General features: G+C 66.6%; 194 protein-coding genes, 3 tRNA genes and 2 pseudogenes (2 of these 199 cut by a window edge). 109 read left to right on the top strand and 90 right to left on the bottom strand.

Annotated features, from left to right (window positions below; all coding sequences use genetic code 11):
• Positions 1–152, bottom strand: the beginning of a protein-coding gene (locus B9Y82_RS17785; RefSeq protein ID WP_100474538.1) for a TolB family protein. It extends 712 nt beyond the left edge of the window; 152 of the gene's 864 nt are visible here — the first part of the coding sequence; its start codon is at positions 150–152; its stop codon lies beyond the left edge, outside the window.
• 48 nt (positions 153–200) lie between these two features.
• On the opposite strand from B9Y82_RS17785, the gene aroE reads away from it, so the two are divergent.
• The 3 genes from aroE to dinG all read left to right on the top strand — a co-directional run bounded on the left by aroE (position 201) and on the right by dinG (position 3,661).
• A complete protein-coding gene (aroE, locus tag B9Y82_RS17780) occupies positions 201–1,046 on the top strand; it encodes a shikimate dehydrogenase (RefSeq protein WP_100474535.1) in 846 nt (281 codons plus the stop codon).
• 3 nt (positions 1,047–1,049) lie between these two features.
• A complete protein-coding gene (locus B9Y82_RS17775) occupies positions 1,050–1,403 on the top strand; it encodes a hypothetical protein (RefSeq protein ID WP_049444215.1) in 354 nt (117 codons plus the stop codon).
• Between the two features lie 155 nt (positions 1,404–1,558).
• Positions 1,559–3,661 carry an ATP-dependent DNA helicase DinG gene (gene dinG, locus B9Y82_RS17770; RefSeq protein WP_100474532.1) on the top strand — a complete coding sequence of 701 codons (2,103 nt, stop codon included), beginning with the start codon at positions 1,559–1,561 and terminating at the stop codon, positions 3,659–3,661.
• 57 nt (positions 3,662–3,718) lie between these two features.
• On the opposite strand, the gene B9Y82_RS17765 is transcribed toward dinG, so the two are convergent.
• On the bottom strand, positions 3,719–4,330 hold the full coding sequence (locus tag B9Y82_RS17765) for a hypothetical protein (protein ID WP_100474529.1): 612 nt from the start codon (positions 4,328–4,330) through the stop codon (positions 3,719–3,721).
• 97 nt (positions 4,331–4,427) lie between these two features.
• Entirely contained in the window at positions 4,428–6,266 is a 1,839-nt protein-coding gene (gene ilvD, locus B9Y82_RS17760) for a dihydroxy-acid dehydratase (protein ID WP_100474526.1), read from the bottom strand.
• A 409-nt stretch (positions 6,267–6,675) separates the two neighbouring features.
• Between ilvD and B9Y82_RS17755 the strand changes: the two genes are divergently transcribed.
• Together B9Y82_RS17755 and B9Y82_RS17750 are read left to right on the top strand one after the other, a co-directional pair.
• Positions 6,676–7,248 carry a DUF1190 domain-containing protein gene (locus B9Y82_RS17755; RefSeq protein WP_100474523.1) on the top strand — a complete coding sequence of 191 codons (573 nt, stop codon included), beginning with the start codon at positions 6,676–6,678 and terminating at the stop codon, positions 7,246–7,248.
• A gap of 7 nt (positions 7,249–7,255) precedes the next feature.
• On the top strand, positions 7,256–8,434 hold the full coding sequence (locus tag B9Y82_RS17750; protein ID WP_100474520.1) for a glutathionylspermidine synthase family protein: 1,179 nt from the start codon (positions 7,256–7,258) through the stop codon (positions 8,432–8,434).
• Positions 8,435–8,575: 141 nt separating this feature from the next.
• Here the strand turns inward: B9Y82_RS17750 and B9Y82_RS17745 are convergent, their stop codons facing one another.
• The 10 genes from B9Y82_RS17745 to B9Y82_RS17695 form a co-directional block, all read right to left on the bottom strand.
• Positions 8,576–9,874: a DUF58 domain-containing protein gene (locus B9Y82_RS17745; protein WP_100474517.1), complete on the bottom strand. Its 1,299-nt coding sequence runs from the start codon at positions 9,872–9,874 to the stop codon at positions 8,576–8,578.
• Positions 9,871–10,857, bottom strand: coding sequence for an AAA family ATPase (locus tag B9Y82_RS17740; protein ID WP_100474514.1), 987 nt, complete (start codon positions 10,855–10,857; stop codon positions 9,871–9,873). The genes B9Y82_RS17745 and B9Y82_RS17740 overlap by 4 nt, the downstream gene beginning before the upstream one ends.
• Positions 10,854–12,038, bottom strand: coding sequence for a DUF4350 domain-containing protein (locus B9Y82_RS17735; RefSeq protein WP_100474511.1), 1,185 nt, complete (start codon positions 12,036–12,038; stop codon positions 10,854–10,856). Before B9Y82_RS17735 ends, B9Y82_RS17740 begins: the two co-directional genes overlap by 4 nt.
• Entirely contained in the window at positions 12,035–13,651 is a 1,617-nt protein-coding gene (locus tag B9Y82_RS17730) for a DUF4129 domain-containing protein (RefSeq protein WP_100474508.1), read from the bottom strand. Before B9Y82_RS17730 ends, B9Y82_RS17735 begins: the two co-directional genes overlap by 4 nt.
• On the bottom strand, positions 13,641–14,633 hold the full coding sequence (locus tag B9Y82_RS17725; RefSeq protein ID WP_100474505.1) for a stage II sporulation protein M: 993 nt from the start codon (positions 14,631–14,633) through the stop codon (positions 13,641–13,643). The genes B9Y82_RS17730 and B9Y82_RS17725 overlap by 11 nt, the downstream gene beginning before the upstream one ends.
• Entirely contained in the window at positions 14,630–15,319 is a 690-nt protein-coding gene (locus tag B9Y82_RS17720) for an RDD family protein (protein ID WP_100474502.1), read from the bottom strand. Before B9Y82_RS17720 ends, B9Y82_RS17725 begins: the two co-directional genes overlap by 4 nt.
• A 123-nt stretch (positions 15,320–15,442) precedes the next feature.
• Entirely contained in the window at positions 15,443–15,973 is a 531-nt protein-coding gene (locus tag B9Y82_RS17715) for a gamma carbonic anhydrase family protein (RefSeq protein WP_100474499.1), read from the bottom strand.
• A 173-nt stretch (positions 15,974–16,146) separates the two neighbouring features.
• Positions 16,147–16,965 carry a nucleotidyltransferase domain-containing protein gene (locus B9Y82_RS17710; RefSeq protein WP_100474496.1) on the bottom strand — a complete coding sequence of 273 codons (819 nt, stop codon included), beginning with the start codon at positions 16,963–16,965 and terminating at the stop codon, positions 16,147–16,149.
• A 129-nt stretch (positions 16,966–17,094) separates the two neighbouring features.
• Positions 17,095–18,984, bottom strand: a complete 1,890-nt coding sequence (mnmG, locus tag B9Y82_RS17705) for a tRNA uridine-5-carboxymethylaminomethyl(34) synthesis enzyme MnmG (protein ID WP_100474493.1) — start codon at positions 18,982–18,984, stop codon at positions 17,095–17,097.
• 548 nt (positions 18,985–19,532) lie between these two features.
• Entirely contained in the window at positions 19,533–20,024 is a 492-nt protein-coding gene (locus B9Y82_RS17695; protein WP_100474487.1) for a hypothetical protein, read from the bottom strand.
• A gap of 160 nt (positions 20,025–20,184) precedes the next feature.
• On the opposite strand from B9Y82_RS17695, the gene B9Y82_RS17690 reads away from it, so the two are divergent.
• Both B9Y82_RS17690 and B9Y82_RS17685 read left to right on the top strand, forming a co-directional pair.
• Entirely contained in the window at positions 20,185–21,147 is a 963-nt protein-coding gene (locus B9Y82_RS17690) for a pyridoxal-phosphate dependent enzyme (protein ID WP_100474484.1), read from the top strand.
• Positions 21,132–21,776, top strand: a complete 645-nt coding sequence (locus B9Y82_RS17685; protein WP_202908162.1) for a YdcF family protein — start codon at positions 21,132–21,134, stop codon at positions 21,774–21,776. Before B9Y82_RS17690 ends, B9Y82_RS17685 begins: the two co-directional genes overlap by 16 nt.
• A gap of 108 nt (positions 21,777–21,884) precedes the next feature.
• On the opposite strand, the gene bioC is transcribed toward B9Y82_RS17685, so the two are convergent.
• The 5 genes from bioC to bioB all read right to left on the bottom strand — a co-directional run bounded on the left by bioC (position 21,885) and on the right by bioB (position 26,723).
• Entirely contained in the window at positions 21,885–22,769 is an 885-nt protein-coding gene (gene bioC / locus B9Y82_RS17680) for a malonyl-ACP O-methyltransferase BioC (protein ID WP_100474481.1), read from the bottom strand.
• A 12-nt stretch (positions 22,770–22,781) separates the two neighbouring features.
• Positions 22,782–23,561, bottom strand: a complete 780-nt coding sequence (locus B9Y82_RS17675) for an SDR family oxidoreductase (RefSeq protein WP_100474480.1) — start codon at positions 23,559–23,561, stop codon at positions 22,782–22,784.
• Between the two features lie 29 nt (positions 23,562–23,590).
• Positions 23,591–24,370, bottom strand: coding sequence for a pimeloyl-ACP methyl ester esterase BioH (gene bioH, locus B9Y82_RS17670; RefSeq protein ID WP_100474479.1), 780 nt, complete (start codon positions 24,368–24,370; stop codon positions 23,591–23,593).
• A gap of 18 nt (positions 24,371–24,388) precedes the next feature.
• Positions 24,389–25,612 (bottom strand): 8-amino-7-oxononanoate synthase, encoded by a 1,224-nt coding sequence (gene bioF, locus B9Y82_RS17665; RefSeq protein WP_100474476.1) that lies wholly within the window; start codon positions 25,610–25,612, stop codon positions 24,389–24,391.
• Between the two features lie 67 nt (positions 25,613–25,679).
• Complete coding sequence (bioB, locus tag B9Y82_RS17660; protein WP_100474473.1) at positions 25,680–26,723, bottom strand: biotin synthase BioB; 1,044 nt, start codon at positions 26,721–26,723, stop codon at positions 25,680–25,682.
• 160 nt (positions 26,724–26,883) lie between these two features.
• On the opposite strand from bioB, the gene B9Y82_RS17655 reads away from it, so the two are divergent.
• From B9Y82_RS17655 to B9Y82_RS17615, 10 genes are all read left to right on the top strand, one after another.
• Positions 26,884–27,447, top strand: a complete 564-nt coding sequence (locus tag B9Y82_RS17655; protein WP_100474470.1) for a DUF3658 domain-containing protein — start codon at positions 26,884–26,886, stop codon at positions 27,445–27,447.
• A 115-nt stretch (positions 27,448–27,562) separates the two neighbouring features.
• The gene (locus B9Y82_RS17650; RefSeq protein ID WP_202908133.1) at positions 27,563–28,123 is read left to right on the top strand and encodes an HAD family hydrolase; all 561 of its coding nucleotides are present in this window, start codon (positions 27,563–27,565) and stop codon (positions 28,121–28,123) included.
• Positions 28,124–28,245: 122 nt separating this feature from the next.
• Positions 28,246–29,586: a chloride channel protein gene (locus B9Y82_RS17645; protein ID WP_100474467.1), complete on the top strand. Its 1,341-nt coding sequence runs from the start codon at positions 28,246–28,248 to the stop codon at positions 29,584–29,586.
• A gap of 93 nt (positions 29,587–29,679) precedes the next feature.
• On the top strand, positions 29,680–30,366 hold the full coding sequence (locus B9Y82_RS17640; protein ID WP_100474464.1) for a ComF family protein: 687 nt from the start codon (positions 29,680–29,682) through the stop codon (positions 30,364–30,366).
• A gap of 256 nt (positions 30,367–30,622) precedes the next feature.
• Complete coding sequence (locus tag B9Y82_RS17635; protein WP_238381634.1) at positions 30,623–32,305, top strand: ShlB/FhaC/HecB family hemolysin secretion/activation protein; 1,683 nt, start codon at positions 30,623–30,625, stop codon at positions 32,303–32,305.
• An 87-nt stretch (positions 32,306–32,392) separates the two neighbouring features.
• Positions 32,393–42,637, top strand: a complete 10,245-nt coding sequence (locus B9Y82_RS17630; RefSeq protein ID WP_238381633.1) for a hemagglutinin repeat-containing protein — start codon at positions 32,393–32,395, stop codon at positions 42,635–42,637.
• Complete coding sequence (locus B9Y82_RS20680) at positions 42,634–42,975, top strand: hypothetical protein (protein WP_157804667.1); 342 nt, start codon at positions 42,634–42,636, stop codon at positions 42,973–42,975. The genes B9Y82_RS17630 and B9Y82_RS20680 overlap by 4 nt, the downstream gene beginning before the upstream one ends.
• Before the next feature lie 77 nt (positions 42,976–43,052).
• On the top strand, positions 43,053–43,817 hold the full coding sequence (locus B9Y82_RS17625) for a hypothetical protein (RefSeq protein WP_157804665.1): 765 nt from the start codon (positions 43,053–43,055) through the stop codon (positions 43,815–43,817).
• A 135-nt stretch (positions 43,818–43,952) separates the two neighbouring features.
• Entirely contained in the window at positions 43,953–44,504 is a 552-nt protein-coding gene (locus tag B9Y82_RS17620; RefSeq protein ID WP_100474456.1) for an HdeD family acid-resistance protein, read from the top strand.
• Entirely contained in the window at positions 44,501–44,971 is a 471-nt protein-coding gene (locus B9Y82_RS17615; RefSeq protein WP_100474454.1) for a SecDF P1 head subdomain-containing protein, read from the top strand. Before B9Y82_RS17620 ends, B9Y82_RS17615 begins: the two co-directional genes overlap by 4 nt.
• A gap of 52 nt (positions 44,972–45,023) precedes the next feature.
• On the opposite strand, the gene B9Y82_RS17610 is transcribed toward B9Y82_RS17615, so the two are convergent.
• The 6 genes from B9Y82_RS17610 to B9Y82_RS17585 all read right to left on the bottom strand — a co-directional run bounded on the left by B9Y82_RS17610 (position 45,024) and on the right by B9Y82_RS17585 (position 52,310).
• On the bottom strand, positions 45,024–46,802 hold the full coding sequence (locus B9Y82_RS17610; protein ID WP_100474451.1) for an MFS transporter: 1,779 nt from the start codon (positions 46,800–46,802) through the stop codon (positions 45,024–45,026).
• A 137-nt stretch (positions 46,803–46,939) separates the two neighbouring features.
• A complete protein-coding gene (locus B9Y82_RS17605) occupies positions 46,940–48,067 on the bottom strand; it encodes an N-acetylglucosamine-6-phosphate deacetylase (RefSeq protein ID WP_100474448.1) in 1,128 nt (375 codons plus the stop codon).
• Positions 48,064–48,840, bottom strand: coding sequence for a DeoR family transcriptional regulator (locus B9Y82_RS17600; protein ID WP_100475273.1), 777 nt, complete (start codon positions 48,838–48,840; stop codon positions 48,064–48,066). Before B9Y82_RS17600 ends, B9Y82_RS17605 begins: the two co-directional genes overlap by 4 nt.
• A 33-nt stretch (positions 48,841–48,873) precedes the next feature.
• Positions 48,874–50,208: a D-tagatose-bisphosphate aldolase, class II, non-catalytic subunit gene (locus tag B9Y82_RS17595; protein WP_100474445.1), complete on the bottom strand. Its 1,335-nt coding sequence runs from the start codon at positions 50,206–50,208 to the stop codon at positions 48,874–48,876.
• A gap of 16 nt (positions 50,209–50,224) precedes the next feature.
• The gene (locus tag B9Y82_RS17590) at positions 50,225–51,163 is read right to left on the bottom strand and encodes an ROK family protein (protein ID WP_100474442.1); all 939 of its coding nucleotides are present in this window, start codon (positions 51,161–51,163) and stop codon (positions 50,225–50,227) included.
• Positions 51,156–52,310: an SIS domain-containing protein gene (locus B9Y82_RS17585; RefSeq protein ID WP_100474439.1), complete on the bottom strand. Its 1,155-nt coding sequence runs from the start codon at positions 52,308–52,310 to the stop codon at positions 51,156–51,158. Before B9Y82_RS17585 ends, B9Y82_RS17590 begins: the two co-directional genes overlap by 8 nt.
• A gap of 322 nt (positions 52,311–52,632) precedes the next feature.
• On the opposite strand from B9Y82_RS17585, the gene B9Y82_RS17580 reads away from it, so the two are divergent.
• The 5 genes from B9Y82_RS17580 to B9Y82_RS17560 all read left to right on the top strand — a co-directional run bounded on the left by B9Y82_RS17580 (position 52,633) and on the right by B9Y82_RS17560 (position 65,989).
• Positions 52,633–55,992 (top strand): TIM-barrel domain-containing protein, encoded by a 3,360-nt coding sequence (locus tag B9Y82_RS17580; protein ID WP_100474436.1) that lies wholly within the window; start codon positions 52,633–52,635, stop codon positions 55,990–55,992.
• Positions 55,993–56,124: 132 nt separating this feature from the next.
• On the top strand, positions 56,125–59,100 hold the full coding sequence (locus B9Y82_RS17575) for a TonB-dependent receptor domain-containing protein (protein WP_100474434.1): 2,976 nt from the start codon (positions 56,125–56,127) through the stop codon (positions 59,098–59,100).
• 65 nt (positions 59,101–59,165) lie between these two features.
• Positions 59,166–60,521: a Gfo/Idh/MocA family protein gene (locus B9Y82_RS17570; RefSeq protein ID WP_100475272.1), complete on the top strand. Its 1,356-nt coding sequence runs from the start codon at positions 59,166–59,168 to the stop codon at positions 60,519–60,521.
• Between the two features lie 315 nt (positions 60,522–60,836).
• Positions 60,837–65,546, top strand: coding sequence for an RHS repeat-associated core domain-containing protein (locus B9Y82_RS17565; RefSeq protein ID WP_238381632.1), 4,710 nt, complete (start codon positions 60,837–60,839; stop codon positions 65,544–65,546).
• Positions 65,531–65,989: a hypothetical protein gene (locus B9Y82_RS17560; protein WP_100474431.1), complete on the top strand. Its 459-nt coding sequence runs from the start codon at positions 65,531–65,533 to the stop codon at positions 65,987–65,989. The genes B9Y82_RS17565 and B9Y82_RS17560 overlap by 16 nt, the downstream gene beginning before the upstream one ends.
• Before the next feature lie 77 nt (positions 65,990–66,066).
• Here B9Y82_RS17560 and B9Y82_RS17555 read toward each other — a convergent pair whose 3' ends face one another.
• The 3 genes from B9Y82_RS17555 to B9Y82_RS17545 all read right to left on the bottom strand — a co-directional run bounded on the left by B9Y82_RS17555 (position 66,067) and on the right by B9Y82_RS17545 (position 69,300).
• The gene (locus B9Y82_RS17555) at positions 66,067–67,944 is read right to left on the bottom strand and encodes an aspartyl protease family protein (protein WP_100474428.1); all 1,878 of its coding nucleotides are present in this window, start codon (positions 67,942–67,944) and stop codon (positions 66,067–66,069) included.
• Positions 67,945–68,026: 82 nt separating this feature from the next.
• Positions 68,027–69,151 (bottom strand): helix-turn-helix domain-containing protein, encoded by a 1,125-nt coding sequence (locus B9Y82_RS17550; RefSeq protein WP_100474425.1) that lies wholly within the window; start codon positions 69,149–69,151, stop codon positions 68,027–68,029.
• A gap of 72 nt (positions 69,152–69,223) precedes the next feature.
• Positions 69,224–69,300, bottom strand: a tRNA-Arg gene (locus tag B9Y82_RS17545).
• Positions 69,301–69,449: 149 nt separating this feature from the next.
• Here B9Y82_RS17545 and ubiA point away from each other — a divergent pair.
• The 3 genes from ubiA (at position 69,450) to B9Y82_RS20780 (ending at position 72,404) form a co-directional block, all read left to right on the top strand.
• Positions 69,450–70,343: a 4-hydroxybenzoate octaprenyltransferase gene (ubiA, locus tag B9Y82_RS17540; protein ID WP_100474422.1), complete on the top strand. Its 894-nt coding sequence runs from the start codon at positions 69,450–69,452 to the stop codon at positions 70,341–70,343.
• 201 nt (positions 70,344–70,544) lie between these two features.
• Positions 70,545–71,969, top strand: coding sequence for a short-chain fatty acid transporter (locus B9Y82_RS17535; protein ID WP_181390018.1), 1,425 nt, complete (start codon positions 70,545–70,547; stop codon positions 71,967–71,969).
• A gap of 273 nt (positions 71,970–72,242) precedes the next feature.
• On the top strand, positions 72,243–72,404 hold the full coding sequence (locus tag B9Y82_RS20780; protein WP_010482135.1) for a hypothetical protein: 162 nt from the start codon (positions 72,243–72,245) through the stop codon (positions 72,402–72,404).
• Positions 72,405–72,458: 54 nt separating this feature from the next.
• On the opposite strand, the gene B9Y82_RS17530 is transcribed toward B9Y82_RS20780, so the two are convergent.
• Positions 72,459–73,085, bottom strand: coding sequence for a YiiX/YebB-like N1pC/P60 family cysteine hydrolase (locus tag B9Y82_RS17530; RefSeq protein ID WP_100474416.1), 627 nt, complete (start codon positions 73,083–73,085; stop codon positions 72,459–72,461).
• 205 nt (positions 73,086–73,290) lie between these two features.
• On the opposite strand from B9Y82_RS17530, the gene B9Y82_RS17525 reads away from it, so the two are divergent.
• The 3 genes from B9Y82_RS17525 (at position 73,291) to B9Y82_RS17515 (ending at position 76,290) form a co-directional block, all read left to right on the top strand.
• Positions 73,291–73,815: a hypothetical protein gene (locus tag B9Y82_RS17525; protein ID WP_100474413.1), complete on the top strand. Its 525-nt coding sequence runs from the start codon at positions 73,291–73,293 to the stop codon at positions 73,813–73,815.
• Positions 73,816–74,041: 226 nt separating this feature from the next.
• Positions 74,042–74,443 carry a hypothetical protein gene (locus tag B9Y82_RS17520; protein ID WP_005420055.1) on the top strand — a complete coding sequence of 134 codons (402 nt, stop codon included), beginning with the start codon at positions 74,042–74,044 and terminating at the stop codon, positions 74,441–74,443.
• Between the two features lie 122 nt (positions 74,444–74,565).
• A complete protein-coding gene (locus B9Y82_RS17515; protein ID WP_100474410.1) occupies positions 74,566–76,290 on the top strand; it encodes a peptidoglycan-binding protein in 1,725 nt (574 codons plus the stop codon).
• Between the two features lie 404 nt (positions 76,291–76,694).
• Here B9Y82_RS17515 and B9Y82_RS17510 read toward each other — a convergent pair whose 3' ends face one another.
• From B9Y82_RS17510 to B9Y82_RS17500, 3 genes are read right to left on the bottom strand one after another with little or no spacing between them, the layout of a single operon-like run.
• Positions 76,695–77,366: a VOC family protein gene (locus B9Y82_RS17510; protein WP_100474407.1), complete on the bottom strand. Its 672-nt coding sequence runs from the start codon at positions 77,364–77,366 to the stop codon at positions 76,695–76,697.
• A gap of 54 nt (positions 77,367–77,420) precedes the next feature.
• Positions 77,421–78,500, bottom strand: coding sequence for an alpha/beta hydrolase family protein (locus B9Y82_RS17505; protein WP_100474404.1), 1,080 nt, complete (start codon positions 78,498–78,500; stop codon positions 77,421–77,423).
• Between the two features lie 13 nt (positions 78,501–78,513).
• Positions 78,514–79,341, bottom strand: a complete 828-nt coding sequence (locus B9Y82_RS17500; protein ID WP_100474401.1) for an AraC family transcriptional regulator — start codon at positions 79,339–79,341, stop codon at positions 78,514–78,516.
• Between the two features lie 200 nt (positions 79,342–79,541).
• Between B9Y82_RS17500 and B9Y82_RS17495 the strand changes: the two genes are divergently transcribed.
• Both B9Y82_RS17495 and B9Y82_RS17490 read left to right on the top strand, forming a co-directional pair.
• On the top strand, positions 79,542–81,944 hold the full coding sequence (locus tag B9Y82_RS17495; RefSeq protein WP_100474398.1) for a TonB-dependent receptor plug domain-containing protein: 2,403 nt from the start codon (positions 79,542–79,544) through the stop codon (positions 81,942–81,944).
• Entirely contained in the window at positions 81,944–83,245 is a 1,302-nt protein-coding gene (locus B9Y82_RS17490) for an aminotransferase class V-fold PLP-dependent enzyme (RefSeq protein ID WP_100474395.1), read from the top strand. The genes B9Y82_RS17495 and B9Y82_RS17490 overlap by 1 nt, the downstream gene beginning before the upstream one ends.
• 67 nt (positions 83,246–83,312) lie before the next feature.
• On the opposite strand, the gene B9Y82_RS17485 is transcribed toward B9Y82_RS17490, so the two are convergent.
• The 4 genes from B9Y82_RS17485 to B9Y82_RS17470 are packed head-to-tail and all read right to left on the bottom strand — an operon-like array spanning position 83,313 to position 87,185.
• Positions 83,313–84,827 carry a PLP-dependent aminotransferase family protein gene (locus B9Y82_RS17485; protein WP_100474392.1) on the bottom strand — a complete coding sequence of 505 codons (1,515 nt, stop codon included), beginning with the start codon at positions 84,825–84,827 and terminating at the stop codon, positions 83,313–83,315.
• Positions 84,828–84,836: 9 nt separating this feature from the next.
• On the bottom strand, positions 84,837–85,436 hold the full coding sequence (locus B9Y82_RS17480) for a DUF6436 domain-containing protein (RefSeq protein ID WP_100474389.1): 600 nt from the start codon (positions 85,434–85,436) through the stop codon (positions 84,837–84,839).
• Entirely contained in the window at positions 85,436–85,714 is a 279-nt protein-coding gene (locus B9Y82_RS17475) for a hypothetical protein (RefSeq protein WP_238381630.1), read from the bottom strand. Before B9Y82_RS17475 ends, B9Y82_RS17480 begins: the two co-directional genes overlap by 1 nt.
• Before the next feature lie 55 nt (positions 85,715–85,769).
• On the bottom strand, positions 85,770–87,185 hold the full coding sequence (locus tag B9Y82_RS17470; protein ID WP_100474386.1) for a PLP-dependent aminotransferase family protein: 1,416 nt from the start codon (positions 87,183–87,185) through the stop codon (positions 85,770–85,772).
• Between the two features lie 183 nt (positions 87,186–87,368).
• On the opposite strand from B9Y82_RS17470, the gene cyoA reads away from it, so the two are divergent.
• Genes cyoA through B9Y82_RS17445 form a run of 5 tightly spaced genes read left to right on the top strand, consistent with a single transcriptional unit; the run spans position 87,369 to position 91,914 of the window.
• A complete protein-coding gene (gene cyoA, locus B9Y82_RS17465; protein ID WP_100474383.1) occupies positions 87,369–88,274 on the top strand; it encodes a ubiquinol oxidase subunit II in 906 nt (301 codons plus the stop codon).
• A 5-nt stretch (positions 88,275–88,279) separates the two neighbouring features.
• Positions 88,280–90,256, top strand: coding sequence for a cytochrome o ubiquinol oxidase subunit I (cyoB, locus tag B9Y82_RS17460; RefSeq protein ID WP_006474876.1), 1,977 nt, complete (start codon positions 88,280–88,282; stop codon positions 90,254–90,256).
• Positions 90,253–90,888, top strand: a complete 636-nt coding sequence (cyoC, locus tag B9Y82_RS17455) for a cytochrome o ubiquinol oxidase subunit III (RefSeq protein ID WP_100474380.1) — start codon at positions 90,253–90,255, stop codon at positions 90,886–90,888. The genes cyoB and cyoC overlap by 4 nt, the downstream gene beginning before the upstream one ends.
• A gap of 1 nt (position 90,889) precedes the next feature.
• Positions 90,890–91,222, top strand: a complete 333-nt coding sequence (gene cyoD / locus B9Y82_RS17450; RefSeq protein ID WP_006399830.1) for a cytochrome o ubiquinol oxidase subunit IV — start codon at positions 90,890–90,892, stop codon at positions 91,220–91,222.
• An 11-nt stretch (positions 91,223–91,233) separates the two neighbouring features.
• Entirely contained in the window at positions 91,234–91,914 is a 681-nt protein-coding gene (locus B9Y82_RS17445) for an SCO family protein (RefSeq protein ID WP_100474377.1), read from the top strand.
• 146 nt (positions 91,915–92,060) lie between these two features.
• Here B9Y82_RS17445 and B9Y82_RS17440 read toward each other — a convergent pair whose 3' ends face one another.
• Together B9Y82_RS17440 and B9Y82_RS17435 are read right to left on the bottom strand one after the other, a co-directional pair.
• Complete coding sequence (locus B9Y82_RS17440) at positions 92,061–92,639, bottom strand: DNA breaking-rejoining protein (RefSeq protein WP_100474374.1); 579 nt, start codon at positions 92,637–92,639, stop codon at positions 92,061–92,063.
• A complete protein-coding gene (locus B9Y82_RS17435) occupies positions 92,639–94,405 on the bottom strand; it encodes a S8 family serine peptidase (RefSeq protein WP_100474371.1) in 1,767 nt (588 codons plus the stop codon). Before B9Y82_RS17435 ends, B9Y82_RS17440 begins: the two co-directional genes overlap by 1 nt.
• Before the next feature lie 252 nt (positions 94,406–94,657).
• On the opposite strand from B9Y82_RS17435, the gene B9Y82_RS17430 reads away from it, so the two are divergent.
• The 3 genes from B9Y82_RS17430 to B9Y82_RS17420 all read left to right on the top strand — a co-directional run bounded on the left by B9Y82_RS17430 (position 94,658) and on the right by B9Y82_RS17420 (position 96,921).
• Positions 94,658–95,068 (top strand): hypothetical protein, encoded by a 411-nt coding sequence (locus B9Y82_RS17430; protein ID WP_238381628.1) that lies wholly within the window; start codon positions 94,658–94,660, stop codon positions 95,066–95,068.
• Positions 95,069–95,177: 109 nt separating this feature from the next.
• Entirely contained in the window at positions 95,178–95,618 is a 441-nt protein-coding gene (locus B9Y82_RS17425; RefSeq protein ID WP_100475270.1) for a DUF2231 domain-containing protein, read from the top strand.
• Complete coding sequence (locus tag B9Y82_RS17420) at positions 95,611–96,921, top strand: PQQ-dependent sugar dehydrogenase (protein ID WP_100474365.1); 1,311 nt, start codon at positions 95,611–95,613, stop codon at positions 96,919–96,921. The genes B9Y82_RS17425 and B9Y82_RS17420 overlap by 8 nt, the downstream gene beginning before the upstream one ends.
• A 69-nt stretch (positions 96,922–96,990) precedes the next feature.
• On the opposite strand, the gene B9Y82_RS17415 is transcribed toward B9Y82_RS17420, so the two are convergent.
• The gene (locus B9Y82_RS17415) at positions 96,991–97,653 is read right to left on the bottom strand and encodes an exopolysaccharide biosynthesis protein (protein WP_100474362.1); all 663 of its coding nucleotides are present in this window, start codon (positions 97,651–97,653) and stop codon (positions 96,991–96,993) included.
• Positions 97,654–97,802: 149 nt separating this feature from the next.
• On the opposite strand from B9Y82_RS17415, the gene yidA reads away from it, so the two are divergent.
• The 3 genes from yidA to B9Y82_RS17400 all read left to right on the top strand — a co-directional run bounded on the left by yidA (position 97,803) and on the right by B9Y82_RS17400 (position 101,898).
• The gene (yidA, locus tag B9Y82_RS17410; RefSeq protein WP_100474359.1) at positions 97,803–98,636 is read left to right on the top strand and encodes a sugar-phosphatase; all 834 of its coding nucleotides are present in this window, start codon (positions 97,803–97,805) and stop codon (positions 98,634–98,636) included.
• Positions 98,637–99,014: 378 nt separating this feature from the next.
• Positions 99,015–101,333, top strand: a complete 2,319-nt coding sequence (locus B9Y82_RS17405) for a TonB-dependent receptor (RefSeq protein WP_100474358.1) — start codon at positions 99,015–99,017, stop codon at positions 101,331–101,333.
• A 178-nt stretch (positions 101,334–101,511) separates the two neighbouring features.
• Positions 101,512–101,898, top strand: a complete 387-nt coding sequence (locus B9Y82_RS17400) for a hypothetical protein (protein WP_100474357.1) — start codon at positions 101,512–101,514, stop codon at positions 101,896–101,898.
• Positions 101,899–102,022: 124 nt separating this feature from the next.
• On the opposite strand, the gene B9Y82_RS17395 is transcribed toward B9Y82_RS17400, so the two are convergent.
• Entirely contained in the window at positions 102,023–103,522 is a 1,500-nt protein-coding gene (locus B9Y82_RS17395; protein WP_100474355.1) for a YifB family Mg chelatase-like AAA ATPase, read from the bottom strand.
• Positions 103,523–104,224: 702 nt separating this feature from the next.
• Here B9Y82_RS17395 and B9Y82_RS17390 point away from each other — a divergent pair.
• The 9 genes and pseudogenes from B9Y82_RS17390 to B9Y82_RS17350 all read left to right on the top strand — a co-directional run bounded on the left by B9Y82_RS17390 (position 104,225) and on the right by B9Y82_RS17350 (position 109,273).
• Entirely contained in the window at positions 104,225–104,653 is a 429-nt protein-coding gene (locus B9Y82_RS17390) for a cysteine peptidase family C39 domain-containing protein (protein ID WP_100474352.1), read from the top strand.
• A pseudogene (locus tag B9Y82_RS17385) lies at positions 104,578–105,222 on the top strand (HlyD family type I secretion periplasmic adaptor subunit); the annotation flags it as partial. The gene B9Y82_RS17390 and the pseudogene B9Y82_RS17385, both read left to right, overlap by 76 nt.
• Positions 105,223–105,364: 142 nt before the next feature.
• Entirely contained in the window at positions 105,365–105,874 is a 510-nt protein-coding gene (locus tag B9Y82_RS17380; protein WP_157804663.1) for a hypothetical protein, read from the top strand.
• Positions 105,875–105,987: 113 nt separating this feature from the next.
• Positions 105,988–106,194 (top strand): hypothetical protein, encoded by a 207-nt coding sequence (locus tag B9Y82_RS20675; RefSeq protein WP_157804661.1) that lies wholly within the window; start codon positions 105,988–105,990, stop codon positions 106,192–106,194.
• Positions 106,195–106,866: 672 nt separating this feature from the next.
• Entirely contained in the window at positions 106,867–107,265 is a 399-nt protein-coding gene (locus tag B9Y82_RS17370; protein ID WP_100474339.1) for an Imm10 family immunity protein, read from the top strand.
• A 110-nt stretch (positions 107,266–107,375) separates the two neighbouring features.
• Positions 107,376–107,714: a hypothetical protein gene (locus tag B9Y82_RS17365; protein ID WP_134709220.1), complete on the top strand. Its 339-nt coding sequence runs from the start codon at positions 107,376–107,378 to the stop codon at positions 107,712–107,714.
• A gap of 42 nt (positions 107,715–107,756) precedes the next feature.
• Positions 107,757–108,197, top strand: a complete 441-nt coding sequence (locus B9Y82_RS17360) for a hypothetical protein (RefSeq protein WP_100474333.1) — start codon at positions 107,757–107,759, stop codon at positions 108,195–108,197.
• Positions 108,198–108,223: 26 nt separating this feature from the next.
• Positions 108,224–108,631, top strand: coding sequence for a hypothetical protein (locus B9Y82_RS20670; RefSeq protein WP_157804659.1), 408 nt, complete (start codon positions 108,224–108,226; stop codon positions 108,629–108,631).
• 69 nt (positions 108,632–108,700) lie between these two features.
• Positions 108,701–109,273 (top strand): hypothetical protein, encoded by a 573-nt coding sequence (locus B9Y82_RS17350; protein ID WP_100474327.1) that lies wholly within the window; start codon positions 108,701–108,703, stop codon positions 109,271–109,273.
• 52 nt (positions 109,274–109,325) lie between these two features.
• Here the strand turns inward: B9Y82_RS17350 and B9Y82_RS17345 are convergent, their stop codons facing one another.
• Together B9Y82_RS17345 and B9Y82_RS17340 are read right to left on the bottom strand one after the other, a co-directional pair.
• Entirely contained in the window at positions 109,326–109,856 is a 531-nt protein-coding gene (locus B9Y82_RS17345; RefSeq protein WP_100474324.1) for a cold-shock protein, read from the bottom strand.
• A gap of 45 nt (positions 109,857–109,901) precedes the next feature.
• Positions 109,902–110,258, bottom strand: coding sequence for a hypothetical protein (locus B9Y82_RS17340; RefSeq protein ID WP_100474321.1), 357 nt, complete (start codon positions 110,256–110,258; stop codon positions 109,902–109,904).
• Positions 110,259–110,826: 568 nt separating this feature from the next.
• Between B9Y82_RS17340 and B9Y82_RS17335 the strand changes: the two genes are divergently transcribed.
• The 4 genes from B9Y82_RS17335 (at position 110,827) to B9Y82_RS17320 (ending at position 118,217) form a co-directional block, all read left to right on the top strand.
• Positions 110,827–111,300, top strand: a complete 474-nt coding sequence (locus B9Y82_RS17335; protein ID WP_100474318.1) for a hypothetical protein — start codon at positions 110,827–110,829, stop codon at positions 111,298–111,300.
• A 409-nt stretch (positions 111,301–111,709) separates the two neighbouring features.
• Positions 111,710–113,929, top strand: coding sequence for an RHS repeat domain-containing protein (locus B9Y82_RS17330; protein ID WP_157804657.1), 2,220 nt, complete (start codon positions 111,710–111,712; stop codon positions 113,927–113,929).
• Positions 113,929–117,756: an RHS repeat domain-containing protein gene (locus B9Y82_RS17325; RefSeq protein ID WP_100474312.1), complete on the top strand. Its 3,828-nt coding sequence runs from the start codon at positions 113,929–113,931 to the stop codon at positions 117,754–117,756. The genes B9Y82_RS17330 and B9Y82_RS17325 overlap by 1 nt, the downstream gene beginning before the upstream one ends.
• A complete protein-coding gene (locus B9Y82_RS17320) occupies positions 117,753–118,217 on the top strand; it encodes a hypothetical protein (RefSeq protein WP_157804655.1) in 465 nt (154 codons plus the stop codon). Before B9Y82_RS17325 ends, B9Y82_RS17320 begins: the two co-directional genes overlap by 4 nt.
• Before the next feature lie 38 nt (positions 118,218–118,255).
• On the opposite strand, the gene arr is transcribed toward B9Y82_RS17320, so the two are convergent.
• Together arr and ubiK are read right to left on the bottom strand one after the other, a co-directional pair.
• Entirely contained in the window at positions 118,256–118,690 is a 435-nt protein-coding gene (gene arr, locus B9Y82_RS17315) for an NAD(+)--rifampin ADP-ribosyltransferase (protein WP_100474309.1), read from the bottom strand.
• 124 nt (positions 118,691–118,814) lie between these two features.
• The gene (ubiK, locus tag B9Y82_RS17310) at positions 118,815–119,066 is read right to left on the bottom strand and encodes a ubiquinone biosynthesis accessory factor UbiK (protein ID WP_005411375.1); all 252 of its coding nucleotides are present in this window, start codon (positions 119,064–119,066) and stop codon (positions 118,815–118,817) included.
• 155 nt (positions 119,067–119,221) lie between these two features.
• Between ubiK and B9Y82_RS17305 the strand changes: the two genes are divergently transcribed.
• The gene (locus tag B9Y82_RS17305; RefSeq protein WP_005411374.1) at positions 119,222–119,560 is read left to right on the top strand and encodes a P-II family nitrogen regulator; all 339 of its coding nucleotides are present in this window, start codon (positions 119,222–119,224) and stop codon (positions 119,558–119,560) included.
• A gap of 103 nt (positions 119,561–119,663) precedes the next feature.
• Here the strand turns inward: B9Y82_RS17305 and B9Y82_RS17300 are convergent, their stop codons facing one another.
• The gene (locus B9Y82_RS17300; protein WP_100474306.1) at positions 119,664–120,323 is read right to left on the bottom strand and encodes an RIO1 family regulatory kinase/ATPase; all 660 of its coding nucleotides are present in this window, start codon (positions 120,321–120,323) and stop codon (positions 119,664–119,666) included.
• A gap of 434 nt (positions 120,324–120,757) precedes the next feature.
• Here B9Y82_RS17300 and B9Y82_RS17295 point away from each other — a divergent pair, with 434 nt between their 5' ends.
• A complete protein-coding gene (locus tag B9Y82_RS17295) occupies positions 120,758–121,663 on the top strand; it encodes an aspartyl/asparaginyl beta-hydroxylase domain-containing protein (RefSeq protein WP_024957655.1) in 906 nt (301 codons plus the stop codon).
• 119 nt (positions 121,664–121,782) lie between these two features.
• Here the strand turns inward: B9Y82_RS17295 and speE are convergent, their stop codons facing one another.
• Positions 121,783–122,634: a polyamine aminopropyltransferase gene (gene speE / locus B9Y82_RS17290; RefSeq protein ID WP_032127130.1), complete on the bottom strand. Its 852-nt coding sequence runs from the start codon at positions 122,632–122,634 to the stop codon at positions 121,783–121,785.
• A 191-nt stretch (positions 122,635–122,825) separates the two neighbouring features.
• Here speE and speA point away from each other — a divergent pair, with 191 nt between their 5' ends.
• Both speA and B9Y82_RS17280 read left to right on the top strand, forming a co-directional pair.
• Positions 122,826–124,715 carry an arginine decarboxylase gene (speA, locus tag B9Y82_RS17285; RefSeq protein WP_100442105.1) on the top strand — a complete coding sequence of 630 codons (1,890 nt, stop codon included), beginning with the start codon at positions 122,826–122,828 and terminating at the stop codon, positions 124,713–124,715.
• Between the two features lie 43 nt (positions 124,716–124,758).
• Entirely contained in the window at positions 124,759–125,079 is a 321-nt protein-coding gene (locus B9Y82_RS17280; RefSeq protein WP_049417052.1) for a DUF6122 family protein, read from the top strand.
• An 88-nt stretch (positions 125,080–125,167) separates the two neighbouring features.
• On the opposite strand, the gene B9Y82_RS17275 is transcribed toward B9Y82_RS17280, so the two are convergent.
• Genes B9Y82_RS17275 through B9Y82_RS17265 form a run of 3 tightly spaced genes read right to left on the bottom strand, consistent with a single transcriptional unit; the run spans position 125,168 to position 127,433 of the window.
• Positions 125,168–126,487 carry a sensor histidine kinase gene (locus B9Y82_RS17275; protein WP_100474303.1) on the bottom strand — a complete coding sequence of 440 codons (1,320 nt, stop codon included), beginning with the start codon at positions 126,485–126,487 and terminating at the stop codon, positions 125,168–125,170.
• Complete coding sequence (locus tag B9Y82_RS17270) at positions 126,484–127,143, bottom strand: response regulator transcription factor (RefSeq protein ID WP_100474300.1); 660 nt, start codon at positions 127,141–127,143, stop codon at positions 126,484–126,486. Before B9Y82_RS17270 ends, B9Y82_RS17275 begins: the two co-directional genes overlap by 4 nt.
• Entirely contained in the window at positions 127,143–127,433 is a 291-nt protein-coding gene (locus tag B9Y82_RS17265; RefSeq protein WP_100474297.1) for a PepSY domain-containing protein, read from the bottom strand. The genes B9Y82_RS17270 and B9Y82_RS17265 overlap by 1 nt, the downstream gene beginning before the upstream one ends.
• 150 nt (positions 127,434–127,583) lie before the next feature.
• On the opposite strand from B9Y82_RS17265, the gene B9Y82_RS17260 reads away from it, so the two are divergent.
• Complete coding sequence (locus tag B9Y82_RS17260; protein WP_100474294.1) at positions 127,584–128,018, top strand: PepSY domain-containing protein; 435 nt, start codon at positions 127,584–127,586, stop codon at positions 128,016–128,018.
• Positions 128,019–128,132: 114 nt separating this feature from the next.
• On the opposite strand, the gene B9Y82_RS17255 is transcribed toward B9Y82_RS17260, so the two are convergent.
• From B9Y82_RS17255 to B9Y82_RS17245, 3 genes are all read right to left on the bottom strand, one after another.
• Entirely contained in the window at positions 128,133–128,612 is a 480-nt protein-coding gene (locus B9Y82_RS17255) for a hypothetical protein (RefSeq protein WP_100474291.1), read from the bottom strand.
• Positions 128,613–128,737: 125 nt separating this feature from the next.
• Complete coding sequence (locus tag B9Y82_RS17250) at positions 128,738–129,946, bottom strand: NAD(P)/FAD-dependent oxidoreductase (RefSeq protein ID WP_100474288.1); 1,209 nt, start codon at positions 129,944–129,946, stop codon at positions 128,738–128,740.
• A 13-nt stretch (positions 129,947–129,959) separates the two neighbouring features.
• Positions 129,960–130,454, bottom strand: coding sequence for a lipocalin family protein (locus B9Y82_RS17245; protein ID WP_100474285.1), 495 nt, complete (start codon positions 130,452–130,454; stop codon positions 129,960–129,962).
• Between the two features lie 182 nt (positions 130,455–130,636).
• Here B9Y82_RS17245 and B9Y82_RS17240 point away from each other — a divergent pair, with 182 nt between their 5' ends.
• Both B9Y82_RS17240 and B9Y82_RS17235 read left to right on the top strand, forming a co-directional pair.
• Positions 130,637–130,885 (top strand): hypothetical protein, encoded by a 249-nt coding sequence (locus tag B9Y82_RS17240; protein ID WP_087923860.1) that lies wholly within the window; start codon positions 130,637–130,639, stop codon positions 130,883–130,885.
• Positions 130,886–130,972: 87 nt separating this feature from the next.
• A complete protein-coding gene (locus tag B9Y82_RS17235; protein ID WP_100474282.1) occupies positions 130,973–133,402 on the top strand; it encodes a DUF3772 domain-containing protein in 2,430 nt (809 codons plus the stop codon).
• Between the two features lie 537 nt (positions 133,403–133,939).
• Here the strand turns inward: B9Y82_RS17235 and B9Y82_RS17230 are convergent.
• Positions 133,940–136,045 (bottom strand): phosphoglycerol transferase I, encoded by a 2,106-nt coding sequence (locus B9Y82_RS17230; protein ID WP_100474279.1) that lies wholly within the window; start codon positions 136,043–136,045, stop codon positions 133,940–133,942.
• 244 nt (positions 136,046–136,289) lie between these two features.
• Positions 136,290–137,936, bottom strand: a pseudogene (locus tag B9Y82_RS17225) (ABC1 kinase family protein); the annotation flags it as partial.
• Between the two features lie 209 nt (positions 137,937–138,145).
• On the opposite strand from B9Y82_RS17225, the gene B9Y82_RS17220 reads away from it, so the two are divergent.
• Positions 138,146–139,072: a DUF808 domain-containing protein gene (locus B9Y82_RS17220; RefSeq protein WP_100474273.1), complete on the top strand. Its 927-nt coding sequence runs from the start codon at positions 138,146–138,148 to the stop codon at positions 139,070–139,072.
• Positions 139,073–139,094: 22 nt separating this feature from the next.
• Here B9Y82_RS17220 and B9Y82_RS17215 read toward each other — a convergent pair whose 3' ends face one another.
• Positions 139,095–140,633, bottom strand: coding sequence for a GGDEF domain-containing protein (locus B9Y82_RS17215; protein ID WP_100474270.1), 1,539 nt, complete (start codon positions 140,631–140,633; stop codon positions 139,095–139,097).
• Between the two features lie 105 nt (positions 140,634–140,738).
• Here B9Y82_RS17215 and B9Y82_RS17210 point away from each other — a divergent pair, with 105 nt between their 5' ends.
• The 3 genes from B9Y82_RS17210 (at position 140,739) to B9Y82_RS17200 (ending at position 142,681) form a co-directional block, all read left to right on the top strand.
• Positions 140,739–141,374: an NAD-dependent dehydratase gene (locus B9Y82_RS17210; RefSeq protein ID WP_100475269.1), complete on the top strand. Its 636-nt coding sequence runs from the start codon at positions 140,739–140,741 to the stop codon at positions 141,372–141,374.
• Positions 141,374–142,081 (top strand): helix-turn-helix transcriptional regulator, encoded by a 708-nt coding sequence (locus B9Y82_RS17205; RefSeq protein ID WP_100474268.1) that lies wholly within the window; start codon positions 141,374–141,376, stop codon positions 142,079–142,081. Before B9Y82_RS17210 ends, B9Y82_RS17205 begins: the two co-directional genes overlap by 1 nt.
• Positions 142,082–142,294: 213 nt before the next feature.
• A complete protein-coding gene (locus B9Y82_RS17200; protein ID WP_100474265.1) occupies positions 142,295–142,681 on the top strand; it encodes a VOC family protein in 387 nt (128 codons plus the stop codon).
• Positions 142,682–142,792: 111 nt separating this feature from the next.
• Here the strand turns inward: B9Y82_RS17200 and B9Y82_RS17195 are convergent, their stop codons facing one another.
• The 4 genes from B9Y82_RS17195 to pdhA are packed head-to-tail and all read right to left on the bottom strand — an operon-like array spanning position 142,793 to position 146,681.
• Complete coding sequence (locus B9Y82_RS17195) at positions 142,793–144,187, bottom strand: dihydrolipoamide acetyltransferase family protein (protein WP_100474262.1); 1,395 nt, start codon at positions 144,185–144,187, stop codon at positions 142,793–142,795.
• Entirely contained in the window at positions 144,184–144,537 is a 354-nt protein-coding gene (locus B9Y82_RS17190) for an SH3 domain-containing protein (protein WP_005411349.1), read from the bottom strand. Before B9Y82_RS17190 ends, B9Y82_RS17195 begins: the two co-directional genes overlap by 4 nt.
• Position 144,538: 1 nt before the next feature.
• Positions 144,539–145,606: an alpha-ketoacid dehydrogenase subunit beta gene (locus B9Y82_RS17185; protein WP_006474353.1), complete on the bottom strand. Its 1,068-nt coding sequence runs from the start codon at positions 145,604–145,606 to the stop codon at positions 144,539–144,541.
• Positions 145,599–146,681, bottom strand: coding sequence for a pyruvate dehydrogenase (acetyl-transferring) E1 component subunit alpha (gene pdhA / locus B9Y82_RS17180; RefSeq protein WP_100474259.1), 1,083 nt, complete (start codon positions 146,679–146,681; stop codon positions 145,599–145,601). The genes B9Y82_RS17185 and pdhA overlap by 8 nt, the downstream gene beginning before the upstream one ends.
• Positions 146,682–147,016: 335 nt before the next feature.
• Between pdhA and B9Y82_RS17175 the strand changes: the two genes are divergently transcribed.
• The 4 genes from B9Y82_RS17175 to B9Y82_RS17160 all read left to right on the top strand — a co-directional run bounded on the left by B9Y82_RS17175 (position 147,017) and on the right by B9Y82_RS17160 (position 151,593).
• Positions 147,017–147,892 (top strand): tryptophan 2,3-dioxygenase, encoded by an 876-nt coding sequence (locus B9Y82_RS17175; RefSeq protein WP_100474256.1) that lies wholly within the window; start codon positions 147,017–147,019, stop codon positions 147,890–147,892.
• 181 nt (positions 147,893–148,073) lie between these two features.
• Positions 148,074–149,573, top strand: a complete 1,500-nt coding sequence (locus tag B9Y82_RS17170) for a peptide MFS transporter (protein WP_014038761.1) — start codon at positions 148,074–148,076, stop codon at positions 149,571–149,573.
• A 16-nt stretch (positions 149,574–149,589) separates the two neighbouring features.
• On the top strand, positions 149,590–150,195 hold the full coding sequence (locus B9Y82_RS17165) for a thioredoxin family protein (protein WP_100474253.1): 606 nt from the start codon (positions 149,590–149,592) through the stop codon (positions 150,193–150,195).
• A 258-nt stretch (positions 150,196–150,453) separates the two neighbouring features.
• On the top strand, positions 150,454–151,593 hold the full coding sequence (locus tag B9Y82_RS17160) for a hypothetical protein (RefSeq protein WP_100474250.1): 1,140 nt from the start codon (positions 150,454–150,456) through the stop codon (positions 151,591–151,593).
• An 80-nt stretch (positions 151,594–151,673) separates the two neighbouring features.
• On the opposite strand, the gene B9Y82_RS17155 is transcribed toward B9Y82_RS17160, so the two are convergent.
• Positions 151,674–152,165 carry a MarR family winged helix-turn-helix transcriptional regulator gene (locus B9Y82_RS17155; protein ID WP_057501376.1) on the bottom strand — a complete coding sequence of 164 codons (492 nt, stop codon included), beginning with the start codon at positions 152,163–152,165 and terminating at the stop codon, positions 151,674–151,676.
• A 129-nt stretch (positions 152,166–152,294) separates the two neighbouring features.
• Between B9Y82_RS17155 and hppD the strand changes: the two genes are divergently transcribed.
• Complete coding sequence (gene hppD / locus B9Y82_RS17150; RefSeq protein WP_202908132.1) at positions 152,295–153,407, top strand: 4-hydroxyphenylpyruvate dioxygenase; 1,113 nt, start codon at positions 152,295–152,297, stop codon at positions 153,405–153,407.
• Between the two features lie 104 nt (positions 153,408–153,511).
• Positions 153,512–154,819: a homogentisate 1,2-dioxygenase gene (gene hmgA / locus B9Y82_RS17145; RefSeq protein ID WP_100474247.1), complete on the top strand. Its 1,308-nt coding sequence runs from the start codon at positions 153,512–153,514 to the stop codon at positions 154,817–154,819.
• A gap of 134 nt (positions 154,820–154,953) precedes the next feature.
• Here hmgA and B9Y82_RS17140 read toward each other — a convergent pair whose 3' ends face one another.
• Positions 154,954–155,502: a hypothetical protein gene (locus B9Y82_RS17140; RefSeq protein ID WP_100474244.1), complete on the bottom strand. Its 549-nt coding sequence runs from the start codon at positions 155,500–155,502 to the stop codon at positions 154,954–154,956.
• A gap of 125 nt (positions 155,503–155,627) precedes the next feature.
• Here B9Y82_RS17140 and B9Y82_RS17135 point away from each other — a divergent pair, with 125 nt between their 5' ends.
• Positions 155,628–156,281: a hypothetical protein gene (locus B9Y82_RS17135; protein ID WP_100474240.1), complete on the top strand. Its 654-nt coding sequence runs from the start codon at positions 155,628–155,630 to the stop codon at positions 156,279–156,281.
• Positions 156,282–156,354: 73 nt separating this feature from the next.
• Complete coding sequence (locus B9Y82_RS17130; protein ID WP_100474237.1) at positions 156,355–157,320, top strand: sodium:calcium antiporter; 966 nt, start codon at positions 156,355–156,357, stop codon at positions 157,318–157,320.
• Positions 157,321–157,455: 135 nt separating this feature from the next.
• On the opposite strand, the gene B9Y82_RS17125 is transcribed toward B9Y82_RS17130, so the two are convergent.
• From B9Y82_RS17125 to B9Y82_RS17090, 8 genes are all read right to left on the bottom strand, one after another.
• Entirely contained in the window at positions 157,456–157,845 is a 390-nt protein-coding gene (locus tag B9Y82_RS17125) for a Na+/H+ antiporter subunit G (protein WP_100474234.1), read from the bottom strand.
• Positions 157,842–158,126 carry a K+/H+ antiporter subunit F gene (locus B9Y82_RS17120; RefSeq protein WP_005411334.1) on the bottom strand — a complete coding sequence of 95 codons (285 nt, stop codon included), beginning with the start codon at positions 158,124–158,126 and terminating at the stop codon, positions 157,842–157,844. The genes B9Y82_RS17125 and B9Y82_RS17120 overlap by 4 nt, the downstream gene beginning before the upstream one ends.
• Positions 158,123–158,629 carry a Na+/H+ antiporter subunit E gene (locus tag B9Y82_RS17115; protein ID WP_100474231.1) on the bottom strand — a complete coding sequence of 169 codons (507 nt, stop codon included), beginning with the start codon at positions 158,627–158,629 and terminating at the stop codon, positions 158,123–158,125. Before B9Y82_RS17115 ends, B9Y82_RS17120 begins: the two co-directional genes overlap by 4 nt.
• A complete protein-coding gene (locus tag B9Y82_RS17110) occupies positions 158,626–160,161 on the bottom strand; it encodes a monovalent cation/H+ antiporter subunit D (RefSeq protein ID WP_100474228.1) in 1,536 nt (511 codons plus the stop codon). Before B9Y82_RS17110 ends, B9Y82_RS17115 begins: the two co-directional genes overlap by 4 nt.
• Positions 160,158–160,550: a Na+/H+ antiporter subunit C gene (locus B9Y82_RS17105; RefSeq protein ID WP_049423184.1), complete on the bottom strand. Its 393-nt coding sequence runs from the start codon at positions 160,548–160,550 to the stop codon at positions 160,158–160,160. The genes B9Y82_RS17110 and B9Y82_RS17105 overlap by 4 nt, the downstream gene beginning before the upstream one ends.
• Positions 160,550–163,378 (bottom strand): monovalent cation/H+ antiporter subunit A, encoded by a 2,829-nt coding sequence (locus tag B9Y82_RS17100; protein ID WP_100474225.1) that lies wholly within the window; start codon positions 163,376–163,378, stop codon positions 160,550–160,552. Before B9Y82_RS17100 ends, B9Y82_RS17105 begins: the two co-directional genes overlap by 1 nt.
• Positions 163,379–163,711: 333 nt before the next feature.
• Positions 163,712–164,197, bottom strand: coding sequence for a DUF962 domain-containing protein (locus tag B9Y82_RS17095; protein WP_100474222.1), 486 nt, complete (start codon positions 164,195–164,197; stop codon positions 163,712–163,714).
• A gap of 138 nt (positions 164,198–164,335) precedes the next feature.
• Entirely contained in the window at positions 164,336–165,262 is a 927-nt protein-coding gene (locus tag B9Y82_RS17090; protein WP_162292088.1) for a phosphoribosylaminoimidazolesuccinocarboxamide synthase, read from the bottom strand.
• A gap of 144 nt (positions 165,263–165,406) precedes the next feature.
• On the opposite strand from B9Y82_RS17090, the gene B9Y82_RS17085 reads away from it, so the two are divergent.
• From B9Y82_RS17085 to B9Y82_RS17040, 10 genes are all read left to right on the top strand, one after another.
• Positions 165,407–165,736 carry a J domain-containing protein gene (locus B9Y82_RS17085; RefSeq protein ID WP_005411327.1) on the top strand — a complete coding sequence of 110 codons (330 nt, stop codon included), beginning with the start codon at positions 165,407–165,409 and terminating at the stop codon, positions 165,734–165,736.
• A 30-nt stretch (positions 165,737–165,766) separates the two neighbouring features.
• The gene (rpe, locus tag B9Y82_RS17080; RefSeq protein WP_100474216.1) at positions 165,767–166,441 is read left to right on the top strand and encodes a ribulose-phosphate 3-epimerase; all 675 of its coding nucleotides are present in this window, start codon (positions 165,767–165,769) and stop codon (positions 166,439–166,441) included.
• 58 nt (positions 166,442–166,499) lie between these two features.
• Positions 166,500–166,982, top strand: coding sequence for a GNAT family N-acetyltransferase (locus tag B9Y82_RS17075; protein WP_100474213.1), 483 nt, complete (start codon positions 166,500–166,502; stop codon positions 166,980–166,982).
• A gap of 246 nt (positions 166,983–167,228) precedes the next feature.
• Positions 167,229–168,182 (top strand): lipid kinase YegS, encoded by a 954-nt coding sequence (gene yegS / locus B9Y82_RS17070; protein ID WP_100474210.1) that lies wholly within the window; start codon positions 167,229–167,231, stop codon positions 168,180–168,182.
• A 197-nt stretch (positions 168,183–168,379) separates the two neighbouring features.
• Positions 168,380–169,855, top strand: a complete 1,476-nt coding sequence (gene trpE / locus B9Y82_RS17065; protein WP_049424043.1) for an anthranilate synthase component I — start codon at positions 168,380–168,382, stop codon at positions 169,853–169,855.
• Between the two features lie 67 nt (positions 169,856–169,922).
• Positions 169,923–170,702, top strand: coding sequence for an SIMPL domain-containing protein (locus tag B9Y82_RS17060; RefSeq protein WP_100474207.1), 780 nt, complete (start codon positions 169,923–169,925; stop codon positions 170,700–170,702).
• 2 nt (positions 170,703–170,704) lie between these two features.
• The gene (locus B9Y82_RS17055) at positions 170,705–171,292 is read left to right on the top strand and encodes an anthranilate synthase component II (protein ID WP_100474204.1); all 588 of its coding nucleotides are present in this window, start codon (positions 170,705–170,707) and stop codon (positions 171,290–171,292) included.
• Between the two features lie 16 nt (positions 171,293–171,308).
• Entirely contained in the window at positions 171,309–172,340 is a 1,032-nt protein-coding gene (trpD, locus tag B9Y82_RS17050; protein WP_100474201.1) for an anthranilate phosphoribosyltransferase, read from the top strand.
• Between the two features lie 74 nt (positions 172,341–172,414).
• On the top strand, positions 172,415–173,209 hold the full coding sequence (gene trpC, locus B9Y82_RS17045; RefSeq protein ID WP_100474198.1) for an indole-3-glycerol phosphate synthase TrpC: 795 nt from the start codon (positions 172,415–172,417) through the stop codon (positions 173,207–173,209).
• A complete protein-coding gene (locus tag B9Y82_RS17040) occupies positions 173,206–173,922 on the top strand; it encodes a haloacid dehalogenase-like hydrolase (RefSeq protein ID WP_100474195.1) in 717 nt (238 codons plus the stop codon). The genes trpC and B9Y82_RS17040 overlap by 4 nt, the downstream gene beginning before the upstream one ends.
• Before the next feature lie 115 nt (positions 173,923–174,037).
• On the opposite strand, the gene B9Y82_RS17035 is transcribed toward B9Y82_RS17040, so the two are convergent.
• Positions 174,038–174,799 (bottom strand): sulfite exporter TauE/SafE family protein, encoded by a 762-nt coding sequence (locus B9Y82_RS17035; RefSeq protein WP_100474192.1) that lies wholly within the window; start codon positions 174,797–174,799, stop codon positions 174,038–174,040.
• Between the two features lie 62 nt (positions 174,800–174,861).
• Positions 174,862–175,551 (bottom strand): cAMP-activated global transcriptional regulator CRP, encoded by a 690-nt coding sequence (crp, locus tag B9Y82_RS17030; protein ID WP_010482649.1) that lies wholly within the window; start codon positions 175,549–175,551, stop codon positions 174,862–174,864.
• A gap of 149 nt (positions 175,552–175,700) precedes the next feature.
• On the opposite strand from crp, the gene speD reads away from it, so the two are divergent.
• Both speD and B9Y82_RS17020 read left to right on the top strand, forming a co-directional pair.
• Positions 175,701–176,495 (top strand): adenosylmethionine decarboxylase, encoded by a 795-nt coding sequence (gene speD, locus B9Y82_RS17025; RefSeq protein ID WP_014648662.1) that lies wholly within the window; start codon positions 175,701–175,703, stop codon positions 176,493–176,495.
• A gap of 168 nt (positions 176,496–176,663) precedes the next feature.
• Complete coding sequence (locus tag B9Y82_RS17020; RefSeq protein WP_100474189.1) at positions 176,664–176,984, top strand: DMT family transporter; 321 nt, start codon at positions 176,664–176,666, stop codon at positions 176,982–176,984.
• 92 nt (positions 176,985–177,076) lie between these two features.
• Here the strand turns inward: B9Y82_RS17020 and coq7 are convergent, their stop codons facing one another.
• Complete coding sequence (gene coq7 / locus B9Y82_RS17015) at positions 177,077–177,721, bottom strand: 2-polyprenyl-3-methyl-6-methoxy-1,4-benzoquinone monooxygenase (RefSeq protein WP_100474186.1); 645 nt, start codon at positions 177,719–177,721, stop codon at positions 177,077–177,079.
• 195 nt (positions 177,722–177,916) lie between these two features.
• On the opposite strand from coq7, the gene rplM reads away from it, so the two are divergent.
• Together rplM and rpsI are read left to right on the top strand one after the other, a co-directional pair.
• Complete coding sequence (gene rplM, locus B9Y82_RS17010) at positions 177,917–178,345, top strand: 50S ribosomal protein L13 (protein ID WP_005414692.1); 429 nt, start codon at positions 177,917–177,919, stop codon at positions 178,343–178,345.
• A gap of 2 nt (positions 178,346–178,347) precedes the next feature.
• Positions 178,348–178,740, top strand: coding sequence for a 30S ribosomal protein S9 (gene rpsI, locus B9Y82_RS17005; protein WP_005411311.1), 393 nt, complete (start codon positions 178,348–178,350; stop codon positions 178,738–178,740).
• Positions 178,741–179,038: 298 nt separating this feature from the next.
• Here the strand turns inward: rpsI and B9Y82_RS17000 are convergent.
• Both B9Y82_RS17000 and B9Y82_RS16995 read right to left on the bottom strand, forming a co-directional pair.
• Positions 179,039–179,113, bottom strand: a tRNA-Gln gene (locus tag B9Y82_RS17000).
• Positions 179,114–179,168: 55 nt separating this feature from the next.
• Positions 179,169–179,245, bottom strand: a tRNA-Met gene (locus B9Y82_RS16995).
• A gap of 120 nt (positions 179,246–179,365) precedes the next feature.
• On the opposite strand from B9Y82_RS16995, the gene B9Y82_RS16990 reads away from it, so the two are divergent.
• From B9Y82_RS16990 to bfr, 3 genes are all read left to right on the top strand, one after another.
• Positions 179,366–179,986, top strand: a complete 621-nt coding sequence (locus tag B9Y82_RS16990; RefSeq protein ID WP_100474183.1) for an RNA pyrophosphohydrolase — start codon at positions 179,366–179,368, stop codon at positions 179,984–179,986.
• A 108-nt stretch (positions 179,987–180,094) separates the two neighbouring features.
• The gene (locus tag B9Y82_RS16985; protein WP_100474180.1) at positions 180,095–180,304 is read left to right on the top strand and encodes a (2Fe-2S)-binding protein; all 210 of its coding nucleotides are present in this window, start codon (positions 180,095–180,097) and stop codon (positions 180,302–180,304) included.
• 142 nt (positions 180,305–180,446) lie between these two features.
• Complete coding sequence (gene bfr / locus B9Y82_RS16980) at positions 180,447–180,917, top strand: bacterioferritin (protein WP_005419804.1); 471 nt, start codon at positions 180,447–180,449, stop codon at positions 180,915–180,917.
• A 1-nt stretch (position 180,918) separates the two neighbouring features.
• On the opposite strand, the gene B9Y82_RS16975 is transcribed toward bfr, so the two are convergent.
• From B9Y82_RS16975 to B9Y82_RS16965, 3 genes are read right to left on the bottom strand one after another with little or no spacing between them, the layout of a single operon-like run.
• Positions 180,919–183,135, bottom strand: coding sequence for an ATP-binding protein (locus tag B9Y82_RS16975; protein ID WP_100474176.1), 2,217 nt, complete (start codon positions 183,133–183,135; stop codon positions 180,919–180,921).
• 1 nt (position 183,136) lies between these two features.
• A complete protein-coding gene (locus B9Y82_RS16970) occupies positions 183,137–185,026 on the bottom strand; it encodes an EAL domain-containing protein (protein WP_100474173.1) in 1,890 nt (629 codons plus the stop codon).
• Positions 185,027–185,070: 44 nt separating this feature from the next.
• On the bottom strand, positions 185,071–185,688 hold the full coding sequence (locus B9Y82_RS16965) for a DUF4126 domain-containing protein (RefSeq protein WP_100474170.1): 618 nt from the start codon (positions 185,686–185,688) through the stop codon (positions 185,071–185,073).
• Between the two features lie 179 nt (positions 185,689–185,867).
• Here B9Y82_RS16965 and B9Y82_RS16960 point away from each other — a divergent pair, with 179 nt between their 5' ends.
• The 5 genes from B9Y82_RS16960 to ampE all read left to right on the top strand — a co-directional run bounded on the left by B9Y82_RS16960 (position 185,868) and on the right by ampE (position 189,562).
• Positions 185,868–186,611: a DUF6776 family protein gene (locus B9Y82_RS16960; RefSeq protein ID WP_100474167.1), complete on the top strand. Its 744-nt coding sequence runs from the start codon at positions 185,868–185,870 to the stop codon at positions 186,609–186,611.
• 4 nt (positions 186,612–186,615) lie between these two features.
• Complete coding sequence (locus B9Y82_RS16955) at positions 186,616–187,080, top strand: bactofilin family protein (RefSeq protein ID WP_100474163.1); 465 nt, start codon at positions 186,616–186,618, stop codon at positions 187,078–187,080.
• Between the two features lie 31 nt (positions 187,081–187,111).
• Entirely contained in the window at positions 187,112–187,504 is a 393-nt protein-coding gene (gene erpA, locus B9Y82_RS16950) for an iron-sulfur cluster insertion protein ErpA (protein ID WP_005419789.1), read from the top strand.
• Positions 187,505–187,623: 119 nt separating this feature from the next.
• Positions 187,624–188,529 (top strand): NAD(+) diphosphatase, encoded by a 906-nt coding sequence (gene nudC / locus B9Y82_RS16945; RefSeq protein WP_100474160.1) that lies wholly within the window; start codon positions 187,624–187,626, stop codon positions 188,527–188,529.
• A 145-nt stretch (positions 188,530–188,674) separates the two neighbouring features.
• Positions 188,675–189,562 (top strand): regulatory signaling modulator protein AmpE, encoded by an 888-nt coding sequence (gene ampE / locus B9Y82_RS16940; RefSeq protein WP_100474157.1) that lies wholly within the window; start codon positions 188,675–188,677, stop codon positions 189,560–189,562.
• 292 nt (positions 189,563–189,854) lie between these two features.
• Here the strand turns inward: ampE and B9Y82_RS16935 are convergent, their stop codons facing one another.
• The 10 genes from B9Y82_RS16935 to B9Y82_RS16890 all read right to left on the bottom strand — a co-directional run bounded on the left by B9Y82_RS16935 (position 189,855) and on the right by B9Y82_RS16890 (position 206,355).
• Entirely contained in the window at positions 189,855–190,280 is a 426-nt protein-coding gene (locus tag B9Y82_RS16935; RefSeq protein WP_100474154.1) for a DUF2752 domain-containing protein, read from the bottom strand.
• A gap of 43 nt (positions 190,281–190,323) precedes the next feature.
• Complete coding sequence (locus B9Y82_RS16930; protein ID WP_100474151.1) at positions 190,324–190,602, bottom strand: CD225/dispanin family protein; 279 nt, start codon at positions 190,600–190,602, stop codon at positions 190,324–190,326.
• Between the two features lie 34 nt (positions 190,603–190,636).
• A complete protein-coding gene (locus B9Y82_RS16925) occupies positions 190,637–190,924 on the bottom strand; it encodes a CD225/dispanin family protein (protein WP_005419784.1) in 288 nt (95 codons plus the stop codon).
• 181 nt (positions 190,925–191,105) lie between these two features.
• A complete protein-coding gene (locus tag B9Y82_RS16920; RefSeq protein ID WP_100474148.1) occupies positions 191,106–192,995 on the bottom strand; it encodes an MFS transporter in 1,890 nt (629 codons plus the stop codon).
• Between the two features lie 140 nt (positions 192,996–193,135).
• Complete coding sequence (locus tag B9Y82_RS16915; RefSeq protein ID WP_100474145.1) at positions 193,136–193,924, bottom strand: SDR family NAD(P)-dependent oxidoreductase; 789 nt, start codon at positions 193,922–193,924, stop codon at positions 193,136–193,138.
• Positions 193,925–194,044: 120 nt separating this feature from the next.
• Positions 194,045–196,222 carry a YccS family putative transporter gene (gene yccS / locus B9Y82_RS16910; RefSeq protein ID WP_100474142.1) on the bottom strand — a complete coding sequence of 726 codons (2,178 nt, stop codon included), beginning with the start codon at positions 196,220–196,222 and terminating at the stop codon, positions 194,045–194,047.
• A 129-nt stretch (positions 196,223–196,351) separates the two neighbouring features.
• Positions 196,352–198,409: a TonB-dependent siderophore receptor gene (locus tag B9Y82_RS16905; protein WP_100474139.1), complete on the bottom strand. Its 2,058-nt coding sequence runs from the start codon at positions 198,407–198,409 to the stop codon at positions 196,352–196,354.
• 242 nt (positions 198,410–198,651) lie between these two features.
• Positions 198,652–201,774 (bottom strand): efflux RND transporter permease subunit, encoded by a 3,123-nt coding sequence (locus B9Y82_RS16900; RefSeq protein WP_100474136.1) that lies wholly within the window; start codon positions 201,772–201,774, stop codon positions 198,652–198,654.
• Positions 201,775–201,805: 31 nt separating this feature from the next.
• On the bottom strand, positions 201,806–205,039 hold the full coding sequence (locus B9Y82_RS16895; protein ID WP_100474133.1) for an efflux RND transporter permease subunit: 3,234 nt from the start codon (positions 205,037–205,039) through the stop codon (positions 201,806–201,808).
• A gap of 74 nt (positions 205,040–205,113) precedes the next feature.
• Positions 205,114–206,355 (bottom strand): efflux RND transporter periplasmic adaptor subunit, encoded by a 1,242-nt coding sequence (locus B9Y82_RS16890; RefSeq protein WP_100474131.1) that lies wholly within the window; start codon positions 206,353–206,355, stop codon positions 205,114–205,116.
• Between the two features lie 187 nt (positions 206,356–206,542).
• Here B9Y82_RS16890 and B9Y82_RS16885 point away from each other — a divergent pair, with 187 nt between their 5' ends.
• The 9 genes from B9Y82_RS16885 (at position 206,543) to B9Y82_RS16840 (ending at position 215,452) form a co-directional block, all read left to right on the top strand.
• Positions 206,543–207,862 (top strand): M20 family metallopeptidase, encoded by a 1,320-nt coding sequence (locus B9Y82_RS16885; protein ID WP_100475267.1) that lies wholly within the window; start codon positions 206,543–206,545, stop codon positions 207,860–207,862.
• 546 nt (positions 207,863–208,408) lie between these two features.
• Positions 208,409–209,227 (top strand): NADPH-dependent 7-cyano-7-deazaguanine reductase QueF, encoded by an 819-nt coding sequence (gene queF / locus B9Y82_RS16880; protein WP_100474130.1) that lies wholly within the window; start codon positions 208,409–208,411, stop codon positions 209,225–209,227.
• A gap of 168 nt (positions 209,228–209,395) precedes the next feature.
• A complete protein-coding gene (locus B9Y82_RS16875) occupies positions 209,396–209,689 on the top strand; it encodes a LysM peptidoglycan-binding domain-containing protein (RefSeq protein ID WP_005419771.1) in 294 nt (97 codons plus the stop codon).
• Between the two features lie 46 nt (positions 209,690–209,735).
• On the top strand, positions 209,736–210,245 hold the full coding sequence (locus B9Y82_RS16870; RefSeq protein WP_100474129.1) for a hypothetical protein: 510 nt from the start codon (positions 209,736–209,738) through the stop codon (positions 210,243–210,245).
• Between the two features lie 346 nt (positions 210,246–210,591).
• Positions 210,592–212,814, top strand: a complete 2,223-nt coding sequence (locus B9Y82_RS16860; RefSeq protein ID WP_100474127.1) for an NADP-dependent isocitrate dehydrogenase — start codon at positions 210,592–210,594, stop codon at positions 212,812–212,814.
• 309 nt (positions 212,815–213,123) lie between these two features.
• Positions 213,124–214,089 carry a hypothetical protein gene (locus B9Y82_RS16855; protein ID WP_100474126.1) on the top strand — a complete coding sequence of 322 codons (966 nt, stop codon included), beginning with the start codon at positions 213,124–213,126 and terminating at the stop codon, positions 214,087–214,089.
• Positions 214,082–214,630, top strand: coding sequence for a GTP-binding protein (locus B9Y82_RS16850; protein WP_100474125.1), 549 nt, complete (start codon positions 214,082–214,084; stop codon positions 214,628–214,630). The genes B9Y82_RS16855 and B9Y82_RS16850 overlap by 8 nt, the downstream gene beginning before the upstream one ends.
• Positions 214,623–215,039: a roadblock/LC7 domain-containing protein gene (locus B9Y82_RS16845; RefSeq protein WP_100474124.1), complete on the top strand. Its 417-nt coding sequence runs from the start codon at positions 214,623–214,625 to the stop codon at positions 215,037–215,039. The genes B9Y82_RS16850 and B9Y82_RS16845 overlap by 8 nt, the downstream gene beginning before the upstream one ends.
• 53 nt (positions 215,040–215,092) lie before the next feature.
• Positions 215,093–215,452, top strand: coding sequence for a hypothetical protein (locus B9Y82_RS16840; RefSeq protein WP_100474123.1), 360 nt, complete (start codon positions 215,093–215,095; stop codon positions 215,450–215,452).
• 110 nt (positions 215,453–215,562) lie between these two features.
• Here B9Y82_RS16840 and B9Y82_RS16835 read toward each other — a convergent pair whose 3' ends face one another.
• On the bottom strand, positions 215,563–216,300 hold the full coding sequence (locus B9Y82_RS16835) for a KilA-N domain-containing protein (protein WP_238381627.1): 738 nt from the start codon (positions 216,298–216,300) through the stop codon (positions 215,563–215,565).
• Between the two features lie 198 nt (positions 216,301–216,498).
• On the opposite strand from B9Y82_RS16835, the gene aceK reads away from it, so the two are divergent.
• Positions 216,499–218,229 carry a bifunctional isocitrate dehydrogenase kinase/phosphatase gene (gene aceK, locus B9Y82_RS16830; protein WP_100474121.1) on the top strand — a complete coding sequence of 577 codons (1,731 nt, stop codon included), beginning with the start codon at positions 216,499–216,501 and terminating at the stop codon, positions 218,227–218,229.
• A gap of 80 nt (positions 218,230–218,309) precedes the next feature.
• Positions 218,310–219,200 carry an energy transducer TonB gene (locus B9Y82_RS16825; RefSeq protein ID WP_100474120.1) on the top strand — a complete coding sequence of 297 codons (891 nt, stop codon included), beginning with the start codon at positions 218,310–218,312 and terminating at the stop codon, positions 219,198–219,200.
• Positions 219,201–219,239: 39 nt separating this feature from the next.
• Here B9Y82_RS16825 and B9Y82_RS16820 read toward each other — a convergent pair whose 3' ends face one another.
• From B9Y82_RS16820 to trxA, 3 genes are all read right to left on the bottom strand, one after another.
• The gene (locus B9Y82_RS16820; RefSeq protein WP_100474119.1) at positions 219,240–220,814 is read right to left on the bottom strand and encodes a sensor domain-containing diguanylate cyclase; all 1,575 of its coding nucleotides are present in this window, start codon (positions 220,812–220,814) and stop codon (positions 219,240–219,242) included.
• 209 nt (positions 220,815–221,023) lie between these two features.
• Positions 221,024–222,769, bottom strand: coding sequence for a transcription termination factor Rho (gene rho, locus B9Y82_RS16815; protein ID WP_100474118.1), 1,746 nt, complete (start codon positions 222,767–222,769; stop codon positions 221,024–221,026).
• 227 nt (positions 222,770–222,996) lie between these two features.
• Positions 222,997–223,326, bottom strand: a complete 330-nt coding sequence (gene trxA, locus B9Y82_RS16810; RefSeq protein WP_005411275.1) for a thioredoxin — start codon at positions 223,324–223,326, stop codon at positions 222,997–222,999.
• 509 nt (positions 223,327–223,835) lie between these two features.
• Here trxA and rhlB point away from each other — a divergent pair.
• From rhlB to ftsE, 3 genes are all read left to right on the top strand, one after another.
• A complete protein-coding gene (gene rhlB / locus B9Y82_RS16800) occupies positions 223,836–225,539 on the top strand; it encodes an ATP-dependent RNA helicase RhlB (RefSeq protein ID WP_100474117.1) in 1,704 nt (567 codons plus the stop codon).
• A 238-nt stretch (positions 225,540–225,777) separates the two neighbouring features.
• Positions 225,778–226,521, top strand: a complete 744-nt coding sequence (locus tag B9Y82_RS16795; protein WP_157804653.1) for a class I SAM-dependent methyltransferase — start codon at positions 225,778–225,780, stop codon at positions 226,519–226,521.
• 99 nt (positions 226,522–226,620) lie between these two features.
• A protein-coding gene (ftsE, locus tag B9Y82_RS16790) for a cell division ATP-binding protein FtsE (RefSeq protein ID WP_014648630.1) crosses the window boundary here: on the top strand, positions 226,621–226,930 show its 5' portion. It continues 377 nt past the right edge of the window; only the first 310 of its 687 coding nucleotides appear in the window; its start codon is at positions 226,621–226,623; its stop codon lies off the right edge, out of view.

The following is a 226,930-nucleotide window of genomic DNA, read 5'->3' as shown; positions in this document are numbered from 1 at the left end:
CGGCCATCGGCACTGATCGTGGCGCGGCCCTCGTCGGCGCGGGTCGAGACCACGCCCATGCCTTCGATCCCGTACTCGTTCAACGCCATCGCCACGGGGGCAGAGAGTAGACTGGCGGCGAGCACCAGCAGGGGCGGGGTGATGCGCATCATCCGGTTCCGTGCACGAAAGAGCATCAGTCTAGCCAGCTTGAGGATTCCATGACCGACCGTTACGCCGTCTTCGGACACCCCGTTGCCCACTCGAAGTCGCCGCAGATCCATGCGACGTTCGGTCGCCAGGAAGGCATCGCCATTGACTACCGCGCGATCGACCTGGCCCCCGATGCGTTCCTGGCCGGCCTGGAGGCCTTCGCCGCCGAGGGCGGTGTCGGTGCCAACGTCACCCTGCCGCACAAGGAAGCCGCGTTCTCGGTGTGCACCACGTTGACCGCACGGGCGCGCCGCGCCGGCTCGGTCAACACGCTGCTGCGCAAGGGCGACCGCTGGCACGGCGACACCACCGATGGCATCGGCCTGGTGCGCGACCTGACCGATCGCCACGGCCTGGACCTGCGCGGCCGCCGCGTGCTGATGATCGGTGCCGGTGGCTCGGCGCGCAGCGTCGCCCCGGCGCTGCTCGATGCAGGCATCACCGAACTGGTGGTGGTCAACCGCACGCCGGAGCGCGCCGACGAACTGATCGACGCGATGGGCGAACCGGGCCGTGCGATCAGCCGCTACTGGGAGGACCTGCGCGACCTCGGCGACTTCGAACTGATCGTCAACGCCACTTCGGCCGGCCGCGACCGCGACGTCGAGTTCAAACTGCCGCTGTCGCTGGTCAATTCGATGACCACCGCCGTCGACCTGAACTACGGCGAGGCCGCCATCGCCTTCCTGGCCTGGGCGCGCGCGGCGAACTGCCGCAATACCGTGGATGGCCTGGGCATGCTGGTCGAGCAGGCGGCCGAGAGCTTCCTGCAGTGGCACGGCGTGCGCCCGCAGACCGGCGAGGTCTACCAGTCGCTGCGGCAGGGCTCGGCCGTGCTGGCCGGCGAGGACTGATCGATGGACAGCACAACGTTGATGGTGACCGTGCTGAGCATGGTCGGCGTGCGCCTGCCGGTGCTGATCGCGCTGTGCGTCGGCCTGGTCTGGGTGGTCGGTGCGCCGCGCGATGCCACCCGCACCGGCGCGCTGGTCGGCCTGCTGTTGCTGCTGCTGTCCAGCCTGGGGGGCCTGGCGGCGGGCATGCTGCCGATGTGGCTGGTCAGCAGTGGCAACTTCAGCGCCATCTCGGGCATGAGCGCCATCTTCGGCGTGGTGCACTTCGCGCTGGCGATGGTCGAGGCCATCGGCGTGGTGCTGCTGGTGTGGGCGCTGGTGCGCCTGCTGCGGCTGCGCGGCAACGCGGTGCAGTGACAGCCCGGTGACGGCCCTGGGTCGTCGCCAGTAGCGTCCGGCGTGTTCATCCAGCCGCCGGGCGTCGTCGCTGGCCCGTTCAGGGTGCCAGCGACAGTGAACGCGGCCGGCCATGCGACAATGACCGGCCTGATCCAGCCACGGTAGTTCCCGGCGTGACCGAAACCGTCGCCGCTCCGCGCACGCTCGATGACGCCTTGAAGGACGCGATCCGCAAGGCGTACACGACGCTGCAGGCCAATACTCCCGGCTTCTCCACCCGCCGCTCGCAGAGCCAGATGATCGGTGTGGTGTCGCGTGCGCTGTCGAAAAGTGGCGGCGTCGGCGTGGTCGAGGCGCCCACCGGCGTCGGCAAGAGCCTGGGCTACCTCACCGCAGGTGTACCGATCGCGCTGGCCAGCAAGAAGAAGCTGGTGATCAGCACCGGCACCGTAGCGCTGCAGTCGCAGCTGGTCGAGCGTGACATCCCGAATTTCCTCAAGGCCACCGGCCTGGAAGCGACCGTGGCGCTGGCCAAGGGCCGTACCCGCTACCTGTGCACGCGCAATGCTGCCGAGGCGCAGGGCGAGGGTTCGCAGGGCGGCATGTTCGAGGATGACGCACCCCTGTTCGACCGGCCGCTGGCGCCGATCGAGATGGACATCGCCAAGCGCCTGACCGACGCCTTCACCGGCGGCACCTGGGATGGCGACATCGACAACGCGCCGGAGACCATCAGCCCCGGCCTGCGCAGCCGCATCACCACGCCGGCTTCGGGTTGTGCCGGGCGCCGCTGCGCCTATTCGGCGCAGTGCGCGGTGCTGCGTTCGCGCAACACGGTGCGCGATGCGCAGATCGTGGTCACCAACCACGCGCTACTGCTGTCGGCGCTGTCGATCGGTGACAGCGACAACGGCCAGCCGTTGATCGCGCCGCCGTCGGACATGCTGTTGGTGCTGGACGAAGGCCATCACATCGGCAGCGTGGCGATCGACCAGGGTGCAGCCAGCCTGGCGCTGGACGAGATGGCCAAACGCACCGGCCTCCTGCAGATCCTGATCGCCGGTGCCTATCGCGCGGTCGACAAGGACCGTCTCGGCAACCTGCTGCCGAACGAAGCGATCGAGGTCGCCAGCAACGTCGCCAAGCAGCTGCGCGCGTTCCGCGATCACATCGAGCGGGTGTGGATGCCGGCACCGGCGGACGAAGAGCCGATGTGGCGCGCGGCCAACGGGCGCCTGCCCGAGGCCTGGCGCGAGCCGATCGAGGCCCTGGCCGACGATACCCGCAGCCTCTACAACTGGGCGCATGCCGCCACCGCGCAGGTGGCCAAGGGCAAGCCGGACGATGCCGCGCGCGAGCGCCTGCAGCGCAACCTGGGCATGGCGCTGGAAATGATCGAGCAGCAGTACAACCTGTGGCAGGCGTGGCGCCGCGAGGACAAGGATGGCGCGCCGCCGATGGCGCGCTGGGTCACCGCCACCCGCGACGGCGACCTGGTGCTGCACGGCTCGCCGGTGTCGGCCGCGCACGTGCTGCGCAGGCTGCTGTGGGATGAAGTGGACTCGGTGGTGATGACCTCGGCGACGTTGACCGGCGGTGGCGACTTCCAGTCGCTGGCGATCGACAACGGCATTCCGGAAGAGGCAGAGATGGTCTCGCTGTCGTCGCCGTTCGACCTGCCCAACCAGGCCGAGCTGGTCGTGCCGAAGTTCCCGGTCACGCCGGACGACCGCGAAGGCCACCCGCGCGAAGTGGCGCGCTACCTCGACACCGAGCTGGACTGGGCCAAGGGCTCGATGGTGCTGTTCACCTCGCGCTGGAAGATGGAGAAGGTGGCCGGGCTGATGTCGGCCGCGCGGCGCAAGCAGGTGCTGGTGCAGGGCGAGATGTCCAAGACCCGCCTGATCGACGAGCATCTGCGGCGCGTGGCGGCAGGCGAGGGCTCGGTGCTGTTCGGGCTGAACTCGTTCGGCGAAGGGCTCGACCTGCCGGGCGAAGCCTGCACTACGGTGGTGATCACCCAGGTGCCGTTCGCGGTGCCGACCGACCCGCAGACCGCCACGCTCAGCGAGTGGTTCGAGGGGCGCGGGTTGAATGCCTTCAACCTGATCGCCATTCCGCATGCGCTGCGCACGCTGACCCAGTTCGCCGGCCGCCTGATCCGCACCTCCACCGACACCGGCCGGGTGGTCATTCTTGATTCGCGGCTGCTGACCCGCCGCTACGGCAAGCGCATCATCGACGCGCTGCCGCCGTTCAAGCGCGTGATCGGCTGACACGGGGTCGGATCCCTTCCGAAGGAAAGGCTCTGACCCCACCACGCACTCTGTCGCTCAGCCGCCCTGCGGATTCCGGCAGGCCTGGTTGCCCATCGCAGTGTGGTAATCGCGATCAAAGCAGCGCAGGAAGCCATCGAGCACGTCCAGGTTGGGCGGCCATGGCACATCCACCTTCTGCCCGCCGGCGGTGGTGAAGTGATAGCGCCCATCCTTCAGCGCCCCGGCGATCTGCTCCGGCGTGGGAATCGCAATCAGGGCTGCACGCGCCCTTTCCAGCGCTGCACGGTCGCGCTGCAGGAAGGCGATGGTGCCGTCCACGTAGGCGTTCCAGTAGCCGGGATCGGTGTCCTTGGGCTTGTAGGTGCGCTGCATCAGCGCAATCGCCTGCGGGTACTGTCCGGCCTCGGCACGCATCTGGCCTGCATGCCAGAGGATGATGGTCCTGCCTGCGGCCTTGGGCTGCGCGGCGTACGCAGTCAGCAGGTCCGCCGCCTCGCGGTGGCAGCCGCGGTCGGCCAGCGGGCGCCAGCCGCCCTGCAGATCCTGGTCGAATGCCTCCGGTTCCATGGCCAGCATCGCATCGCGGTCGTATCGGCAGTCCGGTGCCTTCGGCGGCTCGGCGCCCATGCCCAGAGCAGCGGCCAGGGCAAGCGAAAGCAGATTCATCACAACCTCCGTGTCGGTGTTTCGTCCTACCTTACTGCTGATGGCGCGGATCGGGGTCAGAGCCCATGCTGCGAAAGGGGTCCGACCCCACGGCCCCTCAATCGCCCAGCAGCGCAGTGTTACGCACGGCACCCTTGTCGGCGCTGGTGGCAAGCAGCGCGTAGGCCTTCAGCGCGCTGGTGACCTTGCGCGGGCGCGCTTCACGCGGCTTCCAGCCACGCGCGTCGGCATCGGCGCGGCGCTGGGCCAGGGTGGCGTCGTCCACCAGCAGGTCGATGCGGCGCGCAGGGATGTCGATGCGGATGCGGTCGCCATCCTCCACCAGGCCGATCGTTCCGCCGCTGGCCGCCTCCGGCGAGACATGGCCGATCGACAGGCCCGAGGTGCCGCCGGAAAAGCGACCGTCGGTCAGCAGCGCGCACTGCTTGCCCAGCCCCTTCGATTTCAGGTAGCTGGTGGGGTAGAGCATTTCCTGCATGCCCGGGCCGCCCTTCGGGCCTTCGTAGCGGATCACCACCACCTCGCCCGGCTGCACTTCGTCGGCGAGGATGCCGGCAACGGCGGCGTCCTGGCTCTCGTAGACGCGCGCGGGGCCTTCGAACACGTGGATCGACTCGTCCACGCCGGCGGTCTTCACCACGCAGCCATCGACGGCCAGGTTGCCGCGCAGCACGGCGAGGCCGCCTTCCAGTGAGTACGCGTGCTGCAGCGAACGGATGCAGCCTTCGGCGCGGTCCACGTCCAGGGTCGGCCAGCGCGTGGCCTGGCTGAAGGCCTCCTGGGTGGGGATGCCGGCCGGGCCGGCCTTGAAGAAGGTATGCAGGGTGTCGTTGTCACTACGCACCACGTCCCAGCGTTCCAGCGCGTCGGCCAGGCTGGCGCTGTGCACGGTCGGCACCGTGGTATCGAGCAGGCCCGCGCGGTCCAGCTCACCGAGGATGCCGAACACGCCGCCGGCGCGGTGCACGTCTTCGATGTGGTACTTGGGCGTGTTCGGTGCCACCTTGCACAGCTGCGGGACGCGCCGCGACAGTGCATCGATGTGGGTCAGGTCGAAGTCGACCTCCGCTTCCTGCGCGGCGGCCAGCAGGTGCAGGATGGTGTTGGTGGAACCGCCCATGGCGATGTCCAGGGTCATCGCATTGGCGAAGGCGGCCTGGGTGGCGATGCCGCGCGGCAGCGCGCTCGGGTCTTCGCTGCCATACCAGCGGTGGCAGAGTTCCACGATCAGGCGCCCGGCGCGGCGGAACAGCGCTTCGCGGTCGGCGTGGGTGGCCAGCGTGGTGCCGTTGCCGGGCAGCGACAGGCCCAGCGCTTCGGTCAGGCAGTTCATCGAGTTGGCGGTGAACATGCCCGAGCAGGAACCGCAGGTAGGGCAGGCGCTGCGCTCGAACGCCGCGACCTTTTCGTCGGAAGCGCTGTCATCGGCGGCCACCACCATCGCGTCGACCAGGTCCAGCTTGTGCTCGGACAGCCTGGTCTTGCCCGCTTCCATCGGCCCGCCGGAGACGAACACCACCGGGATGTTGAGGCGCAGCGCGGCCATCAGCATGCCGGGGGTGATCTTGTCGCAGTTGCTGATGCACACCAGCGCGTCGGCGCAGTGCGCATTGACCATGTATTCCACGGCGTCGGCGATGATCTCGCGGCTGGGCAGTGAATAGAGCATGCCGTCGTGGCCCATCGCGATGCCGTCGTCCACGGCGATGGTGTTGAATTCCTTGGCGACGCCGCCGACCTGTTCGATCTCGCGCGCGACCAGCTGGCCGAGGTCCTTCAGGTGCACGTGGCCGGGCACGAACTGGGTGAAGGAGTTGGCGATGGCGATGATCGGCTTGTGGAAGTCGCCGTCCTTCATGCCGGTGGCGCGCCACAGCGCGCGGGCGCCGGCCATGTTGCGGCCGGCGGTGGAGGTGCGGGAACGGTATTCGGGCATGGCTGGCGGAACGGGCGGGCCGTACGACGTGGGGGTCGGCTGATCATGGCCAATTTTTTCGGTTGCTGCTGCAACCACCTTCACCGCTTGCAGCGGCTTGGTGGTCCGCGCATTTCCCCTTATCCCCGCGCCTTCGGCGCGCCCCCTTGAACAACAAGGGGGCTTCTTGCCGGAGACTTGGCTGCGCGCGCCGGCCATAGCGGGGCGCCGCGGGGTGTGTGCCAACCAAGGTTGGCACCTCCCTGAGCGGTGAGCCGCCCGGGGTCGGATCCCATCGCGGCGCGATGGGCTCTGACCCCAATGCCCGACGAAAATGAAAGTCCGTTCATCTTTGCCACTTTGCCGATTCCGGTTGATGGCCCGGATTTGGCATCATTGGGGCATTGATCCGTCGACAGGGCATGAGGCCATGAAACGTTCCCGCACCACCGCGCTGCTGCTGATGAGCGCCGCGCCGCTGCTGTTCACCGCCTGCCAGAAGGAGCCGGAGGTGAAGGTGCAGGAAGGCCTGTACACCTCGGTGGAGGCCTGCACCGAGGCCACCGGCGATCCGTCGGCGTGCCGCAACGCGTTCGCCGAAGCGCAGAAGCAGGCCGCCGATGCGGCGCCGAAGTACGCCAGCAAGGAAGCCTGCGAGAAGGACTACAAGCCGGAACAGTGCGTGCAGCAGCACACCTCGGCCGGTACTTCGTTCATCGGCCCGATGATGATGGGCTTCTTCATGTCGCAGATGCTGAGCAACCGCGGCGGCCTCGCTCCGCAGGCGCCGACGGCGTCGCCGGCTTACCAGGACAAGAGCGCCGGTTGGGCGCGTCCGGCTCCGGGCGGCAGTGGTGGCCTGAACACCGCCAGCGGCATCGGCGCCGGCAAGGCTGGCCTGGCCCCGGTCACCAGCGAGCCGAACCGTGCGGTCACCGCCAGCCGTGGTGGTTTCGGCAACACCAGCGCACGCCGCAGCACCAGCGGCAGCTACGGCGGCTGATCGACCCATGCAGCGCATCCGGATTGCCGAGCGTGCCCAGTGGCGGGCACGCGCGGAAGAGGCGGGTTTCCGCTTCCACACGATCGACGGCCAGCCGTACTGGGATGAAAGCGCGTACTACGCCTTTACCCTGCGCCAGATAGAGCAGGACATCGAAGACCCCAGCGCCGAGCTGCACCAGATGGCGCTGGACCTGGTCGGTGATGTCATCGCCAGCGAACGCTTGATGGACCAGCTGGCGATTCCGTCGCACTACCGCGACTGGATCGCTGAAAGTTGGCGCCAGCGCCAGCCGCACCTCTATGGCCGCCTGGACCTGGCCTACGACGGCACCGGCCCGGCCAAGCTGTACGAACTGAACTACGACACGCCGACCTCGCTGTTCGAGGCCAGCTTCTTCCAGTGGCAGTGGCTGGAGGACCAGCGCAACGCCGGTCGCCTGCCGCAGCATGCCGACCAGTTCAACGCGATCCACGAAGCGCTGGTCGAACGCTTCGGCGAACTGGCCACGCAGCTGCCGCCGCCGCTGTACTTCAGCGCCGTGGGCAGCTCGGAAGAAGATCGCGGCACCGTCGACTACCTGCGTGACTGTGCGTCGCAGGCCGGCCTGCATGGCCAGGCCATCGCCATCGAGGACATCGGCCTGTCCGAGGACGGCCGCTTCACCGCGCTGGACGATTCGGTGATCGGCACGCTGTTCAAGCTGTATCCGCTGGAAGACCTGATGGCCGAGGAATTCGGCCGCGCGTTGCCCGGCTCGGGCGTGCAGCTGCTGGAGCCGGCGTGGAAGGCGGTGCTGAGCAACAAGGGCATCCTGCCGCTGCTGTGGCAGCGCAACGTGGGCCATCCGAACCTGCTGGAGGCGCACTTCGATGACGGCAGCACGCTGGCATCGGGCTGGGTGCGCAAGCCGCTGTTCTCACGCGAAGGCGCCAACATCGAGATGCACCTGGCCGATGGCAGCACCCAGCGCAGCGACGGGCCCTATGACGGCCCGGCGATCATCCAGCGTGCGCATCCGCTCACCCGCTTCGAAGGCGGCTATCCGCTGATCGGCAGCTGGGTGGTGGGTGACCACGCCTGCGGCATCGGCATCCGCGAGGACGACAGCGCGATCACCCGCGACAGTGCGCGCTTCGTGCCGCACGCGATCGTTGATGAGGCGCCGACGCGGATCTACGTCTGATGGTGGTGCGGCGCCACCAGAGCCGACGCAGGTGACCGACGCCGGTCGTAGAACAACCGCCGTTGGTAGAAGCCGACCTTGGTCGGCGGTTTGGGTTTCGTGCCAACCAAGGTTGGCACCCCACCAGGGCGATCGTTGGTATCAGAGCAGCCCTTCGCGCTTCACCGCCAGGTAGCGTTCCACCAGCGCGCCGGGCAGGGCGTCGGCGGTCACGTCCAGCACCATCACCTTCTCGCTGCGCAGCGCCTCGTGCGCCTTCGCGCGCTGCTGCAGGTACAGCGCCGCGGCACCGGCCTGGGTGGCGTCCTCCAGCGTCTGCACCTCGCCCTCCAGTGCGCCGTCCAGCTCGCGTTCGCGCAGGCTGGCCACGCACACCAGGTGGCGCCGCTGCAGCAGGCGCACTGCCGCCAGCAGGTCTTCGATGTCCTCGTCGCGCACGTTGCTGACCAGCATCACCAGCGCGCGCCGGCGCTGGCGCAGCGATACTTCGGTGGCGGCGGCCAGGTAATCGGTGGCCACCGCGCGTGGCTGCAGGTCGTAGCTGGCGCGCAGCAGGTGCTCGACCGTACCCATGCCACGCTGCGGCGCCACCCACCGGCGTTCACCACCGGCGGCGAACAGGCCGGCGGCATCGCCCTGGCGCAGCGCCAGGTAGGCCACCACCAGCGAGGCGTTCAAGGCATGGTCGAAGTGCGAGAGCCCGCCTTCGCTGGCCAGCATCCGCCGGCCGCTGTCGAGCATCAGCAGCAGCTGCTGGTTCTTCTCGTCCTGGTATTCGCGCGAGATCAGCTTGCGCGCTCGCGCGGTGGCCTTCCAGTCGAGCTGGCGCAGGCTGTCGCCGATGCGGTACTCGCGCATCTGGTGGAAGTCGGTGCCTTCACCGCGGCGGCGCTTCACGTGCGCCCCCACCAACCGCGAGGCCTGGTCGGCACTGAACAACGCAAACCGGGTGAGCGGCACGAAGTTCGGATAGACCCGCACGTCCAGCGACGGCGGCAGCGTGCGTTGCTGCCACCACAGGCGCCACGGCGAGCGCATGCGCAGGTGCACGCCCTCGAAGCGGAAGTGCCCCCGCTGCAGCGGCTGCAGGTGGTAGTGCAGCGTTGAGGCGGTGCCGGCCTGCAGGCGCACGCGCTGCGGCAGCGATTCCAGCGGCCAGCCGCCGGGCACCAGGTCGAACACCTGCACCGTCATCGGTTGTTCGGCCTGCAGTCGCAGCGCTGCCTGACGGCGCACGCCCAGCGCCAGCGCCTCGGGCAGCTCGCGTTGCACTTGTGGCGAAGGACGCTGCGTCTGCCGCCACAGATCGAACAGCGCAGGCAGCGCGATGGCCACTGCCGCCAGCGCCCAGCTCCAGCGCGGCAGCAGGCCGCCCAGCACCAGGCCACCCAGGGCAGCCCAAGCCAGCAGCAGCGCCAGCAGCAGCGGAGCCGGCCTCATCGGCGCGGCGCTTCCACCTTGGCCAGCAGCGCGCCCAGCACATCGTCGGCGTCCTGGCCTTCGATCTGCAGTTCCGGTGCCAGCGCGATGCGGTGGCGCAGCGCGGGGCGCGCGATGTCGCGCACATCGTCCGGAGTGACGAAGTCACGGCCAGCCAGCACCGCCTGCGCGCGCGAGGCACGCACCAGCGCGATGCTGCCGCGCGGGCCGGCGCCGACCGCGATACCCGGCCACTGCCGGGTCGTCGCGACGATGCGTACCGCGTAGTCGATCACTTCGTCATCGACCGTGATCGCAGCGGTCGCGCGCTGCAGCTCCAGCAGTTCGCCAGCGCCCAACACGCGTGGCACCTGGCTCAGGTCGAAATCGCTGGCGGCGCGGCCACTGGTGATCGCGGTCACCATGCGCTTTTCGTCCTCCAGCTGCGGGTAGTCGATCAGCACCTTCAGCAGGAAGCGGTCCAGCTGCGCTTCCGGCAGCGGGTAGGTGCCTTCCTGCTCCAGCGGGTTCTGCGTGGCCAGTGCCATGAACGGCGGCGCCAGGGTGAAGGCCTTGCCTTCGATGGTCACCTGGCCTTCCTGCATCACTTCCAGCAGCGCCGACTGGGTCTTGGCCGGTGCACGGTTGATCTCGTCGGCCAGCAGCAGGTTGGTGAAGACCGGCCCGCGGCGGATCTTGAAGCTCTCGCTCTTCGGGTCGTACACCGCATGGCCACTGACGTCGCTGGGCATCAGGTCGGGGGTGAACTGTACGCGGCCATAATCCAGTTCCAGGGCCTGGGCCAGCGCACGCACCAGCAGGGTCTTGCCCAGACCGGGTACGCCCTCGATCAGCACGTGGCCACCGGCCAGCAGCGCCACCAGGATCTGGTCCAGTACATCGGCCTGGCCGATGAAGGCGTGGCCGACGGCATCGCGGATGGCATCGACGCGTTCGATCAGGCGGGCATTGGCGGCCGCCGGCAGCTCGGGGACTTCGGTCATAGCAGGGATCTCATCTGGAGCAGCAAGCGGATGCGCTCGCGCAGGGCGGAGGAATCGTGCGGCGGAGGAGGTGTGAGCGCGTTGGCGACGCGGCCTTGCGGCCACTTCAGCAGCTCGGCGATGGCCTGCTCGCGCGGTGCGCCATCGAGTGCGGCGGCGACCGGCGCGCGCAGGCGCAGGCGATGCAGGAACAGGGCGAGCACGGCGTCATACAGGCGCGCGCCGTGGCCGAAACGCAGCAGCAGCTCGCCGCTGGCACGCACGTGTTCCAGCAGCGAGCGGCGTTCCAGCACCGGCGACGGCAGCAGGCTGCCGAAGCGCTGCGAGCGGCCCCACAGCCACCCCAGCAGGGCCAGCAGCAGCGGCGCCCACACCGGCCAGCCCTGGTAGAACAGGCGTGCCCACAGCGACGGCGGGCGGCTGGCGTAGACCAGCCAGAATGCGCCCTTGCCGTAGTTTGGATCGAGCAGGTAACGGGTCAGGTCGCGGTGCGAGAGATCGTGCAGGCCATCGCTGGCCTTGCCCGCGGCGGAGGCCAGGCGCGCTGCCGGTGAATCCACTTCGCCGCGCATGAATTCCATGTCGGCCAGCACGCTCACCTTGCCCTGGCCGTGGCGCAGGCGCGCGAATACCAGGTCGCGTTCACTGCCCCAGCGCCTTTCGGCCCGCGTGCTGGCGGCGAAGCCCAGGGTGAAGCGGCGGCCACTGCAGAATTCGACATGGCCGGGATCATCATCGATGTGGAACGGCTGGCAGTCGCTGCGCTGGAACAGGCTGTCCACTCCCAGCCGGTCGAGCAGCGGTCCCTGCGTGCTGCTGGCGTCGTCCTTGGCTGGTGGCGGCGTGCGTACCAGCAGGTGGCCGCCGCCGTCGACCCAGTCCAGCAGGGCCTTCGCCACCGGTGCCGGCAGTTCGCTGCTGTCCTGCAGCAGCACCACCGTGTCGCGCGGGCCCAGCACCATCTGCTGCAGGTCCAGCCGCGGCCGCGAATGCACGTCGATGCCATCGGCACGCAGGGCCTGGCCCAGCACGTACAGCGGGTTGTAACCGGCCTCACCCTGCGGCGGCAGCTGCACCGTCTCGGTCACCCGCTCGTGCGTGCGCAGGTAAAGGATCGTAAGCGGCACGCCGAACAGCACCAGCCCAGCCAGCAGCAGCGACCAGAACAGGCGCGGGCTCATGCCAGCCACCTGTACTGTTGGCGCAGGGTATCGGCCAATGCATCGAAATCGGCGCGGCGGGGCAGGCGGCCACCGTAGGCGGCGTACTGCCACATGCGCACGATGCGCGCGAACAGGTCACGGTCGGTGGCATCGGGCATGCGCCGTGACGCGCGCAGGCATTGCGCTTCGGTGGCGCCAGGCGGAAGCGCGATGCCGCTGCGCTCGCCCACCGTGCGCACGCTGGCGCGGTACAGCAGGGCCAGGGCCTGCCGCGGCCGCCCCTGGTCCCACAGCAGGCCGGCCTGGGTGGCCACGTCCGGTGGCAGCACGACCGGCAACTCCACCTGTTCCTCCACCACCTGCGGTGCAGCTACCGGCTTGCGCCGGCCACTGCCGCGCAGCCACGGCAGCCACAGCCGTGCGGTCAGCAGCAGCACCAGCAGCAGGATGCCGAGCAGGCCCCACAGGCCCCATTCGGCCAGCCGCGCCAGCCAGGCGATGCCGGCCTTGCGGTTGCTGCGCTCGCCCTTGCTGCTGCTTTCGCTCTGCAGCGTCTTGTCTTCCTTCTTTTCTTCCTCGGCCGGTTCGATCGGCTTCCAGCGCGTCACCTGGCGGGTCGGGCGCTGCAGCGGATCTTCATAGGCGCGGTTCACCGCCTGGCGGAAACCGGCGGTGTCCACCGGCGCCGCACCGAAGATCATGGCCGGTGCATTGGCCGGATCGTTCGCCGCGGTGGCGGGTTCTTCCGCGTGGTTCTCGTCCTCTTCGGCATCGTCGGCTTCGGCGGCGATCGATCGCGCGTCCTGTGCATGCACCGGCGCAGAGGCCAGCGGCAGTGCCAGGCACAGCAGCAGGGCCAGCGTCGATGCCGCTGGCAGCAGCCGCTCGCGCAGTCGGCGCAGGGCGATTTCCACGTCCCACGCTTCCATCTGCGTACGCCGGTTCAAGTACAGGCCGAAGCCGGCGCCGACGTAGAACGGCCCGATCAGCACCGACGCCAGCCAGCACGCAAGGTTGAAGCCCAGCCGCGCCCATGCGGGCGTGTCCTGGCCGATCATGTCCCAAGCGGCTCGCCACGATTCGGACATCAGCTCCAGCGGCATGAACATGAACACCGCACCGATTGCACCGGACACCAGCGCCGCTTCAAAGGCCATGCAGGCCACGGTCAGCACGACAGCGGCGCCTGCGGCACCGGCGGCCACTGCGCGGCGGCGTGCGCCGCGCTGGGCCGGTGCGTTGCCTTCCAGCAGGTTCACCGGCAGGCACAGGCTGCGCAGCACGCTGAAACGGCGCCAGCCCAGGTAGCCCCAGAATCCTGCATTGCCCCAGCTGCGCTGCGCGTGCAGGGCCGCCAGCGTGCCGACCGGCTCGCCGAAGATGCCACGCGAAAGCACGTACAGCGGCGCACGTTCGAACAGCGGCTTGCACCACCACATCGCCAGCCAGGCCCAGCCGAACGCATCCAGCCACCAGCCCAGCGCGTTGAAGATCACGAACAGCGGTGCACTGGCCAGCAGCCAGCTGCCCCATACCGCGCGCGCGTGGCGGCGTGACAGGGCGGTGCCCAGCTCCATTGCTTCCCAGCCACTGCGCGCGCGCAGCACCACGTCCAGGTGGTCAATGCGCATTGCCGCCTCCGCGTCCGCCGCGCCACAGCCACAGCAGCACGCCGGCCCACAACACGCCGGCCACGCTGAACTTGCCCCAAGCCGGTACTTCGGCAATCGACGACCAGAACGCTTCGATGAAAGCGGCCACCAGCAGCATGAACGCCACGCCCAGGCACAGTCGGGCACCGATGCGGCCGCCATCGACCAGTGCATCCAGGCGGCTGCGCCGGCCGGGAGCCAGCAGCTTCATGCCCAGCTGCAGGCCGGCACCGCCAGCGATCACGATCGCGGTCAGCTCGAACGCGCCGTGGCCGACCACGAAGCGCCAGAACGGGTCGCCATGGCCGATGTGCTGCAGGTGGCCGGCCACCGAACCGATGATCACGCCGTTGAACAGCAGCACCAGCAGCGTGCCCAGCCCGGCCAGCAGTCCGCTGGCGAAGGTGCGCAGGGCGATGCTGATGTTGTTCATGATGTAGTGGCCGAACATCATCCAGTCGGTGCCGCTGTCACGTCCCAGGCGCTCGGCGGCGGGATCGTACATGCGCTCCATCGCGGCGATCTGGCGGTTGTCCATCAGCATGTGGATCAGGTCCGGATAGACCTGCACCAGCACGAAGCAGGCCACCGCCGGCAACGCGAACATCGCCAGCGCCACCCACATGCTGGGCGCCTGGCTGCGCACCAGCAGCGGGAAGTCGGCCACCAGGAATTCCAGTGCACCGCGCCAGCGTGTTGGCGGCGTGCGGTACAGCACGCTGTGGCCCTGCTGCATCAGCTGCTGCAGGCGTTGCACCAGCTGCGGGCTGTAGCCGCGCTCGCGGGCCAGCGCCAGCTGCTGGCACAGCCGCCGGTAGCGCTGCGGGAAGGTGGTGTCGTCCAGTGCCAGGCCGCTGGCCTGGCGGCGCGTGCGGCGCGAGGCACCGGCGCGCAGCAGCAGCCACTGCTCCAGGTCCTGCCACTCCTGTTGATAGCGCGCGACGAACTGTTCCTGCTTCATCGCCGCCCCAGCAGCCAGTTGGCCATGGCGTACAGGCGCAGCACGCCGACCTGGCCGTGGGTGCCGGTCAGCGGTTCGGCAATGCCGGCCAGTTCCTGCTGGCGTGCCGCCGACAGACGCGGCGCGCGCTCGGCGAAGGCCATCAGTGCCGCTTGTTCCTCTGGCTGCAGGGGCTGCGGAGGGGCCAGCACGCTGTCGATGGTGGGCGGATGGGGCAGGTACAACACCGGTGCATGCACCACCACGGTGCCGGCGACCAGGTCGCCGAGGCGGCGGCCATGGGGATCGAACAGGCTGCTGATCAGGCCCAGTGCATAGCCGAACGGCAGCATGTCCACGGTGCGCAGCAGGTTGCGGGTGATGGCGGCCATCCAGCCCACCGGCGCGCCATCGCGGGACAGCACGCGAAGCCCCAGCGCTCGCTTGCCCAGCGTGCGCCCCCACAGCGCCTCGCAGACGATCGGGTAGGCCCAATAGACCAGGAACATCAGCACCAGGCTGAGCCCGGAGCCGAACGTGTCCAGCAGTGCCAGTGGAATGGACATCACCATCAGTACCGCGATGCGCACGCCGAGATCCACCAGCCAGGCCATCGCCCGTGGCACCGGGCCGGCCGCCGGCAACTGCAGCGGCACACCCTCCGGCGTCACCACCTCGCGGTAGGTATCGAGCATCGGTGCGGCCATCAGCGCGATGGCCTTCGTTGTGGGCGGCGGAGTCCTCTCCGGCAGGCAGCCACAGGCATGGGGGTCTCGACAGGTCCTGGTCGGGCCCAGACTTTAGCAGAGCCGCGTGGCAGCGTTGGCCGCTCAGCCCAGGTATTCGTCCTTCAGCCGCACGTAGTGGTCGGCCGAGTAGTGCAGCGACTCGATCTCCTTGTCACTGAGCGTGCGCGCCGGGCGTGCCGGATTGCCCACCCACAGCTCGCCTTCGCCGACCACCTTGCCCGGGCCCACCACCGCACCGGCGCCGATGAAGGCGTGCCGTTCCACCCGGGCGCCGTCCAGGATGCAGGCGCCCATGCCGATCAGGCTGTAATCACCGATGGTGCAGGCGTGGATGATGCAGCCGTGGCCGACGGTCACGCCTTCGCCGATCAGGGTCGGGTAGCCGGCCTTGTTGTACGGGCTGTGGTGGCTGACGTGGATGATGGTGCCATCCTGCACGTTGGTGCGCGCACCGACGCGGACGTAATTGACGTCGCCGCGGATGACCGTGCCCGGCCAGATGGAGACATCGTCGGCCAGCTCCACGTCACCGATGAGGGTGCAGGCCGGGTCGACGTACACGCGCTGGCCGAGGACGGGCATCTTGTCGCGGAAGGGGCGCAGAGGGTTCATCGCGGTCTCCAGGAGGGGCAAGCACGGCGATGATACGCGGCGATTGCAGTGGTAGCGCCGGGCTGCGCCCGGCGGATGATTGCGCGCCGCCTTGCTCACCGGGCATGGCCCGGCGCTACCGCGGCTTCGGCACGTGCGCGGTGGATCCACGCCATGCGTGGATGGACCCCGGTTCAGGCTGGCGCGTGCGTCGCCAGCATCTGCCGGAACAGGCCGTCCAGCCAGGCGGCGTCGCCGTGCCCTGCAGGCAGCTGCGGCCCCTCGGCACGCTCGGCCAACATAGCGTCGATGTACTCGCTGATGGCTGCGATGCGCGGACCGGCGGCGACCTCGGCACTGGCACGCTTGACCAACAGCAGCGCGTCGATGGCCTCGCGCACCGCACCCTGGGGCAGCAGGCGCTCCAGCAGGTCTTCGAAGGCCATCGGCGGCGGCGTGTGTTCGTTCTCGATCCATTGGCAGGCCAGCAGCGGGCGCAGCACGTACAGGTACTTCTTGGTACGCACGGTTTCGCCGCGCAGATAGCCGCGATGGTTGGAGCGCGCCATGTTGAAGTAGTGCCACCACGTGCCCAGCGGCGAGTAGAAGCGCTCGGCGGCCTGCCACAGGCAGGCAACGGCCTTGGCATCGTGCTGGTAGATGATCGGCGAACGCAGCCACTCGATCAGCGTCGGGTTGGACTTGGACACCAGCCGCAGCGCCTTGCGCAGGTCCCAGCCGCTCACATCCAGCTCGTCATCGATCGGCAGCTCGATCACATCGCGCTGCGCTTCGCCGGGGCCGGTGGCCTCGTTGACGCTCAGGTACCACGGCTGGCGATGCACGTAGATGAAGCGCGCGTCGTAGTCACTGTCCGGCGAGGAAAAGCCCCAGCCCCGGCTGCCCGATTCGCAGGCCAGGAGCACGCGCACATCGTGCGTGCGCTCGATGTCGGCCAGGGTGGTGAGGATGGCGGCGCGCTTGTCCGGTGCGATCGGGTGGATGTCGTCCATGCAGTGCAGATTCGTAGTCGAGCTTGCTCGACTGTAACGCACGTTTGGCCCACCCAGTCGTGCCGACCAACGGTCGGCACCTACCAGAGCCGGTATCGCCGGGCCATGCCCGGCGAGCGAAGCGGTGCGTTACGCCACGCGGCCGCGGCGGGCACGTTCCAGGTGCACCAGCAGCAGCGAGATCGCCGCCGGGGTCATGCCCGGGATGCGCTGCGCCTGGCCGATGGTCTGCGGGCGTACGCGCTCCAGCTTCTGCAGTACTTCGGCCGACAGCCCACGCACACTGGCGTAGTCGAAGCCTTCGGCGATCGGCGTGGCTTCGTGGCGCTGCTGGCGTTCGATCTCCTCGCGCTGGCGGTCCAGGTAGCCGGCGTACTTCACGCCGATCTCGACCTGCTCGGCCACCTTGCCATCGGCCACGGCCGGGCCCAGCGACGGCACCTGCATCAGCTGCGCGTAATCCAGCTCCGGGCGCTTGATCAGGTCCAGCACGTTGGTCTCGCGGCTGACCGCCACGCCCAGCGTGTCCTGCACTTCGCGGCCCAGCGCATTGGCCGGGGTCGCCCACAGCGCACCCAACCGCGCGCGCTCGGCGGCGACAGCCGCCTGCTTGGTCTCGAAGGCGCTCCAGCGGCGGTCATCGACCAGGCCCATCTCGCGGCCGGCCGGGGTCAAGCGCTGGTCGGCATTGTCCTCGCGCAGCTGCAGGCGGTACTCGGCGCGGCTGGTGAACATGCGGTAAGGCTCGTTGGTGCCGTGGGTGATCAGGTCATCCACCAGCACGCCCAGGTACGCTTCATCGCGGCGCGGGCACCAGCCGTCCAGCCCGCGCACCTGGCGCGCGGCATTGAGGCCGGCCAGCAGGCCCTGTGCGGCAGCTTCCTCATAGCCGGTGGTGCCGTTGATCTGGCCGGCGAAGAACAGGCCGCTGACCAGCTTGGTTTCCAGCGAAGCCTTCAGCCCGCGCGGATCGAAGAAGTCGTACTCGATCGCGTAGCCGGGGCGGGTGATGTGTGCGTTCTGGAAACCGCGGATGCTGCGCACCATCTCCAGCTGCACGTCGAACGGCAGCGAGGTGGAGATGCCGTTGGGATAGATCTCGACGATGCCCAGGCCTTCGGGTTCGACGAAGATCTGGTGGCTGGCCTTTTCGGCGAAGCGCACTACCTTGTCCTCGATGGACGGGCAGTAGCGCGGGCCGATGCCCTCGATCTGGCCGCTGTACAGCGGCGAACGGTGCAGCGCGTCGCGGATGATCTGGTGGGTCTGTTCGGTGGTGTGGGTGATCCAGCAGCTGACCTGCTGCGGATGCTCGTCCACCGAACCGAGGAAGGACATCACTGGGCGCGGCGAATCGCCGGGCTGCTCGTCCATCACGCTGTAATCCAGCGAGCGGCCATCGATGCGCGGCGGCGTGCCGGTCTTCAGGCGGTCGACCTGGAACGGACGCTCGCGCAGGCGCGCGGCCAGCGTGGTGGCCGGCGGGTCGCCCATGCGGCCGGCGGCGTACTGGGTCGGGCCGACGTGGATCTTGCCGGCCAGGAAGGTACCGGCGGTCAGCACCACGGCATCGGCGTCGAAGCGCAGGCCGGTCTGGGTGATCACCCCGCGCACGGCGTCGCCGTCGATGACCAGGTCATCGACGGCCGCCTGGAACACGGTCAGGTTGGCCTGGCTTTCGACGATGGCGCGGATCGCCATGCGGTACAGGTTGCGGTCGGCCTGGCAGCGGGTCGCGCGCACGGCCGGGCCCTTGGAGGCGTTGAGCGTGCGCCACTGGATGCCGGCACGGTCGGCGGCATGCGCCATCGCACCGCCGAGGGCGTCGATTTCCTTGACCAGGTGGCCCTTGCCGATGCCGCCGATGGCCGGGTTGCAGCTCATCGCGCCCACGGTTTCGATGTTGTGGGTCAGCAGCAGGGTGCGCACGCCGGTGCGGGCCGCGGCCAGCGCGGCTTCGGTGCCGGCGTGGCCACCGCCGATGACGATGACGTCGTAACGATGGAAGGACGGGTTCATGGGGGCTGTTCAGCTGGGGGCGGGCGCGGCCGCGGGGCGGCGCCGGGGTGGCGATTTTAGCGCCATTCGGGGCCGGGACGTCGGCGCCGGCCGACCGGCGTCGAAATCAGCCCTAAAGTTGGCAGGATTTTTGCAGATAACCCAATAGCACCCACCGTGGCTGGCGCCGTAGGCGCCCGTGACCGGAATTGGAACAGGGGCCGGTACAGGCGCACGGTGGGGGAGCAGGGGGCCGGCAGTCGGGGGACTGTCCGGCCCTGTTTTTTGGGGCTGTCGGGAAGGCCCCATCCACGCATGGCGTGGATCTACCGGCGCTGGGGCTCTCGCCGGTGGGCGACCCGGCAAAACAAACGGCCCCGCATTGCGGGGCCGTCTGCCTTCAGAGGTGTCGACATCCGACAGGGCCGGAACAGGGGGGATCCAGATGTTCCTGTCGGATATCGACGTAGAGCTTCTTGCGGCGGCCCTTGTCGTTTTTGTCACATTGTGACGCGGGCCGTCACTGGTCCCGTAGAGTGCGGCTTGGACCGGGTGAAATGCAAGATGGTTCAGCGCTCAACTGTGCGCTGCGTCCCACGATCCATGTTGCGCCAGGGGGAACCGTTCATCCTCGGCGCACTCGGCGCCGGGGCCGGACGGGCCTGCGGCGGAGGCGCTGACGGCTGGATGTTCGACTGCGGCGGGCGACGCATCGAGTCCATGTTCCGCCACGGCGAACCGCCGTTGTACGACGGCCGCGACGGCGGCGGCGGACGATTCTCGCCACCATTGCCGGGCGGGCGCGGCGGCGGACGGTGGTTGTGCGGCGGGCGGTAGATCGGGCGCGAGTAGTACGGATTGCCATAGCCGCCGTAGTAACCGCCATAGCCACCGTAGTACGGGTAGCCATAGTTGTAGGGATAGCCGGCCGGGTAGCGGTATTCCACCGACGGCGCACCGTGGTAGTAGCCGCCACTGCGGCCACCGCCGACGTAGTCGTAGGTGGTGCAGCCGGTCAGGGCCAGCATCAGGCCGCCGGCAAGCATCAGGCGCGTTTTCATGGTGGATCCCCCCAGAGGACGGGTTGTGCAGTCAGCTTCGTGCGCAGGCGTTGAATCGGCCCTTAACTTCGCTGGCCAGGATGAATGAAGGTGAAGGCCCTCATGCTGGCATGACCTGTGCCGGGGTCGCCAGCGCGGAACCATACGTTAATCTTGCGTCATGAGCGATTCACTGTTGCCCTGTGCCGACGATGTCCTGGCTGCCGCTGCGCGGATCGCGCCGCACGCCAGCGTGACCCCGGTGCTGCGCTCGCGCACGCTTGATGCGCTGGCCGGCGCGCCGCTGGCGTTCAAGGCCGAACACCTGCAGCGCGGCGGCGCGTTCAAGTTCCGTGGTGCCTGCAACGCGGTGTGGTCGTTGGATGCCGATCGCGCCCGTGCCGGCGTGGTCACCCATTCCTCCGGCAACCACGGCGCCGCTTTGGCCCTGGCTGCGCGGACCCGAGGCATTCCCTGCCATGTAGTGGTGCCCGAAGGTGCGGTGGCGGCCAAGCTGGCCAACATCGCCCGGCACGGTGCCACCCTCTGGCGCTGCCCGCCGACCGTCGCCGATCGTGAGGCCGCCTGCGCCAAGGTGCAGGCCGATACCGGCGCGACCCTGGTCCATCCGTATGCGGACCCGGCGGTGATGGCCGGACAGGGCACCGCGGCCCTGGAACTGCTGCACAGCGACGGCCCGTTCGATGTGCTGGTGGTACCGGTGGGGGGCGGTGGCCTCGCCAGCGGTACCGCGCTGGCCCTGCAGCTCGCCAGCCCGCAGACCCGGCTGGTGCTGGCCGAACCGGCCGGCGCCGATGACACCGCACGTTCGCTGGCCGCAGGCGAGCGCCAGGGGGCTTTCACACCGGACACGATCTGCGATGGCCTGCGTACCCTGATCGGCGCTCCCAACTTCGCGCTGCTGCGCGCGGCCGGGGCCGAGGTGATCGTGGTCGATGACGCCGCCACCACGGCCGCGATGCGCTTGCTGTGGGAGGTGCTCAAGCAGGTGGTCGAGCCGTCCTCGGCCACCGTGCTGGCCGCGGTGCTGGCACAGCCGCAGCGATTCGCCGGCCTGCGCGTGGGCCTGGTCCTGTCCGGAGGCAATGTCGACCTGCCCGCGCTGCGCTGGGGGGCGCCGTGAGCCGCGACCGGCACCGGCCCCGCACCGGCCTGCTGGGGTGGCTGTGGCGACTGTTCGTGCTGCTGGTGATCTGGCTGCTGGGCGTGACCGCTTGGATCGTCTGGGTCGGTGAGCGCGACCAGGCCGCCAAGGCCGACGCCATCATCGTGCTGGGTGCGGCGGCCTATGACGCCAAGCCGTCGCCGGTGTTCGAAGAACGCATCCGCCATGGCCTGGATCTTTATGAGGCCCAGTACGCGCCATTGCTGATCTTCACCGGTGGCTATGGCGGGACCGGCGCGCGCTTTTCCGAATCGCAGGTGGCGCGGCGTTATGCGCTCAAGCATGGCGTGCCGGACGACGCGATCCTGATCGAGACCGCCTCGCGCAACACCGTGCAGAACCTGGTCGAAGCCAAGCGGTTGATGGACCAGCGCGACCTGCACCGGGTGATCATCGTCAGCGACCCGTTGCACATGGCGCGCGCGCTGCGCCTGAGCAAGGCGCTGGGCATCGACGCACTGGCCTCGTCCACGCCCAGTACGCGCTTCCGCAGCTTCCACACCAGCTGGCGCTTCCTGGTGCAGGAAATCTATTTCTTCCACCGCGACCTGGTGCGCCCGCCGCTGAGTTCGCCGGCCAATACCTGAGCAGCTGCCTGCTTTGGGTGAGTGCCAACCTTGGTTGGCACAATGCTGGCGGCGCCGCGATCTGATGGGGTGTGCCAACCAAGGTTGGCGCCTACCGGAGCGTTGTGGTCAGGTCTGCTTGCGCCGGATCGGAATCGCCGACACCGGCACCGAGGCCACGTCGTGCCCGCCTTCGCGGATCGGTGCGCCCGGGTCCGGAGCCCAGGCGTGGGCATAGATCACTTCCCAGCTGCTGGGCAGCTTGCCGTCGGCGCGCCGCATCGGTTCATACGCCGCTGCCGCAGCGGCGAAACGGCCACGCCCGGTCAGCGTGTGGCGGCGGTCCACCCGTGCGTTGGTCGCGCCCATCGCGCGCAGCTCGCGCATCAGCGAGGGCAGGTCGTCGTAGGTCAGGGTGAACAGGTCGCGGTCCAGCACCGGGTCGCGGAAGCCGGCCATCATCAGCGCATCGCCGAACTGGGCGATCTGCGCGAAGCGGCTCACGTGCGGGCGGTCATCGGCGGCGGCGAACGCTTCGTTGAGTTCAACCAGCGTTTCCGGGCCGAAGGTCGAGCACAGCAGCAGGCCACCGGGCTTGAGCACGCGACGGAACCCGGCAAATACCGCCGGCAGGTCGTCCACCCACTGCAGGCACAGGTTGCTGAAGATCACGTCCACGCTGTTGTCGGCCAGCGGCAGCGCGGCGGCGTCGCCGCACAGGCGCTGGAACGGCTTCCACCAGCCAGCCTGGCGCTTGGCCTGGTCCAGCATCGGCAATGCCACGTCCAGCGCGATCACCTGCGCCTTCGGCCAGCGCTTTTTCATCAGTGCACTGGCGTGGCCGGTGCCGGCGCCGATGTCCAGCACCACCTCCGGCTTGCGCGCCTCCAGGTAGTCCAGCGATTCGATCAGCCGCGCCTGCACCTCGCGCTGCAGGGCGGCGGCGGCGTCATAGCTGTTGGCGGCGCGGGCGAACGCGCGGCGGACATGGCGGGCATCGAAGTGGGACGGCATTGCGAAAGTCTCTTAGAACGTACCGGGGTAGGCGCCGCCGTCGATCAGCAGGTTCTGCCCGGTGAGGTAACCGGCCTGTGCACTGCACAGGAAGGCGCAGGCGGCGCCGAATTCATCCGCCGTGCCGAAGCGGCCGGCGGGGATCTGCTGGCGGCGGCGTTCGGCCACTTCCCCAGCATCGCCATCCTTGCCGGCACTGTGGGCGAAGTTGGCGCGCAGGCGATCGGTATCGAACTGGCCGGGCAGCAGGTTGTTGATCGTGACGTTGTGCGCCACGGTGCGGCGCGACAGGCCGGCGACGAAGCCGGTCAGGCCACTGCGCGCGCCGTTGGACAGCGCCAGGATGTCGATGGGTGCCTTCACCGCCGAGGAGGTGATGTTGACGATGCGGCCGAAGCCACGCTCGATCATCGCGTCCACGGTGGCGCGGATCAGTGCGATCGGCGCCAGCATGTTGGCGTCCAGCGCAGCGATCCAGTCGTCGCGCTCGAAGGCGCGGAAATCGCCGGGCGGCGGACCACCGGCGTTGTTGACCAGGATGTCCACCTGCGGGCACGCGGCCAGCGCCGCAGCGCGACCGGCTTCGGTGGTGACGTCGGCGGTGACTGTGCGCACTTCGGCGGCGCCGGGCAGGGCACGCAGTTCTTCAGCGGCCGCCTGCAGGGCGGCTTCGCCGCGGGCCACGATCACCACGTTGACGCCCTCACGCGCCAGCGCACGCGCGCAGCCCAGGCCCAACCCCTTGCTTGCGGCGCAGACCAGTGCCCAGCGGCCGTTGATACCCAGATCCATGCGTCAAACCTGCGGAATTCGGAAGGCGCTCATTGTCCGCCATTGGCCGGTGACAGGCCGGCAACGAAGTGTTGCAGGGCGGCGGCGACCTCGTCTGCATGGCCGAGAAACGGCGCATGGCCGCCGTGGGCGATGGTCAGCGCCTGAGCGCCTGGGGCCAGCGAGGCGGCGGCCTGCATGGCGAGCGGCGACACCAGCCGGTCGCGCTGGCCGGCGATCCACAGGCTGGGTTTGCCCAGCGTCGGCAGTGCGCCGCGCAGGTCGGTGCTTTCCAGCAGGCGCAGGCCTTCCAGCAGCGCACGTTCGGTGGGCGCACCGCGCTCGACCAGGCGCTGGCGCAGCGTGCGCAGCTCCTCGCGGGCATGTGCCGAGCCCATCACGTCCAATGCCAGGAAGCGCTCGAGGGTGCCGCCGAAGTCGCTGGCCAGCTCGCGGCCGAACTGCTCGAACACCGCCGGTTCCACCGCATGCGGCCAGTCGTCGCCACGCACGAAGCGCGGTGTGGCCGCGATCATCGCCAGCCCGCGCACCTTCGGCAGCGTGGCCGCCGCATGCAGCGCAAACAGGCCACCCAGCGACCAGCCGCACCACACTGCTGGTGGCGTGGCTGCAGCAATGGCGTTGACCACGAACGGCAGGCGCAGCGGCGTGGTGTCCTCGCGGCTGTGACCGTGGCCCGGCAGATCAACCAGATGCAGGGTGAAGCGATCGGCCAGGCGTTGTACCAGCGGCGCGAACACACCGCCCTGCAGGGCCCAGCCATGGATCAGTACCAGGTCCGGCCCCTGGCCGGTGACGTCGATATGCATGGGAAAACGGCAACAGGCTCAGGCAAAGACAGGCAGCGGCGGCGGCGCGGCCTCACGCGCGGCCAGCTCGACGCGATCGCGCGCGCTGGCGATGGCTTCGACCAGGCCACGCACCTGCTCGGGGGTGTGCAACGCGGACAGGGTGACGCGCAGGCGCGCCTTGCCATCGGGAACCGTGGGCGGGCGGATTGCTCCGACCAGCCAACCGGCCTGTTCCAATGCTTTGGACATCGCCACGGCGCGCTGGTCGTCGCCACACAGCAGCGGCTGGATCGGCGTTTCCGAGGCCATCAGGTCCAGGCCATGGCGGCGGGCTTCGCCGCGGAACAGCGCGATCAGATCGGTCAGTTTCGAACGCCGCCAGTTGTCACGGCGTGCCAGGCGTACCGCTTCGAGCGCTGCGGCGGCCAGCGGTGGCGGCATCGCCGTGGTGTAGATGTACGGGCGCGCCGTTTCGGCCAGGTGCTCGACCAGGTCATCGCGGCCCAGCACCAGCGCGCCGGAACCGCCCAGCGCCTTGCCAAGGGTGACCAGCTGCAGCGGCACATCGTCCACGCCCAGTCCCGCAGCCGCGACCGTGCCACGGCCATCGCCCACCACGCCCACGCCATGCGCATCATCCACATAGAACAGCGCCTGCTGCAGGCGTGCCACAAGCGACAATGCACGCAGCGGTGCGATGTCGCCATCCATGCTGAAGACACCATCGGTGGCCAGCATCGCCGCACCATCTGGTGCGTGCTTGAGCTGGCGCATCGCACCTTCCGCATCCAGATGCGGATAACGGCGCAGGCGCGCACCGGCCAGCCGCGTCGCATCGAGCAGGCTGGCGTGGTTGAGCTTGTCCTGCACGCACACGTCGTTCTCTTCGCTCAGCAGCGCCTGCTGCACGGCCAGGTTGGCGGCGAAGCCGCTGCCGAACAGCAGCGCGCGCGGGTAGCCCAGCCATTCCGCCACTTCGCGCTCCAGCGCGTCATGCAGGGCGTGGTGGCCGCAGACCAGATGCGAGGCACCGGCGCCGGTGCCTTCGCGCGCGGCCGCATCCTGCAGCGCGTTGACCACGCTGAACTGCTGGGCCAGGCCCAGGTAATCATTGCTGCAGAAGCCGGTCAGCCACTGGCCGTCCACTTCCAGGCGGATGCCATCACGACGGGTGACCGAGCGCCGCGTGCGGCGACGACCTTGGGCATCGCGCAGGGCGCGTTGGGCGTGGAGGCGGGCGGTCAGGTCGGGGCGGGCCATGGCGGCTGAATGCGGCGACGGGGCGGCTAGGGTAGCGCGTTGCCGCGACGCCTGCTTGTGCCCCGTCTCAGGCCGCGTGAGCGCAGCCACAGCCGGGGGTATCGGCGCTGATATCGGCGTGCACGGTGCCGCCGTGGTCGTGGCCCTCGGCATCCACCTGCACGGCCATCGGCTGCAGGCCCAGGCGTGCGAACAGGGCCAGGTCGCGCTCGCGCTCCGGGTTGCCGGTGGTCAGCAGCGTGTCGCCGTAGAAGATCGAGTTGGCACCGGCCAGGAAACACAGCGCCTGCAGTTCGTCGCTCATCGCTTCACGCCCGGCCGACAGTCGCACCATCGAGCGCGGCATGGCAATGCGTGCCACCGCAATCATGCGCACGAACTCGAACGGGTCCAGCTCGGCGCTGCCGTGCAGCGGCGTGCCCGCCACCTGCACCAGCTTGTTGATCGGCACCGAATCGGGATGTGCCGGCAGCGTGGCCAGCGCCAGCAGCAGGCCGACGCGCTGCGCGCGTGTCTCGCCCATGCCGACGATGCCGCCGCAACAGGTCTTCAGGCCGGCATCGCGCACGTGCTCCAGCGTGTCCAGGCGGTCGTGGTACTGGCGCGTGTGGATGATCGAATCGTAGTAGTCCGGCGCGGTGTCGAGGTTGTGGTTGTAGTAGTCCAGTCCGGCGTCCTTCAGCGCACGCGCCTGCTCGCCACTGAGCATGCCCAGCGTGGCGCAGGTCTCCAGGCCCAGTGCCTTCACCCCGGCAATCATTGCCGCCACCTTCGGAATGTCGCGGTCCTTCGGCGAACGCCATGCGGCACCCATGCAGAAGCGCGAGGCACCGGCGGCCTTGGCCTGGCGTGCCTTGGCCAACACTGCGTCGGTCTCCATCAGCTTCTGCGCGTTCACCCCGGTGCTGTAGCGCTGCGCCTGCGGGCAGTACGCGCAGTCTTCCGGGCAGCCGCCGGTCTTCACCGACAGCAGCGTGGAGACCTGCACCTGGGATGGGTCGAAATGCTCGCGGTGGACCGCTGCGGCGCGGAACAGCAGCTCGGGGAACGGCAGATCGAACAGCGCCTGCAGTTCGTCGTGTTGCCAGTCGTGGCGGATGGCAGCAGCCATGGCGGGACCCTGGATACGAGTGGAGCGAGGGCGGCAGTGTGGGTGGGTTGGTGAGCGCTGTCAACTCAATTGCTTCTAATTTGGTTTACATTGATCGGCCGCCATGAACGGGCGCTACGGTGTAAGTTCATTGCTGCATACGGACGCGCGAGCACGTGCCATGAACAGCTACCAGTCCTACCCGATCCGTCGCGACGCGGTGCTGTGCAGCCTGGCCGAACTTCCTGACGGCGGCCTGCGCGTGGTGCTGGATGATCTGCGTCAGGCCGATGCGAAGGGGCAGTGGAAGAATCACGCCTTCGTGACCTTCAAGGACTACCCGGCAGGGGAGCTCGATCCGGCGATGCTGCCGAAGGAGGAACTTGAAGCATTCGATCACTATGTCTTGGTTCGCTTGTTGGCCATCAATGGCTGCCTGCGCGATACGGACGAACGCTCCGACAACGATGCCCATCTCACTGACCAGGAGCGGCAGAACATCGCCGCGCTGACCGACGAGGACATCGCCTGGATCGATGCGCAACTGCTTTCCCATTGCGATGGGCAGTTCCGAAAGATCGCCTACATTGTGGGCATGGTCATGTCGCTGCAGCCGAAGTGCCGATCGGGAATTCCAGATGTGTTCTATGCACGGCGTGTACGCATGCTGGTAGAACGGGGCATGTTGCAGGCGCAGGGCGACCTCACGCGGATGGGCTGTTGCGAAGTGCGCGTCCGGCAGTAGGCTTGCACCAACCAGGACCTGGTTGGAACTGTGTTTACATCTACCTGCTGCAAGGACACATGCTGAAGTCCATTCAGAAGATGGCGGCAGCTGAGGCAATGAAAGAAGAATGCACATGGAACCGGACGCGATGCCGCAGGGCGGAAAGCTGCTGATACTCGATCTGGATGAGACGCTGGTGCATGCCAGCGAGCGTGAACTGGAGCGACCCGCGGATTTACGCCTCGTCGGCTACCACGTCTACCTGCGGCCCCACCTGCAGGCATTCCTCGACTATGCCTTTGCCCATTTCACGGTGGGTGTGTGGACGTCGTCCGGGCAACTGTATGCCGAACCGCTGGTGGACCAGCTGATGCCGGGGCGTCCGCTGGCGTTCCTGTGGTCCGCGCCGCGGTGCAGTATGGCCCGTGATTGGGAAACCGGCGGTTACACCTCGCAGAAGCGGCTGGGCAAGTTGAAGCGCCACGGCTTCCGTTTGGAGCAGATGATCGGTATCGATGACACGCCCGGCAAGTACGCCAGAAACTACGGAAATCTGGTCGAGGTGCGTGAGTTCACCGGTGATCCGGCTGATGACGAGCTGGCCCATCTGCAGCTGTATCTGGAGTGGCTGCGGCAGCAGCCCAACGTGCGCAGCGTGGAAAAGCGCCGGTGGCGGGAGCGCCTGCCCGTTTAGCGGTGTGCGCACGGGGCTGGTTGCCGGAACGGCCCGTGTCCGGGCATTTCACCGCATCCTGCAAGGCCTTCAGCCACAGTAACCGCTGTCCGCCCGTTTCCGCTCCGTCCACACTGCCCCGCATGACCGATCTCCATCGCCTCCGCGGCCGCATCACCGCGCTGGTTCTCAGCGAGGCCTGGCGCCGCCGCGCCGCGCTCTGGGGCGGCGCCGTGGCCGTGGCACTGGTGGCCATCCTGTTCGCCAAGGCCAGCGACGCGGCCTTCCACCTGTTCCAGCGCATCACCTCGCACTCGCCGTGGTGGGCGCTGCTGCTCACGCCGGGCATCTTCGCGTTGTTGGCGTGGCTGACTGCGGGCGTGCTGAAACCCACCCGCGGCAGCGGTATTCCGCAGGTCATCGCTGCGTTGGACAAGCCAGATGAGTCGTTCCGGAAAACCAACCTTTCGCCTGCGGTGTCGGCCGGCAAGTTGCTGCTGACCTCACTGTCGCTGCTGGGTGGTGCATCGGTCGGGCGCGAGGGGCCCACCGTGCACGTAGGCGCAAGCCTGATGTATCTGTTTGGCCGCTGGTTCGGCTTCAAGGATCCCCGCGAGCTCTCGCACTTCCTGTTGGCCGGTGGCGCTGCTGGTATTGCGGCGGCGTTCAACACGCCGCTGGCCGGCATCGTCTTCGCCATCGAGGAGCTCAGCGGCCGTTTCGAGCATCGCTTCTCCGGCACCCTGCTGACCGCGGTGATCGTCGGTGGCGTGGTGTCGCTGGGCCTGCTCGGCAACTACACCTACTTCGGTCATGTGAGCGCGCGGCTGCCGCTGGGCCAGGGCTGGCTGGCGATCCTGTTGTGCGGTGGGGTGGCGGGCCTGCTGGGAGGCCTGTTCGCGCGCGCCGTGCTGGCGAGTGCGGCGGGCCGTCCGCGTTGGCTCGGGCAACTGCGGCAGCGGCATCCGGTGCTGTTGGCCGCGGGCTGCGGTCTGGTGGTGGTACTGCTCGCCCTGGTCTTCGGTGAAGGCGCGTTCGGCACCGGCTACGAGCAGGCGCGCAGCCTGGTGCAGGGACAGGCGATGGTGGGCCATGAGTTCGGGTTGATGAAGCTGCTGGCCAACCTGGCGTCGTACGTGGCGGGCATTCCCGGTGGCCTGTTCTCACCTGCGTTGGCGGTCGGCGCGGGACTCGGCCACAACCTGGCCGTGCTGATGCCGGGCGTGGATCCACGCGCGTTCGTGCTGCTGGGCATGTGCGCCTACCTGACCGGCGTCACCCAGGCGCCACTGACCTCGGCGGTGATCTCGCTGGAGCTGACCGACAGTGGTGACCTGCTGCTGCCGATCCTGGCCACGGTACTGATTGCGCGCGGCGTGTCCGGGCTGGTGTGCCGGGTGCCGATCTACCGTGGGTTGGCGGAGTTGTTGATGGTGCCGGCCGTTGCGCCACTGGGGCCTGGACAGGGCGAACGCCTTTCCTGACGGGCGGCACCCTCCGCAGCTGCGGGCATTTCCGATACTGCAAATGGTGCTTCGCCGATAGCTGCACGCGGGAAGCGCAATCAATCATGTGGGATGCTCCTGCGTTCGGCAACCCGTGTCTCCCGCGCACTGCTTGGTGTCCTGCTGCCACTGCGCTGTCTGGTTTGTGGCGAGCCGGGCCACGACGAACTTGATCTGTGCCACGCGTGCCTTGCCGAACTGCCCTGGGCTGGCCGGGCTTGCCTGCGCTGCGCGTTGCCGCTGCCCGAAACCGCTCTGATCGTCTGCGGCACCTGCCGCGAGGAGGTACCGCCACAAGCCGCCACACATGCCAGCCTGCTGTACCTGCCGCCGGTCGACCAGTTGCTGGTCCGCTACAAGTTCCATCAGGACCTGGCGGCCGGGCGCCTGCTCGCGCAACTGATGCAGGGCGCACCGCCGCCGTGGTCGTGTGCGCCGCTGGTGCCGGTGCCGCTGCACAATCGCCGATTGCGCCAGCGCGGCTACAACCAGGCCGCCGAACTGTGCCGGTTGCTGCCGATGCCGGTCTGGCAGGGCCTCTACCGGCGCCGCCACACCGCGCCGCAGTCCGAGCGCAGCGCAGAGCAGCGCAGGGACAACCTCTTTGACGCATTCGGCACGCGCTTGTCGCCGCCGACACGGCTGACCGTCGTGGACGATGTGATGACCACCGGCAGCACAGTGATGGAAATCGCCGAGACCTTGCGGCTGGCCGGTGCCAGGGACGTGCGTGTATGGGTGTGCGCACGGGTGCCGTAACGGCCGCAGCGATTGATGCCGCATGACGGCTGCTGAAGGATGCCCATCCTTCAGCGTATGGTGCTCGACTGCGTCACCGCAACGGGTACACGGATGCAAAGACCCTAAAGTTCCGCGCACTCCCGCCGATAGCGGTTGGCGGTCGAGTCGGTGCTGGCCGCATGTTCTCTCTGCACGATGTCTGTTCACAGCCCCGGGTCTGTACCAATGCTGGACAAGGAAGTCGTTGATGGGTAACAGAAAAGCAGGATGCAGCGTGCGTGCCGTTCTGGGCACTGCGGGACTGTTGTGGATCGGCGTCGTGCATGCGCAGTCGGCCAGTCCCTCGTTCGCCGAGCAGCAGGAACTGCGCGAACGCGCCGAGCGCGAGGCGCGCGAGCGTGAGCAGCGGCAGGCATTGCCGGATGTATCACGCGAACAGCCGGCCGCCGCCACCGATCTGCGTTCGCTGGAACTGCCGGACGAAGAACCGTGCTTCACCTTGCAGCAGCTGCAGCTTGACGGCGCGCATCTGGGGCAGTTCGCGTTCCTGCAGCGCTATCTCGACCGCTACCGTGGCGGCTGTGTGGGACAGCAGGGCATCGCGCTGATCGTACGGCGTGCTTCGGATCTGGCGCTGGCCAAGGGCTACGTGACCACCCGCATCGGCCTGCCCGAGCAGAGCCTGGGCAGCGGAACCCTGCGCCTGCAGCTGGTGCCGGGCGTGATCCGGCAGATCCGCTTCAACGCGGAAGAGGTACCCGATTCGATGTGGAAGAGTGCGTTTCCCGCGCGGCCGGGGGACGTACTCAATCTGCGCGCGTTGGAACAGGGCCTGGAGCAGCTCAAGCGCGTTCCGTCGCAGGACGTGAACATGGAGCTGGTGCCGGGCGAGGTGCCCGGCGAGTCGGACGTGGTCATCAGCATCCGCCACGGCAAGCGATGGCGTGCCTCGGTGTCGCTGGATGATGCCGGCAGCCGTGCGACCGGAAAGCAGCAGGTCGGCGCGACCGCGTGGGTAGACAACCTGGCTCGCGTCAACGACCTTTTCAGCATTGGCGTCAGCAGCGACGGCAGTGCCGACAAGGGCCGGGGTACCCACGGCTTCAATGCATCGTGGTCGGTTCCGCTGGGCAACTGGCGTTTCAGCACCAGCACCTACAGCTCGCGCTACAAGCAGACCATCGCCAGCAACGCCGACACGTTCGCCAGCACCGGCACCTCCAGCAACGTCGATCTGGCCGTGGAAAGGCTGCTGGTGCGTGGCCAGAGCTATCGCAGCGGCATCGAGCTGCGCGTGGCGCAACGGTCGTCGCACAGCTACGTGGAAGGCGTGGAGATCGAAGGCCAGCGCCGGCGTACCACCTCGGTCGAGCTGGCGCTGCTGCACCGCCAGTACCTGGGGCGGGTCCAGGCCGATATCCGCCTGGCGCACCGCCGCGGCGTGCCGTGGCTGGGAGGCAATGATGACGCCGTGGGCCGTGATGACCTGGCGCCGACGTTCCGCTATGGGCTGACCACGCTGGATATCGGTGCCGGTGGCGCCCTGACCTCCGGGCCGCGCCCGCTGGCATGGAACACCGCGCTCCGCTACCAGTGGAGCGAGGACACGCTGTACGGCTCGGAGTTCATCAGCGTCGGTGGCCGCTATACCGTCAACGGCTTCGATGGCGAGGTGCCACTCGGCGGCAGCCGTGGCGGCTATTGGCGCAACAGCATCAGCTGGATGGCACATCGCGCCATCGCGCCCTATGCGGGCATCGATATCGGCCACATCGAGCGCGACGACCGCCAGGGTATCGGCGGCGGAACCCTCAGCGGCGCCCACCTGGGTGCACGTGGCGAGCTGGGCGGATTGGCGTGGGATGGCTTCGTCGGCGTACCGATGAGCCGCCCGGCGTGGCTCAAGCATGAGGCACGCGGTCACGTGATCGGATTCCGCGCGTCCTGGCAGTTCTGATTCGACTGGAAGCACCGTCGCCGCGTGGCGACGTGATCGGGTTGTTGTGTGTGCAGTTCCCCCCCGGGGTTGATGGAAGCACCTGGCATGAAGAACGTATTCCGCAGTCTGTCCCTGTCCGCTTCGGGCGCCGGTTGGGCCACGCGCCTGCGCACCGCGATGGCGAGCGCCACCCTGGCATTGGCGTTCCTGGCCCCGGGCAGCTCGTTTGCCCAGGTGCAGGTACAGGCCGGCGAGCAGGCGAGGGCCGACCAGGCGGCGAACGGCGTGCCGGTCATCCAGATCAACCGGCCCAACGCGGGCGGCGTATCGCACAACCGCTTCCAGGACTACAACGTCGGGCGCGAGGGGCAGATCCTCAACAACAGCGCGAGCACCGTGCAGACCCAACTGGGGGGCTACATCCAGGGCAACGGCAACCTGCAGCCGGGCCAGTCGGCACGACTGATCCTCAACGAGGTGACATCCACCAACGCGTCGCGCCTGCAGGGCCACATCGAGGTGGCGGGGTGCTCGGCGGCGGTGATCGTCGCCAACCCCAATGGCATCACCTGCGATGGCTGCGGCTTCATCAATACCACCCGTGGCACGCTGACCACCGGCACCCCGGTGTTCGGCAACGATGGCAGCCTGTCTGCGTTCCGGGTGTCCCGCGGAACGATCCGCCTGGAAGGCAACGGCCTGGATGCCGGCAATCTGGAAGGCGTCGACCTGCTGGCCCGCGCGGTGCAGCTCAACGCGGGCCTTTGGGCGCGCCAGGTGAACGTGGTCACCGGCGCCAACCAGATCGATGCACAGACCCTGGCGACGCAGGCGATCACCGGAGAAGGCGAACGCCCGCAGTTCGGCCTGGATGTTGCCGCCCTCGGCGGCATGTATGCAGGCAAGATCCGGTTGGTCGGTACCGAGGCCGGCGTGGGCGTGCGCAGCACGGGCCAGATGGTGGCCGACGCAGGCGACTTCATCCTGACCCAGGCCGGCGATGTCCGTCTGAGCGGACGCACGGCGGCCGCAGGCCGTCTGCAGATCGAAACCTACGGTGACCTGAAGGCCGACGGTACCCAGTACGCGCAGGGAGATCTTCAGATCCGTGCGCGGCAGGCGTCGCTTGCCGGTTCCACGTCGGCGGGCGCTGCGATGGCCGTACGCGCCATCCAGAATCTGGACCTGGCTGGCAGCGCGCAGGCCGCGCAGATGCAGCTGGACGCCGGTGGCACGCTGATCCTGGCTGACACGGTGAAGAGCGCGGGCAGCATCGCGCTGGCTGCCGCACAGGTGCAGAACCGTGCACAGGTGACTGCAGGCGCCGGGCTTGCCGTGCGCGCCGACACGCTGGCGCAGGACAAGGGCGCGCGCCTGGGCGCGCAGGCGCTGGACGTGCAGGCCCGCCAGGTGGACAACGCCGGCCTGCTGCTGGGCAACCAGGGCGTACGGATGCAGGCCGCGCAACTGCACAACGCAGGGCAGCTGTACAGCGACGCCGACGTCGATCTCGATGCGGCCAGCATCGACAACGAGGGCATCATCGGTGCCGGTGCCAACCTGCGTGCAGCGGCCGACCGCATCACGCAGCTGAAGGGCGCCGAGCTGTCTGCGGGCGTGCTGCTGAAGGCCCAGGCGCGCCAGCAGCTGGACAACGCCGGACGCATCCTCTCCGAGCAGGCGCTGGAACTGTCTGCCGGCGGCGTGGACAACCAAGGCACCCTTGAGGCCCGCCAGGCCACGCTGACGGTCGATCGTCTGCGCAACAGCGGCACGCTGCAGGCAGTGGACCTGCTGGCATTGAAGTCCAACGCACGCATCGACAATGACACCACCGGCAGCATCCAGGGGGGCAAGGGCCTGCAGGTCGACGCCGATGTGCTGGACAACGCCGGCATCATCGGCAGCGCAGCCGATGCCCGTCTGTCCGTTGCCACGCTCGACAACCGCAACCGGCTTGAAGCCGGCGGCACCCTGACCCTGCAGGGCGGCGTCCTGCGGCAGCAGGCGGCCGCCACGGCGCTGGCACGCGTGGTGGCCGTGGACGTGCAGAAGGTCATCAACGACGGCCGCCTGCATGGCCAGCAGGCAATGGACCTGCGCACCACTGAGCTGAGCAACAGTGGTGTGATCTACGGTCGCGACCGCTCGCAGCTGCGCACCATCACATTGGACAATGCCGGCGTGATCGCCAGCGATGGCGCGCTTGACGCGCGCACCGACGCGCTGCACAACCGCGCCGGCGGCAACCTGTCCAGTGCGCAGTCGCTGCAGCTGGATGCGGTGACGCTGGGCAACGCCGGCAACGTGTTCGCCAAGGGAGCACTGACGGCCAAGGCCGATGTGATCAACAACCGTGGCGACCTCTATGGCGCCGGCGATGTCGATGTCACCGTGCGCGACTCGCTGGACAACCAGGGCAGCCTGGTGGCCGGCCAGGCGTTGCAGGTGCGGGGCCGGACCCTGAGCAGCCAGGGTGAACTGGGCAGCGAGCGCGGCAACGTGCAGCTCGGCAGTGACCAGGCCCTGGTACTGGGCGGACGCACGTTGGCCGCCGGCATGCTGACCGCGCACGCGGGCGGCAGCCTGGAGCAGTCGGGCAAGGTCTTTGCGCAGCAGGGCGTCGTGCTGTCCGCCGATGCCGGCGTGACGCTGAAGGGAACGATCGACAGCGCCGCTGATCTGCACGTGCGCAGCGATGGCGACCTGGACAACCAGGCTGCGTTGTTCGCCAGCGGCGCGCTGTCGCTGCAGGCTGCGCAGGCACTGCGCACTGCAGCCGACGTGCAGGCGCGCACGGTCACGCTGCAGGCCGCCCGGGCCAGCAATCGCGGGCGCATGCTGGCCTCGGGTGACATCGAGGTACGGGCAGGGCAGATCGACAATGGCGGCGTGATCGTGGCGGGCCTGCTGGCCGACGGCAAGGTCGGCAGCGCCGGCAGCGTCACCCTTGATGCGCGCCAGCAGCTGCGCAACGCCGGCCAGATCAACGCCGGCCAGCAGGTTCACCTGCTGGGCGACAGCCTGCTGCTGGAGGGTGGCCAGGTCTGGTCCGGTGGTACCCTGCTGGCGCAGGCGCGCAGCGGTGAGTGGCGCAATACCGGCGGCAGCCTGACCGCCATCGGTCTGCTCGACCTGCGTGCCACCGACCTGCTGCGCAATGCGGGCAGCCTGCAGGGCACGCGCATCGGCCTGTTGGCGGCCGCGCTGGACAACAGCGCCGGCGAACTGCTGCAGACCGGCACCGATCCCTTTGAACTGAGCCTGACAGGTGCCCTGCGCAACACCGGCGGGCGCATCGCCGCCAATGCTGGCAGTGTCCACCTGAAGGCTGCGCAGCTGCTGAACCAGGGTGGCCGCATCGAGCATGCGGGCACAGGTGTGCTGAAGATCGAGACCGGCACGCTGGACAACAGCAATGCCGGCCTGATCGTCGGCAATGGCGAGGCGGACGTGGCCGTTGCCGGTCGCCTCGACAACAGCGGCGGTACGCTGACCGCGGGCACCGGAGCACGCGTGTCCGGCACGGAGATCGTCAACGCCGGCGGCCGCCTTGATGCCGGTGGCACCCTCACCGTGGATGCTACCGGGGCATTGGACAACCGCACTGGCACCATCGTGCAGCGTGGCGCCGGCCAGCTGCAGGTGCTGGCCTCCCAGCTGGACAACAGCAATGGCCTGCTGGGGGCCGAGGGCAATGCGCGCGTGACCAGCCGCACGGGCGACCTGCGCAACGTGGATGGCAACCTGTACGCCCGCCAGGAACTCGCGCTTGACGTGGCCGGTGCGCTGGCCAACCAGCGTGGTCTGGTCCACGGCGGCACCTCGCTGGATCTGCAGATCCGCCAGGCACTGGACAACAGCCAGGGCAACATCGAAGCACAGGGCGTTGCGAACATCCGCGCTGCCTCAGTGGGCAACCGTGGCGGCCGTATCGTGGCCAACGGCACCGGGCAGCTGTCGCTGGAATCAGCCGGTGCGCTGGACAACCGTGGCGGCACCCTGGGCAGCACCGGTGGTGCGCTGACGCTGACCGCAGGCAGCGTGGACAACCGCGCCGAAGGCGGCCAGGCCAAGCTGGTGGCTGGAACCGACCTGCGCCTGCAGACCGCATCGCTGGACAACGCCGGCAGCATGGTCCACGCCGCCAATATCCTGTACCTGGAGCGCGCCGGCGCACAGGTATTCAACGTAGGTGGCCAGCTCAGTGCAGGCAACCTGCTGCGGCTGGACCTTGCCGCGCTGGACAACAGCAACGGCCGGCTGCTCAGTCGCCAGAGCCAGCTGACGCTGGGCAGCCTGGCCAATGGTGGCGGCGAAATCAGCGCCTATGAAGCACTCGGCGCACGCCTGCAGGCCTTCAGCGGCATCGGCCGCCTGTTCGGCGGCAGCGAGCTGCGCCTGACGCTGGCGGGCGATTACGTGCATGGCAACGGCCAGCGACTGGAGAGCAACGGGCTGCTGAAGCTGGACGTGGCCGGCGCACTGGTCAACCAGGGGCGCCTGGAGAGCAAGGGCACCCTTGAAGTCTCGGCGGCGCGGATCGAGAACACCGCTGGCGGGCAGTTCAACGCCACGGCAGGCAATGGCAGTGGTCGTGTCGCGCTGAGTACGGCCGGCGATTTCAGCAATGCCGGTCGCGTTGACGGCGATACGGTGGACGTGACGGCCGCCAACATCACCAATACCGGCACCCTGATGGGCAACGCGCTGGAACTGCGCGCCTCGCGCATCACCAACGGCCGCGACCTGGGCGACACGCTGGTCGCACGCGATTACAACGAAGGGCTGATGGCGGCCACCGGCCGCATCAACCTGTATGCCAACTACATCGACAACCTCGACGGCGAGCTCTTCAGCCTGGGCGACATCCGCCTGCAGGGCTGGAACGGCGGCAACGCCCAGCAGATCCGCAACCGTTCCGGGCGCATCCAGGCCGAGAACGACCTGATCCTGGCTGCACTGGGCGTGGCCAACGAACGTCGTGTGCTGGTCACCCAGCACAAGGTCTACAGCGGCAACGAAGGCGCTGCCGATCCGGACAGCGGAACGTTCAGGGTCGATGGCATCGACGGCCCGGCACCGCCAGGCAAGTTGTGCCCGGGCGACTGCGCGGTGCTGGAGGTCTGGACCGAGCACAAGGACCTGGTGCTGGAAGGCACCAGCGTCATCGCCGCCAGCGCGGCATCGCAGCTGATTTCCGGTCGCGACATGCAGATGTCCGGCGGCTCGGTCGACAACCGCAACTCGGCCATCGCCGCCGGTCGCAACCTCTCGATCAACGGCCGGGGCTCCTCCAACAGCGAAGACCCTAATGACTGGGCCGGCGTAGTCAACAACGAGGCGCTGGCCGGCTACAAGGTGGTCCAGCGTGCGTCGACCATCGATTACACCTACCGCCCTTGCCCCAGCCGCTGCGACTTCGAGATCTACAGCGGCAGCCGCGCGCTGGGCACCAGCACGGTCACCAAGCAGGTCACGCTGGCCGGCGGCAATGCCAGCATCACCGCCGGCCGCAAGGTGCAGATCGAAGCGCGCGAGGTCAACAACGCCGTGGTCACCGCGCACAGCGGTGGCACACCGTTGGACGTTGCCGGTTGGCAGGGCAACAACGCCTACGCACCCGAACTGGGCCAGCAGCAGGGCGCCGGCACGGTCGGCGGCAATGCTGGCGCACCGGGTGCACAGCAGGGCGTGGCCACCGGGCCTGCCAGCGCGCAGGCGCAGGGTGCGGGAACGGCCGGTGATCCCGGCTCCCCGGGCCCTGGCCGTGTCACCACGGTGCCGCCGCCGCAGGTGGTGGGCAGCCCGCAGAACCCGCTGCCGGGCCTGTCGCTGCCCAGCGGCGGCCTGTACACGGTCAATCCGGGCAACCAGCGCTGGCTGGTGGAAACCGATCCGCGCTTCGCCAACTTCGGGCAGTGGATCGGCTCGGACTACATGTTCCAGCGCCTGAACCTGGACCCCGACAAGCAGCTGCGTCGGATGGGTGACGACTTCTACGAGCAGCGCCTGGTGATGGAACAGATCACCGGCCTGACCGGGCGTCGCTACCTGGATGCCGACCAGGGCGATGGCATGGGCCAGTACCGCGCCATGATGGATGCCGGCGTGAGCGAAGCCGCGCGCCAGCAGCTGAGCGTGGGCGTGGCGCTGTCGGCCGAACAGGTGGCCGCGCTGAACGAAGACATCGTGTGGATGGTCGCCCAGGAAGTGGACGGCCAGAAGGTGCTGGTGCCGGTGGTGTACCTGTCCCAGGCCACCGCCAACCGCCTGCAGCTGGGGGGCGCCGCCATCGCTGGCGAGTCGGTGGAGATCCGGGCCGGCAATGTGTCCAACCAGGGCATGATCCGCGCCGATGATCGATTGACCATCGATACCGGCAGCCTGCTCAACGATCGCGGTGGCATTTCCGCGGGCGGCAATGCCCGCATCACCGCCGTGGAGGACATCCTCAACAACAGCGGCCTGATCCAGGGCGGCAACGTGGCCCTGGTGGCCGGCCGCGACCTGAAGAGTGTCAGCGGCATCGACGTGGCCAGCATCCGCAGCGGCGGCAGCCTGGCGCTGGAAGCCGGGCGTGACCTGGCACTGGTCGGTTCGCAGACCAGTGCCCGCGGCAACGCGGCGCTGGAGGCCGGCCGCGACCTCAACCTCACCACGCAGATGCAGGGTGATGGCAGCCTGCGCCGCACCACGCTGGATGTGGGCGGCAGCCTGTCGCTGGATGCCGGCCGAGATCTGAACCTGACGGCAGTGACCGCCAAGGCCGGCGGCAGCGTCCATGCCACGGCCGGCAACGACATCAACCTCAACGCACTGACCACCACCGAACAGGGCGGCTGGGGCAGCAACCGCTACACGCGCGAAACCCTCAACGCCAGCGGCATCGAGGCCGGTGGCTCGCTGGGCATGCAGGCCGGGCAGGACGTGAACCTGCAGGCCGCGCAGCTGAAGGCCGGCGACGGCCTGGCCGTGGTGGCCGGGCGCGATCTCAACCTGCAGGCCGAAACCACCACCAACACCAGCCAGCAGCAGAGCCGTGGCAAGCGCTTCTCGCAGACCACGCAGAGCATGGACGAGACCGTGCACGGCACTTCGCTGCAGGCCGGCGGTGACATTGCGCTGGTGGCCGGGCGCGATGCCAACCTCACTGCCACGCAGGTCGGCAGCACCGACGGTGGCATCAGCATCGCGGCCACCCGCGACGTGAATCTGCTGGCGGCGCAGGAGGACCACAGCTGGGAGCAGGAGACCACGCGCAAGAAGAAGAGCCTGCTGTCGAGCAAGACCACCACCACGTACGACGCGACCCAGGACAGCCTGGTGGTGGGCACCACGCTGAGCGGCGAGACCGTCACCATCGGCGCCGGCCGCGACGTCATCGCGCAGGCAGCGCAGGTGGCTGCCACCGGTGATGTGGTGGTGGCAGCCACCCGCGACCTCACCATCGGCACGGCCACCTCCACGCACAGCGAAGAACACGACAAGACCGTCAAGCGCTCCGGCGTGTTCGGCGGCGGTGGCTTCAACCTGACCATCGGCCAGAGCAAGCTGGAAAAGGGCCTGGAGTTCGAGCAGAGCGCGCCGCAGGGCAGCCTGATCGGCTCTACCGATGGCCGGGTCAGCCTGAGCGCGGGCAACACCCTGCACATCACTGGCTCGGACGTGCTGTCGAAGACCGGTACGCAGCTGGTGGGCGGGCAGGTGGTGATCGACGCAGCGCAGGGCACCACTGACGTACACCAGAGCACCAAGCAGAAGAGTGCCGGCATCAACGTCGGCCTGACCGGTGGGGTGGTGGATGCGGCCCTGGCCGCCTACGGTGCGGCCAAGGCTGCCGGCAATGCGCAGGATGATCGCCTGAAGGCGCTGTACGCGGTGCAGGCGGCCAATGCCGCCGCTGGCGTGGGCGGCGCCATGCAGCAGGGCGCTTCTGGTGCCACCGACGGCGTGAGCCTGCGCATCGGCATCGGCGCCTCCAGTTCCAGTGCCAGCCAGACCAGCCACGATCAGTCGGCGGTGGGCAGCACCATCCGCAGCCAGGGCGACGTCAGCATCGTCGCCACCGCCGGTGACCTGAACATCATCGGCAGCCAGGTAAAGGGTGACAACGTGGCGCTGGCCGCGCGGGACAACATCACCCTGCGCAGCGAAGCGGAAGACCACACGCAGTCATCGAAGAACAAGAGCGGCAGCGGTGAGATCGGCTTCAGCATCGGCGCGCAGACCGGTTGGTACGTGTCGGCCAGCACCGCCAAGGGCAAGGGCAGCGGCAACGGCACCACGCATGTTGAAACCGTGGTGGACGCCGACCGCAACCTGACCGTCATCAGTGGCAAGGACACCACGCTGCAGGGTGCCCAGCTGAGCGGCGACAAGGTGGTGGCCAGCATTGGCGGCAACCTGTCCATCATCAGCGAGCAGGACACCGACGACTACGCCAGCAAGCAGACCCAGGCCGGCGGCACCTTCGTGTACGGCAGCGGCGGCAGCGTCAACATCGGCCAGCAGAAGGTCGAGAGCCACCTACGCAGCGTGCAGGAACAGAGTGGCATCGTTGCTGGCAGCGGTGGCTTCGACATCACCGTAGGCGGCAACACCCACTTGGAAGGTGGTGTGATCGGCAGTACTGCCGATGCCTCGAAGAACCGCCTGGATACCGGCAGCCTCACCGTTGTCGACATCGAGAACGAATCCCGCGCCAAGACCAGTGGCGGTGGCATCGGCACCGGGATGAGCAGCGGTGGTGGCATCAGCAACCCGCTGGGGAGCGCGGCCGGCGCGGGGCTGAGCCTGCTGGGCGGCACCAAGAAGAACGACAGCAGCACCACGCGCTCGGACATCGCCGCCGGCACCGTGGTGGTGCGCGATGGCAATGAGAGCGCTTTGGCAGGTCTTGATCGGACCGCGACCGGCTTTGATACCGACAGCGCACTGTCGGCCGTTGACCTGCGCAAGATGCAGGAGCGTGCCGAGGTGATGCAGCTGGGTGGGCAGCTGCTGTTCAAGGGCGTGGGCGACCTGGGCGGCTACCTGAGCCAGAAGGCGGACACCGAAGAAGGCAAGGCGTTCTGGGCCGACGGCGGCAACGGCCGCGCACTACTGCACGGCATGGCAGGTGCAGCGATGGCCGCATTGGGTGGTGCGGATGCGCTGAACGGCGCGGTGAGTGCTGCTGGTGCGGAGAAGGCCAAGATCGCGATCTCGGAATTCCTCGAGAGCAACAAGGGCAACCTGAGCTGGGAGGACTACCAGTCGCTGATGGAAGTTGGCAGCGCGATGGTGGGCGGGGCTCTGGGTGGAAGCACGGGCGCCAACATTGCCGTGACCGGGGATCGGTTCAATCGGCAGCTGCACCCGGACGAGGTGAAGTGGATCAACATGAATGCTGCCGCGTTCGCCGCCCAGGAGGGTATCAGCGAAGCAGAGGCGGTACGCAGGCTGACCACGGAGGGTGCTGCGCGTGTTGATGCAAAGGTCAACCGATTGGTGGGCAACGAGAACGTTGATCTCGAAGCAACCGCGTTCCTGAGCAAGATGGGTGGGACGTACGGATTCACTGCGACGGAGGCTGAGTACAACAACTTCAATCTCTATGGGAAAGAGCTGCTCAAAGACGACGCGCTGTACCGGCACGTCTTCAACTCGCTGCTTGCCTCGGGTATCTCCAAGGATGATTTGAACTACAGCTTCTTTGATCTGAACGGCCTGCGCGCCACGATGGGCCGCGGCCGTGACGGTCAGATGATGCTGGAGACCTTCAGTGGCGATGTGGGCGCTGCAGGCGGCGTGATCGCCAGCGTGGCCAAAGGGGACGGCAACGGTGCTGCCATCGGCGCAGCGACGTTCCTGATCCCGGTGCGGTTGCCTGGAGCGAAGCTCGTTGGTGAAGTGGGTGCGGAGATCGCCGGCACTGCGACCAAGCAAGGTGTGCTTCGGTCTGAGGAGATCCTGAAGTCGGTGCAGAATGCTGGTGTCGACGCAATAGAAGTTGGCGAAAGTGCTATTCGGGCGGGCGCTGCGGGCCGCCCGGCAGATGCTCTGAGGCTCTCAACCCAACTGGCTTATGAAGAAGCTGGAATTCTCACGCGAGGAGGCAACGCGCTAACCAAGGAGGCCGTAAGGTCTTCGCGAGAAATTCCAATCTCAGGCGGGAAGCTCACCAATCCGGCCGTCGTCAAGGAGCTCACCTCGGATGGGTCTAGAATTGAGGACTGGGGGAAATTTACTACCCAAACCATAGTTCTGCCGAGTGGTCAAAGATCTCAAATCCACTACTACATGAATAAAGTTACCGGAAAGCTCAATTTCAATATCGATTTCAAGGTCAAAGGAAGGGTGGAGTGAAAGTTGTGGTCAAGCCAGGCGCTGAAAGCGCGCGCGGTTGGTTGTACGAAGATACTGAGCTAACGGTCCTTGCACTCATGATTTCTCCATCTGGTGAAGTTAGATTGGTATTGTGGTCCGACGCGCAAGAGTCGGTTGCACTATTTCCAATTGGAGATTTTAGTGTGTCCGACAGTGCGCTCTCGGTCGCTTGGGTAATCAGTTTCGATCCGAGTGGGGCTGTTTCCATAGCGCCGAAGTCCTGGCAGACCGCTGGCTTTTGGGATCTCTACAATGAGGGGGATTCGGCGGCGGAAGAAATTTTTAGATTGGAAATGAAAAGAATGATGGATGAATAGGAATGGATCTTTTGCAATGAGCGGATCAGGCTCAGGGCGGGGCTGAAGACGAAGGGAACCTCGCTGACAAGCCTCCATTGATCGCTGGTTCTCAACTCTCTAGCGGTGGCGGCATCAGCAACCCGCTGGGCAGCATGGCCGGCGCAGGAGTGAGCCTGCTGGGCGGTACCAAGAAGAACGACAGCAGCACCACGCGTTCGGACATCGCCGCCGGCACCGTGGTGGTGCGCGATGGCAATGAGAGCGCTTTGGCAGGTCTTGATCGGACCGCGACCGGCTTTGATACCGACAGCGCACTGTCGGCCGTTGACCTGCGCAAGATGCAGGAGCGTGCCGAGGTGATGCAGCTGGGTGGGCAGCTGCTGTTCAAGGGCGTGGGCGACCTGGGCGGCTACCTGAGCCAGAAGGCGGACACCGAAGAAGGCAAGGCGTTCTGGGCCGACGGCGGCAACGGCCGCGCACTACTGCACGGCATGGCAGGTGCAGCGATGGCCGCATTGGGTGGTGCGGATGCGCTGAACGGCTTGGTGAGTGCTGCTGGTGCGGAGAAGGCCAAGATCGCGATCTCGGAATTCCTCGAGAGCAACAAGGGCAACCTGAGCTGGGAGGACTACCAGTCGCTGATGGAAGTTGGCAGCGCGATGGTGGGCGGGGCTCTGGGTGGAAGCACGGGCGCCAACATTGCCGTGACCGGGGATCGGTTCAATCGGCAGCTGCACCCGGACGAGGTGAAGTGGATCAACATGAATGCTGCCGCGTTCGCCGCCCAGGAGGGTATCAGCGAAGCAGAGGCGTCGGCCGGGTGGTTGCGGAGTCCAAATGAGGGTCGAAGCAGGCTTTGATCTAACGGTCACGGAGCTTGACGCCCATGTCCATTGGGGCGTCGATCCAAGACGAACCCATCCAGAATCACCGTGATCCCCCCTCTTCATCACAACGGGCTACGATGAACCCGATTCCGGATCGAAGGAGTGGCCATGAATTCCCCCTTGTCTCCCCTGTTGTCGGCGGTTGGCCGTAGCTGGTGGATCCTCCTGCTGTATGGCCTGGTCGCTCTGGGCTTCGGCATCATCGCCATCGGCTGGCCGTTGTCGGCGGCCATGGCACTGGCCTGGACACTGGGCGTGATGGCCATCGTCGAGGGCGTCATCAGCCTGTTCGCCCTGATCAGTGGCGGCAGCGGCGCTTCGCGCGGCTGGCTCGCGCTCTATGCCATTGCTTCGCTGGGTTTCGGCATCCTGGCGGTGATCAATCCGCTGGCCACCGCCAGCGTGCTGGTGCTGTTCCTGGCGGCGTGGCTGCTGGTGGCCGGCATCTATCGCATCGTGTTCGCGATCCGCGTGCGCAAGCAGATCCAAGGCGAGTGGCTGCTGATCCTCAGCGGCGTGCTGGCGGTGGTGCTGGGCCTGCTGTTTGCGGCCAACCCGTATGCCGGTGTAGCGGTGACCACGCTGTGGATCGGCATCGGCAGCCTGCTGTACGGGCTGCTGCAGGTGTTGGTGGCATTCAAGCTGCGGAAGCTGCGGTGAGGGTTGCGCTTCCGCTTCTGCTGGGGGCGGCACTGGTGCTGGCCGGATGCGTGCCGGGCGCCACGCCCGGTGGCTTGGCAGGGAAGGATCACGTGCCGCGCCCTGGCGTGGATGTGCGCCTGAGCGCGGTGGACGCCTCCGGCAAAGGCAAGCCGGCGCAATGGCAAGGCGAAACCCTGGCCTTGCGCGAGCCGCCGATTGCCGGCAGCACCGACATTGCCGACGTGCGCTACGTGCTGGATGAGGCCAAGCAACCTGGCCTGCAGATCCGCTATCGACCCGAAGCGCACCAGCGCATCCATGATGGCACGGCAGCCCTGGTGGGCCAGCGCGCGGCGCTCAGCGTGGACGGCCGCGTGTTGATGGTGGCGACGGTGCAGGGGCCGTTCGGCGAATCGATGATGTTGAGCGGGCTGTCCAGCGTTGCCGAGGCGCGGGATCTGGCCAGGCACATCACCGGCGAATGACCGGCGCGCCTGCGACCCCGCGCTGCGCGCGGAGGTCGACCCAGGTCGACGATTACCGGGCGAACCGGGCCTCGATTTCTTCCAGCGACTTGCCCTTGGTCTCCGGCAGCCAGAACGCAGCCACCAGGAAGAACACGAAGGTGCAGGCCGCCCAGAACACGAACATGCTGGCGTAGCCGTAGTGGCCCACCGTGGGCAGGAAGATGGCGGCGATGGTGGTCGACACGAACTGGTTGATCAGCAGCGCGATGCTCATGCCGTTGGAGCGGATGCGGTTGGGCATCAGCTCCGACAGTGCCAGCCACACGCAGACGCCGGGGCCGACCGCGAAGAACGCGACGAACACCAGGATGCAGGTGGCCACCGCCCAGCCATGGGCCGGCGGCGGCACCGGGCCGATGCGGGCCTGCTCGATGCGCAACGGAGCCTGCGTGGCACTGGCGGGGTCGGCGAACGGGTTCAGACGCAGCGTGCGGAAGAACGCACCGATCACGCTGTCTGGCTGCACGGTGCCGGCACGCTCGATGCGCAGCTCGCGGTCGGTCAGGTTGTCGCTGCGCAGGGCGCGTACGTTGGTGAAGTCCCCATAGGCATACGATACGGTCAGCTGCAGCGGCCGGCCCTCGCTGTCGATGCCAGCACCGAGGCGCTGCCATTGGGCTTCATCCAGCACCAGCTGCAGGCCATCGCCGTTGACCGCCGCCTGCAGCTGCGGCTGCACGTCGGTACGGCCGCGCTCGGCCTGGAAGAACAGGGCGGCGGCGGCCAGCAGGGCCACGCAGATGCCGCCGCTGCCGAGCATCAGCAGGAACTTGCGGCCCTTGCGGTCGACCAGCAGCAACGCGACCACGGTCATCACCGCATTGAGCAGCTTGATCGCCACGTCGGCGCCGTTGGCCACTGAACCGGACAGGCCGGCCTGGTTGAGGATGTTCACCGCGTAGGCCAGCACCGAGTTGATGCCGGTGGCCTGGGTGCAGGCCAGCACCACGCAGGCCAGCAGGAACGGCACCACGTAGCGGCGGCTGAGCAGCGGATCGCGCTTGCCGTCGCTGCTGCTCGATTCCGGCGCCTGGATCTGGGCCAGCGTGGGCTCGACCTCTGCGGCGGGCAGGACGCGCTGGAGGCTGCGGCGGGCTTCATCGATGCGACCGCGGCGCACCAGCCAGCGTGGTGATTCGGACAGCCAGAAGATGCCGGCGCAGAACAGCAGGCCCGGCGCCAGGCAGGTCCAGAAGATGGTGCGCCAGGCGTGGTCCTTCACCGTGAACAGTTCCTGCGCCTGCTGCGCGACCGGCAGCGAACGCACGGCTTCGGCGGCGGCATCCACGGCGTGGGCGTGGTACAGGCCGATCAGCGCTGCCAGCACCAGGCCAACGGTCAGCAGCAGCTGGAACATCGCCGCGCCGCGCCCACGTCGTTCGGGGCTGAGCACTTCAGCCAGGTACAGCGGAATCACCACGCCGATCAGGCCGCCACTGATGCCCTGCAGCAAGCGTCCCAGCAGCAGCGGCGTGTAGCCGGAGGCCAGTGCCATGATCGGAATCGAGGCGGTGAACAGCAGGCCGGCCAGCAGCATCGCGCCGCGGCGGCCGATCAGGTCGGCAACCATGCCGGCGAACAGCGAAGACAACACGCTGCCCAGCAGCACTGCCGCGACGACGAAGCCGAGCTGCTGGCTGCTGAGCTGCCACGCGTGGCTGGCCGTTGCCTCCAGGTAGGGCAGGGCGCCGGCGATGATGCCGATGTCGATGCCGTACAGCAGGCCACCCAGGCCGCCGATGAAGAGCAGGTAGCGTACGGGCCAGCGCGGAGCGGTGCGTGCAGTCATCGGCATATTCCAGGAGGTGTTTCGGTGCGGATTGCTTGGTGCGGATTGCTTTCTGTAGAGTCGAGCCATGCTCGATTGCTCTGCCGCGCCATGCGCGGACAGCCGAGCATGGCTCGACTCTACAAAGGCGCGGTGCGTCAGGCTGGTGTTGCGTTCAGATCGACCACGCGCCCGCCTACCACCACCTGCTGCAGGCGCAGTCCGGCATTCAGCACCACCAGGTCGGCACGGGCGTCGGGCGCGATGCGGCCGCGATCGCCCAGGCCCAGGTAATCGGCCGGGAAGGTGGAAACGCGCTGCGAGGCATCGGCCAGCTCCAGGCCCACCTGCACCAGGTTGCGCAGCGCCTGGTCCATGGTCAGCGCGCTGCCGGCCAGCGAACCGGTCGCCAGGCGCACGCAGCCACCGCACTTGTGCACGCGCTGCTCGCCCAGCGCGTACTCGCCATCGGGCATGCCAGTGGCGGCGGTGGCGTCGGTCACTGCGTACAGGCGCGGGATCGCGCGCGCGGCCAGGCGGATCACGCCGGGGTGGATGTGCTGCAGGTCGGGAATGATCTCGGCGTACTGCGCATGTGCCAACGCCGCCGCTGCAATGCCCGGGCGATAGTGATCGACGCCGGTCATGCCGTTGAACAGGTGGGTGAAGCCGGAGGCACCGGCCTGCAGCGCGGCCACGCCTTCCTCGTAGGTACCGGCGCTGTGACCGAGCTGCACGCGGATGCCCATTGCCGACAGCGCGGGAATCAGCGCGGTGTGCTCGCCGATCTCCGGAGCCAGCGTCATCACCCGGATCGGTGCCAGCGCATGCAGCTGCTGCACCAGTGCCAGCGTCGCCTCGATCGTGCGGTTGGGCTGCGCACCCAGACGCTGCGGGCTGATGAACGGTCCTTCCAGATGCACGCCGGCAATGCAGGCGGCATCGGCATCGGGCGCTGCCATGGTGGCGGCCACACCCTGCAGCGCGTGCTCGATCTCGTCGAGCCCGGCGGTCATGGTGGTCGCCAGCAGCGTGGTGGTGCCGAAGCGCAGATGGGTGCGGGCGATGGTGCGTGCCACGTCACCGCCCTGCATCAGGTCCACGCCGGCCGCGCCGTGCACGTGCAGGTCGATGAAGCCGGGCAGGATCACCGGCAGCTGCAGGTCGTCGGCACCGCTGTGGTCGTCCACCTGCAGCCGGCGTACGTGTGAATCGAAGTGGACGTGGCCACGCCGCCAACCCAGCGGGGTGAGGATGCGGCCATGCAGGGTGCGGGTGTCGGTCATGCGGCGGGCTCGGCGATGATCACTTCGATGCCCAGCCGCTGCAGCCCTTCGCGGGTCGCATCGTCGATGCCGGCGTCGGTGATGATGGCGTGGATCTGATCCAGCAGGGCGATGCGGTGCAGGCTGACGCGGCCGAACTTGGAGGCGTCGGTCAGCACCACGATGCGGCGTGCACGTTCGACCATGCGGTGGTTGAGGCGGGCTTCGGCCTCGTCGTGGGTGGTCAGGCCGAACTGCATGTCCAGGCCGTCCACGCCCAGGAACAGGGTGTCGAAGCTGTACGAGTTGAGGCTGGCTTCGGCCTGGCTGCCCTGCAGCGACAGCGACTGCTGGCGCAGCAGGCCACCGGTCAGCAGCACGGTGATGCCCGCGGCATTGGCCAGTTCCCAGGCGATGTTCAGGCCGTTGGTCATCACCGTCACGTCGCGATGCGCGCGCAGGTGGCGGGCCAGGGTCATCGTGGTCGAGCCGGAGTCGATGATGATGTTGTCGCCGGGCTGCACCAGGCGCGCGGCGCGCGCGCCGATCGATTCCTTCAGCGGCAGGTTCAGTGCGTCCTTCTCGTGGATGTCCTGTTCCTGCGGCGGCGTGCGCACCAGCGTGGCACCGCCGTGGGTGCGGGTGGCCAGGCCCTGCGACTCGAAGTGGGTCAGATCGGCACGGATGGTCACCGCCGACACGCCGAAGCGCTCGACCAGATCGGCCACCTGCACCGAGCCGTGCTCGATCAGCAGCTGCAGGATCTGTTGCCGGCGGGAGCGGGTGTTGCGCATGGCCATTCTCGGTTTCGCGGGAAAAGGTAGAGATTAGCCGTTCGCAGCAACGGCGGCAGCCGAGCCTGCGTGGTGCGCGCGGGTTCCGGCCTGGTTGGCGCTGCAGGCGCGGGCGTATTCGCCCAGGCACAGGCCGATGCGGTGCTGCACCAGTGCGGTGGGGGTGTTGGCCAGGGTACCTTCGCGCACGGCGCGGTACTGCTCCGGCAGATACTGGCTGAGCAGCACCAGCGGCGGCGCATGCTGTTCCAGGTTGGTGAACAGGGTCTGCACCGCCTGCACCAGCGCTGGCTCGCCCCAGTAGTAGCGGCAGCGGTCGCTGAAGGAATAGCTGCGCAGCAGGCGCAGCGCGGCCTCATCGCCCTGGTAGTAGGACTGCCAGTACTTCGGCTGCGCCACCATCACCTCGTCCAGCACGTGCGGCAGGCGCGAGCACTGCGCGGCTGGAAGCAGCTCGGCCTCGATCGCGGCCAGCGCGAACAGTGCCTCGCGATAGGCGAAGGTGGCGGCCGGGCCGACCTTGAGGATGGCGAAGTGGTCGCGCACCAGCGCGTGCAGGCCGCTCTCGCGCTGGTAGTCGGTGGAATGCGCTTCGAACACGATGCGCGGCTGCTGTTCGAGGAAGCCGGCCAGCGTGCTGGCGGCGGCCGCGTCGTACTCGTGCACGCTGCTGTGGTCGAAGTCCACGCCCGGCTGCACCACCATCGCGATCACGCGCTGCCACGCATCGCGAAGCTGCGGGGTATCGAACGCCTGCTGGTGGATGGCCAGGGTCTGCGCGGCGGCGGCCGGCGTGGTCACCTGCAGGCCTTCTGCCAGCGAGGCTTCGCCACCGGGAATCGGCACTTCGGTACCGATCACGTAGACCGGCGGCGGCAGGCCGTGGTCAGCCGCGGTGCGTTCGGCGATCTCGGCCAGCTCGGCCGAGCGCGCGGCAACGATGGCATCGGGCAGCGGCACCGGATCATCGGCGCAGGACATGCTGCAGTCCAGGTGGATCTTGTGGAAGCCGGCGGCGACGTAGGCTTCGATCAGCACGCGCGCGTGGGTCATCGCTTCGGCGGCCGGGCGCTTCTGCCAGGCATTCGGGCCGAGGTGGTCACCGCCCAGGATCAGTCGCTCGCGCGGGAAGCCTTCTTCATCGGCCAGGGTGCCGACGTAGTCGCGGTACTGCGGCGGGGTCATGCCGGTATAGCCGCCGAACTGGTCGACCTGGTTGGAGGTGGCCTCGACCAGCAGCACGGTGCCATGTGCCTGCGCCACGTGCATGGCCGCGCGCAGCACCTGCTCGTTGCTGCAGCAGACGCTGTACAGGCCGACGTTGGCACCGGCGCGGTGGGAGGCAAGCAGGGTCTGCAACGGGGACATGGTCAGGCTCCGGACATCAGGAAAACGAGGGTTGACAGGCGAGCAGGGCGGCACCGCGTGCGCCGCCGGCATCGCCGAAACGCGGCGGCACGATCGGCGGCACCTGCACGCCCTTGAACAGATGGGCGGCGATGGCGGCCGGCAGCTGCTGGTACAGCGGCGCGTACTGCGAAAGGCCACCACCGAGCACGATCACGTGCGGGTCCAGCGCCAGCACCAGCGCGGCCAGGCTGTGGCCGAGCAGGTCGCGATGGATGTCCAGCGCCTTGCGTGCGCGGGCATCACCGGCTTCGGCCAGTGCGATCACCGCGCTGGCGTCGGCGGCGCTGCCACCAAGGTGGCGTTCGATCATCGCCACGCCACTGCCGGAGACATACCGCTCCACGCAGCCCTGCAGGCCACAGGCGCAGTCGATCAGGGGCAGGCCGTGGCGCTGCAGCAGATGGCCGGGCACGCTCCAGTGGCCCCACTCGCCGGCCAGGCCGTTGAAGCCGGACAGCAGGCGGCCCTGCACGCAGAACCCGCCACCGGCACCGGTGCCGAGGATGGCGCCGAACATGCTGGCGTAGCCGTCGGCGGCACCGCCGTGGGCTTCAGACAGGGCGAAGCACTGCAGGTCGTTGCCGAAATGCAGCGGCCGCTGCAGGCGCGCCTGCAGGTCGGCGGCCACGCTGTGGCCGGTCAGCGCAGGCACGTTGGCACTCAGCTGGCGGCCGCTGCGGCGATCGCGCACGCCGGGCAGGGCGATGCCGATGGCCGCATCACTGCGGCCCAGCGCGGCATCGGCCTCGGCGACCAGGCTCTGCACCGCCTGCAGGAAGCCGTCGTAGTCGCCCTGCGGCGTCGCCACGCGGCGGCGCCAGGTGACCTGCATCGCCGCATCGCACGCCACCAGCTCGATCTTGGTGCCGCCGATGTCGATGCCGTAGCAGGCGTGGGCGATCAGCTCAGCCATGGTGGATGGTGACGCCCTTGACCACGCGGTTGACGGTGCCATCCGGGAACGGGTTGTCCGGGGTCAGGCCAAGCGCGGCCGAGCGCTGCAGCGCGAACAGCTGCGCGAAGACCAGCCACACCGGTGCCAGCCACGGGTCGTCCAGTGCCGGCACGGTGAGGGTGTACTCATCATCGGCGCCGATGTCCGAATGCGGGCCGATCGCCAGGACCTGACCGGCAACGCCGTCGCGGCGCAGTTCTTCCAGCAGGTCTTGTTCGTAGCGGCGCGCCAGCGGCTGCACGCTGCGCAGCACCACCACCAGGGTGTTGCCGTCCAGCGTCGACTTCGGGCCATGGCGGAAGCCCAGCGGCGTGTTCGCCAGCGCCAGCACGCGGCCGGCGGTCAGCTCCAGCACCTTCAGCGCGCACTCGCGTGCCAGCGCTTCCAGCGGGCCGCTGCCAAGGTAGATGATGCGGTTGAACGGGCGTTGCGCCAGCGCCGCCACCGGTGCATCCCACTGCGCCTGGCCTTCGCGGGCCAGCGCGGCGATCTGCTTCAGGCGCGCCACGCGCGCATCCCACGGCGAACGATCGAACACGGTCAATGCGGCCAGCAGCATGCAGGTCAGGCTGCTGGTCATGGCGAAGGCACGGTCGCAGCTGGCCGAGGGCATCAGCAGGGTGCAGGTGTCGGCACGGCCGGCGCCACGGCGGGCCAGTTCGCCATCGGCATTGCAGGTGATGTCGAGGAAGCGCGCATCATCCACATCGCTGCGCACGCGGTCCACTGCCGCCACGCTCTCCGGGCTGGAGCCGCTGCGGCCGAACGAGACCAGCAGGGTCGGGCGGTCGCGCTGCAGGTACAGCGCCGGGTGGGTCAGCAGGCTGGTGGTGTGCACCACGCGCACCTCGGCCGGCCACTGTGCGTTGATCGCGTCGGCCACCATCTCGGCAATGAAGCCGGAGCTGCCGGCGCCGGTGAACAGCACGCGCTGGTTGGGATCGTTGAGGCCGTCGCCGAGGAAAGCCTGCAGGCGGTCACGGGCATGCGACAGATCCTGGGCGAGGGCTTCCCACAGCGCAGGCTGCTGGGCGATTTCAGTAGCGGTATCGGCTCCGCCCAGGCGCTGCCAGGCGGACACATCGGAAAGCAGGGTGACGTCCATTCGGAGGTTCCAGTTGGGCCAGCGCACCATCTTCGTTTTCTTTCGAAATGTCAAATTGCGAAAGCAAAAAGAAAGAAAATGAGCGTCCGTCTTTCCACGATCCGCAGTGCGATGAAAAACGAAAGGATGCGCGGAATGCCGTATCGCACAACGCTTAACAGGCGCCTGCAAGCGCTTACACAAAGTATTGCGGCGCAACAACTTTCGTTTCAATGGAATATATCTTCCTTTTTCCTTTCAATTTGTTGACATCTTTCGAATCGCTGCCCTAGAGTCGGCCCAACCGCTTTCGAAACGCCCGGTGAACGGGTTGGGAGTCCGCGTGGAAAACTGCGTTCGTCGCTCGCCGCTGATGCTGGCCCTGTTGCCGGCATTGATGCTGGCGTCCATGCCGGCCAGCGCCGAGCCGGTTGGCAACCTGCGTTCGGTGGCCGCCAGCGACAGCCGCGACGGCGTGCAGGGCTGGGACCTGCAGACCGACAAGGGCGCGCGCATCCGCATCGAGCTGCCGGCCACCGACATCATCCGCGTGCAGGCCGGCCGCAACGGCAAGCTCACTGGTGCAGGCGACAAGGCCGCGCCGATCGTGCTGCCGCAGCCCAAGGCGAACGTGCAGGCGCAGCTGGAAGAAGACGCGCAGGAAATCCGCGTGCGCACCGATGCACTGGTGCTGCATGTGCAGCGGCAGCCGCTGCGCCTGCGCCTGGAACGCCTGGACAACGGCCAGCCCATCGCCCTCTGGCAGGAGCTGCAGCCCCTGGACCTGGATGCCACGCAGAGCGTGCAGGTGCTGTCCTCGCAGGCCGACGAAGGCTATTACGGCGGTGGCCAGCAGAACGGCCGCTACCAGTTCAAGGGCCGCGAGCTGGAAGTGTCCTACTCCGGCGGCTGGGAAGAGGGCGACCGCCCCAGCCCGGCACCGATGCTGCTGAGCAGCCGCGGCTGGGGCATGCTGCGCAATACGTGGAGCGATGGCAGCTACGATCTGCGCGAGGCCGACCAGGCCACGCTGCTGCATCGCGAAGACCGCTTCGATGCCTACTACTTCGTCGGCGCCGATCTGCCAAAGCTGATCGAGCGCTACACCCAGCTGACCGGCCGCCCCAACATGGTGGCGCGCTGGGCGCTGTCCTACGGCGACGCCGATTGCTACAACGACGGCGACAACAGCAAGAAGCCCGGCACCGTGCCTGAAGGCTGGAGCGACGGCCCGACCGGCACCACGCCGGATGTGATCGACAGCGTGGCCAAGCAGTACCGCGCCCACGACATGCCCGGTGGCTGGATCCTGCCCAATGATGGTTACGGCTGCGGCTACAAGCAGTTGCCGGAAACGGTGAAGGGCCTGGCCACGTACGGCTTCCGCACCGGCCTGTGGACCGAGAACGGTGTCGACAAGATCGCCTGGGAAGTGGGCAAGGCTGGCAGCCGCGTGCAGAAGCTGGACGTGGCCTGGACCGGCAAGGGCTACCAGTTCGCGATGGATGCCAACCGCCAGGCATTCAACGGCATCCTCGACAATTCCGATTCGCGCCCGTTCCTGTGGACGGTGATGGGCTGGGCCGGCATCCAGCGCTATGCCGTAGCGTGGACCGGCGACCAGAGCAGCAGCTGGGACTACATCCGCTGGCACGTGCCGACCCTGGTCGGTTCGGGCCTGTCCGGCATGGCCTACGCCAGCGGCGACGTTGATGCGATCTTCGGCGGCAGCGCCGAGACCTTCACCCGCGACCTGCAGTGGAAGGCGTTCACCCCGGTGCTGATGGGCATGAGCGGCTGGTCGTCGAACGCGCGCAAGCACCCGTGGTGGTACGACGAGCCCTACCGCAGCATCAACCGCGATTACCTGAAGTTGAAGATGCGCCTGACCCCATACATGTACGGGCTGGTGCACGAGGCCGCACAGACCGGTGCACCGCCGGTGCGTGGCCTGATGTGGGACAACCCGCGCGATCCGCATGCGCAGGACGAAACCTACAAGTACCAGTTCCTGCTCGGCCGCGACCTGCTGGTGGCGCCGGTGTACCGCAGCCAGGCGGCCAGCCGCGGATGGCGCCGCGACATCCACCTGCCGGCCGGCGGCTGGATCGACTATTGGGATGGCCGCCGCGTGCAGGCCGGCACCGACGGCCGCCAACTCGACCGCCAGGTGGACCTGGCCACGCTGCCGCTGTTCGTGCGCGCCGGTGCGATCCTGCCGATGTACCCGTCGATGCTGTTCGATGGCGAGAAGCCGCTGGATGAAGTGACGTTCGACCTGTACCCGCAGGGTCATTCGCAGTACACGCTGTACGAAGACGATGGCAACACCCGCCGCTACCAGCAGGGCGAATCGAGCACGCAGCAGGTCCGCGTGCAGGCGCCGCTGCAGGGCAGTGGCCCGGTGCAGGTGCAGATCGATGCAGTGCAGGGCCAATACCAGGGCCAGCTGGCGCAGCGCCGCTACGGCCTGCGCGTGCTCAGCCGCCAGGCGCCGCGTGCGGTGCAGGCCGGTGGCCGCGCGCTGCCTGCGTTGGCCAATGCCGCTGCGTTGAACAGCGCCAGCGAAGGCTGGTACTTCGATGCCAAGGAGCGCCGCGGCACGCTGCATGTGCGCACGGCCGCGCAGGACATCCGCCAGCCGCTGCAGCTGCAGCTGGACTTCGCAGTCGCTGCCGCAGCCGCCGATGATGCCTATCCGGCCGCGCCGGTGCTGGGCCGCGAACTGCCGGCCGACAGCCTGCTGGTGGTCAATCGCCCGGCCGAAGAACCCGGCCATGCGCTGGAAAATGCCTTCGATGAGGATCCGGGCACCTGGTTCCGCAGCGTGCGCAACCAGGCCGTGCGCACCGGCGCGCATGAGTGGGTGATCGGCTTCGGCGAGCGGAAGATGATCGATGGCATCGACATCGCGCCGCGCAACGACAAGAACTGGAAGCACGGGCAGGTCCGCGACTACGAGGTGTACCTGGGTGACAGCAATGGCGAGTGGGGCGAGCCGATCGCCCGTGGCCGCCTGCAGCTGAAGGAAGGCCTGCAGCGCATCGACTTCCCGGCCCATGCCGGTCGCCTGCTGCGCTTCCGCGTGCTGAGCGTGCAGAACCCCGAGGGCGACGGCGCCAGCAGCTCCGACCCGATGGTGACCGCGGCACAAGGCAGCGCCCGCGCGTTCGATGCATTGCAGCCGCGCGATGTCGGCCCGATCGCACTGTCCACCTTCCACATTCTTGAACACCAGGAACCGGAGCGACCGGCCCGGCAGCGCTATCTCTCCGAGCTGCCGGTGCCGGCCGCGCTGGCCAGCCAGGTGCGCACCGACCAGTCCTTCCGTGGCGACGCCGGCATGCGCATGAACGGCCTGCAGTTCCGCCGTGGCCTGGGTGTCGGCGCCAACAGCCGCATCGACCTGCGCCTGCAGGGCGGCTGGCACCTGCTGCGCGCCGACCTCGGCATCGACGACGCCTGCCGCAACGCCGGCGGCCTGCAGTTCCAGGTCTGGGGTGACAACCGCCTGCTGTATGACAGCGGCCTGGTGAAGGCGCCCGGCGTGGTCAAGCCGGAGCTGGACATCCGAGGCCTTTCCACCCTGAGCCTGCGCACGCTGGGTGCGCAGGGCAGCCAACCCGCCCAGGTCTGCGCCAACTGGGCCAACGCCGTCCTGATCGGCCAGGAGGGCGACTCCGCCAGCATCGTCGCCCCATGACTCCTACGTAACACCGCTCCTCCCCCGCCCATTCCGACTACGGCCCTGATGGCCGTGGCCCGGGAGCGTTTTGCCCGCCGAACGCCCACGCGCTCACTTTTTGCGCTGCACCCCTGCCAGGAGAGAACCCCGATGTTGCCCGCACGCCACCACCGCCCCCCCTGTCGTTCGATCGCTCCGCTGTCGCTGGCCATCGCCGGCGTGCTGCTGTCGGTCGCCGTTCCTGCCTTTGCCCAGGAGAGCAAGGACACCGCCACCGATCTGGCCCGCATCGAGGTCACCGGCTCCAACATCCGCCGCACCGACGTTGAAACCGCCTCGCCGGTGCAGGTGATCAGCAAGCAGGACATCCAGAACATGGGTGCGCGCACGCTGCTGCAGGTGCTCGACAACCTGCCGGCTGCACGCCCGGCGCAGCAGGATGCGCGTTCACTGTTCACCGGCTCCGATGGTGCCTCGCAGGCCAACCTGCGCGGGCTGGGTGCACAGGGCACGCTGGTGCTGCTGAACGGTCGCCGCCTGTCGTACTACGGTGCGCCGGCCGGCTTCCAGACCCAGTTCGTCAACATCGATGCGATTCCCGCCGCCGCCATCGAACGCATGGAAGTGCTGACCGACGGTGCCTCGGCCGTGTACGGCACCGACGCGGTGGCCGGCGTGATCAACGTGATCACCAAGCGCAACTTCCAGGGCGCCGAGGTCAGCTTCACCAACGACACCTCCTCGCGCATCGATTCCTACGGTGAGCGCCAAGCCAGCATCACCGCCGGCTTCGGCGACCTGGCCGAGAACCGCTTCAATATCTACGGCGCGGTGAACATGTACCGCCGCGACGCGATTCCGCTCAGCGATTTCTACGACAAGCGGCCCGACCAGTACTACGTCAACAACCCGAACTACCTCAACAACCTGCGCCTGGGCGTGGGCAGCAAGCCGGGTGAGTTCAACCCGGGCAGCTACTTCGCCTTCGATCCGGTCACCGGCCGCCGCGTGCAGGAAGCCGCACCGGGTTGCAAGAACGTGCTGACCAGTGAAGCGGCCGGTCCGCGTTGCGTCTGGGAAACCTGGATGAACAACGAGATCGATGCCGGCGCCAAGTCCGAGCGCAACACCGCTTACCTCAACGGCACCTTCCTGGTGGGCGACAGCACCGAGATCTTCGCCGAGGCGACCTACACCGACATCGACCTGCGCGCCAACGGTGGCACGCCGCGCGCCTACGGCACCACCACCGGCAACCCCACCAGCTGGTTCTCGCGCAACACCGGCAACAACGTCAACCAGTTCCTGTACCCGTTCCTGGGCCCGAACAACGAGTACAACCACGCCAGCCCGGAAATGAAGGCGATGATGGGTGGTGTGGTCGGCCTGAACTACCTGCTGCAGGATGTCGGCCCGAACTACTTCGGCCAGCGCAACACCGACAAAAGCTACCGCGTGCTGGCCGGTGCGCGCGGCAACAGGGGAGACTGGAACTGGGAGACCGCCTTCGCCAGCGCGGGTACCCACTCCACCACCTACCAGACCATCAACGTCAACACCAAGGGCTTCGAGAAGGCGTTCGGTCCGTACACGATCGATCCAGGTACCGGCCGCGTGATCATCTCCGACCACCCGGCCTACAAGTTCGGCGAGATCAGCGAAGCCAACGCTGCGTTGATCCGTGAAGCGTTCCCGACCTTCGACATCCAGTCGTGGACCCGCCTGCACACCCTGGACGGCAAGATCGAAGGTCCGCTGTTCCAGCTGCCGGCCGGTGAGATGCGCGCCGCGTTCGGCTTCAACGCCAGCCGCGAAACCTTCTACACCCCGGGCAACGCCGATGCGGCCAACGGCCTGATCACCCAGCAGGGCGGCTCGTGGTTCGACGGTAAGCGCAACACGTACGCGCTGTTCGCAGAGACTGTCGCACCGATCACCGACACGCTGGAACTGGATGCAGCAGTGCGCGTGGACAAGTACCCGAACTTCAGCGCCAACGTCGCGCCGAAGATCGGCTTCAAGTACCAGGCGTTCGACCAGCTGATGCTGCGCGGTACCTACTCCACCGGCTTCCGTGCACCGAGCCTGGCCGAGTCCGGCAACGGCGGCGTGTTCGCACAGCTGGGTGGCTACCGTGACGAGCTGCGCTGCAACGAGACCAACGCCATCGCCAACCTGTTGCTGAAGTCGCAGCGCCCGGGTGACGTCGATCTCGGCAAGACCCTGCTGAACGTCGATTGCAGCCGCACCGTGGCACGCATGACCCAGCCGAACAAGGACCTGAAGCCGGAGAAGGCGAAGATCGCCACCCTTGGTTTCGTCTATGAGCCGGCGACCTGGCTGTCGGTGTCGGCCGACTACTGGTTCATCTATCGTGACAATGAAATCGTTGCGCCGGACTACCGCCGCATGGAAGACATCATCTCCTCGTCGCGTTCGCCGATCACCGACAGCGACCGTGCCAACCTGGCGCAGCTGGCAGCGATGTGTGCCGACCCCGCCAGTGGCGTGAACTGCCCGTCGGTGCTGCCGGGTTACTCCGCCGGCAACGTGGCCAGCGTGGTGGGCCAGTACAAGAACCGCGGCAAGACGCTGATCGACGGCTTCGACATCGATGCGCGCAGCCGCTTCTCGATGGGCGACTGGGGCAACCTGAACATCGGCCTGGCCGCCACCATCGCCAACCGCAACCGCTTCTACATGGACGCGGAGAACGGCTGGTACTACGGCGACGTGGTGGGCTATTACAACAACCCGCGCCTGCGCGCCACGCTCAATGCCGACTGGACCTACAAGCAGGTGACCACCAGCATGTTCGTCAACTACGTGGGCGGCACCAAGTGGGCCACCGACCAGATCGACGAAGAGAGCAACAACAAGGAAACCTGCACCGGCGGCTACCTGGCCCTGCAGAAGAGCAAGTGTGATGGTGCGCCGTCGTGGTGGACCGCCAACATGAGCGTCACCTGGCGCCCGGATGATGCGTGGAACCTGAGCTTCACCGTCAAGAACCTGTTCAACCGCCTGCCGTTCTACGACCCGAACAGCTTCCTGGGTGACTCCAGTGACTACGCGACCATCTTCGGTCGTGGTTACAGTGTGACCATCGGCTACCGGTTCAAGTAATTCCGTTTGCGTGACCTGGCGTGCCGGCTGCGGCCGGCACGCTGCCAAGAGGAGAGATGTTTGCCATGAAGCGTAGGGAATTCATCGCGGCCAGTGCCGCTGTCGCCGCCAGCAGCCTGCTGCCGCAGACCCCGGCCTGGGCACGTGGGCGCAAGGTGCGCCTGGCCATGATCGGTACCGGCATGCGTGGCCTGGTGCTGCTGAAGGAGCTGGTGCGCCGCGACGATGTCGAGGTGGTCGCCCTGTGCGACATCGAGCCGATCATGCTTGGCCGCGCCGTGGAGATGGTGACCAAGGCCGGAAAGCCGGCACCGAAGACCTATGGCCAGGACCGCGACACCAATGCCTGGAAGCGCCTGCTGGAACAGAAGGGCATCGACGGCGTGATCATCGCCACGCCGTGGGAATACCACGCGCCGATGGCGATTTCCGCCATGCAGGCCGGCGTGGCCGTGGGCTGCGAAGTGGTGGCCGGCATCACCCTGCAGGACCACTGGGACGTGCTGAAGACCCAGCTGAGCACCGGCACCCCGTACATGCTGCTGGAGAACGTCTGCTACCGCCGCGACGTGATGGCCGCGTTGCAGATGGTGCGCCAGGGCCTGTTCGGCGAACTGGTGCACCTGCAGGCCGGCTACCAGCACGACCTGCGCGGCGTGAAGTTCAATTCCGGCGACCCGAACCAGCCCTACGACAGCGGCGTGGAATTCGGTCCCAAGGGCTGGAGCGAAGCACGGTGGCGCACCGAGCATTCGGTGGAGCGCAACGGCGAACTGTACCCCAGTCACGGCATCGGCCCGTGCGCCATGTACACCGGCATCAACCGTGGCAACCGCTTCACCCACATCAACGCCTTCGCGACCAAGGCGCGCGGCCTGCACGAATACACCGTGGCCAAGAGTGGCGGCACCACCCATCCCAGCACCAAGGTGAAGTTCAAGCTGGGCGACATCGTCACCACCACGCTGGCCTGCGAGAACGGCGAGACCATCCTGCTGCAGCACGATACCTCGCTGCCGCGCCCGTACTCGATGGGCTTCCGTGTGCAGGGCACCAAGGGCCTGTGGATGGACGTGAACCATTCGATCCACATCGAAGGCCGCAGCCCGCCGCACCAGTGGGAGGAGTTCAAGAAGTACCAGGACCAGTACGAGCACCCGCTGTGGAAGCAGAATGCCGACACCGCTGCCAGCGCTGGTCACGGTGGAATGGACTGGTTCGTCATCCATGCATTTGTTGAAGCGCTGAAGGCCAAGGCACCGATGCCGATCGACATCTACGATGCGGTCACCTGGAGTGCGATCACCCCGCTGAGCGAGCAGTCGATCGCGAACAGCTTCCAGACGCTGGAGTTCCCGGACTTCACCGCAGGTGCGTGGAAGCAGCGCAAGCCGATCTTCGCGTTCGACGGGAAGTACTGAGGTTCATCCCTTCCATGCTGTGACGGAAACGCCGGGCGATGCCCGGCGTTGCTGTATATGGCGTACTGGCTCCTGTAGTGCCGAGCCCACGCTCGGCCGCCTGTTCGGTCGGCCGCCCGCTTTATCAGAAAACTCTGAAATCCGACCTATTCCACAGTTTCTGACTTGAATGTGTAAACCACATCGGAGATAACGTCCCCCGTGCGGTCAGGCCGCATTCCGGAACAGGGACGATCCGAAACATGACGTGGTGAGGCATTGGCCCCACGTTCTCGTTCCCGCCGGTGCTGTGTTCGTCCAGGAAGGAGAACAGGGATGTTGGAACGACTGAAGACCATTTCGTGTGCCGCACTGGCGATGATCGCGCTGGGGAGCCTGGCTCCCTGGGTTGCGCAGGCGCAGGAGGTGCAGAAGAAGTGGGAGAGCTACCTGTCGATGGGCCAGCCGCGAGCCACGGAAGCGGCGGTGCAGAAGGACATCAAGTCGCTTTTTTCCCAGTACGAGAAGGACAAACCCTTCGATTGGCATGTCAAACGCCAACGCGTCCTTGGAAAGAAGGTCATCTACGATTACCGGGTGAGACCCGAGAAGATCGTTACTACTGACTGGGTCTACACCCACTCAGGGCAGGAGTACTCATCCGAAGATCAGATTCGTAGCGTGATCCTCGCTACCCGCGTCAGCGACCCGCAGTGCCCGGCGACTTCACTCACGGAGGATCCTTGGGTGGAGCTCCTTGGACTTGGCAGGGGCGACGACGGTAGCGTCACCAACGAGGAGAAGGATTTCCATTACACCTTGAACTTCTATCACCAGAGCACTCAAGAATGCTCGTCGATAGTGGGGTGGGAGCATGTGCGCCGGGCCAGAACGGCGCTTTGTCCGAATCGACCGTCCCTGACGTGGAATGAGGGCCTGCAGATGTGCTCTCTGGTCCAGCAGGACGAGCCGCACATGTCGCCCATGCTCTCCTACACAAGCGCGCCGCTGCCGCCGCAGCAGTGTCCTGTTGGTAACCCGTGTGATCCGACCACTGGCGATAAATCCCAGCCTGAGCCGGATTTCAACCTTGGATGGGTGAGCTTCCAACGCCACTATCACTCTCTGACAAGCACGGCGGGCGGCGCGTTGGGTACGGGCTGGACCCATTCCCACAATCTGCGGCTTACCGCAGGCGTGGATGATTCCACTTTCCCTCCCAGCCCCGAACTGAAAGTTGGGCTGATCGGCGCCGATGGCGGGCAGACCGCATTCCAGAAAGTGGGGGCAAGCTACGAAGCCATGGACGGAAGCGGCGATCGCGCGGTCCAGCAGGGCACCAACTGGCAACTTTCACGTGCCGGAGAGCGCATCTATTTTGATGCTGATGGCTTGATGCAGCGCCGCGACTTCGAAGACGGAACGTCGCTGACCTATGCACGCGACAGCCGTGGCCGCCTGCTCAGCATCACCCATTCAACCGGTCGGCGCGTTGATGTCCAGTACCTCGCGCCGGGCGACGATTCGCTGATCTCGGCCCTGGTGGTCGCCGGCCAGCCTGTGGTGAGCTACGCCTATTCACCTGCCGGCGAACTGATCCGTGCGACCTACGCAGACGGTGCCAGTCGTACGTACCACTATGAGGACGCCCGCTTCCCGGGTTACCTGACTGGCATTACCGCCGAAGACAACCAGCGCTACAGCTGGTACGGCTATGACACGCAAGGGCGGGTCACCTGCAGCCGCCATTCCGGCGATTGCAGTCAAGCCGACGTGGGCATTGATGGCGTGCGCCTGGAGTACACCCCGGCGGGCACCACCATCGTCACCGATGCACTGGGCAAGCAGAGCACCTACGCCTTGACCGCCAGCGGCGCCAGCGGCCTTCCGCGCAAGGTCAATGGCATCACCGAGAGCAACGGCAGCATCAGTCGCACCTATCTGCCCGAGGCCACCGATTTCCGGCGTAGGCTGCAGTCAGTGACCGACCGCCGTGGCGTTGTCACCCAGTATGCCTATGCCGAGGCCAGCGATGCTGCCGCAGGCGCCGTCAGCGTGACCACCGCCACCGAAGCGGCCGGTACTCCGGATCAGCGTGTCAGCGAGACGCGCGTGGCCATGGACAGCAATCGGCTGGTCCAGCAGACCGTCGGTAACCGTGAGATCCGCATTGCGCGTAATGCGCGCCTCCAGCCAACCACCATCACCGTGCGCGACATGGTGACCGGTGACACCCGCGTCACCACCCAGACCTACTGTGAGGCCGAGGGCCCGGAGTGCCCGCTGGTGGGACTGCTGCGCAGCGTGGATGGCGCGCGCAGCGATGTGGCGGATGTCTCCACCTATGCCTACTACACGGCGGACGACGCAGGATGCGCGGCCAATGGCGCCTGCAGTTATCGCAAGGGCGACCTGCGCAGCGTGACCAATGCGCTGGGCCAGACGGTCGAGACTTTGGCCTACGACGCGTTCGGGCGGCCGTTGTCGGCGAAGGATACCAACGGCGTGGTGACCGACTACACCTACCATGCCCGTGGCTGGCCGACCTCGGTCACCGTGCGCGGTGCCACCACAGCCGAGGACCGGGTAACCCAGATCAGCTACTGGCCCACCGGCCAGGTGCAGCAGATCACTGAGCCTGACGGAAGCAGCGTCACCTATGTCTATGACGCCGCCCAGCGGCTGACGGATATCGCGGACAGTGCGGGCAACACCATTCACTATACGCTGGACAACGCCGGCAACCGCCTCAAGGAAGACACGCTGGACACCGGCGGCACCCTGCGCCGTACCCTGGCACGGACGTTCAACACGCTCGGCCAGCTGACCGTGCTGAAGGACGCAGGGAATCACGCCACCGGCTTTGCCTACGATGCCAATGGCAACCCGCAGACGGTGACCGACGCCCTGCAGCGCGTGACCAGCCAGCAGTACGATCCGCTCAACCGACTGGCGCAGACCCTGCAGGATGTCGGCGGCGTGGCGGCGGAGATCCGCAGCCAGTACAACGCGCTGGACCAGGTTACCCAGGTCACCGACCCGAAGGGCCTGCACACCACCTACGCCTACAACGGGTTCGGTGACCTGACTGGACAGGTCAGCCCGGACACTGGCGCCAGCAGCTTCACCGTGGACGCCGCCGGCAACCGCAAGACGGCCACCGATGCGCGTGGCGTCACCGCTACCTATCACTACGATGCACTCAATCGCCTGATCGGCATGGCCTATCCGGACCCCAATCTGGACGTGGGCTACAGCTACGACGTGGCACCGACTGCCTGTGCCGCCGACGAGCGCTTTGCCAAGGGGCGCCTGGGGCAGGTGCTGCATGCCAACGGCAGCACCCAGTACTGCCATGACCGCTTCGGCCAGGTGACCCGCAAGGTACAGACCGTCAACGGCGTTGCCAGCACGCTGCGCTATGCCTACAGCAAGTCGGGTCGCTTGACCGCGTTGACCTACCCCGACGGCAGCGTGGCCGACTACGTGCGCGATACCCAGGGCCGCATCAGCCAGATCGGCCTGACCCGCCCCGGCCAGGCGCGCCAGATCGTGGTGAACAACGTGACCTACGCGGCCTTCGGCCCGGCGACCGGCTGGACCTATGGCAACGGCCGCCAGCTACAGCGTCCGCTGGATCTGGACTACCGCCCGCAGGCGGTGCATGACCCGGCTGCGGGCGGCCTGTCGCTGGGCTATGGCTATGATCAGGTCGGCTCGATCACCGAACTGAAGAACGGCGCAGGCTCGGCGGTGCTCGCCAAGTACGCCTACGACACGCTGGGCCGCCTGACCCAGACCCAGGACGGCACGACCGGCACGCCGATTGAAACCTATGCCTACGACGCCACCGGCAATCGCACTGCGCTGACCACCTCGGCAGGCACCGCCAGCTATACCTATCCCGCAACCAGCCACCGGCTGACCGCAGTGGATGGCGAAGCGCGCAACCATGACGCGGTGGGCAACACCACTAGCATCGGTAGCAAGGCGTTCACCTACAACGATGCCAACCGCATGAACGCGGTGAAGCAGGGTGACGCCACACTGGAGAGCTACGGCTACAACCATCGTGGCGAGCGCGCACTGCGTACCCCGGCCGGTGGCGCAGCACAGATGACGTTGTACGACGAGGCTGGGCAGTGGCTGGGCAACTACTCGGCCACGGGCCAGGCGCAGCAACAGGCGATCTGGCTGGACAACTACCCGGTGGCGCTGATCAATGTGCCTGGTACCGGCGTGCCGGAACTCGCTTATGTCCAACCGGATCATCTGGGCACACCGCGCGTGGTGATCGACCCGGTGCGTGATGTGGCAGTCTGGGAGTGGAGCAACAAGAGCGAGGTGTTCGGCAACCAGATTCCGAGTGCCGACCCGGATGGGGATGGTGTGGCGTTCGAGTTGGCGCTGCGCTTCCCGGGCCAGCAGGCGACGGCTGCAAGTGGGCTGTTCTATAACTACCAGCGGGAATACGACCCGGCTGTGGGGCGCTATTCGCAGAGTGATCCGATTGGGTTGATGGGGGGAATAAGCACGTTCACATATGCTGGAAGCAATCCTCAGTCGGCGATTGATCCAGAAGGTCTCGAGGGCATTGGGCCATGGAATAATGGTGAAATGAACAACGTCACCGGCTATGTTCCCGCCAACGACTGCGAGAGGGAGGCTGTTGCCGATCTGCTCATAGATCTCGTGCCCCTGACTTCAATGGTGTCTTTTGCAATGGATTCTGTGGGTGTTGACATAAACTTCTACGAGAATCCCGGCGTTCACTTTGGCGAGTACGGTGCAAAGACTCCGTATGCGGCGGCAGGCCACATGCTGGATGCGGCAGCGTCGCGTCAGGATGGCAAAGCGGCTAGAAGGACGCGCGGGGCAGCTGAGCGCGGAATTCATTACTCGGTTGCCAACGGTCGACTAAATCGAGCTGCGGCGCATGCGGGGAACGCTAATCTCTTGCGGGGCGGATCGAAGATTCTAGGGCCTCTTGGAGCAATGGTGAACTACAGGTCAAACTACAATAAATGCCAATGTCTGGCGAACTGATTTTCATAAGGTGCATGAAGGGCGCAGCTGCAGTTGGAGCGTTGGCAATCTGCTACGCGCTGATTGCGTCCATGATGAGTATGGGCTGTCCAGTCGTTGGATACTCTCCATCAGTTATGTTTGCTCTTTTTGTGGCATTGCTGGTGCTGCTTGTGTATTCCAAGTTCGAACTGGCGAGAAGGGGAATTCTGTCGGTTGAAGTTAGGCGAGTGCGATTCGCGTTCGCTATGGCTTTCCTGGCCGAGATGTTCATGATTGGGTTGCTGGTCGCCCGCAACCTCGAATGCGATAGCTTCGTTCGCGCGATTCCCATTCCTGGGGCACTACTTGTTTTCTATACAGCTGCCGCCTTCTCATTTGTATTCAGTGACTTCTATCTTGGTGCCGCGCGAAAAATCATCAGACTTGGCGCTCGGCCCAGGAACTTCTTAAGAGACAAATAGTTGGCACCGCCTTTGTGGTGCGTGAGCATCCGCCACGTGAGTGGCGGGTGCTCCGCAGGGATAGCGCCAGTACTGACTCAATCTGCACGCCAACCCGCAGCCACCCGGTCCGCCAGCACCAGCTCGGTATCCGCCTGCCGGCCATCGCGCAGATAACGGATGCCCACGCGCGTCCCAACCGGGCGCTCACGCAGCAGCGCACGCCAGTCCGCCAGTCTCCGCGTGGCAATCGACTCGCCTGAAATCATGACGATGCGATCATCCCTGCGCAGCCCCGCGCGCGCACCAGCGCTGGACGGCGCCACATCGGCCACACGCAGTGCAGCGTCCTCGGCCTGCAGCCACAGCCCACTGCGGTCGAAGGCATCGGCCTGCGTGCTTTCAGCGTTGGGCACCAGATAAAGGCGCTTGGCGTCGTAGTCGATGCCCATGGAGAAGCGCCGCAGCACGCCGCCACCGAGAATCGCGCCATAGTCGGCCAGGGCCAGCGCGCCCTTGTCGGCGCTGGACAAGTCACCGACCAGGCCGGTGACCTCGATGCTGCCCATGCGCAGCACACCGAGCCGGGCCGGTCGCGCCCGCCCCGGGCCGCCGAGGCCCCATCCAAGCACTGCCTCCTCGCTGGCGTGGTATTTCTCCAACAGACCATGGGTACGCACGAACGGACTGCTCAGGCTCAGGGAATTGCGTGAGCCGGTGTCCAGCCACAGCCGCAGCGGGATACCGTCCAGCTCGCCATTCAGTACCGGTGCGCGGTCGTCCTGTTCGAACGGCAGCACCACCGCGTTGGCGGGTGGCTGGTAGTGGCCCGGCCGGGTGAAGCTGAGCACGCGCGCGCCATAGTCGAAGGTGGTGACGAAGCGCAGGAAGGTCTCGTAGCCGATGAAGCCGTCATGCGGCACGCCCATCGAGTTGATCTGCTGGCCGAGGTCGATGATGTGGAAAACCGGGTTTGCAAGGTGCGCGCCACCGATGCGCAGGTGGCGGGCCTGTGCCAGGCCCAGGTCGCTGGCGTTGTCACCGGCACCATGCACGCTCAGACGGCCCGCTGTGGTCAGCCCCAAGCGTTTGGCGGCGATCGGTGTCAGCAGGTTGATGGCGCCGGTGTCCACCAGGAAGCGCGCCGGCTGGCCGTCCACTTCGGCCTCGATGTAGACATGGTTGTTGATCAGGTCGAACGGGACGCGGGTGGTGCCGCTGGCATCCTCGATGTAGCTGTCGTCGGCCATCGCTGGTGGTGCATACAACCCATCCGGCACAGGGAAATCCACCCGGTAGCGCTGCACCTGCACGTCGCTGCGCAGTCGCGGATCAGCACGGCCTTGGGCATCGAGGGCGTCGGTGATGAGGCGATGGGGCAGCAGCAGGCCATCGACCGCCCGGTAGTCTTCCAGCGTGATGGCGGTGGGTGTGCGCGCGGAGGCGATGACCACCCGGCCGAGCAGGCCGCTGCGGGTGTCGAACCAGAGTTCGATAGGGTCCGCGCCCTCCGGCGTCGTCGACAGCACGTCATAGCGTTGCCCGTCGTGGGCCTCGGTGCGTGGGCCCGCAAAGCGCGAGGCGGGATAGGCACTGGACCAGTAGGCGCGGGTGGCCAGCCACGCCTGCGTGCGCGCGGTGCGGCGTGGCACGCTGCCGTCCAGCAGGCCGACCTCGCCGCCGTAGTCGCGCCGCCAGGAGAGGTGCCCGTCGAACCCCTGGGCGACAGTGAAGGCTCCCAGTTGCGCCTGTTCGGCATAGCGCCCGGCACGCAGGTCCTGGTTGAGCTGCCAGCGCCCGTGTAGGCCGCCCACCGACTGCTCGCCCTCCGCCTGCAGGCGCTGTACCGACAGCCACGGCTCGCCGCCACTGGCTGCACGGGCCCGGGCCAGCACATCGGCAGCATCCACCCCCGCGGCGTGTACCGGAATCGCCAGCATCCACAGCAGGCCACCTAGCATCCATCGCAAACGCATCGCGTCACCTCTTTCGTTGGGTCAGGAGGTGATGGCAGCGCACGGACCGGGGATATTCGACCGGGCGTGAAGGATTGGACGTTCAGCCGGAGGTGGCGCGGCGGCGGTACTCGCTCGGTGTCTGCCCGGTGGCGCGCTTGAACGCGCTGTTGAAGGTCGACTTGCTGCCGAACCCGGCGGCCAGGCCGATGTCCAGCACGCTGCGGAAGTCGGCCGGATCGGACAGGCACGCCCTCGCGGCAGCGACGCGGAAGCTGTTCACGAACTCGGAAAAGCTCTGGCCGAGGCCTTGGTTGAGCGCCTGCGAGACCTGGTTGGGTGACCACCCGCTGCGCTGGCTGAGGGACTGAAGGTCCAGCCCGGGCGCTTCATGCAGGCGTTCGTCCCGCATCAATGCGGTCAGCGCGCTGGCGATGGCCGCGCATTGTGCTGCGTCGATGCCCGAGCGTTCGTAGCGTGCGTGGGTCGTATCCTCGGCGGACGCGGTCATGTCCACCATGACGGGTGCCGCAGTGCTCGCACGTACGCGCAGCTGATGACGTACGACCCGGCACGCCAGCAGATACATGCCGGCGGTGGTCAGCAGGCTGAGCCCGATGCTGGCCAGCAGCGGAGCGGCGTCCGGCGGCCACCGGTTCATCGCGCTGGCAAGCCAGCAGCCCGCCATCACGATCGCCAGCCCGCGCAGTCCGCTGCGCTGGATGGCGGTTCCGCGCGGGGCCGAAGACGTGCGCAGCGAGAGCCATAGCGTGGCCAGCAGGTAGGGTGCGCCCTGCAGCAGCCAGCCATGGAAGCTGAGCGGGAACAGGACCTTGCCCAGCGGCGAGCCCTCGAAAGGCGCGAGTGCGTTCAACAGGGAAATGACGAATGCGAGGCCAGCCGGCAGCAGATGCGCGAGCGGCAGCAACGAAGTGTGGCCCGATGCGGGCAACAGCAGCGCACGCGCATGGGCATACAGCAGCGGACCGAGCAGATAGACCAGCGGCACTTCGATGACCCGCAGCCAGCGCACCGCATCGGGCGAAAGCCAGGTCTGGCCACCCAACAGCACCAGTCCGAACAGATTGGCGGCGGCGAAACAGGCGAAGAAGGTGGTGAGCAGATGACTGCCACGCCGAGCGCGACCGAAGCTCACGCCGGTGGACAAGGCGGCCAGGCCCAGAATCGCAGCGCCTGCCGCCAGCTGCAGCAGATCCGCTGGCGTCATGCGCGCAGTGTTGATGAAGCGCGCGGCAACGTCCAGCGCGGGCTGGCGGCATGCAGGCAACACTGGGAAAAATGGCGCGCCCGGAGGGATTCGAACCCCCGACCAATGGCTTCGGAAGCCACTACTCTATCCGGCTGAGCTACGGGCGCGTTGTAGAACCGCCGCGCCGTCGGCCAGTGCCGGGGCGGGCATCGCAGCGCCATGAAGCGGTGCGGGACCGGCATTCTATCCAGTTTCGCCGAACAAATCTCCCCCCACGGGCAAAGCCCTGCCAGAGGGGCAGGAGTATCCTATCGCCATGGCTGATACCCCCCTCACTTCGCCGCAGTCGTCGGCGACGCCGCGTTGGCGGCATTACTGGAGTCTGATGCGCGCTGATCGCCCGATCGGCACGCTGCTGCTGCTGTGGCCCACCTGGTGGGCGTTGTGGCTGGCCGCCGGTGGCCTGCCGCCGCTGTGGACGCTGTTCGTGTTCACCGCCGGCGTGTGGCTGACCCGCTCGGCCGGTTGCGTCATCAACGACTACGCCGACCGCTGGCTCGACCCGCACGTGGAACGCACCAAGGCGCGTCCGCTGGCCACCGGTGCGATCAGCGGCCGTGCCGCGCTGGCGCTCTTCGCCGTGCTGATGCTGGTGGCGTTCGGCCTGGTGCTGACCATGAACGGGCTGACCATCGGCCTGAGCTTCATCGGCGTGTTCCTGGCCGCCAGCTACCCGTACCTGAAGCGCTACACCCATCTGCCGCAGGTCTACCTGGGCATGTCGTTCGGCTGGGGCATCCCGATGGCGTTCGCCGCCGTGCAGGGCGAGGTGCCGATGCTGGGCTGGCTGCTGTATGCCGGCAACATCCTGTGGTCCACCGCCTACGACACCTGGTATGCCATGGTCGACCGCGAGGACGACCTGAAGATGGGCTCGCACTCCACCGCGATCCTGTTCGGTGATCTCGACCTGGTCATCCAGGGCGTGCTGTACGCGCTGTTCCTGGCCACGATGGCGCTGGTTGGCGTGCGCGGCGGCCTGGGCGGCTACTACCTGGCCGGCGTGGCCGTGGCCACTGTGCTGGTGGTGTACGAGTTCTGGATCTGCCGCAATCGCGAGCGCGGCCCGTGCTTCAAGGCGTTCCTGCACAACAACTGGGTGGGCGCCGCGCTGTTTGCCGGTATCGCCGTGGACCTGGCGCTGCGTTGATCCTGGGGATTGATCGCCCGGGGTCGGATCCCTTTTCCTGTGGGAAAGGGCTCTGACCCTTCTGCCGCGCCGATACCCGGCTCGGGGTCAGAGCCCTCTCCTGTGGAGAGGGATCCGACCCCGCCACCTACGACCAATAGGTGGCTGACAGCCCGCACCCCACCGCCCAGAATCGGTCCATCGAACCTGGGAGGGTAGGCGATGGCCTCGACGGCAGCAGTACAGGACGGCTGGATGGCGCGTGCAGCGCTGCGCTCGGCCGCCTGGGCGGAAAAGTGGTTCCCCGACGCGTATGTGTTCGCGGTGCTGGGCGTGGTCATCGTCGCACTGGCCGCGATGGGCTTCGGCTCGACCCCGCAGGCCACCGCGAGCGCCTTCGGTGACGGCTTCTGGAGCCTGATTCCCTTCACCATGCAGATGGCCTTCGTGGTCATCGGTGGCTACGCCGTGGCGACCGCACCGGTGGTCGCACGCTTCATCGATTTCCTGGCACGGGTGCCGCGCACCGGCCGCGGTGCGGTGGTGTACGTGGGCCTGGTCAGTATGCTCGCCTCGCTGCTCAGCTGGGGCTTCTCGCTGGTGTTCGGCGGCCTGCTGGTGCGCGCGCTGGCCCGCCGTACCGAACTGCGCATGGACTATCGCGCGGCCGGTGCGTCGGCGTACCTCGGCCTGGGTGCGGTGTGGGCGATGGGGCTGAGTTCGTCGGCTGCGCAGCTGCAGGCCAACCCGGCCAGCATGCCGCCGGGGTTGGTGGAGATCACCGGCGTGCTGCCGTTCACCGAAACCATCTTCCTGTGGCAGTCGATTGCGCTGACGGCGGTGCTGATCCTGGTCTCGCTGCTGATCGCCTGGCTGACCGCGCCGGCCGCCGGCAGTGCCCGTACGGCTGAAGACTTCCCCGGCGCCGCGCAGGCCGAACCGGAACCGCTGCAGCAGCGCACGCGCCCGGGCGAATGGCTGGAATACAGTCCACTGCTGACCGTGCTGCTCTCGCTGCTGGCGTTCGGCTGGCTGTTCAACGAGTTCGCCAACAAACCGGTGGTCACCGCCATCGCCAACCTCAACACCTACAACTTCCTGTTCATTTCGCTGGGCCTGCTGCTGCACTGGCGGCCGCGCAGCTTCCTCAACGCGGTGGCCAAGGCGGTGCCCAGCACCACCGGCGTGCTGATCCAGTTCCCGCTGTACGGCGGCATCGCGATGATCCTCACCCACGCCGCTGGCGGTGACGGGCAGACCCTGGCGCACCGGCTGTCGAGCCTGTTCGTGCACGTGGCCAGCACCGATTCGTTCGCGCTGGTGATGGGCGTCTATTCGGCGGTGCTGGGCTTCTTCGTGCCGTCTGGTGGCGGCAAGTGGATCATCGAGGCGCCGTACGTGATGCAGGCCGCCAACGAACTGAAGGCGCACCTGGGCTGGGCGGTGCAGGTCTACAACGCGGCCGAAGCGTTGCCGAACCTGATCAATCCGTTCTGGATGCTGCCGCTGCTGGGCGTGCTGGGCCTGAAAGCACGCGACATCGTGGGCTTCACCTTCATCCAGCTGCTGGTGCACATCCCGCTGGTGCTGGGCCTGCTGTGGCTGCTGGGCATGACCCTGGCGTATGTGCCGCCGGTGATGCCCTGAATGCAGGGCCGGCGTCCGTGCCTGCACAGGACGCCAACCGGGTTCAGCGCGTGTTTCCGATGGAGGACGCCATGAATGGGCATGGGCCCGAGGCCGGCATGAGCACATGCCGAACCCGCATGAATCCTTCAGGCGCTTGTGCCGCAAGCCTCTGCACGCGTTCATTCACGCGCGTACACACGGGTGTAGCCGTCCGCCAACGCACGATTAACTCTTCGCTGCAGACGATGGCCCCGTCCACCGCATTCCGCGCGTGGCTTTCGGAGATCGGACATGGCACAGCAGAACCAGAACCCGAACCAGAAACAGCAGGGCCAGCAGAACCAGCAGGATCAGCAGCAGGGCCGTGGCCGCGACCAGCAGCAGCAACAGCAGCAGGAACAGCAGAAGCGCAACCAGAACCAGCAGCAGGGCGGCCACGACGAAGAAGAATGATTGCGTTGCGCATGCAACGTGACCGGTGAAGCCCCGCCTCGCGCGGGGCTTCGCTTATTCCAGCACGCCGATGCGCTGCAGGGCCGGTGCCGCCGACATGTCATTGGGGTTGGTACCGGGCTGGTCCTGCGGTACGTCCATGCCCATGCCGCGGTAGAGATCCACCCAGTGCTGGGCGATCTGCCCGGTCTGCGGATTGCGGAAGTTCATCGGCTGCAACGCGAATACGTGGTGCGCACGGAACGCACGTTCGATGAAGTCGGAACAGTAGTAGCTGTCCTCGTTCAACACATACGAGGTGTTGTACGGCTTGCCGAGCATCGTGCGCGCGGTGGCAACCGCATCCTTGATCGCCGCCTGCTGCGGTGCGCGCAGGCGATAGATCACGATCTGCCGCTGCTTGGCCCGGGCGTCCTGGCGGAACTGGACCAGCGATTGCCGGCGCGATCCCTTTTCGTCCGCATGCAGTACCTCCCAGCCGTTTGGCGTTGCGGCAGCCAGGGCCACGTGATCGAAGCTGGGTGCGCCCTGCTTGCCGGTGGCATCGTCGATGGCCGCGCTGAGGCCGCTGCGGCCGGCGGTGACGAACAGCAGGTCGCCTTCCCGGACCTCCAGCGCGGCCACAACACCAGGCCACAGCATTGGCACCAACAAGGAGAGGGCAAGCAGGAATCCGCGCATGGGGCCAGGGTCGAAGCGTGTGCGGCGTAGTCTAACGGCTGCCGCAGTGACGTTGATTTCAGCATTAGTGTGATATGAGTCTCAATTCAGCATGTCGGGAAATTCCTGACAGCGGACGTTGAAACTGAATTGACGGAGGCATGGCTATCCTTGCCTCCCTACCGCGCCGGAACCGCGCGCGACCACTCGGAATCAGGAGGATCCCGTGAACCAGCTCCGCCCCGTTACCCTGCTTGCGCTTGCCCTGGGGCTTGCGCTGTCGGGCTGCAAGCCCGCGCCCCAGGCTGCCCCCGCTGGCGCCGCCGCCCCGGCTCCGACCAGCACGGCCGCCGCCACGGCGCCGGCCACGCCGGTTGCCGCGGCCCCGGCAGACGCTTCTGCCAGCTGCCCCCACCCGGTCTTCGACGACTTCCTCAAGCATTTCGGCAACGAGATCGCGCTGCAGGAAACGTCTACTGCCGATCCGCTGCTGGACAGCCACATCGACGGCGAAGCCGAGCCGGAGCCACGCAAGGTGGAGGAGAAGGTGCCGCTTGCCAAGGTCGAATGGCCGGTGATGCCGGACCCGGCCACGCTGCAGCGACAGGGCCGCGAGATGCAGGTCACCCGCCTGCCCGATGGCCAGGTTCAGGTGCAGATGCGCACCCCCGATACCAGCGACCAGCAGATCTACACCTTTGCCCAGAAGCCGTGCTGGCAGCTGGTCAAGCGTGAGGACGAATCGATCTGACCCCTGAGCGACCGCCTGCGGGCGGTCGTGTGATTCATCCAAGGAGCACCGCATGCGTCTGTCTCCCGTTGCCCCCGTGCTGGCCCTGATGCTTGCTGCATGCAGCGGCCCTGAGGCGGCTGCACCGGCGGCGCCCCCCGCTTCCACTCACCCGGCAGCGGCGCCGGCCGCACCTGCGGCTGCCGTTGCGGACCTTCCCACCTCTCTTACGCGCGACGAGACCGGCATGCATATCGATTGCCAAGGCACCCGCCTGCACCTGGCGGCCCAGCCCACACAAGACACGGACGCTTCCCGGCTGACCACGCTGGAAATCGAAAAGGACGGCGCACGCCAGGCCATTGCTGCGCCCAAGGAGATGGACGGCTATACCGCCGTTGGCCTGGCCTGCGTGCAGGACCGCAGCGGCACGCCGTACTTCGTCGTGCAGTACGGTGAACTGCCATTCGGCTGCAGCTTCTGCGAGTGGTACTACCTGTACGACGCCAGTGGCCGCCAGTTGACCCACAGCACACCGCCGCTGCGCGGCGCGGAAGGCGAGGAGCAGGAGCCCAACAACGACGAGTACGAGAAGTTGATCGACTCGCTCGGCATCAAGCACCCGGAGGTGAACTACATCGAAGACTGAGCGCAGCGGCAGGACGTCGCACGCGCGCTGTGAACGCAGTACTGCAGTACCGCAGTACCAGAAGTACCAGGAGCAGTACCCCTTAAGGAAATCCCCCTTTTCATAGAATGGATAGCACAGACATGGCAGACATCTACCAGGACATGGTCCAGCCCCGCGGGGCGGCCTACAGCAGTGACCGCATCAAACCGTGGAGCCACTACCGGGAGCCGATCGACCAGAGCGACGGCCGCCTGCATGGCAACTCCCGCCGGTGGGGCGATGCGACCCCGGAAGTGCAGTCACGGGTGATCGACACGATCATCGAGTCGGCGCGCGAGAAGGGCCTGACCCCACGCGAAACGGCGCACGTACTGGCCATCGCCCGCGTTGAATCGGGCTTCAACCCCGATGCCGCCGCTGGCACCACCTCGGCCTCGGGCCTGGGCCAGTTCATCGACAAGACCGGCAACCACTACCACCTCAACAACCGCAACCGCTTCGACGTCGGCGCACAGTCCGATGCACTGGTTGACCATTACATCGATAACCGCACGCTGGCGCACAAGCGCGGCCAGGGTGAGGAGTACATCTACAAGTACCACCACGACGGCCCGACCCGCGATTACGGCGGCCTCAACCTGTCTGAAAAGAAGGTGATGCCGTACGTGGACAAGTACGAGCGGTTCGTGGAGCAGCGCCTGGGACTGACCCACGGCCAGTCCCATGGCAGCCACGCGGCCCCCGCCGTAGCTGCGGCCACGCACGCGCAGGCCAAGCCGGCAGCGGCGCATGCCGAAGGCCAGACCCGCACCTTCGAGCAGACGATGCAGGTGATGCTGCCCCCGCAGAACGGAGTCAAGCCGCACGTTACCGGTGAGTTCGGCGAACACCGCGCGCACAAGCCGCACGGTGGCACCGACTTCAACTATGTTGGCGGCCAGCACGGCCGTAATCTGCAGCACCCGACCGTCCACGCACCGATCTCCGGAACGGTGACGTTCGTCGGTGGCGACTACGGCACGGTGAAGATCAGGGATGCACAGGGCAACTCGCACGAGATCCTGCACCTGCAGTCGACCCAGGTGAAGGAAGGCCAGCCGATCAAGGCGGGCGAGCCGATCGGCACCATGGGTGGGCGTGGCCCGGGCGGTGCGGGGCAGTATGCCCAGCACGTGCATTACCAGTTGAAGGATCCGCACGGCAAGCTGCTCAGCCCGCAGGACTTCTGGGACCACGGCAAGCTGAAGGAAACCGGCAAGGGTGGCCATTCGCATGACGCCGACCACAACGGTGTGCTGCGCCAGGGGGCCAAGGGCGAGGAAGTGACTGCACTGCAGAAGGAACTCAACCGCTTGGGCGTGCGCGACGGCCATGGCAACCGGCTGAGCGAGGATGGCAAATTCGGTGCCAATACCAAGGACGCACTGACCGCCTACCAGAAGCAGCACGGGCTCTCCGCCGATGGCGTGGCGGGTCCGGCGACGCTGGCCAAGCTGGCCGAAGGCCGCAGCCACGCCGAGGCGTCGCCGAAGGGGCCGCAACTGGGCGACAAGGCGCATCCGGATACGCCACTGCACAATGCGATCCGTGGCCACCTGCCGGGCATGATCTGCAACGAGATGAGCGCGCATGTGACCGCCCAGGCCAAGGCCGCCGGCATCGATTCGCCGGAAAAGCTGCAGGGCGTCACCCTGCAGGATGGCAAGGCCTTGGTCATGGGCACCGTCCCCGGCTTCCGTACTGCGGTGGACATGACCCAGACGGCACCGAGCCTGCAGGAGACCAGCGCTGCAATGCTGGCCAAGCACGAGCCTTCGCAGCAACACGTGCAGGACGAGCAGCAGCGAGTGGCCATGGGCCGTTGACCGCTGCGTGTGAACAGGCGTGTGGTAAAGGAGGCCGGCCGGAGCGATCCGGCCGGCTTTTTCCGTTCATGGGGGAGGACATCCACGGATGCCGTTTCGCAGGATGCACAGCGTGCCGCGCCTGCGCGAGGGAGACCTGGACCAGGGCATGCTGGACGGCAGCAAGCTGCTGGTGGCGCTGATCGATGGCGAGCAGCTGCCGCCGTCGGAAGATTCATCCGCACGCAACCTGTTGCCAGCGGATTGGCGCACAGGGGATTCGGTCGTTGCCCTGAAGCGAGGGTCGTCCCAAGGCTACCGTTCCTCGTCCAGCACCTCGTCGTCGAGCTCGTCCTCGAGCAGTTCCGGCGGCGGGTCCGGTGGTGGTGGTCGCAGCGGCGGCGGCGCTTCGGACAGCCGGTGGCTCAGGCCGCCCACACCCGCCAGCCCAGCGTGGCATCACGCAGTTCGCCGCTACCGCTCACATCACCCACCTGCAGCTGCACGCCCTGCGCATTGGGCAGGTCTTTCTGCTCAGGGAACCACCGTCGATCCGCCGCAACCACGATCAGCAGGCCCTCGTCGTCGCCCATCGGCGCGAACTGCGGCGAAGGCGGGCTGATCGGTTGCAGGCCGAAGCGCTGGCTGGACTGTTCGCGCACCGCATCGACATCGTGGCTGGGCAGGCCGACCTCGCTCAGGCACGCCAGCTCGCTGCCATGGAAGGCGCCTGCGCGCATGCTGTCTGGCAGACGGCGCCGGCCGATCAACTCGAGGATCAGGCCATCGGGACCGGTGAAGTACACCGACTGCGACTGCCAGCTGCTCTCCAGCGCAAAGTAATCCAGGCCCTCAGGATTACGTTGCAGCGGGGTACGTTCGCGCAACCAGGCCATCGCCTCGCCGAAGCGGTTGTCCGGTACGTTGAAGGCCAGGTGCACGCCACCGACGGGGTGACCTCCCGCCGGCTGCAGTTCGATCGTGCTCCAGCCGATGTGCACATGGTTGCCGACCACGCGCTGCTGCAGCACATCGTGGAAATATGTGGCCACGGAAGCGACGTCGGATACCGGCAGAGTGAGGTGGAGCAGGCGCATGATCGATCCTCCGTGGACGCGCCCACTGTAGCGCCGGGCCATGCCCGGCGGCCACTAGCGCAGCGAATGGTTGAAGAACCGTATTGCCGCGTCCGCTGCCTGCGCGTGGGTCTGCGCCTTCGGCACCGACGTGCTGCACAGGTCCTGCAGCCGCTGCTGTCCGGTCGGGGTGCATGCGGCGAGGAAATCGTAATGGCCGACACCGGGCAGCACCTGCAGTGCAGCGCCCGCAATCGCCGCACGCGCAGCCTCGCCATTGGTCTGTGGTGGCGCGACCGTGTCCGCCTGGCCCAGCACGATCGACACCGGCTGTTTCAGCGAGGAGAGCTGCTCGGGCGCAAAGGCCTGCACGATTGCCGGCGCCAGCAGGAACACCGCGCGCACGCCGGGAATGGCGCGTGCGTCGTTGGCGTGGGACATCCATGGCGACAGCTCGGGCGACGCCGCAGCGGCAACGCGTGCCTCCATCGTGTGCGTTGCCGCCTCCTGTTGGGGCCGGCAGACGCCGTCATCCGGATGTGCGGTGCAGAAGTCCCGCAATCGCTGCAGGTCCGGTCGCGCACCGGCTGCCAGCAGCGCGGTGTAGCCACCGGCCGAGAAGCCGGCGACCCCCAGGCGCTCAGGATCGACATGCGGGCCCAGCACCGGATCAGCCTGCACGGCCGCCAGTGCAGCATGCAGGTCATCGGCGCGCAACCAGGTCAGAAGGCTGCCGGGCAGGGTCATGGTGTCAACGCCGTTGTTGCCTGGATGATCCACCGCAATCACCAGATACCCGGCCCGCGCCAGCGCCGTGCCCAGCCAGCCCATCATGCGCGCGCTGCCGCCGTTGCCATGCGAGAGCAGCAGGGTCGGCAGGCGATCACCCGCGACCGGCGCATCCTTGGCCGACCGGCCGACGTCGAACAGCGGCGCGTCGGGTGGACCGATGGTCAGCGCGGTTTCGCGGCTGCCGGCCGGGGCCGGATACCAGACCGTGTAGCGCAGCGCGTTGCGGTGCCCTGCGTCGCGCACGGCGGCGCTGGCCAGCGTCGTCGTGCCGTGGCGCTCGCCGGCGACGCCGCTTTCGCGGGCGGCGCCGACGCTCGCGAACGCCAGCAGCATTCCTCCCAGCACAGCAGCGGTCATGCGCATCTTCAACTCCTTGTCAGTGGGGACGTTCTTCGACCGGCAGCCAGATTTCCACGCCGCCCTGGCCGGTGTGCTCATCGAACCGGGCGTCGTAGCGCTCCAGGTCCGGCGCATCGGCAAGGCTCAGGTTGGACGCAGGAAGATAATGATCCAGCAACCAGAACCAGGTCGAGCGGATGGCCGAGATGTGTCCGCCGTGCCAGGCCACCAGGTAGCGGCGCGCCGGGATGTCCACGCGTTGCCAGTGCGCAGGCACGTTCGGTACCGTGCTTGCCGGCAGTGCCGCGATGTAGTCGAAGCCGCCATCGTCATCACTGTTGCAGCACACGCCGAAGCTGACCGGTGCCGGCGTCGGCCACTCGCGGTTGAGCTGGGCCCATTGGCCCGGAATGGCGCCGCTGCTGTCGCGGGTATGCCGCATGCCGACGCCTGCCACCTGGAACGCGGGCGTATCGAGCAGCCGGGGGGCTTCAATGCAGGCTGACGGGGCCTCGTCCAGCCGGATCGCCTGCACCAGCGCCAGCCCATCGGTGCCCTGTTCGCGTACCCGTTCCGGTGTCTGCCCGAACAGTTCGCTGAAGGCCCGGGTGAAGGCGGCATGGGTGGTGTAGCCGGCCCCCAGCGCCACCTGCAGGATGTCGCCTGCGCCGTTGGCCAACCGCTGCGCGGCAGCGGTCAGGCGGCGCCCGCGCAGGTAGCGCACCACCGAGGTGCCGGTGCGGGCCTGGAACAGGCGTGACAGATGGAACGGCGACAGCCCCGCTGCGGCGGCAATATCGGCCAGCGCCAGGGGCTGGTCCGCATGGGTCTCGATGTACCACAACGCCTTGCCTGCCGCGCTCATCCTGCCGTCCCCGATTCCGATGCCGGGCACAGTAGCGGATCGGCTGGCTCGGCGTTTAGCAGTTCTTGCGCCTGTGCCGCATCAAGCTGTCGCACTGACGTCATGGCTCCTTCACACATCGCGCCGAGACTGCGCGCCTTGTCCACGCCTGTTGTTTCCGAGCAGGTGCTGGCCCTGTCGCGTCCTCCCGGAGCCCTGCCGTGCATCGTTCGAAGCTTTCGCGTTCCATCCTCCTTGCCCTTTCCATGGCCAGCGCAGGAGGCGCGATCGCAGCGGAGGCCGATGCGGTCGATGCCGCGGGCAGCAGCCGTGCGGCGCCCACCCAGCTCGACGCGATGCTGGTCACCGGCACCCGCGCCTCCAACCGCACCCAGTTCGAAACGCTGGCGCCGGTGGACGTGTTCACCAAGGAAGACATCAAGTCCGTCGAGTCGACCGATCTGAAGGACGTGCTGGCACAGCTGGTGCCGTCATTCGTGGTACAGCGCCTGCCGATGGCGGACGGCCAGGTGTTCGTGCGCCCGGCGACGCTGCGTGGCCTGTCGCCGGACCAGACCCTGGTGCTGGTCAACGGTCGCCGCTTCCATCGCAGCGCGCTGCTCGGCAACCGCGGTGCGCAGGCGGCCGACCTGGCGCAGATTCCGACCAGTGCGATCAAGCGCATCGAAGTGCTGCGCGATGGTGCCTCGGCGCAGTACGGCTCGGACGCCATCGCCGGCGTCATCAACATCATTCTCGAGGATGGCCCCGGTACCGAGATCACTGCCGGCTATTCGCAGTATGCGCAGGGCGATGGCGCGTCGCGCGATTTCAGTGCGCGCACCGGCTGGTCGTTGGGTGACTACGGCAGCCTGGTGCTGTTCGCCGAATCGTCCAATTCCGACGCCACCTCGCGCACCCGCCAGCGCCCGGATGCGATCGCCTTCCAGGCCGCGCATCCGGATCTGGACGTGCCCAACCCGGTACAGCGCTGGGGCCAGCCGGAACTGGAAAGCCGCCGCGTCGGCTTCAATGTGAAGGCCAACGCCAGCGACACGCTGGAGCTCTATGCCTTTGGCCTGTACAGCCACAGCGATGGTGTCAGCGATTTCAACTGGCGCAACCCGGACACCACCACCGGTGCCTACCGCACCACGGCGATCTTCCCCGGCTGGAACCTGCGTTCGATCTATCCGGTGGGCTTCAGTCCGCAGTACGGCAACGTCCAGAACGACCTGCAACTGGTCGGTGGCCTGCGTGGCGAGATCACGCCGAAGCTGCGCTGGGATGTCAGCGCCTCGTATGGCCGCAATGCCATCGACTACAGCCTGAAGAACTCGATCAACGCCTCGCTGGGCCCTGCCAGCCCGACCGCGTTCGATCTCGGCCGCCTGACCCAGACCGAGAAGAACGCCAACGCCGACTTCAATTACGAGTGGGACGTGGCCGCGCTGTCCAAGCCGATCAACGTCGCCTTCGGCGGCGAGTTCCGCCAGGAGACCTACCAGGTGCGCGCCGGTGATCCCGCCTCGTACGCGGTAGGCCCGGGCGCGGCCGCGGGCCTGGAAGCCAACTCCAACGGCGCACCGGGCTTCTCGGCCAGCCAGGCCGGGCAGTGGAGCCAGCGCAGCAAAGCGGCCTATGTGGATATGGAAGTGCCGCTGGGCGAGCGCTGGAGCATCGGTGCGGCCAGCCGTTACGAGGACTTCACCAGCTTCGGCAGCACCCTGGACGGCAAGCTGTCCGCACGTTTTGCGATTACCCCGGACGTAGCCCTGCGCGGTACCGTGTCCACCGGCTTCCGTGCACCGACCCCGGCGCAGCTCAACACCACCAGTACCACCCAGGGGCTGGATACGCGCACGCTTCAGATCTTCACCAGTGGCCGCCTGTCGCCGAACGATCCGCTGGCGCAGCTGCTCGGTGCACAGCCGCTGAAGCCGGAGGAATCGCGTACCGCGTCGCTGGGCCTGACCTGGCGTACCGACCTGGGCCTGTCCGGCTCGGTGGATGTCTACCAGATCAAGCTCACCGACCGCTTCAGCCAGTCGGCCAGCTTCGCCATTCCTGCCGGTACTCCCAATCCGCTGGGCTATACCTCGGTGAACTACTTCACCAACGACTTCGATACCACCACCACCGGCGTGGACGTGGTCGGCAGCTACCTGCGCGACCTCGGCGCGGGTCGCATGACGCTGACCCTGGCCTACAACTACAACCGTACGCGGGTGGACAACGGCAGCACCTCGGTGGCCACCAACGAAACCCAGCGCGTGCTGTTCGAAGACCGCCTGCCCGAGCACAAGGGCAGCTTCACCGGCAGCTGGGACATCGGAGCCTGGTCACTGATGGCGCGCATGCGCTACTACGGTGCCTGGACCGACTCCAGCGGCAATGCGGTGGGCGACATCTACCAGCGTTTCGGCGCGATGAGCTTCCTCGACCTGGCCGTGGGCTACCGCATCAACGAGCACCACAGCCTGCGCGTGGGCGCGGACAATGTGTTCGACCGCTATCCGGACGAAGCGACCTTCCAGGCCAGCCGCGGCCTGGTCTACTCGCGCAACGCGCCGTACGACACCGATGGTGCCAATGTGTACGCGCAGTACCGGCTGACCTTCTGATGGACAGCCGCCGCCGTAACCTGCTGCGCGCCGGCACGCTGCTGCCGGCCGCCGCTGCACTGTCTTCACTGCCCGCCATGGCCGCCGCGCGTTACGCTGCGCCCATGCAGATTCCCGCAACGACCGTGGCGCCGGACGTGCTGGCCCGCGATGAAGGCTACTGGGCCGCCGTGGCCAGCCACTTCGACATCACCGACGAAGTGAACCACCTGGAGAACGGTTACTGGGGCGCGATGGGCCGCGAGACGTTGGCCAGCTACCAGCGCCACACCGCCGAGGTGAACCGTGGCAACGCATGGTATGGCCGCCGCGAGTTTCCGGCGCAGTACATGGCGGTGCAGCGGCAGGTGGCCGGGTTGCTGGGCGTGGGCGCCGACGAGATCGCACTGACCCGTGGCGCCACCGAAGCGATGCTGGCCCTGATCGGCGGCTACAACCGCCTGCAGCCTGGCGAACAGGTGCTCTACGCCGACATCGACTACGACAGCATGATCGGCGCGATGCGCTGGCTGCAACAGCGTCGTGGCGTGCAGGTGGAGCGCATCGCGCTGCCGGCGGTGCCGGACCACGCACAGATCCTGCAGGCGTATGAGGACGCATTCGCGCGGCTTCCGCGCCTGAAACTGGTGCTGCTGACCCAGGTCAGCCACCGCCATGGGCTGGTGTTGCCGGTGGCGGAAATCGCCGAGCGTGCGCGTGCGCGCGGCATCGATGTGATCGTTGATGCCGCGCATGGGTTTGGCCAGATCGACTACGTGGTGCCGCAGCTGAAGGCTGACTTCGTCGGCATCAACCTGCACAAATGGATCGGGGCGCCGGTCGGTGTCGGCGCGATGTATGTGCGCAGGGGCCGCGTTGCGGACCTTGACCCGTACATGGGCGAGACCGACGACGGCCGCGTGGGCAGCCGCGTGCACACCGGTACGGTCAACTTCGCCGCCTACCTGGCACTGCCGGAAGCCATTGCCCTGCACCAGCGCATCGGCGTGGCCAACAAGCAGGCGCGCCTGCGCTACCTGCGTGAGCGCTGGACGCTGCCGGCGCGGCAGATGGCGCATATCGAAGTGCTGTCTTCGCCGGACCCGGCGCTGGCGAGTGCATTGGCCAGCTTCCGCCTGCGCGGGCGCACCAGCGCGGCTGACAATATCGCGCTGCAGAAGCGCCTGCTGGACGAGCATCGCGTGTTCACCACCCATCGCGACGGCTTGGACTCCGGCGCCTGCGTGCGGGTGACACCGTCGGTGTTCACCCGGCCGGCGCAGATGGATGCGCTGGTGAAGGCGCTCTTCGCCCTGGCCTGACCCTGCTTTGGTAGGTGCCAACCTTGGTTGGCACATTCCAACCACGCATGGCGTGGAGGCTCCCCGCCTAGCGCTCGATCGCCGGCAAGGCATCCGACAACAACAACCGATCAATCCGCCGCAGCGCACTTTCCAGCTGCCGGCGATCCGCCGCCAGCCCCAGCGACAGCCGCACGCCGTTCTGTTGCAGCACCCCGGGCGGGCAGAACGCCGATGACGGTGCGATCGCCAGTCCCTGCAGCTGCGCGGTACGCACTAGCGTGGCGTCGGTCCACGGCGCCGGCACCCGGCACCAGGCATGCAGGCCCCCGGCACGCTGCAGCAGCGACGGCGCGAGCAGGTAGCGCGCCATGCGCATGCGTTCGCGCGCCTCGGTACGCACCTGGGCCAGCAGTGACTGCGGCGAACCATCCAGCAGTAGCTGGCTGGCCAGCGCCGACACCAGCGGATGCCCCATCAACCGGGTGGCCCGCAGGGCCGATGCCATCGCCTCGGCGTGCGCGGCGCTCGGGCATTGCACGAAGGCGGTGCGCAGACCGGGGCTGATCACCTTCGACAGCGTCGCCACATGGAACACATGACGCGGTGCCAGCGTTGCCAGCGGTATCGGCGCCTCTTCGGCAAGGTGCCAGTACGGATCATCCTCGATCGCCAGCAGGCCCTCGCTTTTCAGCACGCATGCCAGCGCTTCGCGCCGCTGCAACGACAGGGTCAGCGCGGTTGGGTTCTGGCAGGTGGGATTGAGATAGACCAGCCGCGCGCCGCCGTTGCGCGCGTGCCGGGCCAGCGCCTCGGGGCACATGCCGTGTTCGTCGCCTTCCACCGGTACAAGCCGCCGGCCAAGTGCCCGCGCGGCCTGCAGCAGGCCCGGGTAGACCAGCGTGTCGCACAGGATTGCGTCGCCATCGCGTCCCTGGCTGACCAGGATGGCGGCCAACGCCACCTGCGCGCCTTCGGTCAGCAGCAGGCAGTTGTCATCCACGGTGCCCAGCATCGGCTGCAGCCAGCGCGCTGCTGCATGGCGATCAGTGGGGTTGCCACCACCCAGGTGATAGGTCATCAGGTTAGGTGCGTTGCTGCGTGCAAGCACGGCGGCGGCACCGCGGCGCAGGGTCTCGGCCAGCGCATCGGCATCGGGCACCGGCGGCACGTTCATGCTCAGGTCCACCACCTGGTCGAAGCCAGCCTTGGGCGGTGCGATGAAACTGCCCTGTGGTCCACGCGCCTCGATCAGGCCGCGCTTGCGTGCTTCATCGAACGCCCGCGTCACCGTGGTCAGGTCGACGCCGAGCTGCTGCGCCAACGCGCGCTGCGAGGGCAGGCGCTGGCCCGGCGCAAGACCACCGCGGCGCACCGTGCGTTCCAGCGAATTGACGATGCGCAGGTAGATCGGCCCGTTGTGCGCGAGCACGTCCTGCACCCATTCGCGGGCTGCGACATCCGGTCGCGGCATGTACGGAGCATGTCGGGGCGTATCGTTGCTTCCAACGGCGGGAGCCTGTCCATAACCATCGGTCGGTTCGGACAGGTGACCGCCGTTGTTGTTTGCGGCGGCCGCACCGGCCAGCGTCAGTGATGTCATTGCGCGTCCTCAGCGCTTGTCCTGCCAGGGGCAGTAGCAGCCCACGGCAAGCAGTCCTTTCGGGCGCACGGTTTCGCCGCGCACCAGTCTGTCCAGCAGCGGTTCGACGAAGCTGTTGGCCGAGTTGCAGACCATGCCGATGCTGTACGGGCCGGCGTAGGCCAGATGGCCCTGCCGGTCCCAGATCGCGACAGCAGGGCTGGCCGGAATGTGCTCGATGCCGCCGATGGTCGGCAGGTGGATCACCTTGTTGCGCAGCGGCTCAGGCAGTTCGCCCTGGGTGCCCGGGCGGCGGATCGCATAGAAGTCGATGCCGGCGCGGCGGTACATGCTGATCAGGTAGCTCAGGTGCGCACCGGTCTCGCGGTTGCACACGCCGCAGGCCGGGTCCCAGAAATGCACCACGCGGATGCGGCCGGTATCCCCGGCCAGATCGGCTGGCAGGCGCAGCTGCGAATCATCGAAGACGATGGCCTGTTCGGTGAACGTGGATTGCGCGCTGTAGCCGAAGTACTGCCACAGCGCAGCCGCGACGCCGGCCATGAACAGGCAGGCGAGGGCGATCATCGTCGGCAGCAGCCAGCGGCGACGCGGCGCACCTGCGCCCATCAGGAATCTTCCCCGCCGAACTTGTGCACGTACTGCTTGCGCATCTCGCGGCAGGAATCGGCCTGCGCGCGGCGCTGGATCTCACTGCGGGACGGATCCTCGCTGCGCTGCATGCATTGCTCGATGGCGTGGCGTTCGGCCGCCTGCACATCCACGGTCTGCGGCTGCAGGCAGACCCAGGCCAGCGCGGCCAGCATCAGCACGACAAAGCCGCCACACCCGGCCATCACCAGGTGGAACTTCAGTTTCTCGGCGCGCATCGAGGCACGTCCCTTCATCCATACATTGCATACAAAATATCATCTTGTATGGATATCGCGCCATGCACGGCGTTCAGACGATGGCGCTGTGCCGGGCCTCGGGGGCCTCGGACAGGATCTCGTTCAGTTTGGCCAGCGCCCCGGCCAGTGCGCCCTGGTCGACCGCGCCGCCCAGCGACAAGCGGATCGCATTGCCCGGCGGCGGCTCTTCCACACTGAAGGCATCCGAGCTGGCGATGCCCAGCCCCTGCTCCTGGGCGGCCTGGATCAGCCGGTACTGGTCCAGCCGCGGCGGCAGCGGCAGCCACACGTGCAGGCCGGCCGGGTGCGCCCGCGCGCGGGACGGCAGGTACTGCGCGGCAATGGCCTGGCGCTCGCGCAGCTCCTGCTGGAAGCGCTGCACCATGTCCTGGGCCTGGCCGCTGCGGATCCACTGCGCAGCCACCGCCACCATCGACTGGGTCGGCATCAGCGCGATCGCGCGCAGGGCGTCCAGCACCGGTTCCATCGGCTCGCCGGCCGGCACCACCAGGTAGGCGGTGCGCAGGCCCGGGGCCAGGCACTTGGACAGGGTGGAGATGTAATAGACCGGACAGCCCGCATCTCGATGTGCGGCCAGCGGCGGCGCGGCGTCTCCGGCCAGCAACCAGTAAGGATCGTCTTCGATCACGGTCAGATCGTGGCGCTTCGCCACCGCCAGCAGGGCCTGCCGGCGCTGCGCCGACATCGTCGCCGTGGTCGGATTCTGGATGGTCGGCACCAGGTACAGCAGGCGTGGGCGACGCAGCTGGCAGGCCTCCTCCAGCGCGTCGGGCAGCATGCCTTCGGCGTCCATTGCCACCGGCGCCACGCCCCGCTGCAGCACGCGCGCGGCGGCCAGCAGGCCCGGGTAGGTCAGCTGCTCTGCAGCGATCAGCTCGCCCGGCTGGGTGCGGGCCAGGATCAGCGCGCACAGCGCGGTCTGCGCGCCGGGGCAGATCACCACCTGGTCGGCACCCACCGTGCCCAGCATCGGCGCCAGCCACTGCACGGCGGCGGCGCGGTCCTCGCGGGTGCCGGCGCCGACGTGGTAGCTCATCAGTTCGCCTTGGCCCAGCTGCTGGCCCACGTGCTGGAAGCCGGCCTCCATGCCCTGTGCGAACGGCGCGCTGCCCAGCAGCGGCGGGATGTTCATGCTCAGGTCGACCGAGGTGCTGCGGTTGCCAGCCGACAGCGCGATGAAGGTACCGCCAGCGCCGTGCGCATCCAGCAGGCCGGCCTGGCGCAGCTCGGCGAAGGCACGGGTGACCGTGGTCAGGTCCACGCCCACCTGCTGGGCCAGGTCGCGCTGCGGCGGCAGGCGGTCACCCGGGCGCAGCACGCCGTCATCCACCGCATCGCGTACCTGCTGGGCAATCTGCAGGTACAGCGGGCCGGCGCCTTCGCGGAAGGGGCGAACCCAGGTGCGATTGGGGTGTTTCAGGCGGCGGCCGGCGGCAGGTGGCGTCATCGGTCAGTTTTTTCCATACGTGCAGATGCACAAGTCCATACAATGATGTATTTTGTATGGGCTTGATTGGAATGGTTCGCCTTCTTGTAGGCGGCCTCGTACCCACAGTGTAGCCGCTCCACGCCCGGGCGCTGCGCGCAGGCGAGCCGGTCAAGCGCGCTTCTTCAACAGGGTTGACCTCCAATGAATATCTGCTGGAACCGCATCCGCCTGGCGCTGGTCGCCCTGGCCTGCGTCGGCCTGTCAGGCTGTGACTGGGTGCTGCTGGATTCGAAGGGCATGGTCGGGCTCGCCCAGCGCGACCTGATCCTGATCTGCATCGGCCTGATGCTGATCGTGGTGATACCGGCCATCGTGCTGACCTTCGTATTTGCCTGGCGCTTCCGCGCCGGCAACACCAAAGCGAAATACATGCCGGACTGGTCGCACTCCACCAAGGTGGAGATCGTGGTCTGGGGCGTGCCGCTGCTGATCATTGCCGGCCTGGCGGTGATCGTGTGGAAGTCGACCCACGAGCTGGACCCGTACAAGCCGCTGGACGTGGCCGGTGAGCCGCTGCACGTGGACGTGATCGCCACCGATTGGAAGTGGGTGTTCGTGTACCCGGACCTGGGCATCGCCACGGTCAACCAGCTCAACTTCCCGGCCAACCGCCCGCTGGCGTTCAACATCACCTCCAACTCGACGATGAATACCTTCTTCATCCCGCAGCTGGGCGGGCAGATCTACGCGATGGCCGGCATGCGCACGCAGCTGCACCTGATCGCCAACGAACCCGGCCAGTTCCGCGGCATGTCCGGCAACTACAGCGGGCATGGCTTCTCGAACATGAAGTTCATCGCCACCGCCAGCAGCAACGAGGAGTTCGAGCGCTGGGTGGCCGAGGTGCGCAGCGCGCCGCAGGTGCTGGATTTCAACCAGTTCAAGGCGCTGGCCGCACCGTCGAAGAACGCACCGGTGCAGCACTTCTCCAGCGTCGAACCGCTGCTGTTCAAGAAGGTCATCGACCAGTTCATCGGCGTCGGTGAGAACACCGCTGCTGCTACCCCGGCGGGTGCTGCCGGTGGTGCCCAGGTTTCCCAGGAGTAACGAACATGTTGGGTAAATTGACGTGGGAGGCCGTGCCACTGCACGAGCCGATCGTCGTGGTCACACTGGCGGCCATGGTGCTGGGGGGCCTCGCGCTGCTCGGCGCGGTGACGTACTTCAAGCTGTGGGGCCCGCTGTGGCGTGACTGGTTCACCACCGTGGACCACAAGAAGATCGGCATCATGTACGTGGTGGTGGCGCTGGTCATGCTGGTGCGTGGCTTTGCCGATGCGCTGATGATGCGCGCTCAGCTGGCGGCGGCCGGGCCGGGCAGTGACGGCTTCCTGCCGCCGGAGCACTACGACCAGATCTTCACCGCGCACGGCGTGATCATGATCTTCTTCGTGGCCACCCCGTTCGTGGTCGGCCTGATGAACATCATCGTGCCGCTGCAGATCGGTGCGCGCGACATGGCGTTCCCGTTCCTCAACGCCTTCAGCTTCTGGATCTTCGTGGTCGGCGCCGCGCTGATGATGATCTCGCTGGGTGTTGGCGAATTCGCCATGACCGGCTGGGTGGCCTATCCGCCGCTGTCGGGCATCGAGTTCAGTCCCGGGGTCGGTGTCGATTACTACATCTGGGCGTTGCAGGCTTCGGGCATCGGCACATTGCTGACCGGCGTCAATCTGTTCATCACCATCCTGCGCATGCGTGCGCCGGGCATGACCCTGATGAAGATGCCGGTGTTCACCTGGACCGTGCTGGTCACCAGCGTGATCATCATCGCCGCCTTCCCGATCCTCACCGTGGCGCTGGGTGCGCTCACCCTCGACCGTTACCTGGACTTCAACTTCTACACCAACACGTTGGGTGGCAACCCGATGATGTACGTGAACCTGGTGTGGGCCTGGGGCCACCCGGAGGTGTACATCCTGGTGCTGCCGGCATTCGGCATCTTCTCTGAAGTGACTGCCACGTTCGCGCGCAAGAAGCTGTTCGGCTACAAGTCGATGGTGGGCGCCACGCTGGCGATCGGCATCCTGTCGTTCATCGTCTGGCTGCACCACTTCTTCACCATGGGCTCCGGTGCCAGCGTCAATGCCTTCTTCGGCATCATGACGATGATCATCGCCATTCCCACCGGCGTGAAGATCTTCACCTGGCTGTTCACCATGTACGGTGGCCGCGTCGAGTTCAGCGTGCCGATGCTGTGGACCATCGCCTTCCTGGTCACCTTCACCATCGGTGGCATGACCGGCGTGCTGCTGGCCATCCCGGGCGCGGACTTCCTGCTGCACAACAGCCTGTTCCTGGTCGCCCACTTCCACAACACCATCATTGGCGGCGCGCTGTTCGGCTACCTGGCCGGCTTCGCCTACTGGTTCCCGAAGGTGTTCGGCTTCACCCTCAACGAGCGCCTGGGCAAGTGGTCGTTCGCCTGCTGGGTGATCGGCTTCTACCTGGCCTTCATGCCGCTGTACATGCTCGGCTTCATGGGCATGACCCGCCGCATGAACCAGTACGACAACCCGGCGTGGACGCCGTACCTGATCGCCGCCTTCATCGGTGCACTGTTCGTGTTCGCGGGCATCATCCTGATGCTGGTGCAGATCTACGTGAGCGTGCGTGACCGCAAGCGCAACCTGGACCTGACCGGCGACCCGTGGAACGCACGCACGCTGGAATGGGCCACGCCGTCGCCGCCACCGTTCTACAACTTCGCCGTAGTGCCCAAGGCCGATGAGCTGGATGCCTTCCACGAAGCGAAGAAGCGCGGCCTGCCGCCGCCGCCGAAGAAGTACGCACCGATCCACATGCCGAAGAACACCGGCGTGCCGCTGATCCTCAACATCTGGATCCTGGTGCTGTGCTTCGCCCTGGTCTGGCACATCTGGTGGATGGCCGCGGCCAGCTTCATCGCGATGATCGTCACCCTGATCGTGCGGTCCTACGACGAGGACGTGGACTACTACGTCAGTTCCGAAGAGGTGGCGCGCACCGAAGCGGCCAACCTGGCCAAGCTGAAGGAGGTACGCGCATGAACCTGTTGACCCGCCCGGAGCTGGCCAGCGACACGCAGGCGCACGAGGACCACCACGAACACGACCATGGCCACGAGCAGGGCGGCATGAAGGTGTTCGGCATGTGGGTCTACCTCATGTCCGACCTGGTGCTGTTCGGTTCGCTGTTCGCCTCGTACGCGGTGCTCAGCACCGCCTACGCTGGCGGCCCCACCGGCAAGGAGCTGTTCTCGCTGCCGTTCGTGATGGCCGAGACCTTCCTGCTGCTGGTCTCCAGCATCACCTACGGCCAGGCCGTGCTGGCGATGCATCGTCACGATGCCTCCTCGGTGCTGCGCTGGCTGGGCGTGACCTTCGTGCTCGGTGCCTCGTTCATTGGCATGGAGATCTACGAGTTCTCGCACCTGATCCACGAAGGCGCCGGCCCGAGCACCAGTGCCTACCTGTCGGCGTTCTTCGCGCTGGTCGCCACCCACGGCCTGCACGTGGCCAGCGGCCTGATCTGGATGGCCGTGGTCATGCACCAGGTCTACCGTCGCGGCCTGACCCCGACCAACATCACCCGCGTGTCGTGCCTGAGCCTGTTCTGGCACTTCCTGGACCTGGTGTGGATCTGCGTCTTCACCTTCGTCTACCTGATCGGAGCCTTCTGACATGGCCCACGTCGAAACCTCGCGCGCCGGCAATGCGCACGGCTCCACCAAGTCCTACCTGATCGGCTTCGTGCTGTGCGCGCTGCTGACCGTGGTGCCGTTCGCGCTGGTGATGAATCCGGTGCTGTCGCGGCCGCTCACGCTGTTCCTGCTGGTCGGTTTCGCGGTGGCGCAGATCCTGGTGCAGCTGGTCTATTTCCTGCACATGGACCGCAAGTCCGAGGGTGGCTGGAACCTGGCCAGCTTCGTGTTCACCCTGGTGATCCTGTTCATCGTCGTCGCACTGTCGGTCTGGATCATCTGGAGCATGCACTACCACATGATGATCAACTGAGCCTGCCAACCGTGAAAGGCATTGCGTTCCCCCATCGTGGCCTGCGCCTGGCCGCAGGCCTGCTGCTCGGCCTGCTGGCCGGCTGCAGTGCGCAGTCGCGCATGGACTTCTACGCGAAGGACATCGCCTGCGAGGAGCTCGGCCAGCAGTGGTCGATGCCCGACAGCCACGGCACCGTGCGCGGCCCGAAGGACCTGCAGGGGCAGGTGACCTATCTGTTCTTCGGCTTCACCAGCTGCCCGGACGTGTGCCCGACCACCATGGTCGAGCTGAGCCAGGTGAAGCACCTGATGGGCAAGGATGCCGATCAGCTGCAGGTGGTGTTCGTCAGCGTCGACCCGGCCCGCGACACGCCGGAGGTGGCGCGAACCTACGTGGAAGCGTTCGACCCCAAGGCGATCGCGCTGGTCGGCAACGAAGCGCAGCTGGCAGCGATGGCCAGCGACTTCAAGGCGTTCTACGAGAAAGAGCCCGGCCCGGTACCGGATACCTACACCATGAGCCACATCGCCGGTGGCTACGTGTTCGACCGCCAGGGCCGCCTGCGCCTGTTCGCGCCGTACGGCATGCCGGTGGAAAAGCTGTTCTCCGACGTGCAGCGCCTGCTGCTCGAGCCCGACCACCCGGCCGCCGGCAACGACGCACTGGCCAGCTGCCACCTCGCGCACAGCGACACACTCGCCGCCCGCTGACACCACCTCTACCGCGGTGGGTGTCGACCTTGGTCGGCACACGATTAGTGAATCCGGTGGGTGCCGACCGTTGGTCGGCACACCCCCACACATCAATCCCCCGGCCGGCCAGGAGAGCCAACCGGCCAGGGGCACCACTCAACGCCTTACTTGGTCTCTTCCCACTGCACCACGTCCGGCTCGGTGGCGCGGATACCGGCGGTGGACAGCAGCTTGGTGGTCGCATCCAGCGCCGCGTTCACAGACGGGTACTCCACGATGGCCTGGCCCGAAGCCTTCGACACCTTCACAACGGTGCCTCCGGTGGCGGTTGCCGCGCGCTGGGCCGATGCTGCATCGGTGAAGAACACCTTGACCCGCGATGTCGCCACCACCGGCGCTCCGTCACGGGAGACCGCCGCCGCGAACTTGCCGGCACCTGCATCAGCAGGCGCGGCCGCTGCACTATCCAGCGAACGCTTGGTACGCGAGCTGGTGGTCGCCGCCGCCTGCGGGGTGATCGTGAACCGGCCGCCGCTGGCCTGCTTCACGGTGGTCGAGGGTGACAGCTGGAAGCGCGTGCCGCCCACATCGAACGAGCGGCCGGTAGCGGACGCCTTCAGTTCCTGCGCATCCACGGTCGACAGGGTCCTGGCCGGAGGAGTCTGCCCCGAGCTCTGTGCCCAGGCAGCGGAGGTCATCGCCGCGAAGGCGAGCGTGCTCAACAGAATGGTCGTCTTCATCATCAGTGCCCCAGAACGCGGATCTTGAAGAATTCGAGGTTGCCGCGCGATGCAGCGGTCGCGGCCTGCCCCATGTCGGTGACTTCCAGCGTCCAGGTGCCGCTGGCATTCTCATCCAGGAAGGCATTGCTGGACAGCAGGTCCCAACTGGTGAAGTTGCTCTGCGCGCCCCCCGTGCCCGAACCGATCGCGGTGAACGCCGGTTGCACCACGCTGCGGGTGCCGCTGGGCGACACCAGCACGAACTGCAGCTGGCGCGTGTTGCGGTGGTTGACCCGGAAGCCCAGCTGCACGCTTTCGATGTTGCGCGCGCCGTTGGCCAACTGGAAGGTCAGGCGTGCGGCGGCAGCCGAGGTGTTGCCGATGGCCACGGTACGCGTCGTGTTGCGCCAGCCGCTGTCGACCAGTGGTCCCAGCGACTGGAAGTTCTCGGCGACCTGCACTGCACGCGCAGCGTTGACCACACCGAAGCCGTACCAGTTGCTGTAGGCACGGTTGGCTGCATTCACCGTCCAGCCCGGAACCAGCGTGCGCCCATCGGCCAGCGTCACCGCCGGCTGGTTCGGGTGGTTGCGGGTGGCGGTGGTGGCCAGGATGTACTTCACATCGCGATAGGACAGGTTCGGGTTGGCTTCCAGCACCAGTGCCGCCACGCCCGAGACCATCGGCGCCGACGCCGAGGTGCCGTTCATCTTGGCGGTGTAGTTGCAGGTGCTGTCGATGGCCGACAGGTTGCTGTCCAGGGTGTTCTGGCGATTGGTGTTCTTGTTGCTGCCCTGCGCGCACCCGGTCACGTCGGTGGTGACGATGGCCGGGTCGTACGCGCGTGCCACCAGGCCGGGGGCGTACTGCGCCTGCAGGCCGTACTCGCCGCCAAAGGCCGACACCCACAGGGCCGAGCCGGTGGAGGAGTACGACGAGCGCACGCCATCGGCGCGCACCGCGCCTACGGTGATCACGTTGAACAGGTTGTTGCGCGGATCGCGGCCGGCCGGCACGCAGCCGGTGTTGCGGTTCTTGGTGTCCGTGGTGCAGACATCCTGGGTCTGGCTGATCGAAGCATTGTTGAAGTTGTTGCCGGCCGACTTCACGTAGATGCCGCCGCGGCCACCGCGCGTGCCCGACAGCGCCTGCTCGTACGAACGAATCGTGTTCTCGCTGTACGCCAGCGGCAGGTTGGGATTGCCCGGGCCGGCGCCCCAGCTGTTGTTGAACACCTCCACGTCGGCCGATTCTGCGCCGTCCCACCAGGCGTACTCGATGTTGCTCTGCTGGTTGCCCAGCGCTGAGCGCGAAATCGGGTTGAAGCCCTTCAGGGTCGCCGCCGGCGCCACGCCGCGCACGCCCAGGTTGTTGGCACCTACCGCGCCGGCGATGCCACCGACCATGGTGCCGTGGTTGTCGACATCCGGGTTGGTCGGGGTGGGGTTGTTCGAACCGTTGGCGAAGTTCTTGCCGGCCACCGCCGCCACGTTGGCCGCCAGGTCCGGATGCGCGATCTGCAGGCCGTCATCGACGATGGCGATGGTGACGCCCTGGCCGCGGATGCCATTGCGGAACAGGCCATCCACGTTCAGATCGTTGCCGGCCACCGGCAGCGTGTCGGCCGGGACCGTCTGCCCGGTGTTGAGCAGGTGCCACTGGATGCCCGCCAGTGGATCGGCCTGTTGGGCCTGGGCGGTGGCGGCCAGGCTGCCCAGCACCAAGGCAGTGGCAAGGGCCAGGCGCGCAGAGCGCGGTGGCGCGGAGCGTTGCGTGTGTCGCTTCATACACGAATCCTTCTGTTGTGAATCGGCATGGCAGGACGGCGGGGCGGGACTGCCCCATCGCAACGAGCCAAACGCGACACAACGAAGAACCCCCTACCTCTTCACACACCCAATATGCAGATGTGCAAATTGCGTCACAAACACTTAGTACGTCTGGTTATGACAGTGCACTCAAACATCTTCACGCCATCTTCGCGCGGTTGAAGTTGAGTCGTGGGAAACAGGAAGAACTACTTGCGGATGACCACGCACATGAAGAACGAACGCCAGCGCGGCCGCGCGCGCGCAGACCAGACCCCGCTCTCGGTCGCCGCCATCCGCAAGGTGGTGCTGGCCGTGCATACGCGCAGCCACGACTATGGCGACGATGCCGATATCGCCGAGTTGCTGCCCGAGCTGGCAGCATTCGGCATCACCACGGTGAAACCGCTACGCCTGTTGATGAAGCGGCACCGACGGGCCCTGCTGCAGGAGGAGCGGATCGTCATGCGACGCGCAGAGACGCTGCATCTGCGAACCGAGTGGCGGCCCGGTGGCATAGACGTGCATGCCAACACCAGTCGCTACGCCATCGGCGGCCTGGTCCGCACCAGCATGGAACACGAATTCGGATTCGAAACGATGCTGCCCTTCCATGAGGTGCGCGAGGACGAATCCGCGTAGCGCGGTGCCCGTTCGGCGGGAGTGGCAACCCCATCCCGGCGTCATCGCGCGCCCTCACATCGCGCTGTGCTACTACAGCCCGTGCACCCTTCCGCACGGAGCAACGATGATGGTCAATCCGCTCGCCCAGGCCCATCGCGGCCTCGGCACCACGCTGTTCAGCCTGTTGAATCCGATACCCTTCGGCTTCTTCGTCGGGGCGCTGATCTTCGACGCGATCTATCTCAACAGCGCCGAGGTGATGTGGGGCAAGGCCGCCGCCTGGCTGATCACCTTCGGCCTGCTGATCGCCATCATTCCGCGCCTGATCAACCTGTTCGCGGTCTGGCGCCGCAACGGCACCGCTACCCGCATCGACCGCATCGACTTCTTCCTCAACCTGGTGGCGGTGGTGCTGGCCATCTGGAACGCCTTCGTACACAGCCGCGATGCCTATGCCGTCGCGGTGCCGGGCACGATCCTGTCGGCGCTGACCGTGGCCCTGATCGCCCTGGGCCTGATCCTGCTGTCACTGCAGGCGCCGGTGCTGCAGGGAGGTCGTCATGGCTAAGCACATCCTGCCCATCGTGGGCGCCCTGGCGCTGGCCGTGATGCTGTCGGCCTGTGCCGGCAAGGCCGAATACCATCCGGCCGACCAGTCGGGCCCGCAGCCGCCGCTGCCCAAGCCGGCCAACTTCCTGATGCCGCCGATGCAGGTGCCCAAGGGCGTCGGCTGGGCCGAGGGGCAGTCACCCACGGTGGCCGACGGACTGAAGATCGAACGCATCGCGGCCAACCTGCAGCATCCGCGCCGCCTGCTCACCCTGCCCAATGGCGATGTGCTGGTGGTGGAAGGCAACGGCCCCGGGGAAGAACCGGTCACCACGCCCAAGCAGTGGATCGCCGGCAAGGTGAAGGCGCGCTCGGGCAAGGCGGGCAAGGGCGGCAACCGGGTCACCCTGCTGCGCCGTGCGCCTGGCACTTCCACGTGGACCCAGCACGTGTACATCGAGGGCCTGCATTCGCCGTTCGGCATCCAGCTGATCGGCGACACGCTGTACGTGGCCAACACCGGCAACATCATGCAGTACCACTACGTGCCCGGCGAAACCCGCATGTCCGACAAGGGCCGCGAGTTCACCGACCTGCCCAGCACCATCAACCACCACTGGACCAAGGAACTGCTGGCCAGCCGCGATGGCCGCAAGCTGTACGTGGGCGTGGGCTCCAACAGCAACATCACCGAGAACGGCCTGGCCGTCGAATACCGCCGCGCGGTGGTGCTGGAAGTGGACGTGGCCACCCGTGGTAGCCGCATCTACGCCTCGGGCATCCGCAATCCGACCGGGCTGGATTGGGAGCCGAGCACCGGCCAGCTGTGGGCGGTCGCGAACGAGCGCGATGAGATCGGTGCCGACCTGGTGCCGGATTACCTCACCTCGGTGAAGGAGGATGGCTTCTACGGTTGGCCTTACAGCTACTACGGCCAGCACGTGGACGAGCGCGTGCAGCCGCAGCGGCCGGACCTGGTGGCCAAGGCGATCGTGCCGGACTACGCCATCGGCTCGCACGTGGCACCGCTGGGCCTGCTGTTCTACACCGGCCAGGCACTGCCGGCGCAGTACCACGGCGGCGCCTTCATCGGCGAACACGGCAGCTGGGACCGCTCGCCGTTGAGCGGCTACGAAGTGGTCTACGTGCCGTTCAAGGACGGCAAGCCGACCGGGCGGCCGCAGACCGTGGTCAGCGGCTTCGCCTCGAAGGACGAGAAGACCCTGATGGGCGCACCGGTGGGCATGGCCATGGACGCTGAGGGTGCATTGCTGGTGGCCGACGACGTGGGCGACGTGGTGTGGCGGGTGTCTGCGAAATAGCTGTGTAGCGTCGAGCCACGCTCGACTGCGTTGGATCTGGCGTTTGTAGAGCCGAGCCCATGCTCGGCTCTACACTTCCGACGGCGCCACGCGCAGCCCGCTGAACACGGACTCGGCAGCGAACCCCACGCCACCCAGCAGCACGCCGAAATACACCACCGTGGCCACCACGAAACCGTAACCGGCGGCCACCGCCGCGCCATCGCGCTGGATGAAGCCAATCGCAAACGACATCAGCGCCAGCGCCGGCAAGGTATTGCTGAACGGAATCGGCCCGGCCGGCGCCATCAGCAGCAGGGTCGCGAACACCAGCATCAGGTTGTTCAGGCGCATCATCTTCTTCGAGCGCACCATCACCGCCAGCCGCATCGGCCGCGACAGCCGCTCCATGCGGTGCACCCATTTCAGCGCACGGCCCAGGTTGGCCTTCAGCTTGTCGGTGGCGATCTCGCGGCGCGCCAGCTTCTGCGGCACCCACAGCGGTCGGTTGCGCACCCGGCTCAGGCCGATCAGCAGGATCGAGGCGCCAAACACCGTACTCAACCCGGGAATCGACACCGGAATGATGAAGATGGCCGAGAGCAGGATGACGATCAGCAGCAGGCCTTCATCGCCCAGCGCGCTGAGCAGGGTGCCGACGCTCACCTGGTCGCCGGGCAGCTCGTCGATCATCTGCTCGATCTGCTGGGCCAGGGGCGCGCTGTCATTGGTTTCGGGGGCACGGTAGGTCATGCGTCGCAAGGTTCTCCAGGGAAGGGCGGTCAATGGGCCGTCCTGCGGTGGGGGACGCACAGGCCCCCGCAGTATCCCGGCCAACGTAGGCAAAGAGGTGAACCGGGCATGAGGGGTTAAACTGGCGTGCCCCGCACGAGTTGAACGCAATGGACATGGGCCGCAGGCAATCGACCATCGAACTGGTCGCCATCGACATGGATGGCACCCTGCTGGACCCCACCCACACGCTTACCGCCCGGGCCAAGCGGGCCATCGCGCAGGCGCGCGCGCTGGGCGTGCACATCGTGCTGACCAGTGGCCGCCCGGTTCCCGGCCTGGCGCCGTTCCTGCACGAGCTGGGCATCACCGGCGACGATGATTACTGCATCGCCTGCAATGGCGGCCTGGTGCAGCGCATCGGCACGCGCGAAACCGTGGTCGAGTATCCGCTCAGCTTCGACGACTTCCTGTTCTGCGAGCAGGTGGCCCGCGACCTTGGCGTGCACTTCCAGGCACTGGACAGCCAGCGCATGTATACGCCCAACCAGGACATCAGCTACTACACCGTGGCCGACTCGCATCTCTCGCGGATGCCGCTGTCCTATCGCCGCGTGGCCGACATGGACCCGTCGATGTCCTTCATCAAGCTGATGATGATCGACGCACCCGACGTGCTGGATGCCGCCATCGCGCGCCTGCCCGCCGAGCTGACCGAGCGCTTCGCGGTGCTGAAGAGCGCACCGTTCTTCCTGGAAGTGTTCGATCATCGCGCCGGCAAGGGACCGAGCCTGCAGAAGCTGGCCGAACACCTGGGCATCGACCGCGCCAACGTGATGGCCATCGGCGACCAGGAGAACGACCTGACCATGCTGCAATACGCCGGTACCAGCGTGGCGATGGGCAATGCCATCGACGCGGTGAAGGCGGTGGCGCGGTTCGAAACCACCAGCAATGCCGATAACGGCGTGGCGCGCGCGATCGAGCGTTTCGTCCTGCAGTAACCGCGCGTCCCTATGCCCTGGTAGGTGCCAACCTCATCCGCCCCGGTGGGTGCCAACCTTGGTTGGCACACAAGCGCCGACCAAGGTCGGCCTCCACCATGCCGGGGCTATACCCACGTATAGCCCACCCATCCCCACCGCCATTGGCGCTGTACCACGGCGCAATGGCGAATGCGGCAGTGCGATGCAAGAATTTCGCACGTCGAAATCACGCCACCGAATCCCACGGCAGATGATCGCCTTCGTCTGCTGACCAGCGCGCACCGCGCCGTCACTCCCCCAACGCAATCGCATCGCCAGCCAGGGCGCCGACACCGGTGCTGCAACGCGCTGGGCGTGCGCCTGCGCCGCTCTCTCCCTGCACCTGGATTTACTGCCATGAACACCCCACCCACGACGCGCCTCGCCCTGGCCATCATCACGGCCATCGCCGCACCTGCGTACGCCGCAGACACGCACGACGCCGCGCTCGACACGCCCACCACGCTCAACGCCTTGCAGGTCATCGCCACACCGCGCGGTGCGGCCGTGGCACCGACCCAGGTGGTCGGCCCCAACCGATACATCATCAAGGCCGAAGACCTCGACGCGATGGTCACCGGCAACAACGGCCTGGCCATGCTCAAGCAGGTGCCGGGCGCCAGCTACACCGCCACCGACGGGCTGGGCCTGGATATCTCCGCCACCAGCCTGTTCGTGCGCGGCTTCCGCATGAATGAAATGGGCATCACCTTCGAGGGCGTGCCACTGAATGACAACGGCTTCCTCTCGCTCACCGGCACCAGCGTGGTGAACGTGGGCGTGCCCGATGGCATCGGCGCGATCACGGTCAGCCCCGGTGGGGCACCGGTCAGTGTGTTCTCCAGCAGCGTCAACGGCGGCAGCCTGGAATACCGCCTGCGCGGGCTGCAGGACACCCCCAGCCTGCGCGTGAAGCAGGGCGTGGGCAGCAACAGCACGTTGGTCACCACCGTATCCGGGCAGAGCGGCCAGCTCGGTGAGCATGGCCCGAAGGTGCTGGTCGACCTGCAGCGCGTGTCCGCCGACAAGTACCAGGGCGAGGGCACCCAGAACTTCCTGCGCGGCGACCTGAAGCTGCAGCAGGACGTCGCCTGGGGCGACTTCACCGTGTTCCTGTCCGACAGCAAGGCCAAGGTCTGGGGCTACAACAACATTTCCTTCGACATGATCCGCAAGCTGGGCTGGAAGGCCGACATCTTCTATCCCGATTACGCGTGGGCCTGGTACGTGGCCTCGCCGGAGAACGCAGACAAATCCTGCGGCGCCTACACCTGCGGTGAGCTGTCCGAACTGATTCCGTACGACACCGGCCAGACCACCCGCGACCGCGTGTCCTCGATCAACCATCGCTTCCAGATCACCCCGGCCCTGAGCGGCAACGTGCAGCTGTACAACGCCAACAGCCATACGCAGGCCACGCTGACCGACCCGACCGTACCGTCGCCCAACGGCGCGCCATTCTCCGAACAGGTGCAGACGCCGCGCCTCAACCGGCTGGGTGGCATGCTCAACCTGCAGTTCGAGACCGGCGCGCACACCTTCACTGCTGGCGTCTGGCAGGAGAAGAGCAAGGCCGCGGCCAAGACCGAGTGGTACCAGCAGCCGCTGCTGGGCGAGGGCCCGCCGCTGAAGGCCACCGGTCCGTTCGATGTGTATGGCCCCGCATTCAAGACTGACAATGCATCGAGCTGGGTGACCCGCTCGCGCCAGTTCTACCTGCAGGACGACATCGTGTTGAACGACACGCTGAAGCTGGGCGTTGGCTTCAAGGCCGTCGACTTCCGCACCAGCGGTGGCGGCCTGGGGGATGCCAAGGACCGGCCGGTGAACGGCACGCTGCGGGCCAAGAGCAACTTCCTGCCGCATGTCTCGCTGTTCTGGAGCCCGACCGAATCCACCGACGCCTTCATCGACCTGGCCAACACCATGAATGGCTATCGCGTGGCCCAGCGCGGCAACATCGGCTACACCGCCTCGGCGTGGACCATCACCGACCAGGAAGAGTTCGACCGCGTGGCCGGCACGCTGCGCCCGGAGAAGAACTGGAACCTGACTGTGGGCGCATCGCATCGCTTCGACCGGCTGACGATCACCGGCGACGTGTTCTACAACGACATCCGCAACCGTCTGCTGTCGGCCGCCATCGGCACCCAGTTCGCGCAGATCAACACCGCGCGGCTGATGCCGAAGATGCACGTGATCGGTGCTGACCTCGGCATCACCGCCGACCTGACCGACCACCTGCAGTTCTACCAGGGCGTGGCCGTGGCCCGTTCGTACTACGACAGTGATTTTGTGGTGGGGGACACGGTGTACCCGATCAAGGGCAACGCCCAGCCGGGCTACCCGCAGATCTCGCTGGTGAGTGATCTTTCCGCGCACTTCGGTGACTGGCGCTTCGGTGCCACCAGCACCTCCTACCTGCGCCAGCCCTTCACCTACGAGAACGACATCCGCGTGCCGACCTTCTGGCAGGTCAACACCTATGCCGCCTATCGCTTCGGTGCGGACAGCGCCGTGCCCGGCCTGGAGCTGCGGCTGGACGTGAGCAACCTGTTCAACCGCCACAACATCGGCACCGCCACCATCGCCGGCTCGTCGTTCTCGGGGGACTACCAGACACTGCAGCGCAGCGCGCCCCGGCAGCTGATGTTCAGCACCTCGATGGCGTTCTGAGGCAAGGAGTGGCGGGGTCAGAGCCCTTTGCTGCGCAAAGGGATCCGACCCCGCAGCCATCCCGTGATCGGGGTCAGATCCCTTTGCGCAGCAAAGGGCTCTGACCCCCAAAACCCGCCTACAAACCTGCCTTGCGCAAACAACAGGGGTTTTCTGGCAGCGACGCAAGGTTCCCACAATGTTGCTGGGTCATGCTGTTGGCATGGCACAGCACAACCCGCGAACCCCGCTGTTCGGCATCCGGGGCCCAGGACGGCCCCGGCAGGCGCTGTCCGTGGCGCCTGCAATCGACCTGCGGGCCGAGTACCAGTTCTGGCAGGTCTACGAACGCGTGGTCCGCCCGCTGCCCGGTGGTGGGCTGCCGCACGCGTGGCTGGTCTGCCAGAAGGTGTATCGCGACCGTTGGCAGCACCCGGACGACAGCGACGAGGCGGCGTTGTCGCGGGTGTTGTTTGGCGGGAACATGACGGCTGGCCGGGCGTCGGAGCTGGCGGAGCTCCACGCGCTGGTCAGCCGTCGGGTGGCGTTGCTGGCGAAGCGGGGGCGGGTGGATTCCGCGGCGTGATGCCTGCCCTTGGTAGGGTCGACTGTTAGTCGACCGCTCTTCGCATCTACCTCGCAGAAGGCCGCGCTTCGCGCGCGAGTCGACCAACGGTCGACTCCACCAATAGCCAACCCGACCGGCATTTCTAAGGCTTTCCCCGATCCAACTGCCGGTACCCGATCGCCTCAGCCAGATGCGCCGTCTGGATCACCTCGCAACCCGCCAGATCTGCAATCGTGCGCGCCACCCGCAGAATCCGGTGCATCGCCCGTGCGGACAGCTGCAGCCGCTCGATGGCCTGCTCCAACAGATCCTGATCGGCCTCGCTCAGTCTCGTACAGACACGCAGCGCCGCCGGCGGCAGATGGGCATTCAGCCCGCCACGCACCTGCTGCCGGGCATGGGCGGCTTCCACTCGTGCACGTACCGCAGCACTGGGCTCACCCAGCGGCGTGCTCTCCCGCAGCTCCACCGCGTCCATGCGCCCCACGCTGATATGCAGATCGATACGGTCCAGCAACGGGCCGGACACCCGCGCGCGATAGCGGTTGATGCGTTCGTCACTGCACAGGCAGCGGTTGCTGCGGTCACCGGCCCAGCCACACGGGCAGGGATTCATCGCGGCCACCAGCTGGAAGCGCGCGGGATACTGCACGCTGCGCGCCGCGCGGGCGATGCGGATGTGGCCGGATTCCAGTGGCTCGCGCAGGGTTTCCAACGCACTTCGATTCCACTCTGGAAGCTCATCGAGGAAAAGGACACCGTGATGGGCCAGGGAGATCTCGCCGGGGCAGGGCGGATTGCCGCCACCCACCAGCGCCGCCGCACTCGCACTGTGGTGGGGAGAACGGAACGGCCTTTGCCGCCAGCGTCGTGGGTCCAGCCCTTCACCACTCACCGAGGCAATCGCGGCCAGCTGCAACGCCTCGGCCTCCTCGGTGTCCGGCAGCAGGCTGGGCAGGCGTGACGCCAACAGCGTCTTGCCGCAGCCAGGGCTGCCGATCAGCAATAGATGGTGCCCACCCGCAGCAGCGACCTCCAACGCGCGCCGTGCATGCGCCTGCCCGCGCACGTCGGCCAGATCGGGCAGCGGCAACGGCGTCGTGTCCACACGCTTTACTGGCGGCAGCAGGCGTGGGTTCCCCAACCCAGCACAGCACTCCAGCAACGTACGCGCTACCCGCACATCGGCATGCTCGGCCAGCGCAGCCTCGGCGGCATTGCCCGGCGGCACCACCAGGATGCGCCCGGCGTCAGCCGCCGCAATGGCCGCCGGCAGCGCGCCAGCCACCGGGCGCAGCTCGCCGGTCAGGCCCAACTCGCCCAGGAATTCGTACTGCAGCAGCGACTGCGGATCGACCTGGCCGCTGGCCGCCAGAATGCCCAGCGCGATAGCCAAGTCGTATCGCCCACCTTCCTTGGGCAGGTCGGCGGGCGCGAGGTTCAACGTGATGCGCCGCTGCGGAAAGTCGAAGCGTGCACAGAGCAGGGCGGCACGCACGCGCTCGCGGGATTCGCGCACGCTGGTCTCGGCCAGGCCGACAATCTGGGTGGCAGGCAGGCCGCCAGAGAGGTGCACTTCCACCCGCACCAGCGGGGCATCGACCCCGGCGCGGGCACGGCTGTGGACGAGCGCCAGGCTCATATATGGTTTCCTGCGGAGGGACGCTTGATGGTGCGGCAGGTGTTCTGTGGGGGTTATCGGGAATCGCTGGTGAAGCGGCTAGGGGAATTCCGGCGGATAGGTGGAGCGTGTCTTCTTCTGCGGAAACGAGCCTCTGCTATCGAGTAAAGGATGGTCTCCAGCTGGCCGTGCTACTCAAACTGGAGGGCGTCGGCATTGGCCTGGCGGCGGTATGGGGCCAAGCAGATACCACTGCTCATCAGGCACTGACCATTGAAGCGCCCAATCCGTGCCTCTGCCCATGGCGGCTCCGCACTTTCCCCCGGCAACCACCGCGGGCCCTGATCCCGCCAACGCCCGCTCCAGCAGGATCCGGCTCGGGACTTCCTTCAAGGCCAAAGCACTTCGTGGTTGGGCGTGGACGAAATACCGCGATTCTCTGCTCCTGGCCGGCAGCGGAAGTTCAATAGATAGCCGACCAAAGTTAGAGCCAACCCGCTGCGGATTTTTCGGGCAACGTGTCGGACATCTGCCCCGACGCTGCAAGGAGCTTCCCTGCGGCGGATACGACCCGGAAACTGTCCTCGCAGGGTCGAATCCCACAAGCGGAGAGTGGCGCCTCTGATGCGGCCAACTGTGCTGAGACCCCCACTTGACAGGGTTTTCAACTGACCCCAAGCTCATCGCGGGGACGCGCACAATGGAAGTTGCGCAGGGGATTTTATGTCAGAGGGAGACGCGGCACTTTCGGTGCCGGGGGTAGCGCGCGCGCAGGATCAACAGGATCTGGCGTTGCGTGGTCTGGTGCTGCTTGCCCAATTTCATGGCATTGCGGCCGACACCAGTCAGCTGGCACACGACGCTGGACTGGGCAATGCCCCCATGGACGAAACGACCCTGGTCTTGGCGGCGCGCAAGCTGGGCTTCAAGGCGCGGATGGTGTCGACGCCCTGCGCGCGCTTGGCGTTGGCCAACCTGCCTGCGCTTGCGCTTGGTGAGGACGGTGATGCGTTCATCATCGCCCGCATCAATGGCGATCAGGTGCTGATCCACGATCTGGCCCAGAAGCGCCCGTTGAGCGCGATCTTGCCGCGCAGCGCAATCGCGTGCAGGAGATCCGGTCGGCCCAGCGGGCTGCCGAAGAAGAACTGAGGGTGCTGGTGGCCGACTTCCGCCAACAGACCCTGGACGGATTGCGTGAGGCGCAGGAGCAGATCGGGCAGATGGCGCCTGAAGTATCGCGAACAGGGCAGCGCGACCACCAGATGACCCTGCGGGCGCCTGTCGATGGAACTGTGCAGCAGCTGGTCGTGCATACAGTGGGTGGTGTGGTTACTCCGGCGCAGCCCCTCTTGGCCGTCGTCCCCAGCGAGGAATCACTGGAGGTCGAAGCTACCATCCTCAACAAGGATATCGGCTTTGTGCGCACCGGCCAGGCGGTAACCGTGAAGGTGGATAGCTTCCCGTATACCCGCTACGGCTACCTGACAGGGAAAGTAGTGAGCGTCTCTCACGATGCCATGCAGGACGAGAACCTCGGCCTGGTCTTCCCGGTACGGGTGAAACTCGACAAGGCCACCCTGCAGATCGATGGGGTGCGCGTGCGCATGACCGCAGGCATGAGCCTGAGCGCCGAGATCAAGACCGGGAAACGGCGGGTCATCGACTACCTGCTGAGCCCGTTGCGCCAACACGCGGGAGAGGCGATGCGCGAGCGCTGATCCACGCCAGGCACCCAAGACGGGTGGCCACACCACATACCAAATGAGGTCATTCGTGCGAAGACTGCGCTTCCTCCTGCTTCCGCTTCTGGCAGTCCTGACTGCATGTCAGGGTCCTCCCCCTCAGCGTCCCGTGCACGTGATGCTCCGTCCCTACCTGCTGCGACCCGGTGTCGACCCGGCGGGTGACAACGCGGTGGTCGTGAATCTGTATCGCGACAACGGCCGCGTCAAAGATGGGCCAGGCAGAGCGGCGGGGACGCCATGGACGTCCATCCGCCTGCTGATACGCATCGGTACCACTTTGCCCGCGTCAATGTCGCTTCGCGACGATGACCGTGTCATGGATGAAGGCGACGGTTTCGAGCGTCTGGTTCCAAAGAGCTGGGCGCCTGAACGCGGCATTCTTCGCTTCGAAGGGCCGTGCGCGCATCAAGTGCTGGCGACGCAACGGTCCGGTGACAGCACGGACAAAGGCACCTACTTGGCTGAAATGCAGATGGATGGCATGTATCTACAGTACCTCTACGGCGCGCAATCCCACGCTGACCACCTCCGCTTCGCCGCCTGGGTCTACAACTGGTATGCCGGGCATGCCTGCCCTCCTTCGGAACCTGCCGCTGGGAGCCCGCCCGAACCCGGCACACACTGACCCCAGACGCCACATCCTCTCTCCACGCGCTGCAGGTGCGGCGGGTGGTCCTCGCCTGATCCATCACGCCTTCACTCCATTCACTCTTCACTGCAGCTGTATCAAGGAAGAACATGTCCGGCATTCTCAATCTTGATTCGTCCCAGTGCGCCACGCCTCAGAACTACCGAAACTCAGGCCAGCATGCCGAGGCCTATCGCCACCTGAGAGACCTTGCCCATACCCAGGCACGGGGGTTGGATGCAGCTACCGCTGCAGAACTCAACAAGATGGCGAACTGGTTCAATGCCGCAGGCAAGATCAACGCCAACGATGAATGAGTTCATCCGTGCGGATGCTGCGCCTCCTCCTGCTTCTGCTTCTGACAGCCCTTGCCGCATGCCAGGACCCTCCACCTCAGCGCCCAGTGAATCTGATGCTCCGTCCCTACCTGCTGCGGCCCGGCGTTGACCCGGCTGGTAGCAACGCCGTGGTGGTGCATCTGTCCCGCGACGACGGCCGAGTAAATGAGGGGCCGGATAGAGCAGCGGGAACGCCATGGACGTCCATCCGCTTGATAGTGAGCGTCGGCGCCACGCTGCCTGCCTCAATGTCACTTCGAGGCGATGAGCGCGTCACTGATGAAGGCGATGGATTCCAGCGACTGGAACGCGACAGCGGGTCCCAGATGCACAGCATGCTTCGCTTCATGGGTCCCTGCGGACACGAGGTGCTTGCCACCGCATGGTCGAACGACTCGCCGAGCAGGGGTATCTACCGTGCAGAAATGCAGATGGATGGATTGTACCTGCAGTACTCCTATGGCGCGGAGAGCCACGCCGACCATCTGCGCTTCGCGGCTTGGGCATATGCCTGGTACATGGGGGAGCCTTGCTCGCAGCCGACGCAGGACACCGAGAGGGTGTCCTGCAGCAGAACGCGCATCGCGCCTGGCGGGCATACCCCCCTGATGCATTTGCAGTGCACATCGTAATGTCGGGAGTACCCGGGGAATGTACAGATTCACGGCCGAAGTCGTTTCCATAGAGGAAGATGATTGCTGCATCGTAGTTGGCTTGGCCGACAGCTCAACGAATCCCTCTCGTTACGTGATACTGCAGAACGCGAAGGCGTATGACGATCAGGACGAAGAGCTGGGCATGGCGCACGCCCATATCGAGGTCGGTGGAGGTCTTGAGCCTTGCTATGGCGGTCTGGTGCATATCTCTCTGCGGCGGATGGAGCTTGAGCTGTCTCTCTCCGAAGGTGCACAGAGGAAGCTTGGGATCACTGGTGGGATTGCAGTCACACTGAAAACGTTGGACAACGGCAGCAAGCTGGAGGCCGCGTTGCGGAAAATCTGTGTTGCGGAGGGTATTCCGCTTGATCTGAACTCGTCTGGACGGGATTGAGTTCATGCTGTGCCGCACTGCCTGCGAGAGGCGGGCTGAGCGGGGACAAGAGGCAGCAGGTCCGGACAGGCGAATGTGTTCCGGCTCATTTTCGAAGCCGGGGGAGTGGTATGAAAGCTGACGAATTTGTATCCGCTATCCAGCGCTATGTGCTTGAATCATCCGTGGGTAGTACGATCTCGAACCTGGCGTATCCACCGGGCCGTCGGGTGGCCCCAGACCTGTTGGCACGGTCCGAATGGTTCAACAGCTTGTCCGCTGTAGAAGCCGACATGTTGCGAGCCGTTGCCGGTGAAGCTGCCCGTTCGGCGGTCTTCGGGTTTCTGGCGGTGCTTGATGGCACCCGTGTCATCGATTCAGAGAAAGGCACCTTCGAGCTTCACCATGTGGGTCGCGAGAAGCGCCTGGTGAATCCGTCTGGCATCGATCTACACGACCTGCTCGAATAGGTGCGGGATGCGCGCGCAGCACTGACATGGAGCGGGGGACTGATGAAAATGAACTTCGTGGCGGACTGCGACTGGGAGTCGCATGTTGGCAGGATAAAAAGTCATTACGTAGAGCGCTCCGCCACATTCGAGTCCAGGAGCTACGGGAACGAAGTGGCTTCTGTGGCATTGCTTTTCGTGTGTCGAGATCCCGAGCTGGATTTCAAGCGAAGAGTGCAGTTTCGACGAAAGAAGGCGGAGTTCTATACCGATGTGATGCTTGACCTGCCGACCATCGTTCCGCTCTCGATGAAGGAGAAAATGCGGTATGTCTCCCGCGAATTGCTTGAGCAGTTGGCGGAGCAACTGGGCAGGGTGAAGTTCAAGGACTTCGACCATGCAAGGTTTCTGATGGATCTGAAGGTATGGCTGGAGGACATCGATAGCCGTTACAACGGCCAATCGTCGGGTGCATGGCACTATGCCTCGGGCGAGGCGTCCTAGTCGCTCCGGAAGTCGCCGATGCTCACTTGCTGGTCAATTTTCTCAACGGAATGAGGGATCCATTGCAGCGCTATCTTTGTGATCTGGATGTAACAGGCAATCTCTCGGTGGGCCGCGATGTCGAGCAGCTGCTCCCCGATCGATATGAGTTGGATCAGCGTGTGATTCGCTTTGTCTCCATTGAGCAGGCCAATCTGAACGCCTGGAGGGTTCGTCTTTGCGAAGTATTTGACAATGGAGCGCCTGGCTTCATCGATGTGTACGAGTTCGAGGCGGTGGATCCGGATCATCCCTTCGGTACCGAGTGGACGTTTGATTCGGTTGACGGCGCCTTGAGGTTCGCGCGGGACGTGCTGAGGACCAGTCAGGGGCGCTATGTGAACCAAGGACTGATTCAAGACGAGTACAAGGACCGCTATCATCCGGAATGGTGATACGCCTCTGGAACGAGTGGGCTATCCGCACATGAGTCAAGAATGCTCTGTGATCATTCTTTCAGATGGATGGACGAAGTTGTCATGAAGACACGCAGACTCATCTGGATTGCGCTGGGTATGTTGCCTGCAGCAGCAGGCTTCCCCGCAGGGAATCCACGCGTAGACTTTGTATCGAAAGCCTTCCGCGATGGAAGATTCATCCCGCATGTCTACAGCGAGAGGGATGTCCTGCGCCGCTATGGTGATGGCGAGATGGTCGTGGACGCGGCAGGGCTGATACGGCGTAGATACCTGGATCCCACTACCCGATTGGAGGTGCTGATCACCTCCAACCCTGACGTGGCTCCGCAGTTCCGAACCATTGATGAGATCCGCGTTTCATCGATCAGCGCGGCGCAACCCACTGCAGGTAGAACCGAGAGCCTGCGCGGCATGAAGCTGAAAGGCGTTGCGATGGGTGATCCGGCGTCCGAGGCCATCGGCACAGCACGCAGATATGGCCAGGGGAAGACAGAGCAGGCAACGCTGGGGGGCTTCGATGTCGAGCGCACCTGTGGGTTCTCGGAAGGTGGATCGAGCATTTGCTTCTACGTTCGGGATGGGAAAGTGGTTGCGATGGCGCTGGGGTTTGGCCCCTGACCAGTTGCTGTGCCGCATGCGGTGCAGGCACAGCGCAACCGTGAGCGTCAGCCTACGAGGGCACTTCAGCGCTGAGGTAATTGGTGGAAGCGGCCTGGCGGTTGGCTGGCGCCCCAAGCAGACACCGCTGCTCATCCAGCACCAACCCATTGAAGCGCCCAAACCGTGCCTCAACCCACGAAGGCCCCGCGCTTTCCACCAGCAATCGCCCCTGGCTCTGGTGCAGATCCAGCCAACGCTCGAAGCTGATGCGCAGCCGTTCGATATCCGGCGCCCGCCACCGTGCATCGGCGGGCATGCGGATCAGCACGCGCGAGGGCGCGTTCTCCACCTCCATAACCAGCACGCCCTTGCAGCGGATCTCGAAGGACATTACCCCGGCATAGCGCGCGTGCAGTTCAAAACCCTCGTGGGCCTTCGCGGTCACGAAGCCGAGTGCATCACTGTGCAGCAGGCGGTAATCGGCCGGCCGTAGCTTCTGGTAGGCCCAGACCTGATCGCCCGCTGGCTCGGGCCACTCCACCCACATCGCGCCGATCACCGCGATGCACACCACCGCAGCGGCAAGGCCGTGCATCTTCATTCGTCACCCCGCACACAGGCAGAAAGGTCCGCGCCATAAGCGCGCTCAGTCCTTGGGTCGCATCCGCTCGTGGATGAAGGCAGTCAGCGCGAGATCGGCCATCACCAGCCCCTCCATCACCCGGTCGCCCACGTACTGCTCCGGCTCGCCGTTCTGGCGCGTGCGCTCGGCCGCCAGCAGGATCTCCTGCACGATGCGTTGGCCGGTGAGTGCGCAGTCGGCGTCGGACAACTGCATCTGCCGGCTGCGTAGATGGTGCCGCTCGGGCCAGGGCTGGCCGTCGGCCGCAGCGCCCGCGCCGATGGCGTGCAGGATGGCGATGAGGCTGTTGGGGTCCAAGGCTGGCGCGGCCGAGGGCACTTGCTGGATGGGCGGCGGGGGCGGGGAGTGCGGTGTGGTCATGGCAGGCTCCGTGCATGCAGGCGGACGCCGCCACCGATAAAGGTGGCGGGCAGAGCGTGGCTCGAAAACCGGATGTTGGGAACCGGCGGGTACAAGACCCCCACGCCCCGCCCGCCATAGCCGGCAGACGGATTGCCAGCCGGCACCACGCGCGGTGGTGCCGGCTGGCAAGCGCAAACTACTTCCCAACAAAACGGGCTTTCGAGTCCCGACCACCGATGCACGGTGGCGCAGTAACGATTACCTGCTGTTGTTCGGAATGCCAACGGGTAGGGGTCAATGCCGCCAAAACCCGAGACGCTTTTGGCATTGTCGCATAGGGGCCGTGCTTCCACAGGCCTTGGGGCGAAAGGCTTCCGGAGCCTATACCGCCGCGTCACCCGTTTTTCCGGAAGGAGAATTCTGGGCGTGGCATATGCGACATGACTGGTCTGGTTGCGGGTTGGCTTGTTGGCCGAACCTGGCCGTCCTGGTATCGCGCTGTATCAACCGGGCAGGTCCGCGATGCGGTGCCGTGCAGAGAGGCGTAGGGTCATTCCATCAGGGAGGTTTCATGAGAAGCATCTCAATGCTCCTGCTCGCGCTTGCGCTTGCCAGCCCGACGGCAGTGGCCGCGGATGGAGCCTCGGCACAAGCTCTGCTCAAGCGCATCGCCAGCGATGGGGGACGCAAGGTTCTCTGGGACCTATGGGAGCACGAGCGGCAGTTTGATCAGGTCGTCTCTGGCATCGAGTCAGGCGATCCCTCGTGGCTCAAAGTCGCAGTTGCTCTCAAGCCGTTCTCCGATGCGGGCGCCTCGCCCTCCATCAACTACGCGGTCGCCCGTGCACTGCCCAACGCACCCGAGCGGGTGCTGGCACTGACCACGCATGGATTCAATGTCGAAGAGGTCTGCACATCGCCCTTCATCGAGCCGGCCCCGGGCGTCGCCGACGCATACGAACGACGTGCTCTTGCAGCGCCTGCAAGGATGAAGGGGACCGCGCTCGCGCCGGTCGCGGCAGCGTGTGCCGTGCAGGTCCGGCTTCCGGATGGGGCCTGATCATCTGCACGGAGGGGGGATCTGGGGCGATGCAGGGAATGAAGACTCTCCGCCGTCAGTTGATCTACGTCCAAGTGCGCCGGGACCACCTTGTTGTGCGCGTCGTCATCGCCGCATAACGCGCGAGGTGCGGAGGCCCCTCGGGGTGATCAGTGCGTTCGGGCCTTGGCCCTAGGAAAAGCCCTACAGCTCATTGCGGGGTTTACTGACCTGTGCGTATCGAAATCTCAGTGCAGAATCGGCGGCGCTGCATGAACGGATTGTTCATTTTCGCCAGGGGAACGCTATGGGATCCAGGTGGTTGCGGTTCGCGCCAGTATTGCTGTGCGTTGTTGCTTCGTCTGTTGCTGCCCAGCAGCTTGTGCAACCGGAATCGGAGTACGCGAACAAGGTTGGCAAGGCACAACAGATGGGGCGCCTTGACGAGAAGACCTTCGGCGAGAACATCTCACTGTTCAATGGTCAGCTCAGCTTTTCGGTAACCGATATCGCGATCCCAGGAAATGCCGGGCCTCCAGTGGAACTGGTCCGGAAGCGCTCGATAAGCGAGCGCTATCTCTATCAGGACAGCAAACCTGGCGATCTTGCCGGCTTCTACGATTGGGACATCGATATCCCGCATCTTGAGGGCGTGTTCAGCGCCCGTGGGTGGGTGGTTGGACCCGACAACGACGCCTCGCGCTTTCAAAGGTGTTCCCAGCAGAAAAAGCCCTACATCGGCGACGGCATGGGCAGCTTTCCGGAAGCCGCATTCTGGAATGGATATGGATTGAATCTCCCCGGCGATGGGACATCGCAGATGCTGGTGGCTTCTGCCGGCGTGCCAATGCCTGCTGATGGGCTGACGTATGCATGGGTTACGACGGGTAATGTACGGATCCGTTGTCTGCCACAGACGCAGAATGGAGTCCCTGGCGAGGCCTTTCTTGCATTGGCGCCGGATGGGACCAAGTATTACCTGAACTGGGTGGTCACCCGGGAAATGCCGTTGTTCAGCTATAGGGACAATCCGCTGGCGCCGACCCGCGTTCTTTCGCGCAGCCATGTGTTCTTTCTGGCGACTCGGGTTGAAGATCGCTTCGGCAACTGGGTCAACTATGGCTACTCAGGCGACAAGCTCACCTCGATCAGCAGCAGTGATGGGCGATCGATAAGCATTGCCTACAACGGCGAACGAATCTCCAGTGCTTCGGCAAATGGTCGCACGTGGACCTATCAGTACCGCGAGCCAGGTGCCCTTGGATCGCGCATCGACGGTGGCTTGGCGGCGGTGGTGCAGCCTGATGGCACCCGCTGGACCTACACGGTTACAGGCACCCTCAGGCCGCCCACGTTTGGTCCTACACAAGAAGGGTCGGAATGTGATCCGCGAATGGGAACCGTGTACGGACCCTACAGTTACACCGTAGGTCACCCATCAGGTGCCACCGCAGCCTACTCGCTTGCCTATCGCTACTTTTACCGGGCGACCGACATAAGCCCCTGCTCGTCGCCGGAACAGATTCCCTATACAGGAGTCTGGAGCCTGCAGCAGCGCACAATCAGCGGTGCCGGCCTGCCTACGATGACGACGTCCTACTCCATCCAGGACGGATTCTCCGCCGGCGGTCGATGGACGACGATTACCCAGCCGGACAGCAGCGTCGTGAGCTATCGCTTCGGGGTACGGCCGCGCATCGATGAAGGAAAGATTCTGGAAACGCGCACCGCCAGCGCTGCAGGAGCCACGCTGGAGGGTGTGACCTACCAATACCTGGCCAAGGAAGACGCCGCAGGGCAGTTCATTCCTCTGGTGGGGCAGTCGCTGAGCATCATGATGCCCGCGGAGGGCCTCATCCAGCCGCAGAAGCTGGCAGTAACCCTTCGCGAGGGAACGTCCTACACCGAACGGGTAGATCGCTTCGACACATTTGCAAGGCCGGTGGAAACCTATAGTGGCAGCGATGTCGGTGTATCCAAGGACCGGACTACGTTCCATGATGATCTCTCTTCCTGGACATTGGGACAGAAGGCGCGTGTCGTCGATATCGACAGCGGGATCGAGCAAAGCCGGACTGAGTACAATGCCCAGTCGCTTCCACAAACGACCTGGCTGTTTGGCAAGCTGAAACAGACGCTTGCGTACGACGCATTGGGCAACGTGGTGCAGGCGAAGGATGGCAACGGCAACATCACGCAGATGCAGGACTACAAGCGGGGTACTCCCCGCCGCGTTGTCTATGCGGATGGCACCAGCATCTCTGCCACGGTAGACGACAATGGCTGGTTGCTGAGCAAGACCGACGAAACAGCAGCAACGACGGTATTTGCCTACGATGCGATGGGACGCGTGAGCCTGATCCGCTATCCGTCGGATGACACAGTTGGCTGGAACGATACCGTCATCAATCACCAACGTACTGCCGGTACTGAGCGAGGCTTGGCCGCTGGCCATTGGCGAGAAGTCGAGGCAACAGGGAATGCGCGTCGGATCACCTATCGGGATGCACTCCTGCGTCCAGTGCTGAGGGAGGAGTACGACGCGACAAATCGAAGTTCCACGCTGAGGCAGGTGATAAACGCGTACGACCACGCTGGAAGAACCACCTTCCAGTCCAATCCTGGCCGCTATCGTCTTGGGGAGCCGTGATGAGCATCCTGATGAATTCGGCGCTCACTGAGCGACTGGGCTGGATTCGTGCCATGGCAGTAATGGTTCTGGTTCTGGCGGCCAGCTCCGCTGCGTATGCCCAGGCATGGGTGAAGCTGACCGGCCCCGCGCAGACGGTGTATACCGCGCCCGCGACCGTCAGCATGACGGTCGGGTATGGCAGCACCAACGGCGGGCCAAAATCGGAGTACATCGACAACGTACGCCTGACACAGAACGGAGTTCTGCTCAGCAATTTCGCCAACGGAACCTACACCGTTCACGGACTCCCACCTGGTACGTACCAGTACATGCTGACCGCCCAGGGCATCCGCAATCTCAACGGTGAGGAAATTGTCCGGTCGTTGCAGAGCGGCCCGGTGGTCATCACGGTCAATCCACCGCCGGCACCGGTAGATTCCGCTGAGAAGGTTGCTGTATCGCTCAATACAAATCGGGTGGTCGCGGGACAACCGTTCGTCGCAACTGTGACCATGAGGAACACCGGTGAAACCACCTGGTCACCGGGGGGAGGCTATGCGCTGAGCATGCCGGACAACGGACTGGTCTACTGGAGCGCAGCGAGCTCAGCCGTTCCCGCGGTCATACCTCCAGGTGAGAGCACCACTTTCAACGTCACGCTCACACCCAGCACAGGGGCTGCCAACGGAGGCTGGTATGGCGTGACTTTCCAGATGCAGCGAACCGGAAGCTGGTTTGGTCTGAGCACAGGCCAGATTGGCTTCTTTGTGTGGCAGCCGGTGAACAGCGCCGAGTTTCAGAGTCAGAGCGTTGCGCCTGCAATGAAAACGGGTAGCACCCAGACGGCGGTCGTCAGGATGAAGAACACCGGCGACACGGTGTGGCAACCGGGTACCCATTGGCTGGGGGCGCAGAACCCGACCGATTCCACCCAATGGGGAGGGGCGCGTACCGCGCTTCCACGGGCCGTAGCGCCAGGGGAAGTTGTGGATATCGCTGTCCCGCTGCAGGCGCCAGCGACGCCAGGAAACTACAACTTCCAGCGGCAGATGTGGGCGGATGGCAAAGGATGGTTTGGCCCTGCGACGTCGAATGTAGTGATCAGTGTGACGGCGCCGGTAAACAATGCGCGTACGGAGGAAGGAGGAGGCATCCCAATTGAAGTGCAGGCAGGGAGCACTGTCCAGATGCGTCTTCGCTTTCGAAACACTGGCGAGACGACCTGGAGTAGTGGTGCAGGCTACAGCCTTGCAACGGAAAGCCCTTCGGACAATACCGTCTGGGGCGCAGCGCGAATCCCCCTGCCGCATGATGTTCCACCGAACGGAATCGTCGAGTTCCTGTTCTCCATAACCGCACCATCCACGGCAGGCCAGTACCCTCTCCAGTGGAGGATGAATCAGGAGGGCGTGGGACGCTTCGGAGACGCTACCGCCAGCACAAACACTCGCGTGGTGCTGCCACCATTGAAGGGTGTCTGGACCGAATACGATGCCCTGGGACGGGTGACATCGATTTCAAAGGATACTGACGCGGGACTCGCAACGACCGTTGTGGCCTACGAGCCCGGAAATCGGAGAGCGACGACCGATCCTCGGGGAGCTACTACGAGATTCCAGTATCAGGCTTTCGGTTCCCCTATCCAGTCGGATGTGATCGCAATCAGTGCGCCCGAGGGGCAGTTCACTGATATCCCCCGCGACAGATATGGGCGCCCGACTGCCATCGTGCGCAGGGATGCTACTGGCAGCATCCAGTTGCGCAGAACTCTGGTTTACGGCGAGGGCGGAAGCCTGTGCAAGTCGATCGAACCGGAGTCTGGCAGCACAGTGATGGGATATGACGGCGGCGACAATACCATCTGGACAGCGAGCGGCTTGGACCTTCCGGATCCGGGCAACTGCGATATAGCTGCCGCCCATGGCTCGCCTCGTCGCGTCGATCTGACTTATGACGCTCGCAATCGAGTGTCTACGCTCTCCTTCCCGGATGGCAATGGCAATCAGATCTGGACCTATGCCGCAGATGGGTTGCCTGCGCGCATCTCTACGGCGAATGATGGAGGAGCCAATCACACTATCAATGCCTACAGCTACAACAAGCGCAGACTGCTGATTGGAGAGTCAAGTTCACAGGAGGGATGGTACACATGGGGACTTGGCTATTCCTACGATGCCAACGGCTCGCGTAGCGGGATCCAGTATCCCAGTGGCCTGTATGTGGCCTTGGCGCCTGATGCTCTTGGCCGGGCAACCCGGGTTGGAGACTACGTGCTTGGCGCGTCCCATCACCCGGCAGGTGTTGCAAGCCGCTTCACGTATGGTAATGGCATCAGGTTCGAGCAGGACCTGAACGTCCGGGGGCTCCCGGCACGCCTCAGTGCGCTTCCGAATGTCAGTACTCTGAACTACGACTACGATCTGAATGGAAACGTTGTCACGATTGCCGAAATCGGACAAGGCAGCCGCAGCCGCACGATGATGTATGACGGTTTGGATCGTCTCACCCAGGCCACCTCCGCCGCCTTTGGGGGTGGTGGTGTTGTTCGTTTCACGTATGACGTCCTGGACAATATGCAGAGCGCAAAGCTTGCAGGTCGCAAGGATCATTCTTACTACTATGACCAGCACAATCGCTTGACCAACGTCAGATCCAGTGCGGGTGCGACAACGATGGGGCTGTCCTACGATGTGCAAGGCAACCTGTCGATGCGGAACGGGCAGAGCTTTGTCTTCGACATAGGCAATCGAATGAGACAGGCGCCGGGCCCTGAGACGTATCGCTACGATGCGCTGGGTCGGCGCGTGCTGGCATGGTTGCAGGGGAGCGGTTCCATTCACTCGATGTACGACAGGGAAGGAAGGCTCCGTCGCCAGCAGAGCGAGCGTGATGGGATATCCAGAGAGTACCTCTACCTGGGAGAGCTGCTGGTCGCGACATTGGAGACTGGAAGTGATGGCGTGACCCGGCCCAAGTACCAGCATCTCGATGCGCTGGGATCGCCCGTTGCGGTCACAGACACGGCCGCAGCCGTAGTCCAGAGAAGCGTTTACGATCCTTATGGGGAATTGCTGGACCGCCCTCTTTCTGATGGCGTCGGCTATGCTGGCCATGTGAGCGACAGCACTAATGGTCTGTCCTACATGCAGCAGCGCTACTATGATCCGCAGGTGGGCCGGTTCCTGTCAGTGGATCCAATCGCCGTCCATAGAACTCCAGCGGGATCCTTCAATCGTTACTGGTACGCCGACAACAATCCTTACCGATATGTTGATCCTGATGGCCGTTCCAGCATGAATCTGTTCGGCGACCACGATCCGGCGGGGTTGAGAAGGGCTGCAGACGCGGTAGATTCCCGCTCAATGTTTACGCTCACCGCTCATGCAAATCCAGATCTGGTACAGGACCAGCGCAACTCGATGCGCTACACGGACTTTAAGTCGTCGGAGTCCCTTGATCGTGCTCGAAGTGACTTCGGCTTGAAACGTGGGCAAACCGTATTTATGGCTGCGTGTCATTTAGGCGTGGCCCCAATAGGATTGAACAAGTCAATTGGCCAGCTATGGGCCGATCTGAACGATTCCACCGTCTATGCGCCGAGTGGTTTTGTCATGTATCCCACAAACTACTCAGGGGGCCCTGTTACCCTGCGTGTTAACATGCAGCAAGACGGCAAGGGCGCGCCAGGTGTCTGGAATCGATTGACTCCAGGCGGTACGGGAAGTTCAGGCCCAGCCATCAAGACGATTCGATTCAATGCAAACGGCTCGACGACCATAACGTTTGCTGGATCACAGACTGGAAGTAGGCTTCCTCTTACTCAGACCATCGGAAAACCAAAATGACAAGCCTCAAGGCTTCGTTGTCAACTTGGCTGATGTTGCTTCTTTCGGCATGTGGAAATTCCGGCGGAACCTCTTCCGAGAAAGCCGCAGGCGATGTGATCGCAGGGAGCAGAAGCGAAAGCTACGGCCCCGAATCCGCAGCACAGATGGAAGCCAAGGCCCGCTCTGGCGATGGGCACGCTCAGGCGTTGGTGGAAAATCACTACCGCGAGATGGGCGATGCAGCCCTCTACAGGCAATGGATGGAGGAGGGGGTTTCGAGAGGAGATCCTGCGGCGATGCAGCGCCTCGCTTCCCATCTCATTTCCTTGGGGGGAAGCGAGAATTGCCGCCGGGCTGAGGTGATGCTGGTGCGCGCGCGCGGGCTTGTGACGGACGACGACGCGTCGTTCCTTGGAGCGCTCGACTCCACGATGCGACGGCTGAAGGGCGAGCTACCGGGTAGCACGCCCTGCAAGTAACGGCCGCGGGGAAGCGCTGATCTTCCTCCTTATCAGTATCAGTTGATGATCTCCCCACTCCCCGAAGCAACAAACGCCCTCAACTGCCGAACGAATTCCGCGTCATACAGCTCCCACTCCACAATCTCCCCCACAATCCGCAACGGCTGCGCACTCCGATACGACCGCGTCGGGTTCCCGGGAAACTTCTTGTTGGTCACGTTCGGATCGTCCTCAAACGGCCCGGTCGGCTCCACCACATACACGCGCGGCCGCCCCTCACCCTTGGCCATCTCCGCAGCCAGCCCGGCGCCCTTGGCAATCGTGGTGAAGTAGATGTGGTTCATCACCACACTGTCGCGATAGTTGGAGTGAAAGCCCGCGCTCAGCAGTTCGCCCACCGCGAGGTCAGCGCGGGTGCCGTGATAGAACGGCCCGGCAACCTGGTGGCAGGTGTCATGCGAAACGGGTGTCCATTCGGTGTCCTGCGCCATCGGCACTGCCCCTGCGTGTCCTGCCGGATCGACAGGCCGGCGAGTCTAGGGCGCCCGGTGGGCCTTGCTGCAAGGCCCCATCCGGGAATTACTCTGTAGTGGGAGGCGCGGTGCGCCTCCTTTTTTATTCTGCGGCGCCGCGCCCTTCAAGTTCGCGCACGGCGGTTTCCAGCGCATCCAGCTTCTCGCGGGTTTTCAGCAGCACGGCGCGCTGCACTTCGAACTCCTCGCGGGTGACCAGGTCGAGCTTGGCCAGGCCGGCCTGCAGCGCGCTCTTGAAGGTGGCCTGCAGTTCCTCGCGCGATTCGCGCAGGCCCGGCGGCACCAGGTCGCTGAGGCGACGGGCGAGGTCATCGATTTGGTTCAGGTCGATCATGGGGTGCTCCGTGGGGGTGGGCCCGTGCATCCGGCGCGGGCAGGCCATTCGGGCACAAGGATACTGCTGGCACCCATCGCCCGGACAGGTCGCAGCGGCTTCGCACGGGCCGCGTTCAGGCGCTATCCTCCACGCCGGAAGACAGGAGATAGACGATGAAGATGGTCATGGCGGTGATCAAGCCGTTCAAGCTCGACGACGTGCGCGAAGCGCTGGCCGAGCGTGGGGTCACTGGGATCACGGTGACGGAAGTGAAGGGCTTTGGTCGCCAGAAAGGTCACACCGAGCTGTACCGTGGCGCCGAGTATGTGGTCGATTTCCTGCCGAAGGTGAAGCTGGAAGTGGCGGTGACCGATGACCAGGTGGAGGCGGTGGTTGAGGCGATCGTGAAGGCCGCTGGCACCGGCAAGATTGGCGACGGCAAGGTGTTCGTGTACGACCTGGGCAGTGTGGTGCGTATTCGTACCGGTGAGTTGGACGCGGACGCGTTGTAAGCCGCCGAGAGGGACGTGACCGGCGAGGTTTTGCGTCGCCGGAACGAAGAGCGGTCGAGCAAGCTCGACCCCTACCGGTGAAGCGGGTGAAGCGGGGCGGTGATTACCGACGCTTCGCCCACTTATAGAACCGCTTCCAGCCCTGGCGCACGGCGGCGACCCAACCCGGGTCGGCCACCAGTGCGGCCTGCGCGGCACTCGGCGCCTGGCCGGTCACGCGCTGGCGGATCTTCAGCAGGTTCTTCATGTCGCTGCGGCGCAACTGCCGGCTCAACGGGTTGCGGCGTAGCCAGCGCGGGGCGCGCCAGGCGGAGGTGAAGTCCAGCAGTACCGGCACGCCGCCACTGACCACCACGTTGGTGCCATGCAGGTCGTTGTGGGTGATGCCAGCGGCATGCAGACGGCTGAGCGCGTGCTGCAGCTGCTCGAACACTTCAGTGCCGACCACCTGCGCGGTGCTGAGCGTCTGGCCGGGAATGAACTCCATGCCCAGTGCCAGGCCACCCAGGGTGCCGAGCAGCGCGGGAGCATGCTTCCAGCCGCCCAGGCGCTGCAGAATGCGTGCTTCACGGCGCACCATCAGCCGCGCGATCAGCGAAACGGGAGTGCCGCGATAGCGGGAATAGTCCTTGATGACCGCCTCGCGCCCGTCCAGGCAGGTGCGGTAGACGTCGGGGGCCAGGAAACGCTCGCCGCGCTTGAGCAGCAGCGGGGAGGCGGCGTCATCGCCGCAGCAGGAGGGGGGCAGGGCAGGAAGATGCATGTCGGGGTCTCGGACGACCCGGTGGGTGGCGCAAAGCGTCAAGCGAACCGGTGTTGCAGGGAGTTACTAAGTTTTCGTTAATTTTAGTACTCGCCAGTTCGCTATTCCACGATTTGTCGGAGAAATGTCGGGGTCGTGGCTGGAACAGTTCGTCACGCAGAATCGGACAATTCCGTCTCACTTACAGGGACCGCCTTGCTGGATCAATGGGTTGGGCGGGGTTCCTGTCCATTCATCTGCGCCGCGCTGAACGCGACGCACGCCCGGCTTGACCCCGGCGCACGCCCTGCCGACCATAAGCTGTTAACCCGCGACATCGGCGGCCGCCCCCTCCGGCACGTCCCCGTCCCTGCCGCGTTCCCAACCGGTGCTGGCCGCCTGGCCGTGCGTCGCCCCGTTTCCCGTTCCGGCCGCGGCTGGAGGAAAGTGCTTTGATCATCAAAATCGTCATTGCAGCGCTGTTCGTGGCCTGCGTGCTGTACATCCACTTCCGTGGCAAGGTGCGCGCGCGCTGGTCGCGCCAGCTGCTGGACCACTCCAGTTTCATGGCCCCGATCAACGTGGTCATGTACATGTTCTCGAAGGTGCCGACCACGCCGTTCCTGGACCCGGCCAAGGAGTTCCCGCAGCTGGAGCCGCTGCGCCAGAACTGGCAGATGATCCGCGACGAGGCGCTGGCGCTGCGCGATGCGCAGAAGATCGCTGCGTCCAGCACGTTCAACGATGCGGGCTTCAATTCGTTCTTCCGCCGTGGCTGGAAGCGCTTCTACCTGAAGTGGTACGGCCCGTCGCACCCGTCGGCGAAGGCGATGTGCCCGAAGACCACGGCGTTGCTGGAGTCGCTGCCGGACGTGCGCGCGGCGATGTTCGCGCAGCTGCCGTCGGGCAGCGAACTGCGCCCGCACCGCGACCCGTTCGCCGGTTCGCTGCGCCTGCACCTGGGCCTGGCCACGCCCAACAACGACGGCTGCTACATCGAAGTGGACGGCATCAAGAAGAGCTGGCGCGACGGCGAGTGGATGATGTTCGACGAGACCTACATCCACCATGCGCACAACGAGACGCCGGATGACCGCGTGATCCTGTTCTGCGACATCGCCCGCCCGCTGCGCTTCGGCCTGCCGGGCCTGTTCAACCGCGCGGTGGCAGCCACGCTGCTGGCCGGTGGTGCCTCGCCGAACCTGCCGGGTGACCCGACCGGCGGCGTCAACAAGGCCTTTGGCAGCGTCTACAAGGTGCGCCTGAAGGCCAAGGCACTGCGCGAGCGCAGCGTGGTGGCCTACCAGCTGATCAAGTGGGGCCTGGTGGTGGCGGTGATTGCGGGTATCTGGGCGCTGTGATCGTTACATGCGGTTGCCGGCCAGCGGCCGGCACTACCGGAACATGAAAAAAACCCGCGCTGTCGCCAGCGCGGGTTTTTCTTTTGCATGGGTGGGGGCCGACCGTTGGTCGGCACGCCTTACTTCAGCGCCGCCTGCACGAACGGCGGGGTCACCAGCACGCCGGTGTGCAGCGCGGCGGTGTAGTACAGGGTGTTGAAGGTCTTGGCGGCCGAGTCGGCCTGGCGGAAGTCGAAGCTGCTGTCGCCCTTGCGTGCCATGGTCACGCTCCACCAGCCGGTGGGGTAGCACGGCTGCGGGAACGGCAGGGTCTTGAACGAGCCGAAGCCGGCCTTGCCCATCTCGGTGCGCATTTCGTTGATCAGGTCCAGCTGCATCAGCGGCGACTCGGACTGCTGCACCAGGATGCCGTCGTCCTTCAGGGCCTTGAAGCAGCTCTCGTAGAAGGCCTTGTTGAACAGGCCTTCACCTGGGCCGACCGGGTCGGTCGAATCGACGATCACCACGTCCACGCTGCCGGCCGGGCAGTTGGCCATGTAGGCCACGCCGTCGTCGAACAGCAGCTCGGCGCGGGCGTCGTCGTTGGAGTCGCACAGTTCCGGGAAGTGCTTGCGCGCCATCACGGTGACCTGCTCGTCGATATCGCACTGGGTCACGCTCTCCACGCCGGTGTGCTTGAGCACTTCGCGCAGGGTGCCGCAGTCGCCGCCGCCGATGATCACCACGCGCTTGGGCGCGGCGTGGGTGAACAGCACCGGGTGGCTGATCATCTCGTGGTAGAAGAAGTTGTCCTTGCTGGTCAGCATGATGGCCCCGTCGATGGTCATCAGGTTGCCCCAGTCGGTGGTCTGGAAGATCTCGATCTTCTGGAACGGCGACTGCACCTCGTCCAGCTTGCCGGTGATGCGGTAGCCGATGGCCGAGCCGGTGCGCTCGAAGTGTTCGATGTACCAGTTGTTGCTGTCAGTCATTGGAAAACAGTCCTGTTCGGAGGGGTGGAGCCGGGCTGGCGGGCGGGGCCGCGTGGCACAGATGCCACATCCGGACGGATCGGCCCGTTCAGGTTGAAACCTGTCACGGGCGCGGGCGCGCATGATAACGAACCTGTGGGCATATAGGCGTTATCATGCCCCCCCTTTTATTGCCAACAAGGCCGACTGAAATGACCGATTGGTCCCTCGACCAAGCCCGCAAGACCTACTCGATCCCGCATTGGGCGGACGGTTACTTCGACGTGGATCAGGCCGGGCACATGGTGGTGAGACCGACCGGGGCGGACGGCCCGGTGGTGTCGCTGCCCAAGGTGGTGGACGCGGCCCGTGCGGCCGGCGCCAAGCTGCCGCTGCTGGTGCGCTTCCCGGACATCCTCGGCCAGCGCCTGGGCAAGCTGCAGGCAGCCTTCGGCCAGGCCCAGCAGGACTGGGAGTACAGCGGCGGCTACACCGCCGTGTACCCGATCAAGGTCAACCAGACCCGTGGCGTGGCCGGCACCCTGGCCAGCCATCACGGCGAGGGCTTCGGCCTGGAAGCAGGCAGCAAGCCCGAGCTGATGGCCGTGCTGGCACTGTCGCGGCCGGGTGGCCTGATCGTCTGCAACGGCTACAAGGACCGCGAGTACATCCGCCTGGCCCTGATCGGCCGTAAGCTGGGGCTGCAGACCTTCATCGTCATCGAGAAGCCGTCCGAGCTGAAGCTGGTGCTGGAAGAGTCCAAGGCGCTGGACGTGAAGCCGGGCCTGGGCGTGCGCATGCGCCTGGCCTCGCTGGGCGCCGGCAAGTGGCAGAACAGCGGTGGCGACAAGGCCAAGTTCGGCCTGTCGCCGCGCCAGCTGCTGGACCTGTGGAAGTCGCTGCGTGACACCGAGTACGCCGACTGCCTGAACCTGCTGCACTTCCACATGGGCTCGCAGATCTCCAACGTGCGCGACATCGCCAATGGCATGCGCGAAGCCACCCGCTACTTCGTGGAGCTGTCGCGCCTGGGCGCGAAGATCACCCACGTCGATGTGGGCGGTGGCCTCGGTGTGGACTATGAAGGCACCCGTTCGCGCAGCTTCTGCTCGATCAACTACGGCCTGCATTCCTATGCCAGCAACATCGTGCAGCCGCTGGCCAATGCCTGCGAAGAGTTCGGCCTGACCCCGCCGCGCATCGTTACCGAGTGCGGCCGCGCGATGACCGCGCACCACGCGGTGCTGATTGCCAATGTCTCGGAAGTGGAAGAAGCGCAGGAAGGCCGCGTGCCGGACCAGCACGACGACGAGCCGGCGGCGATCCGCCACCTGCGCGAGATCCACGACGAGCTGGACGTGCGCCCGGCGGTGGAGCTGTTCCAGGAAGCACAGCACTTCCACGCCGAAGGCCTGGCCAGCTATGCGCTGGGCCAGATCGACCTGCCGCAGCGTGCACGCATCGACGATCTGTTCTACGCCATCGCCCATGGCGTTCGCGCGCGCCTGAGCTATGACGAGAAGAGCCATCGCCCGGTGCTGGATGAACTGAACGAGCGCCTGGTCGACAAGTACTTCGTCAACTTCAGCGTGTTCGAATCGATCCCGGACGTGTGGGCGATCGATCAGGTGTTCCCGATCGTGCCGATCGAGCGCCTGGACGAAACCCCGGACCGCCGCGGCATCATCGCCGACATGACCTGCGATTCGGACGGCATGGTGGAAACCTATGTCGAGAACGAGAGCCTGGACAGCTCGCTGCCGCTGCACCAGATGAAGCCGGGCGAGAGCTACCGCATCGGCTTCTTCATGGTCGGCGCCTACCAGGAAATCCTGGGCGACATCCACAACCTGTTCGGCGATACCGACGCGGTGGAAGTGCTGGCCGATGCCGATGGCTATGCCATCACCCAGCAGCGCCGCGGCGACACCACCGACGTGATGCTGGATTACGTGGGTTACCGCCTGGACGAGCTGCGTGCCACCTATGCGCAGCGCGTGGCCGAGGCACAGCTGTCGCCGGAACGTGCGCAGGAACTGTCCGAAGCGCTGGAAGCCGGCCTGACCGGCTACACCTACCTGTCCGACGAACCGCTGGTGTGAGGTCAACGGGAACGCCGGGCATGGCCCGGCGCTACCGGCCCCGATGAGCGCGCGCGCGATCTTCCACCTGTTCCTGCATGCCGCCGTGCCAGCCCTGCTGGCATGGCTGTTCTGGCGCAAGCGCTTCGCCTCGGCGTGGCTGCTGATGCTGCTGGGCTGGATCATCGACCTGGACCACCTGCTGGCCGATCCGATCTATGCACCGAACCGCTGCAGCATTGGGTTCCATCCGCTGCACACCGCACCGGCCATCGCGGTCTATGCCGGGCTGTGCGTGCCGAAGAAGACGCGGCTGGTAGGCATCGGTCTGATCATCCATATCGTGCTGGACGCGATTGACTGCTGGTGGATGCATCACCGTTGATGCTGGGTGCGTGTCGACCAAGGTCGACGCCTACCGGGGGCGCGTGAACCGGTAGCGCCGGGCCATGCCCGGCGAGCGCAGCGGTGCGTCACGCCACCGGCAACCACAACGTCGCACGCAGGCCCGGCTGCGCATTCTCCAGCGCCACGCGTCCGCCATAACTGGCGGCGATATCCCCGACGATCGCCAGGCCCAGGCCGCTGCTGCCCTCGCGCTCATCTAGCCGCACGCCACGCTGGGTGACCCGTTCCAGCGCGTCTGCAGCCAGCCCGGGGCCGTCGTCGCGCACTTCGATGCGCAACTGCGCTTCGCTGGTTTCCGCTTCGACAGTGACCTGCTGTTTCGCCCAGCGCCCGGCGTTGTCCAGCAGGTTGCCGAGCATCTCTTCCAGGTCCGCACTGGCGCCGGCGAACTGCAACGCCGGATCGATATCTGCCGCCGCGAACGCAATGCCACGTTCACCATGCACGCGTGCCATCAGCCGGCACATTGCCTGCGCGACTGCCGCCACGTTGGTGCGCTGGCGATGGTCGGCGGCCAGCCCTGCGGCCAGGTAACGGTCGACGCTGGCCTGCATGCGCGCACTCTGCTCGCGCACGGTGGCACGCCAGTGCGTGCCGTCGCCGTCCGCTTCGGTGGCCAATACGCTCAGCGGGGTCTTCAGCGCATGCGCCAGATCCTGCGCGCTGGTACGCGCGCGCGCGACCATGCGTTGCTGGTGCTCCAGCAGCGCGTTGAGTTCTTCCCCCAGTGGTGCGATTTCCGCGCCCAGTTCCTGCGTGTCGATGCGCTGCGCATCGCCGCGCCGTACCCGTTCCAGCTGTGCACCGAGGCGGTGCAGCGGGCGCAGGCCGAAGTGCACCTGGCTGGCCAGCACCGCCAGCCACGCCGCAACCAGTACGCCCAGGGCGATGGCGGTGCGCTTGCGGAACGCGGCAACATCCGCATCCAGCGCGCTGCGATCGGTGGCGACCACGGCCACGAACGGTTCGCTGGCGCGCGGCAGGCGCACCTGCTGCACGCGCGCGCGCAGGGATTGCTGCAGCGGCCCGGCCAGATTGCGCGTGGCCGGACCGGCGGCCGTGGCCGGCAGGGTTTCATCCCACAGCGAGCGTGACTGCAGCAGCACGTGCCCATCGGCACCGGCGATCTGCCAGTACGCACCGGAGAACACGCGCTGGAAGCGTGCGTCATTGGGTTCCTGGCGCAGGCGCAGCTGCCCGTCCGCGTCCACTTCGGCCTGCGCCAGCACGGTCAGCATGTCCTGCTGGAGTTCGTGGTCGAGGCGGTCACGCGCGCTGCGCTTGAACAGCTCGCCCAGCAGCGCGCTGGCCAGCAGCGAGACCAGCAGCAGGCCGACGCCGCCGGCCAGCAGCAGGCGCCGCCGCAGCGATGGCTGCCGTTTCATGGTGCGGCCAGCCGCCAGCCCTGGCCGCGCACGGTCTGGATCAGATCGGTGCCGAGCTTGCGGCGCACGCGTCCGAGCAGCACGTCCAGTGCGTTGGAATCCGGGTCATGGCCGCCGTCGAACACCTGTTCGCCCAGCCGATCCCGGCCGATCACCTGCCCACTGTGGTGGATGAAGTAACTGAGCAGGCGGAACTCCTGCGGACTCAGCGACAGCGCCTGCCCATCCAGTTCGAACCGGCCGGCGTTGACGTCCAGTTGCAGCGGGCCGCAGTGCAGGCGCGGGCTGGCGTGGCCGAGGCTGCGGCGGATCAACGCGCGCAGGCGCAGCACCAGTTCGTCGGCCTGGAAGGGTTTGGTGAGGTAATCGTCGGCACCGGCATCGAAGCCGGCCAGCTTGTCGTGCCAGCGCCCGCGTGCGGTCAGCACCAGCACCGGAAAGCTGCGGCCATTGCCGCGCCAGCGCTCGATCACGCTCAATCCGTCCAGCCCGGGCAGGCCCAGATCGACGATAGCCGCCTGCAGGTCCTCGATCTGGCCGATCTCCTCGGCGTCGCGACCGTCGGCAACCACGTGCACTACGTAACCCGCCTGTTCCAGCAGGGGCAGCAGGCGCTGTGCCAGCGCGGCATCGTCTTCGGCCAACAGGATGCGCATCAGTCGTCGAGCTCCGTCTTCAGCAGCTTTCCGCTGCGCGCATCATAGTCCAGCTCCACCACCACGCCGTCGCCGCGCAGGATCTCCACTTCGTAGACGCCGTCGTCCAGCTCCACTTCCAGCAGCTGGCCGGGGAAGCGCTTGAGGGCATCGCGCACCACGCTTTCCAATGGCACGTAGTGGCCCTGTTGCACGGCGCGGCGCGCGACCTGCTGCGCCGGATCCTGTATGGGCGCGGCGGCGGTCGGGGCGCTGGCCAGGGCCAGCAGCAGGGGCAGGGTGGAGAGCATCGGGGCGCGGGGAGGGCTGTAGGAACAGGCGTGAGTGTGCCGCTGGTGACTAACAGCGGGCTAACAGTGTCGGCTAAGGCGCTGTTAACCACGGGGCGCATTGTGGCGTTGCCGGGATGGTCCGGCCACGAACACGAACAGGAGAACCCCATGTTGAAGTCGCTCACCCTCGCCACCGTTGCCCTGCTGGCCATCGCGCCGGCCGTACAGGCCGCACCGCTTGGCATGGCCCAGGTCGAACAGGCCCTGCGCAAGGCCGGTTACACCCAGATCCACGAGATCGAACACGATGACGGCCTGTGGGAAGCCGATGTGAGCCGCGCCGACGGCCGCTTCAGTGAGGTCTACGTGGACCCGAAGACCGGCGAGATCTTCGATGAGCACAGCAAGCGCGCACTGTTGACCACCGAGCAGGTGCTGGCACGGGCACAGGCGCATGGCCTGCGCGAGATCCATTCGCTGGAACGCGATGGTGCGACCTGGTCGCTGGAAGCCCGCAATGCCCGCAACCAGAAGGTGGAGGTGCGCCTGAGCGGTTATGACGGCCGCATCCTGCACAGCGAGCGCGATGGCTGGCTGGATTGATTCGCGCGCGGGTAGGTGCCGGCCGCTGGCCGGCACAGAGCGCAGCGCTCGACACCCACGGGCACATGCAACGGTAGTGGCCGATCCAGGTCGGCCCGTATCCCGCGTGCGGCGTTACCAGCCGTACGGCGGCGGGTAATCCCAGCCCGGGCCGCGGCCGTAGTAGCCGCCATACGGGCCGAAGAAGCCCGGGCCCTTGCCTTCACTCACGTGGATGTTGAGGTTGACCCCGTGGGTCTTGCCTTCATCGGTGGTGTAGTTCTTGCTCAGGTTCAGCGTGGCCGCGTTGTAGTGGCTGTTGCCGCCATTCTTCGAATAACCGATGCCGGTGGTGAAGCTGCCGGACACCTTGACCTTGTCGTCGGTCACGTCGGCGATCCTGGCGTCGTCGTGCACGCGCGGGCCGCTCTTGTCACCGTAATAGGTGCCGGGCGGGTCCTGCTGCAGGGCCGGGTCGTTGAGGTAGCGCATCGGCGCCGGCGGCAGCGTCAGGTCCAGGCCAGCGGCCTGCGGCGCAGTGGCGCCAGCGGCAGACTGGGCCAGCACGGTTCCCGGCAGGGCCAGGCACAGCAGCAGGGTCAGGGGGCGGATCATGACGGCGCTCCAGCGGACAGGTGGCCGCGCAACACGCGGCGGTACAGGCCGACGCTAGCAGGGGTTGCTTGAATGATGCCTGTCGGCGCCCGCCTGTGGTAGGGCCGGCCTCTGCCCGGAGGCGGTCACAACCGCGCGAACCCGAACAGACCTTCCAGCGCATGCTTGCGCCGCTCGATCCGGGCCCGCAGCAGCTGGGCGCCGATCATCGAGTAGGTGATGCCGTTGCCGCCGTAGGCCATGGCGAAGTGCACCCGCGGGCCCCACTGCGCGTGGGGGCCGAAGAACGGCAGGCCGTCGGCGGTTTCGGCGAAGGTGCCGGCCCAAGAGAAGGCGGGCACCGGGTCCAGCCGCGGGAACCAATGCAGCAGCTGCTTCATCAGCTTGTCGGCCTTCCGCTCTACGCGCCGGTCGCGGCGGGCCGGGATATCGATGGCGTCGTCCAGCCCGCCCACCAGCAGGCGACGGTCGCCGGTGGCGCGCAGGTACAGGTAGGGGCGTGCGCTTTCCCACACCATCGTGTTGCGCAGGCGGCCCAGCACGTCCGCATCGATCGGGTCGGTGATGAAGGCGTAGCTGCTGCGGTTGCGTGCGACCCGCTGCTGCAGCCACGTCTGGTTGGCATAGCCCATTGCCAGCACCACGTGGCGGGCGTGGACCGTGGCGCCGGCTTCGGTCAGCGCACGCACGCCTCGCGGGCCCGGCGTGAGCGTGTGCAGCACGGTACGGTCGTGCACCTGGCCGCCTCGGCGGCGAACCCGTTTGAGCAGGCCGTAGGTGAGGCAGTAGGGATCGACCCGTGCCGCCTGGCGGGTCAGCAGCGCACCACCGGCGTCCACGTCGAAGCGCTCCTGCAGCGCCTCCGGGCCCAGCCAGCGGGCATCCAGGCCAATGCTGCGCCGCGCTTCGCCCTCGGCCATCAGCCGTGGCACGTCGCGATGCCGGCTTGCCAGGTACAGGCTGTCCATCTGCCGGAAGTCCACATCCTTCAGCCCACGCGCGACTTCGCCCAATGCCGGGATCGCCTCGGCGCAGGCATGGTAGGCCAGAGAGGCAGCATCGCGGCCATAGCGCTGGGCCAGTTCCAGCAGATGGGTGTCGATCTCATACTGAAGCAGCGCGGTGCTCGCGGCCGTGCTACCCCAGCCGATGTCGCGCTGCTCGATCACGGCCACGTCGTGCCCATGGTGGGACAGCTCGTCGGCGATCAGCGCACCGGTGATGCCGCCACCCACCACCAGCACGTCGCAGCGCAGGTCCTGCTGCAACGGCGGGAACGCGTGGATCAGCCCGTTGCGCACCGCCCACCACGGGTAGCCACTCTTCAGGTCCATGGCCGTGTGCTGCTCAGGCGGTGGGATTGCCGGTGTGCGGGGTCTGGATCAGTTCGGACAGATCGAAGCCCTGCAGGCGGGCCGCCGCCAGATAATGGTCCTGCACGGTCGCGTCCAGGCGCGGCTCGCGCGCCAGCAGCCACAGGTACTTGCGATCCGGGCTGCCGACCAGCGACACACTGTAGTCCGGGGCGATCTGGATCACCCAGTAGTCGCCCTTGGCGAACGGCAGCCAGCGCAGGCCCTTGGGCAGGAAGCTCACTTCCAGGCGCGCGCTGTCGTTGTCGATGGCGCAGGCCTCGCCACTGGCCTCTTCGATCTCGCCGTCCATTCGGCAGCGGTTGGTGACGCCGACGTTGCCGTTGTCGAGCAGGGTGTAGTGCGCCGACACGTCGGTGCAGCCCTCCGGCTCGTGGCGCATCGGCAGGCGGGCGATCTCGTACCAGGTGCCCAGGTAGCGGGGCAGCTTGAGGTCGGCGACGGTCTTCAGCGGCGGGTGGTCGGTCATCGGCGGTCGTGGCAGGGGTGGGCCTCCACGATGCCGATGGCCTTGCCATGGGCGGGTGAAGCCGGGGCGATGGCCGTGTCCAGAACGTTCCGTCGCCCCGGCGGAGCGCCCGTTGTCACCGGCGTGGCGGTATCCTGCTGCCAGCGCCGTGTTTTCCTGATCCAACCGAGGTGGAGGTGCCGATGTACCAGGTGATCCTGTTGAAGAGTGAATCCGCGTTCGCGCGCGAACAGTGGCCGCAGGTCGATGACCTGGTCGACTACGAAGGGGTGAGTTACAGCCTGCGTGCCGGCCCGCGCCAGCCGCTGCCGACCGACCACGACTGGCACCCCGTGGCGGTGTACGCGCCCGATGAGATCACCGAGGAAGAGTTCCAGGACTGGTATGCGCTGCAGCAGCCGATGGTGGAAGAGCTGCGCCTGAAGTACTGATGCGCGACGCTGGCGGGGCCGCCCATCCGCCCTTGACCGCCTCTGCCGTATAGTCGCGCGCAGGCGCGGTGGTCCGCGCGAACCGGTGTGGCTGGCGTGTCTTCTTTCCTGCAATCGATCCGTGCACGGGGCCCTTGGCTGGTCCTGCTGCTGTGCAGCGTCTTCCTGCTGTCCGCGCCGGTGCTGGCACAGGATGAGGATCCCACGCCCAAGCAGCAGCTGGCGGATATCGATGCGAAGCTGAAGGAGGTCGACCGCAAGCGGGGTGATGCGGCCGCCATCGAGACGCTGGCGATGCTGTCCGAGAATGCCTCGCAGGCACGGCGCGATGCCGAGGCGCTGGAAAAGGCGCTGCAGCCGCAGCTGGATCGACTCAACGAACAGCTGGCGCAGCTGGGCACGCCTGCCGAGGGCACCACCGAGCCGCCCGAACTGGCGGCACAACGGCGCACCATCAACAAGCAGCGGGACGGCCTGGCCGCGTCCGTAGCGCAGGCCAAGACCAGTGCCGTGCGTGCCCAGCAGCTGGCAGCCGACATCGACCAGCAGCGCACTGCGCAACGCGCCGAAGACATGGGGAAGAAGGTCGCCTCGCCGTTGTCTCCGGCACTGTGGAGCAAGGTTGCCGAACGCCTGCCGATCGATATCGCACGCGTCGCGCCGTTGGCCGAGCAGGGGCGCGATACGTTTGTCGCTGGCGTCCGGGCCAATGGCTGGGGCACACCGTTGCTGGGCCTGGTGGCCGCGCTGGTGATGATGTTCCCGCTGCGGCTGTGGCTGCGCAGGCTGGGCCGGCGCTTTGCGGAGTCCGAGCGCGCGCCGGACGGTCGCCTGCGCCGTTCCGGCCTGGCCATGTGGCTGCTGCTGGTGGGCACGCTGCTGCCGGGCTATGCGGTGGTGGTGTTCATTGCCTCGCTCAACGCCGTCGATGCGATCGCCCCGCGCCTGCAGAACGTGGCCGACGGCGTGCAGCAGGCGACCTTCGCCGCTGCGTTCATCGCCGCGCTCAGCGCCTGCCTGCTGGTGCCCAATCGCCCGTCGTGGCGGTTGTTGAACCTGGATGACACCGCCGCGCTGAAGCTGCGCAAATATGCGTGGGGCGCCGCAGCGCTGGCCTGGTTGAGTACGGTGCTGGTCGCCCTCGATCAGGCCACGCGCACCAGCGATGTGACCACCGTGGCGCTGGACGGAGTGATCGCGCTGACCTACCTGGGTCTGATCATGGCGATGCTGGTGACGCTGGCGCGCCTGCACCGACGGCAGACCGCCGAGGCCGAGGCCAAGCTGGAGGCACAGGCCGACGGGCTGACGGCGAGCACGCCGGTGCGGCGCAGCAGCTGGCTGGTGCTGGCGCGCGTGGCGGGCAACATCGCGGTGGTGGCTGCGATCATCGCCACCCTGCTGGGCTACGTGAATTTCGCCAAGTTCGTGAACCAGCAGCTGATCGGCGGCAGCATTGTGGTGATGGCCGCGATGCTGTTGTTCAAGTTCGTCGATGACTTCAGCACGTGGCTGCTCAACGCGGACAGCAAGGTCGGCCAGACCATCCTGCTCAGCACTGGCCTGAGCGTGTCGAGGCTGGAGCAGGCGGGTGTTCTGCTGTCTGCGATGTTGCGTACGCTGGTGGTGCTGGTCGCGCTGCTGGCCCTGGCCGCACCGTTCGGCAACGTCGGCACGATCGTCGAACGCGTCGCCTCGCTGGCCAACGGCATCGAGATCAACAAGGACCTGACGCTACAACCCGGCCGTATCGTCACCGGCGTGCTGGTGCTGCTGGTGGGCATGGGGCTGACCCAGCTGTTGCAGCGCTGGCTGACCGACACCTATCTGCCCAAGACCGAGCTGGATCTCGGCGCCCGCAACTCGATCAGCACGATTGCCGGCTACGTCGGCATCATCCTGGTGGGGCTGTGGGCGCTGACCGCGATGGGCCTGAACCTGAAGAACCTTGCGCTGCTGGTCAGCGCGTTGTCAGTGGGTATCGGTTTCGGCCTGCAGGCGATCATCCAGAACTTCGTATCGGGCCTGATCCTGCTGGCCGAGCGTCCGGTGAAGATCGGCGACTGGGTGAAGCTGGGTGACCAGGAAGGCGACATCCGCCGCATCAACGTGCGTTCGACCGAGATCCAGGTCGGCGACAAGTCGACCCTGATCGTGCCCAACTCCGAGCTGATCACCAAGACCATCCGCAACATGACGATGGGCAACAACCAGGGCCGCATCCAGATCCAGTTCGCGGTACCGCCCAGCACCGATGTCGGCAACCTGCGCCAGGCGCTGCTGGATGCGTACACCGCGCACACCAACGTGCTGCAGCAGCCGGCGCCAACGGTCTACATCGACAGCATTGCCGGCGGGCAGATCACCATCAACAGTTTCGCGTACGTGGCCAGCCCGCGGCAGGTGTACGGAACCCGCAGCGATCTGTACTTCAGCCTGTTGAAGATCCTGGCGGAGCGGAACATCCCGCTGTCGACCCCGACCGACATCCACATCACCCGCGATCCGCAGGAGTAGGGGTTTCTCTGCAGGGCTGCGCCCTGCACCCGCTACGAGCCGGAGCAACAGCAAAAGCAAAAGCAACGGCAAAGGCAGCAGCGGGCATTCCGTGGTTTGGCGGGGCAGTGTGGGTTGTCAGGACACGCCGTAAACCCGTCCATGGGGGCTCGATGGCGCCATCCATGGCGCCAACGGTCCTGCCAACCCACACCGCCCCACCTCTGACAGATTCCTGCGGCTGTCGGTAGGTGCCGACCTTGGTCGACACGTTTGTCAGATAGCGAAATCAATCTGGGGTCAGATCCGTTTTCCTCCGGAAAACGGATCTGACCCCAATAGTATTTCCGACAGATCGTGGAAAACTGTCGAAGGCGGGGTGGGTCCGGTTGCGGGAGTGTCCGCGGCATGGATGCCGCGGCCAAGCCCCCATGGATGGGTTTACGGCGTCTCCCGCAACCGGACCCACCCCGCCATCCCACGGAATGCCCGCTGTTGCCGTTGCTGTTGCTTCGGCCGTTGCTTCGGCGGGTGCAGGGCGCAGCCCTGCAAAGAACCCTACCCCCGCGGTCGGCCGCGTGACGGCACCAGTGCGAACGTGTCCACCGCCAGCTTCTCGGCGTGGTTCAACCACGCGCGGATCTCCAGATCATCCACTTCGTGGTCCAGCCCGAACGACACGTTGATCTTGCCGTTGGCATCGGGCTGCACCCACTGCTGGGCCAGCACCACCTTGCGCTGCGAGGACACCGCCTCGATCCAGAAACCACGATCCGGGCGCGTGCTTGCCACCAGCTGCAGCATGTACTGGCCGGCACGGGTGCGGCGGCCCTTCTGGGTGATCATGTGCGCCTGGCGCACGCTCGGGCGCGGGCCCTGGAACGCATCCAGCGGTGCGTCCACCGCAATGCCACCGCGCAGGTCGTTGTCGCGGTACAGCTTGATGCCGTTGTCGCGGTTGACCAGCAGGGCGCACCAGTCGCCGTCGGCCGAGCCATCCTCGAACGCGGTGCAGCGGTCGACGTAGGCCAGGGTGTTGTCCGGGTTGGCATCATCGAACTGGCGCGAGGTGTTCTCCAGGTACACCGACTTCAACCCCCAGTCCTTGTCGTACTCCAGCAGTACCGGCGGCTGCACGTGCTGCAGGCCGACCACCACCTGGTCATCGCCATCGATCTTCAGTTCTCGGGTCGGTTCGCCCAGCCACAGCGACCGCGCGAAGGCGAGGTATTGCGGATAGTCACGACCGCCATCGCGCTGGGTGGCTGCGCTCGCGCTCGGCGCGCGCTGGCTGTCGATCAGCGAACGGCCAAAGCCCATCGTCTTCAGGTTCGGGTCCAGCAGGCTGAGCAGGGTCGCACCCGAATCCAGGGTAGTGCCGGCGTCGGCGCTGAGCTGCTGCGGGGCAATGCCATCGCCCAGGAACAGCAGCAGGTTCTCGCGCTTCTGCCGGGTCAGGATGTGGGTCAGATCGTTGGGCATCGCCAGGTGGTCAGAGGCGATCACGATCAGCGTGTCCTTGCCGTACGGGCTGGCCTGGATGCGCTGCACAAGCTGCGAGATCAGCCGGTCGCTGCACTTGAGCGCGTTGAGCATGCTGATGTTGCCGTACTGGCTCTGGTAGCGCTCGCCCTTGCACGACACCGGCAGGTGGCCCGCCGGGTGATGGGTATCCATGGTCAGCGTGGTGAGCATGAACGGTGAACCCGCACGCGAGAGCTGTTCGAAGCGCTGGTAGGCGGTATCCAGCAGCACGTCGTCGTGCACGCCCCAGGCCGAGTAGTGGATGCGACCGATTTTCTTCTGCTGCTTGAACCACGCCAGGTCGTGCACTTCATCGAAACCATGGCTGGCCAGGAACTGGCCCTTGCCGGCGAACTGGCCATTGGCGCCACCCAAGTAATGGTTGGTGTAGCCCTGCTGCTTCAGGTAGTCGCCCAGGCACACGGCCTTGGGCAGGAAGCTGCCCATGCGATCCATGCTGTTCTCGTCGCCCTGCGAGGTGGTCAGCGGCACGCCGCACATTGACGACACCAGGCCGGCGATGGTCCAGCCGCTGCCCTCGGCCGAGCCCAGCCCACGCACGTCCAGCGACTGGTTGGCGAGGCGATTGAGGTTGGGCATCAGGCCCGGGAACACGCTTTCATCCAGGTAGGTGCGTTCCAGGCTTTCGCCGTAGATCCAGACGATGTTGCGCGGGCGCTGCAGCGGCTGCGTGGGCACCTGGTACTCGGGGGCGATGCGTGCGAAGTCGACGGGGCGCAATTGCTGGTACAGGCGTTGGCCGTCGCGGGCCAGCGGGCTGATGATGATCGTGGCCACCCATACTGCAGCGAAGCCGGCGAACCAGGCGCCGCCGTGGCCGGGCCGGCGCCAGCGCTTCACCCGTGTGGCGAACAGCGGCAGCAGCGAGACCAGCGCCAGCACGATGAAGCCGGCGATGTAGCCCTTGAAATCGGAAACCCCGGCGCCTTCCATGTCGGCGCCCAGGTGGTACAGGGTGGCGGCATTGAGCCCATCACCGGACAGCTTGTCGATCAACCACCACGTGCTGAGCATGAGCAGCAGCAGCGAGAACGCACCGGCCTTCCACCACACCCACCTGCCGGACGCGAGGAACAACCAGCACAACAGCAACAACGACAGCAGCAGTATCCAGAGCATAGGCAGCTTCGGCAGTGACGGGGTGGTGGTGATGGACGTCGTACCGACGCGTGTCCATCCGACCGGCGCTGCCACAAGCACATGCACATGACAGGCCGATGACCCGATAGTGCATGCACGAACCTGACTGAAATGTTTGTTGGAATGATGCGCGCGCAATCGCGCTCAGAAGGTAAAACGAGCGTGAAAGGCTTCGTTGGATTGCATTAAAAACCGCATGAATACGGGCATTTTGTTCGATGCGTTAGCGATGACCGCGCTCTTCGCGTGCCCGCGCGCGACGGTCGAACAGCAATGCACTGGTCACGATGCCCAGGCCGAGCACCACGCCAATGAACAAAAGGATCAGGGCGATGAGCGGGTAGCCAAACAGGTGCCAGCCGGTGTCGATCTTCATCATCATCGCAGCGGCCATGATCAATGCCGCGCTGATGATGCCGGCCGCCACGCGGTTGGCGATCTTCTGCAGGTTCTCCATCAATCGCGACTCTTCCAGCCCGGTCACCTTCATCTGCAGGCGGTTCTCGGCCAGCAGCGCCATGATGTCCGACAGCTTGCGTGGCCCATCGCGCAGCAGCTGCTGCAGCTCCATCGCCTCGCTGGCGATGTTGGCTGCCGACAGCGATTTCTTCAGGCGCGCACGCATCACATGCTGCAGCTGGCGCTCGACGATGCGGCGCGTGTCCAGTTCTGGCGCCAGCAGCCGGCAGACGGTTTCCAGGTTGAGCAGGGCCTTGCCCAGCAGGCTCAGTTCCGGCGGCGTGCGCAGGCCGCAGGCGGTGGCGATGCGCACCATGTCCAGCACCACGCGGCCTTCGGAGAAACTGCCGCTGGCGGCGTAGCGCGCGATCAGCTGGCCGGTCTCACGCAGGTAGCGCTCTTCGTCGAAGGCCTCCAGCCGCGTGCTGATGCTGATCAGGTCGTCGGCCACTTCTTCGCCGCGGCCATCGACGGCAGCGAACAGGATCTTCAGCAGCCGCTCGCGCAGGCGCGGCGGCATGTGCGCGACCATGCCCAGGTCGAAGATGGCCAGCCGGCCATCGGGCATCACCCGCAGGTTGCCGGGGTGCGGGTCGGCATGGATCTCGCCATGCACGAAGATCTGGTCCAGGTAGCCGCGGATCAGCGCCGCCGCCAGCGGGTCCATCGACTGCTCGGTGCGGCGCACATCGGGAATCGCATCCACGCGCACGCCGGTGGCCAGTTCCATGGTCAGCACGCGTTGGCTGCTGAAATCCCACAGCGGCTGCGGAATCCACAGGCGGCGGAACGGCTTGAGATGGCGGCCGAAGCGGGCCAGGTTCTCGGCCTCGGCGTGGTAGTCCAGCTCCTGCATCAGGGTCTTGGCGAACTCGTTGAGCCAGTCGCGCAGGCGCACGCGGCGGCCTACCTGGGTCAGGTGGTCGGCGGCCAGCGCGAAGCTGCGCAGTGCCTCCAGGTCCGAACGCAGCTGCGCGGCGACCTCGGGCTTCTGCACCTTCACCGCCACCTGGCGGCCATCGTGCAGCACCGCGCGATGCACCTGCGCGATCGAGGCGCAGCCCAGCGGCTCAGGATCGAATGCGGCGAACAGCTTGTTCACCGGCGCGCCCAGTTCCTGCTCGACGATGGCGTGGATGCGCTCGACCGGAATCTCGGCCACTTTCTCCTGCATGCGCTCCAGCGCTGTAGCGAACTCCACCGGCACCATGTCCGGGCGGGTGGACAGCATCTGGCCCAGTTTGACGAAGGTCGGGCCCAGGGCTTCCAGGTCGCTGACGAACTGCTCCGGGTTGCCGTCGGCGGGTACGTCGGCCTGGTGGCTGGCGGCGTCCAGGTTCATGCCCGAGAACACGCCCGAATGGCGGTAGCGCATCAGCAGGCGCAGGATCTGGCTGCGCCGGTTCATGCCTTTGACCAGCGGAGGATTGCCATTGGCGGTGGGCGGATTGCTCAAGCGGAACTCCTTGCAGACGACGGCCGGTAGCGCCGGGCCATGCCCGGCGGAACGGGATCACGCCCCAGTCTGGCCGGGGCGGGGTCGTCACGTGGTGAACCCGATATCTTCCGCAGTCCACGCCGGATCAGTCAGAATCCGCTCATTCCCTCTCTGGACTTCCCATGGCCGGTGCCAGCCTGTTTGCCCTGCTCGACGATATCGCCTCCCTGCTCGACGACGTCTCGGTGCTGACCAAGGTCGCGGCGAAGAAAACCGCCGGCGTGTTGGGCGACGACCTGGCGCTGAACGCGCAGCAGGTCACCGGGGTCAATGCCAACCGCGAGCTGCCGGTGGTATGGGCGGTGGCCAAGGGCTCGCTGGTGAACAAGGTGATCCTGGTGCCGGCCGCCCTGGCGATCAGCGCCTTGGAGGCGTGGCTGCACAGCCGCGGCTGGAATGTGCCGCTGATCGTGCCATTGATGATGATCGGTGGCGCCTTCCTGTGCTTTGAAGGCGTGGAGAAGCTGGCGCATCGCTTCCTGCACTCGGCCGAGGATGACGCCGAGCATCAGGCCGAGCGGCGCAAGGCGCTGGCTGATGCCGAGGTGGATATGGTGGCGTGGGAAAAGGACAAGGTGAAGGGCGCGATCCGCACCGACTTCATCCTCTCGGCCGAGATCATCGTGCTGACCCTGGGCGTGGTCGCCACCGCGCCGTTTACCAACCAGGTGGTCACGCTGGCCGTGGTTGCACTGGCGATGACGGTCTTCGTCTATGGGCTGGTTGCGGGCATCGTGAAGCTTGATGACGCCGGCCTGTATCTGTCGCGCAAGGGGGGGGCTGTGGCCGCCTTTGGCCGCGGCCTGGTGGCCTCGGCGCCGTGGCTGATGAAGTTCCTGTCGGTGGCCGGCACCATCGCCATGTTCCTGGTCGGCGGCGGCATCCTTGTGCACAACGTGCCGGCGCTGCACCACGCGGTGCAGGCGCTGGGCGGCGATGGCCAATGGGGCTGGCTGGTCAATGCGGTGGGCAACATGGTGGTCGGCATCATCGCCGGTGCCATCGTGTTGGCGGCAGTGACCGGTTTCCAGAAGCTGCGCGGGAAGTAATCCCGTAGACCCCATTCCGCGATCAACCCGCCTGCACCCGGTTCTTGCCCTGCCGCTTGGCCGCATACAGCGCGTCATCCGCGCGGCGCAGCAGGGTCTCGGTATCGTCGCCGGGCTGCCATTGCGCCAGCCCGGCACTGAAATGCACGGGCACGCGGCGGTCCTGCACGGTCAGCACCCGGTGCGCCAGCGAGCGCTGCAGGCGCTGCACGGTGGCCATGCTGTCGGCACCCTGGGTCTCTGGCAGCACCAGCACGAACTCGTCGCCACCCAGCCGCGCGATGCCATCGGTGGCGCGCAGCAGCAGCTTGCACACAGCCACCAGGTGCTGCAGCAGTGCATCGCCACCGGCATGGCCATGTGCATCGTTGGTCTGGTGGAAATCATCCAGATCGATCACCGCCACGCCCAACGGTGAGTTGTTGCGAGCGGCGCGCGCCAGTTCGCGTTGCAGCAGTTCGTCCAGGCCACGGCGGTTCAGTGCCTGGGTCAGCGGATCGATGCGTGCCAGGTCACCGGCGGCGCGCAGTTCCTGCTCCAGCTCGGCAATGCGCTGTTCGGCGCGTTCCACTTCCTGGCGTGCGTTGGCCAGGTGATCGCGCGCCTGCGCGGCCTGCTGCTGCACCTTGCCGGTGTCGCGCATCACGTCCTGCAGCAGCTGGTTGAGGTCGGCGATGCTGCGTGCCTCGCGCAGCTGCAACGCGTAGCTGCCGATGCGGTCGTGGTATTCGCCGGTGCTGGTGGCCATGCCATCCATGCGCTCGATGAACTCGCCCATCAACCCGCGCATCGCCGCCTTCGAATCGTCGATGCCCTGGCGCAGCAGGCCCTGCTTGTAGATCACTTCGCGCAACTCGGCGCGGGTGCGCTCGACCGCTTCAGCTTCCAGCGGCCCGTCCAGCAGATGGCGCACTGCGGCAATCTGGCCCTGTAGCCAGCTGCGGTCGTCCAGCAGCTCGCTGACGTTCTCCAGCAGCAGTGCGAACAGCTCCAGCAGCAGCGCTTGCTGCTCCTGCCAGCTCTCGGCGCGCACGCCGACCTGGTGGCCGAGTTCGCGCACGCCCTGTTCGATCGGTTCCAGTGCAGTGCCCGGTTGCCACTGGCGCAGCTGCATGGCAAGCGTCTGCGCCTGCTCGCGCAGGTCCGGGTCGTGCTGCAGCAGGGCCACCACCGCGCCACCCAACAGCAGGCGCAGCTGCTCGGACAGGCGCAGGCTTTCCGGCTGCCCGTCCGGTGAATGCTGCTCGATGGTGCGGATGTACTTGTCGATCAGCTGCCGCATCGCGCGCCCGTAGCGCGGCCAATCGGCGCTGGCCTGTGCCGACTGCAGGCGGTCGCCCATGTCGCCCAGTTCGCCGGGCAGGGTGGCCATGCCGTTGGCGAACGCCGCCAGCAGCGGCTCCGGCGCGTCGGCACCGGCGAACAGCTGCTGCAGGGCCACGCCGCCACCCCCCTGCAGCACCACGCGGTCACCCAGTCCATCGTCCACCACCGCGCGCACGCGTGCCGGCGGCGCAAGGGCGGTACCGGGGGCAGGGCGGTGGTCGGGCTGGTCCGTCATGGAGCGAATCCTGGGGCTGGCAGGGACTGATTCCAGCATATCGGCGCGGCCGCCGACGGCTTGAACGGCTAGGATGGGCGACAGGATGCCGCAGTGGAGGTGGTGATGCGCGTGATGTTGCTGGGGGCAACCGGCCTGGTCGGCGGGCTGACCCTGCGCAGGCTGCTGGATGACCCGCGCTGTAGCGCCGTGGTCGCTCCCACCCGCCGCCCGCTGGGCGTGACCCACGGGAAGCTGGAGAACGCGGTGCTGGCCTTCGATGCGCTGCCCGCCGCGCCTGGGTGGGCGCGCGTGGATGCGGTCATCTGCGCGCTGGGCAGCACCATCGCCCAGGCCGGCAGCCGCGAGGCTTTCCATCGCATCGACCATGATTACCCGTTGGCGTTCGCCCGCCTGGCACAGGCACAGGGTGCGCAGATCTATGCGCTGAATTCCGCGGCCGGTGCCAACCCGCAGTCGTCCATCTTCTACAGCCGGGTGAAGGGCGAGCTGGAGCGTGACCTGCGTGCGCTGGGCTTCGCTTCGCTGACGCTGGTACGCCCGGGGTTAATCGGTGGCGAGCGCAACGAGGTGCGTCGCGGCGAGCGCCTGGCACTGACGGTGTTGGGTGCACTGGGGCCGGTGTTGCCACGGGCGTGGCGGATCAATCCGGCCAGCGAGATCGCCAAGACACTGGTCGAGGCCGCGCTCGCTCCGCAACCGGGCGAGCACGTGGTGGCATCCAGCGAACTGGTCGGTTGATGTCGCGTGCGCTGCGCCTGACCCAGCTGCTGCAGCTGCTGCGCCGCCATCGGCGGCCGGTCGCGGGGCAGATGCTGGCCGAAGCGCTGGGCATCAGCCTGCGAACGCTGTACCGCGATATCGAGACGCTACGCGAGCAGGGCGCCGACCTGCGCGGCGAGGCCGGGGTCGGCTACCAGCTGGCGCCTAGCGATACCTTGCCTCCCATGACCCTGCCACCGGCCGAGATCGACGCACTGGTGTTGGGCCTGCGCTGGGTCGCGGCACGCACAGAGCCGGCGCTGGCCGAGGCCGCACGCGATGCCTTGGCGCGCATCGCGCATGTATTGCCTGCCGCGCGTCGCGAAGCGCTGCGTGACAGCGGCCTGCGTGTGGGTCCTTCACGTGCGACGGCGAAGGTGCCGCACGCACGCCTGCAGGCTGTGCGCGAAGCGATGAGCGCGCAACAACGACTGCAGTTCGGCTACCAGGATGCGCAGGGCCAGCGCAGCGAGCGCATCGTCTGGCCGTTCGCACTGGGCTACTTCGATGAAGTGCCGATGCTGGCGGCGTGGTGCGAAGGCCGCGAGGACTTCCGTCATTTCCGCCTGGACCGCATCCGCCAGGTGCGCGTGCTGGAGGATCGCTACCTCGTGCCGCGCGCCACCCTGCTGCGGCGCTGGCAGAAGGCGCAGGGCATCGCGCCGGACTGGTTGGACCGTTCGTAGCGTCGAGCCTGCACGACTGCTTCCGCGCTTCACTTCCTGCTTCTGGTAGGGGTCGAGCTTGCTCGGCCGCCTTTGATCTTCGCGAACAGCAGTCGAGCAAGCTCGACATCTACCAGAGCAAGGGCAACGGCAGTCGAGCACGCTCGACGCTACTGACAGAATCTGTCAGCAGGGCCGTACCACCATGAAGCCTCCCAACAATGGAGCTTCCCCATGTTCACCCCCAGCACCCTGCTGCAGTACGTGCGCGACGTCGCCGCCAGTGCCGCCTTCTACAGCGGCATCCTCGGCAAGCCACCGGTCGAGCAGTCGCCCGGTTTTGCCCTGTTCCTGCTCGGCGATGGTGCCGCACTGGGCCTGTGGCAGCGCGACGACGTGCAGCCGCCGGTATCCGCGCAGGCCGGTGCTGCCGAACTGGCGATGGTGGTCGCCAACCCGGAGGCCGTGCAGCAGATGCACGATGCGTGGCACGCACTCGGCGTGCAGATCCTGCAGGCACCGGTGACCTTGGAGTTCGGCCATACCTTCGTCGGCGCCGATCCGGATGGCCACCGCCTGCGTGTGTACAGTCGCGCCGAAGGCATGGTCGCGCGCGATTGATCGCCCGCATTGTGTAGATCCACGTGATGCGTGGATGCGAGAAAAAGAACGCCGGGCATTGCCCGGCGTCCTGTCCAAGTCATGTGCCAACCAAGGTTGGCACCCACCTGATCAGCTGGCCAGCGCCAGGTCGTCCATCATCGCGCGCAGGAAGCGGGCCGCTTCGCCACCGGTAGCCGCGCGGTGGTCGAAGGTGACCGACAGCGGGATCACCTTGTGCGCTTCCACGCCGCCCATCACCGGGGTCATCTGGTGGCGGGCACGGCCGGCACCGACGATGGCCACGCACGGCGGCACCACGACCGGGGTCGCGTAACGGCCGGCGAACATGCCGAAGTTGGACAGCGAGATGGTGTAGCCGCTCAGTTCCGAGGCGGCGATCGAACGCGATTCCACCTGCTCGCGCAGGCGGTTGACGCCTTCGCGGATGCCGCGTGCATCGAGCATGTCGGCGTTGCGCAGGGCCGGCACGAACAGGCCGTCGTCGGTGTCCACGGCGATGCCGATGTCCACCTGCGCGTGCAGGGTACGGGTCAGCGCTTCACCGTCAAACCAAGCGTTCATCGCCGGCACCTTCTGCGCGGCGACCACGATCGAACGCACCAGGCGCGCGGTGACGTCGTTGCCCGGCAGCCAGGCATGGATGTCGGCGTCGTCATTCAGCGTGGTCGGCACGACCTTGCTGTGTGCGTCGGCCATCACGCGGGCCATATTGCGGCGCACGCCCTTCAGCGGTTCCGGCTGGCCCTTGGCGACCACGCCCGGCGGCTGGGTACGCATCGGCTTGCCGGCGGCCGACAGCGGGGTGCGCGCTTCGCTCTGCACCGGGGCAGACACCTGCGCCGGGGCCGGCGCGGCATAGGCGGCAGCAGCGGCCGGAGCCGGAGCCGGAGCGGCACCGAGCTTGGCGGTGCCGTTGGCGGCGGCCTGCTTGACGTCGGCCATGGTGACCGCGCCATCGGTGCCAGTGGCAGGCACGCGGCTCAGGTCCACGCCCAGCTTGCGGGCCATCGCGCGCACGGCCGGCACGGCCTTGACGCCACCGACGGCCAGCGCCTGTTCGGCATGCACGGTGTTGGAGCTCTGCATCGCGCCGACCACGGTACCGGCGTCATCACGCTCGGCGGCGGCGGGCTTGGCAGCTTCAGCGGCCACCGGTGCGGCAGCAGCGGGAAGCGGCGGCGGCGTCGGTGCAGCGGCAGGTGCGGCGTGGCCATGGCTGTGGCCGGTGTCCTGGCCATCGGCGCGCTGCGGCAGGTTCGGGTCCAGTTCGAAGCTGGCCAGCACCGAACCGGTCGGGATGATGTCGCCGGCAGCGCCGGACAGCTTCAGCACCTTGCCGGAGAACGGCGAGGGCACTTCCACCACGGCCTTGGCGGTCTCCATCGAGACCAGCGGCTCGTCCAGCTTGATCACATCGCCTTCCTTGACGAACCACTCGACGATGGTCGCGTCCGGCAGGCCTTCGCCCAGGTCGGGCAGGTTGAAGTTCTTGGTCTGGCTCATTTGCAGTTCTCTTCCAGCAGTTCCAGTTCGCGGGCCGGCAGCCAACCCGTCGCGCCATTGGCGCGCTCGGACCACCACCACCCACCGTGTTCGTGATGAAGCTTCACCATCTCGCCGCTTTCCACATCCAGCTCGCGGGCGTCGTAGTCGCACAGCGCTTCGGCGCGACCCTCGTCCAGCAGCTGCAACCACGCAATGGGCGCCCATCCAGCGCGCCCATCGTTGGTGCGTACCCAGGCAAACGCCGGCCATTCCTCGTCACGGACACCTACTTCGACGATCTGGCCGGTGTGGAACCGGAGCGGGTTGGGATACTGGCTGCGGTAAGCCCCCAGAAGGCGGGCCCGCATGTCAGCCGGCCGCCACCGCGCGCTTGGCCGCAGCCACGATCCGCTCGACGCTCGGCAGGTACTTCATTTCCAGGCGGAACAGCGGAATGTGGGTGTCGTAGCCAGTGACGCGCTCGACCGGGGCCAGCAGGTCGTAGATCGATTCCTCGGCCAGGCGCGCGGCGATTTCGGCGCCGAAGCCCGCGGTCTTCGGGGCCTCCTGCACGATCACGCAGCGGCCGGTCTTGGCCACCGATTCGGCGATGGTGGCGAAGTCCAGCGGACGCAGCGTGGCCACGTCGATGACTTCGGCGCTGATGCCTTCGCCGGCCAGCTTGTCGGCCGCTTCCAGCGCTTCCTTCACCTGCGCGCCCCAGGTCACCAGGGTCACGTCGGTGCCGTCGCGCAGCACGAAGCAGACGTCCAGCGGCAGGGCTTCGCCGTCGTTGACGACCACTTCCTTGTACTGGCGGTAGATGCGCTTGGGCTCCATGTAGATGACCGGATCCGGTTCGCGGATCGCGGCCAGCAGCAGGCCGTAGGCGCGCTGCGGCGACGACGGCAGTACCACGCGCAGGCCCGGCACGTTGGTGAAGATCGCCTCGTTGGCTTCGCTGTGGTGTTCCGGCGCGCGGATGCCACCACCCCACGGCACGCGCAGCACCATCGGGCAGTGCAGGCGGCCACGCGTGCGGTAACGCAGGCGTGCGGCGTGGCAGACGATATGGTCGACCATCGGGTACATGAAACCGTCGAACTGGGCTTCGGCCACCGGCTTCATGCCCTGTGCCGCCAGGCCGATGGTCAGGCCGGCGATGGTGGTTTCATCCAGCGGGGTGTCGAGGATGCGCTCGGAGCCGAAGCGCTGCTGCAGGCCGGCGGTGGCGCGGAACACGCCGCCGTTGACGCCCACGTCCTCGCCCAGCACCAGCACCGACGGGTCGTGCTCCAGCTCCCAGGCCAGTGCCTGGGTGATGGCTTCGATCAGGGTGATGGGGGTGGTGGTCATGCTCTGTTCTCCGCGCGCGACGGCAGCGCTGTCGGCGGCGTTGGTGTGCGCGCCGGGCGCGCCGTTCTTGATCTCATCCATGGCGCTGCTCCAGGGCGATCGCCTGGGCACGCTGGGCCAGCAGGTCCGGCGGCGGATCGGCGTACAGGAAGTCGAACATCGCCTCGACCGGCTGCACCGGCGTGTTGAGGTAAAGGTTCACTTCCTCGTCCACGCGCGTGCCGCACTCGGCGGTCCAGGCGGCTTCTTCTTCCTCGCTCCACACGCCGGCGTTGATCAGGTACTTGCGCAGGCGCAGCATCGGCTCGCGCTGCCACGCATCCTTCACTTCGGCGTCGTCGCGGTAGCGGCGCGCGTCATCGGCGGTGGTGTGGTCGGACAGGCGGTAGGTCATCAGTTCCAGCACGGTGCCGCCATCGCCGGCCAGCGCACGTTCGCGCGCCTGCTCCATTGCCGCCAGTACTGCGATCAGGTCGTTGCCGTCCACCTGCAGGCAGTGCAGGCCACCAGCCAGGCCCTTCTGCGCCAGCGTTTCGGCACCGGTCTGGGCCGAACGCGGGACCGAGATGGCCCAGCCGTTGTTGACGATGCACAGGATCAGCGGCAGCTTGTAGGCGCCGGCCGAATTCAGTGCCGCGTAGAAGTCGGTCTTCGAGCTGCCGCCGTCGCCGCACACGGCCACCGCGATCTGCGGTTCCTTGTTGAGCTTGAACTTCAGCGCCGCGCCTGCGGCATGCAGGCACTGGGTGGAAATCGGCACGCAGAACGGGAAGTCCTTGGCCGCGTTGCCGCCGTAGTCATTGCCGCGCTCGTCGCCGCCCCAGTACATCAACACGTCGTGCGGGCGCACGCCACGCATGAACATCGCGCCATACTCGCGGTACGAGGGCGCGAACACGTCGTCCTTCTGCATCGCAGCGCCGATACCCACGTGCGCGGCTTCATGCCCCAGGCAGGCGGCGTAGGTGCCGAGCTTGCCGGTGCGCTGCAGCGCGATGGATTTGCTGTCGAACGTACGTACGAACAGCATCTGCTTGAACAGCGGCACCAGGACCTTGGGGTCGCGCAGCGACGCCGGCAGGTCATCGCGGACGAGCTTGCCGTCCGCGTCCAGGTACTGCAGGTATTCGATCTTGAATTCAGCGGCAACCGTCATTGCGTACTGCACCTTCGACAGAGAAGTTACAAATGATATGAATCGCCATGTTAAGGAACGCGTACGGAATAGCCTTCCTGCGCCGCAACACGGCGATTCCCCGTTTTACCCCTGCCGGCGGGTGGGGGGCCAGTAACAACAACGTATTCAGTCGTTGCTGCAAAGCATCAGAATACGCCTCTGGCTGACCGCCAGTACAACGGCGCGGACGGTTCCACGCGCAGGCCCGGCATCGGCCGATGCTCCACGGCCAACCGCACGCCCCGGTATGGACCCGGCGGCTGCCAGCGCGGCGGCAACGCGCTACCCTTGCCGCCCCCGATCTGGTCCCGCCCATGTCCGTCGACAACAACCAACGCGATCTCGAAGCCGGCATCCACACCGACCTGCAGGGACGCCTGACCTACGGCGGCTACCTGCGTCTGGACCAGCTGCTCAGCGCGCAGCAGCCGCTGTCCAGCCCGCCGCACCACGACGAGATGCTCTTCATCATCCAGCACCAGACCTCGGAGCTGTGGTTGAAGCTGCTCGGCCACGAACTGCGCGCGGCGATCGGCTTCCTGCAGCGCGATGAAGTCTGGCAGTGCCGCAAGGTGCTGGCGCGCAGCAAGCAGGTGCTGCGCCAGCTCACCGAGCAGTGGTCGGTGCTGGAAACGCTGACCCCGTCCGAATACATGGGTTTCCGCGACGTGCTGGGCCCGTCTTCGGGCTTCCAGTCGCTGCAGTACCGCTACATCGAGTTCCTGCTGGGCAACAAGAATGCGCAGATGCTGCAGGTGTTCGAGCACGACCCGGCCGGGCAGGCGCAGCTGCGCACCGTGCTGGAAGCGCCCAGCCTGTACGAGGAATTCCTGAAGTACCTGGCCCGCTTCGGCCATGCCGTGCCGGCGGTGTACGAATCCCACGACTGGACCCAGCCGCATGTGGCCGACGACGCACTGCAGCCGGTCTTCGAGCGCATCTACCAGGACACCGACCGCTACTGGCGCGAGTACGCGCTGTGCGAGGACCTGGTGGACCTGGAGACCGCCTTCCAGCTGTGGCGATTCCGACACATGCGCACGGTGATGCGCGTGATCGGCTTCAAGCGCGGCACCGGCGGCTCATCCGGCGTGGGCTTCCTGGCCAAGGCGTTGGAGCTGACCTTCTTCCCCGAACTGTTCCAGGTACGCACCAGCCTGCAGGCGGCGCCCCCGGCAGAACTGGGCTGACCCCCATTCAGCTTGGACCCCGGCCATTGGCTGGATCGTTTCAGATGCAAGTTCAGCGAGCAGGCCGTGACCTGCCTCAAACGGCGTGTATTTGACGTGAACGCCAGAAGTCGGTGATCCTCGCGCGTTGCTCCAACTGCACAGCGGACGTGCTCGTCATCCACCGAACCAGGAAATCCGCATGAGCGTAAACGCCACTGCGAACACCCCAGAGCCGGCGCTGCCGGACTTCAAGACCACGCTGGGCCACCCGCGCCCGTTGTGGATGCTGTTCATGACCGAGTTCTGGGAGCGCTTTGCGTTCTACGGCATCCGCTGGGCCTTGGTGCTGTACATCGTCGCCCAGTTCTACAACGGCAGCGCTGCCGGTGAGGGCGACGCCAGCCGCATCTACGGCGCCTACCTGGCCCTGGTGTACGCCGCGGCGATCTTCGGTGGCTACGTGGCCGACCGGGTACTGGGTTACCAGCGCTCGATCCTGACCGGCGCGATCATCATGGCCGCCGGCCTGTTCATGATCTCGCTGCCGCAGGAGCACATCTTCAAGCTCGGCCTGGCCACGATCATCGTCGGCAACGGCCTGTTCAAGCCCAACATCTCGACCATGGTCGGCAAGCTGTACGGGCTGAAGGATGAGCGCCGCGACTCGGGCTTCACCATCTTCTACATGGGCATCAACATCGGCGCGATGATCGCCCCGGTGCTGACCGAGTACCTGGCCCGCAAGGTGTTCGGTACCGATGCGATGCCGTCCTACAAGGTCGTGTTCATCGCTTCGGGCGTGGGCATGCTGATCTCGCTGGTGTGGTTCTACATCGGTCGCGCCGGCCTGAAGGGCATCGGTGCACCGCCGGCCGGCGCTGAAGGTTTCGGCCGCATCATCATGGTGCTGGCCGGTGCCGTGGTTGCCATCCCGGTCGCGTACTTCCTGCTGGCGACCGGCGCCACCGCACTGGCCTGGATCCTGGGTGCGATGTTCACCGCGCTGGCCATCCTGCTGCTGGTCGAGGGCATCCGCGAGGGCAAGGTGCAGCGCGACCGCGTGATCGCCATGCTGATCATCTTCGCCTTCAACGTGATGTTCTGGATGTTCTTCGAACAGGCCGGCAGCTCGTTCACCTTCCTGGCCGAGAACATCGTCAACCGCCAGTTCGGTGACTGGACGTTCCCGACCGCGTGGTTCCAGTCGGTCAACTCGGTGGCCATCATCACCCTGGCGCCGATCATCGCCTGGATCTGGGTGGCCATGGGCCGCGCCAATCCGTCCATCCCGCGCAAGTTCGGCCTGGGCCTGCTGTTCAACGGCGCCGCCTTCGCGCTGCTGATGTTCGCCCTGTCGCAGATGGTCGTGGACGGCAAGATCCCGTTCTGGACCCTGTTCATGGTCTACGTCATCCAGTCCGTGGGTGAGCTGTGCCTGTCGCCGATCGGCCTGTCGATGGTGACCAAGCTGGCCCCGGTGCGCCTGGTCGGCTTCGGCATGGGTGGCTGGTTCCTGTCCACCGGCATCGGCAACAACCTGTCGGGCATCTTCGCTGGCGTGGTCAGTGGTGAAGGCGGCATGACGGTCGAGTCGGCCCTGAAGGGGTATACCTTTGGGTTCTGGGCCCTGATCGGCTCCGGCGTGGTGCTGTTCCTGGTCGCCCCGCTGATCAACAAGCTGATGCACGGCGTCAAATGATGAGAGGGCAGTAGGCATGCGCAGCAAGCTCGGTAGTGCAGTGGTGGTGGTCTGTGCGGCGCTGATCGGCGCCTGTTCCCAACCGCAACCGCCTGCCGCCGCCGAGCCCACGCAGCCTCTGGATACCCGACCCACCGAGCCACCGGTCGCTGACCCCAGCGAACCGGTGGCCTCGGGCAACACCCCGGTGGCGGCGGACATCGCCGCCATCGCCGGGCTCGGTGCGCAGTTCGACCCGGCCCGCGACCCCGCCGACGATCTGGCCACCGCCAAGGTGGAAGCCCAGCGCGGCAAGAAGCGCATCCTGCTGGAGGTCGGCAACGCCGCCTGTGATCGCTGCCGGGCGCTGGACGACGTGGTGGAAGGCAACGGCGACCTGCGCCGCTTCCGTGATGCCCACTACGTGTGGGTGAAGGTCAACGCCAGCGACGAACAGCCCAACGCCGCCTTCTTCGCCCAATACCCGGTGATGGAACGCGACTACCCGTACCTGCTGGTGCTCGACGCAGATGGTGGCCTGCTGGTGTCGCAGGCCACCGGCGAGCTGCGCAAGGGCGAAGCTTTCCAGCCCGCGCGCGTGACCGCGTTCCTCAAGCAGTGGGCACCTGACAAGCCGGAATAGGATAGTGCCGGCTGCTGGCCGGCAATCCAGGTAGGTGCCGACCGTTGGTCAGCATGCCTTGGTGGGGGCCGACCGTTGGCCGGCATGCCTTGGTGGGTGCCGACCGTTGGTCGGCACTGAGGTGCATCCACGCCCTGCGCGGCTCTACTGCGCGCACCGTCACACTCTCTGAACCGGCGTCTCAACTTCACCGTGAGCACGCCGTTACCGGCAAGGACCTCAGTCGACGCCCCGTCGACGCAACCTACCGGAACGCCCATGCACAGCGACCACGCCGAACGATTGCCCGAACCTGCCAGCGACCTGGCCGAGGCTGGGGCAGGCGAGGGCGTGACCCTGCCGCCGCAGGAGGCGCTGCTGGATGACGCCGGTACCGGCGAGGCCACCGTCGAACTGGCACCGCCACGCCACCGCCTGCCGCAGATCGCGCTGCCCGACAACGTGGTGCTGAAGGGCGCGGTGCAGAAGCTGGTCGAGCAGAAATCGAGGCTCGATACGCTGGCGGCCGAAGGCCAGCTGGCGGGGTTGCTGCCGCCGGAATGGCAGGGTCACGGCGCGCGCGCGATCGAACTGTCCACCTTCATCCAGGGCGTGCTGCCGTTCCTGCAGACCGGCGAGCGTGGCGAAACCGCGCCTGCCCGTCTGCCGGTGCGCCACGTACTGGGGGACGACAGCCGCTGGGGGCTGGACGATGTGTCCGAACCGAAGTCATTGGCCTGGTACCTGGCCAGTGACGAGCGCGCCACCGCCGGCAGCAAGGACGTGGCTGAGGCGTACCTGGTGGGGTCACTGGGGCTGGCGTGGATGCAGGAAGGGCGCAGCCGCCCGGGCTTCCTGCGCGTGATGGGCCAGGACAGCCTGGCCGCGCGGGTGACCATGCTGGGCTACCCGCCGGCCAACGAGCTGGCGCTGTACAGCGTCACCGCGCAAGGCCAACCGCAGATCTGGTGCGTGCACGGCCGCCGTCGCATGCGCCCGCTGGTGGCGCCGTGGCTGAGCGTGCCGCTGCTGACCGCCTACGGCGTGCCGGCACCGGTCGCGTGGCCGTCCAGCTTCCCGCCGGTGGAGGCGGTTGCGGAGCTGCTGGCAACCGCACGCCTGGGACGCGCGCTGCCGGAAGTGGACCTGGGCAAGGCGGTGGCGAAGATCGCCGAGGACGCCGCATCCGATGCCTGGCAACCGGTCAGCCTGTTGCAGCTCAACACCTGGTCACCGCGCTGGCACTTCTTCCTCGGCACCTTCGTCGGCCTGCCGTCGCTGCTGCTGGTGGCTGCAGCACTGGCGCTGCCGGGGGCCGTCGAAGCGGCCACGGTCGCGGCGTCACTCGGCTTCGCTGGCGGTGCCATCGCCGCGCTGGCAGTGCCGTGGATCCATGCACGCCGCAAGCACCTGAGCTGAAAAAAGGGGACGGAGGGAATTAAGTCGCATCAGGCACATGTGTGCAGATTGCGACTTAATTCCCTCCGTCCCCTTTTTTCTCAGACCCCTTCGCCCATCCGCTCCAGCCCTTCCCCGGCCAGGCGCAGGATCAGTTTTTCCAGCACCTGCTCTTCCTCGTCGCTCAGCACCGACATCAGCTTGCGGGTGATCTCGATCACCATCGGCGCGATGGTCTCATACACCTCGAATCCGGCCGCCGACAGTGCCAGGACCGAGCGGCGGCGGTCGTCGCCGTGGGTCTCGCGCTTGATGAAGCCGCGCTCCAGCAGGCGGGCCACGGCGCGGCTGACCGCCACCTTGTCCATCGCCGTGCGGTCGGAGACCTCGCTGGCCGAGGAGCCCGGGTACAGCGCCAGGATGGTGATCACCCGCCACTCGGGAATCGCCAGGCCGTAACGATCGCCGTACAGCTTGGCGATGTTGCCGCTGACCCGGTTGGACAGCACGCTCAGCCGATACGGCAGGAACTGTTCCAGGTCGAGCAGGACGTGCGAGGCACGCAGGCGGGTCGAGGCGGGATCGGGGCTCATGTTGCGGTGCACCTTGCTGGTGGTTTCAAGTGTAACTATAAGGGGTGGGTCCAGACCCTGCATTCTCGCCGGGTCCCTACCTGCCCGCACCTGGTTTGTACCGATGCGGTACCGATTCGGAGCCACGCCATGAATACCGCAGTCCCGACCGCCTCGCATCCCAACCCCGGCATGCAGGTCACCACCTTCGAGAACCCGATGGGCATCGACGGCTTCGAGTTCGTCGAATTCGCGGCCCCGGCCGGCCGTGGCCAGGAGCTGCACGAGTACTTCCGGAAGATGGGCTTCAGCGCGGTGCTCAAGCACAAGCAGCGTCCGATTACCGTCTATCGCCAGGGCGACGTCAACTTCCTGGTCAATGAAGATCCGGATTCGTTCGCCTCGGACTTCGCCGAAAAGCATGGCCCGTGCGCCTGCGGCTTCGCCATCCGCTTCAAGAAGCCGGGCCAGGAGGTGTACCAGACCGCGCTGGGCAACGGCGCCGAAGCCATCACCTTCAAGCCGGACAGCAAGGCGGTCAGCGCGCCGGTCATCAAGGGCATTGGTGACTGCATGCTCTACCTGGTCGACCGCTACGGCAGCGCCGGCAGCATCTTCGACGGCGACTACGAGCCGATCGCAGGCGCCGACCTGCACCCGTTCGGCTTCGGCCTGACCTTCATCGACCACCTGACCCACAACCTGTACTTCGGCAACATGCAGCAGTGGTCGGACTACTACGAGCGTCTGTTCAACTTCCGCGAGATCCGCTACTTCGACATCAAGGGCCTGAAGACCGGCCTGGTGTCCAAGGCGATGACCGCGCCGGATGGCATCGTACGCATCCCGCTGAACGAATCGTCCGACCCGAAGAGCCAGATCAACGAGTACCTGGATGCCTACAAGGGCGAGGGCATCCAGCACATCGCCTGCTTCACCGAGAACATCTACGAAACCGTCGAAGCAATGCGCGCGCAGGGCGTGGACTTCCTCGACACGCCGGAGACCTACTTCGACGTGATCGACCAGCGTGTTCCGAACCACGGTGAAGACGTGCCGCGCCTGGCGAAGAACAAGATCCTGATCGACGCCGATCCGGAAACCCACCAGCGCAAGCTGCTGCAGATCTTCACCCAGAACTGCATCGGCCCGATCTTCTTCGAGATCATCCAGCGCAAGGGCAACGAAGGCTTCGGCGAAGGCAACTTCACCGCGCTGTTCGAGAGCATCGAGCGCGACCAGATCCGCCGCGGCGTGCTGTAAGGTCCTGGGCGGCGCCGGGGCATTCCCCGGCGCCTGCTTGCCTGTAGAGCCGAGCCATGCTCGGCTGCTTTCCGTTCCGGTCTCGCCGTCTTCCAGGAGCCCCCATGTCCACCGCCATCACCGCCCGCGGCTACCAGTCCGGTTTCGGCAACGAATTCGCCACCGAGGCCGTCCCCGGCGCGCTGCCGGTCGGGCAGAACTCGCCACAGAAGGTGGCCCACGGCCTGTACGCCGAGCAGTTGACTGGAACCGCCTTCACCGCGCCGCGCGGCAGCAATCGCCGTAGCTGGCTGTACCGGATCCGTCCGGCGGTGACCCATGGCGAGTTCACCCCGTTCGCGCAGTCGCAGCTGCAGTGTGATTTCGGCGCCCAGCCGGCTTCGCCGAACCAGCTGCGCTGGAGCCCGCTGCCGCTGCCGGAACTGCCGACCGACTTCGTCGAAGGCCTGTACACGATGGGGGGCAACGGCTCGCCCGATGCGCATGCCGGCGTGGGCATCCACCTCTACGCTGCCAACCGCGACATGGTCGGCCGCTACTTCTACGACGCCGACGGTGAACTGCTGATCGTCCCGCAGCTGGGCGCGCTGCGCCTGCTGACCGAGCTGGGCGTGGTCGAGATCGAGCCGCAGCAGATCGCGGTGATCCCGCGCGGCGTGCGGTTCCGCGTCGAATTGCCCGACGGCCCGAGCCGCGGCTACATCTGCGAAAACTACGGTGCGCTGCTGAAGCTGCCGGACCTCGGCCCGATTGGTTCCAATGGCCTGGCCAACCCGCGCGACTTCGAGACCCCGCACGCGGCGTTCGAGGATATCGATGGCGATTTCGAGCTCATCGCCAAGTTCGACGGCCGCCTGTGGCGTGCACCCATCGACCACTCGCCGCTGGACGTGGTGGCCTGGCACGGCAATTACGCGCCATACCGGTATGACCTGCGCCGCTTCAACACCATCGGTTCGATCAGCTACGACCATCCGGATCCGTCGATCTTCCTGGTACTGCATTCGCCCAGCGACACGCCGGGGACCAGCAACATGGACTTCGCGATCTTCCCGCCGCGCTGGCTGGTGGCGCAGAACACCTTCCGCCCGCCGTGGTTCCACCGCAACATCGCCAGCGAGTTCATGGGCCTGGTGCATGGGGCCTACGATGCCAAGGCCGAAGGCTTCGTGCCGGGCGGCGCATCGCTGCACAACTGCATGAGCGGCCACGGCCCGGATGCCCCGACCTTCGACAAGGCATCCAATGCAGACCTGTCCAAGGCGGACGTGATCAAGGACACGATGGCCTTCATGTTCGAGACCCGCGCGGTGATCCGCCCAAGCGCGCAGGCCTTGGCTGCCGGCCATCGCCAGGGCGACTATCAGCAGTGCTGGAATGGCCTGCGCAACAACTTCCGGTCGTCCCGCTAGCTGGGTGGATGCCGACCGTTGGTCGGCACGGATCCTGACCGTATCCACGCATGGTGTGGATCTACCGGAGAGCGGTCGGGATGTGGAGCCGTAGATCCACGCCATGCGTGGATGATGACCGCCGGAACCTGCGCTTACGCCACTTCGGCGAACGCGTCGCAATGCTCCAGCGGCAGCGCTTCCAGCAGGCGCTGCCGCACGCGCTGGCAATAGCCCTCCGAGGTCAGCCCGGGCAGCATCTGCATCGCCGACTGCAGCCGCTGCAGCACCTCTTCCTCTGCACGCGCCTGTTGCAGGTCGCGGAACAGCGCTGCCGCCTGCGGGTGGCGCTGCATTTCCAGGATGCCCAGCACATAGATGCGCGCGGCCACCAGCGAGCGGCGGCGTTCGACGGCTGTGCCCGGGGGGGCAGCGGGCGCCGCGGCGGGTACTGCGGGCTGCAGCGGCTCTACCGCGGCAGCCAGCGACGGCGGAGGGGCTGTGGCACCGGTACCGGTGCTCAGGTAGCCGGCCTGCACCAGCTGGATGACCATCGCCGGAGCCTCGGGACCGAGCAGCCCGGTCAGGTCGGCGATGCTGCGTTGGCCATCGCACAGGATCAGCAACCGGCGCTGGCGCATGTCCAGCGGCGCGCGGTGGGCCTGCAGCGCGGTTCGGGCGAGATCGGTCTTGCGCGGTTGCATGGAAGGGACAGCCAAGTCGGTGCACGCCGAGCCTGAACGAAGGCGATGAAACGGCGATGACAATGCAGCGCCTGCACACGGGATGGGCTAGCGTGCAGCCACCTTCGTGCCAGGGAACCGCATCGATGAAGCACCTTCCGCTTGCTGGTCTGCTGCTGCTTTCGCTCACCGCCTGCGGCGGCCATGACAAACAGGGGGCAGCCGGCAGTGGCAGCGACACCCCGGCCGAAACCGCTTCGGCAACGGGGCCCGCGCAGTCGACGGATCCTGATCTGGCAGCCCGTCCAGCCGATGACCGCCGCGAAGACAGTCCCGCGCGCCTGGATGGCTTCGCCGGTGCAAAGCTGGGCGCTGGTATCGCCGAGGTCCGCAGCGGCTTTGGCACACCGTTGCAGGGGCTGGGCACCGACGCCAGCGGCAAGCCGCTGCCGGCCGACGACGGCAATGACGGCTGCTACGTCCTGCGCCCGCGGGACGCCGAAGACCCGCGCCTGATGATCGAAGGCCGCAAGCTGGTGCGATACGACGTGCGCAGCGCGGACATTGCCGCACCGGGTGGCGGCAGGGTCGGCATGACCCTGGGCGAGCTGCAGGTGCTGTACCCCGAGCGCGGCGACGTCGGCCCCGACAAGTACGACGAAAAGGCCCAGCACCTGCGCGTGCGTCCGGCGCAGGAGGGTGGGGCGGTGATCGATTTCGCGCTCGGTGCCGATGGCCGGGTGGGTGCCTGGCGCGTCGGGCAGACCCCGCAGGTCGATTATGTGGAGGGCTGCGGCTGATCCTTGATCCACGGCCCAGCCATGCGCGCGGGGCCAGCGTAGAATCGCGCCACGACCGCTGGGGGAGTGCTCGATGATCACCATTGCCATTGCCTGGTTCCTGCTCGGCCTGCTGTTGCTGGCGCTGGGTGGGGACTCCATCGTCAAGGCCGTGTCCGGCCTGGCCCAGCGCTTCGGGGCCAGCCCGTTCACTGCAGGGCTGTTGCTGCTCGGGGTGGCCACCTCGTTGCCGGAACTTGCCGTCAACGCGCGCGCGCTGGCAGTCGGCCAGCCGGAGCTGGCACTGGGCAATGCGGTCGGCAGCAGCATCGTCAACCTGGGCTTGACTCTGGCGGTGGCGGCGATTGCCGCGCCCCTGCTGCTGCGCGCGCGCCTGCAGACGGTGCTGTGGTGGTCGCTGCTGGCGGCCGGCGTCCTGCTGATCCTGTTCGGTCTTGATGGTGGCCTGGCGCGCTGGGAGGGCGGCGTGCTGGTGGCCGGCTTCATCGTCGTGCAGGTACTGCTGCTGCGCCGCGGCCGTGTTGAGAGCGCCGAGGTGCAGGCGGCCATCGCCGAATCCGCGCTGAGCCGCACCAGTCTGCCGTTGAACATACTGCGGGTGCTGATTGCCGCGCTGGCACTGTACTGGGGCGCGCGGCTGGTGGTGGGTGCCGCAGCGGACTTCGGCGCGGCATTGGGCTGGACGCCGCTGCTGGTCGGCCTGCTGCCGGTGGCGATCGGCACTGCACTGCCGGAGGTGGCCACGGCCATCGCCGCCGCGCGTCGCGGTCATGGCGACATGGTGCTGGGCCACGTGCTGGGCTCCAGCGTGGTCAACCTGCTGCTGGTGATCGGTGCGATGGCGCTGCTGCAGCCGCTGGCGTTGCCGGCCTCGTTCGTGCGCCTGGAACTGCCGGCGCTGCTGGCGTTCGCGCTGGTGCTGTACCCGATGCTGCGCGGCGACCTGAAGATCAACCGTGGCGAAGGCGGCATCCTGCTGGTCGCGTTCGTCGGCTGGTTCGTGCTGGAACTGCTGCTGGTGGGCGCACCGGCGTTGTAGATCCACGCCATGCGTGGATGCGGTTGATTTCGTGCCGACCCACGGTCGGCACCCACCACCGATCATCCGGTGGATGCCAACCTTGGTTGGCACTTGGGGAAACGAAGCGCCGACCAAGGTCGGCCTCAACCGGATTTACCGGTTCTGCGAGGTCTCTTCTTCCCGCACCGGTTCCGGCGGCGGCAACTGCTCCTCGGCGGCCGGTTCGTTGCCCGGCAGGCTGGGGCGGGTTTCCATCAGCAGCGACAGTGCGGCCTTGGCCATCATGTGGGCGCTGATCGGCGCGGTGATGAACAGGAACACGGTGATCAGCAGCTCGCGCGGCTGCGGGTCCTGGCCCAGGAAGATGTGGTAGCACACCGAACACACCAGCACACAGCCCACGCCCAGCGTGCTGGCCTTGGTCGGTGCATGCAGGCGCTTGAAGAAGGTGGACAGCTTCACCAGCCCCAGTGCGCCGACCAGGATGAAGAAGCAGCCGAACAGCAGCAGGATCGACAGGCCGATCTGGATCGCGGTGATCATTCGACGATGTCCCGGCGCAGCACGAACTTGCTCAGCACCACGGTGCTGCCGAAGCCCAGCATGGCAATGATCAACGCGGCCTCGAAGTAGATCGGCGAGTTGAGGTACATGCCGAACAACATCAGTTCGGCGATCGCGGTCACCGACAGGGTATCCAGTGCGAGGATGCGGTCGGGCACGGTCGGCCCGCGCAGCAGGCGCCAGGTGGCCAGCAGCATGGCCAGGCCGACCACGTGCATGCACACCACCAGGGTGGTCTGGATGACTTCAAAACCGGTCATGGGAAGATCTCCATCAACGGCGCCTCGTAACGGCGCTTGATCGTATCGATCAGGTCCTGCGGGTCCTCCAGGTGCAGCACGTGCACCAGCAGGAACTTGCGGTCGTCGCTGAGCGCGGCCGAGACCGTGCCCGGGGTCAGGGTGATCATGCTGGTCAGCGCGGCGATGCCGTGGATGTTGGCGATGTCCAGCGGCAGCCAGATGAAGCCCGGGTGGATGTTCTTCTCCGGGCCGAGCACCTGGAGCGCGACGCGGATGTTGGACATCAGGATGTCCCACAGGGTCACGCACAGCAGCTTCGGCAACGGGCGCAGGGTGCCGATGCGGGCGAACTCGCGGTCCAGGCGTGCGGCGAACAGCGGCACCACTACACCCAGCAGCAGCCCCAGCACGATCTGGCCGAGGGTGAAGCTGTCGGACATCAGCAGCCAGAACGCCACCACCATGATGCTGAGCATCGGCGAGGGAATGATGCGGCGGAACAGGGAGCGCTGGGCGGTCATGGCTGGCGGATCTCCGGCGTGGTCGCACGCAGCTGCTGCACATACTCGCTGGGGTGCAGCAGCTGTGCGGCGGTGGCGTCGGTGTAGCGCATCAGCGGTGCGGCAGCCAGGGTCATGCCGATGCCATAGGCCAGCAGCAGGCACGCGGCATACAGCTCGACCCGGCGCAGGCGGGCCTTGCGCGGTTTCGGGGCATCGGCTTCCACCGGCGGCACACGCCAGAACAGGCGGATGCCACCGCGGGTCAGGCCCATGATCACCAGCAGGCTGCTGACCAGCACGGCGGTCCAGACCGGGCCGGTGTACTGCGCCGGCATGCCGGCCAGCAGCGCGGTCTTGGCCAGGAAGCCGGACAATGGCGGCAGGCCCGCCACCGACACTGCGCCGATCAGGAACAGCACGGCCGGGGTCTCCTTGCCCGGCATCGGCGCGACCACTTCCTTGCGGTCGCTGGCACCGCCACGACGGCGGCGGATCAGATCGGCGATGAGGAACAGCGCAGCGGCCACGAAGCTGCTGTGCGGCAGGTAGTACAGGCCGGCCGAGAGCACCTGCGGCGTGCCCACCGAGAAGGCGATGAACAGGGTGGCTGCCGACACGATCACCAGGTACGAGATCAGCACGCGCAGGCGGGTTGCGGCCAGGGCACCCAGGCCACCCAGCACCAGCGTCGCCACGCCGGCCCACAGCAGCCAGTCGCGGCCATAGCCGGCCATCGCACCGGCATCGTCGCCGAACCACAGCATCTGGATGCGCAGCACCGAGTACAGGCCGACCTTGGTCATGATCGCGAACAGTGCAGCGACGGCCGCCGGTGCGCGCGAATAGGCTTCCGGCAGCCACAGGTACAGCGGCATCAGCGCGGCCTTGGCGCAGAACACCAGCAGCAACAGGCCCATCGTCGCCTTCACCAGGGTCAACTGCGCCGGCGGCACCTCGGCGATGCGCTGCGACAGCTCGGCCATGTTCAGCGAGCCCAGCGAGGCGTACAGCAGGCCCAGTGCGATCAGGAACAGGGTCGAGGCGGTGACGTTGAACACCACGTAGTGCAGGCCAATGCGCATGCGCAGGCCACGGCCGCCGCTGAGCAGCAGGCCGTAGGAGGCGATCAGCATCACCTCGAAGAACACGAACAGGTTGAAGATATCGCCAGTCAGGAACGCACCGTTGAGGCCGACCAGCTGGAACTGGAACAGCGCATGGAAATGCGGTGCGCGCCGGTCCCAGCCCGAGCAGGCATGCAGCAGGCAGGGAATGGCCAGCAACAGGGTGGTCAGCAGCATCCATGCCGACAGCCGGTCGGCCACCAGTGCAATGCCCAGCCGCGACGGCCAGTCGCCGAGCAGGTAGACGTTGATGTCACCGCTGGCGGTGGAGGCAAACAGCAGGCCCACCGCCAGCGCCAGCGCCGACAGTGCGGTCCAGGCCACCGCGCGCTGCACCCTGGGGCCATAGCGGCGGTGTTCGACGAACAGCGACAGCGCGGCGCCCAGCAGCGGAATCAGGATCGGCAGGATCACCAGGTGGTTCATGCGCGGTCCTCGCCCTGGCGCGGCGGCACGCCCTCATCCTGCAGGTCGTCATCCGGCTCGTGGGCGTCCACATGGTCGCTGTGGTTGTCGCTGCGGCTGCGCATGGCCAGCACGATGCTCACCGCCGTCATCGCGAAGGCGATCACGATCGCGGTCAGCACCAGCGCCTGCGGCAGCGGGTCGGTGTAGTTGCCGAGGTGGCTGTCCACGCCCTCCTGCAGCACAGGCGCCTTGCCCAGCACCACGCGGCCGCCAGCGAAGATCAGCAGGTTGGTCGCATAGGACAGGAAGGTCATGCCGAGGATCACGTCGAAGCTGCGCGCGCGCAGCAGCAGGTAGATGCCGATGGCGGTCAGCACGCCGATCGCGGTCGCCAGGGCCAGTTCCATCAGTGCATCTCCCCGGTGCGGGCCGAACGGCGTTGCAGGTCGATCTCGCCCTTGCGGGCGGTACGGGTGCGTGAGGGCTTGATCGTGCCCATCATCGACAGCATCAGCATGGCGCCGCCGAATACCACCAGATACACGCCGATATCGAAGCCGATGGCGCTGGCCAGAGGGACCTCGCCGATCAGCGGCAGGTGCAGGTCGAGATGGCCGCTGGTCAGGAAGGGCACGCCGAACAGCATCGATGCACTGCCGCTGAGAATGGCGATCAGCAGGCCCATGCCGATGCAGCGGATGTAGTCGAAGCCGAAGCGCGATTCCACCGATGCAGTGCCCTGGATCACGTACTGGATCAGCAGCGGTACCGCCAGCACCAGGCCGGCGATGAAGCCACCGCCCGGGGCATTGTGGCCGCGCAGGAACAGGAAGATCGACACGGTCAGGGTCAGCGGGAACATGATCTGCGCCAGGTCGGCCGGTACCGGCAGCTTGATCGGCGGGCCGGGCATGATCTGCTCCGGTGCCATCCGCGTGCGCCGCAGCAGGGCATGCACCACCAGCGCGGCGATGCCGAACACGGTGATCTCGCCAAAGGTATCGAAGCCGCGGAAGTCGACCAGGATCACGTTGACCACGTTCTGGCCATAGGCCTCGGGCAGGGCACGGGCGAGCAGCTCGCCGGCCATGGTGTTTGGCGGCAGGGTCATCGCGGAATAGGCCAGTGCGCCAAGCCCGGCACCGGCGATGATCGCGATCACTGCGTCACGGCGCTTGCGCCAGCGCGGCCGCTCCGGCCCGGACTGCGCCGGCAGGTAGTTCATGCCCAGCAGCATCAGTACCAGGGTCACCATCTCCACCAGCAGCTGGGTCAGGGCCAGGTCGGGCGCGGACAGGAACACGAAGGTCAGCGCCACCATCAGGCCGACGCCGCCGACCAGCAGCACCGCCAGCAGGCGCTGCTTGTAGATGCGCAGGGTGGCGACCGCGCAGGCCATCATCACCAGCCACAGTGCCCAGCCCAGCAGCGGAATCGGCTGCGGCGCGGTCCAGTCCGGCGAGGCCGGGTTGGCTACGAACGGCGCGGCGGCGACCACGATCGCCACCAGCACCAGGCCCAGCAGCATGCGCTGCAGGCTGCCATTGGCGATGCCGTTGGTCAGGCGCATGGCCAGCGCGGAAACCGCATCCAGCTGCGCATGGAATACGTTGCGACCGGTGCTGACGTTGGTTACGTCGTGCAGGTTGATCAGCTTGCGCAGCCCGAAGTACAGCACCACGCCCCCGACCACGCCCATCGCGCTCATCGCCAGCGGCAGGTTGAAGCCGTGCCACACCGCCAGGCTGTACTCGGGCATCGCCGGGCCGAGGATCGACGCCGCGGCGGCATGCAGCACCGGTGCCACCGTCAGCGCCGGGGCCACGCCCACCGCCACGCAGATCACCACCAGCAGTTCCACCGGCACCTTCATCCAGCGCGGCGGCTCATGCGGCACGCGGTCCAGATCGTGCGGGCCGGGGCCGAAGAAGGTGTCGTGCACGAAGCGCAGGCTGTAGGCCACGCCGAACACACCGGCCAGCAGCGCGGCGATCGACACGGCCGCGCGCATGATGCCCGGTCCGCCCGCGGTAATGGCTTCGGCGAACAGCATTTCCTTGGACAGGAACCCGTTGAGCAGCGGGATGCCGGCCATCGCCAGCGAGGCGATGATCGCCAGCGCGCTGGTGAACGGCATCAGCCTGCGCAGCCCCCCCAGCTTGCGCATGTCACGGGTGCCGGTCTCGTGGTCGATGATGCCGGCGGCCATGAACAGCGAGGCCTTGAAGGTGGCGTGGTTGAGGATGTGGAACACGCCGGCGACCACCGCCATCGGCGTGGACAGCCCGAACAGCAGGGTGATCAGGCCCAGGTGGGAAATGGTCGAGTACGCCAGCAGGCCCTTCAGGTCATGCTGGAAGATCGCGTTCCAGGCGCCGATCAGCAGGGTCAGCGCGCCGATACCGCTGACCGTATAGAAGAACAGATCGCTGCCGGCCAGTGCCGGATGCAGCCGCGCCAGCAGGAACACGCCGGCCTTCACCATGGTGGCCGAGTGCAGGTAGGCCGATACCGGGGTCGGCGCCGCCATCGCGTGCGGCAGCCAGAAGTGGAACGGGAACTGCGCGCTCTTGGTGAAGATGCCGGCCAGCACCAGGAACAGGGCGTACGGGTACAGCGCGCTGGCGCGGATCTGCTCGCCGGCGGCCAGCACCACGTCCAGGTCGAAGCTGCCGACGATGCGGCCGATCAGCAGCACGCCACCGAGCAGGGCCAGGCCGCCGCCGCCGGTGATCACCAGCGCCATGCGTGCGCCTTCGCGGGCATCCTGGCGGTGTGACCAGAAGCCGATCAGCAGGAACGAGCTGATGCTGGTCATTTCCCAGAAGATCATCAGCAACAGCAGGTTGCCCGACAGCACCATGCCCAGCATGGCGCCCATGAACAGCAGCAGATAGCAGTAGAACCGGTGCGCGTTGTCCTGCTGGCTCAGGTAGTAGCGCGCATACAACACCACCAGCGCGCCGATGCCGAGCACCAGCCCGGCGAACATCCAGGCCAGCCCGTCCAGGCGCAGGGTGAAGTCCAGCCCGATCTGCGGCAGCCAGGGCACCAGGGTGCGGACCACCTGGTCATCGAGTACGGACGGGGTCAGCCAGCCGAGGATGGCCAGCCCACCCAACGGCGCCAGCGCCGCCAGCCAGGCAGCAGTCGAGCGCGAACTACGGGGGAAGGCCGCAACAGCCGCTGCCATCAGGAACGGCAGGGCCAGCAGCAGGGGCAGGCTGGGGAGCATGCAGGGAATCCATGATTCACGAGCAGGTCAGGGAGGATAACAGGCTGCGAAATGTCGCCGAAACCCATCGAACAGCGATCAATTGCATGTAACGTTCGCTGATTCATTTTTTCTGCGGCGCAACATCACGTTCCCGCATCACTTCCCTGGTTGCCCTCAGGGGACACCCTACGCCCACGCAGGGAGACCGCAGGCCCTGTCGCACAGGGGCTGCCGTAGACGGGCGGGCGATGGGGAGCGGATCACCGGCGCAGGCTCGCAGGGGTGCCGTGGACTACGGGTGACGGAATCCGCCCGTTCAGGAAACGACGGTCGCTGTCGGCCACCACCAGGTCAGTAGCGCCAGTCGAGCTTGCGGTAGACCTTGGCCATCACCCAGGCCGGGCCGATCAGCAGGTAGGTCAGGTCGGTCAGGAAGCTGGGCTTGCGGCCCTCGAACGTGTGGCCGATGAACTGCGCGATCCAGGCCACCACGAACACGCCCACCGCCAGCCAGCGCAGGGCCTGCAGGCCGATCTCGGCCTCCAGCAGCCGGCACAGGCAGCCGAACACGAAGAACTGGATGAGCATGCCGATGCCCAGCGGGCGCGACAGCTTGTTGTAGAAGCACCAGGCGCTGAACATCGCGAACGCCGACCAGATGCCGTACTGGAACCAGGTGATCAGCGGCGGCAGGCACCACAGCAGGGCCACCACCGACCACAGGATCGCCGGTACCGCCACCACGTGGATGCGCTGGTTGATCACATTGCGGTGGTCGTCGGAGTAGCTGGCGAAATAGCGGTCGATCGGCCGCGCAAGCTCGGTGGAGGTCTGCATGCGGCCAGCATACTCCCGCCGGGGCCCGTCAGTAGAGCCAGGCCATGCCTGGCTGCAGGTTCACGGGGTTGCCGGCCAGCGGCCGGCACTACCGCATTCAGGACGCCCCCCCGCCTTTCCGGCCGGGGGCGCAGGGGATCAGTCGACGCTGATCCCGGCCAGGCGCTGCAGCGCCTCGGCGTACTTGGCGCGGGTGCGCTCGATGATCTCGGCCGGGATGCCCGGGCCCGGGGCGGTCTTGCCCCAGTCCAGCGTCTCCAGGTAATCGCGCACGAACTGCTTGTCGTAGCTCGGCGGGCTAGTGCCCACTTCGTACTCGTCGGCCGGCCAGTAACGCGAGGAGTCCGGCGTCAGCATCTCGTCCATGATGTACAGGCGGCCATCGGCATCGGTACCGAATTCGAATTTGGTATCGGCCAGGATGATGCCGCGCTCGCGGGCGTAATCGGCCGCGAACTTGTAGATGCGCAGGGTGGCATCGCGCACGCGCTCGGCCAACTCGGCGCCGACCTGCTTCACCATCGCATCGAAGTCGATGTTCTCGTCGTGGTCGCCGACAGCGGCCTTGGTCGAGGGGGTGAAGATCGGCTCGGGCAGCTGCTCGGCCTGGCGCAGGCCGTCGGGCAGGTCGATGCCACTGACCTTGCCGGTGCGCTGGTAGTCCTTCCAGCCGCTTCCGATCAGGTAGCCGCGGGCGATCGCTTCCACCGGCACTGGCTTCAGCTTGCGGGTGACCACCGCGCGCTTGGCGTACAGGGCCGGGTCCACGCCTTCGGGCAGCACGCTGGCCACGTCGATGCCGGTCAGGTGGTTGGGCATCAGGTGCGCGGTCTTGGCGAACCAGAAATTGGAGACCTGGCAGAGCATCTCGCCCTTGCCCGGGATCGGGTCGGGCAGGACCACGTCGAACGCCGACAGGCGATCGGTGGCCACCATCAGCAGGTACTCGCCCGGCGGGGTTCCGGCGGGCAGCCGCTCGCGCGGGATATCGAACACATCACGCACCTTGCCGCGATGGCGCAAGGGCAGGCCGGGGAGATCGGATTGCAACAGCGTGGTTGGCACGGGCACTCCTGGGGCGTTGTCGATACGGCTGCTGCCCAACGGACCCGGCGGGCCCGCTGACCAGCGGGCGGCCTAGTGTAAAGCGGTCCGGGCCCGCTGTGACGTAAAATGAGCGTCCATTTCGTCGGTCGACCCCGGAGCGCCATGCGCTGGTACGGAAAACTGCTCGGATTCATCGCCGGCGCCCTGCTGTTCCGGCCCAATCCGCTGTTCGGCGCGGTGGTCGGCCTGTTGATCGGCCACGCCTTCGATTCGGACTGGTTCCGCCTGAACAAGGAGAACCCGTACCGGGAGCTGGGGCTGACCTCCGAGGCCACCGATGCCGAGGTCGAGCGCGCCTATCGCAAGTTGATCTCGCAGTACCACCCCGACAAGCTTGGCGGCGCCGCCCCCGAGCTGCAGCAGCAGGCCGAGCAGAAGTCGCGGCGGATCAATGCCGCCTACGACCGCATCAAGACCCTGCGCAAGCGCTGACCCCCTTTCCCCTCGTAGCAAGGCCCGGCCATGTCCCACTGCCTCATCGCCCCCTCCATCCTGTCCGCCAACTTCGCCCGCCTCGGCGAGGAAGTCGACAACGTCCTCGCCGCCGGCGCGGACTGGGTCCACTTCGACGTGATGGACAACCACTACGTGCCGAACCTGACCATCGGCCCGATGGTGTGCCAGGCGCTGCGCAAGCACGGCGTAACCGCACCGATCGACGTGCACCTGATGGTCGAGCCGGTGGACCGCATCATCCCGGACTTCGCCGAAGCCGGTGCCACCTACATCAGCTTCCACCCGGAGGCCAGCCGCCACGTGCACCGCACCATCCAGCTGATCCGCTCGCTGGGCTGCAAGCCGGGCATCGTGCTCAATCCGGCCACCCCGGTGGACATTCTCGACTGGGTGCTGGATGACCTGGACCTGGTGCTGCTGATGTCGGTCAACCCGGGCTTCGGTGGCCAGGCCTTCATTCCCTCGGCGCTGGACAAGCTGAAAGTGGTGCGCAAGATGATCGATGCCAGCGGCAAGGACATCCGCCTCGAGATCGACGGCGGCGTGAAGGCCGACAACATCGGCGAGATCGCGGCCGCCGGCGCCGACACCTTCGTCGCTGGCTCGGCCATCTTCAATGCCAAGACCAGCTACCAGGACGTGATCGCGCAGATGCGCGCCAACGTTGCTGCAACCCGCTGACAAAAACGGGAGGAAGGGGATTAAGCTCGCCGGATCCCCTCCTTCCCCGTTTGCGCACATGTCACTGCTGAACATCCGCCCGGCCACTGTGGCCGATGCTGGCCTGATCCTGCATTTCATCCGCGAACTGGCCATCTACGAGAAGGCCGAGCAGTCGGTGCAGACCGACGAGATCGGCATCGCCGAAAGCCTGTTCGGCACCGATGCCACGGCGCGCGCGCTGATCTGCGAAGCCGACGGTGAAGCGATCGGCTATGCGGTGTACTTCTACAACTACTCCACCTGGCTGGGCCGCAAGGGCATCTACCTGGAAGACCTGTACGTCAGCCAGGAAAAGCGCGGCGCCGGTGCCGGCAAGGCGCTGTTGAAGTACATCGCGCGCCAGGCCGTGGCCGAAGGCTGCGGCCGCTTCGAATGGTCGGTGCTGGACTGGAACACCCCGGCCATCGAGTTCTACACCGCTGCTGGCGCCACGCCCCAGGATGAGTGGACCGTGTACCGGTTGCAGGGGCAGGCGCTGCACGATTTCGCCAACGGTTGAGGCGCATGGTGGGTGCGAACCCAACCGGGTGGGTGCGGACCTTGGTTCGCACTCCCAGCGCACCAAAAAAAAGCCACGCCAATCACTGGCGTGGCCTCGCTGCATGCGTGGGAGGCTGATCCTGCCTCCATCCGTCGTCCCTGCTATGGCCTTCCATTCTCCGGTAGCTGAATGACACCTGCGTGACATTCACTGCGGACAGACAGCGCATTGCTAGCCTGTCCGCCCCCGACCTGGAAGCACCGCATGACCACCCCGCGCTGGCGCCTGATCCTCAACGGAAAATCCGCAGGCAATGACGAGCTGCGCGACGCCGTCGGCCACTGGCGCGGGCAGGGCGTGCAGCTGGACGTGCGGGTGACCTGGGAGGACGGTGACGCGGAGCGCTACGTGGCCGAGGCCATCGATCATGGCGTGGACGTGATCGTCGCTGCCGGTGGTGATGGCACGCTCAGTGCCGTGGCGGAGACGCTGGCGCACCGCGAGGAAGCAGCCGATGCGCTGCCATCGCTGGCACTGGTCCCGATGGGGACCGCCAACGATTTCGCCACCTCGGCTGGCATCCCGACCGCGCCGCAGGAGGCCTTTGCATTGATCGCGCAGGCCCTGCCGCATGCCATCGATCTGCTGCGCGTGGACGCCGATGGCGTGCAATGGTGGTGCGCCAATCTCGCCAGCGGTGGCTTCGGCACGCAGGTGACGGTGGAGACCGATGCCGGCTTGAAGAAGATGCTGGGTGGGCTGGCCTACGTCATCACCGGTATCGCCAAGCTCGGGAGGATCGAGCCGATCAGCGCGCGCCTGTCGGGCCCGGACTTCGCGTGGGAGGGTGACTTCATCGCGCTCGGCATCGGCAACGGCCGCCAGGCCGGCGGTGGCCAGCAGTTGTGTCCGCAGGCACTGATCGACGATGGCCTGCTGGACGTGACGGTGCTTCCGGAGCTGGAAGGTGAAGTCACCGCCACGCTCGGCCAGATGCTGAAGTCCGGCACCCAGGCTGCACTCGAACAGCTGGCCACGCGCGCGCGGCTGCCGTGGCTGCAGGTGGAATCCGAGCGCCCGTTGACGCTCAACCTGGATGGCGAGCCGGTGCAGGCCCGCCACTTCCGCATCGAGTGCGTGCCGGGCAGGGTGAGGATGCACCTGCCGGCCGGCTGCCCGTTGCTGGCCGGTGCATCCGCCGCGAGCGCCAAGGCGTAGCGGCGCTGTCCGTAGTCGTCCCGGGCGTCGCGTGGTTCAGTTTCACAGGGTTCCCCTCCCGTCCAAGCTGCGATACAGTCAAGGGGTGTCCAGCCTGACGACCCCGCATACCCTTTCTTCCGCACGCCGTTGGTGGCGATGGTGGCCCGTTGCCGTCGTCCGCCCCCATAACGCTGTGTCCCGGAAGGAAAGTCGTCTTGAACTCGCACGCTCAGTTTCAGCTGCAGGCCGCTGAAGGCCACACCCATATTCCCGTCGTCCGTGAAGTGCTGTCCGACCTGGACACGCCGCTTTCGGTCTACCTGAAGCTCGCCGACGGCCCCAATACCTACCTGTTTGAATCCGTCGAAGGCGGCGAGCGCTTTGGTCGTTACTCGATCATCGGCCTGCCGGCGCGCCGCGTGTACGCCTTCCACGGCCACACCCTGACCGTGCGCGAGGATGGGCAGGTGGTGGACACCCGCGAGGTGGCCGACCCCTTCGCCGAGGTCGAGGCGCTGCGCAGCGCCCACTCCGTGCCCAAGCTGGAAGGCCTGCCGGGCTTCACCGGCGGCCTGGTCGGCTGGTTCGGTTTCGAGTGCATCGGCTACATCGAGCCGCGCCTGGCCCCGCCGGCCGGCCGCGATGAGCTGGGTACGCCGGACATCCTGTTGCTGGACTCCAACGAGCTGGCGGTGTTCGACAACCTCAAGGGCCGCCTGTACCTGATCGTGCACGCCGACCCGCGCGTCGAGGGTGCGTTCGAGCAGGCGCAGGCGCGCCTGGATGCGTTGACCGCCAAGCTGCGTGCACCGGGTGCCGGTTATCCCGCCCCGCTCAACAGCGACGTGCTGGACGAGTCCGATTTCGTTTCCGGTTTCACCCGCGAAGGCTTCGTCGATGCGGTCCAGCGCAGCAAGGAATACATCCGCGCCGGTGACATCTTCCAGGTGGTGCTGAGCCAGCGCCTGAGCGTGCCGTTCAAGGCGCGCCCGGTGGATGTGTACCGTGCGCTGCGTGCATTGAATCCGTCGCCGTACATGTATTTCCTTGATGTCGGCGACCTGCAGGTGGTCGGTTCGTCGCCGGAGATCCTGGTGCGCTTGCAGGACGGCGAAGTCACCGTGCGCCCGATCGCCGGTACCCGCCCGCGCGGTGCCACCGTCGAGCAGGACCTGGCGCTGGAAGCCGAACTGCTGGCCGATCCGAAGGAACGCGCCGAGCACCTGATGCTGATCGACCTCGGCCGCAACGACGCCGGCCGCGTATCGAAGGCCGGCACCGTGGAAGTGGGCGAGCAGTTCGTGATCGAACGCTACAGCCACGTCATGCACATCGTCAGCGAAGTGACCGGGCAGCTGCAGCCGGGCCTGAGCTATGCCGACGTGCTGCGTGCCACCTTCCCGGCGGGTACGGTCAGCGGTGCGCCGAAGATCCGCGCGCTGGAAGTGATCCGCGAGCTGGAACCGATCAAGCGCAATGTCTACGCCGGCAGCATCGGCTACATCGGCTGGCATGGCGATGCCGATACCGCGATCGCGATCCGCACTGCGGTGATCAAGGATGGCCGCCTGTATGTGCAGGCCGGCGCCGGCATCGTTTACGACTCGGACCCGGACAAGGAATGGGACGAGACGATGAACAAGGGCCGCGCGCTGTTCCGTGCCGTCGCCCAGGCCGCCAAGGGCCTGTGATTCTCCCCGTGCCGTGGCCTGCGCCGCGGCACCTTCCGCTGTTCCCGTTCAAGACAAGGAGTACCGCATGAAGCTGCTGAGCGCATTGCTGTGGTCGTCACTGCTGGCCACGATGGCCCCGTCTGCGTGGGCGCAGGCCAATACCATTCCCTCGCAGCCGCACCTGCTGGTGAAGGGCGAGGCGCGCCGCGTGGTGATGCCGGACCGGTTCGGCCTGCAGTTGAACATCGAGGAAACCGACATGGATGCGGATGCGGCGCGCCGCCGCGTGCAGGACAACGTTGCCCGCGTGCTGGCGCTGTTCAAGCAGTACAAGGCGGTGGAAGGCAGCGTACGTGCGGACAACCTGCGGATCGGCCCGGCAACCCGCTATGAGCAGAACCGGCAGGTCTTCATGGGTACCCAGGTGTCGCGCCAGTTGCGCGCCAGCTTCGCCAGCGTGAAGCAGATGCAGGACGTGCTGGGTGCGCTGAAAGCCAATGAGAACGTGCAGGTCAGCAGCGTCGCCCCGACCTACTCGGGCGAAGTGGCGCTGCGACGCGAACTCAAGGGCGAGGCGGCGGCCAAGACCCGGGAGTCCGCGCAGGGGCTGGCCAAGGCCTATGGAACAAAGGTGCGCGGCCTGTACAGCATCTCCGATGTGGCGCCGAACTTCGCCTATGGCATCCAGGCCGGGCAATGGCCGCAGCTGGGCGAGGATGGTGAGTATCTGGACAGGATCTCGGTGACCGGCAGCTACGCACCGGCCTCGGCGCCGGCGCCCGCTGAACGCGAATCCATCGAAGCCGGCCCCATCACCTACACCGAAAACGTGTACGCCATTTTCCTGATAAGCGACGGAACCTGACCATGTTGTGGATGATCGACAACTACGACAGCTTCACCTACAACCTCGTGCAGTACCTGCAGACGCTGGGCGCCGAGGTGAAGGTGGTGCGCAACGATGCGATGAGCGTGGACGAGATCGCCGCGCAGAAACCCGAGCGCATCGTCATCTCGCCCGGCCCGTGCACGCCCAACGAAGCAGGCGTGTCGCTGGAACTCATCCAGCGCCTTGGCCCGACCACGCCGATCCTCGGCGTGTGCCTGGGCCACCAGGGCATCGGCCAGGTCTACGGCGGCACGGTCATCCGTGCCGGCAACATCATGCACGGCAAGACGTCGCCGATCCGCCATGAAGGCAAGGGCGTGTTCGCAGGCCTGCCGGACCGCTACCAGGCCACCCGCTACCACTCGCTGGTGGTGGACAAGAACCGCCTGCCGGACTGCCTGGAAGTGACCGCCTGGACCGAGAACGACGACGGCTCGATCGAAGAGATCATGGGCCTGCGGCACCGCCAGTTCCCGGTGGAAGGCGTGCAGTTCCACCCCGAATCCATCCTCACCGAACACGGCCACGCCCTGCTGCGCAATTTCCTGCAGCGCCCGGCGGCCTGATCCAAGGAGCATTTCCATGAGCTTCTCCCCCCAGGAAGCCCTGCAGCGCACCATCGAGCACCGCGAAATCTTCTTCGACGAAATGGTCGACCTGATGCGGCAGATCATGCGCGGCGACGTCTCGCCGATGATGACCGCCGCCATCCTCACCGGCCTGCGCGTGAAGAAGGAAACCATCGACGAGATCGCGGCAGCGGCCACGGTCATGCGCGAATTCGCGCTGGCGGTGCCGGTGGCCGACAGCACCCACCTGGTCGACATCGTCGGCACCGGTGGCGATGGTTCGCACACCTTCAACATCTCCACCTGCGCGATGTTCGTCGCCGCTGCGGCCGGTGCGCGCGTGGCCAAGCATGGCAACCGCAGCGTGTCGTCCAAGTCCGGCAGCGCCGATGCGGTGGAAGCACTGGGCGCGGCCATCGAGCTGCAGCCGGCCCAGGTGGCCGCTGCGATCGACCGGACCGGCATCGGCTTCATGTTCGCGCCGATCCATCATCCGTCGATGAAGGTCGTCGCGCCGGTACGCCGCGAGATGGGCGTGCGCACCATCTTCAACATCCTCGGCCCGCTGACCAACCCGGCCAGCGCGCCGTCGGTGCTGATGGGCGTGTTCCATCCCGATCTGGTGGGTATCCAGGCGCGCGTGCTGCGCGAGCTGGGCACCGAACGCGCCATGGTGGTCTGGGGCCGCGACAACATGGACGAGATCTCGCTGGGTGCCGGTACCCTGGTGGGCGAGCTGCGCGACGGCACGGTGCGCGAGTACGAAATCCACCCGGAGGACTTCGGCATCGCCATGTCGGCCAGCCGCAACCTGCGCGTGGACAGCCCGGAGCAGTCCATCGCGATGCTGCGCGCGGTGCTGGACAACGAGCCCGGCCCGGCGCTGGACATCGTGGCGCTCAATGCCGGCGCCGCCCTGTACGTGGCCGGCGTGGCCAGCGACATCGGCGACGGCCTGGCCCGCGCCCGTGCCGCCATCGCCAACGGCAGCGCCCGCCAGCGCCTGCAGCAGTATGTGGACACCACCCGCGCGCTGGTTGCCTGAGCGCGCGGTTCAGCCTGACCCCGTCGATGGCCGATAATGGCCGTCCTCACCGCCCCCGCACCGAACCGAAGACGATGAGCGACATCCTGCAGACGATCCTGGCCCGCAAGGCCGAAGAAGTAGCCCAGCGCCGCGCCCAGCGCCCGCTCGAGGAGCTGCAGGCCGCCGTGGCCAGCGCCCCGCCGGTACGTGGCTTCGTGCGCGCGTTGCAGGCGGCGGTGGCCAGCGGCGACCCGGCGGTGATTGCCGAGGTGAAGAAGGCCAGCCCGTCCAAGGGCGTCATCCGCCCGGATTTCCGCCCGGCCGATATCGCTGTCAGCTACGAATTCGGTGGTGCCAGCTGCCTGTCGGTGCTGACCGACGTGGATTTCTTCCAAGGCGCCGACGCCTACCTGCAGCAGGCCCGTGAAGCCTGCACGCTGCCGGTGCTGCGCAAGGACTTCGTGATCGACGCCTACCAGGTGTACGAAGCGCGTGTGCTGGGCGCCGACTGCATCCTGCTGATCGTCGCCGCGCTGGACGACACCCAGCTGGCCACGCTGTCCGAACTGGCGTTGTCGCTGGGCATGGACGTGCTGGTGGAGGTGCACGACATCGATGAGCTGGAGCGCGCGCTGCAGGTGCCGGCGCCGATGATCGGCATCAACAACCGCAACCTGCGCACCTTCGAGGTGTCGCTGCAGACCACGCTGGACATGCAGAATGCGGTGCCGCGTGACCGCCTGCTGGTCACCGAGAGCGGCATCCTCGGCCCTCAGGACGTGGCGCTGATGCGTGATGCCGGCATCCATGCCTTCCTGGTCGGCGAGGCCTTCATGCGTGTGGAAGAGCCGGGCGAGGGCCTGCGTCAGCTATTCTTCGCGGCATGACAACGCACTATCCAACGCCGCGCGAGGATGCGCCGCTGGTGGTCTTCGACTTCGACCACACCCTCTACGATGGCGATTCGGGTACCCACCTGTTCGCCTCGCTGATCAAGCGCAACCCGCTGCGCATGCTGGCGGCGCTGCTGGTCACGCCGATCGCCGGACCGATGGTGGCGATGCTGCCGACCCGTCGCGCGGGCATCTCGGTCTACGTGTGGATCGGCAGCTTCGGCCTGCACCGTGCGCGTGACTTCAACAAGGTCATCGACGCCTACGTGCTGCGCCATCAGGCACAGATGCGCGCCAAGCTGCTGCCGCAGGCGCTGGAGGTGTTCGCCGCGCATCGCGCCAAGGGGGACCGCGTGGTGGTGGCCACCGGTGCGCCGCCGGAGCTGGCGCGCGCGATCCTGGCTTTCGTTGCCCACCAGGACGTGCCGGTGATCGGCACCGAGGTCGGCCCGCGGCTGGGCGGCGTCGGCCCGACCCGCCACTGCCACAATGAAGAGAAGATGCGCATGCTGCGCGAGCGAGGCTATGGCGACATCGACATCGCGTACTCCGACAGCACCGCCGACCTGCCGCTGCTGCTGGCCGCCAAGGCGCCGGTGGTGGTGAACCCGAAGCCGGGGCGGGTGGACTTCTTCCGCCGCGTGCTGCCGGCCGGCACCCGCATCCTCAACTGGGGTTGCGTGGACCGCGGTGGCGACAAGGCGTGACCCGGGGTCAGATCCCGTAGGGGCTCTGACCCCATCGCACCATGAACGATCCGCCGGGCATGGCCGGGCGCTACCCCCGCCGAATCGGTAGCGCCGGGCCATGCCCGGCAAGCGCTCAGCGCCCCAGATGCCCGTATATCGCGTGCCCGATCTGGAACAGGCTGATGCCCAGCACCAGCACGCCCACGGCCACAAGCACCCAGCGTTCCTTCACCTGCTTGACCAGGATCGCCGCCACCGGCGCGGCCATCATGCCGCCGATCAGCAGGCCGGCCACGATCTGCAGGTGATGCAGCCCCATCGACAGCAGGAACGTTGCTGACACCGTCAACGTGACCACGAACTCGGCTGCGTTGACCGTACCGATGGTGGTGCGCGCCTGGCCGCCGCGGGCGAGCAGGGTGGACGTGGCGATGGGTCCCCAGCCGCCGCCACCACTGGCATCAAGCAGGCCTGCGAAGAAGCCCAGTACCGGCACCCGCCGGATCTCGCCCTTGGGCATCCAGCGACCGCCGGCGCGGGCCAGGATGATGATCGCCAGCACCAGCAGGTACAGGTAGATCAGTGGCCGGATGATCTCGCCCGGGAGCTGCGTGAGCACGTACGCACCCAGGGCACCCCCTACCGCACCCGGCAGGGCCAAGCGCAGGAACAGGCGCTTATCGACATTTCCGGCGGCAAGGTGCGACACACCCGAGGCACCGGTCGTGAACACTTCAGCCGTGTGGATGGCGGCGCTGGCCTGTGCGGGCGGAATGCCCATGGCCAGCATCACCGACGACGACACCAGGCCGAACGCCATGCCCAGCGCGCCGTCGACCAGCTGGGCGCCGAGGCCGATGAGGATGAACCACCAGAATTCGCTGCTCAGTTCCATGCACCGAGCCTAGCGCGCGAAGGAGTGCGGACCAAGGTCCGCACCCACCGGGTGCTCAACGGTCAACGGGTGCCGTACAGCACCACGGTCTTGCCGCGGGCATGCAGCAGGCCGTCGGTCTGCAGCTTCTTCAGCACGCGGCCGGCCATTTCGCGCGAGCAACCGACCAGGCGTGCCAGCTCCTGGCGCGAGACGCGCAGCTGGCTGCCCTGCGGGTGGCTCATCGCCTCCGGTTCCTGCGCCAGGTCGTGCAGGGTGCGCACGATCCGATCGGTGACGTCCAGGAACGCCAGGCGGCTGGCCTTGCGGCTGGTGTCGAGCAGGCGCTTGGAGATCTGCTGGCCCAGCGCGTACAGCAGGCGCGGGGCATCGGCCGACAGCGGGCCGAGGAACAGCTGGTGCAGGCGCTCGTAGCTGATTTCGGCCAGCTCGCAGGCGGTGCGGGTCCTCAGGATCACCTCGCGGCGGTCCGATTCGACGAACAGGCCCATCTCGCCGACGAACTCGCCGGCACCGAAGTAGCCCAGCACAAGCTCGCGATCGTCATCTTCCTCGGCCATGATCGAAACCGAGCCGCTGATGACGTAATACAGGGTTCCCGCCGGGTCACCGGGTCGGAAGACGTCGGTACGGGTGGGGTATCGCCGCCTGTGGCTGTGCGCCAGGAAACGATCGATTGTGGCGATATCCAGGGCCAGTGGACTGCTAGCTAGGCGCACGGTTGACACGATAGGAGCGCTCCCTCTGCGCATGAACGGATTCACGGGGTCGATAGCGGAGCTTAACCAGCGCAATTGTTAAGGGCAAACAGTGTGCCAGATGTGAGCGGTCTTCACGTTCCCCCCGGGGACAGTTTGCCCCATAATTCCCCCTTTCCCTTCTTACACAGGAATCGACCGCCGTGGTCAAGCCGTTGCCTCGCCTGAGGCTGCAGGGTTTCAACAACCTCACCAAGGCGCTGAGCTTCAACATCTATGACGTGTGTTACGCGCGCACCGAAGAGGAGCGTCAGCGTTACATTGAATACATCGATGAAGAGTACAACGCCGACAGGCTGACTCAAATCTTGACCGATGTCGCCGAGATCATCGGCGCCAACATCCTGAACGTGGCCCGCCAGGACTACGACCCGCAGGGTGCCTCGGTGACCATCCTGATCTCCGAAGAGCCGGTGATCGACAAGAAGCAGGCCGGCAAGGAGCTGATTCCCGATGCCGTGGTCGCGCACATGGACAAGTCGCACATCACCGTGCACACCTATCCGGAAACGCACCCGCAGGAAGGCATCGCCACCTTCCGCGCCGACATCGACGTGGCCACCTGCGGCGTCATTTCGCCATTGAAGGCGTTGAACTACCTGATCGAAAGCCTCGAGTCGGACATCGTGATCATGGACTACCGCGTCCGTGGCTTCACCCGCGATGTGAAGGGCAAGAAGCACTACATCGATCACAAGATCAACTCGATCCAGAACTTCCTGGCCAAGAACATCAAGTCGCGTTACGAGATGTTCGACGTCAACGTCTACCAGGAAAACATCTTCCATACGAAGATGCACCTGAAGGACTTCGACCTGGACCAGTACCTGTTCGAGGAGAAGGCCAAGAACCTGTCGTTCAAGGAACGCATGAAGATCGAAGCGCTGCTCAAGCGCGAGATCGAAGAGCTGTTCCACGGCCGGAACCTGTCCGAGTAAGCCCCATGCGCGATGCCCGCAGGCATCGCCACCCAGGCGGGACGACCCGCCCCGTGGAACTGGTGTCGCTCAAGCGATATGGTTCCACGGTGATGTACCGACCCACGGCCCGGTGTGAAAACACCGGGCCGTTTCGTTTTTTTCAAGAAAGGTAAGGAGCCCCCACCCATGCCCTGGATCTACCTGCTGCTGGCCGGCCTGTTCGAAATCGGTTTCGCCCTCGGAATGAAGTACTCCGAAGGCTTCAGCAGACCCCTCCCCACCGCTGCCACGGTCGTGTCCGCGCTGATCAGCCTGTACCTGATGAGCCAGGCGATGAAGAGCATCCCGGTTGGCACGGCCTACGCGATCTGGACCGGTATCGGCGCCATGGGCGTGGCGGTGCTGGGCATCTACCTGTTCAACGACAGCGCATCGCCGGCCCGCCTGGCCTGCGTGGGCCTGATCGTGGCCGGCGTGATCGGCCTGAAGCTGGTCTCGCCGAACTAAGGCGGGCCGACGGCCCGACCAACGGTCGGGCCCCACCACCGGGCCCCACCGCACCTCCTGGTAGGCCCCCGCCGTTGGTGGGGGCGCCCCGTTCAAATGCGGTACGCGATGGTCTTCATCACCTTGGAGGCCAGCGCCATCGCGCCCGGAATCGGGAACGGCAGGCGGCGTGCGCCGGCCTGCTCGGCGTGCTCCGCATGGCGGGCCTCGTCTTCCTTCATCACCTGGATGACCGCGCGGCTGCGCAGGTCGCCGGCCGGCAGGTCGACCAGGTGCTCGTCCAGGTGGGCTTCCACCTGGCGCTCGGTTTCGACCACGAAGCCCAGGTTCCAGCCATCGCCGCGCAACCCGGCCAGGGTGCCGATGGTGTAGCTGCCGGCGTACCACAGCGGGTTGAACAGGCTGGGGCGGCTGTCCAGTTCGCCCAGGCGGGTGGCGCACCAGGCCAGGTGGTCAGTTTCTTCCTGGGCCGCTTCCAGCAGGTGTTCACGCGTGGCCGGGTCGCGGGCCACGGCGGCCTGGCCGAAGTACAGGCCCTGTGCGCAGACCTCGCCGACGTGGTTGATCCGCATCAGCCCCGCCGCGTGGCGGCGCTCGGCATTGTCCATGCCCGGCTCGTCGGTCTCCGCAGCCGGGTAGGGGCGGGCCGCCGGTGGATTGCCGAACACCGTGTCCAGGGCGCGCTGCGCCTCGGTCAGCAGGTGGTCCAGCGGGGTGGTCTGGCGGAGCACGGTCATGGCGTTAAGCGGTGAGGCGGAAGACCCGCCGATTCTCGCCCGCCCCCGCCCCCCTGCCAACCGGGGCAGGGCCAGCTTGCACCGGGGGCTTGACCTGCGTACAATCCCGCCTCTTACGCTTCACCTTTCACAACGCGTGGCAGAGTTCCGGCGAGTCGTTCGCCGCAATGAGCCCGACCTAACCTAGAGTTCTTCATGAGCACTTTCACTGCCAAGAACGAGACCGTCCAGCGCGACTGGTACCTCGTCGACGCCGAGGGCAAGACCCTGGGCCGTCTCGCCACCGAGCTGGCCCGCCGTCTGCGCGGCAAGCACAAGCCGGTCTACACCCCCCACGTTGATACCGGCGACTACCTGGTCGTCATCAATGCAGAAAAGATTGCCGTCACCGGCAAGAAGCTGCAGGACAAGATGTATCACCGTTTCACCGGCTACATCGGCAACCTGAAGACCGAGTCCCTGGCCCAGGCGCTGGAGCGCCACCCGGAGCGCGTGATCGAGATCGCCGTCAAGGGCATGCTGCCGAAGGGCCCGCTGGGTCGCCAGATGTACCGCAAGCTCAAGGTCTACGCCGGCACTGAGCATCCGCACGCCGCACAGCAGCCGCAGGTTCTGGATATCTAATCATGGCTATCACTCAAAACTACGGCACTGGCCGCCGCAAGTCCTCCACCGCTCGCGTGTTCCTGCGCAAGGGTTCGGGCAACATCACCGTCAATGGTCGTCCGCTGGACGAGTTCTTCGGTCGTGAGACCGCGCGCATGATCGTGCGCCAGCCGCTCGAGCTGACCAAGAACACCGAAAGCTTCGACATCCTGGTCACCGCCGCTGGCGGCGGCACCACCGGCCAGGCCGGTGCGATCCGTCTGGGCATCGCCCGTGCTCTGGTCGAGTACGACGAAACCCTGAAGTCCGAGCTGCGCAAGGCTGGCTTCATGACCCGTGACGCCCGTGAAGTCGAGCGTAAGAAGGTCGGTCTGCACAAGGCCCGCCGCGCCACCCAGTTCTCCAAGCGCTGATTCACCGCGCCTGGCTGGGCTCCTCCGGGAGCCCGCTGGTTGGAAAAGCAAAAGCCCGGCTTCGGCCGGGCTTTTGTCGTTCTGGGGTTGCGCATTTCGAGGTTGCCGGCCAGTGGCTGGCGATGGGGTGGGGTCAGAGCCTTTTCCTTTGGAAAAGGATCCGACCTTGGGCGCCTCTCTGGAGAAGAGCCTCCTTGATGTTCAAGGGGGCGCGCCGACAGGCGCGGGGACAAGGTGGAATGCGACCAAATTAAAAGCAAAAGGCCAGATCTTTCGATCTGGCCTTTTGCTTTTAATTTGGCTGCCCCGGATGGATTCGAACCACCGAATGCCTGAGTCAGAGTCAGGTGCCTTACCGCTTGGCGACGGGGCAAAACGTGCAACTATTTTCTCACTTTTCACACTGGAAAACAACTTGATTTTCAGTGTGGTGGCTATGGGTGGACTCGAACCACCGACCCCAGCATTATGAGTGCTGTGCTCTAACCGGCTGAGCTACATAGCCTTGGTGAGCCCGCTATTCTGCGGATGTGTATCGCCCCTGTCAACACTTTTGTGCCGCGCTTGTGGGCCGACAGAGGGCATGGGATAGTCCCGACCAGTAGATTTTTTAGGAGTCCGCATCGTGATCGATCCGGACGGCTATCGACCGAACGTCGGCATCGTGTTGATGCGGCAGGACGGCCAGGTGTTCTGGGCACGACGTGTGCGCCGGGACGGTTGGCAGTTCCCGCAGGGCGGGATGAACACCGACGAGACGCCTGTCGAGGCCATGTATCGTGAACTGCAGGAAGAGACCGGCCTGCTGCCTGAGCATGTGGAAGTGCTCGGGGCGACGCCCGGCTGGCTGCGCTACAAGTTGCCGGCGCGCGCCATCCGCCGCAGCGAGCGACAGGTCTGCATCGGCCAGAAGCAGGTCTGGTTCCTGCTGCGCCTGACCGGCGACGAATCCCACGTGAAGCTGGACCACACCGACTCGCCCGAGTTCGACCACTGGCGCTGGGTGGACTTCTGGTACCCGGTGGAGCACGTGGTGATGTTCAAGCGTGGCGTCTATGCGCGCGCTCTGCGACATCTGGCGCCGCTGGCGCGAGGGGTGGCCGGGCAGGGCGTTACCGCCATGCCCAAGAGCGCCGCCGAGGCCTGGATGCCAGGGCACACGGCCGGGCACGACCGCCCGCGCAAGCGCCCGCGGACCCGCGGCTACTGGCCGAAGAAGGCCACGGGTGATGGCCCGGCCAGCTGAACGGCTGAACGGTATCGAGAATGGTTCAGGTCTCTGATTGACAACCATTCTCGTTTCCATTGGAATAGCCAGCAGGCCGCTTCTGGCCTGCCAGCCCGGTTCCCGCCTGTGTACGTCTGCATCTGCAACGGAGTCACCGACCACCAGATCCGCGAAGCCGCCAGCCATGGCGTCAGCACGGTGGCCGAACTGACCATGCGTACCGGTTGTGGCGCCACCTGCGGTTCCTGCCTGGACATGGCCGGCGAATTGCTGGCCAAGGCACGTGCGACCCACGATCTGCCGCTGCCGGTACTGGGCCTGGCCCAGGTCGCCTGATCGTCTCTTCGCGGCGCGTTGACGCCGCGCTTTCGCACCCTTAACGCGTGGCCACACAGGCCAATGCACACGATTCGCGTTCCTTCACGGCTGCACGCAAGGCGTTAAAGTGCCTGCGTTTTCAGCGTGCAGGAGCATCCCCATGAAGGGCGACACCAAGGTCATCGAATTCCTCAACAAGGTCCTCTACAACGAGCTGACCGCGATCAACCAGTACTTCCTGCACGCCAAGATGCTGAAGAACTGGGGCATCAAGGAGCTGGCCGAACACGAGTACAAGGAATCGATCGACGAGATGAAGCATGCCGACATGCTCGCCGACCGCATCCTTTTCCTTGAAGGCCTGCCGAACTTCCAGGCACTGGGCAAGCTGCGCATCGGAGAGAACCCGACCGAGATCCTTCAGTGCGACCTGTCGCTGGAACGCGATGGCGTGGTCACCCTGCGCGAGGCCGTGGCCTATTCCGATTCGGTCGGCGACTACGTCAGCCGCCAGCTGTTCGTGAAGATCCTCGACTCGGAAGAAGAGCACATCGACTGGCTTGAAACCCAGCTCGACCTGATCGAGCGCATCGGTGAGCCCAAGTACCTGCTGAGCAAGCTGGAAGAGTGAGTCAGCTGCCCTGGCCGGCGCGATGCTGTGCCAGGTAGCCCGTCAGCGCCACGCGCGCGCGGGCGAATTCGGCAACCAGCAGCGCCACCGCTACGGCGGGGCGCTGCAGGCTGCCATTGCGGGCTTCATGCTCGATCCGCTGCGCGACTGCCGACAGCGACAAGGCCCCCACGTTCGCACTCGATGATTTCAGGCTGTGCGCGACTGCCTGCAGGCGTGGTTCGTCGCCGTTCTGCGCCGCTTGCTGCAGCTGCTGCACCATCACCGGCGCATCTTCAAGAAAGACCGTAACGATCTGGTTGGCGGCGTCGCCGATTACTGCGTGCAGTTCGTCCAGCACATCACGGTCCAGCACCGGTTGCGGAGTGGCTTGGCTTTTTGTGTCTTGTAGAGCCGAGCCCTGCTCGGCTGGCGGCGCTCGATCTGCTGCGGGGGCGTAGCAGTCGAGCAAGCTTGACGCTACGGCATCGCTCGACCGTTGCCCCCAGCGCTTCAACAGCGCATGCAGCGTGGCGCGCGCGATCGGCTTGGACAGGTAATCGTCCATGCCCGCCTGCAGGCAGCGCTCGCGATCACCGGCCATGGCATTGGCGGTCATTGCGATGATCGGCAATCGCGAACGCCCCGTTTCCGCTTCTTCGGCGCGCCAGCGGCGCGTGGCGGCGTAGCCGTCCAGCACCGGCATCTGGCAATCCATCAGCACGATGTCCACGTCGCCTTCGCGGAGAACGGCCAGTGCCTGCTCGCCATCGGCGGCGTTGCGCACCTCGCACTCGAACACGCGCAGCAGTTGTTCGGCCACCATCCGGTTGACCGTATTGTCCTCCACCAGCAGCACACGCAGATGCAGTGGCGGCGGCGTCGGCGCGGGCATTCCGTCTTCGGCATTGGCCAGCAGTGCGGCAGGGCGGGCAGGCGTGGCAGGCGCAGCCAGCAGTCCATGCAGGGCTGCATCATCGAAATGCGGGAGCAGCTGGCGTTGGCGCGGGCGTTGTGCAGGCGTGTCTTCCTGCAGCCACAGCACCTGCAGTGCATCGTCTTCGCCGCGCTCGGCCAGTGCCTGCTGCAGCGTGGCCTCACCGTTGCGGCGGGCGCGGGCATCGACCAGCAGCCATGCCGGTGCCGGTTGTCCGGGCCGCGCGGGAGCGCGCAGGCGCTCGACCACGGCATCCAGCTGCGCCAGCACCTGCACCTGCAGCCCATGGTGGGCGGCGATGCGCTCGATGCGTGCCTGCAGCGTTGCATCGGCACTGAACAGCAGCAGCGGTGCCGGCGCGCGCACCATCGCCGGCAGGTCGCCAGGGACCTTCAGCAACGGTATCTCAAACCAGAATGTCGCGCCCTGGCCGGGCGTGGACCGCACGCCGATGTTTCCGTGCATCAGGTCGATGATGCGCTTGCAGATGGCCAGGCCCAGGCCGGTGCCGCCGTAGATTCGGGTGGTCGATGCGTCGGCCTGGCTGAAGGACTGGAACAGGCGTGCCTGCAGCGCGTCGTCGATGCCGATGCCGGTATCGATGATCTCGAAACGCAGCTGGTGCTGCGCGGCACCTTCGCCCAGGCGCAGCACGCGCAGCTGCACTTGGCCGCGGGCGGTGAACTTGATGGCATTGGCCAGCAGGTTGCTCAGCACCTGGCGCAGGCGTACCGGATCGCCGCGCACGGGCAGGCGTACCGATGGATCCAGTTGCAGGCCCAGGGCCAGGCCCTTGGCGTCGGCGGCCCGCTGCATCAGCTGCACCACGCCATCGAGCAGGTCGCGCAGGTTGAAGCTGGTGATCTCCAGTTCCAGTGCCTGCGCTTCCAGCCGGGAGTAGTCGAGGATGTCGTCGACGATGCGCAGCAGCTGCTGCGAGCTGGCCGAGGCGGTAGCCAGCATCTGCCGCTGGTCTTCGCCCAGCGGTCCGCGCGCGATCAGCTCCAGCATCGGCAGGATGCCGTTCAGCGGGGTGCGGATCTCGTGGCTCATCGTGGCCAGGAACTCGCCCTTGGCCAGCACGGCCGCCTCGGCGGCCTGCTTGGCCTGCAGCAGCTGTTGTTCCAGCTGACCCTGGCGTTCGGTGGTATGGCGAAGCTGGTCGCGTTCGGCGGCCAGCGCGCCGTGCGTGCGCTGCAGCTGCGCCAGCGCATGGTTGCGCGCGCGAAGCCGCAGGCCCAGCACCGTCAGCGCGATGGCGGCCGCGGCAAGGGCAACCAGCAGCAGGCCCCACAGCGGCACGTCAGAGCACCGCGTTGTGGAAGTCGAAGCTCAGGTCGCTGCCGGCCGACTGCACCATGTTGCCCTGGATGAAGTCGACGCCACCGACCCACATCGCTGCTGCAGCCTGCGGATCCTCGATCTGCTGGCCGATGATCTGCAGCCCGGCGGCATGGGCCTGTTCGATCGCCTTGCGCAGTTCCTCGCGGGTGGCTGGATTGGAATGGCTGCTGGAGAAGCGCGCAGCCATGCGTACGAACGACAGCGGCAGCTGGGTCAGCAGTGCGTCGGCCTCGCTGCCGGGTTCGAACTGGCTCAGGCAGAAGCGCACCCCGGCACTGGCCATGCGCTGGCAGAACTGCTGCAGCGGCACGGTGTGGATCAGTGCGTCGGGCAGGCGCACGTCGATCACCAGCGCACTGCCGGGCAGGTCACGTTGCTGCAGCGATTCCAGCAGCCAGTCGGCGAAGGCATCGCGCTGCAGGGTGCGCAGTGACTGCGAGACGAACAGGTTCAGCGGCTGCGTTGCGTGCCGGTACAGATCCAGCAGGCCCAGTGCGTGGTCCATCACCTGCTGGTCGAGGTCGGCAATGCGCCCGGCGGCTTCCGCAGCCGGGATCACCTGGCCGGCCGCCAGTACCGTGCCATCGGTCTGGCGCAGGCGCAGCAGCAGCTGGTATTGCGCGGTGTTGCCACCTGCCACGGCGACGATCGGCTGGTAGGCCAGTTCCAGCTGGCCTTCCAGCAGCGCCAGGTGTTCCTGTTCGGTGACCGCCTGGCGGTGCACATGGCCCGCCACGCCGGCGCTGAGCAGGCGTGCCTGCAGGGTGGTGCGCTCAACTGCTTCCAGCGCACTGTTGGCATCCTCGAAGCCCGGCGACAGCGGCGCGTAGCCGACCACGCCGCGCAGGTGCACGGATTCGTCGTCGCGGATCACGAACGCACGTGCCGACAGCTGCTCGCGCAGGCTCGCGGCGATGCCTTCGAGGGCGTCCTCGTCGGCGTTGCGGGCCAGCAGCAGGAAGCTGTTGTCGTTCAGGCGCGCCAGCAGGTGCGGATGGCCGGCCTCGGCCAGGCGCTGCCCGGCCTGTACCATCAGCCGCTCAAACGCGGCATAGCCATAGCGTTCGCGCAGGCCCAGCGCGCTGGCCACTTCGATGAAGAACACGCCGCCCTGGTCACGGTGGGCGAGTGCGGTATTGAGCTGCTGCAGCACGTGGTGGCGCGTCGGCAGGCCGGTTTCCGGATTGCTGGTGGCCGGTGCGCCGGTGGCACCGGGCAGGGTCGCGGCCTGGGCACGTGCGCGGCGGATGCGGTTGGCCACCGCTGCGATCAGGTGGCGGGGCCGGATCGGCTTGCTCAGGTAGTCGTCGGCGCCGCTGTCGAGTACTTCGAACTGGCGCTCCGGATCCGGATCGCCGCTGAGGAACACGATCGGCAGCAGCTGCAGGCCAGGCTGCTGGCGGATCAGCGCGGTCAGGCGCATGCCATCCAGCCCGGGCAGGTGCAGGTCCATCAGGATCAGGTCGGGGCGGTGCTCCTTGATCGCCTGCAGCGCGGCATCTGCATCGCTGTGCACGATGGCCTGCATGCCGGCGCCATGCAGCACGCTCTGCGCGAACAGGGCCTGTGCACGATCATCTTCAACGATCAGCACGCGATAGGGCGAGTCCGATGGCGGTGGGGCCAGATCGTTGTTCCCGGCTTCGGCCAGTGCGATCGGGCCGGGCAGCGGCGGTGGTGCGCTGTTGACGGGCGAGTGCACATCGGCCGCGACCGGCGGCGGGGTCGCCATCATCGGTGCGGCCACGGCGGGGCTTGCCGCCTCGGGGACCCAGCGCTGCCAATGATCGGCCGGCGGGGTTTCAGCGCGTCCCGGGCGGGCGCCCGCGGGGGATTCGTTTGCGGCCATCGGTGCTCCTGGTGTTCGCGTCCATTATGCGACAAGCCCGGCGCTCAACCGGTGCCGGCGTGCCCTGGCGGTGGTGCCGTTGCGCCGCGCGCCAGCCAGCGCACGCTCTTCCACAATGCGCGCCAGACCAGCCACACCAGCAGTGCGCCGGCCAGGCTGCAGGCCAGCACCACCACCAGGGCGATCCACGGATGCGCCAGTGCCAACGCCAGGCCGCCGATCACCACGGTGTCTTCGGCGGCAGAGGCGACCCAGTTGCTGGCCGGTTCCGGCGAGGTGTTGAGCAGGGCGCGGGTACCAGCCTTCAGGCCATGGCTGGCCAGGGCGACACCGGCACCGGCGGCGAGCGCACCGGTGCCCAGCTGGCCATCCGGCGACAACGTGGCCGCCGCGAGGAACGCGCCGGCGGGTACGCGTGCGAGCGTCTGCACCAGGTCCCAGGCCGAGTCCACGCCGGGGATCTTGTCGGCGAAGAACTCGGCGATGGCCAGCGCGGCCGATGTGCCCAGCACCCACCATGATTCGGTGGCCTGCAGGGCGGGTGGCAGGTCGACCCAGCCGAGCAGGCCGGCCAGGCCGACGCCGAACACGGTGAGGTAGACGCGGATGCCGGCCAGCCAGGCCAGCAGGATGCCGATCACGAACAGGTGGGCTTCGGTCATGGCGGTGCTCCGGCGACGGAACTGTGCAGGGGGCCACACTATCGACGAAGGCGTGCCTGAACGCCACAGACCGTGGCCGGCCACTGCGCAGGAAACCCACCCGTCCTGTCATACACTAGCCCGTCGTTTGCCACAGGGGCCGTACCGGTATCGCCCTTGCGATACCCCGGAAACCACCCATGACCAACCGTCCTCCCATGCGCGTGCAGGTACGCCTGCCCGGCGCGCCGCAACCGCCGATGGACCGTCGCCGCCTGCTGATGATCGGTGGCATCTGGCTGCTCAGCCTGGTGCTGGCCGCGCTGGGTGGCTGCTGGATGGCCACGCCGCGCGATGCCCAGGGCCAGCGCCTGCAGGCCGCAGAGAAGCGTGCCGAGACGCTGCAGGCGCAGCTGACCGAACTGCGCCAGAAGCAGGCCACGCTGGAGGCCTCCGACCGCATCAGCCGCGCTGCCAATACCGAGGTGCAGTCCTCGCTGGCCGAGCGTGACGAAGAAATCGCCGGCCTGCGTGCCGACGTCGCCTTCTACGAGCGACTGGTCGGCTCGACCAGCCAGCGCAAGGGCCTGAACACCCACTCGATCGAGTTCAGCCCGGAAGCGGCCGGCACGTGGCAGTACACCGCCGTGCTGACCCAGAACCTCAACCGCGGCGCCATCAGCCAGGGACAGATGCGCTTCACCGTGGAAGGCGTGAAGAACGGCAAGCTGGCCACGATCAGCTGGGATGATCTGCACCAGCGCAGCAAGGTGCCGGGACAGGACTACTCGTTCCGGTACTTCCAGCAGCTCACCGGCAGCGTGATGCTGCCGGCTGACTTCACCCCGCAACGCGTGCGGGTGACATTGGGGAGTGGTACGGGGGGTACCACCCAGGTATTCGACTGGAAACAGGCCGGCGCGCCGGCCAGCAAAGGGGAGTAGGCAGATGTTCGGAAGCAGCAAATCCAACCGTGAAGGCCAGCTGGTGGTGGATGCCCTGATCGGCAACCAGGTGGTGATCCGCGGTGATGTGGAATTCAGTGGGGGCCTGTATGTGGAAGGCCGCATCCACGGCAAGGTGATTGCCGCCGAAGGCGCCAGTGGCGCGACCCTGACGGTCGCCGAGCATGGCGTGATCGAGGGTGAGATCCGCGCCCAGGTGGTGGTCATCAGTGGCCGCCTGGACGGCGATGTACATGCCACCGAGAAGGTCGAACTGACCCCGAGCGCACGGGTCAATGGCAACGTCCATTACCAGGTGGTGGAGATGAATGCGGGCGCCCAGCTGAACGGCCGCCTGATCCACGCGAGCGCGCCGATGGCGGCCCTGCCGGCGCCGGAAGGCGATGAGGCCAATGATGGCAAGGGCGATACCGCCGCACGCCGCAAGCTGGCCGAGGCGATGGCTTGAAAGCCATCGTCGGCACCCCCATGCTGGCAGCATGAGCACGCTAGTCTCCCTGCCCGGCGCCACCCCGGTTGCCGCGCCCGATTACCAGTCGCTGGAGCGCCCGCTGAACTTCACCGAGTCGGCGGCCGCCAAGGTCAAATCCCTGATCCAGGAAGAGGGCAACCCCGACCTGGCCCTGCGCGTGTACATCGAAGGCGGTGGCTGTTCGGGCTTCCAGTACGGGTTCGAGTTCGACGAGAACCGTGCAGAGGATGACCTGGCGGTACAGACCAGCGGGGTGACCCTGCTGGTCGACCCGCTGAGCCTGCAGTACCTGATGGGCGCCGAGGTGGACTACACCGAGAGCCTGACCGGTGCCCAGTTCGTGATCCGCAACCCGAACGCGAAGACCACCTGCGGCTGCGGCAGCAGCTTCAGCATGTAAGCAGGGCGCGGGGCCTGCGCCCGGCGCGACAAGGTGTGTGGAGCAAGCTCCACACTCACAGCTGGTTTCGGCGAAGCCTGCGGCTTGCCACCCGCATCGATTGGCGGCAGGCTTGGCGGATGCCCAATTCTCCTTCGCCGCTTTCCGGTTTTGCCTTCGTTGGCGAACCGCTGGAGCGCGCCGATGCCCTGCGCGAAGATGCCGATGCACTGGCGCGCCTGTGGCCGGGTGCGCGCATTCTCGTGCTCGATCAGGACGGCAGCGCCTTCACCGGCGATGACGATCAGCCGCTGGCGCTGACCGGCGCCGCCATCGGCGGTGGCCCGGGTGCCGCGATCTTCCTCGGCCTGCGCGGGGAGCAGGCGTGGTTCTCGGTTGAAGCTGCCAACGTCACCGTCAGCGCGCCACGCCGACTCGATCTGCGCCAGGCCGCATTGCTGTGGTCCATGGCCGATGCGACTGCTTTCAGCTATGCCCGCGGCATGTCGTACTGGCACTCGCGCACCCGCTTCTGCGGCGTATGCGGCGGTGCCGTGGCGTTTGCCCGCGGTGGCTTCGTCGGCCGCTGCGGGCAGTGCTCTACCGAGCACTACCCGCGCGTCGACCCCGCCGTGATCGTCGCCGTGGAGAACCAGGGCCGGTTGCTGCTGGGCCGGCAGTCGAACTGGGCACCGCGTCGCTACTCGGTGCTGGCCGGTTTTGTCGAACCCGGCGAGACCTTCGAGCAGACCGTGGTGCGCGAAGTCCATGAGGAGAGCAGGGTGCGGGTGACCGCCTGCCAGTACCTCGGTTCGCAACCGTGGCCGTTCCCCGGCGCGCTGATGGTCGGCTTCCGTGCACAGGCACTGGATGACCTGCCGACCGTGGATGGCGAGCTGGAAGATGCGCGCTGGTTCAGTGCCGAAGAGGTGGGCGCTGCGCTGGCCCGTGATGTCGAGGACGATGGCCAGGGCATCCGCCTGTCGCCACCGATCTCGATTTCGCGGGGGCTCATCGAACACTGGTACCGCCAGCACAAGGGCTGAGCCCGATTGCTGCCGGGCCGGTGGTGGCAACTGTATTGCCGCCACCTGAACACGGCCCGGGTTAGAGTCCGGTTCACCAGCGAGGGCGCCGCTGCGACAGGTAAGGTAGCGGCGCCGAGCGTTCTGTTTCGTAGGGAGACCTGCCATGTTCACCACTCTGGCCGCCGTGCTGGTGGCGCTGGCCCTGGGCCACGTTGCCCCGGCCGCTGCCGCTTCGCTGCGCCGTTTCGACGGCTTCCGGCGATGGCTGGGCTGGCTGGACGCGCATGGCGGCAAGGCCTGGCAGGGCGCGGCGGGGGTCGCCCTGGCGCTGTTGCCGCCACTGCTGTTGATGGGGCTGCTGGCGTGGCTGCTGCGCGGAGTGCTGTTCGGCCTGCCGTCGCTGCTGCTGGGCGTGGTGGTGCTGGCCTGGTGTTGGGGACCGCGCGACCTGGATCGCGATATCGAAGCGATCATCGATGCGGATGACGCCGCGACGCGGCAGGCGGCGGTGCGCAACCTGCAGGCCGCCGGTGGCAGCCTGCGCGAGGACGTGCCGTCGCTGGTCGAAGCGACGGTGCTCAATGCATTGCGGCGCTGGTTCGCGGTGCTGTTCTGGTTCCTGCTGCTGGGCCCGGCGGGCGCGCTGGGCTACCGGCTGCTGGCGCTGATGGCGGAAAGCCCGATGCGCGCACGCGTGCCGGTGGAGCCGCTGGCATTGGCGCAGCGCCTGCTGGGCTGGATCGAGTGGCCGGTGGCGCAGTTGATGGCGTTTTCGATGGCGCTGGTGGGTAACTTCGATACGGCGTGGAAGGCCTGGCGCCAGGCCCATGGCGAACGCCTGGCGGGCGGCATCGGTTTCCTCGGCGCGGTGGCGCGGGCCAGTGTCAACGCCGAGCTGCGCGAGGATGCGCACGATTACACCGAGGCGGGGTTGCTGCCGGTGTGGCAGCGGCTGCCGGACCTGCGTGATGCGATGAGCCTGGTGTGGCGGATGCTGCTGCTGTGGCTGGCCGTGCTGGCGCTGCTGGTGATTGCAGGCTGGGTGACGTAGTTGTTTGCAGGGCTTGCAGCCCTGCACCTGCAGAAGCAACAGCAACAGCAGCTCTGGATTGCTGATGGTTGGGCGGGGCGGTGTGGGGCTTCAGGACACGCCGTAAACCCGTCCCTGGGGGCTCGATGGCGCCTTGCTCGTGTGCGCTGTCCTGCGCACACGAGCAAGCGGCGACCGAGCTTACATGGACGTACTTGCAGCGCCCCCTGCGCAGCCCACCCACCCGGCCAACCCGAAAGCTTCTACCTTCAAACGCCGCCCACCACGAGGGGCTGCGCCGTTGGCTGGAAACCTAGATCGGTGCCAGTGCGGTGAACGGTGCCCACGGCAGGTTGCGCAGCAGCGCATACCCGGGCAGCACCCAGAGCCAGAACGTGGGATTGGCCAGTACCCGCATCAGCGGGTCGAGTACGCGCGGACGGATGCCGGCGACGTTCAGCAGCATCAGCAGCAGGAAGGGCAGGCTGATGACCAGCAGCGGGTTCATCGCCATCGCGCCGGGCAGGTCGAAATGGACCAGCGAATACAGGCAGCGGGTACTGCCACAGCCCGGGCAGTACAGGCCGGTCAGGGCGTACAGCGGGCAGCTCGGCAGGGGATTGCCGGCGACATATGGATTGACGTTGCGCAGCACCAGTGCGGCACCGGCGGCCAGGCCGGTGGCGGCCAGCAGCGGTGCCCAGCGGGCCAGTCTGGATCGGGTGGGAAGTGCGGACATGCAGCAACGGATCCGGCGCAGGCGCCGGATCCGTCCACGCGGATCAGTAGCCGCTGTTGCTCATCGCACCCATGCCGCCGAGAGCGACGATCAGGATGCCGTACAGCACGCCGACCACGACGGCGGCGATGGCCGACCAGATGGCCCACTTCTTGGCCTTGGCCGAGGAGTCCTGAGCGCCGGCGATGTCGCCAGCGGCCAGCTTGCCGTTGACCTGCGCGGCGTAGACGATCGACACGATGCCGGCCGGCAGGCAGCAGAACAGGGTGCTCAGGATGGCCCAGACCAGATTGTTCGGGACCTGCGGAGTGGCGGTGTTCATGGGTTCAAGCTCCTTGATGGGTGGTGGTGGTGAATCATTGGTCGGAAAGAGCGCCCAGTACGGCCAAGCCGCCGAACAGCCCGAACCACAACAGCAACAGGACCGGCAGGGCCACGGCCGAAGCCACCGCCCACCAGCCCGCCTTGCGCGACGCGCTGTAGGCCCCCGGCAGGTCGCCGGCCGCGCGGCGGCCATCGACCTGGGAGGCATAGACGATCGACACCACGCCCAACGGCAGGCAGCAGAACAGCGTCGTCAGAATCGCCCAGACCAGATGGTTGGGGATGTAGACCGGACGGCTGAGCGGTGGTGGTTGATTCAAAGCGAGACTCCATTCCTTGGTGGCCGGCCGTGGTGCATTGGCCGGACCTCCCCCCTGTGGGTGCGTAATCTACCGCAACCTGCGTTGCATGTATGCGTTTACAGTCGCGGCATGCCGTGTTCGCCACTGGACGGTGGCGTATGCGAGGAGGTCCCCAGGCCCGCGTGGCGAGCCGGTTCCATCAGGCGTGATCACCACGCAGGGCCCGTACCTGGTACTCCAGCACCGGGGCGCTGGTGGTGTGACCATCCACGGCCGGTGCCGCCACCACCTCGACCGTGGCGCGGAAACGGCGCGGCACGCGCATGCGGCCGAGGCGGCTGTCGCGGCGGCTCCACATGCTCGACCACATGCCGCGCAGCGCCATCGGCACCACGGGCACCGGTCGCCGCTCGAGGATCTTCTCGACGCCGGACTTGAACGGGGCCATCTGCCCGTCGCGGGTCAGCGCGCCCTCGGGGAAGATGCAGACCAGTTCGCCTTCGGCCAACGCGGCGTCGATCTCATCGAACGCGCGCTGCATCAGCGCCGGGTCTTCACGTGCGCCGGCGATCGGGATCGCCTTGGCGGTGCGGAAGATCCAGCGCATCACCGGGATGTTGAAGATCTTGTAGTACATGACGAAGCGCACCGGGCGCGGGATGGTCGCCGACAGGATCAACGCGTCCATGTAGCTGACATGGTTGCAGACCAGCAGCGCGGCGCCTTCGTCCGGCACGTTGGCCTCGATGCCGTGCGGGCGCAGCCGGTACAGGGTGCGCACCATCAGCCAGCTGAGGAAGCGCATCAGGAATTCGGGGACGATGGTGAAGATGTAGATCGCCACCAGTGCGTTGGCGATGGCCAGCGCCAGGAACAGCTGCGGAATGGTCCAGTGCAGCAGCGTGTGCGCGGCCAGCGACAGCAGCGCCGCAGCGACGATGAAACCCGAGTTCTGGATATTCAGTGCGGCGAACACGCGCGACATCTGCGTCTTCGGCGTGCGGCTCTGGATCAGCGCGAACAGCGGTACCACGAAGATGCCGGTGAACAGGCCGATGCCGATCAGGTCGATGACGATGCGGAGGCTGCCGGGCTGCTGCAGGAATGGCCCGATGGTCAGCCCGTGTACCGGCGCTTCACCGCTGCGGGCGAAGTACAGGTCGAGCAGGAACGCGGTCATGCCGAACGCACCCAGCGGTACCAGGCCGATTTCCACCGTACGGGCCGAGAGTTTCTCGCACAGCAGCGAGCCGACGCCGGTGCCGACCGAGAACAAGGCCAGCGCGAAGATGTACAGGGTCGGCTTGCCCCCCAGGTTGGTCACCGCGTAGGCCGGCAGCTGCGAAGTCAGCACCGTGCCGACGAACCAGAACCAGGACACGCCCAGGATCGAGTTGCGCACGGCCTTCTGCTGGCGCGCCATGCGCAGCACCGCCAGCGATTCCGGCAACGGGTTCCAGTTGATCTTCAGGTTCGGGTCGCCGGCATCGACCTTGGGAATCAGGCGCGCGGCGATGTTGCCGCAGATCGCCAGGGCGATGATGGCGCACGCAGCTACCACCGTGCCATGGCTGCCGGCCACGGTGAACACCAGGCCGCCGACGATCATGCCGGAGAGAATCGACATCGAGGTGCCCATCTCGACCAGGCCATTGCCACCGGTCAGCTCTTCGGGCCTGAGTACCGACGGCAGCACCGAGTACTTCACCGGGCCGAACAGGGTCGACTGCATGCCGGTACAGAACAGTGCGACCAGCAGCACCGGCAGGCTCTGGGTGAGGAAGCCGGTGGCCGCCAGCGACATGATCACGATCTCCATGCTGGTGGTGATCACGATCAGTCGCGATTTTTCCAGTTTGTCGGCGATCTGCCCGGCCAGCGCCGAGAACAGGAAATACGGCAGGATGAAGATGGCCGGCGCCAGCGTGGCGTACAGCCCCAGTTCCTCCTCTGGCACGGCCATGAACAGCAACATGCTGATGATCGCCTGCCGGTACACGTTGTCGTTGAATGCACCGAGCGCCTGGACCACGAAGAACGGCAGGAAACGGCGCTGGCGCAGCAGGGCGAACTGGTTGTGACCGGACATGGAGCCTCCTTGACCGGCGCAGCCTAGCATTCCTGCCCACCTGCCGGGACCATGGCGGGATGCATCCACGCATGGCGTGGATCTACTGAAGCCCCACGACTGTGGGTGCGGACCGTTGGTCCGCACACCTGCCGGCGGACTCAGACGATATCGTCGACCACGCCGCCATCCACGCGCAGCGCTGCACCCGAGGTCGCCGAGGCCTGCGGCGAGGCCAGGTACACCACCATGTTGGCCACTTCTTCGACCGTGGCGGTGCGCTGGATCACCGAGGACGGCCGGTGCGCCATCACGAACTCGCGGCCGATCTGTTCCAGCGGCTTGCCACTGCGTTCATCCTCGAACATCGCCGCGAAACCATCGGAAAGGGTCGGGCCGGGCAGCACCGCGTTGACGGTGACGCCGCTACCGGCCACCCGCTTGGCCAGGCCGCGCGACAACGACAGCTGCGCGGTCTTGCTGACCCCATAATGGATCATGTCGGCCGGAATGTTGCGCGCCGACTCGGAAGAGATGAACAGCACCCGGCCCCAGCCGGCATCGACCATCGCCGGCAGCAGCGCGCGCGACAGGCGCACGCCGGACATCACGTTGGTCTGCCAGTAGCGCTCCCAGGTCGCGTCATCCGTATCGAAGAAGTCCTGTGGGCCGAAGATGCCGGCGTTGTTGACCAGGATGTCGACCTTGGGCAGGCCGGCCAATAGTGTTTCGACACCGGCTGCATCAGAAAGATCGGCGGCGACACCGAGCACGTCGGCCCCGGGTACGGCGCCCAGCAGATGCTGGCGCGCACGCTCGACGCTGTCGGTGCTGCGTCCATTGAGGATGACCCGCGCCCCGGCAGTGGCCAAGCCCTGGGCAATGGCCAGGCCGATGCCGGCGGTGGAAGCGGTGACCAGCGCGGTGCGGTTGGCAAGTTCGATCTTCATGGGGGAATCCGGAGCAGGGGATAACCCAGTATCCGCGCGCGGACGTGATCGGGGTGCATCACTGGATGCAACATGATGTTGCGCCGCCGGCAGCACCGGACCATGCCGGCGCCACCGATGTCAGGTCAGGCCGGTCACCGCTCCATTGGCCGCCGCCCGAACCTTCGGCAGCAGGCGCAGTACCAGCGCCATCTGCGTACGGATCAGTTGCAGTTTCGGCGGCATCGCCTCGTCGATCTGCTCCAGCTCGGCGGCCACGGCGCGGTCGGCGTCGTTGTCATCCTCCGCGACCGGTTGTCGTGCGGTCAGGGCCGAGGCCAGCTGCTGCAGCGCCTTGCGCACGCGCTCACCGGCGGCCAATGCCAGCGGATCGCCGGCGTAGCTGTCCACCTGGTCACGATGCGCACCCAGTGCCGACAGGTGGCCGAGCAACGTGTTGGACAGCGCCAGAAAGTGAAAACCGGCATCCAGGTTGCGGCGCACATGGCCGGGTTCGCGCAGCATGTTCGACAACGCGGTGGACAGTGCAGCGTCGGCGTTGTGCATGTCGCGCCGTGCGATGCGGTAGGCCAGGTCGTCGCGCATGCCACTGCGGTACTGGCCCAGCACCGAATCCAGGTAGCGGGCCGCAGTGTCCAGCACGCGTGCCAGTACAAGATGCAGCTGGCGGCCCTGCCAGTCGGGCAGGATCAGGAACGCGGCCGCTGCTGCGATCGCGCAGCCCAGCACGGTGTCGACCATGCGCGGCACGATCAGCACGAAGCCATCGCCGATCAGGTTGAAGCAGGTCAGGGCCATCACGGTGATCGCCGCCGAGGCCACCAGGTAGCGGTCGGTGCGGGTGAAGAAGAACAGCAGCGCCGACAAAAGGGCGATCAGCAGCTGCACGTGCAGCTGCGGGAACAGCTGCAGCAACGCCCAGGTCAGCACCAGGCCGGCAAGGGTGCCGACGATGCGTTGCGCAAGCCGCTGGCGGGTGGCGCCGAAGTTGGGCCGGCACACGAACACGATGGTCAGCAGTACCCACGAACCATTCTGCGCATTGAACAGGCGGATCGCTGCAAAGCCGGCGATCAGCGCAAGCGCCATGCGCAGGCCATGACGGAACAGCACCGAGCCGGGCGTGAGCTGCTGGCGGATGCGCACGCCCATCTCGCGCAGGGTATGCGGATTGCTGTCACGCAGGCGGGTATCGACGTTGTCCAGGCTGGCTTCAGAACGCTCGGCATCCAGCAGGCGCCGTTCGATGCTGCGCAGGTTGTGCACCAGCAGGTCCAGCGAGCCCAGCAGGCGCTGCCATTGCGGGCGCTGCTGGCCGCGCAGGTAGGCCAGCGCATCGGCCAGGTCGCGCCCGGCCTGCTGGTTGCTCTCACCGTATACGAACGGACGGCGCAGGCGGATCGCTTCGCCCAGGCGGGCACAGGCCTGGCCCTGCAGGTCGAGCAGGCGCTGGCAGCGGTACAGCACGTCGCTGTGGAAGAACGCATCCACCAGCGCGCCGTACGGGTAATGCGAGGAACTGGCACGCTCGTGGAAATCCTGCGCCATGTAATACAGGCGCAGGTAAAGGCCGGAATTCACGCCGGGCCGGCCGGAGCGGCCGAAGCGGGCCAGGATCGCGGTCTTGGCCTCGTTCAGGGCGCCGACCACGCGGCGGTTCTGTTCGGCAAGATCCAGCTGGCGGCGTTGCAGGTCGGCTTCGCGCACCGGCTCGAACAGCGCGGCCTTCAGCTGCAGGTAGCGGCCCAGCTCCTGGTACAACCGCGCTATGCGCTCACGCACCGGCCGATTGGCGAACAGCGCGGTCCACAGGATCGACAGCAGGCCATACCAGACCGCGCCGGCCAGCAGGTGGCTGACGGCTTCCAGCGCGCTGTGCAGGTCGCTGGCACCATGCTGTTCCAGGCCGATCATGGTGTAGATCGCCAGCGTCACCGTGGCCTGGGCTATGGACGCATAGCGCTCGCCGAGCGCGCCGAGCAGGGTCAGGCCGAAGGTGGACAGTGCCAGCGCGCCAATGAAGATCCACGGCCACGGGAACAGCCAGATCACCGAGGCTGCGGCAATGCAGAAGCACAGCAGCGACAGCACTACGGCCTTGGTACGACCCCACCAGTTGTCGTCGGTTTCGGCGATGGCGCTGGCGATGATGCCAAGGAACACGCCGGGCAGGGCCGTAAGCGCGTCCAGCTGCCAGCACACCGCCAGCGCCGCGGCCAGGGCGATGAACACCCGCAGGCCGTAACTGGCCTTCTCGTGGGCCCACAGGCGGCTGAGGCGGGATTGTCGGGCGGACATGCAGGCTCGGTGGAAGGGTCTTCCACCATTATTGCGGGTGTGGGGTGAAATATGGAGTGCGGACCCACGGTCCGCACCCACCGTCCATGTGCGGGCCCGTGGTCCGCATGGACGGCGGGGACCGGTGCCTTACATTTCCCAGCGCACGCTCAGCGCGAACGTGCGCGGCAGCCCGGCACCGGCGTTGGACCAGTACTTCCGGTTGGCCAGGTTCTCGACGCCGGCACGCAGGGTCAGCGGGTGACCGGACGCCAGCAGGCGATAGCCGACGCCTGCATTGACCAGCGTGTAGTCGGGCAGCTTCAGGGTGTTGTCGGCGTCGTACCAGACGTCGCCGTAGTAGCGCACTGCGGCATACGTTTCCAGGCCGTCCATCCACGGCAGCTGGTAGGTGGCGTGCACGACACCGCTCCAGCGCGCAGCACCGGCGGTACGGTTGCCTTCCTGCGCGGCGCTGCCCGGGGACAGCTTGTCGTAGGCCGGATCCAGCCAGGTGACGCCGCCGCCGACCGTCAGTGCATCGTTGAGGTGCAGGTCAGCACTGGCTTCGATGCCTTCGTACAGTGTGATGCCGTCCTGCACCAGGCGCTTGCCGGCCGGCGTGAGCGCATCGATGTTGGCACCACGTTCCAGCCGGAACGCGGCCACGTTCGCATTCCAGCGTGCCGCCTCGACCTTCGCACCGATCTCGTACTGCTTGCTGATGGTGGGATCGAGCACGTCGCCGGCGTTGATGTAGCTGTTGCCTACGCGGCTGCCTGCTTCCAGCGATTCGATGTAGCTGGCATACAGGGTGACCGCTTCGCTGGGCTTGAACATCACGGCGTAGGTCGGGGTGACCGGGTAGGTGTGGTATCGCCCCTTGGTTTCGAAGTCGTTGTAGCGCCAGCCCGCCAGCACCGACCAGCCGCTGCCGAGGTTCACCGTATCGCTTGCGAACACCGCCTGCTGCACCGTCTCGTCACCGCGGGTCATCACCCGCGAACCGACGGCGTCGTGGCGGATGGCATGGCGCTGGTACAGGTTGGCGCGGCCGATCAGGTTCCACTCGTAGGGACGGTCCCAGCCCAGCCCGGTCTGGTGGCTGATGCCCGCCACCACCTGATGCCGCAGCGGACCGGTGCGGAAACTGCCCTGCAGCATGGCCTGGGCCAGCTTCCACTCGCTCTTGCCACCCAGTTCATAGACATTGACGTCGTAGTCGCCGTTGAGATCGTCGATGTAGGCGAAAATCTTGTTGACGTCATTCCATGAGGTGGTGACGCCATAACTCAGGCTGGCCTTCCAGTCACTGTTGATCTGCCAGTTCAAGCCGGTCGACAGCAGGCTGGATCGGGTGTCGTAGTAGGTGCCGGGTACGCTGTTGTCGGTATCTCCGGCGATCGGCCGCGGCAACGAGGTCAGGCCACGGAAGTAGTACTGCGGCGATTCCTCGCGCAGGTCGCGCGACTGGAACACACCGTCGAAGGTCCAGGTGAGTGCATCACTCAGGCGCGCGTCCAGCGACAGCGCGCCCACCTTGCGATCGACATGCCCGCCGTTGAAGGTCTCGCCCTTTTCCTGGAAGGCGTTGAAGCGGTAGCCGAACATCTGCTCGTTGCCGAAGCGGCCGCCAACGTCGATGCCGCCGCTGACGACGCCCTGTTCGCGCCAGCCCAGCTGGGCGGAGAGGGTGGGCGTGTCGGTCGGCTTCCTGGTGATGTAGTTGACGATGCCGCCGGGGGTGCCGAAGCCATACAGGAATCCGCCCGGGCCTTTCAGCAGATCGACCTGTTCCATGACTTCCAGCGGCCATTCGGTGCCCCAGGACGAGACCTGCAGGCCATTGACCCGGTAGCTGTCGTAGTTCAGCTCCAGACCGCGGTTGCGGATCGGCGAGCTCCAGCCACTGGCATAGGCGCTGACCTGGGTGCTGACCGAGGGGTCGAGCAGGAAGGCTTCACCCAGCGAGACCACCTGGCGCTGCTCGATCTGCTCGCGGCCAACCGCGGTGATCGCGAACGGGGTATCGCGCAGCGCACGGTCGCCCAGTGCGCCGGCTTCGGTATGGGTGCGCTCGGCGGTGACTTTCACCGCATCCAGATCGGTGGCACTACGGCTGCCGGCTGGCGCTTCGGCGTGGGCGGCGCAGGCGGCGGACAAGGCTACGGCCAGCAGGGCCAGGCGGGGAGAACGGAACGTCAGCATCGATGGTGATCCTCGACGGACGGCCACAGGCCATCCGCCCACGGGTGGGGGAAGGGGAGTGGCTGGGATCACGCAGGCTGGCCGGAGATGGCAGCGGGGCGCCGCGATGGGGCGCAGGACCATGGCTGGATGAGAATTGTTCTCTTTTCGTTACGGCGCGTCAAACCCGGAGGCGTGCGGACCAACGGTCCGCACCCACCATCCGCACCCACGGTAGCGCCGGCCGCTGGCCGGCGATCCGATCAGGCCCGCTGCGCGCGCTTGAGCAGCTTCGCTTCGCGCTTGCGTGCGCGACGCGCGCGCCAACGCTCGGCCAGGCACGAGAAGATCACATACAGCGCCGGCGTGCTGAGCAGGGTCAGGCTCTGCGAGAACAGCAGGCCGCCGATCATCGCGATGCCAAGCGGACGGCGCAGTTCGGACCCTTCACCCAGGCCGATCGCCAGCGGTACGGCTGCCAGGATCGCCACCATGGTGGTCATCATGATCGGGCGGAAGCGTACGATGCTGGCCTCTCGCGCGGCGTCGCGCGGTGCCAGTCCATGCTCGCGCTGCGCGACCAGCGCGAAGTCGATCATCATGATCGCGTTCTTCTTGACGATGCCGATCAGCAGTACCAGCGCGATCATCGAGATCACCGACAGCTCGGTGTTGGTGCCGAACAACGCCAGCAGTGCACCGACGCCCGCCGCCGGCAGCGTGGACAGGATGGTGACCGGGTGGATCAGGCTCTCGTAGAGCATGCCCAGCACCAGGTACACGGTCAGGATCGCGGCAAACACCAGGATCAGCATGTCGCTGGGATCGGAGTTGAAGCCGAAGCCCGCATCATCGGCCAGGCGGATGTCGCCGGGCATGCGCATGCCGGCCACGGTCGCGTCGATGATCGCCTTGGCCTCACCCATGCTCACGTTCGGTGCCAGGTTGTAGCTGAGGTCCATCGTCGTGTACTGGTTTTCATGGGTGATCTGCGAAGGCGCCAGCCCCGGCACCTGCTTGGCCACCGCAGTGAGCGGCACCATGTCGCCATTGCCTGCACGCACATGCACCTCGTCCAGCGCCGCCGGCGTGGCGGTCTGCGAGGGCAGCGCATTGACCACCACGCTGTACTGGTTGATGTCCGAGTAGATGGTGGAGATCTGGCGCTGGCCGAACGCACCGTACAGCGCGCCATCGATGGCACCCACGGTGATGCCCAGGCGCGCGGCCCTGGCGCGGTCGATCTGGATGTTCTGGCGCAGGCCGGCGTTGTCCACGTCGGTACCGACGTCGCGCAGTTTCGGGTTCTTCTTCAGTTCCGCCTGCAGCTTGGGCAGCCATTCCTGCAGTGCGGCCAGGTCATTGCCCTGCAGGGATATGCGGTACTGCGCGCCCTGGCTGGAACCGCCGCCATCGTTGCTGGGCAGGTCCTGGATCGCTCGCAGGCGCAGCTGCAGGTCCGGGTATCGGTCGGCCTTGGCACTGAGCCGCGCCAATGCGTGTGCTGTGGTTTCGCGGCGGCCGTCGCTGCGCGATTTCAGCTCGATGTTGAACTGTGCGCTGGAGCCCTGGCGGCCGCTGCCCAGGCGCACACCCACGGTCTTCACCGCCGGGTCGGCCATCAGCATGTCGGTGATGCGGCGTTGGCGGGCGACCATGTCCTCGAAGGAGACGGTGGCACTGGAGTTGGCGCGGCCCCAGATCAGGCCGGTGTCCTGCGGTGGGAACGCGCCCTTCTTCACCGCGCCGAACAGGAAGATGGTGACGCCGATCAGGATCAGCGGGGTGAGCGACAGCAGCAACGCGTGGCGCAGCGAGAAGTCGAGGAACACGGTGTAGATGCGCAGCATGCGCTCGTGGCCGGCATCCAGCCAGCGGCCGAAGCGCGACGGTGCTGCCTTGTGGTCGTGTGCGCTGAGGAAGCGGCTGCACAGCGCCGGGGTCAGCGTCAGCGAAACGATCATCGAGACGACGATGGCCGCAACCAGGGTGACGGTGAATTCGCGGAAGAACGCGCCCATCATGCCGCTGGCGAACAGCAGCGGGATGAACACCGCCACCAGCGAGGCGGTGATCGAGACAATGGTGAAGCCGATCTCGCGGGCACCGGTCAACGCCGCCTGCATGCGCGGCATGCCTTCGTCGAGATGGCGCATGATGTTCTCGATCACCACGATCGCATCGTCCACGACGAAGCCGATCGCGATCACCAGCGCCAGCAGGCTCAGGTTGTTCAGGGTGAAGCCCATTACGTACATCACCAGCGCGGCACCGGCCAGCGACAGTGGCACGGTCACCGCGGCGATCAGCGTCGGTGCCAGCCGGCGCAGGAACAGCGCCATGGTCAGCACCACCATCGCCAGGCTGATCAGCAGGGTGATCTGCACTTCGTGCAGCGACGAGCGGATGGTCGGCGTGCGGTCGAAGTACGGCGTCATCGTGGTGCCCGGCTGCAGGTAGTCGCGCAGGGTCGGGATCTGCGCCTTGACCCGGTCAACGGTCTCGACGATGTTGGCGCCGGCACGGGTGAACACGTACATCACCACCGCCGGCTTGTGGTCAAACCACGCGGCCTGGTAGGCATCCTGCTGGCCGTCGTAGACATTGGCGATATCCTTCAGGCGGATCACCCGGCCATCGCCCTGGGTCTTCACCACCAGGTCGGCGAAGTCGGCCGCACGCGCCACCGAGTCGTTGGCGATGATCGCAGTGGTGGTGTTGCCATCGCTGAGGAAGCCGGTGGGCGAGGTCACGTTGGCCGCGCGCACCGCGTTGCGCAGGTCATCGGCAGTCAGGCCCAGCGCGTTCATCAGGCGCAGGTTCACGTCCACGCGTACCGCTGGCGTCGACGCACCGGCGATGTCGACCGAAGCAACACCGCTGATCTGGCGGATGCGCTGCGCCAGCAGCGAATCGGCGACGTTGTACAGTTCGTCGGCCGACTGCGTCTGCGAGGTCAGCGCGATGGCGATCACCGGGTCATCGTTCGGGTTCGCCTTCTGGTACATCGGCGAGCCCATGCCCGTGGGCAGGTCGGCCTGCGCCGAGTTGATCGCGGTCTGTACGTCCAGTGCCGCCGAATCGATGTTGTGGCCGCTCTGGAAGATCATGAAGACCAGCGAGCTGCCTTCCGAGCTCGACGAGCGCATGCGGTCGATGCCCGGCAGCTGGCCGAGATGGCGTTCCAGCGGTGCAGTGACCGTGGAGGCCATGGTCGCCGCATCCGCGCCCGATTGGCTGGCGTGCACGAAGATCACCGGGATCTCGATGTTCGGCAGCGCCGACACGCCCAGCCGCAGGTAGCAGATCAGGCCGACCATGAACAGGCCGATGGCCAGCAGCGCGGTGCCGATCGGACGGCGGATGAAGGGGCCGGACAGGTTCATCGTGCGGCCCCCCACGGCACCGGGGAGTGGTTCATGCCTGCGGCTCCTGCAGCGAACCGTCGCGCAGTGCGCGCTGCTCACGGCGACGCGCCAGCCACTCGGAGAAGCGCTCCATGTACAGGTAGATCACGGGTGTGGTGTACAGGGTCACCAGCTGCGACAGCAGCAGGCCGCCGACGATGGCGATGCCCAGCGGGCGGCGCAGTTCCGAACCGATGCCGGTGCCCAGTGCCAGCGGCAGCGCGCCGAGCATGGCCGCGGCCGTGGTCATCATGATCGGGCGGAAGCGCAGCAGGCAGGCGCGGCGGATCGCTTCGTGCGCGTTGGCACCGGCGCGGCGCGCCTCGATCGCGAAGTCGACCATCATGATGCCGTTCTTCTTGACGATGCCGATCAGCAGCACGATGCCGACGATGCCATCCACCGACAGGCTCAGCCCGCACAGCATCAGCGCCAGCAGCGCGCCGACACCGGCAGGCGGCAGGGTGGAGATGATCGTGATCGGATGGATGTAGCTCTCGTACAACACGCCCAGCACGATGTAGATCACCACCAGCGACGCCAGCAGCAGCCACACCACATCGGTCTGGCTGCCGGTGAACTCGGCGGCCTTGCCGATGAACTCGGCATGCAGGTGGGTGGGCATGTCCAGGCTGTCCTTGGTCTCCTGGATTGCCCGCACGGCATCGGACAGCGAATAGCCCGGCGCCACGTTGAACGAGACCGTCACCGCCGGCAGCTGCTGCTGGTGGCTGACCAGCAACGGCGCACTGCTGACCTTGGCTTCGGCCAGCGCCGACAGCGGGATGATGTTGCCGGCACCAACGGTGATGCCGGTGTTCTGCGCGCCGATGCCTGTAGCGGTCGACGAGTTCGACGAGGTGACCTGGCCGAAGCTGGTGGCATTGGTGCCGGTCAGTGCACCGGCACCGTTGGACGCCACCGCCAGCTGTTCCATCAGCGCGGTGCTGGTGCGGAACTCCGGCGCCACTTCCAGCACCACGCGGTACTGGTTGAGCTCGGTGAAGATGGTCGAGATCTGGCGCTGGCCGAACGCATCGTAGAGCGTGTCGTCGATGGTCTGCATCGGCACGCCCAGCACGCTGGCCTTGTCGCGGTCGATGTTCAGCTCAAGCGCACGGCCCTGGTTGGACAGGTTGTTGTCGACGTCGGCCAGTTCCGGGCGCTTGCGCAGTGCTTCGGTCAGGCGCGTGGCCTGGGTCGCCACCGTTGCCGAATCCACGTCCGACAGCGAGTACTGGTACTCGGTGGCGGCCACGCGGGTATCCAGGGTCACGTCCTGCACCGGCTTCAGGTACAGCGCCACGCCGGGAATGCCGGCCACGGCCTTCTGCAGGCGCGGCAGGATCTCATCCAGGCCGTCACGCTCGCCGCGCTCCTTCAGCACGATCGACAGCTGGCCCTGGTTGAGCGTGGGGTTCATGCTGCCGGCGCCGATGAAGGCCGACACGCCGGTCACGTCCGGGTCCTGGCGCAGGGCTTCGGCCACCTGCCTGGTGCGCTGCTCCATCTGCGGAAAAGCGATGTTCTGGTCGGCCTGCACCACGCCGGTGATCAGGCCGGTGTCCTGTTCGGGCAGCAGGCCTTTGGGAATCAGCACATACAGCAGCACGGTCAGCACCAGTGCGCCGCCGGCCACGGCCAGGGTCAGGCGCTGGTGGCCCAGCACCCAGTCCAGGCTGTGCTCGTACAGGCCCACCGTACGCGTCCACAGGTTCTGCTTGCCGGCCGCTGCCGCGCGCTCATGCGCGTCCTCGCCCTCGGGCAGGGCATCGGGCTTGAGCAGGTAGGCGCACATCATCGGGGTCAGCGTCAGCGAGATCAGCATCGACAGCACCACCGCGATGCTCAGCACCCAGGCGAACTCGTGGAACAGGCGGCCGGTGACGCCGGGCATCAGCAGCAGCGGCAGGAACACCGCCACCAGCGAGACGGTCAGCGACAGCACGGTGAAGCCGATCTGGCGCGCGCCGATCTCGGCCGCTTCCTTGCCACTCTTGCCCTGCTCGATGTAACGCACGATGTTCTCGATCATCACGATCGCATCGTCGACCACGAAGCCGGTGGCCACCACCAGCGCCATCAGCGACAGGTTGTCCAGCGACATGCCGGCGAAGGCCATCACCGCGAAGGTGCCGGCCAGTGACAGCGGTACCGCCACCGACGGAATGATCGTGGCCCACAGCCGGCGCAGGAACACGAAGATCACCGCCACCACCAGGCCGATGGTGAGGATCAGGGTGAACTGCACTTCATGCACCGAGGCGCGGATGGTCTCGGTGCGGTCGTTGAAGATCTCCAGGTGCACGTCGGCCGGCAGCACGCCTTGCAGCTGCGGCAGGATCGCGCGGATGCGCTCGACGGTCTGCACGATGTTGGCACCGGGCTGGCGTCGCACTTCCAGCAGCACCGCCGGCTTGCCGTCGGCCCAGGCGGCAAGCTGGTCGTTCTCCACGCCATCGATCACCTCGGCCACGTCCGACAGCCGTACCGGGCGGCCGTTCTTGTAGCTGATGATGGTGTCGCGGTACTCGGCGGCGCTGGCCAGCTGGTCGTTGGTACCGATGCTGTAGGACTGCGTCTTGCCGTTCAGCGAGCCCTTGGGCGCATTGACGTTGGCCTGGGTCAGCGCGCTGCGCAGCTGTTCCAGGGTCAGGCCCATGTTCGACAGCTGCGCCGGATTGACCTGGATGCGCACGGCCGGGCGCACGTTGCCTGCAATCGAAACCAGGCCTACGCCCTGCACCTGCGACAGGCGCTGGGCCAGGATGGAGTCGGCGTAATTGTTGACGTCGCGCAGCGGGCGCGTGTCAGACGTCAGTTTCAGGGTGACGATGGCCGCGTCGGCCGGATTCACCCGGTTGTAGACCGGCTGGTAGGGCAGTGACGAGGGCAGGGTGGCCTGGCGGATCGCCGCCTGCACGTCCTGCGCGGCAATGTCGATGTCGCGGTCCATCGAGAACTGCAGGATGATCGTGGACAACCCGGCCGACGAGTCGGAGGTCATCAGTTCCAGCCCGGAGATCTGCCCGAACTGGCGCTCCAGCGGCGTGGTGACCAGCGAGGCCATGGTGGTGGCGTTGGCGCCGGGGTACTGGGTGGTGACCACCAGGCTGGGCGCATCGATTTCCGGCAGCGCCGACACCGGCAGCTTGCGGTAACCGAGAATGCCCAGCAGCAACAGGCCCGCCATCAACAGCGAGGTGGCGATCGGGCGGCGGATGAAGATCGTCGAAAAGCCCACGGACTGATCCTTGCTGGCACTTCAATGTCGGCGCCGGCAGGTTCGCCGGCGCGAGGGAGGTCAGTGGCCTGCGCTCAGCGCGGGCCACCACCGCGACGGCCACCGCTGCCGTTCTTCTGCTCGGCGGCCTTCAGTTCGGCCTCGGTCGGTGCGGCAGGGGTCTCGCCCGGCTTCAGTGCGGTGACCTTGCTGCCTGGCTTCAGGCGGAACTGGCCTTCACTGACTACCCGCTCGCCGCCCTTCAGGCCTTCGGCGATCTGCACCTGGCTGTCGCCCACTTCCACGCCGCTGCGCACGGTCTGCATCTTCACCGTGTTGTCCCCCTGCACGACATAGACGTACTCGCCGTCCGGGCCGCGCAGCACCGCTTGGGTGGGGATGACCACGCCGCCGGCAATCGTGCGCAGCTGCATGCGCACGTTGACGAACTGGCCCGGCCACAGGCCGTTGTCCGTGTTGTCGAACAGGGCGCGCGCCTTGAACGTGCCGCTGTCGGCACTGATCAGGTTGTCGACCACGTCGAGCTTGCCGTCGCCGGACAACACGTGCGAATCGGCACGGTCCAGCGCGGCCACCGGCACCGTGCCGGCCGCCTGCGCCTGGCGCACATCGCCGAGCTGGCGCTCGGGGAGGTTGAACAGCACGTGGATCGGATGGATCTGGGTCAGCGTCACCAGTGCGGTGCCGGCGTTGACCACGTTGCCAGCGTCGACCGCGCGGATGCCGGCGATGCCGGAGATCGGTGCGGTGACTTTGGTGTACTGCAGCTGCACCTGTGCCGAGCGCATGCTGGCCTCGTTCGCTGCGACCGCGCTTTCGTACTGTGCCACTTGGTTTCGCTGTGTATCCAGGTCGGTCTTGGCGACGTATTGGCGATACTCCGGCGCGTTCGAACGCTGGAAGTTGGAGCGCGCGGTGGCCAGCAGGGCTTCGTTCTGGCGCTTGGCCGCGGCGGCCTGGTCATAGCTGGCCTGGGCCGTGCGCGGGTCGATCACCGCCAGCACATCGCCCCGCTTCACTTCCTGGCCTTCGCGGAAATTCAGGCTCATCAGCTGGCCGCCGACCTGCGGGCTGACGGTCACGGTGTTCATCGCGGTCACCGTACCCAGCGCGCTGGCATACACCGGCACGTCCTGGCGCGTGGCATCCACCACGGTCACCGGCACCGGGCCGGCATCCGGATCTTCGCCGCCCTGGCGCGCGCCCGCAGCGGGTTTTCCAGGCTTGTCCTTGCCTCCGCCCATGACGCGCAGGCCGACCACGGCCAGCACCAGTACCGCCACGACCAGCAGCACGATCTTCCAAACACGTGACATTACGAGGACTCCAAGTGGGCTGGACAGGGCGGTGCCCCGGTTGGCAATGCGCAAAGCATACCTGTGCCACATCACGTTTCCTGCATGACGGATGGGACGGGCGCTAGGACCGGATCCGGCCGCGGAGGTTCCCGTGACGGCAGTGTTGCCCTACATTCAGCTGGAACCCCCTGCCGTGGAGATCGTGATGCGCCGTTCGTTGCTGCTGTCCGCCCTGCTGCTGGCCTTGCCGGCCCTCGCCCATGCCCAGGACGGGCAGCGCCCGGAAGTGACCGCCGCCGCCCAGCGGCTGCAGGCCAAGGTGGTCGAATGGCGCCGCGACTTCCACCAGCACCCGGAACTGTCCAACCGCGAGGTGCGTACCTCGGCCGAGGTCGCCAAGCGCCTGCGCGCGATGGGCCTGAAGCCGAAGACCGGCATCGCCCACCATGGCGTGGTGGCGATCATCGAAGGTGGCAAGCCCGGGCCGAAGATTGCCCTGCGTGCGGACATGGACGCGCTGCCGGTGACCGAACAGACCGGTCTGCCGTTCGCCTCCAAGGCCACCGACCAGTACCGCGGGCAGACCGTGGGCGTGATGCATGCCTGTGGCCACGACGCACACACCGCCACCCTGCTCGGCGTGGCCGAAGCGCTGGTGTCGATGAAGAAGGACCTGCCGGGCCAGGTGATGCTGATCTTCCAGCCGGCCGAAGAGGGGGCACCGCCACCGGAAGAGGGTGGTGCGGCCCTGATGCTGAAGGAAGGGCTGTTCGCTGGCTTCAAGCCGGAAGCGGTGTTCGGCCTGCATGTGTTTTCCAGCGTGCAGGCAGGACAGATCGCGGTGCGGGGTGGGCCGCTGATGGCTGCTTCGGATCGATTCGGCATCAAGGTGATCGGCCGCCAGACGCATGGCTCGGCGCCGTGGAACGGCGTGGACCCGATCGTGGCCACCGCTGACCTGGTCGGCACCGCGCAGACCATCGTCAGCCGCCGCGCCAACCTGTCCAAGCAGCCGGCGGTGCTGACCTTCGGTGCCATCAATGGTGGCATCCGCTACAACATCATTCCCGATGAGGTGGAGATGGTCGGCACCATCCGCACCTTCGACGAAGGCATGCGCCAGCAGATCTTCGCCGACCTGCGCAACGTGGCCGAGCACACTGCCGCCGCGCATGGCGCGAAGGCGGTGACCGACATCTACGAGTCGGAAGGCAACCCGGCCACGGTGAACGACCCGGCACTGACGGCGAAGATGCTGCCGAGCCTGCAGGCGGTGGTGGGCAAGGACAACGTGTACGAGCCGCCGCTGCAGATGGGCGCGGAGGATTTCTCGCTGTACGCGAAGGAGGTGCCGGGCATGTTCTTCTTCGTCGGCTCCACCAGCGTGGGTATCGATCCGGCGACGGCGCCGGCCAACCATTCGCCGAAGTTCCTGCTGGATGAGAAGGCGCTGGATGTGGGATTCCGCGCGCTGCTGCAGGTGAGCCTGGATTACTTGAACGGTGCCGGCACTCCTGCAGGGTGAGGGTTTCCGGCAGGGCTGCGCCCTGCACCCGCTTAGATCAACGTCAACGTCAAAAACGGGCATTCCGTGGGATGGCGGGGTGCGTCCGGTTGCGGGGGACGCCGTAAACCCGTCCATGGGGGCTTGGCCGCGGCATCCATGCCGCGGACACCCCCTCAACCGGACCCACCCCGCCTTCGACAGTTTCCCGCGGCTGTTGGTGCCCGCTGCTGTTGGTGGGTGCCGACCGTTGGTCGGCACGGCGGACGTCATGAACGTCTGAAGGATCGGATTCTGATTCTGATTTTGATTTTCTGATCTTTTCCGTGGTGGATCGGCGGCAGAAATGTGTCCGGGGAGCCGGGCGGGTGGGGCTGGCGGGGTATCCGCGCCATGGATGGCGCGGCTAAGCCTCCAGGGACGGATTCACGGCGTCCCCGCCAGCCCCATCCGCCCGGCCCACTCCCGGGAATCCAGGCTTTCGACGACCCAACACCCCACTACGGAGGGGCTCCGCCGTTGGCCGGCCCGGCCGAAGGCCCGCCGTCCGCGCGATACAATGACCCCATGAACACCCCACAGGATTCCAGCCTCGGTCGCGAGGTCAGTTACCCGTCGCAGTACGATCCCGGCCTGCTGTTTCCCATCCCGCGCAGCGGCGCCCGTGCCGAGATCGGCCTGGATGACGCCGCGCTGCCGTTCGTCGGCCACGACCGCTGGCACGCCTTCGAGCTGAGCTGGCTCGACCCGCGTGGCAAGCCGCAGGTCGCCGTGGCGACCGTGCAGGTGCCGTGCACCTCGCCGCGGCTGATCGAGTCGAAGTCGTTCAAGCTGTACCTCAACTCCCTCAACAGCACCCGCATCGACAGCGCCGAGGCACTGCGTGAGCGCCTGGTGGCTGACTTGTCAGCCTGCGCCGGTGCGCCGGTCCAGGTTGAGTTCGGCCTGCCGGACCTGCGTGAGTCGCCACTGGGCGAGTCCATCGACGGGCTGGACGTGGCCATCGACTGCTATGGCCCACCCCAGGCGGAATTCCTCGCCGCCGATGCGGGCGAGGTGGTGGAGGAGATCCTGGTCTCGGCACTGCTGAAGTCCAACTGCCCGGTCACCGGCCAGCCGGATTGGGCCACGGTCAGCCTGCGTTACCGCGGGCCGAAGATCGACCGCGCCGGGCTGCTGCGCTACCTGGTCAGCTACCGCGAGCACGCCGAGTTCCACGAGCAGTGCGTCGAACGGATATTCAGCGAGGTGTCCGCGCGCTGCCAGCCACAATGGCTGGAAGTGGAAGCCCGTTACACCCGCCGCGGCGGCCTGGACATCAACCCCTGGCGCGCCAGCCCCGGCATCGCCGCCCCGGCCGCGACCTACCGCGAGCTGCGCCAATAGCCGCCGCAGGCGGTTAAGGCTGGTGCCGGTCCCGGGCCGGCACTACCGGGCACCCGCCTTCCCGATTGTTCAGCCGCCCCCCGGGGCGGCTTCACATCTGCACCATCCCCATTTAACAACCACCATGGCAACGTGCATGCAACGTAGTCATGCAGACGGGAGTTGTGGATGAGTACCGAGAAGAAAGCCGATTTCTCCGGCGTCAGTGGCAGCGTCGACAGTACCGCCGAGCAGGTGCCGAAGGCAGACTTCTCTGGCGTCAGCGCTTCGGTGGACAGCACCGCAGACGTCGTCAGCGGTGGTACCTACACCGTGCAGAAGGGTGACTCGCTGTCGAAGATCGCCAAGCAGCATCTGGGCGATGCCAATGCGTGGAAGAAGATCTTCGAAGCCAACCGCGATGTGCTTGATGACCCGGACAAGATCTTCCCGGGCCAGACCCTGAAACTGCCGCCGAAGTAAACGGCGACCGAACGCCGTCCGACAATTGCCCTGGGAGGAACCCCGAATGATCAAGACCACCCCGCTCCAGACCGCCCTGATCGCCGCCCTGCTGGGCAGCGTTGCCCTGGTCGGTTGCAAGAAGAAGGAAGAGTCGACCGACAACAACGCCGCGCCTGCCGCAACCGCTCCGGCCGAGCCGGCACCGGCGCCGATGACCGGTGCGCCGCCGCCGATGGCGGAAGCTGCAGCGGTCAACGTTTCCAACGTCACCGTGGGCAAGACCGCCGCCGCCGACAAGTCGGTTGCACCGGCGGCACTGTTCGCGCCGAAGGATGATGTCATCGTCTCGGTCAAGACCGACGGCGCCGCCAACAACGTGAGCGTCGCTGCCAAGCTGACCTTCCAGGACGGCCAGGTGGCCGGCGAACAGACCGCGACCCTGAATACCAGTGGCGCGGAAACCACCAACGTCACGTTCAAGAATGCAAAGGGCTGGCCGGCCGGCAAGTACCGCGCCGAGGTCATGGTTGATGGCAAGGCGGCCGGAACGCCGCAGGAGTTCGAGGTCAAGTAAGTCCTGCCGACTCTCTCCCGGCAGGGCTCACGATGGACGCAGCCGCGAGGCTGCGTCCTTTTTTATTGGGCGATGACATGGATCCGGGGTGCGGCGCGATGTTCTGGCAGCTCCACGCCCAGCGTGGATGGATCACAGCGTTGCCCGCGTGCAGTACCGCCGCGTATGGCGTGGCTTTGCCCCGCGCGGCTGAAAACGCGACAATGCAGGGGTTTCCCCGTCGCGCGCCCACCCTGACGGCGACGGGGGAAAGCGTGGGGCCCAGCCCCGCGCGCGACACGGTTGCACGTGGCCCGGCGCTGGCGCCGGCCTTCCCCTGAGCACTGCTACAGAGTCCAAGTCCCCCATGTCCAAGATTCTCTACACGCTGACCGACGAAGCCCCGTTCCTGGCTACCCAGTCGCTGCTGCCGATCGTCGATGCCTACACCGCCACTGCCGGCATCGTGGTGGAAACCCGTGACATCTCGCTGTCTGGCCGCATCCTCTCGCAGTTCCCTGAACTGTTGTCCGATGCGCAGAAGGTCAGCGACGACCTGGCCGAGCTGGGCCAGCTGGCGACCACCCCGGACGCCAACATCATCAAGCTGCCGAACATCTCCGCCTCGGTGCCGCAGCTGAAGGCGGCCATCAAGGAACTGCAGGACCAGGGCTATCCGCTGCCGGATTACCCGGAAACCCCCGCCGACGACCAGCAGCGCGACTACAAGGCGCGCTACGACAAGGTCAAGGGCAGTGCGGTCAATCCGGTGCTGCGCGAAGGCAACTCCGATCGCCGCGCACCGCTGTCGGTGAAGAGCTACGCGCGCAAGCACCCGCACCGCATGGGCGCCTGGGCGTCGGATTCGAAGTCGCACGTCGCCCACATGGCCGCCGGTGATTTCTACGGCAGCGAGAAGTCGGCTACCGTGGCCAACGCCGGTTCGCTGAAGATCACTTTCCACGGCAAGGACGGCAGCACCGTCGTGCTGAAGGAAAAGACCGCGGTGAAGGCTGGTGAGATCGTCGATGCCGCCGTGATGAGCCGCAAGGCACTGGCCGCGTTCATTGGCGAGCAGATCGCCGACGCCAAGGCCCAGGGCGTGCTGTTCTCGCTGCACCTGAAGGCGACCATGATGAAGGTCTCCGACCCGATCATGTTCGGCGTGGCGGTCAACGAGTTCTACAAGGACGTGCTGGCCAAGCACGCCGAGGTGCTGAAGCAGGCCGGTTTTGATGCCAACAACGGCATCGGTGACCTGGCCGCCCGCCTGCCGTCGCTGCCCGAAGCCACCCGCGCTGCGATCGAAGCCGACCTGGCGGCCGAGTACGCGCAGCGTCCGGGCGTGGCCATGGTCAACTCGGACAAGGGCATCACCAACCTGCACGTGCCGAGTGACGTGATCGTCGACGCTTCGATGCCGGCGATGATCCGCGACTCCGGCAAGATGTGGAACGCCGAAGGCAAGCTGCAGGACACCAAGGCGGTCATTCCGGACCGCTGCTACGCCGGCGTGTACCAGGCCGTCATCGACGACTGCAAGGCGCACGGCGCCTTCGACCCGGCCACCATGGGTTCGGTGCCCAACGTCGGCCTGATGGCGCAGAAGGCCGAAGAGTACGGCTCGCACGACAAGACCTTCCAGATCGCCGCCGATGGCGTGGTCAAGGTCACCGACGATGCCGGCACCGTGGTGTTCGAGCACGCCGTGGAAGCCGGTGACATCTGGCGCATGTGCCAGACCAAGGACGCGCCGATCCAGGACTGGGTCAAGCTGGCCGTCGAACGCGCCCGCCTGAGCAGCACCCCGGCCGTGTTCTGGCTGGACGCCGCCCGCGCCCACGACGCGCAGGTCATCGCCAAGGTCGAGCAGTACCTGAAGAACCACGACACTACCGGCCTGGATATCCGCATCCTGCCGCCGGTGGAGGCCACTGCGTTCTCGCTGGACCGCATCCGCAAGGGCGAGGACACCATCTCGGTGACCGGCAACGTGCTGCGCGATTACCTCACCGACCTGTTCCCGATCATGGAGCTGGGCACCAGCGCCAAGATGCTGTCGATCGTGCCGCTGATGGCCGGTGGTGGCCTGTTCGAGACCGGCGCCGGTGGTTCGGCTCCGAAGCACGTGCAGCAGTTCGTCGAAGAGGACTACCTGCGTTGGGATTCGCTGGGTGAGTTCCTGGCCCTGGCCGCGTCGCTGGAGCACCTGGGCAACCGCTACGACAACGCCGCCGCCCGCGTGCTGGCCAAGGCGCTGGACGAAGCCAACGGCCAGTTCCTGGACAACGACAAGTCGCCGTCGCGCAAGCTGGGCGGCATCGACAACCGTGGCAGCCACTTCTACATCGCGCTGTACTGGGCCCAGGCCCTGGCCGCACAGGACGAAGACGCCGCACTGAAGGCGCGCTTCGCCCCGCTGGCCAAGGCACTGACCGACAACGAGCAGAAGATCGTCGAAGAGCTGATCGCGGTGCAGGGCAAGGCCGTGGACATCGGCGGCTACTACCGGCCGGACGTGACCAAGGCCAGCAAGGCGATGCGCCCGAGCGTGACCTTCAACGCCGCGCTGGAGCAGCTGCGCGGCTGATCCACTGCCGCCAGGTCGTGACACCGGAACCCGCGCTTCGGCGCGGGTTTCTTTTTTGGCTCTGGGGGTCAGATCCCTTTTGCCATGCAAAAGGGATCTGACCCCAGGCGATGAAACTGCGACATCCGTCGGCTGTCGGAATGCCGTCAAAGGGGTATGAAACTTGCCCGCGATGGCCGTCGCAGAACCGATAGGAGACGGCCTGCAGCCGCCCTCAATCTGAGCAGTTGATCACGACGGCCCTCGTCGGCAATGCCCTAGCCTTGGCGACACGAGGCCACCGGGGAGGTGGCCGCACGGGGAACACGGATGGCACGCGTGCTGGTAGTGGGAACCGACATCCAGGGCGAGCAGGCCCTGCTGCAACGGCTGCGCCTGGCCTCGGCACTGCCGGATGGCCAGGTCCGCCGCAGCCAGGATCTGGACGATTGCGACCTGCTGGTCATCCGAGATACCCCGGCACTGCGCAACGCGGCCCAGCGCATGCGCCAGCAACGCCCACGCTTGCAGTGCTGGATCGAGGATATCGGCGGCCAGCTGCGTGACGGCGACGGGCTCCAGGATGTGCTTGACGATGGTGCCATCGGCCGCGCGCTCCGCCGCATGCAGTTGGCACCGGAGTTCATGGCCATGCACGCACCCGCACCGATCCGTCTGGCCGATGGCGCGCACGCCATCACCCGCCTGCTGCGCGAGCGGCTGCCGTTGAGGCAAGGGCAGGCATTGTTGAGTGATGCAGGCGAGCCATTGCTGCTGATGGACCTGGAGCATGACCAGGCCGTGCTGTTGCAGGAGCCCGCGAGCGCGCTGGTGGAGCGCCTGGCCGATGCCTTCGAACGCCTGCAGCTGGATGCACTGACACCGGCGCGCCTGCAGGCGCTGGGTGGTGAGCGACCACGCCAGCCGCTGCGGCCGCTGTTATGGCAATGGGCGCAACGCAGCCGCCATTGGCAGGCACTGGACGAACGCCTGCGCGGCGCCTCGGTAAAGCTGCTGCGCTGGCCGGATTTCCGCGTACTGGGTCACGACCACGATGGCTTCCGCCTGTGCTCGCTGCTGCTCAAGCGCGCGTGCACGGTTGAAGAATGCGCGATGCTGCTCGAGTTGCCGGCTGCGGCGGTGCGCGATTTCATCCATGCAGCCTATCTCTGCGGTTACGCGCAGTTGCAGAGCGCCCCGGCGACACCGATGACGGCACTACGCGGCAATGGCGCCGACCACGGCCTGCTTGCCCGCCTGTGGCGGCACCTGCGCGGGAGCGAGCGCAATGCGTGAGCACAAGGTGGTGGTGCTGGGTGGCATGGGCAGCGGCAAGTCGACACTCGTGCGCAGCATCGCGGCCGGTGCGGTGGTCGACACCGACGTGGCCAACAGTGATCGCCTTGGCGCCGACAAGGCTTCCACCACCGTCGCGCTGGACTACGCAGACATCGACCTGCCCAACGGCGAACGCCTGCGTCTCTACGGAACGCCCGGCCAGCAGCGCTTTGATTTCCTGTGGCCGATCCTGCTGCAGGGCGCGCGTGGCGCGGTGCTGCTGCTGGATGCGCGCCGCGCCGGGTTGGCGACCGAACTGGAGGACTACCTGCAGGTGCTGCAGCCTTTCGCATCGTCACTGGCGCTGGTGGTGGCGGTCACCCACCTGGACCAGGCGCCACAGGCCGCACTGGATGGCTGCGCCGCCCGTGCCTGCCTTGACGGCCAGCCGCTGCCGCTGCTGGCCGTGGATGCCCGCGACCGCGAACAGGGACTGTTGCTGATGGATGTACTGATGAGCGAAATGGAAGCGCACGCATTGGTGGCGGCGCATGGCTGACGGGCATCTGGCGGTGCTGCCCGATGCCGGCCAGCGTGAGCGCCTGCAGCCGCTGCTGCAGGACCTGCAGCAGCGCGTTGAAGGCGTGCGCACGGTGGTGCTGGCCAGTGTCGATGGCTTCGCGCTGGTCAGCGCCGGCGCCGAAGGGCGCGGCGAACGGCTGGCGGCGATGACCAGCGCGATGCTGGCGCTGGCCGCAGCGGTGGGGCGCGAACTGGCGCTGGGCGATCTGCAGACGCTGATGCTGGAAGCGATGGGCGGCAAGGTGCTGATGCTGGCGATCCAGGCCGAAGGGCGCGCACCGCTGCTGCTGATGGCGGCCTGCGACCAGCGCAGCGTGATCGGCCAGGTGCTGTGGCAGAGCAGGGAATGTGGCCAGGCAATCCTGGCCGAACTCGGCGGATCGTGAGCCCGGCCGCAGGGGAACGAGGGGCTCGAACCAACATCGACAAGGGGTGCGACGTGGCTGGATTGACTGAATCGTTGGATGCACTGATGGGCATCGATGGCGCGCAGGCAGTGGCGCTGGTCGACTACGAAAGCGGCATGCTGCTGGGCGAAGCCGGTGCCGGCATGGACATGGAAGTGGCCGCCGCCGGCAACACTGAAGTGATCCGCGCCAAGATGAAGACCGCCGCGTCGCTGAACCTCAACGACAGCATTGAAGACATCCTGATCTCGCTGGGCAAGGCGTACCACATCATGCGTCCGGTGGCGAAGAAGAAGGGCCTGTTCTTCTACATCGTGCTGGACCGCACCAAGTCCAACCTGGCATTGGCCCGGCGCAAGGTGCAGGACGTGGAGACCGAACTGGCGATCTGAGCGAACGGCTTCTGTAGCCGAGCCATGCTCGGCTGCTGCGGTCTCCGCCCTTCGTAGCGTCGAGCCTGCGCGACTGCGGCAGAGGCAGCCAGGCAGGCTCGACGCGAATCTCAAGCTGCTGGAAGCAGCAGTGCAGAGACGAACGATAGAGCCTTGCTGTCGCGCGCGGCGAAGTACTTGGATGCATGATTGGGCAGCCACACTTCGTTGAAGTGGCGGCGGAAGTCCTCGTAGAACTCGTTGGGATACAGTTTGGCCTGCACCGTGCGGCCGTCCGGGTAGGCGTGGTCATACGTGGGCAGTGCATCGGTGTTGACGCCGCGATGATCCCTCAGCCATTTGCAGAACAGGCGGCCTTCGGAGATGTCCGGCACCAGCGCCTGCGGGAGCGTATAGCCCGCCTGCTCCAGCGGTGCGATCAGGTTCAACGTCAGCTCGTTGAGCATCGAGAAATGGGTGTACGGCACCTTGGCACGGTTCTGCATGTAGCGGTCGATGTGCACGGGCATCACCGCGTTGGCGCGGCCCTGCTGCCATTCCACCACCCACTGCGAGACCTTCACCGCGAACTTGCGCGACAACCACTGGCCGAGGTTGATGGCGAGGTACGGGTGGATCCAGGTACCCTGCATTGCCGGGTTTCCACCGGATACCACGTGGATCAGTTCATTCTCGGCCAGCTTCGTCTGCGCCATGAGTTCCTGCAGGAACTCCTCCGTTGATTTCAGCGCCCGGTAGTCGGACCAGCGCTTGCCGACGGACTGGCACAGGGCGGTGGCACTGATGTAGCCGTCGCGGGCGCGCTGGGGGATTACGTTGCCTTCCTCCACGCGCGGAATAAAGGTCATTTGCTGCATGCGTCACCTTGTGCCGTTGTTGGGCCTGACAGGGTAGGCAGCACGGGGGCGCGGGGTCTGTAGGAATCGTTGCGTTTGTCGCGGCGCGCAGTGGCGCTGGCCCCTCTGGGACCAAACCGATGCTCGGCTCTACACAACCCACCCCACGCCAGCGTATGGTGAAGCCGGTCCTCCCGGGGTGAGCCCTGCATGTCCGAGCCTGACATCGCTGCCGAGCTGGCGCCGCGCATCGCCGGCGCCATCCGCGATGGTTTCGAGCAGTATCATGCCCGTTTCGCGGCGATTACCGCGCGGGCGCGGCAGCGCTTCGAGCAGCGCGACTGGGCCGGTGCGCGGCAGGATGCGGTCGAACGCATCGCCCTGTATGACCTGTGCATCGCCGAGCAGATGGATGCGCTGCGTCGCCTCGCCGGTGAGGCGATCGGCGAGCGCGCACTGTGGCTGCAGGTGCACGCGCGGTACAGCGCGCTGCTGCAGGGCCTGATCGATGCCGAACTGTACAAGACCTTCTACAACACGCTGTCGCGGCGTCTGTTCGCTACCCGGGGCGTGGACCCGGCGCTGGAGTTCATCGCTTTCGACGTCGAGCCGTCCGATGCAATCACCCACCCCGTCGCGCGGCATACCTATGCGGTCTCGCCGACGCGGCCGGTGGAGGCGCTGCAACGCGTGTTGGCCGACTACCGCTTCGACACGCCCTATGCGCACCAGTTGCGCTGCGCGGCGGCCATCGCCGTGCGGCTGCAGGATGACCTCGCCCATTGGGGTGACACGCCGGTACGCAGCATCGAACTGCTCGACACCGTGTTCTACCGCGAGCGCCGTGCCTACCTGGTCGGCCGCGTGTTCGGCGAGCACCGCTTCTCGCCGTGCGTGATCGCCCTGGTCAACGACGAGCGCGGCCTGCGTGCCGATGCAGTGCTGACCCGGCGCCGTGATGTCGCTCACCTGTTCGGTGTATCACGCAGCTACTTCCAGGCCGACCTGGGCACGGTCGGCGACGCCGTGGTGTTCCTGCGCAGCCTGCTGCCGGGCAAGCCGATCGACGAGATCTACACCGTGCTGGGCCGAGCCAAGCAGGGCAAGACCGAGCGCTACCGCACCTTCTTCCGGCACTTCAACGAGCACCCGCAGGAGCGGCTGGTGCACGCCGAAGGCACGCCGGGCATGGTCATGGCGGTGTTCACCCTGCCCAGCTATCCGCTGGTATTCAAGCTGATCCGCGACCGCTTCGCCTGGCCGAAGTCGATGTCGCGCCAGCAGGTGGAAGAGAAGTATGCGCTGGTGTTCAACCTGGATCGTGTCGGCCGCCTGCTTGACGCACAGCCCTATCGTCATCTGCGCTTCCCGCGCGAGCGCTTCGCGCCGGCCTTGCTGGAAGAGCTGCTGCAGCAGTGCGCGCAGAGCGTACGCATCGATGGCGAGGAGGTCGAGATCGCACTGTGCTATGTGCAGCGTCGTTTCCGTCCCTTGAACCTGTACCTGCGCGAGCAGTCCCGGGAGGCGGTGCGCGCTGCGGTGCTCGACTACGCGCAGGCGATCACCGACATGGCACGCAACAACATCTTCCCCGGCGACATGCTGCCGAAGAACTTCGGCGTATCGCGGCATGGCCGGGCCGTGTTCTACGACTATGACGAGCTGTGCCTGGTCAGCGACTGCGTGTTCCGCGCCTGGCCGCAGCCGCGTACGCCGGAGGAGGCCATGGCCGACGAGCCCTGGTTCCATGTCGGGCCACGCGATGTATTTCCCGAGCGCTTCGGCCCGTTCATGGGCCTGCCGGCGGGCGAGCTGGCCGCAGTGCGCGAACATTACCGGCACCTATTCGATCCAGCGTGGTGGCAGGGCCTGCAGGAACGCTTCGCCCAAGGTGACTATCCGGACACGCCGCCCTACGCGGTGGCTCATCGCCTGGCCTGAACGGATTGGCGTGAACCGCCTGCCGGTCCCGTCCAGGCTGGGGTACGCTCGGGGACCACCTCATCACCATGGATCCGGCAATGATGCGTTCTCCCCTGTTCCTTGCGCTGGCCCTGGCGTTCACCGCCGGTGCTCCCCTGCTGCCGGCAGACGCCGTTGCCCAGAACGCGCGCGCGGTGCGCGCAGCTGCCGAGATGAGCATGGCGCTGTCGGGCAGTATCGACGTGGCGGCCGACGGTTCGGTCAGCACGCTGGTCCTGGACCAGCAGGCGATGCTCGCACCGGGTATCGCATCATTCGTGGAAGGCACCATCCGTGGCTGGCAGTTCGAGCCGACGCTGCGCGATGGCAGGCCGGTGGCCATCCACGCGCCGCTGCGGGTACGCCTGCGTGGCAAGGAGCAGGACGATGGCGGCTACCAGGTCAGCATGACCAGTGTCGACTTCAGTGAATATGATCCGAAGGCTACTGACTCGGTCACCCAGAAGCGCATGCCGCCACCGCGCTACCCCGAGGAGGCCTTCCGCAATGGTGGGCAGGGTGACGTACTGCTGCTGGTCCAGGTGGCGCGCGACGGTACCGTTGCCGATGTCATTGCCGAACAGGTGAACATGACGGTGGTCGCACCGGAACGGACCATGGCCAGGATGCGCGACATCCTCGCCAAGGCCAGCATCAGTGCGGCCCGCAAGTGGACCTTCGTGCCGCCGACCACCGGCGAGGACAGCACGCGGGACTCCTGGACCGTGCGCGTGCCGGTCACCTTCGCACTGAACAACAATGGCAACGCCCAGCCGGAACGTTACGGGCGCTGGCGCGCCTTCATTCCCGGCCCGCGCCAGGCCGCACCGTGGCGCACGCCGGATACCGCCGGGCAGGCGGGCAGTGATCTGCTGCCGGCCGGCGGCGTGTACATGGTCGATGGCACCCAGCGCGGCCTGCGCCTGCTGACGCCGCTGGCGCAGCGCTGATTCCGGCGCGGTGAAACAGCCGGCCTGGCCGGCTGCTTCTCAGTCCGCGTATGGGTAGACCACCACCCGGTTGCGGCCTCGTTCCTTGGCCATGTACAGCGCCTTGTCGGCCAGCCGCAGCGCCTGTTCGGCATCGACATGGAAGCTGGGGAAGTGGGCGACGCCCAGCGACACGGTGATGGTGCCCACCGGCTCGAACGGATGGTCGGCGATGTGCTGGCGCAGGCGCTCGCCGGCCTGGCGTGCCGAGTCGGTACTGATGCCCGGCAACAGCAGCAGGAATTCCTCGCCACCGGCGCGGCAGAGGATGTCGCTGTCGCGCGAGTAGCGGCGCATCTGGTCAGCGATATGGACGATGGCGGCGTCGCCGACGTCATGGCCGTGGCTGTCGTTGATCGATTTGAAGCGATCGATATCCAGCGCCAGGATTGCGAACGGTATGCCCTGCACCTGCAGTGCATCCAGCGCTTGCTGCAGGCCCCGGCGATTGAGCAGGCCGGTCAGCGGATCGGTGCGGTTGGCACGGCTGAGTGTACCGATCCGCTCCTGCAGGGCGTTGAAGCTGTGCAGTACCGCCTGCTTGAGCTGGGCAACCTCGAAGTACCACGCGCGGATGCCGCTGACGTGGTTGATTGCATTGCCGGTGTCCTCGCCGCCCTGCACATTGCGCGCCAGCTGCCACAGCGGCATCGAGATGCGCCGGGCGAACCACCAGGTGATCAGCAGCGAAAGCAGGCCGAGCGGAATCGCGTTCCAGATCACCGCGGTCATCAACCGCGACAGCGGCTGCAACGTGGCCTCGGTCGGCCGCTGGGCGATGATGCCCCAGCCGGTGGCCGGTACCGGCGCATAACCAGCCAGCATCGACACGCCGAGGTTGTTGCGTACCTGCTGCGCGCCGCGTTCACCGCGCACCACCGCCTTCACCGCCGGGTTGCCGACCACGTAGTCGCCGACCCGCTTGCCGTCGGCGTGGTACAGCAGGCGGCCATGGCGGTCGACCACGTACAGGTAGGAGCCATCTCGATAGTAGTGCTTGCCCAGCAGCGTGTGCAGCGCGCTGCGCTGGCGCAGGTACAGGGTGCCGCTGACGTAGCCGCGGTAGCGGCCCTGGCGATCGAAGATCGGGTGCGACAGCGAGACCAGCAGCTTGCCCGTGGCCGACTGGTACGGGTCGCTGATCATCGGCTGGCGCGCGGCCAGTGCGGCGTTGTTGCCGACGCTGTGCAGGATCTCGCCCTGCAGCTGCAGGGTCTGCGGCGAGGTGGCGATCACCAGGCCGTCGGCGTCCACCACCAGCGAGGAGTTGAAGCTGTTGGTCTGCAGCTGCAGGCGGCTGGCTTCATCCTGGGCCTGCTTCGGATCCAGGTCGCTCTGGCCGAGCCGGGTGGCGGCGTAGGCCAGCTCCTGCTGCGCGGCCAGCAGGAAGTTCTGGGTGGTCTCGGCCAGCTTGGTGGCATAGACGCGGTTGGCTTCCAGGGTAGTGCCGACCAGCTGGTCGCGCTGCACGCGGTAGCTGGTCAGCAGGGTATTGGCCAGGGCGATGATGGCGCTGAGCAGGGCCAGGGCGAGGATCAACTTGCCCAGGTTGAGGCGGGGAGACAGCGTTGGCATGCGTCGACGGATCCGGCAGGAGGCTGGACCCGACCGGTTCTCCGGAAGGGGCGACAGCGGGAATCGGTGCCCACGCCCGCAGGGCCGGGCAGGGTGGTGGGCGGATTATCGCCAAAAGCGGTCGGCGGCAAAGTGAAGTGGGTCGCCCTGCAGGCAAAAAAAAACCTGCCGCAGCGAGCGGCAGGTTCTTTTCGATGCAACGCCGTGGATCAGCGCTTCATCGAACCGAAGAACTCGTCATTGGACTTGGTGTTCTTCATCTTGTCCAGCAGGAACTCCATCGCGGCCATTTCATCCATCGGATGCAGCAGCTTGCGCAGGATCCAGATCTTCTGCAGCAGCTCCGGCTCGATCAGCAGGTCTTCGCGGCGGGTGCCGGAACGGTTGATGTCGATGGCCGGGAACACGCGCTTTTCAGCGATACGACGGCTCAGGTGCACTTCGCTGTTGCCGGTGCCCTTGAACTCTTCGTAGATCACCTCGTCCATCTTCGAGCCGGTATCGACCAGCGCGGTGGCGATGATGGTCAGGCTGCCGCCTTCTTCCACGTTGCGCGCGGCACCGAAGAAGCGCTTCGGGCGGTGCAGGGCGTTGGCGTCCACACCACCGGTCAGCACCTTGCCCGAGCTCGGTACCACGTTGTTGTAGGCGCGGGCCAGGCGGGTGATGGAGTCCAGCAGGATCACCACGTCCTTCTTGTGCTCGACCAGGCGCTTGGCGCGCTCGATGACCATTTCGGCCACCTGCACGTGGCGCGCGGCCGGCTCGTCGAAGGTCGAGCTGATGACCTCGCCGCGCACGGTGCGCTGCATTTCGGTCACTTCTTCCGGGCGCTCGTCGATCAGCAGCACGATCAGGTGCACGTCCGGGTGGTTGGTGGTGATGGCGGTGGCGACCTGCTGCATCATCATCGTCTTGCCCGCCTTCGGCTGGGACACGATGAGCGAGCGCTGGCCCTTGCCCTGCGGTGCCATCAGGTCGAGGATGCGGCCGGTGATGTCTTCCGACGAACCGTTGCCACGCTCCAGGGTGAAGCGGCGGCGCGGGAACAGCGCGGTCAGGTTCTCGAACAGCACCTTGTTCTTCGACGCTTCGATCGGCTCGCCGTTGATGGTGTCGACGATGTTCAGCGCGAAGTAGCGCTCGCCGTCCTTCGGGAAGCGGATGCGGCCGGAGATGTGGTCGCCGGTGCGCAGGTTGAAGCGGCGGATCTGGCTGGGCGAGATGTAGGTGTCGTCCGGGCCGGCCAGGTAGCTGGCTTCAGCCGCGCGCAGGAAGCCGAAGCCGTCCGGCAGGATTTCCAGCACGCCGTCGGCGGCGACGCCGTCGCCGTGGCGGGTCAGCACCTTCAGCAGGGCGAAGATCACATCCTGCTTGCGGGCACGGGCAACGCCTTCGGAGATCTGCAGCTGCTCGGCGATTTCCAGCAGCTTCTGCGCCGGCATGCGCTTGAGGTCGCTCAGCGAGTAGACCGGGAAGCCCTCGGGCACGTTGGCGTGCGGGCGCGGCACGAACGGCTGCTGCTCGCCGCCGTCCTGCGGCATGCCGTCATCACGGCCACCGCGGTTGCGGTCACGGTCGCGACGGTTGCGGAAACGGTCGCGGCGATTGCCCTGGCCCTGCTGGCCGTTCTGGTTGTAGGGATTGTTGTTCTGACCCTGGCCCTGGTTCTGGCCACCGCCCTGGTGGTTCTGCTGGCGCTGTCCGGATTCGCGACCTTCGCCACCCTCACCGCCGCCGGAGGCGGGGGCTTCAGCGGCAGGCGCGCTCGGCGCGGGGGCGGCTGCCGCCGGTGCCGGCGCTTCGGGCGCGGCTGCCAGCGGCAGGGTCGGTTGCGCCGGAGCGGCGCTGGTTTCGGCGGCTGCCGGAGCGGCGGCCTTGCTCACGCGGGGCTTGCGCACGCGCTTTTCGGCGGGCGCATCGGCGCTGCCGGTTTCGGAAGTGTTATCGGACAAGAGCGTTATTCCTCGCTTGAAGGTGCGAGCGCCCGGCTGGGGCGGCGAACGTTGGGAATGGGTCTGGAAGAAACTGCGTCCAGAGGGTGCGGCACGCGAACGCGGCCGGATATGCCGACACTATCATCGGCCTGCGGCGCCATGCAAGGGTCGCCAGGAACAGCATTCATCATGGACGCTGGGCGCCCGCCGGCAGCCGCGGGCGGCGGCTGCCGGGAACAGCAGGATCAGGCCAGGGCCTTGTCCAGCAGGCCGGCCAGCTGGGCCTTGCCCACCGCACCGATCTGCTCGCCGACCTTCTCGCCGTCCTTGAACACGACCAGGTACGGAATCGAACGCACGTGGTACTTGGCGGCCAGCGCGCGGTTGTGGTCGACGTTGACCTTGGCGATCTTGGCGCGGCCCTGGTAGGCATCGGCCAGTTCGTCCAGCGCCGGGGCGATCATCTTGCAGGGGCCACACCACTCGGCCCAGAAATCGACCAGCACCGGTTCCTTGGAATTCAGCACTGCGCTATCGAAGTCGGCGTCGCCGACATGTACAACCTTGTCGCTCATCTTGGTTTCTCGTCTTGGATTGCACCCGGCCATGCCGGAGGTGGGTGAACTGGGCCATGCCCGGTGGCGCGACCCTCGTCGTTGCCTCGCGGCGCACTGCCGCGGTGCGTTCGGCGGGATGCCTGGACGCTCACGGCCGGCAGTGTACCCCTATCGCAGGGCCGGGACAGGCGCCGGCTGGAACCCAGCGTATCGTGATCGCTTCGATGCCCGGTATGTGCCGGATTTCACTGTCTTCCTGTACATGGGGCTGGCAGTGGGCGACACCAACGGCCCTGGGCAGGCCGTTCAAGTCCGGTGTGGCTGGGTGAAGGTGGCGTCTCCATGTTCGGTGAGACGCCGCATTCCGGTTTGCCTGCCCGAGTGCGTTAAACTGGGCCATTGTGCGGCGCGCGGACCAGGTGGTCCCAGCCTGCCAACCCGCCGCAGGGGCCGCAGTTTGCGACGGTGCCCCTAGACGATGAAGTGCCAGCCGCCCCACGGGCCGGCGGCCATACCAAGACGGACTCATGAGCGACAAACCGCTGACCGATTTGACCTTCTCCTCCTTCGAGCTGCACCCGGCCCTGCAGGCTGGCCTTGAAGGAGCCGGATTCACCCGTTGCACCCCGATCCAGGCGCTGACCCTGCCGGTCGCGCTGCCCGGTGGTGATGTCGCCGGCCAGGCCCAGACCGGCACCGGCAAGACCCTGGCCTTCCTGGTGGCTGTCGTGAACCGCCTGCTGACGCGTCCGGCCCTGGCCGATCGCAAGCCGGAAGATCCGCGCGCGCTGATCCTCGCCCCGACCCGCGAGCTGGCCATCCAGATCCACAAGGATGCGGTGAAGTTCGGTTCCGACCTGGGCCTGCGTTTCGCCCTGGTCTACGGCGGCGTGGATTACGACAAGCAGCGCGAGCTGCTGCAGCAGGGCGTGGACGTGATCATCGCCACCCCCGGCCGACTGATCGACTACGTCAAGCAGCACAAGGTGGTTTCGCTGCACGCCTGCGAGATCTGCGTGCTGGACGAAGCCGACCGCATGTTCGACCTGGGCTTCATCAAGGACATCCGCTTCCTGCTGCGCCGCATGCCGGAACGCACCATCCGCCAGACCCTGCTGTTCAGCGCCACCCTCAGCCATCGCGTGCTGGAGCTGGCCTACGAGCACATGAACGAGCCGCAGAAGCTGGTGGTCGAAGCCGAGACCATCACCGCCGCGCGCGTGCGCCAGCGCATCTACTTCCCGGCCGACGACGAGAAGATCCCGCTGCTGCTGGGCCTGCTGTCGCGCAGCGAAGGCGCGCGCACCATGGTGTTCGTCAATACCAAGGTGTTCGTCGAGCGCGTCGCCCGTTCGCTGGAAAAGGCCGGCTACCGTGTCGGCGTGCTGTCCGGTGACGTGCCGCAGAAGAAGCGCGAGAGCCTGCTCAACCGCTTCCAGAAGGGCCAGCTGGAGATCCTGGTGGCCACCGACGTGGCCGCGCGCGGCCTGCATATCGACGGCATCAAGTACGTCTACAACTACGACCTGCCGTTCGACGCCGAAGACTACGTGCACCGCATCGGTCGTACCGCGCGCCTGGGCGAAGAGGGTGATGCGATCAGCTTCGCCTGCGAACGCTACGCCATGGGCCTGCCGGACATCGAGGCCTACATCGAGCAGAAGATCCCGTCCGAGCCGGTCACCAAGGAACTGCTGACCCCGCTGCCGCGCCCGGAACGCCCGGCCCCGGCCGCTGGCGAGGAAGGTGAGGAGAACGAGAGCGTCGGCCAGATCTTCCGTGAAGCGCGCGAAGCACGTGCCGCCGAAGAAGAGCGTCGTGGTGGTGGTCGCAGTGGTGGCCGCTCCGGCGGTGGCCGTGGCGAGCGTCGCGACGGTGAGCGCAGCGGCGAGCGCCGTTCGCGTGGCCCGCGCAAGCCGCGCGTGGAAGGCGAGCAGTCCGCAGCTGTCCCGGCCGAAGGTGCCGTCGCCCAGGCCCCGCGTCCGCCGCGTGCCGAGGGTGCGCCGGAAGGTGCCGTGGATGGCGAGCGCAAGCCGCGCAAGCGCCGTCGTCGTCGCCACGGCCGTCCGGTCGAGGGTGGCGAGGGCATGCAGGCCAACGCCGGCAACGGTGCCAGCCCGGTGACCCCGGTGCAGGTGGTGGCCAAGCCGGTGCGCACGGCGGCCGACTCCGGCGATTCGTTCCTGACCCGCATCGGCCGCAAGATCCGCCGGATGCTGTCGGGCAATTGAGCCGGCAGCGCCCGACCGTTGGTCGGGCGACATCCAGGGTGTGCCGACCAACGGTCGGCACCCACCACGCCGGACCGGCAGCACCCGACCATTGGTCGGGTGGCTTTGAAGGGTAGTGCCGGCCGATGGCCGGCATGCCGCGCAGCCGCCTGCCACGCAACGTTGTCGCATCTGACTCTGGCTGCGCCTGCCGGCCTCCAGCCAAGCTGGCTCCTCACGCATGCGGAGGACTCACGCGATGGCATCCGTACCCTGTTACGACGCATTCGATCTGCATTACGCGCAGCACGTGGCGGCCTCTGCATCCCGTCCGCTGGAACGCCGGACGCTGCTGGAGCTGGCCGGTCCACTGCAGGGGCGGGATGTCATCGATCTGGCCTGCGGCTCCGGCGATTTTGGCCGCCACCTTCTGCTGCACGGAGCACGTAGTGCCCTTGGTGTCGATCTGTCCGCCGCGATGATCGAACAGGCGCGCCGGCTTTCCCGGCAAGGCGGAGACACCATGCAGTTCCTGCACGGCGACGCGACCCGGCTGGACCTGCCGGCCCGCTTCGATATTGCCGTGGCGGTCTGGCTGTTCAACCACGCCGATACGCTGCAGGAACTGGAGCGCATGTACCGGGCGGCGGCCCACGTCCTCAGACCGGGCGGACGGCTGCTGGGCATCGTCACCCATCCGGCCTTCCGCTTGGCCCGGGGCGACTTCTCGCGCTACGGCGCACGCATCGTCCGGCAGCAGGCGCTGGACGATCATCACCTGGTGGAGGTCGCGTTCGCCGATGCTGCCGAGGCCCGCGTCACCGACCATCAATGGCGCGCGGACCAGCATGAGCAGGCGGCCGCCCGCGCGGGGCTGCCCGGGCTGCAGTGGCAGGTGCCGGCGCCGACGGCGGCGGAGTGCCAGGGCCGGCCTGCCGGCTTCTGGGATGAATACCGCGACAACAACGCGTTGGTGGTCCTGCACGCCCGCAGGGAGGGCTAGCGCCCGGCGAGGCCCGGCGGGCGCAGCCGCGGATCGAAGATTCCGCCGGGCCGGGCCCGGCGCTACCGATCCGTCGCGCCGGTCCTGCATAATCGGGGCATGAGTGTCCTGCGCTTCGACAATGTCAGCAAACAGTACGCCGGTGGCCACGAGGCGCTGATCGATGTCAGCTTCGAGGTCGCGCCGGGCGAGATGCTGTTCGTAACCGGCCATTCCGGTGCGGGCAAAAGCACCCTGCTCAAGTTGATCCACCTGGACGAGCGGCCCAGCCGCGGCGCGGTGGTGTTCGACGAGCGCAACCTGCTGAAGGTGCGCGGCGGCGACGTGCCCCGCCACCGACGCGCGGTGGGGGCGGTCTACCAGGACCATCGGCTGCTGATGGACCGCTCGATCGCCGAGAACGTGGCGC

Source organism: Stenotrophomonas maltophilia, assembly GCF_002799155.1.
In the GTDB taxonomy this organism is placed as follows: domain Bacteria; phylum Pseudomonadota; class Gammaproteobacteria; order Xanthomonadales; family Xanthomonadaceae; genus Stenotrophomonas; species Stenotrophomonas maltophilia_R.
Note: the sequence above shows the minus strand (reverse complement) of the source record. Positions and strands in the feature narration are given on the sequence as shown.

What these genes read in the sequence shown, in the direction of transcription:
- ubiA (WP_100474422.1), top strand. Translation starts at nt 69,450, where the DNA reads ATGGCTGATACCCCCCTCACTTCGCCGCAGTCGTCGGCGACGCCGCGT.
- arr (WP_100474309.1), bottom strand. Translation starts at nt 118,690, where the DNA reads ATGGCGCAGGACACCGAATGGACACCCGTTTCGCATGACACCTGCCAC.
- B9Y82_RS17430 (WP_238381628.1), top strand. Translation starts at nt 94,658, where the DNA reads ATGAAGAACGAACGCCAGCGCGGCCGCGCGCGCGCAGACCAGACCCCG.
- B9Y82_RS17475 (WP_238381630.1), bottom strand. Translation starts at nt 85,714, where the DNA reads ATGAAGGGACGTGCCTCGATGCGCGCCGAGAAACTGAAGTTCCACCTG.
- B9Y82_RS17130 (WP_100474237.1), top strand. Translation starts at nt 156,355, where the DNA reads ATGATCACCATTGCCATTGCCTGGTTCCTGCTCGGCCTGCTGTTGCTG.
- B9Y82_RS17650 (WP_202908133.1), top strand. Translation starts at nt 27,563, where the DNA reads ATGGAACCGGACGCGATGCCGCAGGGCGGAAAGCTGCTGATACTCGAT.
- B9Y82_RS17775 (WP_049444215.1), top strand. Translation starts at nt 1,050, where the DNA reads ATGGACAGCACAACGTTGATGGTGACCGTGCTGAGCATGGTCGGCGTG.
- B9Y82_RS17710 (WP_100474496.1), bottom strand. Translation starts at nt 16,965, where the DNA reads ATGGACGACATCCACCCGATCGCACCGGACAAGCGCGCCGCCATCCTC.
- B9Y82_RS17605 (WP_100474448.1), bottom strand. Translation starts at nt 48,067, where the DNA reads ATGACCGACACCCGCACCCTGCATGGCCGCATCCTCACCCCGCTGGGT.
- B9Y82_RS17515 (WP_100474410.1), top strand. Translation starts at nt 74,566, where the DNA reads ATGGCAGACATCTACCAGGACATGGTCCAGCCCCGCGGGGCGGCCTAC.
- B9Y82_RS17330 (WP_157804657.1), top strand. Translation starts at nt 111,710, where the DNA reads ATGGGGCGCCTTGACGAGAAGACCTTCGGCGAGAACATCTCACTGTTC.
- B9Y82_RS17480 (WP_100474389.1), bottom strand. Translation starts at nt 85,436, where the DNA reads ATGGGCGCAGGTGCGCCGCGTCGCCGCTGGCTGCTGCCGACGATGATC.
- bioB (WP_100474473.1), bottom strand. Translation starts at nt 26,723, where the DNA reads ATGGCTGCTGCCATCCGCCACGACTGGCAACACGACGAACTGCAGGCG.
- cyoD (WP_006399830.1), top strand. Translation starts at nt 90,890, where the DNA reads ATGGCCCACGTCGAAACCTCGCGCGCCGGCAATGCGCACGGCTCCACC.
- B9Y82_RS17440 (WP_100474374.1), bottom strand. Translation starts at nt 92,639, where the DNA reads ATGATGAAGACGACCATTCTGTTGAGCACGCTCGCCTTCGCGGCGATG.
- B9Y82_RS17395 (WP_100474355.1), bottom strand. Translation starts at nt 103,522, where the DNA reads ATGAGCCTGGCGCTCGTCCACAGCCGTGCCCGCGCCGGGGTCGATGCC.
- B9Y82_RS17060 (WP_100474207.1), top strand. Translation starts at nt 169,923, where the DNA reads ATGAAGCTGCTGAGCGCATTGCTGTGGTCGTCACTGCTGGCCACGATG.
- B9Y82_RS17365 (WP_134709220.1), top strand. Translation starts at nt 107,376, where the DNA reads ATGAAAGCTGACGAATTTGTATCCGCTATCCAGCGCTATGTGCTTGAA.
- coq7 (WP_100474186.1), bottom strand. Translation starts at nt 177,721, where the DNA reads ATGACCGTGCTCCGCCAGACCACCCCGCTGGACCACCTGCTGACCGAG.
- B9Y82_RS16935 (WP_100474154.1), bottom strand. Translation starts at nt 190,280, where the DNA reads ATGTCCGCACTTCCCACCCGATCCAGACTGGCCCGCTGGGCACCGCTG.
- B9Y82_RS17750 (WP_100474520.1), top strand. Translation starts at nt 7,256, where the DNA reads ATGCAGCGCATCCGGATTGCCGAGCGTGCCCAGTGGCGGGCACGCGCG.
- B9Y82_RS17155 (WP_057501376.1), bottom strand. Translation starts at nt 152,165, where the DNA reads ATGAGCCCCGATCCCGCCTCGACCCGCCTGCGTGCCTCGCACGTCCTG.
- rpe (WP_100474216.1), top strand. Translation starts at nt 165,767, where the DNA reads ATGTCCCACTGCCTCATCGCCCCCTCCATCCTGTCCGCCAACTTCGCC.
- B9Y82_RS17085 (WP_005411327.1), top strand. Translation starts at nt 165,407, where the DNA reads ATGCGCTGGTACGGAAAACTGCTCGGATTCATCGCCGGCGCCCTGCTG.
- trpD (WP_100474201.1), top strand. Translation starts at nt 171,309, where the DNA reads ATGAGCTTCTCCCCCCAGGAAGCCCTGCAGCGCACCATCGAGCACCGC.
- B9Y82_RS20780 (WP_010482135.1), top strand. Translation starts at nt 72,243, where the DNA reads ATGGCACAGCAGAACCAGAACCCGAACCAGAAACAGCAGGGCCAGCAG.
- B9Y82_RS17500 (WP_100474401.1), bottom strand. Translation starts at nt 79,341, where the DNA reads ATGAGCGCGGCAGGCAAGGCGTTGTGGTACATCGAGACCCATGCGGAC.
- B9Y82_RS17380 (WP_157804663.1), top strand. Translation starts at nt 105,365, where the DNA reads ATGCTCCGTCCCTACCTGCTGCGACCCGGTGTCGACCCGGCGGGTGAC.
- B9Y82_RS17490 (WP_100474395.1), top strand. Translation starts at nt 81,944, where the DNA reads ATGGACAGCCGCCGCCGTAACCTGCTGCGCGCCGGCACGCTGCTGCCG.
- B9Y82_RS17220 (WP_100474273.1), top strand. Translation starts at nt 138,146, where the DNA reads ATGGCCGGTGCCAGCCTGTTTGCCCTGCTCGACGATATCGCCTCCCTG.
- B9Y82_RS16795 (WP_157804653.1), top strand. Translation starts at nt 225,778, where the DNA reads ATGGCATCCGTACCCTGTTACGACGCATTCGATCTGCATTACGCGCAG.
- B9Y82_RS17160 (WP_100474250.1), top strand. Translation starts at nt 150,454, where the DNA reads ATGCACAGCGACCACGCCGAACGATTGCCCGAACCTGCCAGCGACCTG.
- B9Y82_RS17055 (WP_100474204.1), top strand. Translation starts at nt 170,705, where the DNA reads ATGTTGTGGATGATCGACAACTACGACAGCTTCACCTACAACCTCGTG.
- aceK (WP_100474121.1), top strand. Translation starts at nt 216,499, where the DNA reads ATGTCCGAGCCTGACATCGCTGCCGAGCTGGCGCCGCGCATCGCCGGC.
- hppD (WP_202908132.1), top strand. Translation starts at nt 152,295, where the DNA reads ATGAATACCGCAGTCCCGACCGCCTCGCATCCCAACCCCGGCATGCAG.
- B9Y82_RS17695 (WP_100474487.1), bottom strand. Translation starts at nt 20,024, where the DNA reads ATGAAAACGCGCCTGATGCTTGCCGGCGGCCTGATGCTGGCCCTGACC.
- B9Y82_RS17620 (WP_100474456.1), top strand. Translation starts at nt 43,953, where the DNA reads ATGAATTCCCCCTTGTCTCCCCTGTTGTCGGCGGTTGGCCGTAGCTGG.
- B9Y82_RS17195 (WP_100474262.1), bottom strand. Translation starts at nt 144,187, where the DNA reads ATGAGCCAGACCAAGAACTTCAACCTGCCCGACCTGGGCGAAGGCCTG.
- B9Y82_RS16845 (WP_100474124.1), top strand. Translation starts at nt 214,623, where the DNA reads ATGGCTGACGGGCATCTGGCGGTGCTGCCCGATGCCGGCCAGCGTGAG.
- B9Y82_RS17595 (WP_100474445.1), bottom strand. Translation starts at nt 50,208, where the DNA reads ATGTCCCCGTTGCAGACCCTGCTTGCCTCCCACCGCGCCGGTGCCAAC.
- B9Y82_RS17600 (WP_100475273.1), bottom strand. Translation starts at nt 48,840, where the DNA reads ATGCGCAACACCCGCTCCCGCCGGCAACAGATCCTGCAGCTGCTGATC.
- B9Y82_RS17200 (WP_100474265.1), top strand. Translation starts at nt 142,295, where the DNA reads ATGTTCACCCCCAGCACCCTGCTGCAGTACGTGCGCGACGTCGCCGCC.
- B9Y82_RS17280 (WP_049417052.1), top strand. Translation starts at nt 124,759, where the DNA reads ATGAGCGCGCGCGCGATCTTCCACCTGTTCCTGCATGCCGCCGTGCCA.
- B9Y82_RS17340 (WP_100474321.1), bottom strand. Translation starts at nt 110,258, where the DNA reads ATGACCACACCGCACTCCCCGCCCCCGCCGCCCATCCAGCAAGTGCCC.
- B9Y82_RS17115 (WP_100474231.1), bottom strand. Translation starts at nt 158,629, where the DNA reads ATGACCGCCCAGCGCTCCCTGTTCCGCCGCATCATTCCCTCGCCGATG.
- B9Y82_RS17345 (WP_100474324.1), bottom strand. Translation starts at nt 109,856, where the DNA reads ATGAAGATGCACGGCCTTGCCGCTGCGGTGGTGTGCATCGCGGTGATC.
- B9Y82_RS17230 (WP_100474279.1), bottom strand. Translation starts at nt 136,045, where the DNA reads ATGCTCTGGATACTGCTGCTGTCGTTGTTGCTGTTGTGCTGGTTGTTC.
- B9Y82_RS16930 (WP_100474151.1), bottom strand. Translation starts at nt 190,602, where the DNA reads ATGAACACCGCCACTCCGCAGGTCCCGAACAATCTGGTCTGGGCCATC.
- B9Y82_RS16965 (WP_100474170.1), bottom strand. Translation starts at nt 185,688, where the DNA reads ATGACCGAAGCCCACCTGTTCGTGATCGGCATCCTGCTGGCCTGGCTG.
- B9Y82_RS17755 (WP_100474523.1), top strand. Translation starts at nt 6,676, where the DNA reads ATGAAACGTTCCCGCACCACCGCGCTGCTGCTGATGAGCGCCGCGCCG.
- B9Y82_RS17590 (WP_100474442.1), bottom strand. Translation starts at nt 51,163, where the DNA reads ATGGCTGAGCTGATCGCCCACGCCTGCTACGGCATCGACATCGGCGGC.
- B9Y82_RS17655 (WP_100474470.1), top strand. Translation starts at nt 26,884, where the DNA reads ATGAACAGCTACCAGTCCTACCCGATCCGTCGCGACGCGGTGCTGTGC.
- B9Y82_RS17075 (WP_100474213.1), top strand. Translation starts at nt 166,500, where the DNA reads ATGTCACTGCTGAACATCCGCCCGGCCACTGTGGCCGATGCTGGCCTG.
- B9Y82_RS17645 (WP_100474467.1), top strand. Translation starts at nt 28,246, where the DNA reads ATGACCGATCTCCATCGCCTCCGCGGCCGCATCACCGCGCTGGTTCTC.
- B9Y82_RS17640 (WP_100474464.1), top strand. Translation starts at nt 29,680, where the DNA reads ATGCTCCTGCGTTCGGCAACCCGTGTCTCCCGCGCACTGCTTGGTGTC.
- B9Y82_RS17725 (WP_100474505.1), bottom strand. Translation starts at nt 14,633, where the DNA reads ATGAAGCAGGAACAGTTCGTCGCGCGCTATCAACAGGAGTGGCAGGAC.
- queF (WP_100474130.1), top strand. Translation starts at nt 208,409, where the DNA reads ATGAACACCCCACAGGATTCCAGCCTCGGTCGCGAGGTCAGTTACCCG.
- B9Y82_RS17720 (WP_100474502.1), bottom strand. Translation starts at nt 15,319, where the DNA reads ATGGCCGCACCGATGCTCGATACCTACCGCGAGGTGGTGACGCCGGAG.
- hmgA (WP_100474247.1), top strand. Translation starts at nt 153,512, where the DNA reads ATGTCCACCGCCATCACCGCCCGCGGCTACCAGTCCGGTTTCGGCAAC.
- B9Y82_RS17020 (WP_100474189.1), top strand. Translation starts at nt 176,664, where the DNA reads ATGCCCTGGATCTACCTGCTGCTGGCCGGCCTGTTCGAAATCGGTTTC.
- B9Y82_RS17250 (WP_100474288.1), bottom strand. Translation starts at nt 129,946, where the DNA reads ATGGACCTGAAGAGTGGCTACCCGTGGTGGGCGGTGCGCAACGGGCTG.
- B9Y82_RS17610 (WP_100474451.1), bottom strand. Translation starts at nt 46,802, where the DNA reads ATGACTGCACGCACCGCTCCGCGCTGGCCCGTACGCTACCTGCTCTTC.
- B9Y82_RS17170 (WP_014038761.1), top strand. Translation starts at nt 148,074, where the DNA reads ATGAGCGTAAACGCCACTGCGAACACCCCAGAGCCGGCGCTGCCGGAC.
- B9Y82_RS17715 (WP_100474499.1), bottom strand. Translation starts at nt 15,973, where the DNA reads ATGAACCCTCTGCGCCCCTTCCGCGACAAGATGCCCGTCCTCGGCCAG.
- yccS (WP_100474142.1), bottom strand. Translation starts at nt 196,222, where the DNA reads ATGTCCGCCCGACAATCCCGCCTCAGCCGCCTGTGGGCCCACGAGAAG.
- crp (WP_010482649.1), bottom strand. Translation starts at nt 175,551, where the DNA reads ATGCGCAGAGGGAGCGCTCCTATCGTGTCAACCGTGCGCCTAGCTAGC.
- B9Y82_RS17405 (WP_100474358.1), top strand. Translation starts at nt 99,015, where the DNA reads ATGAACACCCCACCCACGACGCGCCTCGCCCTGGCCATCATCACGGCC.
- rpsI (WP_005411311.1), top strand. Translation starts at nt 178,348, where the DNA reads ATGGCTATCACTCAAAACTACGGCACTGGCCGCCGCAAGTCCTCCACC.
- B9Y82_RS17125 (WP_100474234.1), bottom strand. Translation starts at nt 157,845, where the DNA reads ATGATCACCGCGATCCAGATCGGCCTGTCGATCCTGCTGCTGTTCGGC.
- aroE (WP_100474535.1), top strand. Translation starts at nt 201, where the DNA reads ATGACCGACCGTTACGCCGTCTTCGGACACCCCGTTGCCCACTCGAAG.
- B9Y82_RS17350 (WP_100474327.1), top strand. Translation starts at nt 108,701, where the DNA reads ATGGACGAAGTTGTCATGAAGACACGCAGACTCATCTGGATTGCGCTG.
- B9Y82_RS16955 (WP_100474163.1), top strand. Translation starts at nt 186,616, where the DNA reads ATGTTCGGAAGCAGCAAATCCAACCGTGAAGGCCAGCTGGTGGTGGAT.
- B9Y82_RS17135 (WP_100474240.1), top strand. Translation starts at nt 155,628, where the DNA reads ATGAAGCACCTTCCGCTTGCTGGTCTGCTGCTGCTTTCGCTCACCGCC.
- B9Y82_RS17245 (WP_100474285.1), bottom strand. Translation starts at nt 130,454, where the DNA reads ATGACCGACCACCCGCCGCTGAAGACCGTCGCCGACCTCAAGCTGCCC.
- B9Y82_RS16905 (WP_100474139.1), bottom strand. Translation starts at nt 198,409, where the DNA reads ATGCTGACGTTCCGTTCTCCCCGCCTGGCCCTGCTGGCCGTAGCCTTG.
- B9Y82_RS16885 (WP_100475267.1), top strand. Translation starts at nt 206,543, where the DNA reads ATGCGCCGTTCGTTGCTGCTGTCCGCCCTGCTGCTGGCCTTGCCGGCC.
- B9Y82_RS17270 (WP_100474300.1), bottom strand. Translation starts at nt 127,143, where the DNA reads ATGCGCATCCTGTTGGCCGAAGACGATGCCGCGCTGGCACAGCGCCTG.
- B9Y82_RS20675 (WP_157804661.1), top strand. Translation starts at nt 105,988, where the DNA reads ATGTCCGGCATTCTCAATCTTGATTCGTCCCAGTGCGCCACGCCTCAG.
- B9Y82_RS17305 (WP_005411374.1), top strand. Translation starts at nt 119,222, where the DNA reads ATGAAGATGGTCATGGCGGTGATCAAGCCGTTCAAGCTCGACGACGTG.
- B9Y82_RS16915 (WP_100474145.1), bottom strand. Translation starts at nt 193,924, where the DNA reads ATGAAGATCGAACTTGCCAACCGCACCGCGCTGGTCACCGCTTCCACC.
- B9Y82_RS17320 (WP_157804655.1), top strand. Translation starts at nt 117,753, where the DNA reads ATGACAAGCCTCAAGGCTTCGTTGTCAACTTGGCTGATGTTGCTTCTT.
- B9Y82_RS17565 (WP_238381632.1), top strand. Translation starts at nt 60,837, where the DNA reads ATGTTGGAACGACTGAAGACCATTTCGTGTGCCGCACTGGCGATGATC.
- B9Y82_RS17240 (WP_087923860.1), top strand. Translation starts at nt 130,637, where the DNA reads ATGTACCAGGTGATCCTGTTGAAGAGTGAATCCGCGTTCGCGCGCGAA.
- B9Y82_RS17585 (WP_100474439.1), bottom strand. Translation starts at nt 52,310, where the DNA reads ATGGACGTCACCCTGCTTTCCGATGTGTCCGCCTGGCAGCGCCTGGGC.
- B9Y82_RS16820 (WP_100474119.1), bottom strand. Translation starts at nt 220,814, where the DNA reads ATGCCAACGCTGTCTCCCCGCCTCAACCTGGGCAAGTTGATCCTCGCC.
- erpA (WP_005419789.1), top strand. Translation starts at nt 187,112, where the DNA reads ATGAGCACGCTAGTCTCCCTGCCCGGCGCCACCCCGGTTGCCGCGCCC.
- B9Y82_RS16825 (WP_100474120.1), top strand. Translation starts at nt 218,310, where the DNA reads ATGATGCGTTCTCCCCTGTTCCTTGCGCTGGCCCTGGCGTTCACCGCC.
- B9Y82_RS17205 (WP_100474268.1), top strand. Translation starts at nt 141,374, where the DNA reads ATGTCGCGTGCGCTGCGCCTGACCCAGCTGCTGCAGCTGCTGCGCCGC.
- B9Y82_RS17100 (WP_100474225.1), bottom strand. Translation starts at nt 163,378, where the DNA reads ATGCTCCCCAGCCTGCCCCTGCTGCTGGCCCTGCCGTTCCTGATGGCA.
- yidA (WP_100474359.1), top strand. Translation starts at nt 97,803, where the DNA reads ATGGACATGGGCCGCAGGCAATCGACCATCGAACTGGTCGCCATCGAC.
- B9Y82_RS17255 (WP_100474291.1), bottom strand. Translation starts at nt 128,612, where the DNA reads ATGATCCGCCCCCTGACCCTGCTGCTGTGCCTGGCCCTGCCGGGAACC.
- B9Y82_RS17765 (WP_100474529.1), bottom strand. Translation starts at nt 4,330, where the DNA reads ATGAATCTGCTTTCGCTTGCCCTGGCCGCTGCTCTGGGCATGGGCGCC.
- nudC (WP_100474160.1), top strand. Translation starts at nt 187,624, where the DNA reads ATGCCCAATTCTCCTTCGCCGCTTTCCGGTTTTGCCTTCGTTGGCGAA.
- B9Y82_RS17505 (WP_100474404.1), bottom strand. Translation starts at nt 78,500, where the DNA reads ATGCGCATGACCGCTGCTGTGCTGGGAGGAATGCTGCTGGCGTTCGCG.
- B9Y82_RS17425 (WP_100475270.1), top strand. Translation starts at nt 95,178, where the DNA reads ATGGTCAATCCGCTCGCCCAGGCCCATCGCGGCCTCGGCACCACGCTG.
- B9Y82_RS17190 (WP_005411349.1), bottom strand. Translation starts at nt 144,537, where the DNA reads ATGCGGGCCCGCCTTCTGGGGGCTTACCGCAGCCAGTATCCCAACCCG.
- B9Y82_RS17485 (WP_100474392.1), bottom strand. Translation starts at nt 84,827, where the DNA reads ATGACATCACTGACGCTGGCCGGTGCGGCCGCCGCAAACAACAACGGC.
- B9Y82_RS17735 (WP_100474511.1), bottom strand. Translation starts at nt 12,038, where the DNA reads ATGAGCCCGCGCCTGTTCTGGTCGCTGCTGCTGGCTGGGCTGGTGCTG.
- ampE (WP_100474157.1), top strand. Translation starts at nt 188,675, where the DNA reads ATGTTCACCACTCTGGCCGCCGTGCTGGTGGCGCTGGCCCTGGGCCAC.
- speA (WP_100442105.1), top strand. Translation starts at nt 122,826, where the DNA reads ATGACCGATTGGTCCCTCGACCAAGCCCGCAAGACCTACTCGATCCCG.
- pdhA (WP_100474259.1), bottom strand. Translation starts at nt 146,681, where the DNA reads ATGACGGTTGCCGCTGAATTCAAGATCGAATACCTGCAGTACCTGGAC.
- B9Y82_RS17370 (WP_100474339.1), top strand. Translation starts at nt 106,867, where the DNA reads ATGTACAGATTCACGGCCGAAGTCGTTTCCATAGAGGAAGATGATTGC.
- B9Y82_RS17550 (WP_100474425.1), bottom strand. Translation starts at nt 69,151, where the DNA reads ATGACGCCAGCGGATCTGCTGCAGCTGGCGGCAGGCGCTGCGATTCTG.
- B9Y82_RS17570 (WP_100475272.1), top strand. Translation starts at nt 59,166, where the DNA reads ATGAAGCGTAGGGAATTCATCGCGGCCAGTGCCGCTGTCGCCGCCAGC.
- yegS (WP_100474210.1), top strand. Translation starts at nt 167,229, where the DNA reads ATGACCACCCCGCGCTGGCGCCTGATCCTCAACGGAAAATCCGCAGGC.
- B9Y82_RS16890 (WP_100474131.1), bottom strand. Translation starts at nt 206,355, where the DNA reads ATGTCACGTGTTTGGAAGATCGTGCTGCTGGTCGTGGCGGTACTGGTG.
- B9Y82_RS17690 (WP_100474484.1), top strand. Translation starts at nt 20,185, where the DNA reads ATGAGCGATTCACTGTTGCCCTGTGCCGACGATGTCCTGGCTGCCGCT.
- B9Y82_RS17435 (WP_100474371.1), bottom strand. Translation starts at nt 94,405, where the DNA reads ATGAAGCGACACACGCAACGCTCCGCGCCACCGCGCTCTGCGCGCCTG.
- B9Y82_RS17675 (WP_100474480.1), bottom strand. Translation starts at nt 23,561, where the DNA reads ATGGATCTGGGTATCAACGGCCGCTGGGCACTGGTCTGCGCCGCAAGC.
- B9Y82_RS16900 (WP_100474136.1), bottom strand. Translation starts at nt 201,774, where the DNA reads ATGAACCTGTCCGGCCCCTTCATCCGCCGTCCGATCGGCACCGCGCTG.
- bfr (WP_005419804.1), top strand. Translation starts at nt 180,447, where the DNA reads ATGAAGGGCGACACCAAGGTCATCGAATTCCTCAACAAGGTCCTCTAC.
- B9Y82_RS17415 (WP_100474362.1), bottom strand. Translation starts at nt 97,653, where the DNA reads ATGACCTACCGTGCCCCCGAAACCAATGACAGCGCGCCCCTGGCCCAG.
- speE (WP_032127130.1), bottom strand. Translation starts at nt 122,634, where the DNA reads ATGACTGACAGCAACAACTGGTACATCGAACACTTCGAGCGCACCGGC.
- B9Y82_RS16855 (WP_100474126.1), top strand. Translation starts at nt 213,124, where the DNA reads ATGGCACGCGTGCTGGTAGTGGGAACCGACATCCAGGGCGAGCAGGCC.
- B9Y82_RS16850 (WP_100474125.1), top strand. Translation starts at nt 214,082, where the DNA reads ATGCGTGAGCACAAGGTGGTGGTGCTGGGTGGCATGGGCAGCGGCAAG.
- cyoC (WP_100474380.1), top strand. Translation starts at nt 90,253, where the DNA reads ATGAACCTGTTGACCCGCCCGGAGCTGGCCAGCGACACGCAGGCGCAC.
- B9Y82_RS17740 (WP_100474514.1), bottom strand. Translation starts at nt 10,857, where the DNA reads ATGACCGAAGTCCCCGAGCTGCCGGCGGCCGCCAATGCCCGCCTGATC.
- B9Y82_RS17105 (WP_049423184.1), bottom strand. Translation starts at nt 160,550, where the DNA reads ATGGAACTGGCCCTGGCGACCGCGATCGGCGTGCTGACCGCCATCGGC.
- B9Y82_RS17420 (WP_100474365.1), top strand. Translation starts at nt 95,611, where the DNA reads ATGGCTAAGCACATCCTGCCCATCGTGGGCGCCCTGGCGCTGGCCGTG.
- B9Y82_RS17035 (WP_100474192.1), bottom strand. Translation starts at nt 174,799, where the DNA reads ATGGAACTGAGCAGCGAATTCTGGTGGTTCATCCTCATCGGCCTCGGC.
- B9Y82_RS17120 (WP_005411334.1), bottom strand. Translation starts at nt 158,126, where the DNA reads ATGACCGGTTTTGAAGTCATCCAGACCACCCTGGTGGTGTGCATGCAC.
- B9Y82_RS17400 (WP_100474357.1), top strand. Translation starts at nt 101,512, where the DNA reads ATGTTGCTGGGTCATGCTGTTGGCATGGCACAGCACAACCCGCGAACC.
- mnmG (WP_100474493.1), bottom strand. Translation starts at nt 18,984, where the DNA reads ATGAACCCGTCCTTCCATCGTTACGACGTCATCGTCATCGGCGGTGGC.
- B9Y82_RS17575 (WP_100474434.1), top strand. Translation starts at nt 56,125, where the DNA reads ATGTTGCCCGCACGCCACCACCGCCCCCCCTGTCGTTCGATCGCTCCG.
- B9Y82_RS17520 (WP_005420055.1), top strand. Translation starts at nt 74,042, where the DNA reads ATGCATATCGATTGCCAAGGCACCCGCCTGCACCTGGCGGCCCAGCCC.
- B9Y82_RS16870 (WP_100474129.1), top strand. Translation starts at nt 209,736, where the DNA reads ATGATCAAGACCACCCCGCTCCAGACCGCCCTGATCGCCGCCCTGCTG.
- B9Y82_RS17040 (WP_100474195.1), top strand. Translation starts at nt 173,206, where the DNA reads ATGACAACGCACTATCCAACGCCGCGCGAGGATGCGCCGCTGGTGGTC.
- B9Y82_RS17210 (WP_100475269.1), top strand. Translation starts at nt 140,739, where the DNA reads ATGCGCGTGATGTTGCTGGGGGCAACCGGCCTGGTCGGCGGGCTGACC.
- rhlB (WP_100474117.1), top strand. Translation starts at nt 223,836, where the DNA reads ATGAGCGACAAACCGCTGACCGATTTGACCTTCTCCTCCTTCGAGCTG.
- B9Y82_RS17360 (WP_100474333.1), top strand. Translation starts at nt 107,757, where the DNA reads ATGAAAATGAACTTCGTGGCGGACTGCGACTGGGAGTCGCATGTTGGC.
- bioH (WP_100474479.1), bottom strand. Translation starts at nt 24,370, where the DNA reads ATGCATATCGACGTCACCGGCCAGGGGCCGGACCTGGTACTGATCCAT.
- bioF (WP_100474476.1), bottom strand. Translation starts at nt 25,612, where the DNA reads ATGGCCCGCCCCGACCTGACCGCCCGCCTCCACGCCCAACGCGCCCTG.
- B9Y82_RS17275 (WP_100474303.1), bottom strand. Translation starts at nt 126,487, where the DNA reads ATGAAACGGCAGCCATCGCTGCGGCGGCGCCTGCTGCTGGCCGGCGGC.
- B9Y82_RS16960 (WP_100474167.1), top strand. Translation starts at nt 185,868, where the DNA reads ATGACCAACCGTCCTCCCATGCGCGTGCAGGTACGCCTGCCCGGCGCG.
- cyoA (WP_100474383.1), top strand. Translation starts at nt 87,369, where the DNA reads ATGAATATCTGCTGGAACCGCATCCGCCTGGCGCTGGTCGCCCTGGCC.
- B9Y82_RS17215 (WP_100474270.1), bottom strand. Translation starts at nt 140,633, where the DNA reads ATGACGGACCAGCCCGACCACCGCCCTGCCCCCGGTACCGCCCTTGCG.
- ilvD (WP_100474526.1), bottom strand. Translation starts at nt 6,266, where the DNA reads ATGCCCGAATACCGTTCCCGCACCTCCACCGCCGGCCGCAACATGGCC.
- cyoB (WP_006474876.1), top strand. Translation starts at nt 88,280, where the DNA reads ATGTTGGGTAAATTGACGTGGGAGGCCGTGCCACTGCACGAGCCGATC.
- B9Y82_RS17510 (WP_100474407.1), bottom strand. Translation starts at nt 77,366, where the DNA reads ATGCGCCTGCTCCACCTCACTCTGCCGGTATCCGACGTCGCTTCCGTG.
- B9Y82_RS16860 (WP_100474127.1), top strand. Translation starts at nt 210,592, where the DNA reads ATGTCCAAGATTCTCTACACGCTGACCGACGAAGCCCCGTTCCTGGCT.
- ubiK (WP_005411375.1), bottom strand. Translation starts at nt 119,066, where the DNA reads ATGATCGACCTGAACCAAATCGATGACCTCGCCCGTCGCCTCAGCGAC.
- B9Y82_RS17175 (WP_100474256.1), top strand. Translation starts at nt 147,017, where the DNA reads ATGTCCGTCGACAACAACCAACGCGATCTCGAAGCCGGCATCCACACC.
- B9Y82_RS17560 (WP_100474431.1), top strand. Translation starts at nt 65,531, where the DNA reads ATGTCTGGCGAACTGATTTTCATAAGGTGCATGAAGGGCGCAGCTGCA.
- rplM (WP_005414692.1), top strand. Translation starts at nt 177,917, where the DNA reads ATGAGCACTTTCACTGCCAAGAACGAGACCGTCCAGCGCGACTGGTAC.
- B9Y82_RS17745 (WP_100474517.1), bottom strand. Translation starts at nt 9,874, where the DNA reads ATGAGGCCGGCTCCGCTGCTGCTGGCGCTGCTGCTGGCTTGGGCTGCC.
- B9Y82_RS17630 (WP_238381633.1), top strand. Translation starts at nt 32,393, where the DNA reads ATGAAGAACGTATTCCGCAGTCTGTCCCTGTCCGCTTCGGGCGCCGGT.
- B9Y82_RS16875 (WP_005419771.1), top strand. Translation starts at nt 209,396, where the DNA reads ATGAGTACCGAGAAGAAAGCCGATTTCTCCGGCGTCAGTGGCAGCGTC.
- trxA (WP_005411275.1), bottom strand. Translation starts at nt 223,326, where the DNA reads ATGAGCGACAAGGTTGTACATGTCGGCGACGCCGACTTCGATAGCGCA.
- B9Y82_RS17265 (WP_100474297.1), bottom strand. Translation starts at nt 127,433, where the DNA reads ATGCTCTCCACCCTGCCCCTGCTGCTGGCCCTGGCCAGCGCCCCGACC.
- B9Y82_RS16835 (WP_238381627.1), bottom strand. Translation starts at nt 216,300, where the DNA reads ATGACCTTTATTCCGCGCGTGGAGGAAGGCAACGTAATCCCCCAGCGC.
- B9Y82_RS17095 (WP_100474222.1), bottom strand. Translation starts at nt 164,197, where the DNA reads ATGCAGACCTCCACCGAGCTTGCGCGGCCGATCGACCGCTATTTCGCC.
- B9Y82_RS17335 (WP_100474318.1), top strand. Translation starts at nt 110,827, where the DNA reads ATGCTCCTGCTCGCGCTTGCGCTTGCCAGCCCGACGGCAGTGGCCGCG.
- B9Y82_RS17470 (WP_100474386.1), bottom strand. Translation starts at nt 87,185, where the DNA reads ATGACGCCACCTGCCGCCGGCCGCCGCCTGAAACACCCCAATCGCACC.
- B9Y82_RS17390 (WP_100474352.1), top strand. Translation starts at nt 104,225, where the DNA reads ATGTCAGAGGGAGACGCGGCACTTTCGGTGCCGGGGGTAGCGCGCGCG.
- B9Y82_RS17140 (WP_100474244.1), bottom strand. Translation starts at nt 155,502, where the DNA reads ATGCAACCGCGCAAGACCGATCTCGCCCGAACCGCGCTGCAGGCCCAC.
- B9Y82_RS17110 (WP_100474228.1), bottom strand. Translation starts at nt 160,161, where the DNA reads ATGAACCACCTGGTGATCCTGCCGATCCTGATTCCGCTGCTGGGCGCC.
- B9Y82_RS16970 (WP_100474173.1), bottom strand. Translation starts at nt 185,026, where the DNA reads ATGGCCGCAAACGAATCCCCCGCGGGCGCCCGCCCGGGACGCGCTGAA.
- B9Y82_RS17300 (WP_100474306.1), bottom strand. Translation starts at nt 120,323, where the DNA reads ATGCATCTTCCTGCCCTGCCCCCCTCCTGCTGCGGCGATGACGCCGCC.
- B9Y82_RS17555 (WP_100474428.1), bottom strand. Translation starts at nt 67,944, where the DNA reads ATGCGTTTGCGATGGATGCTAGGTGGCCTGCTGTGGATGCTGGCGATT.
- trpC (WP_100474198.1), top strand. Translation starts at nt 172,415, where the DNA reads ATGAGCGACATCCTGCAGACGATCCTGGCCCGCAAGGCCGAAGAAGTA.
- B9Y82_RS17185 (WP_006474353.1), bottom strand. Translation starts at nt 145,606, where the DNA reads ATGGATGAGATCAAGAACGGCGCGCCCGGCGCGCACACCAACGCCGCC.
- B9Y82_RS17325 (WP_100474312.1), top strand. Translation starts at nt 113,929, where the DNA reads ATGAGCATCCTGATGAATTCGGCGCTCACTGAGCGACTGGGCTGGATT.
- B9Y82_RS17260 (WP_100474294.1), top strand. Translation starts at nt 127,584, where the DNA reads ATGTTGAAGTCGCTCACCCTCGCCACCGTTGCCCTGCTGGCCATCGCG.
- B9Y82_RS17165 (WP_100474253.1), top strand. Translation starts at nt 149,590, where the DNA reads ATGCGCAGCAAGCTCGGTAGTGCAGTGGTGGTGGTCTGTGCGGCGCTG.
- bioC (WP_100474481.1), bottom strand. Translation starts at nt 22,769, where the DNA reads ATGCCGTCCCACTTCGATGCCCGCCATGTCCGCCGCGCGTTCGCCCGC.
- B9Y82_RS16920 (WP_100474148.1), bottom strand. Translation starts at nt 192,995, where the DNA reads ATGTCCGGTCACAACCAGTTCGCCCTGCTGCGCCAGCGCCGTTTCCTG.
- B9Y82_RS17535 (WP_181390018.1), top strand. Translation starts at nt 70,545, where the DNA reads ATGGCCTCGACGGCAGCAGTACAGGACGGCTGGATGGCGCGTGCAGCG.
- B9Y82_RS17730 (WP_100474508.1), bottom strand. Translation starts at nt 13,651, where the DNA reads ATGCGCATTGACCACCTGGACGTGGTGCTGCGCGCGCGCAGTGGCTGG.
- B9Y82_RS17530 (WP_100474416.1), bottom strand. Translation starts at nt 73,085, where the DNA reads ATGCGCGGATTCCTGCTTGCCCTCTCCTTGTTGGTGCCAATGCTGTGG.